Here is a 230,686-nt window from a genome sequence, read left to right as displayed (position 1 = left end):
CGGTCGGTGACCGTGTCGACCGTCGGCCTCGCGCCGGCGATCCGCAAGCTGGCCGACGAGGACATGTCGGTGCGCCTCGCGGTATCGCTGCACACCCCCGACGACGAACTGCGCGACACCTTGGTGCCGGTGAACAACCGCTGGTCCATCGCCGAGGTGCTCGACGCCGCACGCTACTACGCCGACAAGTCCGGTCGGCGGGTGTCGATCGAGTACGCGTTGATCCGCGATATCAACGATCAGCCGTGGCGGGCGGACCTGCTCGGTAAGAAGCTGCACAAGGCGCTGGGTCCGCTGGTGCACGTGAACCTGATTCCGCTCAACCCGACGCCGGGCAGCGAGTGGGATGCCAGCCCCAAGCCGGTCGAGAAGGAGTTCGTGCGCCGCGTGATCGCCCAGGGCGTGTCGTGCACGGTGCGCGATACCCGCGGCCAGGAGATCGCTGCCGCCTGCGGTCAGCTCGCGGCCGAGGGCTAGGCACCTACGCGTCTGCGCCGATCAGACGATGCTGCTCGGCGTGACGAAGTCGTCGTAGGGGAGCGGGCCCGCGACGAAGGCGTTGACCGACATGAAGTTCAGGGTGATGTCGCCGCCGTGGTTGTCCAGGAAGGCGATGTCGGAGGCGTCGCGACCGGTGGCGATGCGCACCAGGCTCGAGCGCGGCGCGAGGCCCGTGGGGTCGTAGGTGTGCCACTTGCCGTCTATGTAGGCCTCGCAGACGGCGTGGAAGTCCATCGGTACGCAGCCCGGCGCGTAGACCGCGGCGACCCTGGCGGGGACGCCGACGGCGCGCAGCAGCGCGACCATCAGGTGTGAGAAGTCGCGGCAGACGCCGGTGCCGGACAACAGCGTCTCCACCGCGCCGTCGATGGGCGTGCTGCTGCCCGAGACATAGGTGATCCGCCGGCCGATCCACGACGAGACGCGGTTGGCCACCTCGGGATCGGCGATGCCGTAACCGAATTCGGCCGCGGCGAAGCCGAGTAGCTTGTCCGACTCGGCGTAGCGGCTGGGTCGTCGGTACAGCGAGAGGTCGTAGTCGGAGGGCGGCTCGAGAACGGCGGTGCCGAGGACGGTCGCCTGATAGTCGATGCGGAGGGTGCCCGCCCGCACGTCGAGCACGTGGATCCGGGAACCGTGCGCGCCCACCACTTCGCGCGGCGTGAGGAACTCGCCGTTGAGCGAGCACGTCATGGACTCGATCAGGTCGAGCCCGGGCTGGCGGGCGACAGCGATCTGACACTGCAGCACCGAATCGGCATGGACCGCGACCTCGAGGCGTGCGGAAACATCACGTTTCACGCCCAACAGACTGACAGGCGAATCGGAATCAGGCGAACCGAACCGCGCGAGCGGGTTGCGGCCCAGGCGTTATCGTCGCGGGACCGGATCGACGCGTGCGTCCGAGATCGTTGACTATGGTGCGCGAAACAGCCTCTGTCACAGTCACTCTCGAGCTCGAAGCCGGGAACGCCTCATTGATGATCCTCGGCAAGATGCTCGGTCCGACCGGCGTCCCACCCTTCGAGGTCAAACGACGATACGACGCCGCGACCGCGGACCGGCGCGGCGAGATCATTCCCGCCGTCATCACGATCGACGCCCGCAAACGCTGGACGATGCGGCTCAAGACCCCGCCGACGGCATCCTTGATCCGTAACGCACTCGGCCGACCGGGGTCCCCGCAGCCCGGCCACAAACCGGTCGGCGCGCTCAGCCGGGACCAATTGCGCCGCATAGCGATCCGTAAACTGCCCGACCTGAATACCACCGATGTGGAGGCGGCGATGCGCATCGTCGCAGGCACCGCGCGGTCGATGGGTGTGCGGGTCGAGGAGTGAGCCGAGGCCGTGATGGCGGTCCTCGGTACTCGCGCCGTTAGGGTTGGTGGCGGTCGTCGGTGCGGATATCCCGTCGGCGGCCGGGGAACCGATTCAGCGGACAACGGGGGACCATGCTTGCGACGGGGGACGTCTTCGCCGGGTACGCGATCGAGCGGCAGCTGGGGCGCGGCGGGATGGGGTCGGTGTATCTGGCCAGGCATCCGCGCCTCCCACGGCAGACCGCGCTCAAGCTACTGAACCCGGAGCTGTTCGCCGACAACGAGATTCGTGCCAGGTTCGAGCGCGAGGCCGACCTCGCCGCGCAACTGGAGCACCCCAACATCGTCACGGTGTACGACCGCGGCATCGATGACGGGCGCCTCTGGATCAGCATGCAGTTCGTCGACGGCGTCGACGCGGCGACCATCGAACACCCCGTTACGGCCGAGCGTGCCCTGCATATCGTCGAGGCCACGGCGGCTGCGCTCGACCACGCGCATCGCAGCGGCGTCCTGCACCGCGACGTGAAACCGGCCAACATCCTCCTCGCTGATGTCGACGGCAAAGAACGCGTCGTGCTCACCGACTTCGGCATCGCCCGCCCGCGCGACGACGTCCACCACCTCACCCGGACGGGCTCGTTCACCGCCACCCTCGCCTACGCGGCCCCCGAGCAACTCACCGGCGCCCATCTCGACCACCGCGCCGACCAGTACGCCCTCGCCTGCACCCTGTACTCGTTGCTGACCGGCGTTTCTCCATTCGATGCCACCAACCCCGTCATGGTCATCCAGGGACACCTCCAGACCCCGCCGCCGTCCCTGCGCGCCCGCCGTCCAGACCTACCCGCCGGACTGGACGCCGTCCTAGCCCGCGCCCTGGCCAAACGCGCTACCGACCGCTTCGACTCGTGTGCGGAGTTCGCGGCCGCGGCGCGGCGTGCGCTCAGCGAAACCGGTGCGCAACCCACTGTGTTCGCCGGGCACTCGATGCCCCGAGGCCCACAGCGGAGTCACCTCGCTCGACATCCTCAGGCGTCACACGCAGCTGTGCCCCAACCGTATTCGGGGTATGCGCAGTCCCCGTTCGCTATGCCCGCGCAGCCGAATCCGGGCCATCCGATGCCGGTGCGGCGACGTAGTCGGATGCCGATCGTCCTCTTGCTGGTGGTGGCATCGGTACTCGGGGCCGGGTATTGGGTGTGGCAGGACAAGCAGTCCGCCCTTGCCGACTTCCTGCAGCGATCACAGGGACATCAGGACCTGGATGCCCTACACGAGGCCTTCCCTCAGATGACGCCTGCCGGCTACAGCTACGGCCGCGGTTTCGGGGGTCGAAACTGCTCGGCCACGGTGAAGCCGCTGGGGTACGGCGATCCGTGGACCAAGACGTTCGGCGGCTACGAGGCGAGTCGGACGTGCTCGGACCAGAAGATGGTCGATACCCACTACGCGTTCTATACCTACCCGACGGCCGACGCCGCCGCCGCGGTTGTCGCACGGTTCCGTCGGGAAACGAAGGACCACGGCCAGTCGTCGACTGGTACCCGCACCGATGACCGCAGGGAACAATCCGCCGACGGCCGGTACAACGGCTCCGCGATCATCTCGACGTTCTCCGAACCAGCACGCGCCCGCTGGGTGCTGCTGTTCTACCGCGGTTCCGGCGTCACGCCGTTCCCGGGCCACACGGTGGAGGCGAACATGCCGATCCTTGTCGCCGACGTCGCGAGCTTTCCGCTGGGCTGAATTCACGCCCCCTCCGCTGCTCCGATGCCCGCGACGTCGCGAACGGCGCTTTGGTAGGGTCCAGCCGTCGGACGAAGAGCGAGATTCGGGGGTCAGAGTGGTTTCTGACGGGACGGTGTTCGCCGGCTACACGATCGACCGGCAGCTGGGTCAGGGCGGGATGGGGTCGGTGTATCTGGCCAGGCATCCGCGTCTGCCTCGGTGGACCGCGCTGAAGCTGCTGAATCGGGAGTTGTTCTCCGACAAAGAGATCCGGGCCAGGTTCGAGCGGGAAGCCGACCTGGTCGCCCAGCTCGATCATCCGAATATCGTGACCGTGTTCGATCGCGGGGTCGAGGGTGACCAGCTGTGGATCAGCATGCAGTACATCGACGGGATCGACGCCTCCTCGCTGGATCCGCACACGCTGCCGCCGGACCGGGCGCTGCAGATCATCGGTGAGACCGCCGCCGCGCTCGACTACGCGCACCGCGCGGGTGTGCTGCACCGCGACGTGAAGCCCGCCAATATCCTGCTGGCGCGTTCGAGCAGCCAGGAGCGGGTGTATCTCACCGACTTCGGCATCGCGCGGCTACGCGACGATTCGGGTCACCTGACCGAGACCGGCTCGTTCACCGCCACGCTGGCCTACGCCGCGCCCGAGCAGCTCACCGGCGCCGCCCTCGATCACCGCGCCGACCAGTACTCCCTCGCCTGCACGCTGTACACGCTGCTGACCGGCAGCGCGCCCTACGAATCGACCAGTCCGGCCGCGGTGATCACCGGTCATCTGCAAGCGCCGCCACCCCCGGTGAGTCCGCGTCGCGCGGGTCTGCCGCAGGTGCTCGACGCCGTGATGGCGCGCGCGCTGGCCAAGCGGCCCGCCGACCGGTTCGCCTCGTGCGAGGAGTTCGTCGACGCCGCTCAGCGGGCTGTGCGCACCGGAACCACCGGGGCTCGCCCGCTCGCCCGCCCGACCTCGGGCGCGCACGCTCAGCCGTTCGTCGGCATGCAGCCCATGCGTCCGGTGAGTTCGACGGGCACGCCCATCCCGCAGTTCAACCCCGCGCCGATGCCCCCGCGGGTTCCGCAGCCGCAATACGCACCCCCGCCGCAGTACGCACCCGCGCCGCAGCATTGGCAGCAACCGGCCCGGATACCGAATCCGCCGCCGCAACGAGGTGGCTGGGGATCGGCCCTGGGCGCCTATGCGCTCCTGCTCGTCGTGATCATCGTGGTCGCCGGAGTGATCGCGCTGCTGGCAAACCTCTGATCGGCCCGCCGAGCGGATCGGCGGGTGCCATATTCTGGTCAGAATGAGCGACTTCGACGTCACCGCCGCCGACTCCATCGACCTCGACCGGTTGCGTCGTTTCGTCGCCGTGGCCGAGGAGTTGCACTTCGCGCGCGCGGCCAAAGCCCTGCGGATCCCGCGGCAGGCACTGAGCGCCACCGTGATCGAGCTGGAGGAAGAACTCGGCACCCGCGTGTTCGTGCCCGGCGCCTCGCCCACTCAGCTCACCGACGACGGCAACGCTCTGCTCACCCGCGCCAGGGACCTGATCCGCGCGCAGGAGCAGGCCGATCGGGAGCAGAAGCCCGACGCGCCCGCGAGCCTGCGGGTGGGGTTCGTGCCGGGGGTGACGGTGTCGAAGTGGGCGCGGATCTGGGGTGAACGCCTGCCGGACCATCCGCTCGAGGTCGTCGGCGTGGCGCAGGGCGAGCAGGAATCGGCGCTGCGCGAGGGCCGCATCGATCTGTGCTTCGTCCGGTTGCCCATCGACCGGACCGTGACGAACGCGATCCCGCTGTGGCAGGAGACGCCCGTCGCGGTGGTGCGGAAGGAGGACGCGCTGTCGTTGCTCGAGTCGATCAGCCCGGCAGACCTGGTCGACGAGACGATCCAGGACAGCGCCGATCTCGATCAGGCCGTCGACACTCTCGCCTTGGTCGCCGCCGTCGGCGGCGCGGCGATCATGCCGCAGTCGATCGCTCGCCTGCACAATCGCCGCGACCTCGTCTACCGCCCGATCAGCGACACCGAGTTCACCGAGATCGCTTTGGCCTGGCCCACCGGGACCGACAGTGATCTGCTCGAGGAGTTCGTCGGCATCGTGCGGGGCCGGTCGGCGAACAGCTCGCGCGGCGGCGTGGCGGAACCGGAAGAGCGCGCCGCGGCTCCCGCTCGCAAACCGGCGGCCAAGAAGCCCGCCGCCAAGAAGCCGACGCCGAAGAAGCCCGCCGCGCGTGGTCGCAAGCCTGCCCGCCGCGGCCGCTGACACACGAAACGCCTGCGGCGCGAAATGATTGCCGCAGGCGTGGACGTTGTCGGTCGAGGAGCTACCTCGGCATCCGCCGGGTGAGCGAGTCGACGACCAGGATGAGCGCCATCAGAGCGGCCAGGCCGACGAGGAAGATGTCCTCGACGTGGCCCTGGTGGTTGCCGATGGTCATGCCGAGCAGGGCCACGATCACTACCCACGCCGCGATGCGGAAGGTCTTGCGCGACTCACCGCTCCAGCCCCATGCTGCCGAGGGCACCTCGGCGGGGTCGACGCTGGTGGCGACGGCACGCTCGGTGCTGGCTTTATCGAGGTCCGTGGCTGCCACGATCGCTCCTAAGGGCTCGAGTTCTGGTTGGGCGAGTGAGCATATCGTGGCATACGACCGTCCGTCGTAGCCAGCAGCCCTGCCACAATGGGCCCGTGTCCCACCCCACAACGCGTGCCGCGCACGACAGGTCCCCGTCCACCGATCGGGTGAAGGTGCTGCTTCTCGGCAGTACCGGGTCGATCGGTACTCAGGCGCTCGAGGTGATCGCCGCCAATCCCGACCGCTTCGAAGTGGTCGGCCTGGCGGCGCGCGGCGGCAACCCGGCCCTGCTCGCCGAGCAGATGGCGGCCACCGGCACCCGCAATGTCGCCGTCGCCGATCCCGCCGCCGCCCAGGCGCTCGATCTCGAGCTCGGCGGCCCGGACGCGGTGACCGAACTGGTCCGCCGCACCGACGCCGACGTCGTGCTCAACGCCCTGGTCGGTTCGCTGGGGCTGGAACCCACCCTGGCCACGTTGCAGGCGGGGACCCGTCTCGCGCTGGCGAACAAGGAATCCCTGGTGGCGGGCGGCTCCCTGGTGACGCGCGCGGCCGCTCCCGGCCAGATCGTGCCCGTCGACTCCGAGCACTCGGCGCTGGCCCAGTGCTTGCGCGGCGGTCGCGCCGAGGAGGTCGACCGCCTCGTTCTCACCGCCTCGGGCGGACCGTTTCGCGGCTGGACCACCGAGATGCTCGAATCGGTGAACCCCGCCGAGGCGAAAACCCACCCGACCTGGTCGATGGGCCCGATGAACACCCTGAACTCGGCCTCGCTGGTCAACAAGGGTCTGGAGCTGATCGAGACGCACCTGCTCTTCGGCGTGCCCTACGACCGCATCGACGTCACAGTCCACCCCCAGTCGATCGTCCACTCGATGGTCACCTTCGTCGACGGCTCGACCCTCGCCCAGGCCAGCCCCCCTGATATGAAACTGCCCATCGCCCTGGCGCTCGGCTGGCCCGACCGCATCTCCGGCGCGGCCGCGGCCTGCGATTTCGGCACCGCCTCCACCTGGACCTTCGAGCCGGTCGACGACGAGGTCTTTCCCGCGGTCCGCCTGGCCCGGCAGGCGGGTGAAGCGGGCGGCAGCGTGACCGCGGTCTACAACGCCGCCAACGAGGTCGCCGTCCAAGCATTCCTCGACGGCAAGATCACCTTCCCCGCCATCGTGCGCACCGTCACCCGCGCGGTAGAGGCCGCCGACCGTTGGCACGCCGAACCCGATACCCTGGACGACGTCCTCGCGGCCGACCGCTGGGCAAGGGAGTACGCGGCAGAAATCATCGCCGCGAAAACGACGCCCTGACCCCGACGGACTAGCGAGACCACCACGTTTTCGGCCGCCCCGGATCCGAGGGGCGAGACGGAACGCCGAAGGCGCAGTATCGCCCCTCGGATTCGGGGTGACGAGGCCGAAAACACGCGGCGCCAGCCGCCAAGAACACAGGAGTCACATGGTTTTCGCGCTCGGGTTCGCACTGTTCGCGCTCGGCATCACGATTTCGATCGCGCTGCACGAGTGCGGGCACATGTGGGCCGCGCAGGCCACCGGCATGAAGGTGCGCCGGTACTTCATCGGCTTCGGGCCGAAGGTGTTCTCGTTCCGTCGCGGGGAGACCGAGTACGGGCTCAAGGCGCTGCCGTTGGGTGGCTTCTGCGATATCGCGGGCATGACCGCACTCGACGAGCTGGAGCCGGAGGAAGTCGACCGGGCGATGTATCGCCAGTCGACCTGGAAGCGCCTCGTCGTGATGTTCGGCGGTATCGGCATGAACTTCCTGCTCGGCTTCATCCTGCTGGTTGCCCTGGCGATCGGCTGGGGCCTACCGCAGCTCGAGCAGCCACCGGCCACGGCGCTGGGCACCATGAGCTGCGTCGCGCAGGAGACCCCCGAGAAGACCCTCGCTCCCTGCACCGGCGAAGGACCCGCCCAGCGCGCCGGACTGCAGCGCGGTGATGTGGTGAAGGCCGTGAACGGCGTCGAGGTGACCACCTGGGCACAGTTCCAGGCCGAAACCCAGAAGCAGACCGGCCCGTTCACCTACAAGATCGAACGCGGCGGCGACACACTGACGGTCTCGGTCACCCCGGAGCGGGTCGTGCGCTCGCCCAAGGAAGGCCCGAGTCGAGAGGTGAGCGCGGTCGGTGTCGGCCCCGACTACGCCGAGCCGAAGCAGTACGGCCCGATCGCCGCGATTCCGGCCACTGTCTCGTTCACCGGTGATTTCTTCGTCGAGACGGTGAAGTCGCTGGCGAAGATGCCGCAGAAGGTGTCCGCGCTGTGGGAGGCGGTCACCGGCGGCGAGCGCGACCCGGAGACCCCGGTCAGCGTCTACGGCGCCAGCCGTATCGGTGGCGAGACCGCGGAGCGTGGCCTGTGGGGCATGTTCATCCTGGTCCTGGCCAGCCTGAACTTCTTCCTCGGCGCGTTCAATCTGCTGCCGTTGCTACCGCTGGACGGTGGGCATATCGCGGTGGTGCTCTACGAGAAGATCCGCAACACGATCCGCGGCTGGCTCGGCAAGGCCCCCGGCGGTCCCGTCGATTATCTCAAGCTGCTCCCGGTGACCTATGTGGCGGTAGTGATCGGTGGTGCGTTCATGCTGCTGACCCTGGCCGCCGACATCGTCAACCCGATCCGGCTGCCCTGATAGCGAGATGACCGGTGTCGTGCCCCTCACAGGGCGCCCGGTCACTCCGCGCGACTAAGCTCGGCAACAACAAACCAGGTCGATCCGCGAAACGTACGAAAGAAGGCAGCCGAACGTGACCAGCACAATCGGATTGGGGATGCCCGCCGCCCCCGCTGCTGTTCTCGCACCCCGGCGCAAGACCCGCCAGCTGATGGTCGGCAATGTCGGCGTCGGTAGCGATTCGCCGATCTCGGTGCAGTCGATGACCACCACCAAGACCCACGACATCAACGCCACGCTGCAGCAGATCGCCGAGCTCACCGCCTCGGGCTGCGACATCGTGCGGGTGGCCTGTCCGCGCCAGGAAGACGCCGACGCGCTCGCCACGATCGCGAGGAAGTCGCAGATCCCGGTGATCGCCGACATCCACTTCCAGCCGCGCTACATCTTCGCCGCGATCGACGCGGGCTGCGCCGCCGTCCGCGTCAACCCGGGCAACATCAAGGAATTCGACGGTCGCGTCGGCGAGGTCGCCAAGGCCGCGGGCGCCGCGGGCATCCCGATCCGCATCGGCGTCAACGCGGGTTCACTGGACAAGCGGATGCTGGAGAAGTACGGCAAGGCGACGCCCGAGGCGCTGGTGGAGTCGGCGCTGTGGGAGGCGAGCCTGTTCGAGGAGCACGGCTTCGGCGACATCAAGATCTCGGTCAAGCACAACGACCCGGTGATCATGGTGGAGGCCTACCGCCAGCTCGCCGCGCAGAGCGACTATCCGCTGCACCTCGGCGTCACCGAGGCGGGCCCGGCGTTCCAGGGCACGATCAAGTCGGCGGTGGCCTTCGGCGCGCTGCTCAGCGAGGGCATCGGCGACACGATCCGTGTCTCGCTCTCGGCGCCGCCCGCCGAGGAGATCAAGGTCGGCAGCCAGATCCTGCAGTCGCTGAACCTGCGCCCGCGCAAGCTCGAGATCGTGTCCTGCCCGTCGTGTGGACGCGCCCAGGTGGACGTGTACACCCTGGCCGATGCGGTCGCCGCCGGCCTGGACGGTCTGGAAGTGCCGCTGCGCGTCGCGGTGATGGGCTGCGTCGTGAACGGACCGGGCGAGGCACGCGAGGCCGATCTCGGTGTCGCCTCCGGCAACGGCAAGGGGCAGATCTTCGTCAAGGGCGAGGTCATCAAGACCGTGCCCGAGCATCTGATCGTGGAGACCCTGATCGAAGAGGCGATGCGCATCGCCGAGGAGATGGGCGAGCAGCCGGGCGCCGAGCCCGTTGTCTCCGTCAGCTGAAGCCCGCTCCACTCACAGTCCTACGACGGATTCGGCGGACCCGTACCGCTCGGCGTGCTTTCGTGGCAGGCTGGTGCCGTGCGGAGTCTGCTGGAGCCGACGCGACGGTCCAAAACCGCTCCCGCGCGTCCGGTGGCCGTGCGAGATCTGGCTGAAGTGCTGCGCGTCCTCGATACCGACCCGGTGGCCTCGTGCATGATCGCCGCCCGCGTGCAGGAATTCGGGCTCGACTCCCGAACCGGCGCCGGTGAGCTGTGGAGCCGCGGCGGACCGGCCGACTCCCTGTGTTTCTCCGGCGCCAATCTGGTTCCGCTGCGCGGTGACCAGCAGGCCTTACGCGCGTTCGCCGATCGAGCGGGCCGCTGGCCACGAGTGTGTTCCTCCGTGGTCGGCAGGCAGGAACTCGCCCTGCCGCTGTGGGAGATGCTGCTCCCGTCCTGGGGGCCTGCGAGGGAGCTGCGTGCCGATCAACCCCTGTTGGCGATGGCCAGGCCCGCCGCCGCGCGCGCCGACGGGGGAGTGCGCCGCGTGCGACCCGACGAGATCGACCGCTACCTGACCGCCGCGATCGCGATGTTCATCGAAGAGGTCGGCATCGACCCGCGCGCCGGTGACGGCGGTCGCGGCTACCGGCGGCGGATCAAGAGTCTCATCGAATCCGGCAGGGCCTGGGCACGTTTCGAAGACGGCGAGGTCGTCTACAAGGCCGAGATCGGCGCGCTGTCGCGACGGACCGGCCAGATCCAGGGCGTGTGGGTACATCCCGACTACCGGGGCGCGGGGGTGGGCACCGCGGGCACCGCGTCTGTCGCCAATGCCGTTGTGGCAACAGGCCGTACAGCCAGTCTCTACGTCAACGACTACAACCGGATCGCCCGGCGCGCCTACAGTCGAGTGGGTTTCCGCCAGATCGCTACCTTCGCAACCGTATTGGTGGACTGAAACTTCGGCGCGTGGCGTCGAGGTCAGCGGGCTCTTCGCCGCTACCATCGGTGCCGATGAGGACACGGATGCTCACCACGTGCGCGGTGGTCGCCCTCGCCGTCGCGGCGACCGCCTGTTCTTCCGGCGCCCAGGGGCCGGTGCCCGCCGCCGACGCCTTCGCCGCGGCGTTCGCCGAACACGATCTCGCCGCGGCGGCGGCACTCACCACTGCGCCCGAGAAGGCCACGGCGGCACTGACTTCGACGTGGCAGGCGTTGCAGGCGGAGAAGTTGTCGATCCGCACCGGCGACGCGCGCGTCAACGGCGACACCGCCACGGTCGACTACACCTACGAGTGGACCCTGCCCAAAGGCCGCCAGTGGACCTATTCCGGCGAATTGCAGATGGGCCGCAGCGACGGACGCTGGCTGGTCCGCTGGAGTTCCGCCGACATCCACCCCAAACTCGGTGACACCCAGAGCATGGAACTGCGCACCCGCCCCGCGCCGCGTGCCAGGGTCAACGAGTCGGCGGGCAGCGACGTGCTGGTTCCCGGCAAGGTCTCGCGCGTGAAGTTCACCGTGGCCGACGCCCCCGACCCCAGTCGGGTCGCCGGAGCGCTCGCCGCGGCGCTGAGCCGCATCGACCCGGTCGCCTACACCCCGCAGACCATCCTCACCTCGGCGCGCAAGACCGACGGCGCGCACACCGTGGTGCTGCTCAACGAGTACGAGGCCGAGACCATCGGCGGCGAACTGATCGGCCTGCCCGGTGTCACGCTGACCCAGGAGTGGGACATGGTGCCCACCGACCGCAAGTTCGCGCCCGACCTGCTCACCCAGGTCCGCAAGACGGTGATCGCCGAGGTCGACGGGAAGGCGGGCTGGAGTGTGGTCACCCGCAATGCCGACGGCGCCGATCTCGATGTGCTGCACGAGGAAGCGGCCCAACCCGCACCCTCGTTCGCGCTGAGCATCGACCGGTTCGTGCAGAACTCCGCCCAGCACGCCGTGGACCTGCGCACCGAGCAGACCATGATGGTGGTGCTCCGCCCGTCGACCGGCGCGATCCTCGCGGTGGCCCAGAACAAGGCCGCCGACCGTGACGGTCCGGTGGCCACCAGCGGACAGTATCCACCGGGGTCGATCTTCAAGACGGTCACTGCCTCGGCGGCGATGGCTTCCGGGCTGGCCACACCCGAGACGGTGCTGCCCTGTCCCAGCAGCACCATCATCGGCGAACGCACCATCCCCAACTACAACATGTTCTCCGTCGGTGACGTGCCGATGGCGACCGCCTACGAGCGGTCGTGCAACACCACCTTCGCCAGGCTCGCCAGCAAACTCGAACCCGACGCGCTCACGCAGGCGGCGGCACGCCTCGGCGTCGGCCAGGACTACCGGGTCGAAGGACTGCCCACCATGTCCGGTTCGGTGCCGAAAGCGGAGGGGCTCGTGCAGCGCGCCGAGGACGGCATCGGGCAGGGGCGTGTGGTGGTGAGCCCCTTCGGGATGGCGGTGATGGCCGCGACCGTCGCCCACGGGGCCGCGCCGGTGCCGTATCTGATCACGGGCAGGCCGACCGAGATCACCGGCGATCGGCCCGCGATCGCGCCGGAGGTGGTCGAGGGGCTGCGTTCGATGATGCGCATGGTGGTCACCGGCGGCACGGCCGAACGCATCAGGGATCAGGGCGAGGTCTACGGCAAAACCGGCGAAGCCGAAGTCGACGGTGGATCGCACTCGTGGTTCGTCGGCTATCGCGGGGATATCGCCTTCGCGACACTGTTGGTCAAGGGCGGCAGTTCCGACAACGCGGTCGCGGTCACCCGGGACATGTTCGCCGCACTGCCCGCCGGCTACTGAGTCGTCAGGCCCCGGACCACCGCGAGCGACGTGCTTTCGGCGTGCGACGACGCCGTGTCGTGCAGCACGTTGTAGCTGACAACGGGCTCGGGCGCGGCCCCCATGGCCGCGCTGTCGAGGACATCGATGGCGGCCGCGCCGCCGAGGATCATCCCCGCAGTGGTCAAGATCAGAGTGGAACGCCTCATAATTCGTCTCCCACATTCAGGGTTTCGACGTGTTCGCGGTGCAGCCGTTCGATTGTCTGAGGATTAGCTGAAGCACCACCGTAGAACGGCCGTTACTGCGGCAACAGGCGACGGCAGCAAGCGACACACAATTGTTGCCCTATGTGCGGGCGTGTTCGAACACAACCGCTATCGACCCGTGATGAAAAGGTGAATTATCGGTTTCGATCGCGCAAAGGCACTGATCAGAGGTTGTGCCCGGGTAACTTTCCGAATTTCACGCGTATCAGCCGCGTTGCAGAGTCGCCGCGAGGTGATGCTGCAAAGATTCGCCGACCGCCGCCATCCGCAACGTGTACTCGATGGTGTCGCCGGTGACATGGAATGAGCGTCCCACCGCGGTAACCGGCTTCGCCGATTCGCTCAGACCGATATTCGTGGAGTTCAATTCCAGACGAATTCCGTCAACCGTTTCGGTGATCGTGCCTTCGCAGATCTCGGTGATTCCGGTCGGATGGGCGAGCACGAGTTCGACCCGGCCGGGCGCCGGGCTGCGCAGGTAGCCGGTCTCGGCGTGCAGCGGCCTGCCGTCGGAGCCGGCCTTGGTCCGCTGCTTGTAGGTGAGGAACGGTCTGCCCAGGTGCCCGAAGGTGATCTCCTCGACGTAGTCGAAGGATTCGATGGTCGGGTATTCACCCCTGCCCCGACCGCGCCAGGTACCGAGTAGTGGTGCCAGGGCGGCGATGTCGGGATGCGGGGCGATGTTGGGGGAAGGTTCGACCACGGCCGACAGCGTAGCCCTGCGCTTCCTGCCACGGTCACGGCACACCACCGCATCACCCACGATAAGGTCAGCCTCGCCTGAACGCCGTCCGGCGGAGGGTCGAAAGGAAAAAGATCGTGAACGGACATGTGAGGGGCGCCCGCGGGGTGCGGTCCGGGCTGGTGCGCGGCGCGGTACTCGGTGCGGCAGTGTTGCTCGCCGCGGCGTGCTCGAACGCCGAGCCCTCGACCGACGACGTGGCCGCATTGGACGGCAACCGCTACAGCCAGACCAACCTGGCCGCCGACAAGGACTCCTATCACGCCCAGTTCACGCTGCCCGGCATGGTCAATGCCTGGGGCCTGGCCGATCGGCCCAAGGGCGCGGGCGGGCATTTCTGGGTCGGCGCGGGCGGCAAGTCGTTCCAGTTCCTCGGCGACGTGCAGTCCTCTTCGGATCCCAAGTTGCAGAAGCTGTCCCAGGACCAACTCAAGCTCGTCGGCATCCCCGGCGCCGACGCCGACACCTCCGACAAGAGCATCGGCAAGGCCACCGGCGTCGTGTTCAATCCGGCGCCGATCACCTCGGATCTGTTCGTGGTGCGCGACCAGTGGGTCGATGTGGACGGTATGCCGATCCCGCTCGGCGGTTCCGCGCGCTTCATCTTCGCCACCGACTCGGGCAAGATCTCGGCGTGGACCGAGCAGGCCCCCGACGGCGCGATCGTGCGGCGTGACGGCGGCGCGAACCAGGTGTTCGACGGTTCCGCGCAGGGCATGGCCTTCTTCGGTATCGCGCTGGCGCCCTCGGGTGACAAGCTGCTGACCGCCGATTTCGGCGCCGACCCGCAGGTCCGCACCTTCGACAAGAACTGGCAGCCGGTCGCGACCACCGGATTCGCCAACCCGTTCGCCACCGGCGAGGTGATCGACGCCTCCTCGCCCGAGAAGGGCAAGAAGGCCGTACCCGGCGACCCGGCGCCGTTCAACATCACCACCCTCGGTAGCCGAGTGTTCGTCTCCTACGCCATGACTCAGCCCGACGGAGACGATCCGAAGCTCTTCGACAAGGCCGAGGAAGCCTCGCTCGACGCCGACAAGGACAAGGACTCCCACGGCAAGCCCGACAAGGGCAAGCTCGCCGAGTTCGACAGCGCGGGCAAGCTGGTGCGCATCATCGACGACGGTGGCAGGCTCAACGCGCCCTGGGGTGTGGCGATCGCGCCGTCGAATTTCGGGGCGCTCTCGGGCAAGCTGCTGATCGGCAACTTCGGCGGCCTCGGCCGCGTACTCGCCTACGACGACACCACCGGCACCTTCGTCGACTACCTGCGCGACGGTGAGGCGGAGCCGGTGGAGATCGCGGGCCTGTGGGCGCTGAAGTTCGGCAACGGTGAAAGCCTGGGCGACGCGAATGCCCTCTACTTCACCGCGGGCCCCGAAGACGAGAAGGACGGCCTCTTCGGCAGCCTCCGCGTGCAGTAGTGGGATACCCGGCGAGTCTTCCCCTGTGCCTGCGAGATCAGGGCGGACGGACAAGGGAGGCGTACCGGACAATGTGAGTGTCCGGAGGAAAACGTCTCGCGCCGACGGCGATGTCAGGGACAGTTGTGGCGGAATAGTTGCCGGGTGTGCGCGATTCGCGCGGGCTCGCCGTGTTCCACCCGCACGCTATGGCATCCTCGCCGGGGTGTCGTACCCGAGTCGGAGGTGTGCCAGATGAATGTTTCGCGCGTTGACGTCGTCGGCTCGGCGGGGGAGCGGTGAAATGCGCCATTCGGGACGAGGGGCGATGCTGCCGAGCCGGGACGTCCTGCTGGCGGCCTTCCGTGGTTTGCCACATGATGACCACCCCATCCTCGACGCCGCGGGCGAGCTCGCGCTGCTGCACCAGTTGCGCGAGCGAACTCCGCTGAGCGAGTCCGAGCGCATCGACCGCCGCCGCGCCCAGTTGATGCGAGCGATCGACCGCTGGGTCATCTTGGCCGCTCCCGTGCCGCCCGCCGCGGCCGACGAGCATTGCGAAACCCTCGGCTATCTGGTCGACCGCCTCGCCAAACACTGCTTCCTGACTTTCGTCGCTTTGGCAGGTGCCCCCGAATCGGTCTTCTACGACGAGTGGGTCCGTCTCGACGACCTAGCCGACAGCTACGAACGTCTGATCGAGGATCTGTGGTCCGGTGTCCGCAGCCTGCCGGTGAATACCTACTGATCCCGACGGCTTCCGCAGCTCGACACCCTTGGGTGGTTTCACCGCCACCTGGGTGAGCGTGACCGGGCCCCTGGGTTGGTTGGGGTCGGGGCCTTCCTGCGCGACAGTGGAACTCACACCGCTCTGTCGTCGGGTCGGTGAAGGAGGTTCGGATGCGCGTTCGGTCGGGTATGGATGCCCCTGAAAGTGTTGGGCGGCTGGGATTTTCGCACGACATATCCTGTGTTGTGAGCACTCGCGATGATCCGGCTGCTACGCCCTGCCGGTGGACGGCCGACCGGCCCGATCCGTGTTCGGCCGAACCCGCCGTCGACGGGCGCGCCGAATCGGCGGCGACGGCCCTCGTGCTGCCGATCCGCCCGCGCACCGCCTCCGTCGACGGCGCACCACTGTTCTGCCTGGCCGGTGAAGCGGTCCTGGCCTGGAACTATGTGGACCTCGTCGCCCACCTCGACGCCCGCGTCCCGATCTACGGTCTGCAGGCGAGCACCGAACCGCGCACGATCCGCGAATACGCCACCCGCTACCTCGCCGAGATCCGCCGCATCGCCCCGCACGGCCCGTACCAGCTTCTCGGTTGGTCCGCGGGCGGTTTCGTCGCCCACGAAGTCGCCGTCCGACTCCGCGCGGCGGGCGAACACGTCCGCGTCGTCCTGCTGGCCACCGACCCCGCCGCCCCGGCTCCCGCGCCGCTGTCCGCCGATCGATTCGCTGCGCAGTTCGGTGTCGACATCCCAGCCTTCGACCCACCCGCCGGCTCGGGCGCGAGAACCTCCACCTCGACCCCTGGCGCAGCCGCCGCGGCGATCGATGCCGCCCTGGCGGGAACGCTCGACCTCACCGGCGGCGACCTCGACCGCATCGCCGACGTGAGCCTCGCGGCCGCGGGCATGGTGACCGGCCATCGACCCTCGTGGCTGCCCGGTGACCTCACCGTGTGTGTCGCGGGCCGCGAGCCCGACGGCACCGATCGCCTCGATCCCGGTGCCACGGTTCGTGATTGGCGCCCCTACGTGGAGGGCGCGATCACCGGCTACGTCCTCGACGCGACCCCTGACGAACTCACCGCACCCGACCTTCTTCCCGAGATCGCCCGGATTCTGGCCGCTACCCCCATCTCGGCGCGCACGACATGCTGACCGAGTTCCCCGGCACCACAGGACAGATCGACCACGATGGGGACGTGCGGACCACCGACGAGCCTGTTGCCGACCGATCGCCGTCGGCGGCGCTCACCCAGTGGTGGGTGCTCGCGCGACGCTTGATCCGCCCGGCCTGGCGCACCGGTGAGATCTTCACCGCCCTGCTCGCACCTGCGGTGTTCACCATCGGCTTCTACGTCCCGCTCAACCTCGTGATGACCGTCTACGGGCACGGCCTGAGCAGCTACGCCCAGTTCCTGATGCCGATGATCATCATGCAGGCGGTCGCGTTCTGCGCCATTACGGCCGCGTTCCGGTCCGCCACCGATGCCCGCGATGGCCTCGACATCCGTTTCGCCACCCTGCCGATGCCGCGCTGGGTCCCCTTCGCCGCCCGGATCACCGCGGCCGCCCATCGTGCGGTGATCGCGGTCGGCGCCGCACTCGTCTGCGGCGCTGTCATAGGTTTCCGCTTCTACGGAAGCTGGTGGCACACAGCGGGTTTCCTTGCGTTTTCCCTGCTGATCGCGGTGGCCCTGTGCTGCGGCGCCGACCTGCTCGGCAGCATGTCCGCCAGCCCGGAGGCCACCACCCAGATCCTGGTGCTGCCCCAGTTGATCTTCGGCATGGTGTCCACCGGATTCGCGCCTGCCAGTCAGTTCCCCAGCTGGCTCCAGGGTTTCGCTCGCAACCAGCCCGTCTCCCAGTTCGTCGACGGCCTGCGGGCGCTGGCGGGTGATTCGACCGGCGACGCGGGCACGGTCGACATCGCGACGCTCGGCCCCGGCCTGGCCTGGGCGATCGGCATCCTGGTGGTCTGCGGCGGCCTGGCCTGGCGACACGCCGCGCGGCGGGTGGCATGACGACCCTCGCGCTGCCCACAGTCACCCGTCGTACCGAGTCCCTGCGAATGCTGCTGCCACAGAGCATGATCCAGACCAAGCGGCTGCTGACGCGCTGGGCAAGGGACCCGTTGACCGTGATGCAGGCCCTGTTGTTCCCCGCGCTGCTGCTGGTGATGCTCAATGCCGTGCTGGGCAAACAGGTCTCGTCCTTCGCCGGTGCCGACGCACTCTACGGCTCGGTGCCGATGGTCTCGTTGGTCGGCGTGATGTCGGGCTCCCTCGCCGGAGCCGTCACCCTCGGCCGTGAGCGCGATGTCGGACTGCTGTCGCGATTCTGGGTCCTGCCGGTCCACCGCGCCTCGGGCCTGGTGTCTCGAATCGTCGCCGAGGGCGTGCGAATCCTGCTGTGCACCCTGGTGATCTTCGCCGTCGGCGTCGCACTCGGATTCCGCTTCACCCAGGGTCCGCTCGCGGCGATCGCGCTGTTCACCATTCCGGTGCTGTACGGCCTCGGTTTCGCGACCATGGTCACCGCTCTCGCCGTGTACACCGCGAAAGCCGCGCTGGTGGAGGTCGTCTCGCTGGGTTCGTCGATGCTGATGTTCTTCAGCACCGGGTTCGTTCCGCTCGCCGCCTACCCTGGCTGGGCGCGCCCGATCGTGGAGAACAACCCACTCACCCATGCCATCGACACCATGCGTGGACTCTCGCTCGGCGGTCCGGTACGCGGCCCACTGCTGGCCACCCTGGCCTGGTCGCTCGGTGCCATCGTGGTTTTCGCCCTACCGGCCGCGATCGGGTTCCGTCGCGCCAGTCGTCACTGAGCGGTCGGGGACTGGGTGATCGCGTCTCGTGCTTCGGTGATCAGCTTCGCGGAGTCGCGAGGGCTCAACGCCATCGCCCGCAGCTGATCGAAGATCACGCCGAACCGGCGGATCTCGGAGTGTCCCTCGACCAGGTCGTGCACCGACATACTTTCCACGTACACCAGTTCGGGATCGACCGGATTGCGGAAGTCGAGCAGGGTGAACGAGCCTGCCATACCGGGATGCGCGCCCGCGTCGAACGGAAGTACCTGCAGGATCACGTTCTTGCGCTTGGTCTCGTCGAGTAGTCGGTCGAGCTGGCCTGCCATGGTCGCGGGTCCGCCGACCACCCTGCGGATCGCCGCCTCGTCCATCACGACCCACAATTCCAGCGGGTCCTCCTTGGTCAGGTTGGTGGCGCGATCCATGCGCGCCTGCGCCCTGCTCTCCATCACCGCGGCGTCGAGGCGAGGCATGGAGGTGTCGATGACGGCGGCGGCGTACTCGAAGGTCTGCAGCAGGCCGGGCACCGTCGAAGTCTGGTACTGCCTGGCAGACAATGCTTCCGCCTCGAAGTTGATGTAATTCGCATACACCTCCGACACCGCGCCTTCGTAAGGTCGCGACATGCCGGGTTTCAACGCGTCGGTCAGCAAGCTGAGTGCTTCCTCGCGCATTTTGTCGTCGACCTGATACAGGTCGAGCATGGCGCCGAGAGTGCGGCGTTGCGGGCGCGCCTGAGCCATTTCGATCCGGTACAGAGTGGTGACGTTGATACCGGTCCGCGCGCTGACGTCTTCCTTGCTCAGCTGAGCGCTTTCCCTTAACTCGCGCAACATGGCCGCGAGTCGGCGAAGCCGGACGGTGAGTGTCGTTCGCTTGCCTGCCATGAATCGCATTATTGCGCTGTGCGGTCGCGATGTCACGCGTTCGGCGAAGACAGCGACATAGGTACTGTCATGGTGTTCGGCGAGTCCGCGAGGCACGCCGGAAGCCTGTGCCGCCCTGCCGATGTGACCCTCGGTTCTGTCAGGGTGGCTTTACTGCAGGAGTGATAACGCAATCTTGCGTTTCGTCTTCTGAACGAGCATGATCCAGTTAGCCTGGTTGCGAACAATCCGAACAGATGACCGGGACAACCGAATCGAGAGCCAATCATGTTGGTAGACAAATCTTGGGTGTCGGGTGAATTCGGGGCCTTGCGATGAGCGCGCCGGTGATGGGGATACTTCCGACCGCTCCGCAATTGTTGTGTGCATTTCAGGGGCGGCGATTTCAAGATCGCGAATTGTTGAGATCGGCGCACGCGCTCGCCGAACTGCACGAACGGCGCGGGCAGGTGCGTGACACGGCATTGATCGCCGAGATCGATTGCCGTCGAAGTGAACTCGTCGACGACATCAATGACTGGTGTGTTCAGGAGATTCCGCTGCATCGCAACGGCGCCTCGCTGCACACCGAAAGTCTCGGTGCGGTCGTCGACCGGATGGCGCGTAGCTGGGTGGATGCCAACCAGGCCATCGACATCGATGGCGCGCGCAGCGACAACACCCACAAGCACTGGTACCACCTGGCCGAGCTTGTGGACGGCTACACGGATCTGGTCACCGATGTGGCAGGCGGACGGCGACGGCTGCCCGAGCAGTGAGGGGCTACGCCGGCTCCGGTGACAGCCTCGCCTCGAAGGCGACGCGGTCACCACGGTAGAGCGAGCGCACCCGTTCGATGGGTGCGCCGTCGGCGTCGACACTGCGCCGGTGCAGCAGCAACATAGGTAGTGCGGTGGTGCATTCGAGCAGACCCGCCTCACGCGGGGCGGCGAGCACGGTTTCGATGCGTTCGCGCGCACCGGCGAGTTCGACGCCGGTGGCGCGAATCGCGGCGTACAGCGAAGTGGTGGGGTCATAGGTGCCGCGCAGGGCGGCGAAGCGGTGCAGCGGTAGGTAGGTGCTCTCCAGTCCGACGCGTTCACCGTCGGCGAGCAGTACCCGCTCCAGGTGCATCACTTCGGTGCCCAACTCCACCTCGAGATCGGTGGCCGTCGCCGCGTCGGCGGCGACGTCTTCCCACGCGACCAGGATGCGGCCAGGGGTGCGGCCGAGGCTGATCGCGCCCTCGGTATAGGAGCGCAGCGACAGCGGCTGCGTGAGCTTGGGCCGGGAGATCACCGTGCCACGGCCCTGGCGCCGAATCCTGCCCTCCACCAACAGCTCTCGCAGGGCCTGTCGCACGGTCTCGCGGGCGACGCCGAAGCGGGTGGCGAGGTCGCGTTCGGAGGGCACCGGGTCGCCTTCGGTGAGATCGGCCAGGAGCAGATCGATTTCGGTGCGAACCAGGAACACCTTCGGAACGCGGGTCGGCTGCGGCGAATCCATGCCGCCAAGCCTACCCGGATTGGTCTATACCAAAAATTAACTTGCCGTTCTCGCGGCCCACACCTATCGGTCTAGACCATTTGCCACTATCGGTGCCATGCGATTGGTCATCATCGGTGGAGGGATCCTCGGCACCGCACACGCCTGGGCGGCGACTGCCCGCGGACACGAGGTCGTGCACCTCGAACGCGAACGCGAAGCCCGTGGCGCGACGGTCCGCAACTTCGGCCTGGTCTGGGTATCGGGCCGGTCGGCGAACGAGCTCGAGCTGACGTTGCGTTCGCGCGAGCTGTGGGAGGAAATCGGCGGCCGGGTCGCCGGCGTCGGCTTCCGGCCCGCGGGCTCGATCACGCTCGTGCGCACCCCCGCCGAACTCGCCGTCGCCGAGGCCGCGGCCGCCGGCGACACCGCCGAGGCTCGCGGGTTCGCCCTGCTCGACCCCGACCAGGTGCGCGCGATCAACCCCGCCGTGCGCGGCAAATACCTCGCGGGCCTGCACTGCTCGACCGATGCCGCGGTGGAGTCGCGCCAAGCGCTGCCCGCGCTGCGTGCCCACATGGCCGCGACCGGCCGCTACACCTTCCACGAGGGCACCGAGGCCCGCTCGGTGCTCGACACCGGTTCCGGCGCGGTGGTGGTCGACGACCACGGCCGCCGCCACGAGGCCGACCTCGTCGTCCACTGCCCCGGCGCCGCCCACTCGGGGCTCACCCGCGAGTTGGCGGGCGAACTGCCGGTCCGCCGCGTGCGGCTGCAGATGATGCAGACCGCCCCGCTGGGCGAAACCCTCACCACCGCGATCGCCGACGGTGACAGCTTCCGCTACTACCCGGGTTTCGCGGGCCCCCAAGTGGATTCGCTGGCCGCCGAGCAGTCCCAGACCGCCACCGCCGCCGAGCACAAGATGCAGCTGCTGTGTGTGCAGCGCCTGCACGGCGGCCTGACCATCGGCGACACCCACGAGTACGCCGAACCGTTCGCCTTCGACGTCGACGAAGCGCCCTACGACCACCTCACCGAGGTGACCGAGGAATTGCTCGGCCGGACGCTGCCGCCGATCGTGCGGCGCTGGGCGGGCGTCTACAGCCAGAGCGTCGACCCCGGCGCCGTCGTCACCCGGGTGCGGGCCGATACCAACGTCTGGGTCGTCACCGGCCCCGGTGGTCGCGGTATGACGCTCGGCCCCGCCATCGGCGAGCAAACCGCCGACCAGATCGGACTGTGAGGAAAACCTATGTCGAACAACAAGATTCAGCTCGCCGCTCTCGACATGGCAGGCACCACCGTCGCCGACGGCGGACTGGTGCTGCGCGCCTTCGAGAGCGCCGCCGCCACCGCCGGGATCGAGACCGAGGGCCCGCGTCGGGAACAGGCTCGCCGCTATGTGCTCGACACCATGGGCCAGTCCAAGATCGAGGTGTTCCGCGCGCTGCTCGACGGCGACGAGGCCGCCGCCCACCATGCCAACCGAGCCTTCGAGGCCGCCTACGACGCCCTCGTCGACGAGGGCGATATCGCGCCGATTCCCGGTGCGGTGGAGGCGATCACCGCTCTGCGTGACGCCGGTGTCCGGGTCGCGTTGACCACCGGATTCAGCCGAGGCACCCAGGACAAGCTCCTCGCCGCGCTGGGCTGGGCCGACCTGGTCGACCTCACTCTCGCGCCGTCCGATGCCGGACGTGGGCGCCCGTACCCCGACATGGTGCTGACCGCCGCGCTGCGCCTCGGTGTCGACGCCGTCGACCGGATCGCCGTTCTCGGCGACACCACCAGCGATATCGCCACCGGTCTCGCCGCAGGCGCGGGCATCGTCGCGGGCACCTTGACCGGCGCGCACACCGCCGATCAATTGCGCTCCGCGGGCGCTACCCACGTAGTGGCCTCGGTCGCCGAGTTCCCGGCGCTGGTGCTCGCCCACTGAAACTTGCCGTCGCGGTAATCGCCGCGGCGTCGCCCTCCGATCCACCCGTCCCTGCGATTCCCCCGACATCTGAACGAAAGTTGCTGTAATCGTGCGTACTCCACTCACCGCGCGCCGCCTGTCCAAGGCCGCGCTGCTGCTGGTCGGCGTCACCGCCGTCGCGTTCACCGGCGCCTGCGGTGGCACCGGTACCGAATCCGCCGACGGCAAGACCGTCACCGTGTACTCCGCCGACGGTGTCGGTGGCTGGTACAAATCCCAGTTCGACGCGTTCACCGAGGAGACCGGCATCGCGGTCAACCTGGTGGAGGCGGGCTCCGGCGAGGTGGTGAACCGGGTCGACAAGGAGCAGTCCAACCCGCAGGCCGACGTCGTCGTCACCCTGCCGCCGTTCATCCAGAAGGCGAAGCAGTCGGGTCTGTTGCAGCCCAGCGGCATCGACACCGCCGCTGTCCCAGCCGCGGCCAAGGATGCCGAGGGCAGCTACGTGACGCTGGCGAACAACTTTCTGTGCTTCATCGCCAACCCCTCGGTCGACGCTTCGGCACTGACCTGGGAAGACCTGCTGAAGCCGGAGTTCAAGGGCAAGCTGCAGTACTCCACACCAGGCCAGGCCGGTGACGGCACCGCAGTGCTGGTGCTGTTGCAGCAGCTGCGCGGCAAGCAGGGCGCCCTCGACTATCTGGCCGCGCTGCAGGCCAACAATGTCGGCCCGTCGTCCTCGACCGGCAAGCTGCAGGCCAAGGTCGACAAGGGCGAGCTGCTCATCGCCAACGGTGACGTGCAGATGAACCTGACCACCGTGAAGGAGAAGGGCTCCGAGTTCAACGTCTTCTTTCCGGCCGCCAACGGTAAGCGGTCGACCGTGGCCGTCCCGTACATGATGGGTCTGGCCAAGGGCGCGCCGCACAAGGACGACGCCACCAAGCTGATGAGCTTCCTGATGGCCCCGGCCGCGCAGGCGAAGCTCGGCCCCGAGGCTTTCGCGGTGTCGCCCCGCACCGATGTGCCCGCCCCGGCCGATGGTGGTCCGGCCGCCGCGCTGACGGGCGTCGAGGTGGTTCCGGTCGACTGGAACAAGGTGCTCACCGAGCTGGACGCCGATGTCGCGGCGTACCAGAAGGCAACCGGCAGCTGAATGCGGCTGTGATCCAAGGGAGTTGACGATGTCCGACGGTGACCTCCAGATGAGATCCGCCACCTCGGTGGCGGCCACCGACGAACCCGCGATCGTGTTCGACCGGGTCGGGGTCAGCTACGGCAGGGGCCGCAAGGCCGCCGTCGCGCTGGCCGATTTCACCCTGCGCGTCGCCGTCGGCGAGACCGTCGCGCTCCTGGGCCCGAGCGGGTCGGGCAAGTCGACCGCGCTCAAGGCGCTGGCCGGTTTCGTCCGGCCCACCTCGGGCGCGGTCCGCCTGGCGGGCCGCGACGTCACCGATCTCTCGCCCGCCAAGCGTGGGATCGGTGTCGTCGTGCAGTCTTACGCGCTGTTCCCGCACATGAACGTGCACAGCAACGTCGCGTTCGGCTTGACATCGCATCGGGTGCCGCGCGCGGATATCGCCACACGCGTCGCCGAGGCGCTCGACATGGTCGGCATGGCCGGTTACGCGCGGCGACTCCCGCGCGAGCTGTCCGGCGGTCAGCAGCAGCGGGTGGCGATCGCCCGCGCGCTGGCCATCAAGCCCCGCGTGCTGCTGCTCGACGAGCCACTCGCCGCACTCGACGCCCAACTGCGCCATTCGATGCTCGGTGAGTTGCAGGCCCTGCGCAAAGCATTGCCCGACACCGCGATGCTCTATGTGACCCACGATCAAGCCGAGGCGCTGGCGCTGGCGGACCGGATCGCGGTGATGCGCGATTCCCGGCTCGTCGATATCGACACCGCCGAAAACCTGTGGCAGCGCCCACCCACCGATTTCACCGCCGCTTTCCTCGGCGGCGCGAACCTGGTGCCCTGCACCGTCGACCACGTCAGTGGCACCGCCGCCCTGGTCACCGCGGGCACCAGGACGCTGCGGGCGCAGGCACCGCAACCTGCTGTGGGACTGACGGATTGGGCCCCTGGCGACGACGCCCTGCTCTGTGTCCGCCCGCACACGATCAGCCTCGGCAAGCCCGGCGAGCGGGACGCCCTGCGCGCCACCGTGCTCACCGCGGTCTGGCGTGGTGCGTCGACCCGGGTGGAACTGGCCGTCGACGGACTGCCCGGCGACCTCGCCGCCGACGTGTCGGGCCACTTCACCACCGAAGTCGGATCCGTTGTCGGCGTGCGGTTGCCGGACCCGGCGGGCGTGCTGATTCCGCGCGCGATCGGTGAGAGTTCCACTGAGGTAAGTGGTCCCGGCAAGGAGAGCGCGCTGTGAACGCGTGGGATCGTGTCTTCGGGGGCCTTCTCGACACCAGGGGAGTGCTGCGGTGAGCGCCGTCCTGCTCGACCGTCCGGAGGCGTCTCCGCCGGTGAAGGAGTCCGCGCCGCGCAGGTCGTGGTTGCCGATTCTGTGGACGCTGCCGCCCGTGCTGGTCGTGCTCGTAATCGCGGGATATCCGATTCTGCGGGTGCTCACCGAATCGACGCAGACCCCGACCGGGCGTGGCACCGAAGTGTGGACCTCGGTGCTCGGATCGGAGGCGTTCCGGGAAGCGTTGTGGCGCACCGTCTCCATCGCGGTCTGTGCCACCGCGGGCTGCTTGGTGTTGGGTACGTTCCTGGCGGTGGTGCTCGCCTTCGTGCCGTTTCCCGGCTCCGGGCTGGTCGGCCGACTGATCGACACGATCCTGACACTGCCGTCGTTCCTGATCACCCTCGCCTTCACGTTCCTCTACGGAACAGCGGGCGCGGTGAATGCCCTGATCGCCGAATTGACCGGCGCCACCACACCGGTCATCGACTTTCTCACCACCCCGCTCGGCGTGATCCTGGCCGAGATCACCTACTTCACCCCCTTCGTGGTGCGTCCCGTCCTGGCCGCGTTCGCGCAGTTGCCACGCGAACAACTCGATGTGGCAGCGAGTCTCGGTGCTTCACCATGGCGGGTACTGCGTCAGGTGGTGTTGCCCGAAGCGTGGCCCGCGCTCGCGGCGGGCGGCAGCCTGGTGCTGCTGCTCACGCTCAACGAGTTCGGCATCGTGTTGTTCACCGGCGCGAAGGGCGTCATCACCCTGCCCGCGCTGATCTACACCCGCGGCATCGTCACCTTCGACCTGCCCGGTGCGGCGGTACTGGCCTCGGTGCAGGTGTTGCTCTCGCTGAGCCTCTACCTCGTGTACCGGTTCGTGTTCGCCCGTTTCATCGCCCGCCCGAAGGGGGACTGATCGTGCTCGTCTGGACTTCGCGCGGAAAAGCACTGATACTCGGTGTTTTCGGGCTGGTCGTGGCAGTGGTGTTCGTCGCCCCGATCGCCACGGTGATCGCCGCGGCGTCGGCGGGCAGCTGGACCGGCCCGCTGCCCTCCGACCTCGGCTTCGCCAATATCGGCGACGCGCTCAGCGGCGAGCAGGCGGCCAGCCTCTCGGTGAGCCTGCAAACCGCCCTGCTCGCCGGCGCGATCTCCCTCGTCCTCGGCACCTGGGCGGCGCTCGCTTCGCGCGAAGCGCCCTCCTGGTTGCGCCGCCTGACCGACGCTGTCTTCCACCTCCCCGTCGCCGTCCCCTCGGTAGCGGTCGGTCTCGGCGTCCTCATCGCCTTCAACGAACGCCCGTTATTGCTCGGGGGCACCAAGTGGATCGTCATCGTCGCCCACACGGTGCTGGTCCTGGCCTATGCCTTCAGTGCGGTCTCCGCCGCCCTCGACCGCCTCGATCCGGCTTACCGTCAGGCCGCCGAATCTCTGGGCGCAGGCCCGATCCGAGTCCTGTGCCAGATCACCCTGCCCCTGCTGTTGCCCGCTCTCGGTGCCGCCGCGGGCTTGGCCGTGGCTCTGTCGATGGGCGAACTCGGCGCGACGATCATGGTCTACCCCGCCACCTGGAAGACGTTGCCGGTCAGCATCTTCGCCCAAACCGACCGAGGTGAAGTGTTCGACGCCGCGGCAGGCACCACCGTCCTCGTGGTGGTCACCTTGGTAGTGCTGGTCGTCCTCGGTCGAGTACGCGGTCGCGCGGCCCTGCGCTGATCGATCCGGGCGGGCCGCTGCGATCCGGACCAGCCTCGGATTCGTTCACAGCAGTGCCGCGGCATCGACCGCGGTGAGTCCGCCGTCGACTCGGAGGTCGTGCCCGTTGACGAATGCGGCGTCGGGTGAGGCCAGGAAGGCGACGGCGGCCGCCACATCCTCGGAGGTGCCCACTCGGCCCGCAGGGGACAGCGCGGCCACCCCGGCCTTGGCGGCGTCGGAGAGTTCGGCACGGAATGCCGGGGTGTCGATGTAGCCGGGGCTGACCGAGTTCACCCGGATCCGGCGGGGTGCCAATTCGGCTGCGAGAGTGCGGGTCAGGTTGTGGACGGCGGCCTTGCTCGCGGAGTAGAGAGCAGCCCCGGGGACGCCACGATGGAGCCCGAAGGACGCGTTGATGACGATCGCGGCATGGTCGGGAAGCAGCGGCAAAATCTTCTGGATGGTGAAGAAGGCGCCCTTGAGGTTGCTGCCGATCACCTGATCGAAGAGCGCGCCGGTGACCTGGTCGATCGGCTGGAACGAGCCGATGCCCGCGTTGGCGAACAGCAGATCCACGTGTCCGAAACGGTCGGACACCGCCGCCGCGAGAGTGTCGAGATCGCCGAGATCGGTCGCGTCACCCGCGATTCCGTGCGCCTGGCCACCGAGCTCGGCGACGGCCGCATCCAGGCGTTTCTTGTCCCGCCCGGCAACCACGACGCGGGCCCCCTCCGCGATCAACCGATGCGCGGTGGCCAACCCCATCCCACTACTTCCGCCGGTGATCAGTGCGGTCTTGCCATCGAATCGAGAACCGTTGTACGTCATGGATTCAGCGTGGCGGGTGGTCGAACGGATAGACAGTGCGCAGTTATCAGGGGTGTGTCACCACCAGGATCTGCCCCGACAACGAAACCGTCGGCTGACGGTCAGGCAGATTCGGAGAGACGCAGTCGGGGGAGTCCGGCCAAACGGTCTGCCGTATCAGTATTCGGTTTCGGGTTGTAGAGCACCAGTGACCAGTTCGGGTGGTCGGCGACGGTGAGCGTGGTGGCATCGAAGTAGAGATCGCCGACTTCGGGGTGACGCAGCGCGTTCACCGCTTGGAGCGGTGCACCGACCTCGTGTCGTTCCCAGAGCTCGGCGAACTCGGGCTCGGCGGCAGCGAGTTCGTTCGCCACACGCTGGAATTCGCTGTCGTGCGGAACCAGCGCCGCATCCGCGCGATAGGCGGCGACTACGCCGGGGGCGGCTTCGGCCCACAGTTCGGGCAGTCCTCGGTACCGGGGACTGGTGAAGAACGTGACCAGGCAGTTGTGCGGCTCGCCGTCCGCACAGCCGAGCACGCGCCCCGCGAGCACGTTGAACGCCAAGATGTTCCAGTACCGATCCCGCACGATGGCAGGCCCCCGATCCCACCCGTCGATCACCGCCCGCACTTCCACACTCACCTCGGTCGCCGACCCTCCCGCGGGCGGGGGATTGAGTCCGGCGAGCAGATACAGATGCCGCCGCTCCGGCTCACTCAACCGCAACACCCCGGCCACCGCGTCGAGCACCGCACCCGACACAGTGATCTCCCGCCCCTGCTCGAGCCACGTGTACCAAGAAACCCCGACCCCCGCCAGCTGCGCCACTTCTTCGCGGCGCAGACCGGGCGTGCGCCGACGTGAGCCCGGCAGTAGGCCCACATCACCCGGGGTGATCTCGGCGCGACGCGATTTCAGGAACGCACTGAGTTGGGCTCGGCGCTCGCTACGCACCGAACGCGTGTCGACCACTTCGCTCATCCCCCCATCGTCGCCGATAGTGATCCCGGTATCCAGGTACTGATCGCTCGCGGCACGATCCCGGCAGCCGCCGAGCATCTGCCGGGCAATAGGCTGGCATGGTGAGTGGGGAAACGTCCGGGCCGCCCGAGGCGGTCGACGGTGCAGGCAAACGGCGGCGCGGCCGTCCGGCCCGGATCAGCCGGGAACTGATCGCTTGTGCCGCACGGGAACTCGCCCCGGAAGCGTTGACGATGCACGCCGTCGCGGATGTGCTCGGCGTCGATCCCAAAGCCCTGAACTATCACGTGGGAGATCGAGAGGGTTTGCGCGAGCTGGTGGCGTTGGACGTTTTCGAGACCGAACTGGCCCGGGTCACGCTGCCGGTCGGCCGCGACTGGCAAGCGGTGGTCCGCTCCTATGCGATGGCGCTGCGTGACGCGGTCGTCCGGCTCGGCCCCCTGGCAGCCTCCATCCGGCTGCCGGGCGCCAACGGAGTCGGCACGCTGCGGCCCGTGGAGTGTGTGCTCCGTGCGCTCGTCGGTGCGGGCTTCTCGACCGACGACGCGGGTCGCGGACTCACCCTGATCACCGAGACGGCCTTCTCCGCGGGTCTGAGCGCCGTGTGGTCGGCGAAGGACCCGGTGCATCCCGACGTGCCCGGGGTGATCAGTGTCCTGCAGGCCGCGGGCGAGGAGGAATTCCCTCTGCTGCGCGAAGTGGTCGCAGGCGGACCGGCCGGTGATCAGCTCGAGTTCTCCTTGACCGTGCTCCTGGTCGGCCTGGAACAGCTGCGAAGTCGGTGAGTCCCCGGCCTCCTGGTGGGTGCGTCATGATCGAGGGCTTCAGACCGGCCGGGTGACGCCGCGCGGCAGGATCAGCGGCAGATCGGTGTAGGTGAGAATTCCCGGTGCGGCGGCAACCACCGCCGGTATCGCGTGCACGGAGGGCATGGCGGTCATGATGTGTCCGAGCACCATGAAGTCCGCGATGGTTTCGGCCTGGAAGTCCGGCGGCGGGAGGAAGCCGACGGTCATGTTCACCGTGGGTCGTCCGTCGATCGTGATCTTCCAGCCGTCCCCGTCCAGCTGCCAGTCCGGGTCCAGGGTCTGCCCCTTACGCCAGCGGACATTGATGTCGATGACCGTCCGGTCCCCGATCCGGCCCTGCCAGCTCACGTGCACACCGGCGACGCAGCCCTTCCGGATCGTCCAGGACCCGAGATCCAGATCCGCTGTGGTCTGGGCGTATTCGGCCACGCACCGGACGTCGTCGAGTTCGATCCCGAGGGCATCGGCGACCAGACGGACGGCCTCGGCGAAGATGGCCGTGCCCTGCGCGGCCATACCCGCCAGCTTCGGGTCATCGATCGGCGTGCCGAAGCCCACCGGTCGCTCGGTGGCGGGGGAGTCATAGAAGGTGGTGTCGGCGGACTCGGCGATGGTGACCTTGTCGACGCGGTCGCAGGCATTGCCCGCCACGATCGCGAGCAGCTGGGAGAAGCCCGGGCTCACCCCGGAACCGAAGATGCTCGATCCGCCCCGGCGGCAAGCCTGTTCGATCTCCGCGCGATCGACACCGAGATTGTGGCCGGTGATGAACGATGCCGTGGTCACGATGTTCACGCCCGCGGACAGGATGCGGACCACCTCGTCGACGTCGAACCACATCGGGGTGTAGACCACACAATCAGGTTTCAGCGCCAGTAGCGCGTCGGCGTCGTCGGTGGCCAGGATGCCGATCGGGTCACCGCCGAGCAACTCGCCGACATCGCTGCCGATCTTGCTTCCCGCCCAGGCGAAACAGCCCACCAGTTCGAAGTCGGGATGCGCGGCAAGCGCCCGAGCGGAACTCTTCCCGACATTGCCGGTCGTCCACTGGACAACCCGATACTTGGTCGCTGACATCGAAACCTCACTCAGTGTTCAGCGCGCATGCTGTCCGGGCCCGGCCGATTACCGCGCACCGGACCGTGAGGTAGCACGAATGTCGTTCTACCCCTTGATGTGTCGCTGCTTGTAGGGCCCATATTCGCACTCCGCGCACCCGTCACGCACGCTTTCGACAAACTTTTTTCCTGATCGGAGAATAATGCGGGTGGGTCGCCACACCTGGCACCACTGCACGGCCGGTCGTGTTAGCGCGCCATAAAGCTGTCGAGCTGACGTGCGCGCCATGCATCCCGCCCGTTCCGCGGTCGGCCGGAGCAGCCCAAGGCATTTACTGCCTGCCGATCTCAGCGCACCGGGCGCTGACATCCGGTGATTCTGCACCGGCAGCAGGGCGGCTGTTAGCCTCAGATCATGACGGGGTGGAGTTTCGATCTATGCGGCGCCAACCTAGTTTTCAGCAGTTCAGGGCATGTGCGATGAATAGCAACGATGCGCGCTGGCGTGACGTTCGCGAGATCTTGGACCGCGGGCGCAAATCAACCGGGCACTTCGGGATCGCCTCAGTGGACAGCGCTGGCATTCCGAATATCACGCCGGTGGGTACGGTCTTCTTCCGCAATGATTGCACCGGTTTCTACTTCGACCAGTACACATCGGCTCTGGCCCGAAATCTCGATACCAACCCGCACCTGTGTCTGATGTCAGTCGATCGCGGATCGTTGTTCTGGTTTCGTTCGCTACTACGCGGCCGCTTCGTCGCCGCGCCTGGGGTTCGGCTGTACGGAACAGCAGGGGCTCGCCGTCTCGCGTCCGAGGCAGAGCTGGAACAAGTCCAACGCCGGGTTCGGCCGATGCGGTTACTCAAGGGGGGCAGGCTGCTGTGGTCGGACTTCACCCACGTCCGTGACATCGATTTCAGCAGCGCGCGCCTCGTGCGCTACCCGGTGATGATGTCGCACCTGTGCCAGGAGGAGTCGGTGTCATTCATTGATCGCGACGCACCAGGGTCTGCGACACAACCACCTCCGACAGGCAACAAACGAATCGCAACGCCGTGAGACGCCGTCTCAGGACCTGGCTCGCGCCACAACTTCCAGCCCGTTGACGAACGTGTCGAAATCGGGCCGGTACGTGTCCCGATCGGCGGCCGGGGCTCGGGCGGACATCATGATCCGTAGACCCCAATCTCGTTGGCACCCTTGTCGGTGTCGCCGTGAACGTCCGCATCTGTGCGACTACCGTGCTTCGCCCGGATTCGGGTCGGCCGGGAAGTGCCTGAGGATCACCACCGCCCGCGCGCCCGGAGTGGCGGCGTGCGATCAGCAAGTCCGCAGGGCAGACTTGCGCGGTCCCGAGCTTCATCGCCCCCGACGCCGAGGCAACGATGACACCGATTCCGGCTGGTATCTCGCTCGACGCGCTGTCTGAACTCCCGCAGTACCCCGCCGGGACGTCATTCGGTCCCGACATCGACGCCGCCCATGAGGTTCTGCTGTCCGATGCCGGTGTGGACACGAAACGCGAGGCGTTCCTGGCTTGGGTCGCACGACACCAGCCGTGAATTTTCGGCCGGATGGCTACGAAGTCCGGCACACCCGCTCATGGGTTGGCGATGACTCTGTGCTGGATCGATGAGGAAGTGCTCGTGGCCGGACCACACGCGGTCGCCGCCGCGATCGCCGTGGACCGGCGGAACTGGAAGGAGCGCGCCGCGCGCGGGGAAAGTAGTGCTTTCCTCGTCATTTTCAACAGCCGTCGCCTCGCCCATGCCCGACCCGGCCCCGAATTCGCCCGGCTGTGTACCGATCTGGCCTCCCTGTATCTCACCGAACTGGCGCCCATCCGCCCGGATGTGATCTACACCGAGGCTCTCCCGCTGCGCGGGCGTGACGGTGTCCTGCGGCTGTTCAAAGGCAGTGTGCAGTTATTCCATACCGGTGCTCATCTGCGCCGACATCACGACCGCCGAATACCGGGCGGGGTGGTGATCTCGGTGAACGGACCCGGGCACTACGCCAATTCGCTTGTCACTCAGCGTTTGTGCGCGGACTTGGCCGAATCCGCTCCGGTGGTCCGGCGCCTGGCCGCTCGCTCGATCGGCGCCGGCGGACTAGGCGACGACCGTGCACTGAGTACCACCTGGCATCGCGACTCCCGACCCGCCGAGCGTGACAGCGCACGATGGTTCTCCGCGGCCGGCCACCTCGACGTCCTCGTCGAATCCGACGTAGTAACCGACCCCCGCGTGCGCACCGGCCCCTGCCCAGCCCACCAGCAATGGTCCTGGCTACATCTGGACTACATCGACGACCACGAGACCACTCCCGCCGACCGCACCCACGGATGGTTCCATGGGACTCCCATTCACGAACGCGACCTACACCACAACCCTTGGCCCCCGGTCGTTCCCATCGATGCGCCGGACTTCAACTACTGACTTCGCTATTGCCGCAAACCCGATGTCAGCCTGAAATCAAGGGCCGACTCGGACTCGGGCCGTTGGTGCCGCGTCGCGCGCGACTAGGCGAACCGGGTAGTGAGTTCGGTCGCGATCTCGTAGTGGCGCACGAGGAACGAGCGTTCGTCGAGCCTCTTACGCCGCAGCCAGCTCGTCACCTCGGCGTTGCACTTGCTGGCGTTGCACGACCCACACGCGGGCACGACGTTGCCGAGTGTGTAGCGACCGCCACGCGAGATGGCCTGCACGCAGTCCTTCTGCAGCGAGGTGGCGGGGGAGCGGCAGTACGCACACCCGCCCCAGGACGCCTTGAGTGCGTCCCACTGCGCATCGGTGAGGTCGTGGATGACCTGCGCCATCCGCTTCTTGCGCTTGCGCGCGGCGCGAACCTGTTTGCTACCGCCAGTCGGCACGAAAGGTGACAATACGCGTCGGGATGGTCGAAGTGATCACCCTGGGCAAACGAAACGTCTGGATTCTCGAGCCGAGGTCAGCGATGAATTCGCCGATATCAGGTAGTCCATTGAGGTATGGATATCAACTCCTTGTTCTTCGGCCTGGCCGTCACGGATTTCGCGGCGGCGGACAGCTGGTACACCCGCTTATTCGGGCGTGCGGCCGACTTCGTGGTGGTGCCGGGAGTCGAGGCGATGTGGCAGCTGAACGACACCGCCTTCGTCTACATCGTGGTCGATCCCGAGCACGCGGGTCAGGCTCTGGTGAACATCGCCGTGTCCGACCTGAACGACACCATTGCCGAAATCGGTTCCCGAGATCTCGATCCCGGACCGTTCATCCTCGTCGGGCCCGGCGGCGCGGCGGGCAGAAAAGCACCGTTCACCGATCCGGACGGCAACTCGATCTTCATCATCGAAATTGCCGCCCCCTGAGTCGAGCTGGGTCGCAGAAGACAAATCCGAAACGGCTTCGGTGGCCTCGATCCAGAAGATGCTTGACGTCCGGCTCGATCGTTAGTTGGGTAGGTCGATTGTCCACTTGTGGTCACCGATCCGGAGGGTCGGTATCGTGGGTTGGCGCTCGGCAGTAGGGGGATCGGATCCCGACGACCGAGCACAAGTCCGGGGTCCGAACAGGCTTCGCCCGCAATCTTTCAGGAGCACCGACCCGCATGCGTAGCGATATCTTCCACGCGAACAATATGGCCCAGCAGGCCACTCAGCTCGGCCTCACGCTGCAGCACTCGAAGTGTGTGAAGGCGTGTGTCAACGGCGAGGTGTACGCCCGCCAAGGCGCCATGATCGGCTATCGCGGGCAGTTCGCGTTCGAGGTCAAGAGCCAGGGTCTGGGCAATCTGGTCAAGCGGTTCGCAACGGGTGAGGGGGTGCCGTTGATGAGCTGCCGCGGGCAAGGTGAGGTCTGGTTCGCCCACCATGCCTCGGATTGCTTCCTGATCGACCTCGATCCCGGGGACTCCCTCTCGATCAACGGCAAACACATCCTCGTCTACGAGCCCACCCTCGGCTACGACATCCAGATGGTTTCCGGCGCCGGTGCTTTCGTCGGCGGCGGCTTGTTCAACTGTGTGTTCCAGGGGCAGGGTCGGCTGGCGATCACGAGCCACGGTCAGCCGATCGTCGTGCCCGTCAGCCACCAGCAACCGGTGTTCGCCGATTCCGATGCCCTGATCGGCTGGTCCTCGGGCTTGCAGACCTCCATCGTGCGCACCCAGAGTTTCGGATCGATGCTGCGCGGCGGGTCGGGCGAGGTAGCGCAGGTGCGATTCCTCGGCGAGGGGTTCGTCATTCTCCAACCCTCGGAATTCGACTTCGGGTCGACAAGTTCGAAGTAGCCACCGCGCTGCCTCGTCGCTGAGCCGAAGGCGTTACCAGGTGAGATCGCGGTCGGGGATCTGGTGCTCCCCGAACCAGGTCGCGACCATCTCAGCGGTGGCCGCGATGAGTTCACGGCGCTCGCGGCCGTCGACATCGAGAGCCGAGGCGCGCAGCACCGCGGCGAATCCGGTATTGACCACCACCGAGGCCATCACGTCGTATTTGTGGTCGTCGCCGGCACCGAGGATCTGGATGACCAGCATCTTGATCATCAGCCGCAACCGCGGCTCGAACTCGGGCAGGCCGCTGCTGTAGAACTGCACGCCCGCGATCAGCGCCCGCAGCAGCCCGGCGTTGGCGACCAGCACGTCGGTGATGACACCGAAGATCGCGGTGAACATCTCCTGGACCGACATGTCCATGAGGCTGAACATCGAGGCGGTGAAAGCGGTTTCGATGTCGGTGAGGAGCCGGTCCAACAGTTCGTCGACCATCCGCGAGCGGTCGCTGAAGTAGCGGTACACCGTGCCGATACTGACGCCGGCCGCCGCCGCGATCCGATTGGTCGAGGTCTCGGTGATCCCACGCTCTCCGAACAGCTCCGCCGCGGCGTCGAGGATCTGGTTCCGCGTCGCCTTGGCTCGATCCTGCGTGGGCAGACGGCGACTACGAGGGGGCGGAGGCACGCTCTTGATCCTTACGTTCACAACACTGAGCCGCAGCACAGCGTAGGCGTAATCCCGCCCGACTACTGCGCGGACCATATCCGACTATGGAGAACAGCCTGGAGACTGCTTCACATCTGATCGACGTCGAGGCGATGGAAGTATCCGGTGTCTATAAGGGACCGTGGGATCGCGACTACCTTCTCGATCGGCTGGACCGGTATGCCGAGTTGTATCGACTCGTCGCCGAGCTGGACGAATGCGTACTGGTGACATTCGACTGAACCAGCGGTCCGGTCAAGCGATTGGTGTGCCGTGAACGACCGGATGCCTTCTGGTGCCTCGACTCGCGCGGAGCGAGGTTGTGACGAAAAAGCAACGGCGCAAAATGATCTCGAAAGCCTGCATCGGTGGAACAGTCCGCAATTGCCGGTGACAGGGTGATCCGCACCGGCTTGCTCATCTCGGTTCAGGAGCGCGGGTATCGAACTGGCCCACCCGGTGCGAGCGGGCCAGTCGATGGCAGATCAGTAAGCCGGGCCGTACCCGGTGCAGTCCGCCCGGAACCCGGGGGTGTTGGGGCCCAATAGGTTCAGGATGTTCTGCATGGTCGGGCTGTCGAGGTACATGCCGACGTGGCCGACCGGGTCGGCGGGGCACTGGTCCTGCAGCAGGATGTTGGTGACGTTGTCGCCGGTTAGGAATCCGTTGGTATAGGGAGTGATAACCGTGTCGTTCTTGGTTCCGATGACCACGTATCGCACTCCTGGTGCGGTGTCGCCGTCGGCGTACAACGCGGTGGCGACCGGCGATCCGGCGGCCTGCTGCGCGAAGGCGGGGATCTGCAAGAACTCGAAGACGCTGCCGAGCGGCCCGACGAGTCCCAGTGCGCTGATGAGATTCACCAATCCGGAGGTGGTGGTGCCGTGGTTGCTGGGAGCCATCGCGACCAGTGTGTGGACCTTGGCCGCGCCGCCGAGGCGTTTGAGGTAGTACTGCGACAGCATCCCCCCGCCTTGGGAATGTCCGACCACGTCGACCTTTTCCGCTCCCGTACTGGCGAGCACGCGGTCCACGAACGCGGCCATCGTGTGGGCTGAGGTGGGAATATCGCCGAGCCCTTTGAAGGTGCCCAGAGACATGACGGTCTCGCCGTAATCGAAAGCGAACACGCAGTAGCCGGCCTCGGCCAGCAGGGGCGAGAGCGTGACCCAGTTGCCGGCGGCGGTGCTGCCGGTCCCATGGGCCAGGACAACCGGACGGGGGTGTTCGTCGGAGGGCTTGCAGGACCAGTCGTTGGCGGACGGGGGCGCGATCTCCGCGTGCGCGGGGACGGTTGCGAGGCCGGTAAAGAAGGTGGCGAGGACAGCTGCGGTAAGCCAGCCGGGAACTCTCAAGCGATTCATGTCTTCTCACGAGGATGTAATGGGTCGCCCCCCGAACAAGCTGGGGGACTGGCCGATTGACGACCGCGCCGCGGGCCCTACGGTATGGTCGGGGTCACATCAATGAAACACATAGTTGATGTGTTTCACAAGAGGAATGGGGCAAATCCGATCACGCCGGTCCGGCTTCTCGCAACTAGCGAGGGGTCTGCACGACCCCCTCGACGAGCTGCTGCAGCAGCAGCGTCATCTTCGGGAATTGCTCGGTGTGACCGGCCATGATGTCGGAGTAGAAGATCGCATCCGCCAAACGCACCACCGCGAAGGCCAGGGTTTCCAGATCGACCAGCGGCGTGAGCCCGGCCTCGGAGACATCTCGGGAGAGCAGAGCGAGATGCGCGGCGATCAGACGTGGTCGTACGGACCCTTTCGGATCGGTCAGCACGCGCATGGCGGTGAGGTGATCATTCTCCAGTAGCCACGCGAATCCCGGATCCCGCATGATCGCGATGCCGTAGCGCTCCAGGATCCAGAGGTACCGCAACCGGCCTTCCTCATTGCGAGCGATGGTGCCGTAGTGCTGGTCCCATCGGGTCTGCGCGTGGGCCAGCGCGCCTTGCGCCAGCCACCACAGGGCCTCACCCATCAGCTTCTCTCGATTGCCGACCCGCCGAAACAGGGTGGTACGAGAGATTCCGAACGAGGCCGCGATTTCGCTGGTGTCGAGTCGCACGCGCGCCTGAATCAGGCCGGCGGCATACTGAACGATCTCGTCGGCGGAGGCATGCACAACCCGCACCCTACGACGTGCACACTGCGCCGCCGCAGCCGCAACTCCGAATGCTGGACCCGCACGACGAGCTACGGCTGTCCGGCACCGAGCCCACTCCCTTTCCGGTCCATCACGCCTACTGGACGAACGCGGAAGTCTGGCCGTCCAGCAGGCGGCGGACCTCCTCGTCCGGATATGGAGTGCTCCGGCTCGTCTCCTGGAACACACGCGTGAACGCGGACATCGCCGCGGCGACCGGCGCCTGCCTGACGAGGACCGCGGCGGCTCCCTCGGGGATGTCATGGGGAGGCTCGCCCTCGGCGATGGCGCGCACCATCGCGGCGCGTGTCTCCCGGTCTTCGCGTCGGAGCCCGTACAGGGCGGTGAGCAGCCAGTTCGTCAGGTAGGTGGCAGTGAAACCGCGGTCATAGCTCTGGTTCTGGTCGAAGAACGCGGCTTCCTGCGGGGAGAGGTCGAACCCGGAGGAGAGCGCGAGGCCGTAGTCGGCGAAGTAGAGACGTCGACCGTCGGTCAGGATGTTCTGGAAGTGCGCGTCCAGATGCAGGAGCCCACGGCTGTTCATGAACGCGGCGCCCGCGGCCAGTTCCCGCTCCACCATGGCGCAGGCCTGGTCGGTGGCCTCCTTGCCCTCCTCGATCTGGGTGTTCAGCCAGTCGTGCAGGGTATTCGGGATGTACTCCAGGAACAGCGCGATGCTCGCCGACGAGTCACGCAGGGCCTCGATCCGGTGGCGTACCTCGGGTCGGCCGTCCCAGTAGGCGACGGCGCGATCGATGTCGGCGAGTTCGGCAGGCAGCGGTGTCGTGTCCGGGAGCACCCGCCAGTGGTACATCAGCGGGAAGCCCTCGCCTTCGGCGGCCAGCACCCAATTCGTTGTCATGGTGTGCACGGCGAGCTCGCGCCAGGCCCCGAAGCCCGCGCCGCCGATGAGGCCGACGCCGTAGTGGTAGAACAGCGGCACATCGAACAGGTTCGCTGTGGACCGGACGTGTTCCGGCTGGCGTTCCAGGTCGGAGAGGGGCACTCGCTTCAGGAAAACCGGAGTCCCGGCGATCTCCAGCAGCGCTGATTTTCCGCCGATATCGGAACCGATCGGCTCGGCCGCATCCACGAGCTCGCGCAACGCATGATCGCTGAGCAGTGCCAGGGCCGTGGAGACGGCGCTGTGGACGCGCAGGCGCTTCGGGAGCGACATGTCACGGGTCGCCGCCGGGTCGCGCGACATCGCCTCTCTGGCGCGCATTACCACGATCAACCCTCCCCGTCGCACCCGCGATCAACAATCAGCCTATCGCGATCATCGACCTGTCGAACGCCCGAAAAGCCGCTGGTCGGGCGGTTCATAGGACCATGGTGGCTACCGGTGCCAACGCGGGAATCGGGTACTTCACCGCCGAGCAGCTCGCGGCCACCGGTGCCACTGTGGTGCTGGGCTGCCGTGACACCGCCAAGGGTGAGCTCGCAGCGAGCCGTGTACGGTTCCCGATGCCCGATTGCGTTGCATACGTACGGATCCGGCACTGCATGCGACAGTGGCCGCGCTCGACGTCGGCAGCCTGGACGCCGTCGTACTCGATGCCGGGGCCTATCTGTCTGGTCCCGAACGCCGCATCAGCGCTCAGGGACACGAATTGATCTTCGCGACAAACCATCTCGAGCACTTCGCGCTGGTCGCACATCCGCCCCGCGTCCTGCCCGCCGCGAGGGGGCGGCGGTTGACGGGTTGTGTCGGTGGACGGGCTTAGGCTGGTTTTGTGTCGGTACTCCCTCTGATCTTCACCGCGGGCTGGGCCAGCGGGATCAACGCGTATGCGGTGGTGTTTCTGCTGGGGTTGTTCGGGCGGATCGGGTGGGCCGGTGACGTGCCGCCGGGGCTGCAACGCACCGATGTACTCGTTGCGGCCGGTGTGCTGTTCGTGATCGAGGCGGTGGCGGACAAGGTTCCGTACCTCGACTCGTTCTGGGATGCGGTGCATACCGTGGTTCGGCCTGCTTCGGGCGCGATCGTCTCGGCCCTGATTGCGGGGCAAGACGATTCGCTGCCCACCATGTTCGCGGCGGCGGTAGGTGGTACCACCGCCTTGCTCAGTCACATAGTCAAAGCGGGCACCCGGATGGCGATCAATACCTCGCCGGAACCGGTGACCAATGTCGTGATGAGCGCCGCCGAAGACGTCACGGTCGGCGGTGTCCTGACCCTGGCGGTGTTCTTCCCGGTACTGGCAGCGGTGATCGCGGCTGTCCTGCTGGTGATCGGTCTATCGGTGGTCTACCTGTGCGCCAGCCGAATCCGGCGCTACCTCCGACGCAGACGAGAACGCCGAGCCGCGCGGAACAGCGGCGTCGACTCGGCCCTCGAATAGCGCAGCGACACTTACCGCACCTGCGGCGCCACCTTCGTGCCGAGCAGGTCGATGCTGTGCAGCACCTGCTCGGGCGGTAGCGTGCCCACGCTGGTGTGCAGCATGAAGCGATCGAGGCCGAGGGTGTCGCGGACCTCGGCGATCTTGCTCGCCACGTAGTCGGGGGTGCCGACGAACAGCGAACCGTTCTGCGAGCGCAGGACGTCGAACTGCGCACGCGTCATCGGACCCCAGCCGCGCTCGCGGCCGATGGTCGACATGGCCAGTGCGTAGGGCTCGTAGAACTGCGCAACGGCCTGCGCATCGGTATCGGCGACATAGCCGTGCGCGTGCACCGCCACCGGTTGTTTCTCGTGGCCGCCCTCGGCGAGCGCGCGGTGATACAGCTCGACCAGCGGCTTGAACCGTGCGGGCTCACCGCCGATGATCGCGATGGCGAGGGGCAGGCCGAGCAGCCCGGCGCGAATCACCGACTCAGGGCTGCCCCCGACCGCGATCCAGACCGGCAGGGGGCGATCGTCGGTGCGCGGATACACCGTCGCGTCGGTCAGCGGCGCCCGGAACCGGCCCGTCCAGGTGACGGGGCCTTCCTCGCGCACGCGCAGCAGCAGGGCCAGCTTCTCCTCGAACAGTGCGTCGTAGTCGGCCAGGTCGTATCCGAACAACGGGAACGACTCCGTGAAAGACCCGCGCCCCGCCATCAGTTCCGCGCGCCCGTTCGACAGCCCGTCCAGCGTCGCGAAGTCCTGGTACACGCGCACCGGATCATCGGAGCTCAGCACGGTGACGGCGCTGGTCAACTGGATGCGCTCGGTCCGGGCGGCAACGGCGGCCAAGACGACAGCGGGGGAGGAGGCGGCGAAGTCCCGGCGATGATGCTCGCCCACGCCGTACACATCGAGTCCGGCGGCCTCGGTCGCGACAGCCTCGTCGACCACCTGACGCAGTCGCTCGGCGGCGGTCGGCGCGGGCCGGTCGGCGGTGGGGTACAGCTCGGCGAAGGTGGTGAGCCCCAGTTCCATGTGAACCCTCTCTTCGGGATGCGGTCCTCTTGTAAACGGACCGTAGTCCGATAACATTCCTCGCCGAATTATGGATGAATGCGGATTATCTATGACGAAACTATAGTGAGTGCTATGACTGCCCTGGCGACCACGCGCACCGAGCCCGACCTGTCCTTCCTGCTCGACCGCACCAGTCACGTCCTGCGCACGCAGATGGCGGCGGCGCTGGCCGACATCGGACTGACGGCCCGTATGCACTGCGTGCTGGTCCACGCGCTGGAAGCCGAACGCACGCAGGCTCAACTGGCCGAGCTCGGCGACATGGACAAGACGACCATGGTGGTCACTGTCGACGCACTGGAAAAGGCCGGTCTGGCCGAGCGTAAACCGTCGAGCGCCGACCGCCGCGCGCGCATCATCTCCGTCACGCCCGCGGGCGCGGAGCTCGCCGCACGGAGCGCCGAAATCGTCGATGGCGTCCATCGGGGCGCGCTCGGCTCGCTGCCGAAGGCTGAGCGCGACTCTCTGGTGCGAGCGCTGAATCACCTGGTGGAGGGGCATTTGTCGGCGGTGGTCGAGGCGGCACCCGCGCGCCGGGCCAGGCAATAGTCCGTTATAGATTGTCTGCTACGGAACTATCTAGTACGGTCTCTCTTGTTCGCTTCGAGCAGGAGATGACCCATGACACAGTCCCAGCGCACCGCCCTCGCGGTGCTGTCGGCCGCGATGCTGATGACCATCCTCGACGGCAGCATCGTCACCGTCGCCATGCCCGCGATCCAGGAGGACCTCGGCTTCTCGCCCGCGGGTCTGAGCTGGACCGTGAACGCCTACCTGATCGCCTTCGGCGGTCTGCTCCTGCTGGCCGGGCGCCTTGGTGACCTGATCGGCCGCAAGACGATGTTCGTCACCGGCACTGTCGTCTTCACCGCCGCGTCGGTGCTGGCGGGCGTGGCGACCACTCCCGCCGTGCTGATCGCGGCCCGATTCCTGCAGGGCGTAGGCAGCGCCATCGCCGCCTCGGTGGTGCTCGGCATCCTGGTGACGATGTTCACCGAGCCACGCCAACGGGCAACGGCCATCGGAGTTTTCAGCTTCACCGGCGCGGCGGGCGCCTCGATCGGTCAGGTGCTCGGCGGCGTGCTCACCGATGCGCTGAACTGGCACTGGATCTTCCTGATCAATGTGCCCATCGGCGCGCTGACGGTGCTGGTGGCTGTGAAGGCACTGCCCACCGACCGTGGTCTCGGCTGGTCCGCCGGTGCCGATGTGCTCGGCGCCGCCCTGGTCACCGCCGGTCTGATGCTCGGCATCTACACCGTCGTCGAGGTGGAACGCTACGGCTGGGTCTCGGCCCACGCCCTCGGCCTCGGCGCGTTGGCCGCCGCACTGCTCGCGGCCTTCGTCGTCCGTCAGGCCACCGCGGTCAATCCGTTGCTGCCGCTGCGAATCTTCCGCTCCCGCACGGTCTCCGGCGCCAATGTGGTCCAGATGCTGACCCTGGCGGCCATGTTCGCCTTCCAGATCATCGTCGCGCTCTACCTGCAGAAGGTGTTGGGCTACAACGCATTGCAGACCGGCCTCGCCATGCTGCCCGCCGCCGTCGCCATCGGCGGGGTGTCACTGTTCGCCTCTGCGCGCCTGATCACCCGCTTCGGCGAGCGGACCGTGCTCATTGCCGGCCTGGTATTGCTGCTGGCCGGGATGTCGTGGCTGACACGCCTGCCCGTCGAGGCCGGTTACCTCACCGACGTGCTGCCGGTGATGGTGGCTGTCGCCGGTGGCGGGCTGGTGCTGCCCGCACTCACCGCGCTGGGCATGTCGGGCGCCGAGGCCGACGACGCGGGCCTGGCCTCGGGGCTGTTCAACACCACCCAGCAGGTCGGCATGGCGATCGGTGTCGCGGTGCTGTCCACCCTGGCCGCCGCGCGGACCGGCACCGAACTGGTGGCAGGGGCCTCCGACGCCGCAGCCCTGACCAGCGGTTACCGGCTGGCGTTCACCGTCGCGGCCGGTCTGCTCGCCGCCGCGCTCGTCATCAGCGCCACCGTCCTGCACACGCGGGACAGCGCCGAGGCGAAGCCGGTCGCCGAGGCCGTGCCTGTCTTCTGAGGTGACGAATCGCCGGGAACCACCCCCGCGGTTCACCCCCCGGGTGGATGTCCACCCGGGGGGTTCGGTGGTGTCCTCGAACGATGCTGACCGATCGCACGACGTTGACCCAATTCCTCATCGAAGAGCGCCGCCGCCATCCCGGTTCCAGCGGTGAGCTCAATTCCCTGATCCTCGACGTCGCACTGGCCTGCAAGGCGATCTCCAGGCGCATCGCCTCGGGTGCGCTCACCGGTGTCCTCGGCGGCGCCGGGGTGGTGAACGTGCAGGGTGAGCAGCAGCAGAAGCTCGACGTGGTCGCCAACGATCTCTTCCTGCACGCCTGCGAGTGGGGCGGCCACCTGGCCGGCATGGTGTCGGAGGAACTCGACGACCCCTACCCGATCCCTCCCGACTATCCGCGTGGCAAATACCTCCTCGCGTTCGATCCACTCGACGGTTCGTCCAATATCGACGTGAATGTCGCTGTAGGCAGCATCTTTTCGATCCTGCGCGCACCGACTCCCGGCGTGGACGCGACGAGACAGGACTTCCTGCAGCCCGGCACCGAGCAGGTCGCGGCGGGCTACGCGATCTACGGTCCCGCGACGCAACTCGTGCTCACCGTCGGCACCGGTGTGCACGCCTTCACCCTCGATCCCGAGCTGGGCGAGTTCTTCCTGACCGGACAGAACCTGCGCCTGTCGGAGTCCACGTCGGAGTACGCGGTCAACAGTTCCAACCGCCGGTTCTGGGAACCCGCCGTGCGCCGCTACATCGATGAATGCCTGGCGGGCGCGACGGGCCCGCGCGAGAAGGACTTCAACATGCGCTGGGTGGCGTCGCTGGTGGTCGAAACGCATCGCATCCTGACCCGTGGCGGGGTGTTCCTGTACCCGCGCGACTCGAAGGACCCGGCCAAGGAGGGCAGGTTGCGCCTGCTCTACGAGGCCGCTCCCATCGCCTTCCTGATCGAGCAGGCAGGCGGTCTCGCCTCGACCGGCCGTGACCGGATCCTCGAGGTCGCCCCCACCGAGTTGCACCAGCGGATCGCGTTCATTTTCGGTTCCCGCGACGAGGTAGCCCGCATCGTGAGTTACCACGCCGAAACGGCCGAGGAGCCCGACGGCCCGTGGAGCCCGCTGTTCGGTCTACGCGGTCTCTACCGTTCCACCACCTGAGGAGGAGATTCATGTCCGCCAAACACCCCGTCGTCGCCATCACCGGATCATCCGGAGCGGGAACAACGTCGGTGATGCGCACATTCGATCAGATCTTCCGCAGGGAAGGCATCGATGCCGCGTACGTCGAGGGCGACAGCTTCCACAAGTTCGACCGGGCAGGCATGAAGGAGGAACTGGCGCGGGCATTGGCCGACGGCGACCACACCTTCAGTCACTTCGGCCCCGAGGCGAACCTGTTCGAAGAACTGGAGAAGCTGTTCCGTGGATACAGTGAGTCCGGCACCGGACGGGTGCGAAAGTACCTACACGACAAGGAAGAGGCCGCGCCCTACAACCAGGAGCCGGGCACGTTCACGCCGTGGGAGGAGATCCGCCCCGGCACCGACTTGCTGTTCTACGAGGGCCTGCACGGCGCGGTGGCCGACGAGCAGGTCGATGTCGCGCAGTACGCCGACCTGCTCATCGGGGTGGTGCCCGTGATCAACCTCGAGTGGACTCAGAAATTGCACCGCGACAAGGACAAACGCGGCTACTCCACCGAGGCGGTGACCGAGACGATCCTGCGCCGCATGCACGACTATGTGAACTTCATGTGCCCGCAGTTCTCCCGCACCCACGTGAACTTCCAGCGGGTTCCCGTGGTGGACACCTCGAATCCGTTCGTCGCCCGCACGATTCCGACTCCCGATGAATCGATGCTGGTGATCCGGTTCGCCGATCCGCACGGCATCGACTTCCCGTATCTGCTCTCGATGCTGCACGACTCGTTCATGTCCCGCTCGAACACGATCGTGTGTCCGGGCGGGAAGATGGACCTGGCGATGCAGCTGATCTTCACCCCGATGCTGTTGCGGCTGATGGAACGTCGCGGCCGCACCCGCTGAGCCGGAGTCGACGACCACCTCACTCGAGGTGGTCGTCGAACCAGGTCACCAACTCCGGGTCGTCGAGCCCATCGGCGACGAGCACCGCTGCCGAGAGGTCGTCGGTGCGCGTGTACGCGTTCTGCGCGGCCACGCAGCGCAGCCCCGCCGCCACCGCGGACCGCACCCCGTTCGCCGAATCCTCCACCGCCACCACCTGCTCGGCGGACAGGCCGGTCTGGATCAGCACGTCCAGATACACCGCAGGGCTCGGTTTCAGCACGGGCACTTCGGTTCCGGTGGTCACGGTGTCGAACGGCTCACCGAAAGCGTGTTTCAGCAGCGGCTCGACCCACGCGCGGGTGCCGGTGGTCGCGACATGCAACCGGACGCCACGCGACCGGAGCCGCTCGATCAGCTCCCGCGCTCCCGGCCGGGCCCGAATCTGCCCGTCCGAGGCCATCTGCCGCATGATGCGGGTCTTGGTGCGGTGCACCCTGTGCGCGAGCTCGCGTGCTTGCTCGGCGGGCACGGCGTGCTGTTCGAACCAGAATGCCAGCCGCTGCGCGCCACCGGCGACCTTCAGCAGCTGCCCGTACTCCTCGACATCCCAGCGGTCGGGGAGCCCCGCCTCGGCGAATGCCGAGTTGAAGGCCACCCGATGGCCGTCGCGTTCGCTGTCGACCAGGGTGCCGTCGACATCGAAGATCACCGCACGTAGCTGAGTCATGGTGCGCCGTCGAGGTATTCGTGGATGCGGTCGAGGACGGACTCCACGGTGAACCCGTGACGGGCCAGCACCTCGGCGCCGGGTCCGCTGTGTCCGAACTCGTCGATGCCGATCGTCAGGTCCACCAGCCCCGCCCAGCCCGCGGTGCTGCCCGCCTCGATGCTGATCGTGTGCGCCGAGGCATCAGGGGTGAAGCGGGAACGATCCAGCGCCGACACCACCCGCACGTCGTGTCCGTCGGTGCGTAACTGATCGGCGACCGCAGCCGCGAGCGCGACTTCCGAACCGGTGGCGACGATTTCGATCCCGGGCGCGGTGGCGGCCTTCGGTTCGGCTGCCTCGCCGATGGCCTCGGCCCCGTCGACAACTCGTAGCCCGATGCCCTCCTCGGCGGTGTCGAGCTGGGGGAGTGACTGGCGGGAGAGAATCAGCGCGGTAGGCCCGTCGACACGCGAGAGCGCGAGTTCCCAGGCGAGAGCGGTCTCCGCGTCATCGGCCGGCCGCAACACCTGCACCCCGGGAATCACCCGCAGCGACTCGATGTGCTCGACGGGCTGGTGTGTCGGCCCGTCCTCACCGACCGCGATCGAATCATGGGTCAGCACATAGATCACCGGCTGGCCCATCAACGCCGACAACCGCAGCGCGGGCCGCAGATAGTCGGCGAACACCAGAAAGGTGCTGCCGAAGACCCGGAACCCACCGTGCAGGCTCATCCCGTTCAGCACGGCCGCCATCCCGAACTCACGAATGCCGAAAGCGATGGCGCCGGCAGTGAAGTCGTCGCGACGGACCACCTCGCCACACTCCGTGCCGGTCGACCCGGCCAGGTCGGCCGACCCGCCCACCAGTTCCGGCATCGTCGACATCGCCGCGCGCAGACATGCCTGCGAGGACTGCCTGGTGGCCCGTGGTGCGTCCGCCGCCACAGCTTCCAGCGCAGCCGGCAAACCCACGGGGAGCAGGCGCGCGCGGGCACGGCGGAACTCGGCCGCACGCTCCGGCGCGGCCGCGTCGAACGCCGCGAATTCCTCGAGCCAGGTCGCATGTTCCTCCCTGCCGATCGCGGCGAGTGCGGCACACAGCGCGCCCACTTGCTCCGGCACCGCGAACGGCGGAAGAGTCCATCCCGCAAGCTCTTTGGCCTGCGCCAATCGCCGCGCTCCCAGCGGGGAACCATGGGCCTTCGAGGTGCCAGCGACACCGGGCGCACCATGGCCGATCACGGTGCGCACCGCGAGGAAGCTCGGCCGCGGATCGCTCTTCGCACGGTGCAGGGCGGCGTCTATCGCCTCGATATCGGTCCCGTCGGCCACCACCTCGGTATGCCACCCATAGGCCGCGAAGCGTGCCACCTGGTCGTCGCTACACGACCGCCCGACGACACCGTCGATGGTGATCTCGTTGTCGTCCCAGAGCACGACCAATCCGCCGAGCCCCAGATGCCCGGCGAACGAGGCGACTTCGTGGCTGACGCCCTCCATCAAGCACCCGTCGCCGACGATCGCGTACGTGCGATGCCCGGTGATCTCCGGATACCGGGCCGCGGTCATCCGCTCGGCCAGGGCCATCCCCACCGCCATCGCCAGTCCCTGACCCAACGGCCCGGTCGTGCACTCCACGCCAGGCGTGTCACCGAACTCGGGATGACCCGGCGTCCGCGACCCCAACTGGCGGAACCGCCGCAATTCCTCGACGGGCAGGTCGTACCCGAACAGGTGCAACAGCCCGTACAACAGCGCGGAGCCGTGCCCGGCCGAGAGTACGAACCGGTCCCGATCAGCCCACTCGGGGTCGGCCGGGTCATGGCGTAGGTGTCGGCTCCACAGCGTCCACGCCATCGGCGCCGCCCCCATCGGCATGCCGGGGTGGCCCGACTGGGCGGCCTCCACCATGTCGGCCGCGAGGAATCGCAGGGTATCGACGGCGAGCAGATCGGTGCGCACCGAAGGCGCGAAGGTCGGTGGTGCGGTGTCGGTCATCGAACGGCCTCTCGCGCGCAGGTCGCCGCTTCGCGTAGCCGCTTGACCGCGGCCGCTTTGCCTTCGGGACAGCCGTACATCCACGAGCCGGAGATGAACACATCGGCGCCCGCCGCGGCAGCGCCCCCGATCGTGTCGGCCGTGATCCCACCGTCCACTTCGAGCTCGATGGACCGACCGGAGTCCTCGATCATCCGGCGCAACCGCGCGATCTTCGGTTCGACGGCCGGGATATACGCCTGGCCCCCGAAGCCTGGATTGACAGTCATCGCGAGGATCAGATCGGTTTCGGCCAGCACGTGCGCGACGACCTCGGCGGGGGTGTGCGGATTGAGTGCGACACCGCTGCGCACCCCGAGGTCGCGGATTCTGGCGAGGGTCCGGTGCAGGTGGGTACAGGCTTCGGCGTGCACGATGATCAGCTCGCACCCCGCGTCGATGTACTCGGGGAGCAGCTCATCGGGATTCACCACCATCAGGTGCGCTTCGAAGGCGACGGTGCTGTGCGAACGCGCCGACGCGATGACATCGGGCCCGAAGGTGAGATTGGGGACGAACACGCCGTCCATCACGTCCCACTGGATCCGGTCGACGCCCGCCGCGCACAGATCACCCACTTCCTCGCCGAGACAGGCGAAATCGGCGGGTAGGACCGACGGCACTATGAGTGGCCGACGAACTGAGGACTCCGGCATGGCGCGGCCTTTCTGATCGGGTCGGTTCATCGCACCGCATCGGCGCGGCCGGGCACTCCCCCTCGCGGGTGGGCACCCGGGTGAGATCTCGTCAATGCCCGTAGCCGCGATGTGGGTCGTCGTAGGGTGGAGGAATGCCGGAGTTACCTCCGACCCCGTTGAAGCTTGTGCTCGTCGACGATCACGAGATGGTGCTGCACGGGCTCGACGCCATGCTCGGCCACTTTCCCGACGAGGTCGTGATCGTCGGCCAAACCACTACCGACACCGCCGCTTTGGGGATGGTGGCCGAACATCGGCCCGATATCGTCCTGTGCGATGTGCGCATCGGCAAGGCCAGCGGCCTCGACCTGTGCCGCCAGATCACCCTGCAATACCCCGACACCAAGGTCGTGCTGCTCACGGTCTACGACGACGAGCACTACCTGTATCAGGCCCTGCGGGTGGGGGCTTCCGGTTACATTCTCAAGCGCGTCGACGGGCGCGAACTCGTCGCCCAGCTGTGCCGGGTCCGCGAAGGCGAGACGGTGGTCGACGCCGCACTGGCCGGGCGGGTGGCGCTGGCCGCGGCCAGGCTCAGCGCGGGCCAGTTCTGGTCCGGCGCGCACCTCGGGCTGACCCAGCGTGAATCAGAAGTGCTGGGGCTGTTGGTATCCGGTCATTCCAATCGGGCGGTCGCGAGCAAGCTGGTGGTCAGCGAGGACACCGTGAAAACTCATATCCGGGGTCTGTACCGCAAGCTGGGCGTGTCCGATCGCAGCGGCGCGATCGCGGTCGCGTTGCGGGAGGGGCTGTTCCGGTGAGCAACGCGGGCGGCGCGGTCCCCACGGCGGCGGAGCTGGCCCCACGGCTCGGCGCCGAAGGTGTGCTGCTCTACGCCGTCGACGGCCAGGACCTGAGCATCGTCGATATGTGGCCCGCGCATCCCTCGGCGAGTTCTTTGCGACTACAGGTGGGATTCGGGGTGACCGGGTTGGTGGCCCGCACCCGCAAACCGGTGCTGCTCGACAGCGACTCGCCACGTAACGCTCTGCACCGCAGACTCTTACGTCTGGAGCCCCAGCAGACGGTGGCGCGGATGTGCCTGCCGCTGCCGGGGCTGGAAGGTGATGTGGTCGGCGTGCTGGCCGTGCACCGTGGGCCGCGTAACCCGTTCGGGCAGCACGACCTCGACGCCGCGCAGCAGTACGCCGCCGTGCTCGGTCTGTGGTTGCACGCGCAGCGGCTGTTCCGCACCGTCAATCGGCAACGTACCGAGCGGGATCGCCTGGTCGAGCAGGCGATCACCGCCCAGGAAGCCGAGCGTCGGCGCATCGCCTTCGACCTGCACGACGGCGTCACCACCGCCCTGGCCTCGATGTCGTTCCACCTGTCGGCCGCCGACCTCACCGTCTCCGAACTCCTCGCCCACGTCGATGTCGCCGACGAGGCCAGCCTGCGCGACCTCGACAGAGCCCGCGCCGAACTCGTCAGTGCTCGCGAGCTGGCCGATTTCGCCTACAACGAGACCAGGGCGGCGATCTCGGGCTTGCACAGCCTCGTCCTCGACGACCTCGGCTTGGTCGCCGCGATCGAATCGCTGGTGCGCGCGGCGAGCAGCGACGGGCCCCCGACGATCGAGTTCCTCGTCGACCACGCCGCCGCGATCGACGACATCCCCGACTACGCCGCCGCCACGCTGTACCGGATCGCGCAGGAATCGCTCGCCAACGCCGTGAAACATGCCGGGGCGCAGCGGATCGTGCTCTCGCTTCGCCGGGTGGGCGACTCGGTGATCCTCGGATGTTCCGATGACGGTGAGGGTTTCGACCCGGCGCAGCGCCGCGCCAACCGAGCCGCCGACACCGACGGCGAACAGCACTTCGGCCTGACCTCGATCGCCGAGCGCTGCGCCATCATCGAAGCGTCGCTGCGCGTGGAGTCGATGCGGGGGCGCGGAACCACCTTGCTGGTGGAGCTACCGCTGAAGTAGCCGACGACCGGTCAACGGACGCAGCAGCGGTGCCCGAGGGGCGGCGCCGCCGCTGCGCGTTGCGGCCGCGCGCACCGAGCGCTCGGCAAGCCCACCTACCCGGCGTGCCCGGCGGCCTCGGCGGCGTCGCGGCAGTTTTCGAGCAGAACCTGTTGTGCTGCGCCAACTTCGGTCACTGATCCACCCCAAGTGTGCAGGGCCGCGCTCACGAGCGCTCGTCCGAAGGAGAATGTCACAGGCCAGGGCCGCTCGTCGACGGTCGCGAGTTCGCTCAGGAACGCGCATACCCGCGCAGTCGGATGCCCACCGGAGAGGAAGGCGATCCCTGCCACGTCGGCGGGCACCAGCTCGCGCAACACCGTGTAGGTGGCAGCCGCGACCTCGGCGGACGGGACTGGTGCGGCGTCCAGGCCGGGGGTGACGAAGTTCGGCTTGAGCACGATGCCGGTGAGATCCACCCCGGCGTCGACGAGTTCGGTGAACACCGCGCTCAGGGCGAGACGAGTCGCCTTCTCCGAGGCCGCCAGGTCGTGGTCACCGGTGCACAGCACCTCGGGCTCGACGATCGGGACGATGCCGTGCTGCTGACACAGCGCCGCGTAGCGGGCCAGCGCGTGCCCGTTGGCGCCGGCGGCGTAGGGGGTGATCGTGTGCACGTCGAATACCGCCCGCCACTTGGCGAACGCGGCCCCGCGATCGGCGTAGGAGGCCAGTCGCGCGCCGAGTCCGTCGAGCCCTTCGGTGATCAGCGCGCCACCGTGCCCGGGCAGTGCGGTAGGGCCGGTGTCGACTTTGATGCCGGGCAGGATGCCGAGTTCGCGCGCCGCGATCGGAAACGGGCGTCCGTCGGCGAGATCCTGACCGAATGTCTCGTCGCACAGGATGATTCCGCTGATCGATGCCGACAGGCCGCCGGTGGTGAGCAGCAGTTCGCGATAGTCGCGACGGGCGGTCGCGCTCGCGGGAACACCCTCCTGTTCCAGGCGCGAGGACATGGTCTTGATCGACTCGTCGGCGGCGAGAATGCCGCGGCCGCCGCTGGTGAGCTGCTGGGCGACGTCGGCGAGGGCGGTGGCGGGGAGTGTCGTCATGACGAACAGCATGTGGGCGCCCCGCGCACGCCGTCCTCACCCCTTCGGGCGAGAGCGGGTGTGAAATGCGGCGGCGCCGACCTGCTCCGGATCGCACAGATGGGCCACGAACAACCGGGTCGCCGAGGTCGGTTCCGGGGTCGTGCACACGTGCCACGGCCGATCGAGGGGTGTTCCCGCCACGCCGTAGGAGACGAGTTCCCCGGAAGCCAGCTGCTCGCGCGCCGCTTCCTCGTGCACCAGCGTGACCCCGAGCCCTTCCCGCGCGGCGGCTACCGCGGCGCCCGAGGTGCCGAGGGTGAGCAGCGGCGGCGCGGCCTGCAACCGGCTCAGCAACGACAGTGCGGTATCGCGGGTGCCCGAGCCGATCCCGGTGAGCAACCAGGGCGTGGTGAGCGGGTCGCCGACCAGGCCGGGCCGTCCGACCACGAGCAGCCGGTTCGCCCGCTGGGCGGCGGTGACCAGCCCCGACCCGCGCGGCGGCCGACCGGCCAGGGCGATATCGAAGACGTGGTCGGCGGCACGGGCGAACAGCTCGCCGCGCGTGAGCACCGACAGCGACAACTCGACATGCGGATGGGCTCGGGCGAACGTGGCCATCAGCACCGGGAGCACGTACTCACTGGCCGTCGCGACCGCGCCGATCCGCACCCGCCCACGGTCGGCATCGTGCACCGCCCCCGCCGCTTCGGCGAGCAGGCCGAGCAGTCTGCGCACATATCCGGCGAAGATCTCGCCCGAATCCGTCGCGACGATGCCGCGGCCGGACTTCCCGAACAGCCTGGTGCCCAAGGCGTCTTCCAGCGCGGCGATCGCGGCCGACACCGCCGGTGGCGTCACGTGCAAGGTCTCGGCCGCGGCGCGCACGCTGCCGGTCTCGTACACGGCCAGAAAGGTGCGCAGCCGACCCCAGGTGGCGGCAGAGGGCAGGTCGGGGCTGGCGAACATCGTTCAATTATGCCTTAACAATGGTCAGCAAAGATTCCATTGTCGTTGAACAGTCCTCGCCACACACTGAGAGAGCTTCGTAGGCGTGACCCGAGAGGAACGGCGATGACGATGATCGAGAACGAGGGCCCGGCGACGAAAGAGCGTTGGGATCCGGGTGTACAGAGTTACGCCGGAATGGGTTACTGGAATCCCGATTACGTTCCCAAGGACACCGACGTTCTCGCCGTCTTCCGCGTCACCCCGCAGGACGGCGTCGACCCCATCGAGGCCGCGGCCGCGGTCGCGGGCGAATCGTCCACCGCCACCTGGACGGTGGTGTGGACCGACCGTCTCACCGCCAACAGCCACTACCAGGCCAAGGCGTACCAGGTCGACGAAGTTCCCGGCAGGCCCGGTGAGTACTTCGCCTATATCGCCTACGACATCGACCTTTTCGAGGAAGGCTCCATCGCGAACCTGACCTCCTCGATCATCGGCAACGTCTTCGGATTCAAGCCGCTCAAAGCCCTGCGCCTGGAAGACATGCGCATCCCCGTCGCCTACACCAAGACCTTCCAGGGCCCCGCCCACGGCATCGTCATGGAACGGGAGATGCTCAACAAGTACGGTCGTCCGCTGCTCGGCGCCACGATCAAGCCCAAGCTCGGCCTGTCGGCCCGCAACTACGGGCGCGTGGTCTACGAGGCCTGTCGCGGCGGCCTCGACTTCACCAAGGACGACGAGAACATCAACTCCCAGCCCTTCATGCGCTGGCGTGACCGCTTCCTCTACGCGATGGAGGGGGTGAACCGGGCGATGGCCGAAACCGGCGAGATCAAGGGCCATTACCTCAATGTCACCGCCGGAACCATGGAGGAGATGTACCGGCGGGCCGACTTCGCCAAGGAGATCGGCAGCGTGGTGGTGATGATCGACCTCACCATCGGCTACACCGCCATCCAGTCGATGGCGCACTGGGCGCGCGAGAACGGGCTGCTGCTGCACCTGCACCGGGCCGGGCACTCCACATACACGCGGCAGAAGACCCACGGCGTGAGCTTCCGGGTGATCGGGAAGTGGTCGCGGTTGATGGGCGTGGACCACGTGCACGCGGGCACCGTCGTCGGCAAGCTCGAGGGCGACCCGGCCACCACCCGTGGCTTCTACGACACGTTGCGCGACAACGATGTTCCCCGCAATCTCGGCAACGGCATCTTCTTCGATCAGGACTGGATCTCGATGCCGGGCGTCATGCCGGTGGCCTCCGGCGGCATCCACGCCGGCCAGATGCACCAGTTGCTCGACCTGTTCGGCGACGACGTGATCCTGCAGTTCGGCGGCGGCACCATCGGCCACCCCTACGGCATCGCCGCGGGCGCCGAGGCCAACCGGGTCGCGCTCGAGGCCATGGTCAAGGCGCGCAACGAAGGTCGCGATCTGCTGCTCGAGGGGCCCGGCGTGCTGCGCAACGCCGCCAAGCACTGCGCGCCGCTGCAGGCCGCGCTCGACACCTGGGGCGACATCACCTTCGACTACACCAGCACCGACGCGCCCGATGTGGTGGCGACTCCGGTGCCCTCGATCTGACAGGGAGCATCTGATGAAACTTCGCTACGGAACCTTCTCCTACCTGCCCGATCTCACCGACGACGAGATCGCGGCCCAGGTGAAATACGCCCTCGATCACGGCTGGCCGGTCTCGCTGGAGTACACCGACGACCCGCACCCGCGCAATGTGTACTGGGAGATGTGGGGGCTGCCGATGTTCGACCTGGCCGAACCCGACGGCGTGCTCGCCCAGCTCAACGACTGCCGGGCCACCTTCCCACAGCACTACATCCGGCTGCTGGCCTACGACGCGGCCCTGGGCAGGCAGTCCACCGCGATGTCGTTCCTCGTCCAGCGACCGGCGCACGAGCCCGGCTTCCTGCTCGAACGCGTCGAGGGCCCCGACCGCACCCAGCGGTATTCGGTGAAGTCCTACGCCACCGCCCGTCCGTCCGGCGATCGGTACGCGGGCGAGTGAACTGATGGACACACCAAAGAGATTCGGGTTCCACCGGCCGTCGGCAGGCGGTTCGGCGCAGACCACGGCAGTCGAGGACCAGACGCACGAGCCTGCGATTCTGGGCGACGACGAGGTGCTCGATCTCTCGGCCGACGAGGCCGCGGCCAGGGTGAGCGACACCCTGGCCGCACTCGACGCCGAGCTGGTCGGCTTGGCCGCGGTCAAGCGCCGGGTCCGCGAGATCGCCTCGCTGCTCCAGGTCGACCGGGCGCGCCGCCGGTTCGGGCTCACCACCACGCGACCCACGTTGCACATGAGCTTCACCGGCGGTCCCGGCACCGGCAAGACCACGGTCGCCCTGCGGATGGCGGCCATCCTGCATGCGCTCGACTACATCAGGGCGCCGCGCGTGCACACCGTCACCCGCGACGACCTGGTCGGCCAGTTCATCGGCCACACCGCGCCCAAGACCAAGGAGGCGATCGCCCGCGCGGCCGGGGGAGTGCTGTTCATCGACGAGGCCTACTACCTGTTCCGGCCGGAGAACGAGCGCGACTACGGGCAGGAGGTCATCGAGATCCTGCTCACCGAGATGGAGAACGAGCGCGGCGATCTGGTGGTGATCTTCGCCGGCTACCCCGACCGGATGGCGACCTTCTTCGCCGCCAACCCCGGCCTCAGTTCGCGGGTACCGCACCACCTCACGTTCGCCGACTACGACCACGCGGAGCTGACCCAGATCGCGGGACTGATGGTGGAGTCGGAAGGCTTCGCCTTCGACGACGACGCGCACAAGGCGTTCGCCGAGTACCTCACGCTCCGCATGGAGCAGCCCCGGTTCTCGAACGCGCGCAGCGTGCGCAATGCCATCGAACGCTGCCGTCTGCGGCAGGCCCGCAGATTGGTCGCGCTCGACCGGCCGCTGGGCAAGTCCGACCTCATCACCCTCACCGAGGAGGACGTCTACGGCAGCAGCGTGTTCGACCCGGCACCGGACTGAGTCGGCTCAGGACCGAACGGAAGCCCGATGACCGAGATCTCTCAGGTGATCGGGCTTTCCGCGTTGACAAGGGTGGACAATGTGAGAAGCCTTTGCCGGATATGCCGAACGCGCGGTGCCGCGGAACTGAGAAGAAGCTGACACATGACCTCGATCGAGGACCCGGAAGATGATCTGAGCGTGACCCCGCCCAAGACCTGGGCGGTCGGCGTTCCGGCGGTGGCGCACGCGATCGAGTACTCGCTCTCGCAGAACTCCCCGGTCCGCACCGCGCTCACCCTGCTGAACATCAATCAGACCGACGGCTTCGACTGTCCCGGTTGCGCGTGGCCCGAGCCGAAGCATCGGCACCGCAACGAGTACTGCGAAAACGGCGCCAAGCACGTCAACGACGAGGCCACCACGCGTCGGGTCACCAGGCAGTTCTTCGCCGATCATCCCGTCGCCGAGCTCGACACCATGTCCGATTACTGGCTCAACCAGCAGGGCAGGCTCACCGAGCCGATGGTGAAACGTCCCGGCGCCACCCACTACGAGCCCATCGACTGGGACGACGCCTTCGACCTGATGGCCCGCGAGCTGCGCGGCCTCGCCACCCCCGACGAGGCCCTGTTCTACACCTCGGGACGACTCAACAACGAGGCCGCGTTCCTGCTGCAACTGTTCGCCCGCTCCTACGGCACCAACAACCTGCCCGACTGCTCGAACCTGTGCCACGAGTCGAGCGGTTCCGCGCTGAACCAGACCATCGGCGTCGGCAAGGGCACCGTGTCGCTGGAGGACATCTACGAGGCCGACCTGATCTTCGTCGTCGGCCAGAACCCCGGCACGAACCATCCGCGCATGCTGACGGCGTTGGAACAGACCAAACGCAACGGCGGCACGATCGTGGCGGTGAACCCGCTGCCCGAGGCCGGGCTGATCCGGTTCAAGAACCCGCAGAAGGCGCGCGGGGTGATCGGCCGCGGCACCGAGATCGCCGATATCTTCCTCAAGATCCGTCCCGGCGGCGACCTCGCCCTGTTCCAGATGCTGAACAAGCTGCTCCTCGACGCCGAGGACGCGGCGCCGGGCACGGTGCTCGACCACGAGTTCATCGCCGCGCACACCACCGGCTTCGACGCCTTCGCCGAGCATGCGAGGACGCTGAGCTGGGACCACGCGCTCACTGCGACCGGACTGACACGCGCGGAGATCGAAGCCGTCCACCGGCAGGTGCTCGCCAGCGAGAAGATCATCGTGTGCTGGGCGATGGGTCTGACCCAGCACAAGCACGGCGTGCCGACCATCCGCGAGATCGTCGACTTCCAGCTGCTGCGGGGCAACCTCGGGCGTCCGGGGGCGGGGGTGTGCCCGGTCCGTGGGCACAGCAATGTTCAGGGCGACCGCACCATGGGCATCTGGGAGCGGGTGCCGCAGTCGTTCCTGGACGCGCTCGGCACGGAGTTCGACTTCACCCCGCCCGCGGCCCACGGGCTGGACGCGGTCGGTTCCATCCGTGCCATGCGCGACGGCAAGGCGAAGGTATTCGTCGGTGTCGCAGGCAATTTCGTGCGGGCCACGCCCGACAGCGAGGTCACCGAGGCGGCCCTGCGGCAGTGCTCGCTGACCGTGCAGATCTCCACCAAACTCAACCGCTCCCACACGGTCTGCGGCGAGACGGCACTGATTCTGCCCACGCTGGGCCGCAGCGATCGCGATGTCCAGGCCACCGGCGAGCAGTTCTATACGGTCGAGGATTCGATGAGCCAGGTGCGCACGTCGCGAGGGCGGCTCGACCCGGCTGCACCGGGCCTGCTCAGCGAGGTCGCGATCATCTCCCGGCTGGCGCGCAGCACACTGGGGGCGGAGTCCACGATTCCGTGGGAGGAATTCGTCGCCGACTACAGCACCGTGCGCGACCGGATCTCCCGGGTCGTGCCCGGCTTCGAGAACTTCAACGAACGGGTCACCGCGCCGGGCGGGATGCTGCTGGTCAATCCGGTCAACAAGGGCATCTACCGCACCGCGAGCGGTAGGGCCGAGTTCACCCGCAACGACTTCGACATGATCGACGCGCCGCCGGGATACCTTGTGCTGCAATCGCTTCGATCCCACGATCAGTGGAACACGATTCCGTACGCGGGCAACGATCGCTATCGGGGCATCCACAACGCCCGACGGGTGGTGATGGTCAACCCCGACGACCTCGCCGAGCGGGGGATCGCCGACGGTGCGCTGGTCGACATCGTGAGCATCTGGCACGACGGCACCGAGCGGCGGGCGGAGAAATTCGTCGCCGTGGGATATCCGGCCAGTCGTGGTTCGGCGGCCGCTTACTACCCGGAGACCAATGTGCTGGTCCCGCTCGACAGCGTGGCCGACGTCAGCAACACGCCGACGTCGAAGGGCATCATCGTCAGGCTGGAGCCTGTGGCCTGACACACAACACATCCCCGGCCGTCGCGGCATGGCCGCCGAGTGCACGGGCTGTGACGCACGGAGATCTGCGGGCATAGATACACTGCCCTTATGTCCGTGCGCACCCGCCAGCCACTAGTTCCCGGCACCCAGTCGCCGATCCGGGAAGTTCCCCGCTCCATCGAGCGGCCCGAATACGCCTGGAAGAAGACCGCGAACGAGGGCAACGAGCCCTGGGTGCAGACCGCCGAGACCATCGAGAAGATGCGGATCGCGGGCAAGATCGCGGCGCAGGCGCTCGAAGAAGCGGGCAAGGCCGTGGTGCCCGGGGTCACCACCGACGAGCTCGACCGGATCGCCCACGAGTACATGTGCGACCACGGCGCCTACCCCTCCACGCTGGGCTACAAGGGTTTTCCCAAGTCCTGCTGCACCTCGCTCAACGAGGTCATCTGCCACGGCATCCCCGACTCGACGGTGGTCGAAGACGGCGACATCGTCAATATCGACGTCACCGCCTTCATCCACGGCGTGCACGGCGACACCAACAAGACCTTCCTGGCCGGCGATGTCGACGAGGAGGTGCGCCTGCTCGTCGAGCGCACCGAGGAGGCCACCAACCGCGCGATCAAGGCGGTCAAGCCGGGTCGTGCCCTGAACGTGGTCGGTCGCGTCATCGAGGCCTACGCCAACCGCTTCGGCTACGGCGTGGTGCGCGACTTCACCGGCCACGGCGTCGGCCCCACCTTCCACAGCGGCCTGGTGGTGCTGCACTACGACCAGCCCAACATCGAGTCGGTGATCGAGCCCGGCATGACCTTCACCATCGAGCCGATGATCAACCTCGGCGGCATCGACTACGACATCTGGGACGACGGCTGGACCGTGGTCACCCAGGACCGCAAGTGGACGGCTCAGTTCGAGCACACACTGGTCGTCACCGAGACAGGCGCGGAAATCCTGACCCTGCCGTGAATCCGGCGGGCGCTCGCGCTGACCAGGCCGACGTAGCGCTGCGCGGGGCGCTGCTCATCGCGGGTACCACCTCCGACGCCGGGAAAAGCGTTGTGGTGGCGGGTATCTGCCGCATGCTGGCGCGGCGTGGGGTGCGGGTGGCGCCGTTCAAGGCGCAGAACATGTCGAACAACTCGGTCGTCACGCTCGACGGCGGGGAGATCGGGCGCGCGCAGGCGTTGCAGGCGCGGGCGTGTGGGTTGGAGCCGAGCGTGCGGTTCAATCCGGTGCTGTTGAAGCCCGGAAGTGATCGCCGTTCGCAATTGGTGGTTCGCGGCAAGGCTGTCGGAACTGTCGGCGCGCGTGACTATTTCACCCGGCGGCAGGAGTTGCGCGAAGTCGTCGCGGCCGAGTTGGCCTCGTTACGTGACGAATTCGACGTGGTGATCTGTGAGGGCGCGGGCTCACCGGCCGAAATCAATCTCCGGGCCACCGATCTCGCGAACATGGGATTGGCGCGCGCCGCCGATATTCCGGTCCTGGTGGTCGGCGATATCGATCGAGGCGGCGTCCTCGCGCACCTGTTCGGCACCGTCGCCGTCCTGGAACCCGAGGACCAGCAACTGATCTCGGGCTTCATCATCAACAAGTTCCGCGGTGACGTGTCCCTGCTGCAACCCGGCCTCGACCAGCTCGCCACCCTGACCGGCCGCCCCACCCTCGGCGTCCTCCCGTTCGCCGAGGACCTCTGGCTCGACGCCGAAGACTCCCTCGGCACCATCTCCGGTGCCCCCGTCGGTCGCCCCGGCCCGCCGCACGGCACCGACTGGCTCACCGTGGCCGCCATCCGCCTGCCACGAATCTCCAACTCCACCGACATCGAAGCCCTCGCGTGCGAACCCGGCGTAGCGGTTCGCTGGGCCGACAGTCCCCACCAACTGGCCTCCGCCGACCTCGTCGTCGTGCCGGGTTCGAAAGCGACCATTTCGGATCTGGAGTGGTTGCGCGCCAACGGGATAGGCGAAGCCCTCCGCTCCCGCGCCGCGGCGGGTCGCCCCATCCTCGGCATCTGCGGCGGCTACCAGATGCTCGGCCGACGCATCGTCGACGGCGTCGAGCACCGGGCCGCGCAATCACCGGCGCCCACAGCGGCACCCGATCACATCGGTATCGAGTCCCTGGCGACCACGCGGCCAACGGTGGCGGACGGCCTCGGACTCCTCGACCTCGACATCGAATTCGCGGACCCCAAGATCGCCCGTCAGGTGACCGGCGTGGCGGGCTCGATTCCCTTGCACGGCTACGAGATCCATCACGGCCGGGTCACCCGCACCGCCGACCCCGCCTGGCTGACCATCGAGGGCGGCGATGAAGGCAGCGCGCGAGCGGCGATCTGGGGCACCCACGTCCACGGGCTCCTCGAATCCGACGAGTTCCGCCGCACCTGGCTCACCGAAGTCGCCGCCCGAGCCGGACGTACCGGCTTCACCGTCGCCCCCGACACCTCGGTGGCGGCCGTCAGGTCCGCGCAACTCGATCTACTCGCCGACCTCGTCGAGCGACACGTCGACCTCGCGGCGCTGGATCGGCTGATCCGTGACGGCGCCCCGGCCGACGTCCCGGTCATCCGAACCTCTCGGTGACCCTGGCCCCGGCAGCCGTGGACGCGGTGGTGTGCGGCCCGTCTCGCCGCACCGTCCACACGGCGCCGCTGTGGCGCGTACGCCGATACGGCACCACTGTTTTGTAACCTGTTCTACCATTGGCGACACCGATTGCTGGAGTCCAGGTCGAGATCATCAAGACCTGATCATGTCAGCGTCGGCCGAGAAGTAGAACGTGTTCACGGCGGTGTGTAGTCGACGCCGATGGTCTACGGGAGTGAATGTGCAGTTCAATCTGGCGGACGTCTTCGAAACGGTGGCCGCGGCCGTTCCCGACCGTGTCGCGCTGACCTATGAGGGTGAGAACGTCACCTACGCCCAGCTCGACAGCGAGGCGAACACGGTGGCGGCGATGCTGTCGCAGGCGGGCGTCGGGGCAGGTGATCACGTCGCGTTGTTCCTCAAGAACAGCGTCGAGCACGTCCATGCCATCCTCGGCCTGATCAAGATCCGCGCGGTGCCGATCAACGTCAACTACCGCTACACGCCCGCCGAACTCGAGTACATCTTCACGAATTCCGACTCGGCCGCCGTGATCGTCGAACTGCCGGAACACCAGCGAACGCTGGCGGAGCTCCTCGCGGCATGCCCGCTGATCCGCACGGTGATCGTGATCGGTGAGCTCGACGACGAGCTGCGCGCCGCGGCGGCCGCTCGATCCGTCACTGTTGCTTCTTTCACCGAACACGAAAAGCCTGCTGCCGCACTACAGTTCGCGCCTCGTACGGGAGACGAGCTGTACGTGCTCTACACCGGTGGCACCACCGGATACCCGAAGGGCGTGATGTGGCGCCACGACGACTTCTTCCGCAAGCCGCTCTCCGGCGGAAATCCCTACGGCACCGACCCGCGCGCCGACCTCGCCGAGATCGCCGCCGCCGCGAAGGAGTTTCCGGAGCTGTCCTTCTTGGTCGCCGCGCCGCTCATGCACGGTGCGGCCCTGTATTCGCTGTTCACGTTCTTCACGCTCGGCGCCCGTGTGGTGCTCATGCGCGACTTCGACTCGCGACGCGTGGTCGAGGAGATCGAGCGGGAGCGAATCCAGGTGATCCTCATCGTCGGTGACGGCATGGGGCTACCGCTGGTCGACGAGATGGAACGCCGTCAGGGCCAGATCGACCTGAGCTCACTGTTCTCGATCACCTCCGGTGGCGCGATCTGGTCGGTCGGGGTGCGCGAACGGATGTTGGCGGTCAAGCCGGATCTGCTGCTGCGGGACAACTTCGGGGCCTCCGAATCCGGCAACGACGGCGCCTTCACCGTCGACGAGCAGGGCAATCTGCGCATGCCGTCGTCATCGACGATGCTGCTCGTCGACGAGGACCTCGTCGACATTGCGCCGGGCAGCGACCAGATCGGGTACATCGCCCGCGTCGGCAACGTTCCGCTCGGCTACTACAAGGACGAGGACAAGTCCGCCCGCACCTTCCGTACCCGCGTCGACGGCACGCGGATGTCGATCCTCGGTGACATGGGACGTATCGAAGCCGACGGCACCATCGTGTTCCTCGGGCGGGGTTCGCAATGCATCAATACCGGCGGCGAGAAGGTGTTCGCCGAAGAGGTCGAGGCGGTGCTGCACGCCCATCCGTCGATCGCTGACGCGCTCGTCGTCCCGGTACCCGACGAGCGCATGGGGCAGAAGGTGGCCGCGGTGATCGCCACCTATCCGGACGCGCCGGCACTGACGCTCGACGAGGTCCAGCGGCACTGCCGAACGTCGTTGGCGGGATACAAGGTGCCGCGTGCGATGAGCACCGTCGTCGAGATCAAGCGCACCCCTGCCGGCAAGGCCGACTATCGGTGGGCGACCGAGGTCGCGCGCGGTTAGCACACATCGGAACGAGGCGTCCGAGCGCGACCGGTCGCCGACCGATCGGTTCGGCCGCCGTCGTCCGGGGTGACCCGTGCTCGCGCGGATCACCCGCTGTGCGGCCGGTCTCCTCACAGCGGCGGGGACGGCGTTGTGACAGGTTTGGCAATTTCGGCATCGCGGACAGTGAAAGCCCAGTACACGGGGGTGTGGAGATCGGCAGGGCGCGCCGGAACCGTCCGCGTTGTTCAGTCCGGCCGTGTACCGTAACCCGGCATGAAATCTCGGCAGATCACGGTCGGTGACCAGGCCAGGACGGTGCGGGTCGACGGACCTTCCTCGCGACACAATGTGCTGCTGCTTCCCGATGCGGACGACCCTGCCGATGTGTTCGACACGGTGTGCACGCGGCTACACGAGTCCGATTTACAGACCATCGTCGTGGAGTCGACCGAGGGGCTCGACCCGGCGGGCGTGCTCACGATTCTCGACGAACTCGACATGCCCTACGTGAACGTCGCGGGGCGCGGGTCGGGCGCGGAGTTGGCCTGGCGGGTGTGCGCAGGCCGGTTCGGGCGTTTCATGAGCCTGGTCGTCGCCGATCACGGGCACCCGGCTGTTCCCGATGCCGACGGCCGCGTCCCCGACGCGTCCTGTCCGCCGCTGGAGCTGCCCGTAACGATGCTGGTCACCAAGAGCCTGCCCCGTGCCACCGCCGACGCCTCCGGCCGCTATGTCTACGGCGAATTCCGGGTCGTTCCCCTGGAGGTCCACAACATCGCCACCGAAGCCGGTCACGAATTCGCCACCGAGATCGTGTTGCGCACCAGCCTCTGGTAGCCGCCGACCGAGATCACCGGGCTCCGACGTGGTGCGTCGGAGCCCGGTGTCGTCCGGATCAAGACTTGCGGTAGGCCGCCAACCAGTCGAGCCAGTTGTCGGTTTCCTGGAATGCGTTGGCGCGCACGGCTTCCGACGACAGGAATACGTCGTGGCGAGCGCCGTCGATCGGGACGATCGAGGTGCGTTCGCCCAGGCAGCCCGCCCAGCGCTGGATCTGCTTCACATCGAGCACGGCATCGGCCACGTCGACGGCGGGGGAGTGCGCGCGGGCGAACTTGGTGATCCGTGAGCGCAGGATGAGCGCGGGCACGCCGATGGTCAAGCCCTGGTGCAGGCGCGCGTGTCCTCGGCGGACGGCCCGCAGCCAGCCCAGCCGCACCGGTTCACCGCTGAGCGGTTTCCAGTCCAGGTTGTAATCCCACTCACCCGAGCGGCTGGTGTGCAGGCTGTCGCCGTACGCGGTGTTGATGCCCGCGGGCAGCTGGGCGAAGGCGCGGAACCTGCCGACCGTGTTGATCACCGGAGTGCCGATCGTGCGGTAGAACGACGGCCCCTGCAGGTCGAACCAGGGGCTGTTGAGCACCACGCCGACAACACCCGCCGCTGCGGCGCCACCGGCCGTCTCGAGCCGGTCCAGCCACAACGGCACGATCAAGCCGCCGGTCGAATGCGCGACGATCAGCACATCGTTGCCGGTCTCCTCGCGCGCGATCCGCAGCGCCTCGTTCAGCTCGTCGTCGTAGAACGCCAGGTCGCTGACGTAGTGCGCGCTCTGCCCCTCCCGCCGTGACCGACCGCATTTGCGCAGGTCGAGCGCATAGAAGCGGTGTCCGCGGGCCGCGAAGTGCTCGGCCAGGTGCTCCTGGAAGAAGTAGTCGGTGAACCCGTGCACGTAGAGCACGGTCGGCTCGACCGACGGTGCCGCGGCATCGGGCTGATAGCGCACGAGTGTGGCCACCACTTCGCCCTCGCCGTCGGGGTCGATACCGAGCGGGAGGGTCCGCTGTTGATAGGCGGTGCCGAGAACATCGGGTTGCCACTGCTCGTCGGTGCGATCGGCGAGGGTTTCGTTGGTCACACTGCTCAATCTATCGCGCGGTCATGGTGACGTGCAGGCTTGGTTTTCATCACATTCGGGAGGTCCGTTGCAGAACTGTGCTCAGGTGAGGTGCACAATTGGCAGAAGGTGAACGACGGGTAACCTACCTCCCGGCGATTCACCGCGAGTCGCATGAACACCGCCAAAGCGCCCGCGCCAAGCGAACTCACCCGCCGGTGGGTAGCTGAGAAGGACAAGGAAGTCGATCTACCCGTGCCGAACGCTGCGAAGAGTGAAAAGACCGATGTAGTTCTCATCGGCGCAGGCATCATGAGTGCCACGCTGGGCGCGCTGCTGCGGCAGCTGCAGCCGGATTGGACGATCTCGGTGTTCGAGCGGCTCGACGCCGCCGCCGCGGAGAGCAGCGACCCGTGGAACAACGCGGGTACCGGCCACTCGGCGCTGTGCGAGCTCAACTACAGCCCGCAGAACGCCGACGGCTCGGTCGACGTGAGCAAGGCCGTCGACATCAACGAGCGCTTCCAGGTCTCGCGCCAGTTCTGGGCCTCCGCCGTCGACACCGCCGTGCTGGACGACCCCGCGGGCTTCATCAACCCCATCCCGCACGTCAGCTTCGTGCACGGCGCCGACAACGTCGAGTACCTGCGCAAGCGTCACGAGGCGCTGTCGCCGCACCCGCTGTTCCGCGGTATGGAGTTCATCGACGCCCCCGACGAGTTCGCCGCGCGGCTGCCGCTGATGGCCAAGGGCCGTGATTTCAGCGACCCGATCGCGTTGAACTGGTCCGACGGCGGCACCGATATCGACTTCGGCGCGCTCACCAAGCAGCTGCTCGCCTACATCGGCTACTCCGGCGGCGAGATCGCCTTCGGCACCGAGGTCCGCAACCTCGACAAGCAGTCCGACGGTTCCTGGAACGTCACCGTCCGCAACCTGCGCACCTACCAGTCGCGCACCATCAACGCGAAGTTCGTCTTCGTCGGCGCCGGTGGCGGCGCGCTGCCGCTGCTGCAGAAGGCCGGCATCAAAGAGGCCAAGGGCTTCGGCGGCTTCCCGATCAGCGGCCAGTTCCTGCGCTCCACCAACCCCGAGCTGATCGCCGCGCACGAGGCCAAGGTCTACGGCAAGGCCGCCGTCGGTGCGCCGCCCATGTCGGTGCCGCACCTCGACACCCGCGTCATCAACGGCCAGAAGGGCCTGCTGTTCGGCCCCTACGCGGGCTGGACCCCCAAGTTCCTGAAGGACGGCTCGAACGCCGACCTGTTCAAGTCGATCAAGCCCAACAACATCGGCTCACTCGTCGGCGTCGGTCTCACCGAGCTCGGCCTGACCAAGTACCTGGTCGAGGAACTGCTCAAGTCGCAGAACGGCAAGGTCGGCGTGCTCGGCGAATTCCTGCCGCGCGCGCAGGGCCGCGACTGGGAGCTGATCACCGCCGGTCAGCGCGTGCAGGTCATCCGTCGTAAGGGCATCGGTGGCGTGCTCGAGTTCGGCACCGCCGTCATCTCCGCCGAGGACGGCACCATCGCCGGTCTGCTCGGTGCCTCGCCGGGCGCGTCGACCTGTGTCACCGCCATGCTCGACGTGATGCAGCGTTGCTTCCCGGAGCAGTACACGGGCTGGACGCCGCAGCTGCAGCAGATGATCCCCTCGCTCGGACAGAAGCTGTCGGAGAACCAGGCCCTGTTCCAGGAAGTCTGGGACTGGACCAGCAAGTCGCTGAAGCTGGACGGCACCAACGCGCCCGCGCGCGAGCACGCCGCGAGCTTCGCGCAGGTGTGAACGTCGAGCTGAGACGGTCGTGGGCGGCGGATCTCGACGCCGCCACCCTGTACCGGCTGTTGCGGCTTCGCGTGGACGTTTTCGTCGTCGAGCAGGAATGCGCCTATCCGGAGCTGGACGGTCGCGACCTGCTGCCGACCACCCGGCATCTGTGGCTCGACGACGGCTCGGTGCTCGGCACCCTGCGCCTGCTCGAAGAGTTCGTCGACGGGGTGCGCAGCTATCGCATCGGCCGGGTGTGCGTCGCGCCGTCCGCTCGAAAACACGGCTACACCACCCGGCTGATGCAGGCCGCGCTGGCTGAAACCGGTTCGGCCACTGTGCGATTGGATGCCCAGTCGCACCTGGTCGGCATGTACGCGAAGTTCGGTTTCGCCGCCGACGGGCCGGAATACGACGACGACGGGATCATGCACGTGCCGATGCTGCGCGGCTGACGCGGTTCTCCGTGTCGTCCTCGGCTTCTCGCCGGTTTCGAGCAGGTCGGCGATGGCGTCGGGCTTCGGCTCCCGCCCCGTCGATGCCCCGTGGGCTGCCGGGATCTGCGCGCGCATAGAGTTGGGGCGTGCCTGGTTTTGCTGATGTTGCCGCTGGTCCGCATACCGCCGCGCGCGCGGCGGGTGAGGCGGGGTTCCCGTTCTCCGCTGTGGTGGGGCAGGAGCGGCTGCAGCTGGCGTTGATCTTGTCGGCCGTGCACCCCGGAATCGGTGGCGTGCTCGTGCGTGGCGAGAAGGGCACCGCGAAGTCGACCGTGGTGCGCGCGCTGGCGCAGTTGCTGCCGCCTGTGGTCGACGAGACCGGAGCGCGACCCGCGCGGCTGGTGGAGTTGCCGGTGGGCGCCACCGAAGACCGGGTCGTCGGCTCACTGGACCTCGAGCGGGTGCTGCGGGACGGGGAACAGGCGTTCCGGCCCGGATTGCTGGCCGCGGCCCACCACGGCGTGCTCTACGTCGACGAAGTGAACCTGCTGCACGACCATCTGGTGGACGTGCTGCTCGACGCGGCGGCGATGGGCCGGGTGCACGTCGAGCGTGACGGTGTCTCGCACTCGCACGAGGCGCGATTCGTCCTGGTCGGGACGATGAACCCCGAAGAGGGGGAGTTGCGGCCGCAGCTGCTCGACCGATTCGGGCTCACCGTCGATGTGGCGGCCTCGCGCGAGGTCGACGTGCGAATGGCGGTGGTGCGCCGTCGCTTGGACTACGAGGCCGACCCCGCCGGGTTCGCCGCCCGCTACGTCGACGCCGATCAGGTGGTGGCCGAACGCATTCTGACCGCGCGGGACCGGTTGCCCGAGGTCGCGCTGGACAACTCCGAGCTGCGGCGGATCGCGGCGCTGTGCGCGTCGTTCGATGTCGACGGGATGCGCGCCGACCTGGTGGTCGCCAGGACCGCGACCGCGCACGCGGCGTGGCGTGGCCGAGATCGGGTCACCGAGGACGATGTGCGGATCGCCGCGGAACTCGCGCTGCCGCATCGTCGTCGGCGGGATCCCTTCGACGAGCCGGGGATCAGTGAGCAGCAGCTTGACGACGCGATGGAGGCCGCGGCGGCGGAAGTCGAAAAAGCTTCGGGGGATGAGGAATTCGACGGTCCGCGTGGATCGGGCGACGGCGACGAGGACGAACTCCAGGCTGACGGTGGTGACTCGGCTCGCCCGGAGGGTTTCGACCCTCAGGCCGATGAGCGGTCGCGGGGCACCGGTCGCGAAGGCGGTCCCGACGACGGTCCCGATGACGGTGGCCCGGACGACGGGGGTCCCGGCGGTGGTGGTCCCCACGATCAGGGGCCCGACGGCGGACCGAGCGGTGGTGGTTCCGGCGGCGACCGGTCGGACAGCTCCAGCCAGGACGACCCAGGCAACGGCTCGCGACCCGGACCCGAAAAGCTCTCGGGTACACCGACTTCGGCGGCCAAGCCCGCGCCGCGCTGGGAGGTCCCCGGTATCGGCGAAGGCGCCCCGGGCCGACGTTCCCGTGCCAGGACCCGAACCGGCCGGACCGTCCGTCCCGACGTCGACCCTTCGACCGGCCTGCACCTGCTCGGCACGGTCTTCGCGGCCGCGCCGAAACAGTTCGAACGCGGCAGGATCGATGGCCCGCTGGCTCTGGAAGCCGAAGACCTGCGCGGCGCGTATCGCGAAGGCCGAGAAGGCAATCTGGTCGTTTTCGTCGTCGACGCGTCCGGCTCGATGGCCGCGCGCGACCGCCTCACCGCCGTGACCGGCGCCATCGTCACCCTGCTGCGCGACGCCTACCAGCGTCGCGACAAGGTGGCCGTGATCAGCGTCCGCGGTAGCGAAGCCGAACTCGTTCTGCCGCCGACCTCCTCGGTCGACATCGCGGTCCGCCGCTTGGCGGGGATGCGCACCGGCGGCAAGACACCACTCGCCGCGGGTCTGCTGAAGGCCCGCGAGGTGATCGCTCGCGAACACGTCCGTGACCCGCGCCGCCGCCCCATGCTGGTGCTGCTCACCGACGGCCGCGCCACCGGCGGGACCGACCCCCTTCCGCGCGCCCGCACCGCCGCCAGGGTGCTGGCCGCCGAAGGCCACACCGCCATGGTCATCGACTGTGAACGCGGCATGATCCGCCTCGGCCTCGCCGCCGAATTGGCGCGCGACCTGCGTGCCCGCTACCTGCGCTTGACCGAACTCACCGGTGAGACCGTCGCCGACGTGGTCCGCGCCACCGGCTCGCCCGCTCGCGCGGCGTAAAGCCGCCACGCCCCCGGAGGCTCCGGGCGCGCCCTGATAGAAATGGTGACGAGCTGGCCTCGCGGGCCACCGTGCGCCGCGAACACGCGCGTCAGTGCGACAGATGACGAGGAGTGACCAGTGCCCAAAGGTGTTCCCGAGAGTGTGCCCGAGGACGGCCTGACGACCCGTCAGCGGCGCAACCAAGCGGTCCTGGCGGTGCACACGGGACCGGGCAAGGGCAAGTCCACCGCGGCGTTCGGGATGGCGTTGCGGGCCTGGAACCAGGGCTTCGATGTGGCGGTCTTCCAGTTCGTGAAGAGCGCGAAGTGGAAGGTCGGCGAGGAAGCCGCGTTCCGAACCCTCGGGACCCTGCACGAGCAGACCGGCGCCGGTGGCGCGGTGGAGTGGCACAAGATGGGCGAAGGCTGGTCCTGGACCCGCAAGCACGGCACCGAAGAAGACCACGCGGCCGCCGCCCTGTCCGGCTGGCAGGAGATCTCCCGCCGCCTGGCCGCCGAACAACACCGCTTCTACGTCCTCGACGAGTTCACCTACCCCCTGAAATGGGGCTGGGTGGACATCGACGAGGTCGTCGACACTCTCGCCAACCGCCCCGGCAACCAGCACGTGGTCGTTACCGGCCGCGACGCACCCGCGGCCCTGATCGAGGTCGCCGACCTCGTCACCGAGATGACCAAGGTCAAGCACCCGATGGACGCGGGCCGAAAGGGACAGCGCGGTATCGAATGGTGACGGCGCCGACCGCCCGGACCGAGGGCGGTCTGTGATGAGCGCACCCGCGGTGGTGATCGCGGCCCCGGCGTCGGGCAGCGGAAAGACCACGTTGGCCACCGGGCTGATCGGTGCGCTACGGCGTGCCGGTCATCGAGTGGCGCCGTTCAAAGTCGGACCCGACTACATCGATCCCGGCTATCACGGGCTCGCGGCCGGGCGGCCGGGGCGCAATCTGGATCCCGTTCTGGTGGGCGAGGATCGGGTGGTTCCGCTGTATCGGCACGGCGCGCAGGGCTGCGATATCGCGATCGTCGAAGGCGTTATGGGCCTGTTCGACGGCAGGATCGACGAGAACCGGAGCGATGCGATCGCCGAGGGTTCCACCGCGCAGGTGGCCGGGCTGCTCGGGGCACCGGTGGTCCTGGTGGTCGACGCTCGCGGCCATTCCCAGAGTCTCGCCGCGCTCCTGCACGGTTTCGCCACCTACGACTCCTCGGTTCGCCTCGGCGGCGTGATCCTCAACCGGGTCGGCAGCGAACGCCACGAACAAGTTCTGCGCGCGGCCTGCGACCGCGTCGGCCTGCCCGTTCTCGGCGCGCTGCCCCGCATGGCCGAACTGGAGGTCCCCTCCCGCCATCTCGGCCTCATCCCCGCCGTCGAACACGGCTCCGCCGCCACCGCCGCTGTCGACGCCATGACCGAACTCGTCACAGCACACGTGGACCTGCGTGCCGTCGTCGCGTTGGCCGGTGGCTCGGTGCTGGGCGCCACGTGGGATCCGCAGGTCGAACTGGCCGCGGCCGCTGAACATGCCACGGGTGGAACAAGTTCCGCGGGCGACGGCAGCGCTGACGACACGCGCGCAACGGACGCGCGGTCCGGCGTTGTCTCGGGCAGAGATCCCTTGATCGCGATGGCGGGCGGTCCGGCGTTCACGTTCGGCTATGCCGAGCATCGGGAACTGCTGGTCGCCGCCGGTGCCCGGGTGGTGGTGTTCGATCCACTGTCCGATGAACTCCCCGTCGGCACTGCGGGATTGGTACTTCCCGGGGGTTTCCCGGAGGAGCATGCCGGGCAGCTGTCAGCCAACGAGCGCCTGCGCACCGCAGTGGCCGAGGGTGCGGCGAGAGGCCTGCCGATCCACGCCGAGTGCGCTGGACTCCTCTACCTCACGCGCTCCCTCGACGGCCATCAGATGGCGGGGGTCATCGACGCCGACGCCGAATTCGGCCCACGCCTGACGCTCGGCTACCGCGACGCCGTCGCCCTGCACGACTCGGCGCTGTGGCGAGCGGGGGCCCGGGTACGTGGCCACGAATTCCACCGCACCCGGCTGGCACGCGCCGGCGCGGAGAACGCCGCCTGGGGTTGGCGGACAACGGATTCCGTGGCCGAAGGCGCCGTGATCCGCCAGGTACACGCCTCCTACCTGCACACCCATCCGGCGGGAAATCCCGACGCCATCGCCCGATTCGTCAGCGCCGCGAGACGATTCGACCACTGATGCCCGGCGCACGGCGACGATGACGACCTCCGACGGCGAGGTACCACCGACAACCGGTGATGCACCGGCGGGTTCGCCGCTGGCCGTCGGCATCGGTGTCCGGCCGGGAACCGAGGCGGAGCGGATCGTTCGCGCGGTACGCGCGGTCGTCGGCGACACCACCATCGTCTGCTTGGCGACCCTCGACCGGCGTGCGATCGAACCCGGTGTCCTGGCCGCCGCGGCGACCCTCCGCGTGGCCGTGGTGGCGTTCACCGCCGAGCAACTGGCCGAGGTGGACGTGCGGCACCGTTCGGATCACACGTCGGCGGCCGTCGGCACGCCCAGCGTCGCGGAAGCCGCGGCTCTGCTCGCGGGCCACGGCGAACTCGTGTGCGGCAGAACAATTGTCGACGGGATAGTGATCGCCGCAGCGACGGTATCGCCGCGTTCATGATGCCGAATCAATTCAGTGGGAAAGTTCGATCATGGGCAGTAACGTTGTTTCCAGCAGTTGCGAGGCGGACCGGATCTGATCGGTTACCATTCGGATTGGGGATGTCGCAGGTTCGAATCCTGCCCGCCATCACAAGGTGGCGGTAGTTCAGCCTGGTAGAGCGCCTATACCGGTCGGGACACACACGTCCGCCGAGCAACTGCCCATGTAATGAGCAGGACGGACCGGATTCGGTCGGTTATCTGGCACGACCTCAGGGTCCAGCGGGTTCGAACCCCGTGGCGGAAAGCGATTTCCGTTGTTCGGCCGTAACCACACGTCCGTCCGCTCATCACGGCACCACATGTCCCGTCGGGTCCGGGACCGAATCATCGACGCCGGTATACGTATCGGAGGGGGAACAATGAATATCTTGTCGCGCATTTCTCGTCGCAGCACGCCGCAGACCCTGCCCGCCGATACCCGGCAGGTGGTCAACAATGCGGGCGGCTACGTCTTCGAGATCACTCCACAGGCGCGGGCGCGCCGCTTTCTCACGCTCGGAACGGAATCCGGAACCTTTTACGTCAACGCGCAGGCGTTGACGGCCGACAATGTCGAATTCATCGCCGAGTACGCCGCCCAGCACACCGCCGACCTCGTTCGCGAGATCGTCGAGATCTCCACCTCCGGGCGCGCTCCGCGCCCGAACCCGGCCCTGTTCGCGCTGGCCGCCGCCGCGTCACTCGGGGATGTCGACGGTCGCCGCGCCGCTCTCGCCGCACTGCCGCTCGTGGCGCGGACCGGCACGCACCTGTTCCTGTTCGCCGGCTACGCCGAGCAGTTCCGCGGCTGGGGTCGTGGTCTCCAGCGGGCCGTCGCGAACTGGTACCTGGACAAGCCGGTCGACGCACTGGCCTACCAGGTGGTGAAGTACCGGCAGCGTGAGGGCTGGTCGCACCGCGACCTGCTGCGCCTGTCGCACCCGGCGACCACCGACGACGAGCGCCGCAGGCTGTTCGACTGGATCTGCGGCCGCGCTCCGGAACTCGACGGGTTGGCCCTGCTCGACGGTTTCGGGCGAGCGCAGAACGCACCGGTGGCGCAGGTACCGGAGTTGGTGCGCGAGTACCGGCTCAGCTGGGAGATGCTGCCCGATGCCGCGCTGAACACCGCACCGGTGTGGGAAGCGTTGCTGGACAACGGTATTCCGCAGACAGCATTGCTACGCCAGCTGCCGCGCCTGACCCGTCTCGGCCTGCTCGATCCGCTCGGACCGCGCAGCGCGGCGATCTGCGCGCAGCTCGCCGACCCGGCACGGCTGCGCAAGGCTCGGGTACACCCGGTGTCGGTGCTGATCGCGTTGCGCACCTACGCGTCCGGACGTTCGGCGCGCGGTGCGGGCACCTGGGCGCCGTCGGCTCCGGTCGTCGACGCCCTCGATACCGCGTTCTACGCGGCCTTCGAGTCCGTGCTGCCGACCGGCCTGCGTCACCTGTTGGCGCTGGATGTCTCGGGTTCGATGATGAGTGGGATCGGGGGACTGCCGATCTCGGCGCGTGAGGCCTCGGCCGCGCTCGCCCTGGTCACCGCACGCACCGAGCCGCAGCACCAGATCGTCGGGTTCACTTCGGGCGGCAAGGGGTGGCAGGGAGCGCGCGACCTGTCCCAGCTGTCGATCTCGCCGCGTCAGCGTCTCGACGACGCGGTGTCGGCGGTGTCGGGATTGCCGTTCGGCGGCACCGACTGCTCGCTGCCCATTCTGCACGCGTTGGACAAGGGCATCGAGGTCGATGTGTTCTCGATCTACACCGACAACGAGACATGGGCGGGTTCGGTGCACCCGCACCAGGCACTGGCCCGGTACCGCCGCGAGGTGAACCCGCGGGCCAAGCTCGTGGTGGTCGGCATGACCGCGACGAACTTCAGCATCGCCGATCCGGCGGACGCGGGGATGCTCGACGTCGCCGGATTCGATGCCGCGGTGCCGTCGCTGTTGGCCGACTTCGCCACGGCCGCATAAGAAATCGGAGCCGCCGCGACCTCGTTGTCGCGGCGGCGCCTTTTCTTCTCGCGCGAGTGGTCCCGTCAAGGGGCGACGGAGGACCAATCGGCGAAACCTGTGGGGTCGTGGCGGCCCATGGAGGCGTGTTCGAACAGGCCCCAGCCTTCGGCGTCGCCGCAGCGGGCGTAGCCGATGTGGTCGATCACGCCGTAGGGGATACGGGCCTTGATCGCGGGGTCGGTGAGGTCGTAGGCGCTCGACAGCGACCAGTTCTCGCCCATCCAGCGGCCGTGGGTCCAGTCGGGGTCGGCGCCGTAGCCGCAGCCCACGTGCAGGGCGATGCCGGGGCGCGATTGGACCTCCACCTCGAGCGGTTTGCCGTCGGGCGTGGTCATGTCCAGACGCACCGACTTCGGGTGCCTGCTGCCGGACTCGTAGGACCAGTGCATGCGGGGCCAGCCCAGCTGTTCCTTGCGGCCGTCGTTCCAGATCCGGACCGCGTTGTTGAGCGTCCGGGTGCCGTCCGGTTCCTCCTGGATGATCACCACGATGGAGAAGTCCTGGAACCGCAGCGGTGCGTACAGCCACCAGAAACCGTCCATGCCGGTGGGTCGACCGGCGGGTTCCGGCTCGCCGGACGGTCGGATGCCCCAGGATCGGTCACGGCTGCCGGTCCAGACCGCCGGGTCCACCGTGTAGTCGATGCCGTCGACGGCGAGAGTGCCCGCCCACGAACCCAATTGGGCGAATCGGGAGGCCTCGATCATCGGACGGGTGCCGGACAGGATCAGGTGCGGCTGCTCCTGCACGGCGGGCTGCGCGCCGGTCCAGGTGAGGTCGAAAGCGAGATCGTCGTGTTCGCACACCACGCGCAACTTCTGCAACGGCTCGATCACCTCGAGCCGGTAGCCACCGACGGTGGTGTTCAGATCCCGTGCGGGGAGCGCGTCGGAGAACCGCACACTGCGCTGGGCGTCACCGTGGCGCACCACCGCGAAAGCGTCGACCACACCGAGATTCGGATATACGCCGAATCCGGTGATCAGCATCGCGTCGCCTGCGGGGTCGAAGGCGTTGAAGTAGTAGCGGTCGTAGAAATTCCGGTCGCTGGTGGCCACCCTCGCCAGCGACAGCGGGGTCTGATGGACCGGGTACTCGTCCAGGGGTACGGGCATGATCGCGCTCATGGTCAGTCCCACTCGTAGGTGCCGTCGAGCAGCGCCTCGAGGCTGAGGCGATGCATCACGTAGTCGTCGAGCTCGGCGGGCACGGTGTCCTCGCCGAAATGGATCATCCGGCACTTGATCCTGGCCATCACGATCGCGTGCCGCAGCGCGGCGTAGACGATGTAGAAGTCCAGATCACGCACCGAATGTCCGGTCAGTTCCTCGTATTTCGCCACCACCGCGTCGCGGCGAAGGAAGTCCGCGAGGCCGGGTTGGTCGAAGCGGGTCGCGATGTCCTGGAAGAACCTGTGGATGAAGATGGTCCAGCCCAGATCGAGTTCACGGGGCGCGAAGGTCGCCATCTCCCAGTCGAGCACCGCCGTCGGGGTGAAGCCTTCGAACAGGATGTTGCCGGGGCGGGCATCGCCCCAGTTCAGCACTTCGGGACCGGGATCGGCCGGCCAGTTGGCCTCGAGCCAGTCGAAGGATCGCTCGATCAGCGGGACCTCGACGTCATGGTCGGTCAGTGCCCACTTGTACCAGGCGCGCTGGGCCTCGAAGTGCCTGCGCAGCGCGGTTCCCTCGCCATCGAGCAGCGGAAAGCGCTGGGCTACATCGTCGATGGCGTGTACCTGCGCGATCACCTCGACGGTCGCGTCCGCAACCAGCTCGCGCTCGGCGGCGGTGGCGTCGAACAGCCAGCCGAAGAACACGTAGGGCGGATTGTCCGACGGCGCCCTGCCCTCGACCCGTTCCATCACCAGGAACGGTGAGCCGAACACGGAGTCGTCGAGTTCGAGCCAGCGCAGCGGTGGGACGGCGACCTCGGAGGCCGCGGCGACACCGGCCATCACCTGGTACTGCATGGCCAGGTCGTAGGACTCGAACACCGGGAACGAGCTGTCCTCCGGCGCCATCCGGATGACGAAGGACCCTTGTTCGGTGTTGCCGTCCGTCGACCATTCGGCGTCGAACAGGATGGTGGTGCTGGACATGCCGCCGCTGGACGGCTTGCTCAAATTGCTGACCGCGACGTCGCCGCCCACCTTGTCGGTCAGCCAGCTGGTCAGCCGTCCGGCGAGCTCGTCCAGATCGCGCTCGCTGACGGTGAGCGACATCTGCGCGGCCGGATCTTGATCTTCGGACATCTGTGCTGGCTCCCCTGTCGACAAAACTGTAACGCGTGTCACTTCTGGGTACCCGAAGACTATCCCGAATGTAAGCCCGGCGTCGGTGAGTGAGATTCAGGGTTGACAGGGTGTGGCCGAGGCGATCCCGTGTTTCGGTCCATCCTGCTGTCGCGGCGGGCGGGCTCAGATTCCGCGCCGCTCCGCGAAGCTCACGGAGTTTGCGGGAGAAACGCCTGCTCGGCCGGTTCGTGGCCGAGGCTAGCTTTGTCGATGACCACGACGGTTTTCGTCGGCACCGCCGCGTTCGCCGCGCCGTTCGGCAGTCGGGCAAGGTGCTCGATCGCGGACGGGCGTCCGGTGAATCAGGGAGGCTTGTGCCAGATTCATTGCTCTACGGCGGAACCATGAGCCACGTCGCGGCGTCTTACTAGTCGACAGGATCGACGACCTAGCTTCGCTCGGTCCGGGGGCTAATGGCAGGCATCGGGGGATACGGATGACGTTTGGACCGACAGTTGAGTCGTGGCGGGGAAGGCTTGAACGGTTCGAACCATCGAACGAGGAGTTTCTTCTGGCGCCGAACCGAACAGCGCAAGAGACGTGCTGACCCGGGTCGCCCTGATCGACCGATTCGGCGCGCTGTCGATCGGAGCCGACTATCGCCGCCTCTGGCTGGCACAGGCGTTCTCATCGTTCGGTGAGTATCTTTTTGCCAGCACGAGCACGGTCTGGGTGGCAGTTCGACTGTTTCCGGACAGTCCACGCCTACCCGCCTTGATCGGAGCGGTGATTCTCGCGGCGTCCGTGCCGCGGATCGTCGTCGGCCCGATCGCGGGCGTGTACGCCGATCGGTGGAATTCTCGCAAGACGATGATCGTCAACGATTGGATCAGAGTCGGAATATTCACGGCGCTGCTTACCTTCGTCCAGTTCGGTGATTTGAGTCCTGGCCGAACGTTCGTTGCGGTTGTCGTCTGTATTTTTCTCTCCGAAATCAGCGCGCAGTGCTTCAACCCGGCCAGGGCGGCGATCATGCAAATGATAATCCCGTCGGACCGACGGATCGAAGCCGCAAGTATGTCGATGTTCTCACTCACCGGCGTCGCCATCATGGCCACCGTCGCCGGACCGGCCGTATTCGGTCTGTTCGGCGCTCGGATAGCCATTTGTGTATGTATCACCACGTATGCGATGTCCTATGTGATGATGGTTCGTGTCCGCGGAAGTTATCGGCCGCAACGGAAGGTCTCCGGACATTTCTGGCTCGACTTTGCCGACGGTGCCCGGTCGGCATGGCATACCCCGATGTTGCGCGTGGTCCTTATCGGAGCTTGCTTCTACGGTGTATCGCTCGGTATAAACAGTTCGGTACTGGCGCTGTTCGGTCTTAAATCACTTGGGTTGAGTCCAGGGCAATACGGCGTCCTGGCGATGATGTTTCCATTTGGTAACTTAGTCAGTGCCGTATTCGGCGTCAAGCTGATCAGGCAGATCGGAGTGAACCGGTCCTATCTGCTCGCATTGTCGGCCCTCGGTCTCGGCTACGTTGCCTACGCATGCGTTGGACAGCTGGTGACGGCCTGTGCGGTTATGCTGATGTGCGGGGCGATATTCTCGATATACATCATGTGTCAGGGCCCGATTCTGCAAGAGGCGGTGCCGGAAGGGTACATGGGGAGAATCAGCGCGGTATTCGGTCCGATGGTGTCGATCACCTCGGCCGCGTCCACACTTCTTGCATCTCAAGCCTTGTCGTTCTCAGCAGGGCGAGGATTGACCGCCGGTGACGGCAGCCGGAGTGACCCGTATCGGCTGCTGATCATTTTCGGTGCTGCCTTTTTGTTCGTCGGAGGAGGCGGAATGTATCTCGTGCGCGCACGTGCGCACCGCTGTAGCTGATCGGATTCACCAGCGCACGAGGAAGGGCGGACAGGGCAGGGGCCTGATCGACACCTGGAGACGCTGGGCGGTGGGAGTCGGCTCCGGGATCGTCGAGTCGAGTCGAGTTCAGGGTTGGCAGGGTAAAGATCAGGGTTTTCCCGGACGCGCTCGGCGAGGGAGGCCGATTAGCTTCGGTAACAAAGGATCTCGACGGGGAGGTATGGGTGTCCACAGTGATCACGGAGCGCACGCACGACGATATTGCGAGCGCACCACCACCTACGCCGACCTGGCATCCGGTTACCCGGCTCGCGTTCCGGTTCAGTGTCGCCTATCTCGGTCTGTTCTGTCTGTGGATGGCTCAGGTGAGCTTCGTCTTCCTCGGCGTCTTCGCACTGTGGTTGCCCGAGGAGGCCGTGCTCTGGCAGATGCTCGCGCTCGAGCCGGTGAGCGCCTGGATCGGCGAGCACGTGTTCGGGGTCGAGGCCGCGCTGACCATGAGTGGCAGCGGCGACCAGGCGGCGATCTGGATCCAATGCGGCCTCGTGTCGATCGCCGCGGTGCTGATCACCGTCGTGTGGTCGGTGCTCGACCGGCGTAGGCGCGCGTATCCCCGGCTGCTCAGCTGGTTCCTCACCGCGTTGAGGTTGTTCGTGGGTGGGCAGATGCTGTTCTACGGTTTCGCGAAGCTGATCCCGACGCAGATGCCGGAACCCTCGCTGATCGCCCTGCTCACTCGTGTCGGTGATCTGACGCCGATGGCGATGCTGTGGACGCAAGTGGGATCCTCGCCCGCCTACGAGATCGCGTTGGGTACGGCCGAAGTGCTCGCCGGACTGCTGCTGTTCTGGCCGCGCACGGCGACGCTGGGCGCGATGCTGGGCGTGATCAGCATGGCGCAGGTGTTCCTGCTCAACCTCACCTACGACGTCCCGGTGAAGATGCTGTCCGGGCACCTGCTGCTGATGGGGCTGGTGCTGCTGGCCCCGCAGGCCCGGCGGATGACGAATTTCCTGGTACTGGAACGAGACTCGGAACCGGCCGTGCAACCGCCGCTGTTCAGGTCCGAGCGTGCGAACCGGTGGGCCACCGTGGCGCAGGTCGCGGTGGGGCTGTGGATCACCGTGGGGATGATCTTCGCAGGGATGGAGAGCTGGCGTGAATACGGTGGCGGCGCACCGAAACCCGAGCTCTACGGCATCTGGGAAGTCAGCGAGTTCAGCATCGAGGCCGCCCCGATCCCGCCGCTCACCACCGATCCGGCGCGCTGGCAACGCCTCGTCATCGACGTCGGCACCGCGGGCTACCAGCGGATGGACGACACGATCGTGCCGGTGCTCGCCACGACCGACCTGGCGGCGAACACGATGACACTCGCCGCCGCACCCACCGGCCCGGACCGGACCCCCGCCCCGTACGCGACATTCACCGTCGACCATCCCTCGGCCGACAAGCTGACCCTGCGCGGCGAACTCGACGGCCGACCCGCGACGGTCACCCTCGATCGCCTCGACCTCGAGCGATTCCCGTTGCGCAGCACGGACTTCCGTTGGGTACAGAACCAACCGAATTTCGGCTGAGATCGACCGGCTAGACCGCGCCGATGTCCTCGAACCAGAGTTCGGGACGGTCGGCGACGAACTCGCGCATCAGTGACACGCAGCGTGGATCGTCGAGCACGAGCACCCGGACTCCGTGTTCGGCGAGCCAGTCGTGGCCGCCGTGGAAGGTTTGCGCCTCGCCGATGATCACGGTGCCGATGCCGAACTGGCGCACCAAGCCGCTGCAATACCAGCACGGGGACAGGGTGGTGACCATGATCGTCGGGCGGTAGTCGCGGCGACGGCCCGCGGCGCGGAACGCGTCGGTTTCGGCGTGGACGCTCGGATCGTCGTTCTGTACGCGGCGGTTGCGGCCGCGGCCGAGCAGGGTGCCGTCGGCGTCGAACAGGGCCGCGCCGATCGGGATGCCGCCCTCGGCCAGACCCTGGAGGGCTTCGTCGTAGGCGATGTCGAGGAGTACCTGCGGCTGGGTCATGGTCTCCACTGTCCTGCCTGCTCGCCGGGTGGGCAACGCGGAACACCGGCTTCGAGGCGTCGATCGTGGATCGGCGGTGCGTCTGTCGGCGGGTGCGTTCGGGCCGCACCGAGCCAGGAACTAGGCTCCGACACTGTGCCGAACACCGCTGACACCGCATCGACCCCGCCCACAGGCGACCCGAACTACCTGGTCGGGCTCGATCTGCGTGGCCGCAGAGTAGTCGTCGTCGGCGGCGGAAGCGTTGCCCAGCGCAGAATGGGACTGCTCGTGGCCTCGGGTGCGGAGGTGCACGTGATCAGCCGAGTGGTCACTCCGGCTGTCGAGGGGATGGCTACGGCGGGGCAACTGCGCGTCGAACTGCGCGCCTACGCCGACGGCGATCTCGACGGCGCCTGGTACGCGATGGCCTGCACCGACGAGCCCGAGACCAATGCCGCCGTGGTCGCCGAAGCCACCGCCAAGCGCATCTTCTGCGTCCGTGCCGACATCGCCCGTGACGGCACCGCGGTCACCCCCGCGACCGCACGCTACGACGGACTGTCGCTGGGCGTGCTCGCCGGGGGCGAACACCGTCGCTCGGCCGCGGTGCGCAACGGCCTGCTCGAAGCGCTGCAATCCGGTGTGGTGACCGACGATTCGGAACCGGTGACCCCCGGCGTCGCGCTCGTCGGCGGCGGCCCCGGCGACCCCGACCTGATCACCGTGCGTGGTCGCAGGCTGCTCGCCCGCGCCGATCTGGTCGTCGCCGACCGGCTCGCCCCGCCGGAACTGCTCGCCGAACTGGGCCCGCACGTCGAGGTGATCGACGCCGCGAAGATCCCGTACGGCCGGTCGATGGCGCAGGAAGCGATCAACCTCGCGCTGGTCGAGGGTTTCAAGGCGGGCAAGTTCGTGGTCCGGCTCAAGGGCGGCGACCCGTATGTGTTCGGCCGCGGGTACGAGGAACTCGAAGCGTGCACCGAGGCCGGTATCCCGGTGACGGTGGTGCCCGGCGTGACCAGCCCGATCTCGGTGCCCGGCGCGGCCGGTATCCCGGTGACCCATCGCGGGGTGACTCACGAGTTCGTCGTCGTGAGCGGACACGTCGCCCCCGAGCATCCCGATTCGCTGGTCGACTGGTCGGCGCTGGCCAAACTGCGCGGCACCATCGTGCTGATGATGGCGGTCGAGCGGATCGACAAGTTCGCCACCGCGCTGCTGGAAGGCGGGCGCCCGGCCGATACCCCGGCCGCGGTCATCCAGGAGGGCACGCTGCGCACCCAGCGGGTGGTGCGCGCCGACCTCGCCACGGTCGCCGAGCGGGTCAAGGAAGAGGGCATCCGTCCGCCCGCGATCATCGTCATCGGCCCCACGGCGGGCTTCGGCCTGGACTAGCTTCGCGGGCCGCGCGCCCTCGGGTTACCGTCGCGCCAATTACACTGCCTCGTTGTGCTCGATAAACCCGCTGCGACGATGCAGTATCCGGTGACGGGGCGGGCCTTCGGTCTCGCCATCCTCGTACTGAGCGGCCTGCAGTTCATGGTCGTGCTCGACGGTACCGTCGTGATCTTCGCGCTGCCGCGGCTGCAGGAGGAGATGGGGCTGTCCAGTTCGGGCAGTGCCTGGACGGTGACCGCATACGGCCTGACCTTCGCCGGACTGATGCTGCTCGGCGGCAGGCTCGGCGACGCGTTCGGGCGTAAACGGATGCTGATCGTCGGCGTCGGGGTGTTCACCGCGGCCTCGCTGGCCTGCGGTCTGGCCACTGGCGAGGCCATGCTGCTGATCTCGCGCGCCTTCCAAGGTGCCGGCGCGGCGATCGCGGCGCCGACGGCCTTCGCGCTGGTCGCCACCACTTTCGCACCGGGGCCCGCCCGTAATCAGGCCATCGCGATCGTCGGTTCGATGGCCGGTATCGGGTCGGTCGGCGGTCTCGTCGTCGGTGGTGCGCTCACCGAGTTCTCGTGGCGGTGGATCTTCCTGATCAATGTGCCGATCGGCGCGCTCATCGTGGCGGGCGCGGTCTACAAGCTGTCCGACACCGAGCACCATCGCACGCCGCTGGATATCAAGGGCGCGATCCTGGGGACGCTGGCCTGCGCGACGATCGTGTTCGGCGCGACCGAGGGTCCGGCGATGGGCTGGACGAGCCCGGTCATCCTCGCCTCGCTGATCGGCGGGTTCGCGCTGCTGGTGATCTTCGTGGTGACCGAACGCCGTGAAGCCGATCCGCTGTTGCCCTGGTCGCTGTTCGACAGCCGCGACCGGGTCGCCACCTTCGCGCTGATCTTCCTCGCCGGTGCGATCCTCGGCGCGATGACGTTCTTCGTCGCCCAGTTGCTCCAGAATGTGCTCGGGTACAGCCCGCTGCAGGCCGGTGTCGCCTCGATTCCGTTCACCATCGGCATCGGTGTGGGTGGTGCGGTCGGGTCGAAGTTGGCGCTTGTGGTCGCGCCGCGCTGGTTGCTCGCCTCGGCCTCGGTCGTGCTGGCCGTCGGTCTGCTGTTCGGCTCCACGCTGGATCGGCACGTGCATTACCTGCCGACGCTGCTGGTGCTGCTCGTGGTAATCGGCTTCGGCGTCGGTGTCGCCATGGTGCTGGCCCCGCTGTGTGTGCTGGTCGGGGTACCGCAGTCGAATATCGGTCCGCTGTCGGCGGTCGGCCAGATGTTCATGAACCTGGCGACTCCGATCGCGATCGGCCTGTTGAGCCCGATCGCGGCGTCGCGCACCCTGTCGCTCGGTGGCACCGACGGCCGCGCGGCGGACATGTCGCCGACTCAGATCGATGCGCTCAACAGCGGATACACCCTGGTGCTCTTCGTCTGCGCGATCCTGGCGGTGCTGGCCGCCCTCGTCGCACTGACCCTGCGGTTCACCCCGCAACAGTTGGTGCAGGCACAGCACGCGCAGGAAGAGGCCCAGCGGAGCTGACTCCGCCGGGCCCGCTGCTCACAAGCGTCCGGTGACCTTGGTCGGGCTGACGCGGATGACGACGCGTTCGGCATCGTCCACCGATGCCGGGTTGAACTCGCGATACGGCTTGCCGGTGTACTTGAGCGACATCTCGTCGGGCAGCGCCCGTTCGGGATCCGGGGTGGTGGTGGCGGTTCCGCGGACCTCGGCGTAGAGGAACGGCCGCTCGGGCGGGTTCACCATCACGGTGATCCTCGGGTCGCGCACCAGGTTCTTGGCCTGCTGCCGGGAGACGGTGGTGGAGAACAGCAGCTCGTCACCTTCGCGTTTGATCCAGACGACGGTCAGATGCGGATGCCCGTTGGGTCCGACCGTGGCGACGGTCGCGTAGACCTTCTCCTCGTCGAGATACGTTTTCAGCTCATCGGAAAGCACGGCGGTATCAGTCACGCTCCGAGAGAACACCGAACGAGGCGGGCGCATTCCGCCCGCCGTGTGTCGGATCAGACGGTGTGCGCGTCGGCGACGGTGAGTGCCTGATCGAGGATGGCCAACCCTTCCTTGACCTCGGCCTCGGTGATCACGCACGGCGGAACCACGTGCAGGCGATTGAAATTGACGAACGGCAGCACCCCGCCGGCGCGGCAGGCGGCGACCAGTTCGTTCATCGCGGGGCTGGTGCCGCCGTAGGGGGCGAGGGGTTCACGGGTGACCCGGTCGCGGACCAGCTCGAGTGCCCAGAAGACGCCGAGCCCGCGGACTTCCCCGATGCTCGGATGCCGTTGCGCCAGTTCGCGAAGGCCCGGACCGATGACCTTCGCGCCGATGTCGGCGGCGTTCTCGACGATGCGCTCGTCGGCCATCGCGTTGATCGTCGCGACGGCCGCGGCGGTCGCGAGAGGATGACCGGAGTAGGTGAGCCCGCCGGGATAGGGCCGGTCGGCGAAGGTCGCCGCGATGGCCGCGCTGATCGCCACGCCGCCGAGCGGGACATAACCGGAGTTGACTCCCTTGGCGAAGGTGATCAGATCGGGCACGACCTCGAAATTGTCGATGGCGAACCACTTTCCGGTCCGCCCGAAGCCCGCCATCACCTCATCGGCGATGAACACGATGCCGTGCTTGTCGCACAGTTCGCGGACCCCGCGCATGTACTGCGTGGTCGGCACCATGATGCCCGCGGTGCCCGGCACCGACTCCAGGGCGATCGCGGCGATGGTGGCCGGGCCCTCCATCTCGATGGTGCGCTCGAGATGGGCCAGCGCGCGCTCGGTCTCCTGCGCCTCGTCGGTGGCGTGGAATTCCGAGCGGTACAGGAACGGGCCGAAGAAGTGCACGGTTCCGGTGTTGCCGTGGTCATTGGGCCAGCGGCGCGGGTCGCCGGTGAGGTTCACCGCCGTCTCGGTGCCGCCGTGGTAGGAGCGATAGCGCGAGAGCACCTTGTAGCGGCCGGTGTGCAGGCGCGCCATCCGGACGGCGTGTTCGACCGCGTCGGCGCCACCGTTGGTGAAGAAGATCGTGTCGAGATCGCCGGGCGTGCGTTCGCTGATCAGGCGTGCCGCTTCCGAACGGGCATCATTGGCGAATGACGGTGCGACAGTGCAGAGTTTGGCCGCCTGCTCCTGGATCGCGGCGACGACCTTCGGATGCTGGTGGCCGATATTGGTGTTCACCATCATCGAGGAGAAGTCGAGCAGGCGATTGCCCTCGCCGTCCCACACATAGCAGCCCTCGGCGGCGGTGAGCACCGTTGGCGTGAGAGCTGCTTGCGCGGACCAGGAATGGAAGACGTGGCGGCGGTCGAGTTCGTAGGCGCGAGCGGCCTCTGCGGAAAGCGTCATGTCGAGTCTCCCTCGGGTCACTTGTTCTGCGGGAAGCCGAGTTCCAGCCCACCGTGGCTCGGATCGAGCCAGCGGGCGGTGACCGCCTTGGTGCGGGTGAAGAAGTGCACGCCGTCGGTGCCGTGCGCGTGCGAGTCGCCGAACAGCGAGTTCTTCCAGCCGCCGAAACTGAAGTAGGCCATCGGCACCGGGATCGGGACGTTCACGCCGACCATACCCACTTCCACCTCGTGCTGGAACCGGCGTCCCGCGCCGCCGTCGTTGGTGAAGATGGCGGTGCCGTTGCCGTAGCGGTTCGCGTTGATCAGCGCCACCGCTTCCTCGTAGGTGTCGACCCGCACGACCGACAGCACGGGGCCGAAGATCTCGTCGGTGTAGACGCTCATGGTGGGCGTCACCTCGTCGAGAATCGTCGGGCCGAGCCAGAATCCGTCGGGCGCGCCGTCGACGGTGAGATCGCGACCGTCGAGAACCACACGCGCACCGGCATTTTCGCCCGCGTCGATGTATTCGGCCACGCGGTCGCGATGCGCGCGGGTGATCAACGGGCCCATCTCCGCCCCGCCTGCGCCGTCGCCGGTGACGATGCTCGCGGCCCGTTCGCTGATCTTGGCGACCAGGTCGTCGGCCACCCCGCCGACTGCGACGACCACGCTGATCGCCATGCATCGCTCACCCGCCGACCCGAAACCGGCGTTCACAGCGGCATCGGCCGCCAGGTCCAGATCGGCGTCGGGCAGCACCACCATGTGGTTCTTCGCCCCGCCGAGCGCCTGGACCCGCTTGCCCGCCACGGTGCCGCGCTGGTAGACGTACTTGGCGATCGGGGTGGAGCCGACGAACGACACCGCCTTGATCGCCGGGTTGTCCAGGAGTTCGTCGACGGCGACCTTGTCACCCTGCACGACGTTGAACACGCCGTCGGGCAGCCCCGCCTCCTGCCACAGCCGCGCCAACCACAGCGCCGCCGACGGATCCTTCTCGCTCGGCTTGAGCACCACCGTGTTGCCCGCGCCGATGGCGAGGGGGAAGAACCACATCGGCACCATGGCGGGGAAATTGAACGGTGCGATGATCGCGACCGGGCCGAGCGGCTGACGGATCGAGTAGATGTCGACCTCGGTCGAGGCGTTCTCGGTGAATCCGCCCTTGAGCAGATGCGGGATGCCACAGGCGAATTCGACGACCTCGAGACCGCGGGTCACCTCGCCGAGCGCATCGGCGGCCACCTTGCCGTGTTCGGCCGTGATGACCGCGGCCAGTTCCGTTCTGCGTTCGGCCAGCAGCTCGCGGAAGCGGAACAGCACCTGGGTGCGGCGGGTGAGCGAGGCATCACGCCAGGACGCGAAGGCGACCGTCGCGGCGTCGATCGCGGCGCGGGTATCGGCCACGTTCGCCAGCGCCAGCTCCCCGGTGACGACGCCGGTGGCGGGATTGGTCACCGGTGCGGTCGCCTCGCTGGTGCCGCTCACCGATTTGCCGTCGATCCAATGGCCGATGGACTGCATGAATGCCTCGATTCGCCGAGTGGTGTCGTGCCTCCACCCTGGTCCATCCGGAGCTTGGGAAGGGCCGACGATCTGTACACATTTGCGGCATTCGTATTACGATTTGTCAGTGCTGTTGACGGTGGCCGATGTGCTCGCGACGTCGGTGATGCAGGCCGGGCAACCCGAGGTCGTCTGCGCCGCGAACCTGGACCGGCCGGTGCGCTGGGTGCATGTCAGCGACCAGGCCGACGTCGCCGATGTTCTGGTCGGCTCGGAGTTGATCCTGACCACCGGGCAGGCGCTCGCCGCTCCCGAGCAGGCACGGATCGCCTACCTGCGATCGCTGTCCGGCGCCGGTGTCGCGGGACTGGTCGTGGAACTCGGCAGCTATGTGAGCGAACTCGGTCCCGCTGTCGCCGCCACGGCCGCCGAACTCGCGCTGCCGGTGATCGTGCTGCATCGGGTGACCCGCTTCGTGGAGATCACCGAAGCCGTCCACCGCGCGATCGTCGCCGACCAGTACGCCGAACTCGAGTTCGCGCGCACCGTGCACGAGACGTTCACCGACCTCAGTGTGCGCCGTGCCGCGCTGGCCGAGATCGTGCAGACCGCCGCGAGCATGCTCGACGCGTCGGTGGTCCTGGAAGACCTCTCGCATCGAGTGCTGGCGGCCACCGCCCGGCACGCCACTTCGGCCGCGCTACTGGAGGATTGGGAGGCCGTCTCGCGGATGCTGCCCGACGGATCCGGCGTGGTCGGGGTCGGACCGCACACGCAGCGCTGGGGCAGGCTGATCCTGCGCACCGACCGAACCCATACCGCGCGGGTCGCCATGGTGCTCGAACGCGCCGCGCAAACCATCACCCTGCACCGGATGATCGACAAGGACCGCTTCGGGCTGCACCGGCAGGCTCAAACCGGCCTGATCGCCGACCTGGTGGACGGGCGGGTGACCGACGAGCGCGACGCCCAGGCGCGCGCCGCGGCGCTCGGTCTGCGGCGGCGCGCCCGCTACGTGCCGCTGGCGATCGAGATCGACACCGAGTCGACGACGGATCCGGTCGCGGCCCAACGACGCAGTGAGTCGATCGTCGAAGCGGTGACCCATGCCCTCGGCCTGGTCGACGCCTCGGCGCTCAGCGCGGCGGCGCACCGGCGAACGCGCGGTGGGACCGACGGCGAACAGGTCACCGTGATCCTGGCGGTGACTCGTGGCGGCCATGTCGATGACCACTTGGCGCCCGTGTGCACCACGGTCCTGGCCGAGACCCGTCGGATCGAGGGCGTGCGTCGTGCGGTCATCGGCGTCGGCGCCGACTCCGATTCGCTGCTCGACGCCGCGGGCGGACTCGCGCATGCGACGGGCGTGGCGGAGGTGGCCCGGTCGATGACGACGACCCCGAGCCGAATGTTCTTCCGCAGCGCGGACATTCGCCTACGTGGTCTGCTCTCGCTGATCCGCGACGAACCCGGCGTGCAGAGCTTCGCCGAGGCCGAACTCGGCGCGCTCCTGCGCTACGACATCCGCCACGCCGCCGACCTCACCGGCACCCTGCGCCGCTTCCTCGACCTGGCAGGCAACAAGACCGAACTCGCCAAGGCGCTCGCGATCAGCCGACCCACGCTCTACGACCGCCTCGCCCGCATCGAACGCATTCTCGCCGTCGACCTCGACGACGGCGAATCGCGCACCTCCCTGCACGCCGCGCTGCTCGTGCGCGACCTGACCACGGGCGGCGACGAGCTCTGAGTCCTGTTGTGGTTCAGTCTTTGCGGCCGGTGAGCGCCAGCGACGTGCCGAGCCCGATCATCACCAGGCCGCTGGTGCCGCCGACGGCGGCGAGACGACGCGGCGACCGCGCGAACCAGGACCGGGCCGACCCCGCCACGAGCGCCCAGAGCGAGTCGAAGATCAGGCCGAACACCGGGATGCAGAGCCCGAGGACCAGCATCTGCTGTGGCACGGCGTGCGTGGTATCGACGAACTGCGGCAGCAGCGCCGCCAGGAAGACGATGTTCTTCGGATTGGTGATCCCGACGATCAGCCCGTCCCGCAACGCCGTCGCGGGACGGTGCGAGTCGACGCTCTGCTCGGCGTGGAAGGCTGTTCGCAGCGCGTCCCGATGTCGAATCGCCTGCACGCCGAGATAGACCAGATAGGCGGCACCGACGAGTTTGATCGCCGTGAACACCACCGCCGACGCCGCCACCACCGCGCCCACTCCGAACGCGACAGCGACAACCTGCCCGTACACCCCGATCGCATTGCCGAGCACCGTCATCAGCGCCGATCGCCGTCCCACGGTGAGCGCGCGGCCGATCGTGAACAAGACGCTGGGACCGGGCACGATCACCAGCAGGAACGCCAGGCCCGCGAACGAGACGAGATGAGCCGAAGACACCATCGCCCCACGGTATCCGGCGCCTCGAACGCAGACAATGGTCGCGGCGCCGGGCTGGTCGCCCGCCTCGGAGCGCGGTAGCGCCGAAGGATCGGGGGGGTTGTGGGTGTCGGTGCCGACGACGAAACTTGTTGTATGAGTGCGCTGTCGCAAAACCTGCTGGACCGATGGATCGCCTTGGCCGGGGTCGAGGCCGAGCAAATCGGCGCCGGGGTGGTGGGACGCTACAGCGAACCGCATCGCCGCTACCACACCGGCACCCACTTGGCGGTGATGCTCGCGGCGATCGACGAATTCGCCGGCGCCGCAACCGATATCGATGCCGTGCGCTATGCGGCGTTCTTCCACGACGCGATCTACGCCGTCGCGCGGGCCGACAACGAGGAGCGCAGCGCCGACCTGGGTCGCGACATCCTCGAATCACTGGGCGCCGCACCGGAACTGGTCGAGGAGGTGGTGCGGCTCGTGGTGCTGACCCGCGGACACAAGCCGGCGCCCGGTGATGCCAACGGCGCGGTCCTCTGCGATGCCGACCTGGTCGTGCTCGGTGGCACCCCCGAGGAATACGCCGCCTACACCGCCGCGATCCGCGCCGAATACGCCCACGTCCCCGACGACCTGTTCCGTGCGGGCCGGGCCTCGGTCCTTCGCAATCTGGCCGATCAGCCCCGCCTGTTCCGCACAGACCTCGCCCACGACCGCTACGAGGCGACCGCGCGGGCCAATCTCACGGCCGAACTCGCCGAGCTCACCGCCGACATCGGCTGAGGTGATCCGTCAGAGGGCGGTGAGTATCTCGGCGGCCAGCGGGCCCGCGGAGGCGGGGTTCTGTCCGGTGTAGAGGTTGCGGTCCACCTCGATGTGCGGCGCCCACGGGTCGCCTTCGCGGTAGTCGGCACCGAGCGCGACCAAGCGATCCTGGAGCAGCCACTTCGCCTTGTCGGCGAAGCCCGCCTGGGTTTCCTCGGCATTGCTGAACCCGGTGAGGCGGTAGCCGGCGAAAGGGGAACTGCCCGACTCGGCGGTGGCCAGGAGCGCGGCGGGGGCGTGGCAGACGATGCCGAGCGGCTTGCCGGAGGCGAGCGCGTCGGTGAGGAGAGTGCCCGAGACGGGGTCGACGGCGAGGTCCTGCATCGGGCCGTGACCGCCGGGGTAGAAGACGGCGTCGTAGTCGGCGAGATCGACCTTGTCGAGGGCGATCGGACTCCGCAACGCGGTCGCGTCGTCGAGAATCTTCGCGACCGCGGCCGCGCCGTCGGCGCCGCCGTTGACGTCGGGGGCCATGCTGGCCTGGTCGACGGTCGCGATCACGCCGCCCGGGGTCGCCACGGTGACGGTGTGGCCTGCCTCGGTGAAGGCCGCATAGGGCGCGGTGAATTCCTCGGCCCAGTAGCCGGTGGGATGTTCGGTGCCGTCGGCCAGTGTCCAATGATCGGTGCCGGTGAGAACGAACAGGATATGTGCCATGGGATCAACGCTAGGGTCGATGGCATCTCCTGACCAATAGGATTGTCTATATGAGACATAGGACAGCCGATGGGTCGATGGATCTGGTGCAGCTGCGGACCTTCCTGGCCGTCTTCCGCACCGGTTCGCTCACCGCGGGCGCGGCCCAGGTCGGACTGTCCCAGCCGACCGTGACCACCCAGATCCAGGCGCTAGAGCGACACCTCGGCAGGCCGCTGTTCGAACGACTGCCCCGTGGGGTGACGTCGACCGCCGCCGGTCACGAGCTCGCGGCGCGGGTGAGTGGCCCGCTGGAGGCGCTGGAGGCGGTCGTGAGCGGTGCGGTGACCGATCGTGCGGCGCCGCCCGAACCGCCGGTGCTCCTCGGCGGACCGGCGGAGATGCTCGCCGCCAAGGTGGTGCCCGCGCTCGCGCCGCTGGTCGCCGACGGTGTACGGCTCACCGTCAGCACCGGGATCACCGACGATCTGCTCGCCCGATTACATTCGGGCGCACTGGATCTGGTCTTCGCCACCACCCGACCGCGTGGGCGTACCGTGCTGGCCGAACCTCTCGTCGACGAGGAATTCCTCCTCGTCGCAGCCCCTGAGATAGCCGACCGCATCGACACAGCCCGACTGCGCGCCGAAGGCCCGATCGCCCTGGCGGGCATCCCGCTCGTCAGCTACGCCGCCGATCTGCCGATCCTGCGCCGATACTGGCGTCACGTGTTCGAGACCCGGTTGGAAGCCGAACCGGCGCTGATCGTCGCTGACCTGCGCGCGGTACTCGCCGCGGTCACCGCCGGGGCGGGGATCAGCGTGCTTCCGCACTACCTGTGCGGCCGGGAGCGGGCCGACGGAACGCTGGTCACGCTGCTCGACCCCGCCGATCCGCCGATCAACACCGGTTTCCTGGCACGCCGGGTCGGCGCGCCCTCGCGACCGCACGTCGACCTGGTTCGCGCCCGGCTGGTGGAGGCGGCGCGAGGATGGCGGGCGGGATGCAGCGCCGAATAGGCAAGTCAGTACTTGCCCTTGACATGCAAGCGCACACTTGCCTATGGTTCGAGGGGAGCGAACGGAGCGTACGGAGTGACCGATATCTTCACCGCGCTGGCGGATTCGACACGACGCGCCCTCCTCGACGAACTGGCCGATCGCGACGGGCAAACCCTGTTCGAACTGTGCGCACGCCTCGTGAGCAAGCACGACATCAGCTCGTCGCGCCAGGCGATCACCCAGCACCTCGGCGTGCTCGAGGACGTCGGTCTCGTCCATACCCGTCGGCAAGGCCGATACAAGTTCCATCACGCCGATTTCACGCCGCTGCGAGCGGTTTCGGTGCGATGGCCCATCCCTCAGGAGGACACATGATTCGCATCGGAGTGACGAGCGTCTTCGTCGACGACCAGGCCAAGGCCGAGGCCTTCTACACCGACGTGCTCGGCTTCCAGGTCAAAGACAAGGTGTCCCTCGGCGAATTCGACTGGCTCACCCTCGTCTCGCCCGCCGACGTCGACGGCATCCAGCTGCTGCTCGAGCCCGACCAGCACCCGGCGGCCAAGGCCTACAAAACGGCGCTGAGCGCCGAGGGCATCCCCGTGATCGTCTTCACCGTCGACGATCTCGACGCCGAATACCGCCGCCTGCTCGACCGCGGCGTCTTCTTCACCCAGGCCCCCGCCCCCATGGGCCCGGTGAGCACCGCGGTCTTCGACGACACCTGCGGCAATCTCATCCAGCTCATGGCCACCACTACTGAGTAATGATGAGAAGTTCGGTGGGAGAGGCGATTTCGGCGCGCAGTCCGGCGGTGGTGGCCACCCGGGCGACGGCGCGGATGTCGCTGGGATCGGCACGGGTGAGCACAAGGGCGCGGGCGAGCAAGCCCTTGTGATGTTTGTTGAAGTGGCTGACGACGGTGCGCGAGCCGTCGGGGTGCTCGGTGAGGACATTGGCGGTGATCGCGTCGGGGACTCGGCCGAGCTGCTGGTAGGTGCCCGAGCGTAGGTCGATGACGAGTTCGCCCGCGGCCTCGGCGTAGAGGGCGTCGGGCAGAACATCGCGCCACACCGCCGAAAGCGTCGGCAGCCCTGGAAGTTTGGTGCCGCCCGAGAGGCGGTAGGCGGGGATGGGGTCGGCTGCGCGGACAGCGCCGAACAGGGCCGAGCCGATGCCGAGGCGGGTGTAGGCCTTGGCACGCTGCACCTTGGTGAACGACTTCGCGTCCAGTGCGTCGTAGAGGACCCCGGTATAGCGCTCCAGGGCGGGGCGGGTCGCCGACGTGCGCAGGCTCGCGTTGCGGGCGATCTCCGCATCCGCGCCTTTGCCGAGGCCGAGCACCCCGGCGGAGGCGGCAGGGTCGGCCGCCAGCTGCACCACCTCGGTGATCAGTTTGTCGCGCACCGCGCTGAGCTGAGGCATCGCCAGGACGTCGAGGTCCAGCGGCGCGCCCGATCCGCCGTCGGACTTGGTTTCGGAGGGAGGCAGCAGTACCAGCACGATCGCCAACGTTAATCGCCGTGGAAACCGCCACCGCGCCCCGCCCCGCCGGTGAATTCAGCGCACGGCTTCGAGGAACTTGCGGGTCCGCTCATTGGTCGGTGCCTCGAAGATCTGCTCGGGTGGACCCTGTTCGACGATGCGACCGGAGTCGAACATCAGCACCCGGTCCGATACCTCGCGGGCGAAGCGCATCTCGTGGGTGACGATCAGCATGGTGATATCGGTGGTTTCGGCGATCGTGCGCAGCACGTCGAGGACGTCGCCGACCAGCTCCGGGTCCAGGGCCGAGGTCACCTCGTCGAGCAGCATCACCTTCGGATCCATCGCGCAACAACGCGCGATCGCGACCCGCTGCTGCTGCCCGCCCGACAGCTGCGAGGGATGCGCGTCGGCCTTGTCCGACAGACCGACGACGTCGAGCAGATGCCGCGCTCGTTCGCGCGCCTCGTCTTTCGACTTGCCGAGCACATGGATCGGCGCCTCGGTGATGTTCTCCAGCACTGTCATGTTCGGGAACAGATTGAACTGCTGGAATACCATGCCGATCTTGGTTCGCACCGCGCGCAGGTGTTTTTCCTTGGCGGGCACCAACTTTCCACCGCGGTTGGTATGGGTGAGTGGTTCACCGTCGACCCAGATCACGCCGTCGCTGATCGTCTCCAGGGTCATCAGCAGCCGCAGGATGGTGGTCTTGCCCGACCCCGACGGCCCGATCAGGGTGACCTTCTCCCCGCGGCGGACACTGAAATCGAGCTGGTCGAGCACGGTGAGCTCGCCGAAGCGTTTGACCACCTGATCGAATCGGATCATCTCGTCAGTAGTAGGCAAGGCGCTTCTCCAGTCTTCTGATCAGCACGGATGTCGGGTAACTGGCGACGAGGAAGAACACCCCGGCCATCGTGATCGACTCCAGGTACGCGAAGTTGCGTGCTCCGAATTGCTGTGCGGCGGTCACCAATTCGACGACCGAGATGGCGAACAGGAACGGTGTGTCCTTGAACATCGACACGGCATTGGTGCCCAGCGCGGGCAGGCTCGCCCGGATCGCCTGCGGCAGCACCACCGCACCCCAGGTGCGGGTAGGCGGCAGCGACAGCGCGCGCGCCGCCTCCCACTGTCCCTTCGGTACCGCCTCGATCCCGGCCCGATACACCTCGGCCAGGTAGCTCGAATAGTGGATGCCGAGCACGACGATGCCGATCTGCAACGCCGAGAACTGTGTGAACAGCGTGTAGGCGAACAGCAACTGCACCACCAGCGGGGTGAGCCGGACGAACTCGCTCACCGCGTGCACCGGCGCGGCGATCGGGCGCGGCATCGTGCGCCGGATCATCGCGATCGCCAGTCCGAGCACCGCGGCCAGTGCGAAGCCGAGCACCGTCGCCAGCAGCGTGATCTGGAAGCCGTCCCACAGCACCGGCAGCGCCTCGCGGGCGCGCTCCCAACTCCATTCCGCTCTCATGGCGCCACCTTCGTGTCATCGGGCGCCAGACTCAGCACTTCCTTGAGCGTGGCCCCGCGACCCAGCTTGGTCTTGGCGCGGGTCTCGAGCAGGTTCATGCCCAGGGTGAGTACGTAGCCGAGGACGAAGTAGATGAGAAGGCCGACACCGAAGGAGAACAGGGTGTCGCTGGTGGTCTTACGCAGGTCGCCGATCTCGTAGGTCAGGTCGTGCAGCGTGATGTAGGACGCCACGGCGGTGCCTTTGAGCAGGTGGACCAGCAGATTGGTCAACGAGGGCAGCATCAGCGCCCACGCCTGCGGGAACAGCACTCTGCGCATCCGCTGCCACGGACTGAAATTCAGCGCCACGGCCGCCTCGAACTGCGCGCGCGGCACCGCGTTGAGCGCGCCACGCACCACCTCGGCACCGTAGGCGCCGTAGTTCAGGCCGAGCGCCAGGATGCCGCAGAAGAGCGGGTCGAGTTTGTAGCCGAGCAGCGGCAGCACATAGAACAGCCAGAAGATCTGCACCAGCAGTGAAGTGCCGCGAAAGAATTCGATCATGACCCGGGCGCTGCCGCGCGCCGCGAGATTGCGCACGCGGGCGGTGGTGCCGAGGGCGAGGGCGAGGACGAACGCGAGGAGCGCGCCGCCGATGGTCAGCTCCAGCGTGACGACGATGCCCTGCCACAGCGCGGGAAGGGCATCGCGTACCGCGTCGAAATTGCTCATGAGTGGATCAGATTTCGCCCTTGCACAGCTTGGCCGTCGTGTACTTCGGATCGGGGAGCTCGCGCTCGGTGAACCCGAATTTTCCGACGATCGACAGGTACTTGTCCTTGTCGCCGGTGATCTTGGCCAGCTCGGCGTTATAGGCGGCGAGCAGGTCGGGATCGGTGGTGCGGAACACGGTCCCGCCGGCGCCGACCTGCGGCTTGCCGTCGATGACGGCCACGAACGACGGCGTCACGTCGACCGCGGCGTTCGGTGTGTGGCTCTCGAGCCAGTTCAGCGAGATGGCGGTGAGCGCGAACACGTCGGCGCGCCCGGAGGTGACCGCGTCCATACCGTCCTGCGGGGTGGCGACCTGGGTGGCGTCGATGCCGAGCGAGCCGGCGTAATCGGATTCGATGGCGCCGGTCATCGCGGTCATCTTCGCGCCGCTGGCCTTGACCGACTGCATATCGGTCAAATTCATCGGATTGCCGGGTTTCACCATCAGTGCCGTGGTGTACATGAATTCCGGTTCGCTGAAAGAAGCCTGTTCACAGCGTTTCGGCAAGATCGACATTCCGGCGCTGACCGCATCGAAACGATTGGCTTGCAGGCCGGGGATCAGGGCGCCGAACTCCGTCTGCACTCCGTCGACGGTCTTGATGCCGAGGTTGGCGAAGATCTCTTTGTGCAGTGCCACGGTGGCGCCGGTGAGCTGGCCGCCGTCTTCGAACGAATAGGGCGCCTCACCGGCGAAACCCACGGTGATCGTGCCCTTGTCCTTCAGTGACTGCAGGAGCTGGCCGCTCTCGGTGGTCTCGGTCTTGGTGCACCCGGCGAGGGCCGCGGCCACCAACGCGGCACCGGTGAACACCGCTGTACAGCGCTTCGACATGGATTTCGTCTCAGCCATTGTGACCTCCCAAGGGCGGCGTCGCCGCCGCCAATTTTCTGTTGTAAGTACGTAATTGACTTATCGAGAAAATGTAGTCACCAAATAATTGCCAGATGCGGTTACGTTATCAGGTTGTTATCTGATGATTGAAATAGTTTTGTAATGGGTAACCTGGTATCCGCTTTTATCTGCGAGTCGGTTTTCGGGGTGCCGGGAGCGCTCAGGTGGTAATCGGCTGTCGCCCCGCCCGGACCAGGGACTACCCTGTGCATCCGTGATCACCCGCCTCTCCCGCCTGTTCCTGCGCACCCTGCGAGACGATCCCGCCGACGCCGAGGTGCCCAGCCACAAACTGCTCGTTCGCGCCGGCTACGTCCGCCGGGTCGCCCCCGGCATGTACTCGTGGCTGCCGCTCGGTCTGCGCACGCTGCGCAAGATCGAGGACGTCGTGCGCCAGGAGATGGACGCCACCGGCGCCCAGGAGATCTCGCTACCGACGCTGCTGCCGCGCGAGCCCTACGAGACCACCAACCGGTGGACCGAGTACGGCCCCGGTCTGTTCCGGCTCAAGGACCGCAAGGGCGGCGACTACCTGCTCGGACCCACCCACGAGGAGCTGTTCGCGCTCACCGTGAAGGGTGAGTACAACTCCTACAAGGATCTGCCGGTCACCCTGTACCAGATCCAGACCAAGTACCGCGACGAGGAACGTCCCCGCGCGGGCATCCTGCGCGGCCGCGAGTTCGTGATGAAGGATTCCTACTCCTTCGACCTCGACGACGACGGTCTGACCAACAGCTACGCCACCCATCGCAAGGCCTACCAGGCGATCTTCGAACGGCTCGGCGTCGAGTACGTGATCGTGGCCGCCACCTCCGGCGCCATGGGCGGCAGCGCGTCCGAGGAATTCCTAGCCGCCAGCCCCGTCGGCGAGGACACCTACGTGCGCTGCGTCGAGTCCGGCTACGCGGCGAACGTGGAAGCCGTGGTCACGCCCGCGCCCGCGCCGCTGCCCATCGAGGGTCGAGCCGCCGCGGTCGAATACGACACCCCGAACACCCCCACCATCGCGACGCTCGTCGACTGGGCCAACGAGGCGAAGGTCCTCGACCGCACGGTGACCGCCGCCGACACGTTGAAGAACGTGATGGTGAAGCTGCGCCACCCCGACGGTAAGACCGAGATCCTCGGCATCGGCGTCCCCGGTGACCGCGAGGTCGACGACAAGCGTCTCGGCGCCGCCGTCGAGCCCGCCGAGGTGGAACTGCTCACCGAGGCCGACTTCGCCGCCAACCCGTTCCTCGTGAAGGGCTACATCGGCCCGAAGAGCTTGGCCGCCAACGGTGTTCGCTACCTCGTCGACCCCCGTGTCGCCGAGGGCACCGCGTGGATCACCGGCGCCGACGTCAAGGGCAAGCACGTTGTCGGCCTGGTCGCGGGCCGCGACTTCACCCCCGACGGCACCATCGAGGCCGCCGAGGTCCGCGACGGCGATCCCTCGCCTGACGGCGCGGGCACGCTGGTGTCGGCGCGCGGCATCGAGATCGGCCACATCTTCCAGCTCGGCCGCAAGTACACCGATGCCTTCGATGTCGACGTGCTCGGCGAGAACGGCAAGCCGGTGCGCCTCACCATGGGCTCCTACGGCATCGGCATCTCCCGCATGGTCGCGGTGATCGCCGAACAGCAGCACGACGAGAAGGGCCTGCGCTGGCCCGCCGAGGTCGCCCCGTTCGACGTGCACGTGGTGATCGCCAACAAGGACGCCGCCGCCCGCGACGGCGCCGAACACGTCGTCGCCGGCCTGGACGCCGAGGGCCTCGAGGTCCTCTTCGACGACCGCACCGCCTCGCCCGGCGTGAAGTTCAAGGACGCCGAACTACTCGGCATGCCCTGGATCCTGGTCATCGGCCGCGGCTGGGCCGAGGGCAAGGTGGAACTGCGCAACCGCTTCACCGGCGAAGCCGAGGAGATCCCGGCCGAAGACGCCGTGAGCGCGGTAACCGCCAAGGTCCGCGGCTGAGTTTCCGCACCCGAATCGCGCTGCCCCACTGGAAGTGGGGCAGCGCGATTTCTTTTTCCCGGCGTCGGGATCGGCGGAAACTCGCTGGAACCGAACGGGTCGACGGCGCGTCTAATCCAGTGGAAGCCGCCGAGCAGGCCCAGCGATTTGCGTCGTGTGTGTTTCGTTGACAGAGTCTGGTCCGATTGTTGTCGTTAGGGGAGGTAACCGATGGTCGGCTTCGATCCAAGCCGTGCCGCAGAGGAATTGGCGCAGTTCGCAGCCGATTTGGAGCAGAAAGCGCAGCGATATGGAGAGCTGCAGGGGCAGATGGCGATGACGTCCGCGTCGGCGTCGAGCGTGGGCGGGCGCGTGAGCGTCACGGTGGACAGCACCGGGGTGCCGACGGCGATCGGCTTGGGACCCGGTACGCGGAGCATGGACCCTGATGCACTGTCGGCGGAGATCCTGGCGTGTATGCGCAAGGCTCAGGTGAACTTACGGTCCGAGGTTGCCGATCTCGTGAGTCGGGTTGTGGGCGAGGACCCCGCGGGCGCGTCGATCCTCGACATTCTCGCCGAGCGATTCCCGAACGTGGAGGCCGAGAGTGTGGTCGAGCATGTTCCGCCCCAGCCCACGTATGCGCCTCCATCAGCCGGTTCCGCGCCTGCGTCGCAGTCGACACGGGAACCGACTGTCCCGGGGACGTTCAGCCGGAAGCCGGATCGGGATCAGGTCGTCATGCCTGACGAACCGGATGAGGATGACGAGTACTTCCGCAAGAAGTCATGGCTGGAATGAGGACGTAGATGTGGAACAGCGATGACGTCGTCGTCAAACCGGAGAGCGTTCGTGCGCACGCCGGCGCGGTCGAATCGACGCTCGGGAACCTCAGTGCGGCCAAGCAGGCCGCCGACTATCTGGCGAAGTTGGACGACGGCTATGGCCTTCTCGTCGGGTGGTATGCGGACCTGACGGTGAGCTCGCTGCACGATCGGATCACCGACAGCCTGCAGAAGATCGTCGAAACAACCGAGACGCTGCCGAAAACGCTGCGGTACTGCGCGGACACCTTCGAAAATCTCGATGCCGATCGCCAGGCCGCGATCGAGCGTCAACAAAGCCAGATCAAGTAGGGGGACCCATGCCGTTCGATGACGCCGCTCCGCCGGCGGGCAATGAACTCGTCGACAAGAAAGTCGACGACGACGAAGCCTATGGGTTCGATCAGAAGGCTCTGCTCCCCAGGATCACCAGCGATGGTGCCGAATCAGGCCTGATCAAAGGCACACCGGTGGGTGATGCCTGGGAAGCCGGCGGGCTCGTCAAGGAAGCATTGAACGGGGAAGATCCGGTCAAGAACCTGTACAGTGCAGCACTCAAAGCCTCCGCGGTTGCTGTCGCCGCCGCGGACGTATTGGAGTACCAGAAACGCATGGCCACAGGGGTTCCCCTGGCGAAGTTCGATCCGTTCAATATCGTGGGCGCTCTGTTGATGGGCTGGATGCTGGAGAACGTCGAACCGCTGCGCAAGGGGCTCGACTGGGTCACCGGTAACCCGGATATGGTCAAGGCGTACTCCAAGTCGTGGGAGAACATCTCCACTGCACTGACAGAAGCCGCCGCGACATGGAATACCGAGCTCCAGAAAGACGTCAGCGAATGGGGTGGCGCCGCCAGCTCTGCCTACAAAACCAAGGCCGACGCGTTCATGGCAGACATCGAGGCGCAGTCCTCTCTGGCCTCCTCGCTCAGCAAGGTAAACGCCGCGCTCGGTGACCTGGTCGAGGGGGTTCGCGGTGTGGTGATCGAACTCCTGAACTGGTTGGCCGGCGTCCTCGTCGAGGCCGCGGCGATCATCATATGCACCGGAGGGACAGCATCTTTGGGGGCAGTCGCACGCGCCAGCCTCAGCATTTCGGGCGCGGGCTCGAAGTTGTCGCAGATCCTGCTGGCGCTCGCGAAGGAAGCGTCGACGATCATCGGGATGGTGCCGAAACTCATCCAAGCGGTGGAGGGCGCAACAGAGGCTGGAATCAGATCCGCGACCGCGTAAGTGCGTTCGATCGCGGGAGGGGGGCGTTGTGGGTAGGTACCGGAGTACATCGGAGTTGCCGCTGCCGGCGGAGTGGGAGCGAAAGGCGTTCGGCGCGTACCGCTATACGGTGTTGCCGTTCGCGTGTGCGTTGGTTTTGTGGCCGGTGGTGCTAGGACTGATGTCGACGATGGTGACCGAGCCGGGATCGGTGGGACCCGGACTCTTCGGGCTCGTGCTGCTCGGTCCCCTGACTGCTGCTTTCAGCGGCTGGGGATGGTCGGAGATGCCGCGAGCCGCTCCGGTGGCCGCTGACATTCGTGCCACCGGCGACGGGCCCGCGCTCGTGCTGCCGGTGCCGCGGCCGTCCTCGACCGGAAGCGTGGTGGCTATAGCTTTCGGAGTCGCTGTGCTCGGGGCCGGACTGTGGCAGTTCATCGCATCGTTGAACGAGGACTGGTCCACGGGGGCCGCGCTGTTCTTCCTCATGTCCCTGCCTGGATCGGTCGCCCTGCTCCTCGGCTTCGGCACATACCATCCTCGCAAAACCCTCGGCAACGTCGGCATCGAACTCACCCCGCAGCACATCTCGATCGATTACGGCAAAGGCCCGACCAGAGTTGCCTGGCAGGATGTTTCGGCGGTCGGAGCCCGCAGCCGCAGGGAAGCCTTCAGATTCGGCAGCGGAACCAACCTGACCAGCCTTGTCACCGGCGACTCCGACGCAGGCTACCGAACCATCGATATCGTCCACACCGACCTCGAGACCGACCCGACTCGGGTCTATCACCTGTTCGTCTTCTACGTGCGCAACCCTGGGATGCGAGCAGAGCTCGGGACCGAACTCGGGCTGGATCGCTTCCGCCGCGCCGGATATGTCGGGCAACACCCGACCCGGATCACGTTGTGATCACCGAAACGCCGCAAGTCGCGTGCTGCGGAGGCGAGCGGCTGGTCGCCACAGCTCCCGGCCCGCCGCGGACCGGTTCTTACGCGCTGGCGCATCGTCTGGGAGAGAGTCGCTCGACCTCTGGGTGAGTTCGGAAACCTGGTCCTTGTTCGATTGGGGGAAACAACAATGAGCCGAGCGAACTTACGGCTACGTAGGCGAAAGTGCAGGTGAGGGAGTCGCGGGGGCGGCGTGGCGCGTGGGTGGCGCTGCTAAGTTAACGGGCATGACGAGTTCGCCCAGCCTGCTGTTCAACCCGGCCACCTACGACCCGCAGCACTTCGACGCCGAGACGCGGCGGCTGCTGAAGGCCACTATCGAGTGGTTCGAGTCCAAGGGCAAGGCGCAGCTGCTGGTCGAGGATCGCGACGCGGTGTGGACCTCGGAGTTCCTCGAGTTCGTCGGCAAGGAGAAGCTGTTCGCGACCTTCCTGACCCCGGCCGCCTACGCCGACGGTGACCCGAACAAGCGCTGGGACGCGGCCCGCAACGCGGCGCTGGCGGAGATCTTCGGGTTCTACGGACTGGCGTACTGGTACGCCGAGCAGGTCACCATCCTCGGCCTCGGCCCGATCTGGCAGAGCGATAACGAGGTCGCCAAGCGCAAGGCCGCCGCCGATCTCGACGACGGTCAGGTGATGGCGTTCGCGCTGTCCGAGCGCGACCACGGCGCCGACATCTACAACACCGACCTGATCCTCACCCCGAGCGAGGCGGGCAGCGCCGACGCCGAGGCGGGCATCCTGTTCCGGGCGAGCGGCGAGAAGTACTACATCGGCAACGGCAACGTCGCCTCGATGGTGTCGGTGTTCTCGCGCCGCGCCGACATCGAGGGGCCGGCGGGCTACATCTGGTTCGCCGCCGACAGCCGCCACGACGACTACCACCTGATCGAGAGCGTCATCCACGGTCAGATGTATGTCAGCCACTTCCGGCTGGAGAACTACCCGGTGACCGCCGCCGACCTGCTGCACGAGGGCCCGGAGGCCTTCTCGGCCGCGCTCAACACCGTCAACGTCGGCAAGTTCAACCTCTGCCACGGCGGCATCGGCATGGTCGAGCACTCGTTCTTCGAGGCCATCACCCACGCCAACAACCGCATCCTCTACGGCAACCCCGTCACCGACTTCGCCCATGTGCGCGGCAATTTCGTCGACGCCTACGCGCGGTTGATCGCGATGAAGCTGTTCAGCGACCGTGCCGTGGACTACTTCCGCAGCGCCTCGCTCGAGGACCGCCGCTACCTGCTGTTCAACCCGATGACCAAGTCCAAGGTCACCTCCGAGGCCGAGGTCGCGATGACCCTGCTGCTGGATGTGCTGGCGGCCAAGGGATTCGAGAAGGCCACCTACTTCGCGCAGGCCTCGCGCTACATCAACCACCTGCCGCGCCTCGAGGGCACCGTGCACGTGAACGTGGGTCAGATCCTGAAGTTCATGCCGAACTACCTGCTCAACCCGAAGGAATACCCGGCGATCGGCACCGACCTCGCCCCGGGCGACCAGCCGTTCTTCTGGCAGCAGGGTCCGGCGCGCGGCGCGGGCAAGGTGCAGTTCGCCGACTGGACCCCCGCCTACGAGCAGGCATCCGCGGTCCCGAATGTCGGCCGGTTCTACGAGCAGGCCCAAGCACTGCGCAGCCTGCTGCTCACCGCGGCTCCCGACGCGGACCAGCAGAAGGACCTGGACTTCATGCTGACCATCGGCCACCTGTTCTCCACCGTGGTCTACGGGCAGCTGATTCTCGAGCAGGCCGAGCTCACCGGGCTCGACCGCGATGTGCTCGATCAGACCTTCGACTTCCAGATCCGCGACTTCAACACCCAGGCGGCGGCGCTGCTCGGCAAGCCGTCGGTCACCGAGGCCCAGCGTGCCTGGGCGATCGGGGCCCTGCGCAGCCCGGTCGCCGATGCCGAGCGTTTCGGTCGGGTGTGGCAGCAGGTCGAGGCCTACGACGGCGCGTACGCGATGCGCCCGTAGTCGGGTTCTCGGTTCCGGGTGGGTCGGCGATCCACCCGGAACCGACCTCGGCTACGCCCGGCCGGGGAAGGTGACGGTGACCGGGGTCGACCCCAGAATCACCTGCCAGCGAGCGCGGCGAACGGCGGCTTCGGTGAGCGCCTCCGTGGCGGTGGCGCGCACCGATGCGTCGGTCGCGTTTTCGACGACCGCGTACCACGCTGCCGCGCAATCGGATTCGACGCTCACCGCCAGATGTGCGGCCGGAATCGGATTGTCGACCGGGGCGGGCGGGGTATAGGCGGCGCCGGGGGCGTTCGGTGCCGTGCCGTCGGCTTCGAGTAGCTCGATCGTGGCGTCGCGGCGGGCCCGATGCGCGGCGCTGAACTCGGCGACCATGCGGGACCGATCGGCGTTGGCGTACGCGGCGATCAGGCCGTAGGAGTACACCGCGGCGTGCTCGGCGTCGAGCGCGTTCTGCAAGGTCTTTCGCTGTTCGGTCATGTCAGCAGGACTCCTGCCTGGGTGGCGCAGGCCGCACTGATCGACGCGAGAAGTCCGGCGCGATAACCGGATTCGGTGCGGGCCAGGGTGGCGGCGGACTGTTGGGAGCGGAGCAGCTGATCACGCAACTGTGCGACGGTGGTCGGCTGCGCGGCCGCGGTCTGGACCTCCGAAGCGGGTACGGGGGAGCCGTCGGGGCCGGGCACGGTCAGTACGCCCGTGCGGCGCACCGGGGTGGTGCCGTCGCCGTAAACGCCGAGCACTCGATCGATTTCGGTGCGTAGCGCGTCGGCGTGCGCGGTGCGCTCGGTGGCGATCGTGCTCAGGGCGGCGTTCGACTGCGGCGCCAGCGCGATCGCGGCCGTCGCGGCCGCGGCGTCGGCTCTGGCCATGACCTCTTGCGCGGCAAGAGGATCCGGCGCGTACACGGTATCGTCCTCGGCACAGGCGGCCAGCACGGCCACCGCGGGAATGCCGATCGCGCTCGCGCCGGCCAGGCGGAACAGTGTGCGGCGGCGCCAGGTGGAGCGGGTGTCGCCGCGCGCGGGTGTGGAAGGTGAAAGCTGCTGCGCCGGTGTGGGATGCGGCACTGCGACGGGTGGGTGCGACGAGGTCGCGCCGGTGGGAGCCGGGGTGGGCCCGGCGGGGCGCGTGGTGGCGGGCTCGACCCGCGACCGCGGGGACTCGTGCCGGTCGGAGCGCATGCCGGAAGGTCGCCCGGCTCTCGGCGGGACGGTATGGCGGTGGGGCACGAACACCATCGTGCCAGATGACACACCTCGGGCACGCCGAGCCGGACCGGTGCGTGGCGCCCAGCGCCTGGTCCTTTACACTCTCTGAGCGCGTTACGCTAGACCTTCGGCGTAGATATTTCCGATCGCGTCACAACTGAACCAGGAGCCGCCCATATGCCGATGCCCACCGAGGAAAGGGTGAGCCAGCTAGTCGCTGAGCTCGTCGCACGCCGGGGTTTCGACCTCGAGGGCGTCGCGATCGTGGCTGCGGGCAACGGCGAGTTGGCTCCGGTTCGGGTGAAGGTCACCGTCGACAGCGACGGCCCCGCGAACCTGGACGCCATCGCCGCGATCAGCCGCGAGATGTCCGAACTTCTCGATGCCGCAGGCGATTTCGGCGACTCGGCCTACCTGCTCGAAGTGACCACGCCCGGCGTGGAGCGCCCGCTCACCACCGAACGGCACTGGCGGCGCGCACAGGGCCGCAAGGTCCGCGTGAAGCTGGCCGACGGTGTCGAGCGGATCGAGGGCAAGGCCCGTTTCGACGCGCGCGTCGGCCGACTCGCCGACGAAACCGCGACCGGCGGCGCCACCATCGCACTCGTCATCGGCGGCAAGACGAAGCCGCATCGCGTTCATGTCCCCGTCGCCGATATCGCCGAGGCTGTCGTCCAGGTCGAATTCAACGCACCGGGCGCCGCCGAACTCGAACTCGCCGGCGGCATCGCGCCGGGCCGCCCGGTCCCGGGCGAAGAGCCCGCCGACCTAGCCGCGCCAGGACAACACCTTGACACTCCCACCGAAGGGGTTGCGGAATGAATATTGAAATCGAAGCCTTGCGGGCGATCGTCGCCGACAAAGGCATCTCGATCGAGACCGTGATCTCGGCGATCGAGTCGGCGCTGCTCACCGCTTACCGGCATACCGACGGCCACGAGGCCAACGCGCGCATCGACATCAACCAGAAGACCGGTGTGGTGCGGGTGATGGCGCGTGAACTCGACGCCGACGGCAACCTCGTCTCCGAATGGGACGACACCCCGGAGGGGTTCGGCCGCATCGCCGCGACCACCGCCCGCCAGGTGGTGCTGCAGCGGCTGCGTGACGCCGAGAACGAGAAGTCCTTCGGAGATTTCGCCACCCACGAGGGCGAGATCGTCGGCGGTGTGGTCCAGCGCGACGCCAGGGCCAACGCCCGCGGCATCGTGGTGGTCCGCATCGGCAGCGAGGCCAACGGCGCCGAGGGGCTGATCCCGCCCGCCGAACAGGTGCCGGGGGAGACCTACGAGCACGGCGACCGCATCAAGTGCTACGTCTACGGCGTCTCGCGTGGTCCGCGTGGACCGCAGATCCAGCTCTCGCGCACCCACCCGAATCTGGTGCGGCGGCTGTTCTCGCTCGAGGTGCCCGAGATCGCCGACGGTTCCGTCGAGATCGTCGCGGTGGCCCGCGAGTCGGGACACCGTTCCAAGATCGCCGTGCAGTCCACCGTGCCCGGCGTGAACGCCAAGGGCGCGTGCATCGGTCCGATGGGCCAGCGCGTGCGCAACGTGATGAGCGAACTGGCGGGCGAGAAGATCGATATCATCGACTACGCAGAGGATCCGGCGACCTTCGTCGGCAATGCGTTGTCCCCGTCGAAGGTGGTATCGGTCACGGTCGTCGATCCCGACGCCAGGGCGGCACGCGTGATCGTGCCCGACTTCCAGCTCTCGCTGGCGATCGGCAAGGAGGGCCAGAACGCCCGCCTGGCTGCCCGTCTGACGGGTTGGCGCATCGATATCCGCAGCGATGCGGCTCCGGAACCGGACGACTCCGTCCGGCCGGAAGCGCACCGTAGTTGAACGAGGCACGTCGAATCCCTGCCTGCGGATGACATGTTGGTAACTTCCGAAGGGGAGGGGTTCGTCGTTATGACCGGGTCACCGGTAGAGTGGGTACAGGACCGGCCCGCGCAATCCGTTCGCACCTGTATCGGATGCCGTCAGCGCGAGCCGTCTGCCGACCTGTTGCGGATCGTGGCGCAGCATCGGAACACCGATGTCGCGATTGTTCCCGATCCGCGGCGCAGACTTCCCGGACGGGGTGCCTGGCTGCACCCCGTTTCAGTTTGTTTGCGTTCCGCAGAGCGGCGCCGAGCATTCGGCAGAGCCCTACGAGTGTCCGGAAATCTGGATATCTCAGCCCTGGAGCAGTACCTCGAGAACAGGCACGAGCACTCATGAGCACACCGTGAAGCACCAACGATGAACGTCCGTCGGAGATAACCCGAGGTCGTGCGGGCCCGCCTTACCTAGGCGGCGTCACTGCTCGGCCTCTCAGTGAGGAGAGCAGTGGCAGGCAAGGCCCGCGTGCACGAGTTGGCTAAAGAGCTCGGTGTCACAAGCAAGGAACTACTCGCGAAGCTCAAGGAGCAAGGCGAGTTCGTGAAGTCGGCGTCCTCGACGGTGGAAGCACCCGTCGCACGTCGTCTGCGTGAATCTCTCGCATCGAAGTCCGCTCCGGCGGCCGATGCCAAGTCGGCGGCCCGTCCGGGCCCGTCGTCGGCAGCAGCAGCCCGTCCGGCTGCCAAGCCCACCCCCGGTGGCCCTCGCCCCGGTCCGCGTCCGGCCCCGGCCGCTCCCGCCCCGGCAGCTGCTGCTGCCGCGCCGGTCGCGCCGAAGCCGGAACCGGTCGCTCCGGTCGAGGCCAAGCCCGCTACTCCGGCACCCGCGAGCCCCGCTCCGGCCGCCGCGCAGCAGGCTCCGGCCGCCAAGCCCGCGGGCGCCCCCGCGCCCGGCCCGCGTCCGGCTCCCGCCGCGCCGCGTCCGGCACAGGCTCCCGCCGCGGGTCAGACCCGTCCGGGTCAGGCCACTCCCGGTGCGGCCGCACCGGGTCCGCGTCCGGCAGGTCCGGGCCCGAAGCCGGGGCCGAAGGCTCCGCGCGTCGGCAACAATCCGTTCAGCTCGGCGCCCGATCGTGAGCGTCCGGCACCGCGTCCCGCCCCGCAGGGTGGCCCGCGTCCGACTCCGGGTCAGGGCGGCCCCCGTCCGGCTCCGGGTCAGGGTGGCCCGCGTCCGGCTCCCGGTCAGGGCGGTCCCCGCCCCGGTCAGGGTGGCGGCCAGGGTCAGCGTCCGGCCGCCGCGCAGGGCGGCGCCCCGCGTCCCGGTGGTCCCCGTCCCAACCCGGGTTCGATGCCTCCGCGTCCGAACCCCGGTGCCATGCCCGCACGCTCCGCACGTCCCGGCCCCGCGGCCGGTGGCCGTCCGGGTCGTCCCGGTGGCGCTCCCGGCGGTGGCGGCGCAGGCCGTCCCGGTGGTGGCGGCGGCGGTGGCGGCGGTTACCGCGGCGGCGGTGGCGGTGCCCCGGGTGCTCCGGGTGCGGGCGCTCCCGCGGCCGGTGGTTTCCGTGGTCGTCCCGGTGGCGGCGGCGGTCGTCCCGGTGGTCCCGGTGGCCGTGGTGGCGCCGCGGGTGCCTTCGGTCGTCCCGGTGGCGCGGTTCGCCGTGGCCGTAAGTCGAAGCGGGCGAAGCGCGCCGAGTACGAGAACATGCAGGCTCCCGCCGTCGGCGGCGTGCGTCTGCCCCGTGGCAACGGCGAGATCATCCGTCTCGCCCGTGGCGCCTCGCTGTCGGACTTCGCCGAGAAGATCGACGCGAACCCCGCTGCTCTCGTGCAGGCACTGTTCAACCTCGGCGAGATGGTCACCGCGACCCAGTCGGTGAACGACGAGACCCTCGAGCTGCTCGGCGGCGAGATGAACTACGTCGTCCACGTGGTCAGCCCCGAGGACGAAGATCGCGAACTGCTGCAGTCGTTCGACCTCACCTACGGCGAAGACGCCGGCGGCGAGGACGACCTCGAGCACCGTCCGCCGGTCGTGACCGTCATGGGTCACGTCGACCACGGCAAGACCCGACTGCTCGACACGATCCGTAAGGCCAATGTCGCCGAGGGCGAGGCCGGTGGCATCACCCAGCACATCGGTGCCTACCAGGTGCTCACCAACCTCAACGAGGAAGAGCGCCTGATCACCTTCATCGACACCCCGGGTCACGAGGCGTTCACCGCCATGCGTGCTCGTGGTGCGAAGGCTACCGATATCGCGATCCTCGTGGTCGCGGCCGACGACGGCGTCATGCCGCAGACGGTGGAGGCGATCAACCACGCTCAGGCCGCGGATGTGCCGATCGTCGTCGCGATCAACAAGATCGACAAAGAGGGTGCGAACCCGGACAAGATCAAGCAGCAGCTCACCGAGTACGGCCTGGTCACCGAGGAGTACGGCGGCGACACCATGTTCGTCAACATCTCGGCCAAGCAGGGCACCAACATCGATCAGCTGCTCGAAGCCGTGCTGCTGACCGCGGATGCCTCGCTCGACCTGCGGGCCAACCCGGACATGGACGCCCAGGGTGTCGCCATCGAGGCGCACCTCGACCGCGGCCGTGGCCCCGTGGCCACCGTGCTCATCCAGCGCGGCACGCTGCACGTCGGTGACTCGATCGTGGCGGGCGACGCCTACGGTCGCGTCCGTCGCATGGTCGACGAGCACGGCGAGGACGTCCACGCGGCGACCCCGTCGCGCCCGGTGCAGGTCATCGGTTTCACCTCGGTGCCCGGTGCAGGCGACAACCTGATCGTGGTCGAGGAAGACCGCATCGCTCGTCAGATCGCCGATCGCCGCAATGCGCGCAAGCGCAACGCGCTGGCCGCTCGCAGCCGCAAGCGGATCAGCCTGGAAGATCTGGATGCCGCGCTGAAGGAGACTTCGGAGCTCAACCTGATCCTCAAGGGCGACAACTCCGGTACCGTCGAGGCCCTCGAAGAGGCCCTGCTCGGTATCGAGATCGACGACGAGGTGCGTCTGCGCGTCATCGACCGCGGTGTCGGTGGCGTCACCGAGACCAACGTCAACCTGGCGTCGGCCTCCAACGCGATCATCATCGGCTTCAACGTCCGCGCGGAGGGCAAGGCCACTGAGCTGGCCAACCGCGAAGGCGTCGACATCCGGTACTACTCGGTCATCTACCAGGCGATCGACGAGATCGAGAAGGCCCTCAAGGGCATGCTCAAGCCGATCTACGAAGAGGTCGAGCTGGGCCGCGCCGAGATCCGCGCGATCTTCCGATCGTCGAAGATCGGCAACATCGCCGGTTGCATGGTCACCTCCGGCTCGGTCAAGCGCAACGCCAAGGCGCGCCTGATCCGTGACGGTCGAGTGGTCGCGGAGACGATGACCATCTCCTCGCTCAAGCGGGAGAAGGACGACGCTCCTGAGGTTCGCGAAGGTTTCGAGTGCGGTATGACCGTCACCTACAGCGACATCAAGGACGGCGACATCATCGAGGCTTACGAGCTTCGTGAAAAGCCGCGCGACTGATCAACGCAATACCGTTCGACCCACGCCGCATCCGATTCTTCGGGTGCGGCGTGGGGTCTTGCGGGAACCCCATCTACCAGGAGGTGAGCACCGCTGTTCATCGGTGCGCTCGAATTCGATCTACTGCTCGGTGACGTGCATTCGCTCAAGGAGAAGCGGTCGGTGATCCGGCCGATCCTCGCCGAGCTACAGAAGCGCTTCGGCGTGAATGCCGCCGAAGCCGGAGATCAAGACCTGCACCGCCGGGCTCTGCTCGGGGTGGCCATGGTCAGTGCGGAAACGGGACACCTGACCGAGGTGCTCGACAAGTGTGAGCGGCACGTTGCCGCGCGTCCGGAGATAGAGTTGCTGGCAGTACGCCGCCGCATCTTCGGACCCGAAGACTAGGCTGCGGCACGGGTGTCACTGGTCCGCCAGGCGCAAGCCTGCGTAGGGCCCCACCCGCGCCGCCGAAGAGAGGAGCTCAGCCATGGTTGATCAAGCCAGGGCACGCCGGCTCGCCAAGCGGATTTCCGCGATTGTGGCCACCGCGATCGAATACGAGATCAAAGATCCGCGGCTGCGGTTCGTCACCGTCACCGACGCCAAGGTGACCGGCGATCTGCGCGAGGCGAATATCTATTACACGGTGATGGGTGAGACCATCGACGCCGAACCCGACTACGCCGAAGCCGCCGCCGGGCTCGACGCGGCCAGGGGCGTTCTGCGGTCCAAGGTGGGCGCCGGAACCGGAGTGAAGTTCACTCCGATCCTGTCCTTCACGCTGGACAAGGTGCCCGAGGTGGCCCGTGAGATGGAAGAGCTGCTCGCCCGGGCTCGCGCCATCGACGACGAGGTGGCCAAGGTCGCCGCCAACGCCAAGCACGCGGGTGACGCCGACCCGTACAAGGTCGATCGCGACGACGAAGACGAGTAGGCAGGCATGTCCGGTCGTCGCCCGTGGGCGGTAGCTCGAGTGACCACGCAGGGCGTCGCGTCCTGCCCGGTGGGTACCGCCCTGTCCGGCCGGGGACCGGTGGCCTGCGTGGACGCCGGATGACCAGCGTCCGCGACGGGACCGAACTGGGCGCGGCCGTCGCCGCATTGGCGGCGGCGCGCTCGGTGACCATCCTGTGCCATGTGCAGCCCGATGCCGACACCGTCGGGAGCGGGCTCGCGCTGGCGATGGCGCTGCACCGGCGCGATATACCGGTGTGCGTGTCCTTCGCCGAGCCCGCTGAGCTGCCCGCCTCGCTGCGTACCCTGCCCGGGGTGCAGTTGGTCGTGCCACCGGCGCAGGTGCCGTGTGAGGTCGACCTGTTGATCGTCGTCGACTGTGGCGCGCGCAGTCGTCTCGGTGCGCTGGCCGACCGATTACCCGGCGCGACAATGACATTGGTGATCGATCACCATCGCGCCAACGACGGCTTCGGCACCGTCGACCTGATCGACGAATCCGCGGCCTCGACCACCGAACTGGTGACCCGGCTGCTCGACGCCTGGGGCGTGGAGATCGACGCCGATATCGCGCACTGTCTGTTCGCGGGCCTGGTCACCGACACCGGCTCGTTCCGCTGGGCTCGTTCCGGTAGCCATGCCATGGCCGAGCGGCTGCTCGCCACCGGCATCGACGGCACCGAGATCACCCGCGTCCTGCTCGACACCCACCCCTACGCCTGGCTCCCGATGCTGTCGAAGGTGCTGTCGACGGCTGTGGTCGTGCCGTCCGCCGCCGGTGTCGGCCTGGTCTACACGCTGGTCCGCGCCGCCGATACCCACGACGTCGGCCCCGAAGAGGTCGAGAGCGTCATCGATGTCATCCGTACCACCGCCGAAGCGGGCATCGCCGCGGTGTTCAAGGAGGCCCGCGGTCACAACGACCGCTGGACCGTGTCGCTGCGCTCCCGCGACTCCGCCCCCGGCCGCACCGACGGCGTCGACGTCGCCGCGGTCGCCGGAGTTTTCGGCGGTGGCGGGCACCGCTTCGCCGCCGGCTACACCACCTACGGCAACGCCGAAGACGTTGTGCGCGCGCTGATCGCCGCGTTGGGCCGACCCTAGGTCGCGGCGACCGTCTCGTCGCGGCGGAGGCGCAGGGTCAGGGGGACGCCGAGGATCGTCGCGGTGGCGCAGAGGGTGAAAGCCAGGGTCGGTTGGTCTACTAGGAGGCCGGTCAGGCCTGCTACGACGAGGCCGCCGAGGTTGCCGGTCATCCAGATGAGGCCTGCGGCAGTGCCTTCCGCGGCGCCGGTGTGGCGTTCGGCCATGGCCAACACGATCGGGAGCGCGGGCAGCAATGTCAGCCCGATGAGGACGAACGCCAGGAAACCTGTCGCCAGGCCGGGGGCTATGGCCACGAGCAGGCAGGCGGCGGCGCTGGCGGTGAGGCCGACCATCACGGCGGGTAGTTCGACGCCGCGGCGCAGGACCGCGACCGGGATCACCGCGCAGCCGACGACACCGGCGAGCACATTCACCAGCAGGACGATGCTGGCCGCGTCGGCGCTCACGCCGGACGGCTCCAGCAGTGCCTGGCCATAGGTCGCCAGCGCCACGAAGGTGCCGAAGGGGAAGAACACGGCGACGCAGAGTCGGCGCACATAGCGGTCGCCGAGGGTGGCTCGCAGGGTGCTGAGCGAGGTCGAGGTGCTCGCCGCGGGTCCGGTGCCCGCGCGCAGCAACTCGACGGTCAGCGCGATCGCGGCCAGGGCGGCGAAGATCGTGCCGATGGCGGTGAGGGTGATGAGCTGGCTTTCCGCGGGCAGCGCCGCGCCGAGGACGAACGCCGCCGCCATACCGGCGAAGGTGCTCGCGGTGCCGACCGCGATGCCGGTCGGTCGGTCCTTCTCCTCGAGATAGTGCCCGGCGATTCCGGTGATGGCATTGAGCACCAGCGGTTGGGCGATCGCGACGACGGTCTGACCGATGAGCACGATCGCGAAGCCGCCGTCGAGCAGGCGCAGCGCGGCACCGATCGCGGTGAGTGCCGCTCCGGCGATCAAACTGGGCCGGAACCAGCGATCCAGCGCGATTCCGGCGGGAACGGCCAGGACGACGTAGAGCAGCGGGAACATATTGGCCAGCCACCCGACCGCGGACTCGGACACCCCGAAGTACTCGGCGGCCACGGTCGTCACCGGCGCGTAGGTGAGCCACACCAGCTGTGTTGCCGCACCGACCAGAGCGAATGCGGTGATCACCCGCCATCGCTGCACAAACACCATCGTCGATCCTGAGTTGTTCGGGCGAACCGGACGTCCGCGGTGTGCCATCGTCCGCCGAGCTGGGCGGACGACCAGTATTGCCGCTCATTCTGCCCGGCGTCCACACTTCAGACCTGCGATTTCTTGTCGATCGAGTGGGTACATTCGCAGTTCCGGTCGTGGGATGGCCGACATGATCTGTGGTTCGAGTGGTGGCACCCGTTCTGGGGCGGGTGTGAACACGCTTGTCGCGGAGCGCTCACGCGCGGTGGTCGAGCGATCGTCGCTGTGCGATGCGTGCGACGGTCGGTGTTGTCGGTCGCGTGTGCCACCATCGGCAGGTTGCCGGCGCCTTCGCGCCGAATAGTCGGTGGTTGACGTGGGAGGTCGGTGTGGGGTCCGCTGAGCCGATGGAGGAAGCCGTGTCCGGCGGCGAGGTCGACCGGGCGGGGCCACGGCGCATTCTCGGCATCGCCGTGCCCACGTTGGGAGTGTTGGTCGCCGAGCCGCTGTATCTGCTCTTCGATCTTGCGGTGGTCGGCAGGCTGGGGGCGCTGGCACTGGCCGGGCTGGCCGTCGGCGCGGTGATCCTCGGATCGGTGAGTACCCAGCTCACGTTCCTGTCCTACGGAACGACAGCGCGCGCGGCCCGTCGACACGGCGCGGGCGACCGGCTCGGCGCGGTCGAGGAAGGGGTGCAGGCCAGTTGGGTGGGGCTGGCGGTGGGGGTGGTGATCGTCGCGGTGATCCAATTGTTCGCGGTACCACTGTGTTCGGTGCTCGCCGGCGGCGGGGAGATCGCCGACGAGGCGCTGATCTGGGTGCGGATCGCGTTGTTCGGCGTGCCGCTGATCCTGCTGTCGATGGCGGGCAACGGGTGGATGCGTGGCGTACAGGACGTGCGACGGCCGCTGACCTATGTGGTGCTGGGACTGGCGCTCTCGGCTGTGCTGTGTCCGGTCCTGGTATACGGACTGCTCGGTGCGCCGCGGATGGAACTGGCCGGTTCCGCGGTGGCGAACCTCGTCGGTCAAACGGTCTCCGGCGTCCTGTTCGCCTATGCCCTGCTGCGCGAACGTGTGTCGCTGCGCCCACAACTCGCGGTGATGCGCGCCCAACTCGTGCTCGGCCGCGACCTCATCGTGCGCAGCCTGTCGTTCCAGATCTGCTTCGTCTCCGCCGCCGCGGTGGCCGCCCGTTTCGGCGCCGCGTCCGTCGCCGCCCACCAGTTGGTCCTGCAACTCTGGAATTTCCTGGCCCTGACCCTGGATTCACTGGCCATCGCGGCCCAGACCCTGGTCGGCGCGGCCCTCGGTGCGGGAAACGCGCACGGCGCCAAGGGCATCGCCCGCCGGGTCACGGTCTGGTCCGAGATCTTCGCCCTGCTCCTGGCCGCCGTTTTCGCCGCGGGCGCGACCGCGATCCCCCTGCTGTTCACCGACGACCCCCAGGTTCTCGACCGCGCCCACGTGATCTGGTGGTTCTTCGTCGCCATGATTCCGGTCGCCGGTGCGGTGTTCGCCCTCGACGGCGTCCTGCTCGGCGCGGGCGACGCCGCGTTCCTGCGCACCGCGACTCTCGTCGCCGCGCTGACCGGCTTCTTGCCCTTGATCTGGCTGTCGCTGATCTTCGACTGGGGTGTCGCGGGAATCTGGTCGGGCCTGGTCGCCTTCATGCTGCTGCGGTTGGTCGCGGTCCTCGCCCGAGCGAAGTCGGGCCGCTGGGCCAGGGTGGGCGCCGACATACCGCGCGGGGCGGCCTGACTCAGCGCGGGTAGGGGCTGAGCATGTCGATCCAGCGGATGTCCAGATCGCGGGTCAGGTAGTCCAGGCGGGAGTTCCAGAAGTCCTGCATGTGGGGCAGGGCCAGATGCCGGTCGAGGTCGGCCTTGCTGCGCCAGACCTCGTAGAAGACGAAGACCGACGGGTCGTCGCTGTCGACGTGGAAGTGGTATTCGAGGCAGCCCGGTTCGGCACGGGTCGGTTCGACGAACGAGAGCAAGAGTTCGCGCAGGTCGTCGCGGCGTTCGGGTTTCGGGTGGGCGAACCCCACCAGGGCGTACGTGCCCGCCATGATGCTCCTTAGGTACGATGTTCTCCGTACCTGAGAACGGTAGGCGGCGGTTAGGTATGACGCAAGTCGTACCTAGGTGGAGGTGGATGGGTGGACGAGAAGCTCGAGCTCGGAGCGGTACTCGGCGCGCTGGCCGATCCGCTGCGGCGTCGCGTGATCACCCTGCTCGCGCTGGATCCCGCCGATGGGGACCGCAGCTGCTCGTCGTTCGACTTGCCGGTGACGAAGGCGACCCGCACCCACCACTTCCGGGTGCTGCGCGAGGCGGGGCTGGTCCGGCAGGTGAATTACGGCAATCGCAGCACCGTCGTCCTGCGGCGAGCCGATCTCGACGCGCGGTTTCCCGGGCTGCTCGAGCTGCTCGTCGCCGAGGCCGCCGACGCGCAGGAGTGAACCCGCCGGTGCCGTCGGCCCGGAGTGTGCCACTGTGGACAGGTGATTCCGAAGTTGATGGCGGTCAGCGATGTGCACGTGGGGCATCAGGGCAATAAGCCTGTGGTGGAGCAGATCGTTCCCGATTCGCCCGAGGACTGGCTGATCGTCGCCGGTGACGTGGGGGAGAAGGCCGAGGAGGTGCGGTGGGCGCTGGAGTTGTTGCGCGGCCGCTTCGCCAAGGTGATCTGGGTGCCGGGCAACCACGAGCTGTGGACCACGCCGAAGGACCCGGTGCAGATGCACGGCGCCGCCCGCTACGACTACCTCGTCGCGATGTGTCGTGACCTCGATGTGGTCACCCCGGAGGACCCGTTCCCGGTGTGGACGGGCTCGGGTGCCGAGAAGTACGGCGGCCGGGTCACCCTGGCGCCGATGTTCCTGCTCTACGACTACTCGTGGCGCCCGGCGGGCACCAACACCAAGGCGGAGGGATTGGCGCTGGCGCGCGAACGCAACGTCGTCGCCACCGACGAGTTCCTGCTGACCCCCGACCCGTACCTCACCCGCGATGCCTGGTGCCACGCTCGGGTCCAGTACACCCAGCGCCGCCTCGATGCGCTGCCCGCGGAAACCCCGCTGGTGATGATCAACCACTTCCCCCTGGTCCGCCAGCCCACCGACATCCTTTTCTACCCGGAGTTCTCGCTGTGGTGCGGCACCGACCTGACCGCCGACTGGCACACCAGCTACAACGTGGTTTGCTCGGTCTACGGCCATCTCCACATCCCCCGCACCACCTACTACGACGGCGTCCGCTTCGAAGAGGTCTCCCTCGGGTACCCGCGCGAATGGAAACGGCGAGGCATGCCGGAACCGCTGCTGCGCCAGATCCTGCCCGAACCGGTCTACGCCGACGGTGACCTGAACTCCTGGGGCGGCCACTTCAAGGTCACCCCGGAGATGGAAGCCGCAGCCGCCGAGATGCGCGAAAAGGCCGAGCGCAGGCGAGGCATCTGATCAGCGAATTTGCAAGAAGACGAGCCGCCTGATTTCGTAAGGACATCGGTAACTCACCGGGCACGAGCAAACCCGCCCACTCCCGGTACCGCCAGACGCAACGCTGCCCGACCAGCGCCTAGATCTGGCTCGAATACGCGGAGAGGCGGAACAGCAGTGCTGGAGAGGATTTTGCCGAGGAGTGTGGCTTCGGCGGAGCTGCTGGTGTTTCCGGAGGACTTGAAGGCGCATCCCGCCGAAGAGCACCTCATCGCCAAATCCGTGGAGAAGCGCCGCCGGGATTTCATCGGCGCCCGGCACTGTGCTCGCCTGGCCCTCGAACAGCTCGGTGAGCAGCCTGTCGCGATCGGCAAGGGTGAACGTGGCATGCCGCTGTTCCCGCGCGGCATCGTCGGCAGTCTCACCCATTGCGACGGTTATCGGGCCGCGGCGACGGCGCATTCGCTGCGTTTCCGTTCGGTCGGCATCGATGCCGAACCGCACGACACCCTGCCCGACGGCGTGCTCGATTCGGTCAGTATCCCCGCCGAACGCGAGTGGCTGTCGGACACGCCGGGCGAGGGCCTGCACCTGGATCGGCTGCTGTTCTGCGCCAAAGAGGCCACCTACAAGGCGTGGTTCCCGCTGACGCTGCGCTGGCTCGGTTTCGAGGACGCGCATATCACCTTCGAGATCGACTCCCGCACAGACGATGCGGGCTCGGGTACCTTCCACACGAAGCTGCTCGTGCCCGGGTTGACGAACGACGGCGGCGCCGCGCTGACCGAGTTCGACGGCAACTGGCTGATCGCCGACGGGCTGATCCTGACCGCGATCGCGCACGGCTGATGGCAGCACGGGTGTCGCGGGTGGGCGAGCTCGGCGGTCTCGTGATCGTCGACAAGGACAGCGGGCTCACCAGCCACGATGTCGTGGCGCGCAGCCGGAAACTGTTGCAGACCAAGAAGGTCGGCCACGCGGGCACCCTCGACCCGATGGCCACCGGCGTGCTGGTGCTCGGGGTGGAGCGGGCGACGAAACTGCTGGGCCAACTGCTGCTCACCACCAAGGCCTACACCGCGACGATCCGGCTCGGCCAGGCCACGAACACCGACGACGCCGAGGGCGAGATCACCGAGACCACTCCGGCGCTGCACGTCACCGACGAGGCGATCGCGGCCGGTGTCGCGGCGCTGACCGGTGACATCGAGCAGGTTCCCGCCACGGTGAGCGCCATCAAGGTCGACGGTGAACGTGCCTACGCGCGCGTGCGCGCGGGCGAAGAGGTGCAACTGGCCGCCCGCCCGGTCACGGTGTCGCGCTTCGACATCCTGGCCCGGCGCGACGTCGCCGACGGTGAATTCGTGGATCTCGATGTCGCGGTCGAATGCACCTCCGGCACCTATATCCGCGCCCTGGCCCGTGACCTCGGCGCGGCCCTCGGTGTGGGCGGTCACCTGACGGCCTTGCGGCGCACCAGAGTCGGTCCCTTCACTCTCGAACACGCCCGCACCCTCGAACAACTCGCGATCGCCGCCGAAGCCGAGCAGCCGCTGCTCAGCCTCGACATCGATGCCGCCGTCCGGACCGCCTTCCCGCTCCGTGACATCGACGAATCGCAGGCCACCGACCTGCGCACCGGCCGCTGGCTCGAACCTGTCGGCATCAAGGGCGTCTACGCCGCTGTCGACCCACGGGGCCGGGCCATCGCGCTCCTGGAGGAGAGCGGTAAACGCGCGGGCTCGGTGATGGTTGTGCGCCCCAGGGGAATCGGCGACTGACGAACGGTTGTCGGTCGATGCTTCGACGGGCGATGCGCACTGACAGGGCACCGGCGAGATCGGCGTTCTGCCGAAACCAGCCCGTCGGCAGAATCAGCTGCCCACGGTAGTAGGCAGTGTCTTTCGTCGGAATGTGGGTAGACCGGATTCCTTCGTGAGGTGTTCGGCCAGCAGTGCCGCTTCGGCGGCGAGGCCGGGCGGGTTGGTGGCGATGAACATCGAATCCGCCGCCAGGTTGCCGAGGACATGCCAGGTGCCGGCGTGCAGCGCACGGGTCCGTGGATCTGCCCGGAGACCGCCCGTTGGCGCGAGTTCAGCGGTGCCGCTGCCGAGCAGGCGCGCTATCAGTGACTCGGCGTCCTGTGGGGTGACATAGGCGGGTGGGTTCACGGCGTTGATCACGATGTCGGCCGTCCAGTGGAACTCGTCGGTCACCGTGAACCCGGTGCTGTCCGCCGCGATCGCCGTGAGTCCGGTTCGCAGTCGGACCTGACCCGAATCCAGCAGGCGCAGCAGGATTTCCGCGTTGTGCGGCACCATCGGCGAGCTGAGGCTGCTGATGGTGCGGTGATGATCGGTACGCAGCATCCTCCGGTCGGCGTCGGTCAGGGCAGGCCACAGGATCGGGCCCATCGTGCGAATCGCCATCGTGAGCAGGCGCCGACCCAGCAGGGCGGAGTCGACATCGGCGAGCTGACGGCGCAGGCGGAGCACCGGGTCCTCGGAACCGGTCGCGCGGATCTCGGCGGCGAACTCGTCGAAATCCTGACCCAGGTCGGACAATTCGGCACGCAGCAGCGCGACTACCTCGGTGAACTCGACCGGTCCGCTCGCGGCCAGGTCCAGTGCGGCGGCCGGGGTGAGGTGGCGCGGCGCCAACGGTCGTGGACGTTGCTGGACGAACGGCAGGATCCCGCTGCGCGAGAGCAGCGTGATCGGACCTCGATGGCCGTTCTCGGTCAACGCCGCCGTGATGTCGACGGCGGTCAGGCCGCTGCCGATCACGGCGACGTGCGCCTCGGGATCGACCTCGGTGAGCGTGCGCGCCAGCGGATACGGCTCATCGAGGTAGCCGGGAGAGCCGGTCAGTCCGTACTGGTCGCGGGGACGGCCGCTGCCGACGCAGAGCACCATGCGGTCCACCGGATACAACACGCCGCCCTCGGTGCGCAGCGCCATCGGCTCTTCCCGCGCGATGTCGGTGACCCGGTCGTTCACCACGCTGACCTGCCATCCGTCACACCGCAACCGGTCGATCGACATCCGCGCCGAGTGTTCCAGGTACTCGCCGTACATCGCGCGTGGCACGATCGGCTGCCCCAACCCGGGGTCGAGGAAGCGCACCGCCTCCGGTCGCTGTGCGAGCCAGTCCTGGAAATGCCCACGATCGCTCGCCCGCGCGGACATCAACGCGGGCGGGGCGTTCACGCGCACCGCGGGCACATCGCGCTGATAGGCCCGCCCACGCCACAGCGCCGCGGACCCTTCGAACACGGTGATCGTGCCCGGTGTCGCATCCGCCCTGGCGAGCGCGTCGAGCAACCCGACCGTGGCCACTCCCGCACCGATGATCCCGATTCGCATATCGACTCCTGTCGTCGGAGGGCGTTGCCGCGCACTCTCATTCGATGGCGGGTACGACGTCGTGCCCGCTCCGTGCTCAGCGTGGTCGTGCCGGAGCCGCTGCGAAATCCCGCGTTTGCGGGATGGTCGGCGAGCGCTGAGAGCGACGACAATGGGCACATGACCGCCCCGGCCTCGCCGTCCCTGTCCGCCCTGCTCGACGGGATCGCCGCGGCACCGGATGCGCACGAGCTGTTCGAGCGGACGTCCACCCGATTGCGCCGAACTGTGGGGTTCGATGCCGCGGTGTGGGTGGCCACCGATCCGGTGAACGGGCTGACCACCGCGCCGGTGCGAGTGGAGAACCTGCAGGAAGGCGGCTGCGGAACCTACTGGGAGTCGGAGATCTTCGCGGAGCATGTCAACCTGTTCCGTGATCTGGCGGTGGCGCAGGTACCGGTGGCCGGTTTGCGCGCCGTCACGGGCGATCGGCCGACGTTGAGCCCGCTGTATCGCAGTTTCATGCGACCCCGTGGATTCGGCGACGAATTGCGGGCTGTGCTGCGCGTGGACGGCCGGAGCTGGGGGCAGGTGAGCTTGTTCCGGGATCGTGGCAGGCAGGCCTTCGCCGCCGCCGATATCTCGGTGCTGCAGGCGTTGTCGGCCCCGATGGCACGGCGTCTGCGCGGCTTCGCGCGACCGGCGACCGCGGGCTCGGACGGCGTCCACGCGCCCGGCCTGCTGCTGTTCGGCGCCGACGGCGCCCTGCTCTCGGCGAACGACGAAGCCCGTGCGCTGCTCGCGCAGATGCCGCCAGGCCCGGCCACGACCACCGACTCCGGCCTCGAATTACCGTTGCCCGTCTGGATTCTCAGCACGGCGGGTCGTGCGCGTCTCACCGGCGACAGCGCCCGCATCCGTATTCGCACGCTGGCCGGCCGGTGGCTCGTCTGCCACGCCTCGCGTCTGCGTGATGCGCACGGTGACCCGACTACGACAGCGCTGGTGATCGAACACGCGACCCCGTCGGAGGTGGCCGCACTCGTGGCCGCGGCCTACGAACTGACCCGCCGTGAGCTCGAAGTCACCGAACTCGTCGCGGCGGGACTGTCCACCGCCGCCATCGCCCGGCACCTGCTGGTGTCGGCCCACACGGTGCGTGACCACGTGAAGTCCGTCTTCGACAAGACCGGCGTCACCAGCCGCGGTGAACTCGTCGCGGTCCTGTTCACCGAATACCGGCAACCGGCGGCCGGATCGGTCACCCTGCGCGTGCTCGACGGCCGGGCGAGCTGAGGGTCGCCCACTCGTCGTGCGCCGCAACCGCTCCCAGGAATCCGTAGAGTGGCGTGACCGGCCGGTGGTGGCCGCGGAAGAGGGATTCGTGAGAATGAGTGCAGAGTCGGTCGACACGTTCACGCTGTGGGATCGCGACGGTGACGGGCTGGTGTCGGTGGATGACATCGTCAACGGAATCCGCTCCGCGGGAATCGAAGTCGATCGGGAGGCCATCGAGCGGATGGTCGCCGCCGCGGACACCAACGGCGATTTCCTCGTCTCCCGTGCCGAATTCGACGCCGCCGTCGTCGCGGGGCGCATCGAGGTCACCGACGCCGACGCGGCGTTCCGGGTCTTCGACATCAACGGCGACGGCCGGATCTCGGTCACCGAGCTGGAATCGCTGATCCGCCACGTCGGCGCGGGCCACATCGACGAGCCGGCCGCCGACCTGCTCGCGGCCGCCGACCAGGACGGCGACGGATACCTCTCGCTCGCCGAATTCCGCGTGCTCCTGGATTTCCTGTCGCGGTGACAGTGCCGGACCGTTCCGGTGGCTTCGGCTGTCAGTGGCACTGGACGTGTCGCTAACGTCGCGTCCGATTCCGGCGATAGCGAAGATGAATAGCTTTCGCGTCGGAGGGGCAGACCATGACTGCGATCGGGAAGACCTGGATCGGTGTCCTCGCCGGTGTGACGGTGTTGCTCTCGGCGTGTGGGGGCGGTGATCCGCAGGCGCCGGGATCGAGCTCTGCGCGCTCGACGACCACGGTCACCTCGTCGATACCGATCGCCACTCCCAGTGCCGCTCCCGCCGTGATTCCCGGTGGGCCCGCGCCCGCGCCCACGACGAGAGCGGGCGCCCCATCGAAATCTGTGGGTGCGCCCACCGCTCCGGCGATGACCGCCACGCCGCCCGCGGCCGCGACGGGCACCGTCGTCCTGCGCACCGTGACCCTGTCCGGGGCCCCTGTTCCCGGTGTGCCGGTGCACCTTTCGCTACAACAGCCGTGTGATCCGTCGAACAACGACATCCCCCTCGGCGAGACGGCGGAAACAGTGCGCCGCGACGGTGTCACCGACGAACAAGGTCGGGCGGCGTTCGTCACCGAAATCGGTTGCTACTACTTCGGGATGACCGCGCCGTCGGGAACGAACCCGGTCCCCGAGGGCATGCACACGTTGTTCCTGGTCGCTCCGGGCGGCACGGCCACCGGCGAACTGCGCTTCCAGGACGCCGCGCCCGAACCCGCCTCCGCCTGCGCCGAATCCACCATCGAAGCCGAACTCGGCGTCGATCCGGGACCTGTCGCCACCATCCCCGACTGCGACGGTCGGTGGGGTGTCATCCGGTGGGACACCCCCGGTGACAACCAGCGTCTCATCACCCGCACGTCGGGAACCTGGACCACCTATGTCAGGTTCCCGCACGACACCTGCTGGACCACCGCCGCGGCCGACGGCGTCCCGGCTCGCCTGCGCACCTACTTCAACTGCTGATCCGGTGCGCCTCGATCGCCGGACGGATCAGGCGGTGAGCCAGATCGCTTCGGCGGCAAGGGTTCCCAGCTCGGTGGGATTCTCGGACGAAGCGATGTGCACGGCGATGGTGCCGGCGAAATCGCGGCGCTCGGCGACTGCGATGGTGGTGTCGAGGGCGATGCCGACCGAGTCGAAATAGCGCAGCATGGCGGGGTCGGAATCGGAGATGCGAGCCACCCGGCCGGATTCGCCCGCGGCGAAGTCGCTGAGTTGACGGGCGGGGGGAGTGGGGACGGCGCCGTCGGTGGAGGGGATGGGGTCGCCGTGGGGGTCGCGGTCGGGGTGGCCGAGTTTCGCGTCGATGCGGGACATGAGCAGGTCCGAGACGGCGTGTTCGAGAACTTCGGCCTCGTCGTGCACCTCGTCCCAGCCGTAGCCGAGTTCGTTCACCAGGAAGGTCTCGATCAGCCGGTGCCGGCGCACCATCGCGACCGCGGCGCGACGGCCGTGCTCGGTCAGGGTGATCGCGCCGTAGCGGGCGTGTTCGACCAGGCCCTGATCGGTGAGCTTGCGCACCGCCTCCGACACCGTCGAGGCCGACACGCCGATTCGTTCGGCCAGCAGCTTGGTCGACACCTTCTCCTGCGACCACTCCTGGGCGGTCCAGATGACCTTCAAATAGTCCTGTGCCACCGCCGAGAGGTCGGGCGCGATCGTGGCGGCGAGTTCGGCCTGCTCGGCGGGCTGCGTCAGCGCGCTGCGGGTCGCGACATCTCGTTTAGCTGGCACATCACCAATGTTAGGCATCCCTGCCCCGAATAACACATCGGCGAACCGGCACGCCGCGGATCGGTGATCCGGTCACACCGGAATTCTGTTCGGCCACCGCTTTGCGTAGGCTTCGCTCTGTGCAGAGATGGCGAAGTCTCGACGACGTGCCCGCGGACTGGGGGCGTTGCGTTCTCACGATCGGCGTGTTCGACGGGGTACATCGGGGGCACGCGCAGCTGATCAGTCGCGCGGTCGCCGCGGCGGGCAAGCGTGGTGTTCCCTCGGTTCTGATGACCTTCGATCCGCACCCGATGGAAGTGGTGCGACCCGGTTCGCATCCCGCACAGCTGACCACGCTGACCCGCCGCGCGGAGTTGGCCTCCGAGCTCGGGATCGATGTGTTCTGCGTGATGCCGTTCACCCAGGACTTCATGAAACTCACCCCGTCCGAGTACGTGCACGATCTGCTGGTCGAACGGTTGCACGTCACCGAGGTCGTGGTCGGCGACAACTTCACCTTCGGCAAGAAGGCCGCGGGCACCGTCGACACGATGCGCGAACTCGGTGAGCGGTTCGGTTTCGAGGTCGACGGGGTGACCCTGCTCGGCGAACACGCCGTCACGTTCTCCTCCACCTATATCCGTGCCTGTGTCGACGCGGGCGATATGGGCGCGGCGGCCGAGGCGCTCGGACGCCCGCATCGCGTCGAGGGCGTCGTCGTGCACGGCGACGGTCGTGGCCGTGGTCTCGGGTTCCCGACCGCCAATGTCGCCCCGCCGATGCACGCCGCGATCCCCGCCGACGGGGTGTACGCGGGCTGGTTCACCGTGCTCGGGTCGGGCCCGTCCATCGGTGGCGCCTCACCCGGCGAACGCGCGATGGCCGCCATCTCGGTCGGCACCAACCCCACCTTCTCCGGCCGCGCGCGCACCGTCGAAGCGTTCGTCCTCGACGGTGAGGCCGACCTCTACGGCCAGCACGTCGGTGTCGATTTCGTCGAACAACTGCGCGGGATGCGCAAATTCGACTCCATCGACGATCTGGTCGAGGCCATGGGCCGCGATGTCGAGGAAGCCCGCAAAGTCCTCACCGCCGCCGAAGCCTGAGCCCGATTTACCCTCGCCACCACGTGTCGAGTAAAGTGGCTCCTCGGGTTTGCTGCGGTCCGCGGTGGCGCCCATCCCGGGTAACCGGACCTTCGAGCGCGGAACTGAAAAATAGGAGTCGAGCCACATGGCGCTGACCACTGAGCAGAAGTCGGCAATTCTCGCCGAATACGGCCTGCACCCCACCGACACCGGCTCGCCGGAGGCGCAGATCGCGCTGCTGTCGAAGCGGATCTCGGACCTGACCGAGCACCTGAAGCAGCACAAGCACGATCACCACACCCGTCACGGCCTGCTGGCCCTGATCGGTCGTCGTCGTCGCCTGTCGAAGTACCTGCAGGCCAACGACATCAACCGCTACCGCTCGCTCATCGAGCGCTTGGGTCTGCGTCGCTGATCTGAATCGGACACGCCTCCTCATCGAGGCGGTCGACACCTGGCCAACGGGAAGAAGTACACTTCTTCTCGTTGGCTATTCGTGTGTTCGGGGACCATCGGGTTCCCGACTGCATTACAACATGTGACAGCCGTGTGCATCCGTCCGCGTGGCGTCGGTCTTCGGTAGTGGCCTTTCGGCAGGCGTCTTTCTCGCCGCCGTCGGGCTTCGATCGATGATCGCCTCCGCGTCGCCCCTTCTTGAATGTTTCAGCCGAGGGGATAAGGCCGGGTGCTGCGCGTGGCAGCCAGGAGGGTTTCCACGTGTCCGTGTCCGGTACGGCTGACGACAGCTGGGTTCGCGCCCACCATGGGAAAACTACGCATGGAAACGGCAGCGCGACCAGCGAGACGAGAGGTCGAGAGAAGAAAATATGACGCAGACAACTGAACGTACTTCGACTGCGGTCGAGGTCGAGCCCGGTGTTTTCGAGTCGGTCGCGCTGATCGACAACGGCAGCTTCGGCACCCGCACCATCCGCTTCGAAACCGGCCGTCTGGCCAAGCAGGCCGCCGGCTCCGTCGCCGCCTACCTGGACGACGAGACCATGCTGCTGTCGGCGACCACCGCGGGCAAGTACCCCAAGGACCAGTTCGACTTCTTCCCGCTGACGGTCGACGTCGAAGAGCGCATGTACGCCGCGGGTCGCATCCCCGGCTCGTTCTTCCGTCGCGAGGGCCGCCCCTCCACCGACGCGATCCTGACCTGCCGCCTGATCGACCGGCCGCTGCGCCCGACCTTCATCGACGGTCTGCGCAACGAGATCCAGGTCGTCGTCACCGTGCTCAGCCTGGACCCGGCCGACCTCTACGACGTGGTGGCCATCAACGCCGCCTCGGCGTCGACTCAGCTCTCGGGCATCCCGTTCTCCGGCCCGATCGGTGGCGTTCGCGTCGCCCTCATCGGTGACCAGTGGGTCGCGTTCCCGACCGTCGAGCAGCTCGAAGGCGCCGTGTTCGACATGGTCGTCGCGGGCCGCGTCACCGACACCGGCGACGTCGCCATCATGATGGTCGAGGCCGAGGCCACCGACAAGGTCATCGCGCTGATCGAAGACGGTGCGCAGGCGCCGACCGAGGCCGTGGTGGCCCAGGGTCTGGAAGCCGCCAAGCCGTTCATCGCGCGCCTGGTCCGCGCCCAGGCCGACCTGGCCGCGCTGGCCGCCAAGCCGACCCAGGAGTTCCCGCTCTTCCCGCCGTACGGCCCCGATGTGTTCGAGGCTGTCGAGGGCACCTCGAAGGTCGAGCTGAACCAGGCGCTGAGCATCGCCGACAAGCAGGCCCGCGAGGCCCGCATCGACGAGATCAAGGCCGAGGTTCTCTCGCGTCTGGGTGAGGACTTCACCGGTCGCGAGAAGGAGCTGGGTGCCGCGTTCCGCTCGGTCACCAAGAAGCTGGTGCGTCAGCGCATCCTCACCGATGGTTTCCGCATCGACGGCCGCGGCCTGGCCGACATCCGTCAGCTCTCCGCCGAGGTCGACGTGATCCCGCGCGCCCACGGTTCGGCGCTGTTCGAGCGCGGCGAGACCCAGATCATGGGTGTCACCACGCTGGACATGGTGAAGATGGCCCAGCAGGTCGACTCGCTCGGCCCGGAGACCTCCAAGCGCTACATGCACCACTACAACTTCCCGCCGTTCTCCACCGGCGAGACCGGTCGCGTCGGTTCGCCGAAGCGTCGCGAGATCGGCCACGGCGCGCTCGCCGAGCGTGCGCTGATGCCGGTGCTGCCCTCGCAGGAGGAGTTCCCCTACGCCATCCGTCAGGTCTCGGAGGCGCTGAGCTCCAACGGCTCCACCTCGATGGGCTCGGTCTGTGCCTCGACCCTGTCGCTGCTCAACGCCGGTGTGCCGCTGAAGGCGCCGGTCGCGGGTATCGCCATGGGCCTGGTCTCCGACACCATCACCAACGACAAGGGTGAGGACGAGGTCCGCTACGTCGCGCTCACCGACATCCTCGGCGCCGAGGATGCCTTCGGCGACATGGACTTCAAGGTTGCCGGTACCCGTGACTTCGTCACCGCCCTGCAGCTCGACACCAAGCTCGACGGCATCCCCTCGCAGGTGCTGGCCGGGGCGCTGAACCAGGCGCACGACGCCCGCACCACCATCCTGGACGTGATGGCCGAGGCGATCACCGACCCCGACGAGATGAGCCCCTACGCCCCGCGCGTGACCGCCATCAAGATCCCGGTCGACAAGATCGGCGAGGTCATCGGGCCCAAGGGCAAGATGATCAACCAGATCACCGAGGAAACCGGCGCCAACATCTCCATCGAAGATGACGGCACCGTGTTCGTCGGTGCGACCGATGGGCCGTCGGCCCAGGCCGCGATCGACATGATCAACGCCATCGCCAACCCGCAGCTGCCCAAGGTCGGCGAGCGCTTCCTGGGCACGGTCGTCAAGACCACCGCCTTCGGTGCGTTCGTGTCGCTCCTGCCGGGCCGCGACGGTCTGGTGCACATCTCCAAGCTGGGCAACGGCAAGCGCGTGGCCAAGGTCGAAGACGTGGTCAACGTCGGCGACAAGCTGCGCGTGGAGATCGCCGATATCGACAACCGCGGCAAGATCTCGCTCGTCCCGGTCGAGGACGAGGCCGCCGCGGCCGCCGAGCCGGCCGCTGTCGAGGAGACCGTCGACGCCGAGTAAGCGTCGCGACGTCTGACCGAAACCCCCGCCGTGGTACGGCGGGGGTTTTGTCGTTTCCGGGCGCCGCATCGCGCTCGTGATCTGGATCACGAAGATGCAACGGTGATGCAACGTTGTCTCGCCTAGTGTGTCCGGACACAGTAAGAACCTGTGTCGACAGCCGTGATGGCGCTCATCGAGCAGCGCGTCCGACCGCTGTCGGCTCGGCGTACGCGGTCGGATCGCTGGACCGTTCTCAGCGTCGAAAAGTGAGTCTCCCAGGCGTGATTTTGACTGAATCCGGTCCGGTTTATTATTGAAACGAATACGCTTCTGCTCGTGTTCGGACGCGTGGTTCAGGTGTCGGGGTTGACGATGGAGGTCGGGAGATAGCCGAGTCATTGCTGGTTGCGTGGTGGCGAGCCGGATTGACGCGATCGTGTCATAGCCGATCGCACTGAATCCGGTGTGAGTGGGTGGATTTCGGGCAGGTGCCCGAGGTTGGCCGCCCCCGCGCCGATCCACCTCACCCCGGTGCGAGCCGGGGAGTTCCGAGAGTTTGTGCGACCGCGTGGCGTTTCCCGCGGTCGGTAATGGAAGGCAGTGTGCGATGACCAACCCCACTCCGGCGCGCGCGGAAACAGAACAGCTGGCAGCGCTGGTGGCGACGGTCGCGGCGATGGAGCCGGCGCGGATCGCGGTCGAGTTCGATGGTGCCGCGGTGTCCTATGCCGATCTCGATGCCCAGCTCACGCTGATGGCCGAGCTCACCGGTGGGGCCCTGGACGCGGAATCGCTCGTGCAGGTGGTGCTCGCCGAGTTGTTCCCCGGCGTGGTCGATGCCGCCGACGGGGCCTTCGGCGCACTGCTCGATTCCCTCGCGGGCGACGCGATGGCAGCGCTGGGGATGGAACCGTCGGTCGCCGCGACGCTGGTGGATCGGTTCACCGCGCAGGTCGCTCGCACGCCGGATCGGGTCGCGGTGCAGTTCGGTGACGAGGTGCTGACCTACGCGGAATTCGGTGCCAGGGTGCGGGTGCTGGCGGCGCGGCTGGTCGAGTTGGGTGTCGGGCCCGAGACGCTGGTCGGGGTGGCGCTGCGCCGCAGCGTCGAGTTACTCGTCGCCGTGCACGCGATCGTGCAAGCGGGCGGCGCGTACGTGCCGCTAGACCCCGATCATCCGGTGGACCGGTTGCACTATGTGCTCGACGTGGCGCAGCCGGTGGTGGTCGTGACGCGAGTCGGTGATGAGCCGGATCTGAACGGCGCGCCGTCGCTGCGCACCGATGACATCGACTGGGACGCGGTGCCCGGTGAGGTCGTGTCCGGGGTGCAACCCGGCAACACCGCTTACGTCATCTTCACCTCCGGTTCCACCGGCCGCCCGAAGGGTGTAGCGGTGACCCACGGCGCGATCGTGGCGAACCTGGTGTGGCGGCAACGCCGATACGGCATGTCCGATGCCGATGTGGTCTTGCAGAAGACGCCCTACACCTTTGACGTGTCGCTGTGGGAGCTGTTCTGGCCGCTGCAGGTCGGTGCTCGCCTCATTATCGCCGAGCCGGGTCGCCACGGTGATCCCGCGTATCTGGCGGCGCTGATCGCTCAGCACCGGGTCACGGTGACGCACTTCGTGCCGTCGATGCTGGCCGCGTTCGTCGGTGAACTGGGCCCCGACGTGGATCTGTCGTCGTTGCGGATGGTGTTCGCCTCGGGCGAGGCGCTGCCCGCCGCTACCGCAGCGCGGCTGCGCACGCTGTCGTCGACCGCGCTGCACAACCTGTACGGGCCCACCGAGGCGGCTGTCGACGTCACCGCGCACGAGGTGACCGCGGCGGACGAGGTGTCGGTGCCGATCGGCGGTCCGGCCGATCACACCGGGCTGCTGGTGCTCGACGAGAATCTCGATCGGGTGCCCGTCGGGGTCGTCGGCGAGCTGTACCTCTCCGGTGTTCAGCTGGCTCGCGGCTATGTCGCGCGGCCCGGACTGACCGCTGATCGTTTCGTGGCGAACCCGTACAGCGTGGCCGGTGAGCGCATGTATCGCACCGGTGACCTGGTGCGGGAGTCGCACGGTGAGCTGGAATATTTGGGGCGCACCGACTTCCAGGTGAAACTACGTGGCCTGCGGATCGAGCTGGGCGAGATCGAGGCCGTGCTGGCCACGCATCCTCGGGTCGGCAATGCCGCGGTGGTGCTGCATCGGCATGCCACCGGTGAGGCGCTGGTCGGCTATGTGGTGAGCGTCGACGGGGCGGTACTCGACGAGGCCGAGTTGGTCGCGCACGCCAAGTCGTCGATGCCCGAGTACATGGTGCCCTCGCTGCTCGTGCAGCTGGACACGATGCCGACCAATGCCAGCGGCAAGCTGGATCGCAAAGCCCTGCCGGAGCCCGATTTCCGGGTTTCCGCCGCTGTGTTCCGGGAGCCCCGTACCGCGGCCGAACGTGCTGTCGCCGCGTTGTTCGCCGAGCTGCTCGAGGTGGAGACCGTCGGGTTGGACGACGACTTCTTCCGCCTCGGCGGCAACTCACTGATCGCCACCCGCGCGATCGGCCGGTTGCAGGCGAATTTCGGTGTGCGGGTGGATGTTCGCGACTTCTTCGACAGCCCGACCGTCGCGGTGCTGGCGAAATTGGTCGAGGACGGGGCGGCCGACGACCGGCCTGCGCTGGTCGCGGGTCCGCGTCCGGCGGTGGTTCCGCTCTCGCCTGCGCAGCAGCGGATGTGGTTGCTGAACCGGTTCGATCCGGAGACCGGGGCGTACAACATTCCGATCGCGGTGCGGTTGTCGGGTGCGCTGGATCGAGACGCGTTGCGGGCGGCGGTCGGTGACCTGATCGCGAGGCACGAGGTGCTGCGCACGGTGTACCCCGAAGTCGACGGGGTGGGGTCGCAGTTCGTCCTCCCTGTCTCCGAGGCGCTCGCATCGCTCGGTGCCGAACTGCTCAACCCCGTCAGTGTCAGCGCTGGGGAACTCCCCGGTGCCTTGGCCGAGGTGATCCTGGGTGGATTCGATGTCGTCGCCGCGCCTCCCGTGCGCGTGCGGCTGTTCGAGGTCGACGGCGATCACGTGTTGGTGCTGGTGGTGCATCACATCGCCTCCGACGGTTGGTCGGCCGGTCCGCTGGTGCGCGACACGATGGCCGCCTACTACGCGCGTACCGAAGGCGCGGCGCCGCAGTGGGCGCCGTTGCCGGTGCAGTACGCCGACTACACCCTGTGGCAGCGTGCGGTCCTCGGCGAGGAAGCCGATGCCGACTCCCGCGCCGGGCGTGAGATCGCCTTCTGGCGGGACGCGCTGGCCGGGCTGCCGGACGAGTCGAGCCTGCCGACCGATCGGCCGCGCCCCGCCACGGCGTCGATGCACGGGCGCCGGGTCTCGTTCGAGCTCGATGCCGAGCTGGTCGCGGCGCTGAATGCTGTTGCGGCAGAGCAGGGCGCGACGCTGTTCATGGTGCTGCACGCGGCGTTGTCGGTGCTGATCGCGCGTCTGTCGGGCACTGCGGATGTGGCGATCGGCACGCCGGTGGCCGGACGCGGCGCCGCCGAACTCGACGACGTCATCGGCATGTTCGTCAACACCGCCGTGCTGCGCACCCAGGTGCGTGGCGCCGAACCGTTCGCCGAGCTGCTCGGCCGTGTCCGCACCGGGGACCTCGCCGCCTTCGACCACACCACCCTGCCGTTCGAGCGGCTCGTGGAGGTGCTCGCGCCGTCGCGTTCGGCCGGTCGTCATCCGCTGTTCCAGGTGGCGCTGTCGCTGCAGAACCTGCCGCCGACGACGTTCGAACTGCCCGGTCTGCGTGCTTCCGCCGTCGAAATGCCCTATGACATCGAGAAGTTCGATCTCTCGCTGACCCTGCGTGATTCCCCGGCCGAGGGTATGTCCGGCGAATTCTCCTACGCCACAGATCTGTTCGACGAGCCGACCGTCACGCGCATGATGTCCCGCTTCACCGGCCTGCTCGCCGCGATCGCCGCCGCTCCGCAGACCCCCGTCGCCGATCTGCCCCTGCTGATCGGCACCGAACTCGCCGAGCTCACCGCTCGCACCGGCGGCCCGTCCACCCCCGCCCCGCTGCTGCCACAGGTACTCGCCCGTGCCGCCGCCGACCCCGCCGCGATCGCCATCCGCGACGGCGCCCGCACCCTGACCTACGGCGAGCTCGATGCCGCGTCCACCCGTCTGGCCGCCCGTCTCGCCGACCTCGGCATCGGCGCGGGTGACCTCGTCGCCGTGAGCATTCCGCGTTCCGCCGACTCGGTCACCGCGATCTGGGCCGTCGTGAAGTCCGGCGCGGGCTTCCTCCCGGTCGACCCGAACTACCCTGCCGATCGCATCGCGCACATGCTCGCCGATTCCGGTGCGGCGGCGGGCATCACGATCGAGGCCGTGTCGGCGGACCTGCCCGGCACGGTGCACTGGCTCGCGCTCGACGCCCCCGGTTCCACCGCGGCGACGACCGGTAGCGCCGCAGCCGGTCGCGCGGTGGATCCGCTGGATCCCGCCTACGTCATCTACACCTCCGGCACCACCGGTCTGCCCAAGGGCGTGGTGATTCCACACGGCGCGGTCGCGGCGTATCTGCCCGTCCAATCCGGGCGCTACCTGGCCGCTGCCGATGCACGCGTGTTGCATGTGGCGTCGCCGTCGTTCGACATCTCCGTGGCCGAGTTGCTGCTGACGGTGACCGAGGGGTCGACGATGGTTGTCGCGCCCGCCGGGGTGTTCGGTGGGGCCGAGCTGAAAGAACTGTTGCGGGTCGAGCGGGTGACCCATGTGATCATCACCCCCTCGGCGTTGGCGACGGTGAACCCGGACGGGCTCGACGAGCTGCGCGTGGTGGTGGTCGGTGGTGAGGCGTGCCCCGGGGAACTGGTGGCACGCTGGACTGCCGCGATCCCGGGTCTGATCTTCCGCAACGGTTACGGTCCGACCGAGACGACCATCGTCACCAACATCAGCGAACCCCTCGGTGCGACAACGTCGGTCACCCTCGGCGCGCCGGTGGAGGGCACGACCGAACTGGTGCTCGACGAGCGCCTGCGACCGGTGCCTGCCGGGGTGGTCGGCGAGCTGTACATCGCCGGTGCGCAGCTGGCGCGCGGGTACCACCGCAGGCCCGCGCTGACCGCCGGACGGTTCGTCACCAATCCCTTCGGCGCGCCCGGTGCGCGGATGTACCGCACCGGTGACACCGTGCGCTGGGTGCGGCGCGAGGACTCCTTCGATCTGGAGTACCTGGGCCGCAACGACTTCCAGGTCAAGGTGCGCGGTTTCCGGATCGAGCTCGGCGAGATCGACGCGGTTCTCGCCCGCCATCCCTCGGTGGACTTCGCCGCCACCATCGGCCACCGGACCGACGCGGGCACGACCCAGCTCGTGTCCTACGTGGTGCCCGTCGCCGGTGCCACGATCGATACCGCGACCCTCGTCGCGCACACCGCCGCACACCTGCCCGCGCATATGGTGCCCGCCGCGCTCGTCGTCCTCGACGCCGTGCCGCTGACCCCGGTCGGCAAGCTCGACCGGGCCGCGCTGCCCGCGCCGGTCTTCGAGACCGCTGCCTACCGTGCGCCGGAAACCGTGGCCGAGCAGGTGGTGGCCGCCGCGTTCGCCGAGGTGCTCGGACTCGATCAGGTCGGCCGCGACGACGATTTCTTCGACCTGGGCGGCAACTCGCTACTCGCCACCCGATTGATGGCCCGCATCGGCACCGACCTCGACATCCGTATCCCGATCCGTCAGATCTTCGACACCACGACGGTGCTGGCATTGGCCGCGGCGGCCGACCGTCTGCGCGGCACCGGCACCGGCCCCGCGCTGGTGGCGGGACCACGCCCCGACCCCGTTCCGCTCTCGCCCGCCCAGCAGCGCATGTGGTTCCTCAACCGCTTCGACCCCGGCTCGGCCACCGACAACATCCCGATGGCCGTCCGGCTCACCGGTGCGCTCGACATCGCCGCACTCCAGGCGGCGATCGTCGACGTGCTGGATCGGCACGAGGTCCTGCGCACCCGTTACCCGGAACTCGACGGTAACGCCGTCGCCGAGATCCTTCCTGCGGTCGGGCTCGTTCCGGAGGTGCACCCCCGAATCGTGGGCGCGGCCGAGGTGCCCGACGCCGTGCGCACTGCCGCGTCCATCGGCTTCGACCTCACCGTCGACGCCCCGATCCGCGCGACCTTGCTTCGCGTGGCCGCGAACACCGCGGCAGCGCAGGTGGATTCCGCGGAACCCGATGTCGACCGGGCGGCGGACCCGGCGAGCGCCGGTGCGGAGTACGTGCTGGTCATCGTGTTGCATCACATCGCGGCCGATGGTTTTTCGTTCGGACCTTTGATCAGGGACGTGCTCACGGCCTACAGTGCGCGAGCGATCGGTGAGGACCCGAGCTGGGCGCCGTTGGAGGTGCAATACGCCGACTACGCCGTGTGGCAGCACGCGGTGCTCGGTGACGCGGCCGATTCGGAATCTCTTGTCGCGAAGCAGCTCTCGTTCTGGCGTGACGCGCTGGCCGGGGTGCCGGAGCAGTTGGAACTGCCCACCGACCGGACCCGGCCCGCGATCGCTTCCCGGCGTGGCGCGATGCACAGCGTCGAGATCGATGGCGGAACTCATCGCGCACTGGCCGAATTCGCTCGGGCGCAGGGTATTACGGTCTTCATGGCGGCCCACGCGGTGTTCGCGGTGCTGCTGGCGCGGTTGTCGGCGACGACCGACATCGCGATCGGAACGCCGGTGTCGGGGCGTGGTGAACGCGCGCTCGACGATCTGGTCGGCATGTTCGTCAACACTCTCGTCCTGCGCACCGACGTGGCGCCCGCGGCCTCGTTCACCGAGCTGATCGCCCAGGTCCGCGAAACCGACCTCGCCGCCTTCGGCCACGCCGACGTGCCGTTCGAGCGTCTCGTCGAGATCCTCGATCCGGTCCGCTCCACCGCCCGCAACCCGCTGTTCCAGGTGATGCTGTCACTCAACGAGGACACCTCGAGCGCACTTGCCCTGCCCGGCCTCACTGTCGCCGGCTTCGACCTGCCCACCGGCGTCGCCAAGTTCGATCTCGAGCTCACCCTCACCGAGCACCGCGACGAGAACGGCACTCCCACCGGCATTTCCGGCGCCTTCCTGTACGCCACCGACCTGTTCGACGCCGCCACCGTCGCCGGTTTCGCCACCCGTCTGCACCGTGTGCTCACCGCGGTCCTCGCCGACCCGGCTCGCCCCGTCGGCGACCTCGCCTTCCTCGACCCGGCCGAGCAGACGGAACTCCTGACCGCGTGGAACGACACCGCCACCGCGACCGACCACGACGCGACGCTCGCCTCGCTTCTCGCTGAACAAGCTGCCGCGACGCCCCATGCGATCGCCGTGGTCGTCGACACGGACCCCACAGCGGCCGATGACGCGCCGACAGCGGCGCACGCGCTCGATGCGCGGGGGACCGCTGATGGCGCGTCCCTCGGAAGCGAGGTGTCCTCGAGCGCGATTTCCCGGCTCGAACACGCGGCAGTCGATGCCATCGCCGCACACCGAGCCGGGGGACAGGTGCCCGAGGCGTCGCTGCGGTCCGCTGTCGATTCCTCGACCGCAGTGGAGCTTTCGTACGCGGAGTTCGGTGTACGCGTCGCACGACTGGCCCGTCATCTGATCGGGCTCGGCGCGGGCCCCGGCTCGCTGGTCGCGGTCGCGATGCGTCGTGGCGTGGAGCAGTTGGTCGCCGTGCACGCGGTTCTCGCCGCCGGAGCCGGATATGTGCCGGTGGATCCGGATCATCCGGCCGAGCGGACCGCGTCTGTGCTGGCGCAGACGGCACCGGTCTGTGTGCTGACCGTCGCCGGAAGCGGTGTGGCTGTGGGGGAGTCGGTGCTGGAGGCCGACACGCTCGACCTGTCGGGATTGTCCGGCGATCCGATCACCGATGACGAGCGAGTGGTACCGCTACGTCCCGAGCACCTCGCCTATGTGCTGTTCACGTCGGGTTCCACCGGCAGGCCCAAGGGTGTGGCGGTGCCGCACAAGGCCGTCGTGAACCAGTTGCGGTGGTTGCAGCGTGCCTACCCGCTCGGCGCCGCCGACGTGGTGCTGCAGAAGACGCCCTTCACCTTCGACGCGTCGGTGTGGGAACTGCTGTGGCCCTTGCACGTCGGGGCACGGCTGGTGCTCGCCACCGCCGATGGGCACCGTGATCCGGCGTACCTGGCGGCGGCCACCGTCCGCCATCGGGTGAGTGTCGTGCAGTACGTGCCGTCCGTGCTCGCCGCCGTGGCGGCGGAACCGGCTTGCGCGCAGGCGGATTCGCTGCGACTGGTCTTCGCGGGCGGTGAGGCGCTGCCGACCGACCTGGCGCGACGGGTGCGCACGAGCACCGGCGCGACCGTGGTCAACCTGTACGGACCCACCGAAACCGCCATCCAGGTCACCACCCACGAGGCCGGTGACGAGCGGAGCGCCGTGGTGCCGATCGGCGCACCGGTCGCCGATACCCGCGTGTACGTGCTGGATTCGCGCCTGCACCCCGTCCCGGCGGGTGTCCCGGGCGAGCTGTATGTGGCGGGCTCGCAGCTCGCCGACGGCTACCACGGCCGCACCGACCTCACCGCGGAACGCTTCGTCGCCGACCCCTACGGCACCGGCGATCGCCTGTACCGCACCGGCGACCTGGTCACCTGGCGCACCGGACCCGACGGCCCGGCACTGCACTACCTGGGCCGCACCGACTTCCAGGTGAAACTGCGCGGCCTGCGCATCGAGCCCGCCGAGATCGAGGCGGCGATCGCCTCGGTTCCGGGCGTCGGTCGGGTCACCGTCCTGGTCCGCTCGAACGAGGGCAGGCCCGATCAGCTCGTCGCCTACGTCGTCGGCGTCGACTCCTCGGCACCGCCCACCGCCGCCGACCTCGACGCCGCGATCGCCGCGACCCTGCCCTCCTACATGGTCCCGGGTGCCTACGTCTTCCTCGACGAGTTGCCCGTCACCGCGTCCGGCAAGCTCGATCGTCGGGCACTGCCCGCGCCGGAAACGCGGCAGCTCGACTGGCGTGAGCCCGCCACCGCCACCGAGCGGATCGTCGCCGCGACGTTCGCCGGGGTACTCGACCTCGACCGCGTCGGCGCGGGCGACGACTTCTTCGCCCTCGGCGGCAACTCCCTGCTGGCCACCCAGGTGGCGGCGCGGCTCGGTGCCGCGCTCGATGCCCGCGTGCCGGTGCGGGAGCTGTTCGAGGCGAGCACCGTCGACGGACTCGCCGTGCGGCTGGACGCGCTGCGCGGGACAGGAAGCAGGCGGGGACCCGTGGCGGGCCGACGGCCGCAGCGGATTCCGCTCTCGCCCGCCCAGCAGCGGATGTGGTTCCTGCACCGCTTCGATCCGGACTCGGCCGCGTACCACATTCCGGTCGCGATCCGCCTCAGCGGCGAACTCGACACCGCCGCGCTGCGTGGCGCGCTGGGCGACCTGATCGCCCGGCACGAGACATTGCGCACCACCTATCCCGAATTCGACGGTCAGGCAACACAACTCGTCGGACCGGCCTTCGTGCCCGACCTCGCTGTCGCCGAGGTCGAGGCCGAAGATGTCCCCGCGGCGGTGGCCGAAGTCCTCGCCGGTGGTTTCGAGATCACCACCGAGGTGCCGGTGCGCGCCGCCCTGCTCCGGGTGGCGGCGACGGAGCACGTGTTGGTGCTCGTGGTGCACCACATCGCCGCCGACGGCTGGTCGATGGGCCCGCTCACCCGCGATCTGGTAGCCGCCTACGCCGCCCGCGCGGCGGGTGCGCCACCGCAGCTGCCCGCGCTGGCCGTGCACTACGCCGACTACGCGCTGTGGCAGACCGAGGGCCTCGGCAGCGCCGACGACCCGGACGCACCGCTGGCCCGCCAGCTCGACTACTGGACGCACCGGCTCACGGGTCTGCCCGATGTCCTGACGCTGCCCGCCGACCGGCGCAGGCCGCTGATCGCCTCCAACCGGGGAGCCACCTTCACGACGACCCTCGACGCCGACCTGCATCGCGGCATCGAGGAACTGGCTCGCGCACACCGCGCCAGCCCGTTCATGGTGCTGCACGCGGGACTGTCGGTCCTGCTGGCACGGCTCTCGGCCGGTCGCGACATCGTCGTGGGCACGCCCGTTGCCGGTCGCGGTCACCGTGAGCTCGACGACATCGTCGGAATGTTCGTCAACACGCTCGTGCTGCGCGCGCGGGTCGACGCCGATACCCGCTTCGGCGATCTGCTCGACGAGATCCGCGCGGGCGACCTCGATGCCTTCGACAATGCCGATGTGCCGTTCGAGAGTCTGGTCGACGCGCTGAATCCGGCTCGCTCGCAGGGCTATTCACCGCTGTATCAGATCTCGCTCGCCCTGCAGAACCAGCGCAGGACCGCCTTCGAACTGCCCGGCCTCACCCTGTCGGGGCTGACCCTGCCGGACGCGCCGATCGAAGTGGACCTGGACTTCACCTTCGTCGACCGTTTCGCCCCGGACGGCGCGCCCGACGGCCTCGACCTCGAACTGCGCTACGCCACCGACCTTTTCGACGCCGACACCATCGTGACGATGGTGGGCATGCTCGAGCGCGTGCTGCGAGACGCGGTCACGGCCCCTGCCACCGCTGTCGGCGACCTCGCCCTGCTCGCGGACACCGACGAGATCACGCTCCCGACGGGTCCGCACGGCGACGTGGTGGCGCTCGACGGCGCACTGGCCGAGCTGGGCGTGCGCGCCCCGCTGGCCGCGCACCTGCTCGATGCGGCGGCCGCGCGTGATCCGCAGGCCGTCGCGGCGATCTTCGAAGGCTCCGAGATCACCTACGGCGCGCTCGCCGCCAGGGCCAACCGTTTCGCCCGCAGGTTGATCGATTGCGGCGTCGGCCCGGAAACGCCGGTGGCCGTGGCTGTTCCGCGCGGCATCGAACTGCTGGTGGTGCTGCACGGCGTGCTCGCCGCCGGCGGTGTGTACGTGCCGATCGATGCGACCCTGCCCGCCGAACGCATCGGACATGTGCTGGCGACAGCGACCCCGCGACTCGTCGTCGTCGCCTCCGCCGGTGACCTCGACCATGTGGACAGCGGTATCCGATCCGCGACGGCCTCGGTGCATTTCGCCGCCGCCTCGCGGTCCGGGTTCCCGGTGCTGACCGTCGCGCAGCTCGAGGAATCGGTGTCGGGCGCCGTCGCGGGAACACCGCTCACCGATGCCGAACGCCTCGCGCCGCTGCACCCCGAGCACCCGGCCTATGTGCTGTTCACCTCCGGTTCCACCGGCGCACCGAAGGGTGTGCTGATCTCGCACCGCGCCGTGGTGAACGAAATCTGCTGGCTACGTGGCGAATACGGCATGACCGCGGCGGACCGCTTCCTGCAGCGCGCGCCACTCACCTTCGACGTCTCGCTCTGGGAACTGCTGGCCCCCGCCCTGCTCGGCGCCCCGCTGGTGCTGTTGCGGCCCGGCGGACACCTCGACTTGGCGTATCAGGCGCGAGTGATCCGTGAACAGGCCGTCACCATCATGGAGATCGTGCCGTCGGTGCTGGCCGCGATGCTGGCCGAAGGGCTCGGCGATGCGCTGCGCGGACTGCGGATGCTGCACGTCGGTGGTGAGGAACTGCCCGCCCCGCTCGCGGCGACCGTGCTCGCCACGATCCCCGGCGAGCTGCACAACACCTACGGCCCCACCGAAGTGGCGATCACCAGCACGTTCCAGCAGATCACCGCCCCGGTCGAGCAGACCGAGATGCCCATCGGCAAGCCGACCTGGAACGTGCGCGCCTACGTGCTCGACGAGCGGTTGCACCTGGTGCCCGGCGGCGTCGCGGGCGAGCTGTACCTCGCGGGCGATCAGCTGGCGCGCGGCTACCTCGGCCGCCCCGACCTGACCGCCGACCGCTTCGTCGCCGATCCGTTCGGGGCCGACGGTGCCCGCATGTATCGCACCGGCGACCTCGTGCGCCGCGATCGCGACGGCGCGCTGGTCTATCTGGGCCGCAACGACTTCCAGGTGAAGCTCCGCGGACTGCGGATCGAGCTCGGCGAGATCGAGGCCGCACTCGGCGACGCGCCCGGCGTCACCCACGCGACCGTGCTGCCCGCCACCGACGACGCGGGTCGCCAGTGCCTGGTGGGGTACGTCGCGGGCGATGTCGACCCCGTGACGGTGCGCGCGCACGTCGCGGGCCGGGTGCCCGCCTACATGGTGCCCTCGCACCTGGTGGTGCTCGACACCGTGCCGCTCAACTCCGCGGGCAAGCTCGACCGCGCCGCGCTGCCCGCCGCCGACCTGTCCGCCACCACCGAATACGTGGCGCCGCGACCGGGCGCGCAGACCGCGCTCGCCGGTGTGATCGGCGAACTGCTCGGGGTGGCGCGCGTCGGCGCCAACGACGACTTCTTCGCCGTCGGCGGCAACTCGCTGCTCGCGATGCGACTGGTGGCCCGAGCCAATGCGGCCCTCGGCAGTGCGCTGGACGTGCGCGATGTGTTCGACGCCCCGACCGTCGCCGGACTCGCCGAGCGTGCGGGCACCGGCCGCGAACAGTCGCCTCCGCTGACCGTCGTGCGACCGCGACCGGATCGCATCCCGTTGTCGCTGGCGCAGACTCGCCTGTGGTTGCTGAACCGGATCGACCCCGACTCGGCCGTCTACACCCTGCCGATCGCCCTGCGCCTGACCGGTGACCTCGACACCGATGCCCTGTGGGCGGCGCTCGCCGATGTCCTCGACCGGCACGAATCACTGCGTACCGTCTTCCCGGAAGACGCCGAAGGTCCGACCCAGGTGGTTCTGCCCGCCGACGCGGTACTGCCCGCCACGGTCGTGCGCGAGATCGCCGAGGCCGATCTGGCCGACACGGTGCGCAGCATCATCGGCCAGGGTTACGACCTGACCACCCAGCCCCCGTTGCGCGCCGCGCTGCTGCGTCGCGCCGACGCGGGGTCGAACGAGGTCGAGCATGTGCTGGTGCTCGCGGTGCATCACATCGCCGCCGACGGTGTGTCGACCACGCCGCTGGCCCGCGACCTGATCACCGCCTACGCCGCGCGCGCCGCGGGGACAGCTCCCGCATGGGAGCCGTTGCCGGTGCAATATCCCGACTTCACCCTCTGGCAGCACACCGTGCTCGGCGATGCCGCCGATCCGGAGTCGCGGCTGGCGCGGCAGCTGGCGCATTGGCGCGACGAATTGGCCGGGGTAGCACCGGCTCTCGAATTGGCGACCGATCGGCCACGGCCCGCCGTGCGCGGCGGTGCGGGTGGCGCGGTCGGGTTCGATGTGCCCGCGCAGGTGGTCGCCGGGATCGAGGCAACGGCCCGTCGCCACGGGGTGTCGACCTTCATGGTGGTGCACGCGGCGTTCGCGGTACTGCTGTCTCGTCAGGGCGCCGGCGCGGATGTTCTCGTCGGCACGCCCGTCGCCGGGCGGGCCGATGCCGCGCTCGACGATCTCGTCGGCATGTTCGTCAATACTCTCGTGCTGCGGACGTCAGTCGATGCGGGTGCCGGGTTCGCCGAGTTGCTCGCCGAGGTGCGGGCGGCGGATCTGCGGGCCTTCGCGAACGCGGACCTACCGTTCGAGCGGCTCGTCGACGAGCTGAATCCGGTGCGCTCCACGTCGTATTCGCCGATCGTGCAGGTGATGCTGGCGTTCGAGCATCGCGAGGACACCGTCATCGCGCTGCCCGGGCTGCGGATCGACGAGTTCGCGCTGCCCGCTGCGACGACCCAGTTCGATCTGTCGTTGGCGATCAACGAGATCGTCGGCGCCGCGGGCGAACCCGGGATGCGCGGATCGCTGCGCTATGCCACCGACCTGTTCGATCACGACACGGTCACCGAATTCGGCGCGCGCTTCGTGCGGGTGCTGAGCGCGGTCGTCGCCGATGACAGCACGGCGGTCGGCGAGATCGATCTCATGGATGCGGCACAGACCGCTCGAATCGCGGCGTGGAACGACACCGCCGCCCCGCTGGACGCCGACGCGACACTCGTCTCGCTGTTCGCCGCGCAAGCCGTACAGACACCCGACGCCGTGGCCCTCGAATTCGAAGGGGCACGGATCACCTACGGCGAGTTCGCTGTTCGCGTCGCCCGGCTGGCGCGGTGGCTGATCGCCGAGCAGGTCGGACCCGGTGCTGTCGTCGGTGTCGGGCTGCGGCGCGGCATCGATCTGCTTGTCGCGATCTACGCCGTGCAGGCCGCGGGCGCCGCGTACCTGCCGCTGGACCCCGATCATCCGGCTGACCGAATCGCCGATGTCCTCGCGACCGCGGCACCGGTCTGTGTGCTGGCAGCGCCGGACTTCCCCGACACCGGCACGCGCGTGGTCGAGCCCGCCGCGCTCGACCTGTCCGGGTTCGCTGCCGACCCGGTGACCGATGCCGATCGGATCCGGCCCCTGCGTGGCGCGGACCTGGCCTACGTGCTGTTCACCTCCGGCTCGACCGGTAAGCCCAAGGGGGTCGCGGTGACCCACACCGCGATCGTCAATCGCCTGGTCTGGATGCAGGACGCCTACCGGCTCGATGCCGCGGGCACCGTGTTGCAGAAGACGCCGATCACCTTCGACGTCTCGGTGTGGGAACTGTTCTGGCCCTTGCAGATCGGCGCCACCTTGGTGATCGCCCGCCCGGACGGGCACCGCGATCCGGCGTACTTGGCCGAGCTCGTCACCCGCACCGGAGTCGGCGTGGCGCACTTCGTGCCGTCGATGCTGGCGGCCTTCCTCGCCGAACCGCTTGCCGCCGACTGTGTTTCGCTGCGACAGGTCTTCGCCTCCGGCGAGGCGCTGCCTGCCGCCGATGCCCAGCGCCTGCGCGCGCTGATCCCCGGTGTCGCCGTGCACAACCTGTACGGGCCCACCGAGGCCGCCGTCGACGTGAGCTTCCACGAGGTCACCGACGCCGACACCGTGACGGTGCCGATCGGGGCCCCGGTCGCCAACACCGCCCTGCACGTGCTCGACGCGCGTCTGCGACCCGTTCCGGTCGGCATGCCCGGCGAGCTGTACCTGGCAGGCGTCCAACTGGCGCGCGGCTATCTCGGCCGCCCCGACCTGTCCGCCGACCGTTTCGTCGCCAACCCCCTCGGCGCTCCCGGCGAGCGCATGTATCGCACCGGCGACCTCGTGGTCCGTACCCGCTCGGGTGAACTGGATTATCTGGGCCGCACCGACTTCCAGGTGAAGCTCCGTGGTCTGCGCATCGAACTCGGTGAGATCGAGGCTGTCCTCGCCGGGCTCGACACCGTCGACCGTGCCGTGGTCACCGTCCGCGACGACGGCACGGGCGAGTACCTCACGGCCTACCTCGTTCCCGCGCAACAGATCAGAGACGACGGGTCAGCCGACGCGATCGCACCCGGCATCGCGGCGATCGACCTCGACGGAGTGAAAGCGTCTCTGCAGAAAGCGCTTCCGGCCTACATGCTGCCGAGTGCGTTCGTCGTCCTCGACACGTTCCCGATCAATGCCTCCGGCAAACTCGATCGGCGGGCGCTGCCCGCGCCGGAGCTGGTCGCTCGCGCATTCCGTGCTCCTGCGACGCCGTCGGAGCAGCTGGTGGCCGGAGTCGTCGCCGAGGTGCTCGGTGTCGAACTGGTGGGCGCCGACGACGACTTCTTCGATCTCGGCGGCAACTCGCTGATCGCGACCCGGGTCGCGGCGCGGCTGGGGGCGGCGTTGAACCGGCAGGTGCCGGTGGCGCGGATCTTCGAGGCGCCGAGAGTGGCCGCGTTGGCCGCCGCGCTCGATGCCGACGGCGGCGCGGCCCGACTGGCGCTGGTGGCGGGGGAGCGGCCCGCGTCGATTCCGCTCTCGCCCGCCCAGCAGCGCATGTGGTTCCTCAATCGGTTCGATCCGGATTCGGCCGGGTACAACGTGCCGATCGCGGTACGACTCAGTGGCGTGCTCGACCTGGACGCCCTCGCCGCCGCGGTGGACGACCTCGTCGGTCGGCACGAAGTTCTGCGGACCTTCTACCCCGAGACCCCCGACGGACCGGAACAGCGGATCCTGCCTGCCGCCGAAGCCGGTGTCGCACTGCGGATTCGCGATATCGACGCGGCCGAGATCGTGGGCGCGGTGACGGCACTGGCCGCCACCACCTTCGATGTCACCACGGGTGTGCCGTGGCAGGTGGTGCTGTATCGGATCAGCGCCGACGAGGCAGTGCTGGCCCTGGTGGTGCACCACATCAGTGCCGACGGTTCGTCGATGCCGCCGCTGGTGCGTGACCTCATGACGGCCTACCTCGCCCGCCGCGACGGTGCGGCGCCGCATTGGACGCCACTGCCGGTGCAATACGCCGACTACGCGCTGTGGCAACGGGCCGTGCTCGGCGACGAAGCCGATCCCGCCTCGGTGGCCGCCCGCCAGCTCGACTTCTGGCGCGGTGAACTCGCCGACCTCCCCGACGAGCTGGCGCTGCCGCTGGATCGGCCGCGCCCGGCCGTGCGGAGCCTCGCCGGCGGGACCGTGCCGGTGACCCTGGACGCCGACACCCACGCTCGGCTCAGCGCACTGGCCAGGGACGCCGGGGCCACGCTGTTCATGGTCGTGCACACCGCGTTCGCCGCGCTGCTCGGGCGGCTCTCGGGCAGCGCCGACATCACGGTCGGTACGCCGGTCGCCGGCCGTGGTGAGGCCGCGCTCGAAGATCTGATCGGCATGTTCGTCAATACGCTGGTCTTCCGCACTCGCCTGCGCGCGGGAGAGTCCTTCCAGGAGTTGCTGATTCGTCAGCGCGCCACCGATGTGGCGGTGTACGCGAATGCCGAGGTGCCGTTCGAACGCCTCGTCGAGGTGCTCGATCCGACCCGCTCCACCGCGCGGCATCCGCTGTTCCAGGTCGGCTTCTCGTTCCAGAACTTCGAACGTGCCGAACTGGCGCTGCCCGGGATCACCGTGTCGGGGCTCGACACCGAGAACACGCTGTCGCAGTTCGATCTGCATCTCATCGTCAGCGACGAGTACGCGGCCGACGGGACCGCCGCCGGCGTCACGGGCGTGCTCACCTACGCGCACGACGTCTTCGACACCGAGACCGCCACCACGATCGGTGCCCGTCTGGAACGGCTGCTCGCCGCCGTCGCCGCCACCCCGCACACTCCGCTGGATTCCCTGGATGTGCTCGAGCCCGCCGAGCGACACCGCGTTCTCGACGTCTGGAATGCCACCGCCTACGACATCGACCGCACCGCAACGCTGCTCACGCCCTTCCGTGCGCACGTGCTGGCACATCCCGCCGCGACGGCACTGGTCTTCGACGGCACGGAACTGACCTACGCGGAGTTCGACGACCGGGTGAACCGGCTGGCCCGGCACCTGATCGCCGAAGGCGTCGGCCCCGAGGTGCTCGTCGCCCTGGCGATGCGGCGCTCGATCGACCTCGTCGTCGCCATGTACGCGGTGCTCACCGCAGGCGGCGCGTACGTGCCCGTCGATCCCGACCACCCGGCCGAGCGCATCGCCCAGATCCTCGACACCGCGCGCCCCCGGCTCGTGCTGACCGCCGGCAGGGACGAGTTCGACGGTCCTTCGGACCCGCGGGTTGTCCGGGTGGACGAGATCGACACCGACAGGTATCCGGGCCACCCGGTGGCGGACGGCGAACGCCGTGCACCGCTGCGGGCTTCGAACGCGGCCTACGTCCTGTTCACCTCCGGCTCGACCGGACGGCCGAAGGGCGTGGCGATGAGCCACGCCGCGATCCACAACCAGATCGCCTGGCTGATCGAGCAGTACCAGCTCGACGGTGCGGACGTGTACCTGCAGAAGTCGGCGGCCGGGTTCGACCTGTCGGTCTGGGGGTTCTTCGCCCCACTCGCCGCGGGCGCGACCCTGGTGCTCGCCACCCCCGAGGGGCACCGCGACCCGATCTATCTCGCCGAACTCGTTGCCGCGCAGCAGATCACCGTCGTCGACTTCGTGCCGTCGATGCTGGCGATGTTCGCCGCGCACGCCGACGCCGACCAGCTGGCGAGTCTGCGGCTGGTCTTCGCGATCGGTGAGGCGCTCACCCCGGAGGCGGTCGGCGCGCTGCGTGCGAAATCGCCGGCCGCCGTGCACAACCTGTACGGGCCCACCGAAGCGGCCGTCTCGGTCACCGCCTGGCCCGCCGACGGCGCGACCGGACAGACCGTGCCGATCGGTGTGCCCGCGTGGAACACCAGGGTCTACGTGCTCGACGAGCGGTTGCGCCCGGTGGCTCCGGGTGTCGCCGGTGAGCTGTACCTGGCCGGTGCGCAATTGGCTCGCGGCTACCTCGGTCGGCCCGACCTGTCGGCGGATCGCTTCGTCGCCGACCCCTTCGTCGGCGCGGCGGGTGCCCGCATGTATCGCACCGGCGACCTGGTGCGCTGGACCCGCGACGGCGTGCTGGTCTACCTGGCGCGCATCGACTTCCAGGTGAAGTTCCGCGGTCAGCGCATCGAGCTCGGGGAGATCGAAACCGCGTTGCGAGGATCGGACGGGGTCAGTCAGGCGGCTGCGGTGGTCTCGGCGAGTGCCACCGGTGATCGGCTCGTCGGCTATGTGGTGCCGGCGCCGGGCGTCGAGCTGGATCCGGCCGCGCTGCGGTCGGCCGTGGGCGCGGTGTTGCCGTCGTACATGGTGCCGTCGGTGATCGTCGTGCTCGACGCGTTCCCGCTCAACACGTCCGGCAAGCTCGATCGGAAAGCCTTGCCCACACCGGAATTGGTGGCGAGGCCGTTCCGTGCCCCGGTCACGACGGCCCAGCGCGCGGTGGCCGAGGTGTTCGGCGAGGTGCTCGGCCGCGAGCAGGTCGGTCTCGACGACGACTTCTTCGAACTCGGCGGCAACTCGCTCATCGCGACCAGGGTCGCCGCCCGACTCGGCGCGGCCCTGTCGACCCGGGTGCCGGTGCGGACCCTGTTCGAAGCCACCACGGTCATCGACCTGGCGGCCACGCTCGCCGTGCGGGCAGGCAGCGGCGTGGGGATCGCGCTGACAGCGGGTGCGCGGCCCGCGCGAATCCCGCTGTCGGCCGCCCAGCAGCGCATGTGGCTGCTCAATCGCCTCGATCCCGACACCGCCGCCTACAACATCCCGATCGCGGTGCGGCTCACCGGCGATGTCGATGCCGTCGCGCTGGCCGCCGCGGTCACCGACGTGCTCGACCGGCACGAGGTGCTGCGCACGGCCTATCCGGCGATCGATGGGATCGGACATCAGGCGGTGTGGGAGTTCGTGCCGACGCCGGTGGTGGAGACGGTCGATCCGATCGCGGTACCGGCGATCGTCGCGGCCGAGATCGGGCGCGGATTCGATGTCACCGCCGCCCCGCCCGTGCGGGTGCGCGTGCTGCGCTGTGCCGCTGACGAAGTGGTGCTGGTGGTGGTGATCCATCACATCAGCGCCGACGGCTTCTCCGCCGGGCCGCTGCTGCGCGACACCACCGCCGCCTACCTCGCCCGCCGCGCGGGCGCCGAACCCGGGTGGGCGCCACTGGAAGTCCAGTACGCCGACTACACGCTGTGGCAGCGGGCAGTCCTGGGCAGCGAGGACGACGCCGAGTCGGTCGCCGCACGACAGCTGCGATTCTGGCGCGGCGAACTGGCCGGGCTGCCCGAGCTGCTCGACATCCCCGCCGACCGGCCGCGTCCGGCGGTCGCCTCGCATCGCGGCGCGAGCGTCGACACCGTGGTGCCGCCGACGGTATGGCAGCGGGTGGGGCAGCTGGCTCGGCGCGCCGACGGGAGCCAGTTCATGGTCGCCCACGCCGCGCTGGCCGCATTGCTCGCACGACTGAGCGGCACCGGCGACATCGCGATCGGCACCCCGGTGGCGGGTCGCGGTGAGCAGGCACTCGACGATCTCGTCGGCATGTTCGTGAACACGCTGGTGCTGCGGACCGGTGTCGATCCCGGCGCCTCGTTCAGCGCGCTGCTGCGCGAGGCCAGGCGGGTGGACCTCGACGCCTTCGAGAACGCGGAGGTGCCGTTCGAACGGCTCGTCGATGTGCTCGACCCGACCCGCTCGACCGCGCACAGCCCGCTGTTCCAGGTGATGCTCGCCTTCCAGAACCTGGCCGCGAGCCCGGTCGAGGTGGTTCTGCCCGACCTCACCGTGACCGGACTACAAGCCGACGTCGCCGTCGCCAAGTTCGACCTGGACCTGGTGCTCGCCGACACCGCCGACGGCGGCTGCGCGGTGAGCCTGACCTACGCCACCGACCTGTTCGACGCCGCGACGGCGGCTCGCATCGCCGAGGGCTACGTGCGGATGCTCGATGTGGTGACGGCGAATCCGGAGGTCGTCGTCGGTGACGTCGACCTGCTCACCGCCGACGACCACCGGATGCTCGAGACCTGGTGCGACACCGCGCATGCCGACGCGGTGGGCATTCTGCCGACGGCCTTCGACCGTCAGGTCGCCGCGACGCCGGAGGCTGTCGCGCTCGTCGACGGCGACACCGTTCTCACCTACGCCGAGTTCGCGGTGCGGGTGAACCGGCTCGCCCGCCATCTGATCGAACACGGTGTCGGACCGGATCACGCGGTGGCGGTGGGAGTTCGGCGCTCGGCCGACCTGCTCGTCGGCGTGTACGCGGTCCTGGCGGCGGGTGGAACCTACGTGCCGATCGATCCTGATCATCCGGCCGAGCGGATCACCCGCATCCTGCGGATCGCGCAACCGGTGTGTGTGCTCACCACCAGCCGCGATGCCGCCGACCTGCCGGTGCGCGGGCACGATGTGGTCGCGCTCGACACCGTCGATCTCACGGGCTTCGCGGTCGGGCCGATCGCCGCCGCCGAACGGGTGTCGCCTCTGCTCCCGGAACACACGGCGTACGTGATCTTCACCTCCGGGTCCACCGGTCTGCCCAAGGGCGTCGGTGTTCCGCATCGCGCGATCGTCAACCAACTCGACTGGCTGGCACGGCGATTCGGGTTCGCCGCCGGTGACACCGTGCTGCACAAGACGCCGACGACCTTCGACGCCTCGATCTGGGAACTGCTGCTGCCGCAGCGGGTGGGCGCGCGAACGGTCATCGCCCGGCCCGGCGGCCACGGTGATCCGGCCTACCTGGCCGAACTCGTCACCGAACACCGCGTCGACACCGTGCAGTTCGCGCCGACGCTGCTCGCGGCCTACCTCGCGCACCTGCGGGCACACCCCGACCGGGCCACGGGCCCGCTGCGGCGGGTGTTCGCGGGCGGCGAGGCGCTGCCCGCGGCGCTGGCGCAACAGGTGCGGGCGCTGACCGGCGCGGAGGTGGTGAACCTGTACGGGCCCACCGAGACCGCGGTACAGGTGAGTTCGCATGTGGTGACCGCGGCCGACGTGGCGACCGTGCCGATCGGTGCGCCGGTGTGGAATACCGGGCTCTACGTGCTCGACGCGCGGCTGCGGTCGGTGCCGCCCGGGGTGACCGGGGAACTGTATGTCGGCGGTGCGCAGCTCGCGCACGGCTATGTCGGGGCGGCCGAGCTCACCGCGGAGCGGTTCGTGCCGGATCCGTTCGGTGCGCCCGGGGCCCGGATGTATCGCACCGGCGACCTCGTGCGGCTGCGTGGAACAGATGCTCCCGCACTGGAATACGTGGGCCGTGGCGATCTCCAGGTCAAACTCAACGGTCAGCGCATCGAACTCGGCGAAGTGGAAGCCGCGATGCAGCGCCTGCCGGGGGTCGTGCAGGCCGCGGCCGCTGTGGTGGCCGGGGTCGGTGCGGACCGGTTGGTCGCCTACGTCGTCATGGCGGGTCAGGAGGATCTCGACGGCGCCGGAGTCGTTGCGGCGCAGGATGATTCGGGCTTCGACGCGGTGGCGCTGCGTTCGGCGCTGGCCGCGGAATTGCCCGGCTACCTGGTCCCGACGGTGGTGCTCGAGCTGGACGCGTTGCCGGTCAACACCTCCGGCAAGCTCGACCGCGGCGCGCTGCCCCGACCGGAACTGCGCCAAGCCACCTACCGGGCGCCGATCACCGAGACCGAGCAACTCGTGGCGGGCGCGTTCGCCCGGGTGCTCGACCTGGACCGCATCGGCATGGACGACAACTTCTTCGACCTCGGTGGCAACTCCCTCACCGCGGTCCAGCTGTCCTCGCGACTGAGTGAAGCGCTGGGCAGCGCGGTGCCGGTGGCGTGGTTCTTCACCGATCCCACACCCGCTGTCGTCGTGGAACGGCTACGCGCCGAAGTCGATGCGACCGACGACGCGTTCGCGGTTCTGCTGCCGCTGCGCGCGGGCGGCTCCGGCGCACCACTGTTCTGCATCCATCCGGTGGGTGGCGTGTCCTGGTCGTTCGCCGGGCTCACCCGTCATCTCGATCCGCAGCGCCCGATCTACGGGTTGCAGTCGCCTGCCCTCACCGCCGACGAACCGCTGCCCGTCAGCATCGACGACTGGGCCCAGCGCTACATCGCGGCCATCCGCGAAGTACAGCCCGAAGGGCCGTACCACCTGCTCGGCTGGTCGCTGGGTGGGCTGCTGGCCCACGCCGTCGCCACCGGCCTGCGAGCCGAGGGCGAGCAGGTGGCCCAGCTGGCGATGATGGACAGCTGGCTCGGCGACGCACCCGAACAGACCCCGATGCCCACCGTGGGCGACCTGCTCGGCGGCCTCGCCGGTGACGATCTCGCCTTCGATGCCGATGGTCTGGCCGACGCGGCCGCGAACATCGGCGGACCACTGGCCGCCCTCGACCGCGCCCGCATCGCCCGCATCATCGACGCCGCCACCGCCTCGATGCGGATGGTCGACGACTACCGCCCGCGCCGCTTCGACGGCGACCTCGTCTACTTCGCCGCCACTGTCGACGACCCCAGCGGGTCGCGCGGCGCGGCGAGTTGGGCAGGCGCCGTCGAGGGCGTCGTCCACCGGCACGGCATCGACGCCACGCACTGGGCGATGGCGGGTGAGGCCGCGCTCGCCCGGATCGCCGACGTCCTCGACGGGAGCGGATCCGGTGCGAGCGGGGCCCCGACGGCGAGGGCCGATGCACGGGCGGGGGCGATGGGCGCATAGAATCCAGGAGCCGGCCGTCGTGCCTGCTGCCTGCAGGATGAGGCAATACGCGCACGTCGCCAGCTCCCGTTCGAGAGGTTGAGGACCCATGCCAGAACAGCCGTCCGGTGAGATCGGGTGACGAGGTCGAAGCACATCGAGTCGGATGCCGAACCAGATGAGGACACCGCTATCGAAGATCGGATGACAGAGCCGAAGTTGACCGAGTCGAGTTCCGAATCCGCTGACGCCGTGTCCACCGATGGCGGGGTGCGCCGCACCGTGCTGCCCGGTGGCCTGCGTGTGGTCACCGAGCACGTGCCGGGCGTGCGTTCGGCCTCCATCGGGGTGTGGGTAGGCGTCGGTTCGCGCGACGAGGGCCCCACCGTGGCAGGCGCCGCGCACTTCCTCGAACATCTGCTGTTCAAGGCGACCCCCACGCGCACCGCCCTCGACATCGCGCAGTCCATGGACGCGGTCGGCGGCGAACTCAACGCGTTCACCGCCAAGGAACAGACCTGCTACTACGCCCACGTCATCGACGAGGACCTGCCACTGGCGGTCGACCTGGTCTCCGACGTGGTGCTCAACGGTTTGTGCCGCGCGATCGACGTCGACGTGGAGCGCCAGGTGGTCCTGGAAGAGATCGCGATGCGCGACGACGATCCCGAAGACCTGGTGGCCGATTCCTTCCTCACCGCCATGTTCGGCGACCACCCCATCGGTCGCCCGGTGATCGGCAGCGTCGAATCCATCGAGAACATGCAGGCCGCCCAGCTGCGCGGCTTCCACCAGCGTCGCTACCGACCCGAGCGCATGGTGGTCGCGGTGGCGGGCAACGTCTCTCACGAACGCGTCGTGGAACTGGTACATCGCGCGTTCGGGCCCCATCTCGACGCCGCCGCCGAACCCGCGCCGCGTCGCGAGGGGAAGTTCCGCGCCCAGGGCGCCCCCGGACTGATCAGGATCAATCGCGACAGTGAACAGACCCACCTCGCCTTCGGCGTGCGTGCCTTCGGCAGGCACGAAGGCCAGCAGCGGTGGCCGCTGTCGATCCTCAACACGATCGTCGGCGGGGGTCTGAGTTCCCGTCTGTTCCAACGCATCCGGGAAGAACGCGGCCTGGCGTACTCGGTGTACTCGAGCGTGGACACCTTCGCCGACACCGGCTCGTTCTCGGTCTCGCTGGGCTGCCAGCCCGAAAACCTCGGCCAGGTCACGACATTGGCGCGCGACGTGCTCGACGACATCGCGGCCAACGGTGTTACCGACGCCGAATGCGCCAGGGCCAAGGGCTCTTTGCGTGGCGGACTGGTGCTCGGTCTCGAGGACTCGGCATCGCGGATGAACCGCATCGGTCGCAGTGAACTCAGCTACGGCAATCACCGCAGCGTGTCGGCCACGCTGGCCCGCATCGACGCGGTGACCACCGAGGAAGTCAGCGACATCGCCGCCACCCTGCTCGCCCGCCCCTACGGTGCGGCGGTGTCGGGGCCGTATAAGCGCACCCGCGACTTGCCCGCCTCGGTGCGAAAGCTCGTCGAGCGCTGAGCGATTCGGCTCGGGGAACCGAACGCTACTGTGCACTCGGATATCTCACAGGGGAGGGGATCGGTCATGCCGGTGCAGGCGGCGTTGGAGCGGGCTCGCGCAGCCCAGGCGATCGGGCGGCTCGAGCAGGCGCGGCGAATTCTCGGGACGGCGCTGGCGAATGCACCCGACGACCCGCGTGTGCTGGTCGCCCTGGCGGACATCGCCTACGACCTCGACCAGTTCGACGACACCGTGCGCTTCGCCGGACAGGCGCTGCAGGCTGATCCCGATTCCGCCCGCGCGCACCAGTTGGTGGCGATGGCCTACCCGATGCGCGAGGAGTGGGACCTGGCGCTGGAGCACGGCCACACCGCCGCCCGGTTGCGGCCACACGATGCGGGAACTCTGCTGTTGCTGGCGTGGTTGTACAGCAACGGCCCACGCAAGGACCCGGACCGGGCCCGCGCGGCGGTGGTCGACGCGGTCGCGCTGGCGCCCGGCGACGCCTTCGTCCACTGTTCGGCGGCCGAGACCTACCAGCGGCTCGTCGATATCGACGGGGTTCGCCGCCACATCACGGCCGGGCTGACGATCGACCCGCTGCACGTCGACCTGCTGCGGATGCAGGCGCGAGCCGAATTCGAGATCGGTGGTTTCGACGGCGGTCGCAAGGCCGCCATCGCGACCCTGCGCGGCCTGCTGGCCAACGCGCCGACCGATACCGCGGCGCGCCGGCTACTCGCGGAGATGCACTGGCGGGCACTGCTCCGACTGGCGGCATGGGTCTGGGCTTTCGCGGGTTGCTTCGCGGCCGTGGCGATGTGGGCGCCACCGATCGTGTTGCGGGTGATCTCCCCGATGATGTTCGCCGCCCTGCCGCTCGCCTGGTACGGGGTGTTTCGCAAGGTGCGCAAGCAACTACCACCGGGCTATCTGCGGGCCAGGGTGCGACGACCACGGGTGCTACTGGCGCTCGCCGCGGTGGCATTGTCCGGATTGATCGTGGATATGGGTGCGATCGCGACGCGGTCGGAATTCGCCGGGCTGGTACGGCTGGGGTGCGTTCTGCTGGTGCTCGGCGCCTTCGGTGCCGCCTTCGGGCATCTGCTGCTGTTCACGGCGTGGATGCGGCGTGGTCTCGATGATCCCGATCCCGACGACGGCTTGGACTTCGCCCTGACCCAGATCGTCGTACTCGGCATGGGCGTGGTCCCGTTGGTTGTGGTCGTGGCGTTCGTGCGGGGGTGGGCGCGTCAGCCTGCGGTGTTCGGTGCGCTGGTGGCGGTGCTCGGCGTCGTGCTCGTCACCCTGCTGATCGAGGCCGGGATCACGGTCTGGGTCGACCGGCGCGCGTTCCGCCACACCTGGGGACTCGCGGTGGTGGCGTTGGGCGTGCTGGTGCTGCTGGCCGGGGCGGGTCTGGCGGTGCGGTGGGGTGGCGGCGAGCGTCGACGGCGAAGTGCGCGGGCGGGAATTGGTGGTGGCGCCGACGCCGACGACAACGCGTCGCCCGCTACCCACGATCCCGAGCCGATTGCTGCAGACGCCGATCAGGCCGCTACCGAGTAGCGTCGAGCCCACCGCACCGCGTTAGCTCACGCCGAGTGCGCGTCGGCGCGGTTCGCGGCGTCGACGATCGAGGGGAGCAGGCCGGGGACGGCGTGCTCGACGGCCTCGGTGCGCAGGCTCTGGTAGGTCTGGCCGTCGATGGTCAGGCGCTCGATCAGGCCCGCCTCGCGCAGGATCTTGAAGTGGTGGGTCGCGGTGGATTTGTTGATCGCGTCGTAGAGGGCCGCGCAGCGAATCGGGGCGGCCGCATTGCTCAGACGACGGACCATTTCCAGGCGGACGGGGTCGTGCAGAGCGCCGAGGACGGTGGGGAGCGCGGCGACGGGTATGGTCGGCGCCGGGGCAAGATCTTTAGCCTGTGTCATGATTTACCTCACTCGGGGGTTTGATACTCATCATACTCGGCGTAGCGTGAGGCTCGTTCGATGGTGATCAAACTCTGCTGATGGGGGCTGCTGTGGCAGCGACAACGATGGCGCCGGTCGAGGCCGGGCAGCGCTGGGCGTACGGGCTCGTCCTGGCCGCGAGCGCGGTGGCGCTCGGGGTTTCCGGGGCGCCCGCTCCGCTCTACGGGATCTATGAGACCGAGTGGCATCTGTCGCCGCTGACCACGACGCTGGTCTTCGCCGTGTACGCCTTCGCGGCGCTGGGCGCGGTGCTGGTCTCCGGCCGGATCTCCGACGTGGTCGGTCGCAAGCCGGTGATGATCGGCGCCTTCGCCACCATGATTCTCGGGCTGGTCGCGTTCCTGCTCGCCGATTCGGTGCCGATGTTGTTGTTGGCCAGGGCATTGCACGGGGCGGCGGTCGGGGCCACCGTCGTCGCGGGCGCCGCGGCCCTGCTGGATCTGCGGCCCGAGCGTGGTGCGCGCTCCGGGCAACTCAGTGGCGTCGCGTTCAATGTCGGCATCGCGGTCGCGGTCCTGGGCACCGCGGTCCTCGCGCAGTACGCGCCGTCGCCGCTGCGCACCCCGTATGTGGTGATCGCGGTGGTGTGTCTGGCCGCGGGAGCGGGCATCCTCGCCCTGCGTGAACCGCACACCACCCGGGTGAAGGCGCGCATCACCATCGCGAAACCCTCGGTGCCACACGAGATCAAGGCTGACTTCTGGTTCTCCGCGATCGGCGTGATGGCCGCCTGGTCGGTGCTCGGCGTGCTGCTGTCGCTGTATCCGTCGCTGGCCGCGGCCGAGACCGGCATGCACAACCTGGTCTTCGGCGGCATCGTCGTCGCGGGCACCGCGCTGGTCGCCGCCGTGGTCCAGTTGTTCGCCACCCGTGTTCCGGCCCGCCGCGCCGCGGTGATCGGCGACCTCGGCATGGCGGCGGCGCTGCTCGCCACCATCCCGGCGCTGGCCACGAAACAGCCAGCGGTGGTGGTACTCGCGGGACTGGTGCTCGGCGCCACCTTCGGACTCGGGTTCGGTGGGTCGCTGCGGCATCTGTCCGAAGTCGTTCCGCCGCATCGCCGTGGCGAGACGATGTCGGCCTTCTATCTGCTGGCCTACTCGGCGATGGCGTTGCCGACGCTGGCGGCGGGCTGGGCGGCAACGACCTGGGGCATCGCGACGGTGTTCCCGTGGTTCATCGTGATCGTTTCGGTGGCCTGTGTCGGCGCCGCGCTGTTGGGTCTGCGCGGGATGCGGGCAGGCGCGAAACCGGCGTAGAGCACAGGCCGGTCCCGAAGGAATCGGGACCGGCCTGCGTGTTCACTCGGGCCAACCGCCGTACGGAACGGTGATCAGTTCCAGGAAGTGGCCGTTGGGGTCGAGGAAGTAGACGCCACGACCGCCGTCGTTGTGATTGATCTCGTTGACCCCGTGTTGCTGGGGGTCGGCCCAATGGTCCAGTTTGTAGCGCTGGATCTTGGCGTAGGCCGCATCGAACTCGGCCTCCGAGACCAGGAACGCGTAGTGCTGTGGCTGGATTTCGGAAACGAACGGCGGAACCTTCGCGAAATCGAACGCCGCTCCGTGATCGAGGGCGATCGGAATGAACGGCCCCCACTCTTTTCCTATGTCCAACCCGAGGATGTCCGCCCAGAACTCGGCGGTCTCCCGATTATCGCGACATCCGACAATGGTGTGATTGAACTGCACTGACAGGGGATTTCTCCTTGTTCGTGATGGCGCCGACCCTGGGCTCGGTACGAGGCGGCCGACAGGAGCACCATCACCGAGATCGAGGTTAGCGACAGATCCCGGAACCTGTAAAGAGCTCGCGCGGTAGCGTCGCGAGCATGAAGATTCGTGGAGCCGTTCTGGAACGGATCGCCGACCCGGCGCCGTTCGCCGATTCACAACCGATCACCGTGTGCGAGCTGGAATTGGCCGAACCGGGACCGGGCGAATTGCTGGTGCGGATCGAAGCGGCCGGCCTGTGCCACTCGGATCTGTCGGTGGTGGACGGCAATCGGGTGCGCCCGGTGCCCATGCTGCTCGGCCACGAAGCCGCGGGCATCGTCGAATCGGTGGGCGCCGGCGTCGTCGATGTGACACCCGGACAACGGGTCGTGATGACGTTCCTGCCGCGCTGCGGTGACTGCGCGGGCTGTGCGAGCAACGGGCGCACGCCGTGTGGGCCGGGCAGTGTGGCCAACAACGCGGGCGAACTGCTCGGCGGCGGGCGACGGCTCACCCGCGACGGCGAGCCGGTGCAGCACCACCTCGGCGTCTCCGGGTTCGCCACGCACGCGGTGGTGGACCGGCGTTCGGTGGTGCCCGTCGACGACGATGTGCCGCCCGAGGTGGCGGCGGTGCTGGGTTGCGCGGTGCTCACCGGCGGCGGCGCGCTGTTCAACGCGGCGAAACCCGGTGCCGGAGATCGGATCATGGTGGTCGGGCTCGGTGGCGTCGGCATGGCGGCGGTGCTCGTCGCGGTCTCGCTCGGTCTCGGTGAGGTGATCGCCGTCGATACCGTTCCCGAAAAGCTCGCGCTGGCACGCGAATTCGGTGCGACGGTGACGTGCACGCCGGGCGAAGTGGCCGAGCAAGGGGTGCTGGCCGAGGTCGTGGTCGAAGCGGCGGGCAACGTTCGTGCGTTCGAAACCGCCGTCGCCGCAACGGCACCCGGTGGCGTCACCGTGACGGTCGGCCTGCCCGCGCCTACCGCCACCGCCACGATCTCACCGCTGGCGCTGGTCGCGCAGGGTCGCACCATCATCGGCAGCTACCTGGGCTCCGCGGTCCCCGACCGCGACATTCCGGAATATGTGCGGATGTGGCGCGCGGGCAAGCTGCCGCTGGAGCGGCTCGTCTCGGCCCGCATCGGACTCGACCAGGTGAACAAGGCGATGGACGATCTCGCGGCGGGCGCGGCGCTGCGGCAGGTCATCGTCTTCGACTGACGCCTCGCCCGGCCCGACGGCGTGAGGTCGGCGCCGCGGCCCCGTCGGCTGCTCGATAGGCTTGCCCGAGCAAGCTGAGTCGAGGACGAGGAGATGCGGTGACCATTCGGGTCGGAGTGCTCGGAGCACGCGGCAAGGTCGGGCAGGCGATCTGCGCGGCGGTGGAGGCGGCGCCCGATCTGGAGCTGGTGGCGCAGGTCGACAAGGGCGACGCGCTCGAGACGTTCACCGAGAGCGGCACCCAGGTGGTCGTCGATTTCACCCACCCCGACGTGGTGATGGGCAACCTGCGGTTCCTGATCGCGAACGGCATCCACTCGGTCGTCGGTACCACCGGCTTCGACGAGGCCCGCCTCGCCGAGGTGCGCGGGCAGCTGGCGCAGCGGCCCGAGGTGGGGGTGCTGATCGCACCGAACTTCGCCATCGGCGCGGTGCTGTCGATGCGCTTCGCCGAGCAGGCGGCGCGGTTCTTCGACTCGGTCGAGGTCATCGAGCTGCACCACCCGAACAAGGCCGACGCCCCCTCCGGCACCGCCTACCGCACCGCCGCGGTGATCGCCGCGGCCCGCGCCGAGGCCGGGGTCGGCATCAGCCCCGATGCCACCACCACCGAACTCGAGGGTGCGCGCGGCGCCGACGTGGACGGTGTGCGGGTCCATTCGGTGCGGCTGGCCGGGCTCGTCGCCCATCAGGAGGTGCTGTTCGGCACCCAGGGTGAGACCCTGACCATCCGCCACGACTCCATCGACCGGTCCTCGTTCGCGCCGGGCGTGCTGCTCGGGGTGCGCGAGATCGCCGGGCGACCGGGTCTGACCGTCGGGCTCGACCCGTTCCTGGATCTGTGAGCGACTCCGCCGACCAGCGACCTGATCGACAGGTCCTGAAAACCGTTGCGGTCGTGGCATTTCTGGTTGTCGCGCTGCTGTTCTACTTCGTCCGGCTCGGTGGTCTCGCCATCGCCTACATCGCCGACGGCGGGTTCGCGGGTATCGCGATCGGCATCGGCATGCTGCTGCTGCCTGTTGTCGGGATCTGGATCCTGTGGGCGACCTTGAGCGCGGCCTTCGCCCATCAACGGCTGGCCCGGCGCATCCACGAGGAGGGCCTCGAGGTCGACACCTCGCAGCTGCCGCGCCGACCCTCGGGCCGGATCGAACGCGACGCGGCCGACGCCCTGTTCGCGCAGATCAAGACCGAATGGGAGGCCGACCCGGACAACTGGCGCTCCTCCTACCGGCTGGCCCGCGCCTACGACTACGCCGGCGATCGCGGCCGCGCCCGCGACACCATGCGCCGCGCGGTGGCACTGGAAAAACTGGAACGCGACCCAGGAGAGTAGCGAGCCCATGGCCCGGTTGCTGATCATCCACCACACCCCCTCCCCGCACACCCAGGCGATGTTCGAAGCGGTGCTCGCCGGAGCGAGCGACCCGGAGATCGAGGGGGTCGAGGTGGTGCGACGGGCCGCGCTGGCGGTGACCGCCGTCGACGTGCTCGAAGCCGACGGCTACCTGCTCGGCACCCCCGCCAACCTCGGGTACATGAGCGGTGCGCTCAAACACGCCTTCGACACGATCTACTACCCCTGCCTGGACTCCACCCGCGGGCGGCCCTACGGGCTCTACCTGCACGGCAACGAGGGCACCGAGGGGGCCGAGAGCAGCGTGGAGCGGATCACCACGGGTCTGGGCTGGCAGCGCGCAGCCGACACGGTGGTTGTCTCGGGCCCGCCGAGCAAGGCCGATCTGGAGAAATGCTGGGAACTCGGCGCGACCATCGCCGCCGGTCTGATGCCGTAACCGGTCCGCCGGAGCGGGCCCGCCCCGAATATTGGTGGGCTGACACGCGGGCTCGGGATGCGGTAGAACTCGAGACCGACGTGTTGCGGGTTGGCCGCGGTGTGGGTGTTCTTCAGATGGGGAGTGGTCGGTGAGCGAGTTGGAGCAGACGCGCACGGTGCGACGGGTCGGGCTGGTGGAGGACCACGAGTCCGTGGCGATCGGATTGGCGGCCATGCTCGGCCCCGAACCCGATCTGGAACTGGTGGCGGTGGCCGAATCCGTCGCCGGGCTGCTCGCCGAGACCGCCGAGCTCGATCTCGTCGTCCTCGACCTGCGCCTACCCGACGGGTCGACGCCCGAGGACAACGTGACCGCGTTGCGTGAACGCGGCATCGAGGTGCTGGTGTTCACCGGCGCCGACAACGCCTTCCTGGTCCGCTCTGCCGCCAAGGCCGGTGTGCTCGGTGTGCTGCGCAAGTCGGAGAGTGTGGCGACGGTGGTCGAGGCGGTGCGCCGGGCCGCCTCGGGCGAGCAGGTGGTCACCACCGACTGGGCCGCCGCCATCGACGGCGATCCCCAGCTCTCCGACGTCGGGCTCAGCCCGCGTCAGGAGGAAGTGCTGATGCTGTACGCCTCGGGGGAGAAGGCCTCGCGGGTGGCGCGGCTGACCGGTCTGTCGGAACAGACCGTCAACGACTACCTGGGCCGCATCCGGCAGAAATACGCCGACGCGGGCCGGCCCGCCCCGACCAAGACCGATCTGTACAAACGGGCCGTCGAGGACGGGTGGCTGCCCGTGCCGGAAAGGCAGCAGCGCACGTGAGTGACCTCGCGGTCGCGACGGCGCCCGCACCGGTCGGCGACGTCGAATTCTCGCGGGCGGCGACCGAACAGATCCTGCGCCGACTCGGGCTGGTGGTCGGAACCGGCGCCACGATCGTGATGGTGCTGGAACTGCCCGCGGTGCTGGTTCAGCCGATCAACCAGTCGATCTGGCCGGAACTGCATCTGGTGGCCGCGTATGTGATGTTCGGGGTGCTGGCCCTGGTGTCGACGCGCGGGCCCGCCGACGCGATCCGGCGCACCGCCGCCGTGGCCGCGGTGTGTTATCTCGCGGCGACCTTGGCGACGCCGCTGGTGTATTCGGTGGTGCACATCGGTTCGTTCGCATCGTGGCCCTACCGCGGGTTGGCGGTGGGCGTGATGGCGGCGGGGCTGGCGTGGCCCCGGCGCGGTGCGGCCGCGTTCGGCGCCGTGCTCGCGGTGGCGACCAGTGTGTCCAATGCCCTTGTCGTGCCGGGCAGTTCGATGTGGGCGCTGTTCGGCGACATCACCAGGGGGCTCGGCGTGGCCGCGCTGTTCCTGTGGTGCGTGGTGTACGCGCGCGCCGCCGCCGAACGGGTCGACCGGGAAGCGGTCCGTCAGCGCAGTCGAGCCGCGGCGGTCGCGGCGACGTCGGCCAGGGAACGCGAGGGCGCGCGCTTCGCGGCGCTCATCCACGACGCGGTGCTCTCGACGCTGCTGGAAGCCTCACGGGCGCAGGAGTCCTCGTCGGTGCTGCGCAATCAGGCCGCGCGCACCCTCGAACAGCTGGAGCTGTCGCGGACCGTGCCCGAGATCGACCACCTCGACGCCGCCGCGACGATCGAATTCCTGCGCGAGGCGGTGCGCGAGGCGCAGTCCGAGATTCCGGTGCAGGTGTCCTCGCGGCGCGCGGCGGATCTGTGCCTGCCGATCGAGGCCGCGCAGGTGCTCGGGGCCGCGCTCTCGGAGGCGGTGCGCAACAGCGTGCGCCATGCCGACGTCGCGGGTCGGACGGTGCGGCGTGGGGTGTCGGTGACCATCGCGACCGGGGGTATCCGGGTGGTGTTCTCCGATGACGGCGCCGGGTTCGACCCGGCGCGGGTGTCGGCCGACCGGATGGGGATCGCGGGCAGCATCCTGGGCCGGATGCGCGCGCTCGCCGGCGGCGCGGCCTTCGTGGAATCGGCGCCCGGCAAGGGAACCGTGGTGACTCTGGTGTGGGGTAGTTGATGGTCGAGCGTGATCTGCCGTTCGCGATGCGCGACCTGTTCGGCCTCAGCGACGGCACGGCGTGGCTGTTCGTGGTGATCTTCGAAGCCACCATCGTGATGTATCTGCGGGTGAATTTCGATATCGCGCCGCCCGCGGCCGCGTTCGCCGCGTTAGCGCTGATGACCGTGGCGGCACTGGTGGTGCTGGTGTTCCCGGTGGATCCGCTGCCGTGGCCCGTCACGATCTTCGTGGCGTCCGCGGGGCCCGCGGCGATGGCGCTGACCGTGCCCTGGCTCGAGAGCGGCTCGGGGTTCGCCCACCAGATGTGGACCGCCTATCCGACGTCGTATCTGCTGGCGATGCTGGTGCTGCGTGGCCGGATCCTGTCGGCCTGGGTGGGGGTGGCGGCCGCCGCGACCGTGCTGGTGACGATGGGCGTGTTCACCAGTTGGCATCCAGAAACCGTGGTGCGCGCGCTCACGCCGGTGGCCACGGTCGGCGCGGTGACGGTGTTCATGTCGATCGTGCGGCCCACCCAGCGCTCGCTGCGGGAACTGCGCAGCGAGGCCAATCGCCGGGCGGCGACCGAGGCGGCGTTGGCCGCGGCCAACGCCGAGCGTGATCGTCAGCTGGGGGCGCTCGACCGGGTGGCCGGGCCACTGCTCGCCCGCATCGCGGCGGGAATCGAGCTGACCGAGACCGAACGCGAACAGTGCAGGCTGCTCGAAGCCGAACTGCGCGATGGTCTTCGGGCGCCGCAACTGGTCACCGACCGGCTCAGCGCCGCGGCGCGCGCGGCCCGATCGCGCGGGGTCGAGGTCACCCTGCTCGACGACGGCGGCTTCGTCGGCGTGCCGGAATGGGTGCGCCACAACGTGATCGAGGCCGCGGTCGGCGAACTCGACATGGCGGGAGCGGGCTCGGTGACCGTGCGAGTCCTCCCGGTCGGCCGACGCTGGGTGGCGACCGTGCTGGCTGCCGCGCCGGGTGGGGACAGACGAACCGAGATCGACACCGCGGGCGAGGTTCGGGTCTCCACCTGAGCGCCGAAACCTGTCGGACCCCTGTGCCAGGCTGAGGGGATGCAGCGGATGAATGCGGCGCAGGCCCGTCGAACGGCGCTGGCCGCGCAGGGCTTCGGCAAGCGAAAGCCGGCCAACCCGAAGCGGCGGGCGATACTCGATGTGGTCGCCAGAACCCGTCTGCTGCAAATAGATTCGGTATCGGCGGTGGTGCGCGCGCATTACGCGCCGGTGTTCAGCCGGATCGGCCCCTACGATCGCAGCCTGCTCGACGGCGCCGCCTGGAGCGACAGCGCGAAGGCGCGGCGGGGGCTGGTGGAGTACTGGGCGCACGAGGCCGCGCTGATCCCGGTCGCCGACTGGCCGTTGATGCGCTGGCGGATGGCGGAGTACCGGCACGGGCGCTGGTCGGGGATGCGCAAGGTCGTCGAACGCAATCCGACACTGGGCAAAGACATTCTCGATGTCGTGACCGAGGTGGGCGCGGCGAGCGCGGGGGAGATCGAACGCCATCTGGAACTGGACAAGCCGCGCCCGAAAGGGACGTGGTGGAACCTGAGCGACACCAAGATGATCTGCGAGCAGCTCTTCGCCGCGGGTGAGCTGTCCACCGCGCGTCGAGTCGGCTTCACCCGCCACTACGACCTCACCGAACGCGTCGTCCCGGCCGACGTGCTAGGCCGCGAGATCGGCGAGGAAGACGCCGTGCGCGAGCTGATCCGCCGCTCCAGTCGTGCTCTCGGTATCGGCACCGAGGCCGACCTGCGCGACTATTACCGCCTGGCCCGTCGCCAGAGCGCCCCGGCGATCGCCGACCTGGTCGACGCGGGCGAACTGGTGCCGGTCGACGTCGATGGCTGGGACGCGCCCGCCTACCTGCACCCGGAGGCCGCCACCCCGCGCCGGATCACCGGCACCGCGCTGCTGTGCCCGTTCGATCCGCTGATCTTCTTCCGCCCGCGCACCCAGCGGGTCTTCGACTTCCACTACCGGATCGAGATCTACACCCCCGAACCCAAACGGGTGCACGGCTATTACGTCTTCCCGCTGCTCGTCGACGGCAAGCTCGTCGGCCGGGTGGATCTGCGCGCCGAACGCGCCACCGGCCGACTGCTCGCCCCCGCCGCGTTCGCCGAGCCCGGCTACGCCACCGCCGAAACGGCCCAGGCGTTGCGCGGGGCACTACGGGAAATGGCCGACTGGCTCGAACTCGACGAAGTCGTTATCGGCGAACGCGGCGATCTCGCCCCGCTGCTGTGATCGCGACCGCGCCTACCAACCCTTGCCGCCGTATCCGCGCATCTGATCCTTCAACGCGCCGCTGACGGCGCCGGAGAGCCAGGAGTTCAGCGACTGGCCGTTCTGCTGGGCCGCCTCCTCCGCGCGGGACTTGAGCTGTTCGACCAGCCGCAGGGTCACCCGGCTGATGTCGCCGGTCATCTCCTCGAATGTCTGGGGTTCCTCCGCCCCTGGCGGGGTGTTCTTGCGCACGTCGGCCTTCGCCTCGGTGCCCTCCAGCCGGACGTGCACGGTGCGGTCACCGAGTTCGGTGCTGATCTCGGCGGCCAGTTCCGACAGCGCCGAGAGCAGTACCAGTCGACTCGAACTCTCCACCGCTGCGGCGAGGGCGGCGGCGGTGGCCTGCGTTTTCTCGTCGCCGAGCGCGGCGGCGGCGATCAGTTCCTCGCGCAACCGCGCGGTATGAGCATTCAGATCCATGACATCATTGTGACGTCATCTATGACATCACGCAAGGTGGAAAGCGCCCACCGGCCGCCGGTTCGGCCGCTAGGGTGTCGAGGCACATCCGGCGACCGGGTAGCCTTTCTGACCATGACGAACGGTGAATCGACGCCAACGGAGCTGCGCGCGTCCGGCACGGTAGGTGTCGCGATGGTGACCCCCTTCAGCGCTGCGGGCAAGCTCGACGTCGATGCCGGTGTCGCACTGGCGGCACACCTGGTCGACCGTGGGGTCGACCTGCTGATCATCTCGGGTACCACCGGCGAATCGCCGACCACCACCGAAACCGAGAAGGCGGACCTGCTGCGGGCCGTCGTCGACGGCGTCGGCGACCGGGCCACCGTGGTCGCCGGGGCGGGTACCTACGACACCGCGCATTCGATCGAACTGGCACGTGCCGCCGAGAACGCGGGCGCGCACGGTCTGCTCGTCGTGACGCCGTATTACTCGCGGCCCACGCAGGAGGGTCTGATCGCGCACTTCACCGCGGTCGCCGACTCCACCGCGCTGCCGATCACCCTCTACGACATTCCACCGAGGTCGGTGGTGCCTATCGCCATCGACACGATCCGGCGCCTTGCCGAGCATCCCAACATCGTCGCGGTGAAGGATGCCAAGGGCGATCTCGTCTCCGGAGCCGATCTCATCGCGACCACCGATCTGGATTTCTACTCCGGTGACGACGGCCTGAATCTGCCCTGGCTCTCGGTCGGTGCGATCGGATTCATCAGCGTCATCGGCCATCTCGTGCCGGAACGACTGCGCGAGATCCACCAGGCCTACACCACCGGTGACGTGGCCAGGGCGCGAGAGATCAACGCGACACTACTGCCGCTGTACGCGGCCATGACCCGCCTGGGAGGTGTGGCGATGTGTAAGGGAGGACTCCGATTGCTCGGCATCGATGTAGGTGAGCCCCGTTTGCCCCAGCTGATGCCGACGCAGGCACAACTGGAGGAACTGATGCTCGACCTGCAGGCAGCGGGGGTGTCGGCATGACCGAACCCGTAGCCCGTAAGCCCCGTCGCCGATCGGCCTCGCGTGCCGCCGGTGCGCCCGAGCCGACACCCGTGGAGAGTGTGCAGGCCCCCGCGGTGAAGGAAGCGGCGATCGCCGAACCGATCGCCGAGGTCGCCGCCGAGGCGAACCTGGCGGGTTCCGCCGAAGCGGGCACCGACCTGCGCGGCGTCGCCGAGGACGGCGTCATCGCGAAGAAGACCGCGCCGCGCCGTGCCAGGACGAAGCCGGCCACCGAAGCCAAGGGCAAGCAGGCCGAGGCCAAGAGCAAGCCCGCCGAGCAGTCCCGCGGCGGCGGTCGTGGCAGGCAGGGCGGCGGTCGCGGTCGCGGTGCTGCACCGGTAGCCGAGCCGCGCGAGAAGGCCGCCCACGACAAGCTGGGCCCGCCGCCGAAGCTGGCGAAGAACGGTCTTCGCCTGTTCGCGCTGGGCGGCATCGGCGAAATCGGCCGCAACATGACCGTGTTCGAATACGGCGGCAAGCTGCTGATCGTCGACTGCGGTGTGCTGTTCCCCGAGGACCAGCAGCCCGGCGTGGACCTGATCCTGCCGGACTTCGGGCCCATCGAGCACCGGATGGCCGACGTCGAGGCCATCGTGCTCACCCACGGCCACGAGGACCACATCGGCGCCGTGCCGTTCCTGCTGCGGCTGCGCCAGGACATCCCGGTGATCGGCGCCAAGTTCACCCTCGCCCTGGTGGCGGCCAAGGCTCGCGAGCACCGGTTGCAGCCCAAGCTGCGCGAGGTCGCCGAGGGCGAGACCACCGTGCACGGCCCGTTCGAGCTCGAGTACTTCGCGGTCAACCACTCGATTCCCGATGCGCTGGCGGTCGCCATCCGCACCGGCGCGGGCGTGGTGCTGCACACCGGTGACATCAAGCTCGACCAGCTGCCGCTCGACGGCCGCCTCACCGACCTGGCCGGCTTCTCGCGCCTGGGCGACGAGGGCGTCGACCTGTTCCTGGTCGACTCCACCAACGCCGAGGTCCCCGGCTTCGTGACTCCCGAGCGCGAGATCGGCGGCGTGCTCGACAATGTCATCGGCAAGGCCACCAATCGCGTCATCGTGGCCTCGTTCGCCAGCCACGTGCACCGCATCCAGCAGGTCGTCGACGTGGCGCAGAAGTACAACCGCAAGGTCTGCTTCGTCGGCCGTTCGATGGTGCGCAACATGGAGATCGCGCAGGATCTGGGCTACCTGACGGTGCCCGACAATGTCGTGGTCACCCTCGACCAGGCCGCGAACCTGCCCGGCAACCGCCTGGTGCTGATCTCCACCGGTTCGCAGGGCGAGCCGCTGTCGGCGCTGTCGCGGATGGCGCGTGGCGAGCACCGGCAGATCAACATCCGCGCCGACGACCTGGTGGTGCTGGCGTCCTCGCTGATCCCCGGTAACGAGAACTCGGTGTTCGCCGTGGTCAACGGCCTGGCCCGGCTCGGCGCGACCGTGATCACCCAGCAGAACGCGAAGGTGCACGTTTCCGGGCACGCCTCCGCCGGTGAGCTGCTGTACCTGTACAACGCGGTGCGCCCCACCAACGCCATGCCCGTGCACGGCGAATGGCGTCACCTGCGCGCCAACGCCGCACTGGCCGTGGCGACCGGTGTGCCCGAGGAGCGGGTGATGCTGGCCGAGGACGGCGTGGTGGTCGACCTGGTCGACGGCATCGCCTCCATCGTCGGCCGCGTGCCGGTCGGGCACGTCTACGTCGACGGCCTCTCGGTCGGTGACGTGGGCGAGTCCACCCTGTCGGACCGCCTGGTCCTCGGCGAGGGTGGTTTCATCTCGATCACCATCGTCATCGACTCGACCACCGGCAAGGCGGTGAGCACGCCCGAGCTCAACGGTCGCGGCTTCTCCGACGACCGGACCGCGCTCGACGGCGCGAACGAACTGGTCGAGGCGGAGCTGTTGCGCCTGGCCGGTGAGGGCATCACCGACACCCATCGCATCGCCCAGGGCGTGCGCCGGGTGGTGGGCCGCTGGGTCGCCGACGTCTACCGTCGTCGTCCGATGATCGTGCCGACGGTCGTCGCCGTCTGATCGACTGACAGATCAACTGACAGATCAACTGAAAACCGCTGGGCGACTATGTCGCCCAGCGGTTTTCTTTGTCTTTCGGACGGATTCTCAGGCCTGGCAGGCCGCGGAGTCGAGCTGGGCCGACTTCACGATGTTGCACGCGAACACGTGCGAGACCTTCCAGGAATCGTCCTCGGCGACGAAGTCGACGAAGGCGTCCTTCACCGGGGTGCCGTCGATGGTGACGTCGGCGTTGGCCTTGAGCTTGCCGTCGACGGGGTCGCCGACGGTGGTGATGGCGACCTTGACGTTGTTCTGCTTCGCCGCCTCGACGAACTTGTCGACCAGCATCGGATCCTGGTCGGCGTCCTCGATGTAGGTCTTCTTCTCCTCGCCGGTGAGCTGACCCGCGAGCGCCTTGGTCAACCGGCCGTTCAGCTCGGCGGCGGTCGGTTTGGGCAGGTTGGGCACCGTGGTGGCCGCGGGCTCGCCGCCCTCTTCCTTGCCTGCTTTGGCGTCGCCCGTTTCGAAGGCGCCGCCCTTGTTCGTCGTGGTCGCCGTGCTCGTACCGGTCGAGCCTGTGTCGGAACCGCACGCGCCGAGGCCGAGCGCCGCGACGATCGCGACGAAAACAGCGGCGGTTTTCACTGGACGGATGTTCACTACAACTCCCATGATCATGGTCGGAACGGGTCGGGCTAGAGCTGGTAGCCGCTGGTGCAGTTCCAGTGCTTGATAGAGGCGTTGCCCGGATTGTTGTTCAGCGCTTCGCGTTTGGCGCCGCCGATCGTCGACGCGGAGCCGTAGCTCCACCACCCGCGCGAGATCGCGATGGCGCCGCAGCCGTTGCGGTAGGACACCTTCACATCGCACCCGCCACCGCCGCCACCGCGTCGGCAGGCCGCCATGGCACCGGCCTCGGCATCGGCGTAGCTGCCGTAATCGGTGGCGTACCCGTAGACCCCCGGTTTGACCGACACCGCGATGGCGCCGTAATTGCCCGACTGCGCCTGGGCCGGGGCGATGTGTCCCGCGAACAACGCTGCCGCGGTGGCACCGAGCACGGCCGCGCTGGTGAGCATTCTCTTCACTTGTAGCGTCCCCTTCATCTGCACGGGTCGACGACCCGATAGAGCGTCGTCAACGTACCGAGGGTTATGGCGCCCGCGCCAGACCGGCGAGCCCGCGCTCGCCCGAATCCATGGCGATCGACAAGGATTTCGTAAGTTCGGCCCGCGAAACGCGGTTCCCGGCGAGATTTCCCCGCGCTGACCGGGGCGCCGCGACCTGCGCATCCACCCTGGATTACCCCGGCGAGCGGGGTGGGACCAGTGTTGCGGATGGTCTCGGAGGTGCTCGAGCGGCTAGCCTGAGGTCATGGCAGGTAAGTCCCGCAGCACCACGACCTCTCGTGCGCGGGCGGGATCGACCAGGGGGCAGACGCCGGCGGCGCGGTCTCGTTCGGCGACCCCGCGAGCGACGGCGGCTCCCCGTGGGCGCACCACACCCGTGCGCAGGCCGGTCAAACGTGCCTCCGATACCGCCCCGCTGGCCGTGATCAGCCGGGGCATCGGCAGTAGCTGGACCATGCTGGCACGCGGGGTCGGCGCCACCACGCGCACGCTGAGCCGGGCAGGCGAACTCGAGCACGGGCACCGTCGCGACGGCATCGGCTTGGCGCTCATCGCGTTGAGCGCGATCATCGCCGCCGCGATGTGGCTCTCGGCGGGCGGACCGGTCGGCCGGTTCCTCGAAGACGTCGTGCGGGCGATCGCCGGTTCGGCGGCCGTGCTCGCGCCGATTCTGCTGGTCGCGCTCGCGGTGGTACTGATGCGCACCGAACCGCATCCGGAGATCCGGCCGCGGCTGGTCCTCGGTGGGTTGCTCGTGGTGCTGCCCGCGCTGGGTGTGTGGCACCTGGCGGCCGGGTCCCCGACCGACGCGGACGGTCGCTCCACCGCGGCGGGTGCGTTGGGATACGCGATCGGTGGACCGCTCGGCCAGGGCCTCACGCCCTGGCTCGCGCTGCCCATCCTGTTGCTGGCCATGATGTTCGGCGTGCTGCTGCTCACCGGAACCACGGTGCGCGAGGTGCCGACCAAGCTGCGCGAATACTTCGGTCTCGGCGAGTACGCCGACGACAGCGACCCCTACGATCCGGCCAACTACGACGCCGACGGATTCCCGGTGCATCGCAACCGAACCCGTCGCCGCGGCGGCCCCGACGACAACTACCCGCCCGAGGAGTTCGGCGGCTCCGACGCGGTCACCGAATCGCTGGGCGAACCACCGCTGCGCGATGCCAAGCCGATCGAGGAACCGCCCGCGCCCGCGCCGAAACCGGCGCGCAAGCGTCCGGTCGCCAAGCCGGTCGACCAGACCCCGCCGCCGCCACCGGAGCCGGAGTTCGTCACCGACCGCGTCGTCGACGGCGACTACACGCTGCCCCCGCTGACCCTGCTGCTCGACGGCGATCCGCCCAAGAAGCGTTCGGCGGCCAACGAATCGATGATCGAGGCCATCACCGAGGTGCTGGTGCAGTTCAAGATCGACGCCGCCGTCACCGGCTTCGTGCGCGGCCCGACGGTCACCCGCTACGAGGTGGAACTCGGTCCCGGCGTCAAGGTCGAGAAGATCACCGCGCTGGCCCGCAACCTGGCCTACGCCGTCGCCACCGAGAACGTGCGCCTGCTCGCGCCCATCCCCGGCAAATCGGCCGTCGGCATCGAGGTGCCCAACGCCGACCGCGAACTGGTGCGCCTGGCCGACGTGCTGAAGTCGCCGCACACCCGCAACGACCACCATCCGCTGGTGATCGGCCTCGGCAAGAACATCGAGGGCGAGTTCGTCTCGGCGAACCTGGCCAAGATGCCGCACCTGTTGGTCGCCGGTTCCACCGGCTCGGGTAAGTCGAGCTTCGTGAACTCGATGCTGGTCTCGCTGCTGCACCGGGCCACCCCCGAAGAGGTCAGGATGATCCTGATCGACCCGAAGATGGTGGAACTCACGCCCTACGAGGGCATTCCGCACCTGATCACGCCCATCATCACCCAGCCGAAGAAGGCCGCCGCCGCGCTGGCCTGGCTGGTCGAGGAGATGGAACAGCGCTACCAGGACATGCAGGCCAACAAGGTCCGCCACATCGACGACTTCAACAAGAACGTGCGATCGGGCAAGATCACGGCCCCGCTGGGCAGTGAACGCGTCTACCGGCCCTACCCGTACATCCTGGCCATCGTCGACGAGCTCGCCGACCTCATGATGACCGCCCCGCGCGATGTCGAGGACGCGATCGTGCGGATCACCCAGAAGGCGCGCGCCGCCGGTATCCACCTGGTGCTGGCCACCCAGCGCCCCTCGGTGGACGTGGTGACCGGTCTGATCAAGACCAATGTGCCCTCGCGGCTGGCGTTCGCGACCTCCTCGCTCACCGACTCGCGCGTGATCCTGGATCAGCCGGGTGCCGAGAAACTCATCGGCATGGGTGACGGTCTGTTCCTGCCGATGGGTCAGGGCAAGCCGACCCGTCTGCAGGGCGCGTTCATCTCCGACGAGGAGATCCAGGCCGTTGTCGAGTTCAGCAAGACCCAGGCCGAACCCGAATACCAGGAGGGCGTCACCGCGGCCAAGGCCGGCGAGGTCAAGGACGTGGATCCCGATATCGGCGACGACATGGACGTGTTGCTGCAGGCCGTGGAGCTGGTGGTCACCTCGCAGTTCGGGTCCACCTCGATGCTGCAACGCAAGCTGCGGGTCGGCTTCGCCAAGGCGGGCCGGTTGATGGACCTGATGGAAACCCGCGGCGTGGTCGGTCCCAGCGAGGGGTCCAAGGCGCGCGACGTGTTGATCAAGCCCGATGAGCTGGACGGTTTGCTGTGGTCGATTCGTGGCGGCGATCCGGGCGCGTCCGACGACGAGTAACGCCGTTCCCGGTTTGCTCTGACCGTGCCGGAAGCAGGCGGCGACGAACGAGGAGGGACCTGGCACGGCTCGTGGTCATCGAAATGCCCGGACATGGGTCGGGCGGCGATCGCCTGTTCAGGCGGTGAAGCGGGCGCGCGCGAGGCGGGTACCCGACATCAGAACACCGGGGTCGAGCCGGTGCATCGCGGTTGGGCGCTTGATCTGCGCGGTGGATTCGTTCACGGCTCGCTCCTCTCGGGTCTGTGTCGTCGGAGTATGCGGTGACGGTAGCAGCGGACGTGGACAGCGCGATAGGGCTTTTCGTGTGCGCGGCGGTGTGCGTCGACGCCGATGTGTGTGAAATCATGGCGGGCAATCGTTCTGCAAGCCAACTGAAACGGACAATTCGGGCATGATGGACGGCATGAACTTCATCGATCGGACCACCACATGCAGGTGACCACGCTCGAGTGGGTGATCACCGGACTGGTGATCCTCGGCCTGTTCGTCTTCGACTTCTACGCCCACGTGCGCACCCCGCACGAGCCCACCTTCAAGGAATCGGGCATCTGGTCAGCCGTCTACATCACGTTGGCGCTGCTGTTCGGCCTGTTCGTCGCCTGGAAGTGGGGCGGCACGTTCTCCGGGGAGTACTACGCGGGCTTCGTCACCGAGAAAGCGCTCTCGGTCGACAACCTGTTCATCTTCCTCATCATCATGAGCACCTTCGCCGTGCCTCGGATCTACCAGCAGAAGGTGCTGCTGATCGGCATCGTGCTGGCGCTGGCGATGCGCGGTGTGTTCATCGCGGTCGGCGCGGCCGCGATCAGCGCCTACAGCTGGGTGTTCTACCTGTTCGGCGCGTTCCTGATCTACACCGCGATCAACCTGCTGCGCGAGAGCGGGCACGAGGCCGAGCACGAGCAGAAACGCGACAGCTACATCGTCTCGCTGGCCAAACGGGTCCTGCCCACCACCGACGAGTACGACGGCGACAAGCTCATCACCCGGATCGACGGCAAACGCGTGGTGACCCCGCTGCTGCTCGCGCTGCTGGCCATCGGATTCGCCGATCTGCTGTTCGCGCTGGACTCGATTCCGGCGATCTACGGTCTCACCGAGGAGCCGTACCTGGTGTTCACCGCCAACGCCTTCGCGTTGATGGGTCTGCGCCAGCTGTACTTCCTCATCGGTGGACTGCTCGACCGCCTGGTGTACCTGTCCTACGGCCTGGCCGCGATCCTGGCGTTCATCGGCGTGAAGCTGGTGCTGCACGCGCTGCACGAGAACACACTGTCGTTCATCAACGGCGGCGAGCACGTGAGCGTCCCGGAGATCTCCACGGCGGTCTCGCTGAGCGTGATCATCGGCATCCTGGTCGTCGCGACGGTGGCGAGCTTGCTGCGCACCCGCCGCACCAACGCCTGACCCGACCCACGACGACGCTGCCCGGAACCGCTGGGGTTCCGGGCAGCGTCGTCTGTGTGGCTCGACTATTCGGCGAAGGCGCCCATCACCGGCAGCCACTCGACCACGCGGACGGCATCGATCAGGCCGAGCTTCGCGAACGGGTCGTTGCTGAGCAACTCGGTCAGCGAGGGCTCGTCCTCGGCGCGGAACAGCAGCAGCGCGCCCGTACCGTCGGGGTAGGGGCCGCTACTGAGCACCGTGCCCGCGTCGACCAGCGCGTTCAACCAGCCCCGGTGCTCGGGTCGGTTGGTCGCGCGGTCGGCCGCGGTCGATTCGGAGTAGGTGTAGTGGACAGCGAAGATCGGCACAGTCGATCACTTTCTCGCGATGGATTCTCTAGAGGGTGAGCAGCATGCGGGTGTTGCCCAGGGTGTTGGGCTTGACGAAGCTGAGGTCGAGGAATTCGGCGACACCGGTGTCGTAGGAGCGACACATCTCCGCGTACACCTCGGCGGTGACGGGTGTGCCGTCGATCTCGACGAACCCGTGCCTGCCGAAGAAGTCCACCTCGAAAGTGAGCACGAACACACGCTGCAACTGCAGTTCGCGGGCGACGGTCACCAGGTGCTCGACCACCGCGCCGCCGACGCCGCGGCCCTTGACGACGGGATCCACTGCGACAGTGCGAACTTCGCCCAGATCGGCCCACAGCACGTGCAACGCGCCACAGCCCACGACCTGTCCGTCGAGCTCGGCGACCCAGAATTCCTGCACCGATTCGTACAGCGTGACCAGGTTCTTCTCCAGCAGGATGCGGCCGGCGTACTCGTCGACCAGGCGCTTGATCTCGGGGACATCGGAGGTTCGCGCTCGTCGCACGACCACGCCGGAAACAGGCGCCACAGTGGGCGCGACAGCATGCGCTTCGCTGGTCGGACTGCTCGAGGGTCCCCGTGAGGTCATGGGTGCAGAGTAGTCGGACCGGTTACCGATAGTCTGAACATGTGCCGCACATCCTGTCGTTCCGCTCCTCGCATCGCGCCGGGCTCGACGACCGGATCGCGGGGCACCGATCGTGCGAGCAAACAGCTCGCGAAACCGTTGGATTTCGGCGCAGTGCCGGGCAATGCCGAGAGGGCGGGGCATGAGCGTGCGACCCGAAGAGATCGATCGTGGGTCGAGTGCGGCGACACCGATGCACTCGGTGCCGGAGACTCAGGTTCCGCTGCTCAATATCGCCAATGTGTTGACCATCGCGCGCATCGTGTTGGTGCCGCTGTTCGTGCTGGCGCTGTTCGCCGAGGGCGGGCACGACACCCGCTGGCGAGTCATCGCGGCGGCGGTCTTCGGCCTGGCCGCGATCACCGACCGCTTCGACGGGCAACTGGCGCGCAAATACGGACTGGTCACCGATTTCGGCAAGCTAGCCGACCCCATCGCGGACAAGGCGCTGATCGGATCGGCGCTGATCGGGCTCTCGATACTCGGCGATCTACCGTGGTGGATCACCGTGGTCGTCGTCGGCCGCGAAATCGGCATCACGCTGCTGCGACTGGTGGTCGTGCGGCGCGGGGTGATCCCGGCGGGGCGGGGCGGCAAGCTGAAGACGCTGGTGCAGTCGGTGGCGATCGCGCTGCTGGTGCTGCCCCTGTCGGGTGTATTCGCCACCGCGGGCATGTGGCTGATGTATCTGGCCGTGGCGCTCACGGTGATCACCGGCCTGGACTACGTGGGGCAGGCGACCAGAGTGTGGCTGGCGGGTGGACGGGCGCGCTCGTGAATGATCCGCTCGTCGACGGTGCGCCGGTCGCCGAACTGGTCAGGGCTCTGAACGCGGCGGGGCAGACCGTCGCCACGGCAGAATCGCTCACCGCGGGGCTGCTGGCTGCCACGGTGGCCGGAGTTCCCGGTGCGAGCGCGGTGCTGCGGGGCGGGTTGATCGTCTACGCCACCGACCTCAAGAGTCGCCTGGCCCGCGTCGACGACGACCTCCTTCGGGCCGACGGTCCGGTCGCCGCCTCGACCGCCGAACAGCTCGCCGTGGGGGCGCGCGAGCAGTGCGGCGCGGACTGGGGCGTCGGATTGACCGGGGTCGCCGGACCCGATTCCCAGGACGGGCATCCCGTCGGCACGGTATACCTCGGGTTGGCCGGTCCGCGTCACAGCGAAGTGGTCCGGTTGAAACTGCACGGTGACCGGTGGACGATCAGACTCGGCGCGGTGCACAGTGCGGTGCGTGAATTGCTGCGCTGTGTCAGTGTGAAGTAGCCCGGTTCGGGAACCACCGGTCCATGCTCGACGTTGTGCCAGAAAGAGGTGAGCACCGCTACGGCGGTGACACGAGGTTGAGGAGAACGAGATGACGCTGCTGCGGGAGGCAATCGGGGACAGTCTGCGGCGTGCGCGTCTCGCCCAGCATCGAACGCTGCGCGAGGTGTCCACCTCGGCGCGCGTGAGCCTCGGCTATCTGTCGGAAGTGGAGCGCGGCCGCAAGGAAGCCTCCAGTGAACTGCTCGCGAGCATCTGCGAGGCACTCGATGTGCCGCTCTCGCGCGTGCTGTGGGACGTGAGCACCCTGATGGCCGGCGCCGACGGCTCCGCGCCGCGCGAACCCGCGCTGACCGGCCCCGCCGCCGAGCGCGAGCCGACCGAGGCCGAGCCCGCCACCCTGCCCGAACCCGCCGCGGGCGAGGCATCCGCCTCCGCGAGCGCGGCGGCCGAGCAGGGCGCGCGCATCGGCATCGCCGAAGACACCCGCATCGTCATCCCGGCCCCCAGGGCCGAGATGCTGGTACTGGTGAAGGGAATGTGACGCGGTGAACCCTGCGCCCGGCGCGCGAGACGCTGCACACCGCTGATGAGAACGGATAGATTCTCATCAGGCGTCGATCGGTCCGGTCATTCCGGTTCGGGTGCCGCATGGTGAAGGATAAGCACGTATCTGGTGCGTGACGGTCGCGTACCACCAGTCGCACGAGCGACGCACAGATGGAGGCGGGATCAATCGATGGCTAATCCGTTCGTGAAGGCCTGGAAGTACATGATGGCCCTCTTCGACTCCAAGATCGAAGAGCATGCGGATCCGAAGGTCCAGATTCAGCAGGCTATCGAGGAGGCGCAGCGTCAGCATCAGGCGCTGTCGCAGCAGGCGGCATCGGTGATCGGTAACCAGCGTCAGCTGGAGATGAAGCTGAACCGTCAGCTCGACGAGGTCGAGAAGCTCAACGCCAACGCCCGTCAGGCCGTCACCCTGGCCGATCAGGCACAGGCGGCGGGCGACACCGAGAAGGCGATCCAGTACACCAACGCCGCCGAGGCGTTCGCCGCCCAGCTGGTCACCGCCGAGCAGTCGGTGGAGGACCTCAAGGTGTTGCACGATCAGTCCCTGCAGGCCGCCGCACAGGCCAAGAAGGCGGTCGAGCAGAACGCGATGATGTTGCAGCAGAAGGTCGCCGAGCGCACCAAGCTGCTCAGCCAGCTCGAGCAGGCCAAGATGCAGGAGCAGGTCTCGGCCTCGCTGCAGCAGATGGATTCCACCCTGTCCGCGCCGGGCTCCACGCCCAGCCTGGACGCCGTGCGCGACAAGATCGAGCGTCGCTACGCCAACGCGCTCGGTTCGGCCGAGCTGGCGCAGAACACGGTGCAGGGTCGCATGATGGAGGTGCAGCAGGCCAGCGTCCAGATGGCCGGGCACAGCAAGCTCGAGCAGATCCGCGCCTCCATGCGTGGTGACGCGTTGCCCACCGGCAACAACAACGCGGCGATCGACCCGGCGCAGCCCCAGGCCGCACCGGCGCCGAACATCAACAAGGGCCAAGCGGCCCAGCAGTGATATCGGAGCGCTGGCGCGCTCGAGGTCGCGGCCCAGAGGGGCCGCCGGTCAGCCACCGTTGCTTGCTCCTTCGTCGCGTACGCAACGGCGGCTGACCGGCGACCCGGCCGCGACCGCCGCTTCGCGGCGGACCCTCCTCGAGGTCGGGTCGGACGGGGCTGGGACGGCCGGCCCCGACACCCGTGGTTTGTCAGCGGGTGCTGGCGCGGCGGAAGGATCAGGGATGAACGGCAGCAGTCGGCGCCAACGCGGCGAGATCGTGGATCCGGCGGCGATCACGCAGGCCGCCATGACGGGCTCGGTGCCCGCGACCTTGCGTGGGGTCGGTGAGCAGGCCCTGGTCGCGGTGCGGCGCTGGGCCGACCCGCGTGAACGCGAGTTGCGCCGGCGGCGCCGGGTGCGCAGGCGCAGTTTCCAGCTGGGCACCGTTTCGGGCATCACCACGGTCGGGGCGGTCGGACTGGCCGTGATCTCGGCGCCCGCTTGGGCTGTCGTGGTGATCGGCGGTGGCGCCGTCGCCTTCGTCACCGGAACCGCGCTCACCGCGCGCCGGTATCTGGAGTTGCGCGGCAAACCCCTGCCGCAGGCGGCGTTCGTCGCCCGCAAGTCGCCCGGCCTACGCTCGGCCGCGCGCGCACCCATCCAGCGCCTGATCCGCGCCGAACGGGCGCTCTACGACCTCGGCGCCCAGATCGGGCGCACCCGCCGACTCCCCGAGGACGAACTGCGCGACCTACTCGAGACGGCCCGCTCCGGCGCGGGCGCTCTGCACGCGCTCGCCGCCGACGTGGTCGCGATGGAACAGGCCGCCGACACCGTCGGCCGCGCCAACCCCGACACCGTCGCGGCACTGAAATCCACCGTCGCCGGCGTGCTCACCCGCCTGGAAACCGGCGTGGTCGAATACGAACAACTGGTCGCCGCCGCGGCCCGCATTCTCGCGGTGCCGGAAGATTCGGTGCTCGCGTACCAGTTCAACGGCATCGTCGCCGACCTGCGCGAAGCCGCCGACCGCCTCGACGGTTGGGCCCAGGCGCTCACCGAAATGGCCGACCAGGGCACCGACCTGTTCACCGGCGGACAGGATTCCTCCCGCTAAGTACCCCTCGGACACCCTTATCGATCGGCACGCCGGTCGAGGACGCGGCGTGCCGATCGCAGGTCAGGCCGGGGCGAGCGCCTGACGCAGGGCCGCGAGCTCTGCGGCGCGGGGGTCGGTGACGGTGGCGGACTCGGGAATGTCGAAGATGCGGACGTTCTTCTCGTCGGCGGTGAACGGCGCCCAGCCGACGGTGCCGTCGGTGGCGAAAGCGACCCACGCGGTGTGCATTTCGTCGGCCAGGGACTGCGGTGGGGTGGGCCCGGTGAGGGAGTGGCCGTTGTCGATGGTGTCGAAGACGAACGGGATTTCCAGCACGTGACAGGCGCCTAGCCCGGGAAGTGTTGTGGGCCAGGCGAATTCGTAGACGTGAGTGGGGGCAGCGGCGGCGCCGGCTTCGGCGAAGTCGTAGGTGCCCGCGCGGAAGCTCAGGTCGGTGAGGATGGCGTTGAAGATCTCGGCGGGGGTGGCATCGGGCCGCTCGGTCGAATACGTCTGGGCGACCGCGGGATCGATGCCGTAGCGGGTGAGGACGAAAGGCAGGGTGTCGGCGGTGATCGCGGCGGCGAGCCCGGCGGGGACGGTGAAGAAGCGGAACTCGTCGGCGGTGGTGCCCGCGATGAGGGGGACCGCGCGCTCCGGGTGTGCGAGAAGAACCTCGGTCGGCGGGCCTTCCACGATGTCGTTGTCGATCACCGGGAACAGGCTCATGATGCCGCCACCCAGTTGGATCACCGATCGGCCCCAACGCTGCGGATCGGGATCGGTCATCAGGGCCAGCGCGACGGCGTTCTGCGCTCTGCGCAGTTCGTCGGGGCCGAGTGCGCCGAAGTCTTGTGCGGTCGGCGAGATTCCCAGTTCGGCGGCCAGCGCGGCGGACACCTTGCGCGCGTCCTCGGCGTCGGCGGCGACCGCACCGTTGCCGCTCTGCATGATCGCGCGGCGGAACAGTCCGGTGGTTTGCGGTGCGGCGATCAAGGCCGCCACACTCATCGCGCCCGCGGACTCACCGAAGATCGTCACATTGTCGGGGTCACCACCGAACGCGGCGATGTTCTCGCGCACCCAGCGCAAGGCGAAGATCTGATCGTGCAGTCCACGATTCGACGGCGCGCCCTCGATCTCGGCGAATCCCGAGATCCCGAGGCGGTAGTTGATCCCCACCATGACCACACCGTCGCGGGCGAACGCCGTCCCGTCGTAGATCGCGCGTGCGTTGGACCCACGGACGAACGCGCCGCCATGAATCCACACCAGTACCGGGAGGCCCGAGACAGCGGAGTCGGGCGTCCAGACATTCGCGTTGAGGTAGTCGTCGCCGGGGATGTAGTCGCTGCCGAGCAGGGCGTGGATCGGTGCCGGGTAGGGCGTCTGCGCGCAGGTGGCGCCCATCTCGGTCGCCTCTCGCACGCCTTCCCAGGCCGGTGCGGCCTCGGGCAGCTGGAATCGTTTCGGCCCGACCGGCGCCGCCGCGAACGGCACGCCGAGAAAGCGGGTGACGCCTGCCTCGGTGTGGCCGCGTACCGCGCCGCTCGTGGTCGTGACGATGGGTTCCATGGAAGTCCTCCTACGCGCAGTGATCCCCGATTATGGACGCTTGTCCTGGTCGTCGTCAGTCGTTTGCTTACGGAACGAGTGGCCCGGCCAGCACTCGCTCGCCCGCCGCGCGGTCGCCGTCCCAGGTGAACTCGGGGTCGGAGCCGGACTTGCGGGCCCACAGGGCCAGCAGCAGGTCCGATGCGGTGCCCGCGAGTTCGGCGACCGGCTCGCCGGGGCCGTAGGTCCAGGTCTTGGCGGTGTCGGTGGCGCGGACCCGCAGCGCCACCGCCGGTTCGGTCGCGAGGCCGCGGTGGATCATCCGGGGCGCGAACAGCTCGAAGACCTCGTCGACGCCGTCGACAGCGAGATCGGGGTCGAACGGGTCGGCCTCGCCGAGGGCATTCTGACCGTCCCACAGGTGCATGAGGGTCTCGTGGGCGCGGCGCCGACGCCAGAAGCCGACGGTGCGCGGCATGGACCGGGTGAAGGTCCAGGCCTCCTTGTCCTCGTCCGCGGACAGCGAGGTGACCAGGGCGTCGGCGGTCGACTCGTACCACTCCCGCAGGGCCGCGGGATCCCTCGGTGCGGGCTCACCCTCGAAATCGCCGCGCAGCTCGGCCACCGCGGTGACCACCCACAGATTGCCGCGCCCGACGTGATCGACGAGGTCGTAGACCGTCCAGTCACCGCAGGACGGCACCGGCGCGGCGAGATCGGTCTCGACAGTGATGAGTTCACCGAAGGCGGTGAGCTCGGTACAGAGCAACGCCAAGTAGTCCATGCCGAACACGGTAGCCGGGGAACCGCTGCGGCGCCGGTCTCGGGGTGAACCCTGATCTACACCCGGATATCGGTGCTGACCTGGTGATCTATCGGCCACCCGGTGGCAGCATCGAAGATATCGGATCGCGCGAGTGCGGTCTCGGAGCTGGCGAGGAGTCACATCATGGTTCTGAAAGTCATCGGCATCGTCGTGGTCGCGGTGATCGCGTTCTGGATTCTGGGTGCGCTGATCGAGGCGCTGATGCCCATCCTGGTGATCGGGGCGATCGGCACCGGTGTGTACCTGCTGTACAAGGCGGTGTCGGGAAGCGACAAGACCCCGATCGGCTAGCCGCCTGTGGTTAGCATGGCGGGGTGGAACAGGTACCCGAGGACTGGCAGCGCGGACTGGTGATCGTCGCCCATCCCGACGACATCGAATACGGCGCCGCCGCGGCGGTCGCGCGATGGACCGGGCAGGGCAAGGACATTCGCTATCTGCTCGTCACGCGGGGCGAGGCGGGGATCGCCGGGATGCCGCCCGCGCAGGCCGCGCCGCTGCGGGAGATCGAGGAGATCTCCGGCGCGCGTGAAGTCGGCGTGCACACCGTGGAATTCCTCGACCATCCGGACGGCCGCATCGAGGAAGGTCTCACCCTGCGCCGCGAACTGGCCGCCGCGCTGCGCAGGCATCGCCCGGAGATGGTGGTGCTGTTCAACTTCGGCGACACCTGGGCGCCGGGCGTGGTCAACAGTGCTGATCACCGGGCTGTCGGTCGATCGGCGATGGACGCGATCTCCGACGCGGGCAACGAATGGATCTTCCCCGAACTCGCCGATCTGCCACCGTGGTCGGCGCGCTGGGCGGCCGTGGTCGGCCCGGTCGCCACGCACGCAGTGGATGTGAGCGCTCATCTCGAGCAGGCGCGCGCGTCGTTGTCGGCGCATCGGCGGTATCTGCAGGTGCTGAGCCCGGTGCCGGTGGAGGAGCAGGTGCGCGAAATCGTCACCTTCGCAACGGGTCCCAAGCAAGGATTCCCCGCCGAACACGCCGTCGGCTTCGAACTGTTCACCTTCGGCGGCTGATCAGCGGGCGGCGACGCGATCGACGACCGGGCGCCAATCCCGCAGGGGCGCAACGCGTAACCCGATTACTTTGCCCGCGTCGTCGGCCCTGCGCAGCGCCAGCGCGGCGGTGAAATCGGGGTCGGCGCGGAAGGCTTCGACCTCGGTGGGCGTCATCGGGCCACCCTGCGCGATGAGTGTGCGCCGACTCGACGCCGACAACGCGCTGGCGTGGTTCGAATCCGTCGCCGCCAGAAAGCGTTTCGCAACCACGTGCAGTTCCACCAGTCGTGCCACGCGGGTACCGAGCAGACCGCGGACCGCTTCGGCTGCGTGCCTGCCGTGGCCTGCGTCGTCGCCGGGGACCAGAACGTGACCGATGTCGTGGAGCAGGCCCGCGACCTGGAGTTCTTCGTCGTCGGGGTGATCGCGGCGCAACAGTTGCGCGCACTGTCGATCGTGATCGAGGATGTCGACGGGATCGCCGGTGCGGTCCGCGGTGTCCCAGGCACCGGCGCACCGCTCGAGGAGCGCGAACAGGTCGTCGACGGTGTCGATCGGGGCGACGGGAGAGAAGTCGGGACTGTCGGGTAGCACGTGATCGCTCCTGCCGGTTTCGACGCTGTGGTGCGGCGGTCAAGGTAGCGCAGAAACCGGAGTTCGGTTGTCCGAGGTGGGCGCGGCCTGGGGATATGGCAGGGTGGGCGGATGCGAATAGCTGTGGTGGCCGGGCCCGATCCAGGGCATGCGTTTCCCGCGATCGCGTTGTGTCTGCGATTGCTGGCCGCGGGGGACGAGCCCGTGTTGTTCACCGGGCCGAGATGGCTCGATCTGGCGCGCTCCGCCGGGATCAGCGTGCGCAAGCTCAAGGGTCTCGCGCCGCGCCCGACGGACGACGACACCGACGCGGGTGCCCGGATCCACGATCGTGCCGCCCATATCGCCACCGAGAACCTGCCCGAACTCAGCGCGATGCTGCCCGACCTGGTCGTCTCCGACGTTCTCACCGCCGGCGGCGGGATGGCGGCCGAGCGACTGGGACTGCCGTGGGTCGAATTGTCACCGCACCCGCTCTACCTACCGTCGAAAGCCTTGCCGCCGATCGGCAGTGGCCTTGCGCCGGGAGAAGGCGTGCGTGGTCGCATGCGCGACGGTGTCCTGCGCACGATGACCGCGCGGGCGGTCCGCACCGGCCATCGTCAGCGCTCCGCGGCTCGCGAGACCATCGGCCTGCCCGCCGAGGATCCCGGTCCTACCGCGCGTCTGGTCGCCACCCTGCCCGCCCTGGAGATGGACCGCCCCGACTGGCCCGCCGACACCCACGTCGTCGGACCGCTGCTGTGGGAACCCACCGATGCCGTACTTCCCCTGCCCCCGGGTGACGCCCCGCTGGTGATGGTGGCGCCCTCGACCGCGCACACCGGCGTCGCCGACATGGCCGACATCGTCCTGGCCGGTCTGGCCGGACTCGGCGTGCGCGCGGCCATCTCGACCCTCGACACCCCACCCGCCGAACTCCCCGACTGGGCTACCGCGGGCCTCGGCCGACAAGACGAATTGCTCACCCACGCCACGGTCGTCGTCGGCGGTGGCGGCCACGGCCTGCTCGCCAAATCCCTGGCCGCAGGGGTGCCGGTGGTGACCGTCCCCGGCGGCGGTGACCAGTGGGAACTCGCCAATCGTGCGGTACGGCAGGGTAGTTCGGTGCTCGTGCGACCGCTCACGCCCGAGGCGGTCGGCGCCGCGGTGCGGCAGGTACTCGACGACCCCGCCTACGCCGCGGCGGCTCGGCACGCCGCTGCCGGTCTGGCCGAGGTCGAGGATCCGATTCAGGTCTGTCACGACGCCGCGAAGCGGTAGTCGGTCGCCGACAGTCACCGGTCGTCGCAAACATCGCTGGGCTGAACGGGGACCTGTCGGCGGTCGCCTGGCGCGAGTATCTTGGGCAACGTGCGATTGACCGAATTCCAGGAGCTGATGCACACCGAGTTCGGCGTGGCGCGCGCCGACGCCATGCTGACCGATCACGTGATACCCCAACTGGGGCGCACGGGGGCGGTAGCGATCGACAACGGCGTCGACCCGCGTGACGTATGGCGAGCGTTGTGCGCCGACTTCGACGTCCCCCCGAACCGGTGGTGATCAGGCAATGGCCGTGACAACGCAGAACTCGGACACGCGACCGTATCGGTTCGACGAGCGGTTGCGGATGATCCCGGTCGACGCCGAGAACCTCGCGGCCCGGGTCGCCCTCGCCGACCCCCATGATTTCCCCGGCCTGCGCAGGCTCGGCATCGCGTTGATGCTGCTCGGTCGCTACGACGAGGCCCTCGACCGGCTCGATCAGGCCCTGGAACTGGCCGATACCGAGCAGCGCCGGATCACCGTCTGGATCAATCTGGCCGACGTCTACCGGTACCAGGGTGAACCCTCGCACGCCGAGATCCTCTACCGCCGTGCGCTGCACGCCAGTCGCGCGCTCGATCCCGATCTCGTCTCCTTCGCCGCCCATCACCTGGGCAAATCGCTGGCCGAACAGCACCGGCCGCGGGAGGCGCGTGAACTGCTCAAGGAGGCCATGCGGCTGCGGGTGGTCGACGGTGATTCCGAGCTCATCGAGTCCACCCGCGCGGCCCTCGACCACCTCGACGAGCTGGCCCTGCCGCTCCCGCCGGTCATCGAGACCCTGCTCGGGCCGGTGCCCGTGTGGTCGCAGGAACACGAGGGTCGTGGCGGCAATCTGGTCCGGTCGGGCGGGTACTGGATCAAGCGTGGCCCGCGGGCGGTGGCCGAGTACGAGCGGCTTACCTGGTTGCGCGAAAACGGGATCGCGGTGCCTGTGGTGTCCGCGTTCGCCGAGGATGTCCTCGTGCTCGCCGACGCCGCTGCCGGATCACTTGCCGGACAAGCTGATTCGGTCGAAGCCGCCGCGATCGGCACGCAGATGGGTAAGGTCCTGCGTGCGTTGCACGACCTTCCGGTCTCGCAGTGCCCCTTCGACGCTGGTCTCGACGTCGCCCTGGCGCGGGCCCACCGCAATGTGGTCGAAGGCTTCGTCGACGCAGCGGATTTCGACGACGATCACCGTCATCTCTCGCCCGCGTTCATCCTCGCGCGACTGCGGGAACAGCGCCCGGCCACCGATGATCTCGTCGTCACACACGGCGACTTCACGCCGGGCAATGTGCTCACCGGCGGCCTGCTGATCGATGTCGGGGCACTCGGTCGCGGCGATCGTTATCGCGACCTCGCACTCGCCGAGCGCGACCTGGCCGAGGACTTCGGCGCGGAGGCGGTCACGGCGTTCTACACCGCCTATGGCCTGACCGAACCCGATCGCACCAAGCTGGACTACTACCGGCTGCTCGACGAACTGTTCTGAGAACCGCGGCTCAACTGCTCTTGGCGTAGTGGCGCGCGGCCTTGGTGCGATTGCCGCAGGTCGCCATGGAATGCCAGCGGCGGGTGCCGTTCTTGGACGTGTCGTAGAAGAACAGCACGCAATCGGGGTGCGCGCACTGACGGATCCGATGCGGTGCCTCGGTGATCAGGTGCAGCAGATTGTCGGCGGCGAGCCAGCCGGGTAACCACACCGGGTCGTCGACCTCGGGGATGTCGCGGGGGCCCTCGTCGGTGAGCTCGCGGCGGATGCGCCCGTGGTCGAGAACCCGGTTCAGTGCGGTGTGATCGGCGCGGGTCACGGCATCGTGGATGGCACCGCGCGCGGTGTGCAGCGCGGTGAGGGCATGCTCGTCGACGGGTACGCGATCGGCGAGCCCGATGAGCTCCAGCCAGGTGCGCAGCCCGTCGAGATCGGTGAGCAGATCGCCCGGCTCGGCGCCCGCCCACCGAGTGTTGAGCAGGTCGAGGGCAGGGGGTTCGCCGGTGTGCGGACGGGGATCGCGCATGCCCGAGGTTATCAACACGACCGTCCTAACTGTCTAAAAGTATTTCAAGGGTTGACGGAGAGGGTGGACCCGTCCTATGTTCTAACTGTTCAACAACCGATAGGCAGTTAAACATTCCGGGAGGAAACTATGACCACCGTTGCCGCGCCTGTGCTCACCACCGGCCATATCGGACTCAACGTCGCCGACCTCGATCGGTCCGTCGACTTCTACCGCCGCGGCCTCGGCTTCGAGGAACTCGGCAGCGGCGCCGACGGCGAGCGACGCTGGGCCTTCCTCGGCCGCGACGGTGCGCTGGTACTCACGCTGTGGCAGCAGAGCAGCGGCGAATTCTCCACCAGCACACCGGGGCTGCATCACCTGTCGTTCCAGGTCGACGATGTCGATACGGTGCGCGTCGTCGAGTCGGCGCTGCGTGCGCTCGATGCCGAGTTCTTCCACGACGGGGTGGTCGCCCACGGCGAGGGGGCGTCCTCCGGCGGCATCTTCTTCGCTGATCCCGACGGCATTCGGCTCGAGGTCTTCGCCCCACTGGGCGCCGACACCGCGCCCGCGCCGGCCGGTCCTGCCCCGACCTGCGGATTCTTCTGACGAGGATGTTTCACCCCGGAGAGTTGGCCGTGCAGCGCCGGATGGGACAGGCCGAGGCGGCTGCCAGGGTCGGCCGCTCGATCCGTACCGGGATCCCGGCGGTCGCCGCGTCCTTCCTGGCCGAACAGTCGATGGTGGTGCTGGGCGCCGCGGATCCGGCGGGGCGACTGTGGGCGAGTCCGCTCACCGGGCCCGCCGGGTTCGTGCACGCGGTCGGCGACGCGACCATCGACATCGACACGGTGCCCGAGGGCGCTGATCCGCTGGCGGCGGCGCTGTCGAGTGAGGTCGAGGTCGGGTTGATCGCGCTGCAACCGCAGCGTCGGCGGCGAATGCGCGTCAACGGCACCTCGGCGGTGCGCGCGGGTGGGATACGGATCACCACCGAACAGGTCTACGCGAACTGCCCGAAGTACATCTCGCGCAGACGGATTCGGGAGGTCTCCGGAGTCGGAACGTCCGGCCGGGTGCGGCGCGGTACGACGCTGACCACCGCCGCGGTCGAGATGATCGGTGGCGCCGATACATTCTTCGTCGCCACCGCCGACGATGCCGGGCATGCCGACGCTTCGCACCGCGGCGGCAATCCCGGTTTCCTGCAGGTTCTTTCGCCGACTCGGCTGCGCTGGCCGGACTACCGCGGCAACTCGATGTTCATGACCCTGGGCAATATCGCGGTGCAACCGCGTTGCGGGCTGCTCGTCGCCGACTGGTCGACCGGCGCGCTGCTGCAGCTCACCGGCCGGGCCGAATTGGTCTGGGACGCAGCGGCATTCACCGTCGGTGCGCAGTGCGCCGTCGATTTCACCGTCGACGAGGTGATCGAACGCCCCGGTGCGCTCGCTGTGCGCTGGGGACCGCCCGAACTCTCCCCGAACAACCCTTGATCACACCGAAAAGGATTCTCCCCATGCGACCACCCCTGCCGCCCTTCGACCTCGATTCCGCCCGCGCGAAGGTGCTCGCCGCCGAGAACGCCTGGAATACCCGAGACCCCGAACGGGTCGCCGCCGCGTACACCGAGGATTCGGTATGGCGCAACCGCGACGAATTCTTCACCGGCCATGCCGCGATCGTGGAGTTCCTGACCCGCAAATGGTCGGCCGAGAACGGCTACGCGCTGCGCAAGGATCTGTGGGCCTTCCACGACAACCGCATCGCCGTGCGCTTCCAGTACGAGTGGCACGACGAGTCGGGGCAGTGGTGGCGCAGCTACGGCAACGAGCAGTGGGAGTTCGCGGCGGACGGGCGGATGGCTCGGCGCGAGGCCAGTATCAATGACGTCCGCATCGACCAGTCGCAGCGGCGGATCTTCGGGCCACGCGCCGAGGGTGACGACTCGGTGCTCCCGCAGCACTGACGGCCGGTTTCGCTCCCGGATTGCTGGTCGGAGCGGCTGCTTCGCGTGTTGGTGGGCGCGTCGCTTGACTCGAATGGGTGTTCGACTAACCTGGGCGCCAGAACTTGTCGGTGCCGGCCTCTACTGTGGGCGCCAACCAGAGAGACACTCACCTCGAGAAGGGGCACACATCATGGCACCGCAGGCCTACGATCGCGACAAAGCGCTGGAACTGGCACTGGCGCAGGTGGAGAAGAGCTTCGGCAAGGGCGCTGTCATGCGTCTCGGTGAGGAGACGCGTCAGCCGATCGCTGTCATCCCCACCGGCTCCATCGCGCTCGACGTCGCGCTTGGAATCGGCGGGTTGCCGCGTGGACGCGTCGTGGAGATCTACGGCCCGGAATCCTCGGGTAAGACCACCGTCGCGCTGCACGCCGTCGCCAACGCCCAGGCCGCGGGCGGTGTCGCCGCCTTCATCGACGCCGAGCACGCTCTCGACCCCGATTACGCCCGCAAGCTGGGCGTCGACACCGACGCGCTGCTGGTCTCCCAGCCCGATACCGGTGAGCAGGCCCTGGAGATCGCCGACATGTTGGTGCGCTCCGGCGCCATCGACATCCTCGTCATCGACTCCGTCGCCGCCCTGGTGCCGCGCGCGGAAATCGAAGGCGAGATGGGTGACAGCCACGTCGGCCTGCAGGCCCGCCTCATGAGCCAGGCGCTGCGCAAGATGACCGGCGCGCTCAGCAACTCCGGCACCACCGCCATCTTCATCAACCAGCTGCGCGAGAAGATCGGTGTCATGTTCGGCTCGCCCGAGACCACCACCGGTGGTAAGGCGCTGAAGTTCTACGCCTCCGTGCGCCTGGACGTGCGCCGCATCGAGACCCTCAAGGACGGCACCGACGCGGTCGGTAACCGCACCCGCGTGAAGGTCGTCAAGAACAAGGTCGCGCCGCCGTTCAAGCAGGCCGAGTTCGACATCCTCTACGGCCACGGCATCTCCAAGGAGGGCTCGCTCATCGACATGGGCGTCGAGCACGGCTTCGTCCGCAAGTCCGGCTCCTGGTACACCTACGAGGGCGATCAGCTGGGCCAGGGCAAGGAGAACGCCCGCAAGTTCCTGCTGGAGAACAAGGACGTGTGCAACGAGATCGAGAAGAAGATCAAGGAGAAGCTGGGCATCGGCGCCGTACTGACCGCCGAGGCCGACGCGCCCGCCGACTTCTGAGCCGATGACCACGCCGAGCCCCGGCGGCCACCACGATTCGGCCGACCCGGTCGAACAGATGCGCAGGCAGCTGGCTCGCCTCGGAATCGAGGTCGAGCCGGAGCCGGTGATGCCCGTGGTGGGCCGCGGCAGGGGTGCGGCCGATGAACTCGTCCGGTCGGCTCGCGACAAGCGAGCCGATTCGGATGCGAAGAGGATTCGGTCGGGTGCGGGCGATCCGCAGCGCGCGCACCCGACCGGATTCATCGATGATGACAAACCACCGCATTTCGCTGCGCGGGTTGGTGATGATCATGAAGAGTGGGGGAGTGAGGGTCGGCGACGGCCCCGCGGCGCCCGACGCGAACGTAGGTCCGCGCGGCGCGACGAAGTCTCCCTGTCGACTGTCGTCGGTGGTGACGACGGACGGCAGGCGGATCCGGTGGCGGCCGGATCCCAGCCGGGAGAGCCCGACAGGCGGGCCGGCACACGCCGGCTCGCCCCGGGCGACCGTCCCGACGCAACCCTGGAACAGGCCAAGGACGTGTGCCTGCGCTTGCTCTCGGTGCGTGCTCGCAGCCGCGCCGAACTGGAGAAACGCCTCGGTGAGAAGGGGTTCCGCCTCGAGGTGACAGCGGCCACGCTCGAACGGTTCACCGAAGTGGGTCTGATCAACGACGCCTCCTTCGCCGAACAGTGGGTGCACGAGCGCCACACCTACTCCGGCCGGGGTAGAAAGGCCCTCCAGCGTGAGCTGCGCGAGAAGGGCGTCGCCCCCGGCGATGCCGAACAGGCGCTGTCGATGGTCACCGACGACGCCGAACACGCTCGCGCCGCCGACCTGGTCCGTCGCAAACTCCGCACCCTGCCCGCCGGTCTGGACCGCGACAAGGCAGTGCGTCGCCTCGTCGGCATGCTCGCTCGCCGCGGCTACGACCAGTCCACCGCCTTCGCCGTCGTCACCGCCGAACTGGACGAGGCGGGCTTCGAGCGCACGTCCGCCGAGGTGAGGGCGGTCCGCGCGAAGACTTCGGAGCGCACGGCCGGGGACGCGGACCGAGCGGAGATCGCCGGCGAAACCTCCAACGACGCAGTGGAGCCGGACGCGGCTGCCGGCTACACCTCACGCCGACCGACGCCCGGCGACGAACAAGCCGCTGTCGACCTGGTCCGTCGCAAACTCCGCGCCATGCCCGCCGATCTCGACCGCGCCAAGGCCACCCGCCGCCTGGTCGACATGCTCGCCCGCCGCGGCTACAGCGCGGCCACGGCGTTCGCGGTGGTGAAAGCCGAACTGGCGGCGGCGGACAGCTGAGCACTCGGGCCGAGTGATTCCGAGGAGTCGGCACGGCGGCTGCGGCTCGATCAGGGGTGAGTTCGAAATTCCCACCGGGGTCGTTCGTGACGCGTAGGATGATCGCGCTGGTGAAACATGTTTTCGCGCAGGCTGATTCGTCGCATCATGATGCGGTGGCGTGTGGGAACGTCGATGTTTCACCCTGATTCGGGTGGGAAATCCGGGGAGCAGGGCCCTAGGCGGCCGCCGAACGACGGGGAGGTGGACCATGGACGCGTTGTGGTCGTTCGTGGTGAACCGGCGGGAGCAGTTGCTGGTCGATTCCTACCTCCATGTGTCGGCCGTGGTGCAGTCGCTGGTGCTGGCGACCATGATCGCGGTGGCGCTCGGGATCCTCGTGTATCGAAGTCCGCTCGGGTCCGCTGCCGCGGCCGCGATGGCGGGGGCCATTCTCACGGTGCCCTCGTTCGCGTTGCTCGGCTTGCTGATTCCGTTCCTCGGGCTCGGCGTGGGACCGACGATCGTGGCCCTGGTGCTCTACGCGCTGTTGCCGATCCTGCGAAACACGGTGCTCGGGTTGTCGTCGGTGGATCCGGCGGTGACCGATGCCGCGCGCGGTGTCGGGATGAACCGGTTGCGCCTGCTGACCAAGATCGAACTGCCCCTCGCCTGGCCGTCCATTCTCACCGGCATGCGGGTCAGTACCCAGATGATCATGGGCATCCTGGCCCTGGCGGCCTATGCCAAAGGCCCCGGCCTGGGCAATGTGATCTTCTCGGGACTCTCTCGCCTCGGCAGCCCGAACGCGGTGCCGCAGGCACTCACCGGCACCGTCCTCATCGTCGTGCTCGCACTCGCACTCGACGGCGTCCTGGTTCTGCTCGGACGGCTCACTATTCCGAGGGGAATCCGTGACTGACATCGAAACCACCGAGGCGGCCGCGGATTCCGGGGTCTCCGGGGTCGAGATCGTGCTCGACCGGGTCACCAAACGCTATCCCGAACAGCCCGAACCCGCAGTCGACGAGGTCTCCATGACCATCCCGGCCGGGGAGATCGTGGTGCTGGTCGGCCCGTCCGGTTGCGGCAAGACCACCACCATGCGGATGATCAACCGGCTGATCGAACCCACCTCGGGCACCGTCACCATCGGCGGCCGCGACGCGGGCGCGATCGACGCCGACGAATTGCGCCGCGGCATCGGCTATTCCATCCAGCAGGCCGGGCTGTTCCCGCATATGACCGTCGCCAAGAACATCGCCACGGTGCCCGGCCTGCTCGGCTGGGACCGCCGCCGTGTCGCCGAACGCACCGACGAGATGCTCACCCTCGTCGGCCTCGACCCCGACACCTACCGCAACCGCTACCCGCGCCAGCTCTCCGGCGGACAGCAGCAGCGCGTCGGCGTCGCGAGGGCGCTGGCCGCGGACCCGCCGGTGCTGCTGATGGACGAACCCTTCGGTGCGGTCGACCCGATCACCCGCGCGCTGTTGCAGGACGAATTGCTCCGTCTGCAAAGCGAACTCGGCAAGACCATCGTCTTCGTCACCCACGACTTCGGCGAGGCGGTGAAGCTGGGCGACCGCATCGCTGTTCTCGGTGACCGCTCCCGCATCCTGCAGTACGACACCCCCGCCGCGATCCTGGCGGCCCCCGCCGACGAGACGGTCGCCGGTTTCGTCGGCGCCACCGCCACCATCGACCGACTCGGCCTCACCGTCCTCGCCGGGATAGACCTCGACCAGGGCGTCACCGCCACCGAGGACACCAGCGCCGCGGCACTCACCACCGCCCTGCGCGCGGCGGACCGCCCCTGGGGCCTGGTGCTCGACCAGCAACGGCGCCCGCTCCGGCGGGTGACGACAGCCGAACTCGCCCACGCGGATTCGCTGCGCGACGTCGGGACCCCGGTCGGCGCCACCCTGCCCGCGGACGCGACCCTGCAAGACGCGCTCGCCGGGCTGCTCACCGAACGCACCGCCTCCGCCGTCGTCGTCGACAACACCGGCGCCTACGCCGGAACAGTCACCGTCGACACCCTCATCGACCACCTCGCCGCGACCGAATCGGCACCGGCATGAGGACCGAGCCGCCTCGCGGCGCGACCATCCCCGAACCCGCGGTGTCCCGGGGCGAAGACGCTCGCGATCCTGCATCGGGACCGGGCCGTCACCAGGTGCGGAGGGCCCCACAGTGACGAATACCGTGTCAGCTCCCGCCCGTTCGATCGTCGACGTTCCCGCCGCGACCGCTGCTCCCGCCACCCAGCGGCGCGCCGAATACCTCCGCCTGCTCGCTCAGCCCGTGATCGTGCTGATCCTCACGGTCGGCGTGCTGGTCTGGGCGTTCCGGCGCGATCTCACCGTCACCCAGCAGGCCAGTATCAGCGTGAGCAATGTCGCCCAGGTGACCTGGCAGCACGTGCTGATCACGGCGGCGGTGGTGCTCATCGTGGTAGCGGTGGCCGTGCCGCTGGGGACCGTGCTCACCAGGCACCGATTCCGCCGTCTCGCGCCGTTTTTCGTCGGCATCGCCAATATCGGAGCGTCCGCGCCGGCGATCGGGCTGATCGTGCTGTGCTACCTGGTCACCCGCACCACCGGGTTCTGGGTGGGTGTCGCGCCGATCGCGTTCTGCTCGCTGCTGCCGGTCCTGCGCAATACGATCCTGGGCTACCAGCAGGTCGACCCCGCGCTGATCGACGCGGGCAGGGGACAGGGGATGTCGGCGGCACTGGTATTGCGCCGCATCGAGTTCCCGCTCGCGGTGCCCTACATCCTCGCGGGCCTGAGAACCTCCCTGGTGCTGGCCGTCGGAACCGCCACCCTGTCGTTCATGGTGAGCGCCGGCGGGCTCGGCATTCTCATCGACACCGGTTACAAACTGCGCGACACCGTGACCTTGACGCTCGGCGCCGTCCTCGCTGTCGCGCTGGCGCTGTTCGTCGACTGGCTCGGCGCGCTGGCCGAACAGTTCCTCGGGCCGAAGGGGTTGCGGTGAGGATCGCCGGATGGTTGCGCGGGCTGGCCCCGGTTCTGAGCGTGCTGGTTCTCGCGGGTTGCGGACTGCAGTCGGGTGGCTCGGTGCCGTTGTCTGTCGGACCGGCAGGCATCACACCGGTGCCCGAACTCGACGGTGTCGCGGTCACGGTGGGCTCCAAGGACTTCACCGAGGCCAACATCCTGGGTTACATGATCGAATTCGCACTGACGGCCGCGGGCGCGAACGTGCGTGACCTGACCAATATCCAAGGCTCCAACAGCTTGCGCGACGCGCAACTGAACGGCCAGATCGACATCGCCTACGACTACACCGGCACCGGCTGGATCAACTACCTCGGCAAGGAGAAGCCGATCCCCACCGAGACTGCCCAGTTCGAGGCGGTGCGCGACGCCGATCTGGCCGAACACGACATGGTCTGGGCCGCGATGGCGCCGATGAACAACACCTACGCCCTCGTCACCAGCAAGGGCTACGCCGAGGAGACCGGGGTTCGCACGCTGTCGGACTACGCGAACCTCGTCGCGAAAGATCCCGGCGCCGCGACCACCTGCGTCGGCACCGAGTTCAACGTCCGCCCGGACGGCTATCCCGGCCTGGCCGGCGCCTACGGGATCGACCTCGGCAAGGCCCAACGCCAGATCGTCCAGGACGCGCTGGTCTACCAGGCCACCGCCGACGCGAAACAATGCCGCTTCGGCTCGGTCGCCGCGACCGACGGCCGCATTCCCGCCCTCGAACTGGTGCTGCTCGAAGACGACAAGGCCTTCTTCCCGAAATACAACGCCTCGCTGGTCATGCACCGCGACTTCGCCGACGCGCACCCCCAGGCGGTCGCGGTCATGGCCCCGATCTCCGCGCGCCTCACCAACGAGGTGATCACCGAACTCAATCGTCAGGTCGATATCGACGGCCGCGAGCCCGCCGACGTCGCCCGTGACTGGATGGTCGCCGAGGGTCTCGTCACCGCGGGCTGATCGACCGCGTCGGTTAGCTGAACTGTTACCAGCTTCTGCCTGAGATGTCCGGAACGCGTGTTTCGTTCACATCGCTGCCTCAGCTTCCGGGGCCATGATGGACGGCGGTACGAGACAACCGAGACGCGCAGCGGTGGGGGGTGCTCGCGTCCAGACCGGGAGGCTGACGCATGACCATCGAATTCCGCAAGGTGACCGTCCTCGGGACGGGGGTACTCGGATCCCAGATCGCCTTTCAGACCGCCTTCCACGGGTTCGACGTCACCGCCTACGACATCGACGACGCGGCGCTCACCGCCGCGCGCACCCGATTCGACGATCTCGCCGCGGTGTATCAGCAGGACGTGACAGGCGCGGACAAGAGCAACACCACAGCGACCGCCGCGGGGATCACCCTCACCACCGACCTGGCCGCCGCGGCGGCCGAGGCGGACCTGATCATCGAGGCGGTGCCGGAGGTGCTCGAGATCAAGCGCGACCTCTACGGCAAGCTCGGTGCGCTCGCGCCCGAACGCACCGTGTTCGCGACGAACTCCTCGACGCTGCTGCCCAGCGACATCGTCGACTACACCGGGCGCCCCGATCGTTTCCTGGCGTTGCACTTCGCCAACCATGTCTGGAAGTTCAACACCGCCGAGGTGATGGGCACCGAGCAGACCGATCCCGCGGTGTTCGCCGCGGTGGCCCAGTTCGCGAAGGCGATCGGCATGGTGCCGATCGAATTGCACAGGGAGAAGGCGGGTTACGTCCTCAACTCGCTGCTGGTGCCGTTCCTGAACTCCGGAATCGAGCTCGCCGCAGGCGGATACGCCGAACCCGCCGCAGTCGACGAGACCTGGCGCATCGCCACCGGCGCCCCCATGGGCCCGTTCCAGATCCTCGACATCGTCGGCCTGAACACCCCGTACAACATCCTGATCAACGGCAACGCCGACCACAAGAAGCTCGCGGCGTGGCTGAAGGAGAACTACATCGACAAGGGCAAGCTCGGTGCCGCCACCGGAGAGGGTTTCTACCGCTACAGCGCATAGTCCCGCTCGACCGTTCCGGATCGGACAGAGGAGTCGGATGTACTACAGCAACGGCAATTACGAAGCGTTCGCCCGGCCGCGCAAGCCCGACGGCGTCGACGGCAAATCGGCCTGGTTCGTCGGTGCGGGACTGGCCTCGCTCTCCGGCGCGGCGTTCCTCATCAGGGACGGGCAGATGGCGGGCGACAGGATCACCGTCCTGGAGCGGCTGAAGCTGCCCGGCGGCGCACTCGACGGCATCAAGGAGCCGAAGAAGGGTTTCGTCATCCGCGGCGGGCGCGAAATGGAGAACCACTTCGAATGTCTGTGGGATCTCTACCGGTCGGTGCCGTCGATAGAGATCGAGGGCGCCAGCGTGCTCGACGAGTTCTACTGGCTCAACAAGGACGACCCGAACTTCTCCCTGCAGCGGGCCACGGTGAAACGTGGGCAGGACGCGCACACCGACGGACTGTTCACCCTCACCGATCGCGCGCAGAAGGACATCGTGAAGGTGTTCCTCGCCACCCGCGAGCAGATGGAGAACAAACGCATCGACGAGGTGTTCGGCGCGGATTTCCTGGCGAGCAATTTCTGGCTGTACTGGCGCACCATGTTCGCGTTCGAGGAATGGCACAGCGCGCTCGAGATGAAGCTGTACCTGCACCGGTTCATCCATCACATCGGCGGCCTGCCCGACTTCTCCGCGTTGAAGTTCACCAAATACAACCAGTACGAGTCGCTGGTATTGCCGCTGTACCGGTGGCTGCTCGACCAGGGTGTGCGATTCCATTTCGACACCGAGGTCACCGACGTGGATTTCGACATCTCCGGCCCACGCAAACAGGCCACGCGCCTGCACTGGGTCGCCGACGGCGTCGCCGGTGGCGTCGAGCTGAGCACCGACGATCTGTTGTTCGTCACGATCGGCTCGCTCACCGAGAACTCCGACGAGGGCGATCAAAACACCCCGGCCAGGCTCGACGAAGGTCCGGCCCCGGCCTGGGATCTGTGGCGGCGCATCGCCGCCAAGGATCCCGCGTTCGGTCACCCCGATGTCTTCGGCGGCCACATTCCGGAGACCAAATGGGAATCGGCCACGGTCACCACCCTGGACGAGCGGATCCCGCGCTACATCCAGAAGATCTGCAAGCGTGACCCGTTCAGCGGCAAGGTGGTCACCGGCGGCATCGTGACGGCGAAGGACTCGTCCTGGCTGATGAGCTGGACGGTGAACCGGCAGCCGCATTTCAAGCAGCAGCCCGCCGACCAGATCGTGGTGTGGGTGTACGCGCTGTTCGTCGACCGTCCCGGCGATTTCGTCAAGAAGTCGATGCAGGACTGCACCGGCGCGGAGATCACCCAGGAATGGCTGTACCACCTGGGCGTTCCCGAAGCCGAGATCCCGGAGATGGCCGCCGACGCCGCGTTGTGCGTGCCGGTGATGATGCCGTATGTCACCGCGTTCTTCATGCCGCGTCAGGCTGGTGATCGGCCGAACGTGGTGCCCGCGGGCGCGGTCAACTTCGCCTTCATCGGCCAGTTCGCCGAGACCACCCGCGACTGCATCTTCACCACCGAGTATTCGGTGCGTACCGGTATGGAGGCGGCCTACACGCTGCTCGATATCGAGCGTGGCGTGCCGGAGGTATTCGGCTCCACCTACGACATCCGTGCGCTCCTGGCGGCGACCAGCCGGTTGCGCGACGGCGAGGAGATGAGCCTGCCCGGACCGGAGTTCGTCCGCAATCGACTGCTGAAGAAGCTCGACGACACCGAGATCGGGCCGCTGCTGCGTGAATTCGGCCTCATCGGCGACGACTAGGAAACACCGAAGTGGGGCCCGATCCGTCCGGATCGGGCCCCACTTCGGTGTGTGCGACTACTTCTTGGTGATGTCCACGCCGGGCGCGGCATCGGCGAGTATCGAGTCGGCGGCCAGCACCGTACCCCCGCTCTTCTTCCGTGACCGCAACCGCTTCTCCAGGGTGGTCGCCAGGAAGCTCAGCGCCATGTTGAGCGAGATCATGATCAGCGCGACGACGATCAGCGCGGGGATCGTGTTCTGCATCGACGCGCCTTCTTGCTGACCCGACCGCACCAGCTCCACATAGGTGATCTGGTAGCCCAGTGCGGTGTCCTTGAGGACGACGACCATCTGCGACACCAGCGCGGGCAGCATCACGGTGATGGCCTGCGGCAGCAGGATCAACCGCATGAGCTGGTTCTTGCGCAGACCCAGCGCCATGGCGGCTTCGGTTTGCCCCTTGGGCAGCGACTTGATGCCGGCGCGCACGATCTCGGCGATGACCGCGGAGTTGTAGATGGTCAGCGCGATGACCACCGCGGCCAGCGCGAGCTGATCGGAGGGGAACAGGTCGTAGTCGCCGAACACCGCGAACAGGAAGATCATCAGGATCAGCACGGGGATGGCCCGGGCGAGCTCGACGATCGTGCCCGCCACCCAGCGCACCCACGCGTGGTCGGACAGGCGCAGGATCCCGAAGATCATGCCGAAGAACACCGAGCCGACGATCGAGATCGCCGCGGCCGTGAGGGTGCCTTCCAAGCCGGGAAGCAGGTAGGTCTCCCAGATCTCGGACTCGAGGAACGGCTTCCACTTGGCCGCGGTGAACTGGCCCTTGTCGGCGAAGGCGTCGTAGAGCCACCAGCCCGCGGCGACCAGCACGACGACGACCAGGACCGAGTACAGTTTGTGACGCAGCCGCGCGCGGGGCCCGGGAGCGTCGAACAGAACCGAAGCGCCGCTCATCGTGCCACCTCGTATCGCTTGGCCAGCCAGCCGAAGAACAGCCCGGTCGGCAGGGTGAGGACGACGAAGCCGAGTGCGAAGATCACGCCGATGGTGAGAATGGCGGCTTCGTTCTCGATCATTTCGCCCATCAGGTACGCGGCTTCGGCCACGCCGATGACGGAGGCGACCGTCGAGTTCTTGGTCAGCGCGATCAGCACACTGCCCAGGGGTGCGATGACCGCCCGGAAGGCTTGGGGCAGCACGATCAAGCGCAGGTTCTGGGCGAATCCGAAGCCCAGCGATCGACCCGCCTCGGACTGGCCGAGCGCGACGGTATTGATGCCGGAGCGCAGCGATTCGCAGACGAAGGCAGCGGTGTAGACGCTCAGCCCGATGATCGCCCAGCGATAGTTGATGACCTTGATCTCGTCGCTACCGAGTTTCCACCCGAGCGTGCTGTACAGACCGAGCGAGGTGAATACCAGGATCAGGGTGAGCGGGGTGTTGCGGAAGATCGCTACATACGCCGCGCCGATCCCGCGCGCGACCGGAATCGGGGACACGCGCATGCCGGCGACGACGGTACCGATGACGAGCGCACCGATCGCGGAGAAGAAGGTGAGTTTGATGGTTACCCAGAACGCATCGAGGATTTGGTTGTCATACCTCGAGATCAGGTCGAACACGGACGCGCGTCCTCCGATCGGTGTGAAGGCCTGCAGGACAACACCGCATCGGTGACCCGGGAGATCCCGGGTCACCGATGATCAGTGGTTGATCAGTAGCGGTCGATGGTCGGCGGTGCGGGCACCGCGATACCGGTACCGGCGAAGTTCTTCTCCTGCACGGCCTTCCACGTACCGTCATCGATCATCGCCTGGATGGCGTCGTTGACCTTGCCGCGCAGTTCGGCGTCGCCCTTCTTCAGGCCGATGCCGTACTTCTCGGTGGTGAAAGGCTTGTTCACCAGCTTGAAGGTGCCCGGCGACTGTGCGGCGTAACCGGCGAGGATCACGTTGTCGGTGGTGACCGCGTCGATCGCACCGCTACGCATCGCCTCGATGCACAGCGAGTAGGTGTCGTAGGTCTGCAACTGCGCCTGGGGGTAGTTCTTCTCGATGTTCTGGGCCGGGGTGGAGCCCTTCACCGAGCAGACCTTCTTGCCCGCGAGGGAGTCGGGGCCGGTGATGTCGGTGTTGGCGGCGGGCACCAGCAGGTCCTGGCCGGCGATGTAGTAAGGGCCGCCGAAATCGACCTTCTCCTTGCGCTTGTCGTTGATCGAGTAGGTGGCGACGACGAGGTCGACCTGGCCGTTCTCGATCAGGGTCTCGCGCTGGGCCGACGGCGATTCCTTGAAGGTGACGTTCTCCGGCTTCACGCCGAGCTTGTCGGCGACGTACTTGGCCACGTCGACGTCGAAGCCGCTGTAGGTGCCGTCGGTATTGCGCAGGCCCAGACCCGGCTGGTCGAACTTGATGCCGATGGTCAGCTTGCCGTCCTTGGCGTTGTCCAGGGCCGACTTGTCGTCACCGCCGCCACAGGCCGCGGTGACGGTGGCTGCCAATACCAGTGCCGCTGCGCCGATTCCGACGCGCATCGCACGATTGATCCTCATGGGTTTCCTTCTCCTTGTGACAATGGTGCTGCGAGTCAGTGGCTGAGAATTTTGCCGAGGAAGTCCCTGGCGCGTTCGGATTTCGGTGCGGTGAAGAAAGCTTCGGGCGCGGAGTCCTCGACGATCTCGCCGTCGGCCATGAACAGCACGCGGTCGCCCGCCCTGCGCGCGAAACCCATCTCGTGGGTGACCACGAGCATGGTCATGCCCTCCTTGGCCAGGGAGACCATCACGTCGAGCACCTCGTTGACCATCTCCGGGTCCAGCGCCGAGGTCGGTTCGTCGAAGAGCATGACCTTGGGGTCCATCGCGAGCGAGCGGGCGATGGCGACGCGCTGCTGCTGACCGCCGGAGAGCTGGGCCGGGTACTTGTCGGCCTGGTTGGCGATGCCGACCCGCTCGAGCAAGGCCATCGCGTGCTTGCGCGCCTCGTCCTTCTTCTTTCCGCGGACCTTCGTCGGCGCCAGCATGACGTTCTCGACGATGGTCTTGTGCGCGAACAGGTTGAACGACTGGAACACCATGCCCACCTCGGCACGCAGCGCGGCGAGAGCTTTGCCCTCGCCCGGCAGTGCGACGCCGTCGATGGCGATGTCGCCGGAGTCGATCGGTTCGAGGCGATTGATGGTGCGGCACAGGGTCGATTTCCCCGAACCCGACGGGCCCAGGACGATCACGACCTGCCCACGGGGCACTTCGAGGTGGATATCGCGCAGGACATGGAGCTCACCGAAGTGTTTGTCCACGTTGCGCATCGAGATCATCGGCGGAGCAGCGGTGGTGGCTGCGGCGTCGGCGTTCCCGGTCGCGGGTGCGGCGTCGTCGGTCATGGTCAGAAACCTTATGTCCATTCTGGAGAATTGCCCGGCTTTCGAAGACATGCCGTAACGGCACGCCGAGACGACACCTGCTGGTAACCCGCTGGCTGCCCGTTACCTTTGCGTATTATCCTGCGATCGCCGACGTGATGTGCGTCACAGTACGGTCTGCCCGTACCCTGGACAGGTGGATTCGACGGTTCAGGACGAGACTGAGGGCGCGACGCAGCACAGCTCCGTGACGCAGCGCAGCTCCGTGACTCAGCGCAGCTATGAGGTTCGCACATTCGGCTGCCAGATGAACGTGCACGACTCCGAACGATTGTCCGGGCTGCTCGAGGACGCGGGCTATACCAAAGCCGCCAGCGGGGAGACCCCCGATCTGATGGTGTTCAACACCTGCGCTGTCCGCGAGAACGCCGACAACAAGCTCTACGGCACGCTCGGTCAGCTGGTCCCGGTCAAGCAGGGTCGCCCCGGCATGCAGATCGCCGTCGGCGGCTGCCTGGCGCAGAAGGACCGCGAGACCGTGGTGCGCAAGGCGCCGTGGGTCGACGTGGTGTTCGGCACCCACAACATCGGCTCGTTGCCGGTGCTGCTCGAGCGGGCCCGTCACAACGAACAGGCCCAGGTGGAGATCCTCGAATCGCTCGAGGCGTTCCCGTCGACGCTGCCCGCCAAGCGCGAGTCGGCCTATGCGGGCTGGGTGTCGATCTCGGTGGGCTGCAACAACACCTGCACGTTCTGCATCGTGCCCGCCCTGCGCGGCAAGGAAGTGGATCGCCGTCCCGGCGACGTGCTCGCCGAGGTCCAGGCGCTGGTCGACCAGGGCGTCCTCGAAGTGACGTTGCTCGGTCAGAACGTGAACTCCTACGGCGTGAACTTCGTCGACCCCGATCAGCCGCGCGACCGGGGCGCGTTCGCGCAACTGCTGCGCGCGACCGGACAGATCGAGGGCCTGGAACGGGTGCGGTTCACCTCCCCGCACCCCGCGGAGTTCACCGATGACGTCATCGAGGCGATGGCGGCCACCCCCAACGTCTGCCCGCAGTTGCACATGCCGTTGCAATCGGGCTCCGACCGGGTGCTCAAGGCGATGCGCCGCTCCTACCGCAAGGAACGCTTCCTCGGCATCATCGACAAGGTGCGCGCCGCGATGCCGCACGCGTCGATCACCACCGACATCATCGTCGGCTTCCCCGGCGAGACCGAGGAGGACTTCCTCGAGACCCTCGATGTGGTCCGTCGCGCGCGCTTCACCAGCGCCTACACCTTCCAGTACTCCAAGCGTCCCGGCACCCCGGCCGCCGAACTGCCCGATCAGCTGCCCAAGCAGGTCGTGCAGGAGCGTTTCGAACGGCTGATCGCGTTGCAGGACCAGGTCTCCTGGGAGAACAACCAGGCCCTGATCGGCACCGAGGTGGAACTGCTCGTCGCCGACGGCGCGGGCAAGAAGAACGCGGTGACCGCGCGAATGAGCGGACGCGCGCGCGACGGCAGGCTGGTGCACTTCCGTCCGGGCGACGTGACGGGTATCCGACCGGGCGACATCGTCACCGTCGATATCACCGAGGCGGCCCCGCACCACCTCATCGCCGACAGCGCCGTGAAGTCGCATCGGCGGACCGCCGCCGGTGACGCGCACGAACGCGGCATCACCCCGAAGACCGCCCCGATCGGCGTCGGGCTCGGGTTGCCCCGGATCGGCGCACCGGTAGTGGAGCCGGTCGAGAGCGGCTGTTCGACGGGCTGCTCGTCGTGAGCGACGAGGAATCTACTACCGGCCGTAGTGGGTCGGATGCGAACGGTGCGCCCGGTGATGGCACAGTGGAACCCGCCAACGATCAGCCTCTGGACAGGAGCGGACACGCGGTGAACCCGGCGCGCAACGACGAGGATTTCGAACAATTCCGCGATGAACTCGACGCGGTCGAGCGCCGCATCGCCGGTGAGATCGACCCCGGCGCGCGGGCGCTGGTGGTGGCGGGTGCGGTCTTCGCACTGCTGATCTCGCTGCTGTTGCCGACGGCGGGCACCGCGCGCGGCTTCGACGTGCTACTCGGCACCGACGCGGCGGGCGTCGAGCACATCGGCCTGCCGTCACGAATCTTCGTGTGGCTGGTCATCGTCTTCGGGGTCGGCTTCTCGCTGCTGGCGTTGACCACCCGCCGCTGGGTGCTGGCCTGGATAGCGTGCGCCGGCTCGGCGGTGGGCAGCGTGTTCGGCGTGCTCTCGATCTGGCACCGCCAGACCCCCGGCCTCGGCAACTACGAGGGCGCGGGCCCCGGCATCGGCCTGATCCTCGGCACCATCGCGATCATGGTGCTCACCTTCCACTGGATCCGCGTGGTCTGGAGTCGCACCGCCGTGCAACTCGCCGCGGAAGAGCAGCGTCGCAACGCGGCGCGCGAAGCCGAGGATCGCGACCGCAAGCGCCTCACCGGCGAATAGTCCTGCGAGACAAGGAAACCCCCGACCGAATCGGTCGGGGGTTTCCTTCTGTCTCACTCACAGATTGCTGACGGCGCCCTCGGCGGCCTCGGCCCACTCGCGCCACTGCTTGGCCTGCTCGAGTGCCTTCTCCGCGTCGCGCTTCTTGCCCGCCGCGGTGGCCTTGGCGGCCTGCTCCTCGTACTGCGCGACCCGCTCACGGAACTGCGCGGCGCGCGCGACAGCCTCGGGGTCGGAGCGGCGCCACTGCTGATCGGCGGCGTCGCGGACCCGCTTCTCGATGGCGCGCAGCTTGGCTTCCAGCTCCTGCATGCGCTCGCGGGGAACCTTGCCGATGGCGTCCCACTTGTCCTGCAGCTCGCGCAGTGAATTGCGGGCGGCATCCACGCCGTTGGCCGGGTCGATGTGCTCGTAGGCGGCCAGCAGTTCCAGCTTGGCGGTGGCGTTGTGGTCGAATTCGGCGTCGCGCTCGGAGACCGCCGCGTTGCGGGCGGCGAAGAACACGTCCTGGGCGCTCTTGAACCGCCGCCACAGCGACTCGTCGGCTTCGCGCGGTGCCCGGCCCGCGGCCTTCCACTCGGAGAGCAGGTCGCGGAACACCGCGGCGGTGCCGGTCCAGTCGGTGGAGTCGGCCAGCTCCTCGGCGCGCACGCACAGCTCTTCCTTGCGCGTCTTGGCGGTGGCGCGTTCGCGATCGAGATCGGCGAAGTGCGCGCCGCGTCGGCGGTTGAACGCCTCGCGGGCCTTGGAGTAGCGCTTCCACAGTGCGTCGTCGACCTTGCGATCCACCCCGCGGATCGACTTCCACTCGTCGAGGATCTCGCGCAGCCGGTCGCCCGCGGCCTTCCACTGGGTGGACTCGGCGGCGATCTGCTCGGCCTCGGCGGCGAGGGCTTCCTTGCGCTCGGTGTGCTCGTGGCGGGCGCGGTCCTTCTCCTCCTTGGCGTGCGCGGCGGCTTCCTCGGAGTGTTCGGTGATGACCTGCAGCCGGGCCGCGAGGCCGTCGATGTCGCCGATGACGGCCGCGGTCGGCAGCGTCTCGGCCAGGGCCAGCGCGGCGGCTTTGGTCTTGCGGGCGTCGGCGCCCGCGGCCAGCCTGGCTTCGAGCAGCGCGACCTCGGTGGCGAGATCGTCGAAGCGACGGCCGAAGTGGGCAAGGCCCTCGGTGACATCGCCCGCCTGCCAGGAGCCGACGATCCGTTCGCCCTCGGGGGTCTGCACCCAGGCGGTGCCGTCTTCGTCGACGCGACCCCACTTGCTCGGGTCGGTGGCGCTCGGCACGATCACGGCGTGCGGATGCGGTTGATCGGGGCCCGGCGCCGGTTTCACGGCATGCGGTTTCGGCGGACGCGGAGCAGTCCCGCCGGGCTTGGGGGTACCGGACGGTCGCGGGGCCGGACCTGGGGTGGGCTTCGCGGTTCCGTTGCTGTCGGTCATTGCTCTCCGTCCCTGCCGCGCGTCACGGCTGCCTGGTTACGCCCTAGCACATCCCATTGAACCCGGTTCGAGCCGCGGAAACCATCGATCCGGAGGATCGAATAGCGGATTTCCTGGGATTTCGTCCCGGACGACGTGGGTAGTCGCACCTGAAAACACTAGCAATCTCGGCAGGCATCCCTACGCCGGACACTCGCAGACCGTCGCACGTCCGCACCGCGCCGGATGCGGGCCCCCGTGCGCGCTGCGGCTACGGTTACCGCGTGTTCTCGATAGCGGCCCTGGTCCCGTCGCCGCCGATGCTGGTGCCCGAACTGTGTGGGCGAGTCCCGGTGTCCGGCAGCGATCCCGACGATCCGATCGTGGTGCTGCGCGCGGCCGCTCTGGACGCCGCGGCCGCCCTCGCCGCGGCCGCCGAGCGGTGGGTCGTGATCGGGGTCGACAGCCATGACCGGATCTACGGTTCGTCGACCCGGGGAACGTTTCGTGGGTTCGGCGCCGATGTCGTCGTCGGGCTCGGTCCGGCGGGCGAGGAGCCCGGTCCAGCAGACTCCCAGCTTCCCCTTCCGGTACTGGTCGCCGGATGGTTGCGGGAGCAGGCCGCGCCGCGGATTTCGGTGCGGGCTCAGCTCTTCGCCGCCGACGCCTCGCCCGTGCGGTGTGCCGAGGCAGGCGCCGCGCTTCGCGCCGAGCTTGACAGCGAGCCGGACCCGTACGCGGTGCTCGTCGTCGCCGACGCCGCCGCGACGCTGACGGTCAAGTCACCCGGCTACCTCGACGAGCGAGCCCACGCTGTGCAGCACGATCTCGACGCCGCCTTGCGCACAGGATCGCGAGCAGGGTTGGCCGCGCTCGAGCCGGAGCTGTGCGCGGCGCTGCTCGTCGACGGACGCGCCGCCTACCAGGTGCTCGGCGGTCTTTTCACCGCCGATTCGGCCGATCCGCAGGTGCGTACGCTCTATCAGGGCGCACCCTACGGCGTCGGCTACGACGTGAGCGTGTGGCAACCGAGTGCGCGGAAAGGTTTCGACGAGTGACGAGAAGACCGATCGCGGTCGTCGGCCCCACCGCTACCGGCAAATCCGACCTCGCCCTCGATCTCGCCACCGAGCTCGGCGGCGAGATCGTCAACATCGACGCCATGCAGCTCTATCGCGGGATGGATGTCGGCACCGCGAAACTGCCGCTCGACCAGCGACGCGGGATCGCGCACCATCTGCTCGACGTTCTCGACGTCACCGAGACCGCGACCGTCGCCGCCTACCAGAGCGCGGCCCGGGCCGTCGTCGAGGACATCCTGGCGCGTGGACGAACCCCGGTCATCGTGGGCGGGTCGATGATGTACGTGCAGGCCCTGCTCGACGAATGGGATTTCCCGGCCACCGATCCCGAGGTCCGCGCCCGCTGGGAAGCGCTCCTGGACGAGAGCGGAGTGCAGGCGCTGCACGCGGCGCTGCGGCAGGCCGACCCGGTCGCCGCGGCCACCATCCTGCCCACCGACGGCCGACGCATGGTGCGAGCGCTCGAGGTCGTGGAACTGACCGGTCGCCCGTTCGCCGCCTCGGCCCCGACCATCGGCGCCCCGCGCTGGAACACCGCGATTCTCGGCGTCGACCGGGAAACCGCCGCCCTCGACGCCCGCATCGAGACCCGAACCGCCCTGATGTTCGATTCGGGTCTGGTCGACGAGGTCCGCGGGCTGCTCGACGCGGGCCTGCGGGAGGGTCAGACCGCCCGCCGCGCCATCGGCTACGCCCAGGTGCTGGCCTACCTCGACGGCGAATACGATCTCGACCACGCCCGCGAGCGCACGCTGATCGGCACCCGCCGATACGTGCGCAGGCAGCGGTCGTGGTTCCGGCGCGACCCCAGGGTCTCCTGGTTGGACGGCGCGGATCCCGAGCTCGCCGCGACCGCGCTGGCCCTGCTCTGACGAAATTCCGAGACCGACCCGATAGGACGGACAGCGCAGTGACGCGACGAGTGAGTACCCGCAACGCCTCGGTGCAGGTGTGGCAGGCCTACCTCAACAACCGGACCAAACGTCATCGTGACGGCCGGTTCCTCGTACAAGGCGTGCGCCCGATCACCCAGGCGCTCGACAACGACTGGCCGCTGGAAACGCTGCTCTACCGGCTCGGCGGCCCCGAGCTGTCGAGTTGGGCGCGCGAGATCCTCGACACCGCCGACGTGCCGCAGGTGGGCCTGGTCCCCGAACTCATGGCCGAGCTGGGGGAGAAGGCGGCGAGCGCGCCCGAGATCGTCGCGGTCGCGGTGTCACGGCATCCGGACCTGGCCGACTACGCCCCCGGGGAACCGGGGGAGGACGCCCCGGTCGTGGTCGTGTTCGATCGTCCGAACTCGCCCGGCAACCTCGGCACGCTGATCCGCTCGGCGGACGCTTTCGGCGCGTCCGGGGTGATCGTCACCGGCCACGGCGCCGACCAGTTCGACCCGCAGGCCGTGCGCGCCTCGACCGGTTCGCTGTTCGCGATGCCGGTGCTGCGTGCGGCGGGCCCCGGGCAGGTGCTCGAATTCCGTGACCGCCAACAGGCTCGCGGCATCCCCACCCGCATCGTCGGCACCGACGAGGGCGCGCCGAGCACGATCTACGACTACGACTTCACCGGGGCGACGATCCTGGTCGTCGGCAACGAGACCACCGGCATGAGCTCGGCGTGGGCCGAGGCCTGCGACGACCTGGTCACCATTCCGATGGGCGGCACCGCCAGCTCGCTCGGCGCACCGTCGGCGGGGGCGATCAGCCTCTACGAGATCGCCCGGCAGCGACGCACGTTCGCCCGGTAGAACACCCCAGCGCGGCGCAGAGGAGAATGAGGGACGTGTCCGACATCGAATTCAGCAAGGGCCACGGCACCCAGAACGACTTCGTGGTGCTGCCCGATCTCGAGGTGCGCCTCGACCTGACCGCCGACCGCGTCGCCGCACTGTGCGACCGGCAGCGCGGCCTGGGCGCCGACGGTGTGCTGCGCGTGGCGAAGGCCGGTGCGCTGCTCGGCGCCGGTGTCCTGGAAGCCCTGCCGGAGGGCGTCGGCGCGGACGACTGGTTCATGGACTACCGCAACGGCGACGGTTCGATCGCCGAGATGTGCGGCAACGGGGTGCGGGTCTTCGCGCACTACCTCAACGCCACCGGGCTCGAGCAGCGCACCGAGTACGTCGTCGGCAGTCGTGCGGGCGCGCGTCCGGTCGTCGTGCACGAGGCAGGCCCGACCGACGGTGAGGTCACCGTGGACATGGGCGTCGTCCGTGAGCTCGGCCCGTCCACCGCCACGCTGGCCGGCTGGGCGCTGCCCGGCATCGGCATCGATGTCGGCAATCCGCACCTGGCCTGCGTCGACGACAGCATGACCGTCGACGCGCTGGCCAAACTCGACCTGAGCGTGTCGCCGGGCTTCGACCCCGACCTGTTCCCGCACGGAGTGAACGTCGAGATCCTCACCGCGCTCGACGCCGACAACGCCGTGGACATGCGCGTCTACGAACGCGGAGTCGGCGAGACCCGGTCCTGTGGCACCGGGACAGTGGCCGCGGCCGCCGCCGCGTTGACCGCCGCAGGGGTATCGATCGGCACCGAATCCGGCGAGGTCACCGTGCGGGTTCCCGGCGGACAGGTACGCGTCGGCATCGCCGAAGCACGCGCCTGGCTGCGCGGTCCTTCGGTCCTGCTGGCCTCGGGAACGCTGTCGCAGTCCTGGTGGGACGCGCAGGCGGACCGATAACCGCGTGCACGCTGTCACCCGGACGTGGCAGCATGGAGAACGTATGACGAAACCAGTAGAACCCACAGAATCCACATCGGCCGAGCACACCACCGCGTCCGATCCCGACGAAGCCGCCGATCGCGGAGACGTCGATGATGCGTTGGCCCGCCACGCGGCCCGCATGAAGCAGCCCGGTTGGGCGAGCGATCCGACGGTCGGCGAGATGCAGCTCGACGAGCGCTCCTCGTTGCGTCGCGTCGCGGGGCTGTCCACCGAGCTCACCGACATCACCGAGGTCGAATACCGTCAGCTGCGCCTCGAGCGCGTCGTGCTGGTCGGGGTCTGGACCACCGGCAGTGTCGCCCAGGCCGACGCGAGCATGGTCGAGTTGGCCGCGCTCGCCGAGACGGCGGGCTCGGAGGTCCTCGAGGCGCTGATCCAGCGTCGCGACAAGCCCGACCCGGCCACCTACATCGGCTCCGGCAAGGCCGAGGAGTTGCGCACCGTCGTCCTCGACACCGGCGCCGACACGGTGATCTGCGACGGTGAACTCACGCCCGCCCAGCTCACCGCGCTGGAGAAGGTCGTCAAGGTGAAGGTCATCGACCGCACCGCGCTGATCCTCGACATCTTCGCCCAGCACGCCACCTCCCGAGAGGGCAAGGCCCAGGTCGCGCTGGCGCAGATGGAGTACATGCTGCCCCGCCTGCGTGGCTGGGGTGAGTCGATGTCGCGTCAGGCCGGTGGCCGGGCGGGCGGTGCGAGCGGTGGCGTCGGCACCCGTGGCCCCGGTGAGACGAAGATCGAAACCGATCGTCGTCGGATCCGGGAGCGGATGGCCAAACTCCGCCGCGAGATCCGGGAGATGAAGACCGCGCGCGACACCATGCGCGCGCGCCGCAGCGAGAGCGGCGTGCCTTCGATCGCCATCGTCGGCTACACCAACGCGGGCAAGTCCAGCCTGATGAACTCGCTCACCGGGGCGGGCCTGCTCGTGCAGGACGCGCTGTTCGCCACCCTCGACCCGACCACGCGCCGGGCCGCGCTCGACGACGGTCGCGAGATGGTGTTCACCGACACCGTCGGCTTCGTTCGCCACCTGCCGACCCAGCTGGTCGAGGCTTTCCGCTCGACGCTGGAAGAGGTCACCGGCGCCGATCTGCTGCTGCACGTCGTCGACGGCGCCGACCCGCTGCCGCTCGAGCAGATCAGGGCGGTGCGCGAGGTGATCACCGATGTGATCAGGGAGCAGGGCACACCGGCGCCGCCGGAACTGCTGGTGGTCAACAAGATCGACGCCGCCGACCCGAACGAGCTCACCCGGTTGCGCGGCATGTTGCCGCAGGCGGCCTTCGTCTCGGCGCAGACCGGCGCGGGGGTGGAGGAGTTGCGGGAGCGGCTCTCCGAGGTGCTCGGCGGACTCGATGTCGACATCAGTGTGCTGCTGCCCTACAGCCGAGGGGACCTGCTCGCCCGCATCCACGCCGACGGTAGAATCGTCACCGCCGACCACGAAGAGGGCGGTACTCGGGTACGCGCGCGTGTGCCGCACGCCTTGGCCGCGGCCCTGTCCGAGTACGCCCACGCGGGTCCTGCCGAGCCGGCTCTCAGCTGATCTTTTTCGCTGATTTGCCTGCTGGTTGCGGACAAATGCCGATGAGACACAGGCATTTTCGGACGCTATGGTCGAATATCGACAGCAGGAGGGTGTTATGTCGAACGACCATCGAAGTATGGGAAATGTGACGCAGGACAGGGTTGCGGTGGGCGACCCTGTCCTCTCGGACGGGGCGCCGCTCGCCCCGGCACCGAGTGAATGGGATCTACGCGCCTTCGAAGCGGTGCTCGCGCCGCTGCGGGCGTGGACCAGCCCCAAGTTCTACGGTCTGGAGAACATTCCGGCCGAAGGGCCGGTGCTGATCGTGGCCAACCACAACCTGCTCGGCTTGATCGATGCGCCGCTGATCCTGCCCGCGATCCTGCGGGAGCGCGGCAGGCTGGTGCGTGGCCTGGCCGAACATGTGTTGATGGTGCCCGGGGTGCGGGACTTCCTGCACCATTTCGGCACCGTCCGAGGGACCCGCTCGAACTGCCTGGCGCTGCTCGAGCGCGGGGAAGCGGTGGTGGTGTTCCCCGGTGGCGGTCGCGAGGCGATCCGTCGCAAGGGCGAGAAGTACGCGCTCAAGTGGGAGGGGCGCACCGGGTTCGCGCGGATGGCGATTCAGGCGGGGGTGCCGATCGTGCCGCTGGCGATGATCGGCGCCGACGACGCCTACGACATCGTCTTCGACGGTCAGCACGCGGTGATGGCTCCGTTGCGCTGGACCTGCCGGCTCCTCGGCATCAATACCGCACTGAATCCGCCCCTGGTCAAGGGTGTCGGCCCGACGCCGCTGCCCCGCCCGGAGCGGTTCTACTTCTCCGCGGGCGCCCCCATCGACCCGGCGCCGTGGCTGGAAGCCGACGATCTCGACGGTGCGGCCGCCGATCTGCGCGATGTGGTGCGCAAGGGGCTCGAAGAAGAGTTGCAGTTCCTGTTCAACGAGCGAGAGCGCGATACCGGCCGGACCCTGGTCGGTCGCCTGCGCAACGCGTTGCCCTGGTGACCGCGACCGCCTGATTCACCGGATCGGCGCCGCGAGGCAGACGCACGCAGACGGCGTGGAATGTCCGCGGCGCCGATCTCGTTACCCAGTTATGCGGACCAGGGTCCGGATGCGAAAGGGGTGACGATGATCGTGACGGAGCAGGTCGAGGTGGTGCCCGGCGCCGACCGCAGGCGCTGGCGCAACGAATGGCTCGACTCGCGGCAGTCGTTCCCGGTCACCGGCAATTTCGTGCTCGAGGACTACGCCCACGGTCTGCTGCTCGTGCACAACGAGGACATCGTCGACCCGGGCGAGGGGTTCGATACCCATCAGCACCGCGATACCGAGATCCTCACCTGGGTGCTGGAAGGCACCGTGGTGCACCAGGATTCCGCCGGGCATTCGGGCGTGATCCGTCCCGGGCTCGCGCAGCGGATGAGCGCGGGTGCGGGCATCCTGCATTCGGAGCGCAACGGGGCGGGTTACCGGGAGAAGCAGCGCCTGCACGTCGTGCAGATGTGGATCCCGCCTGATGAGACCGGCGTCGCCCCGAGCTATCAGGAACTCGATATCGAGGGTGAGCTCGCCCGCAACACGCTGGTGCCGGTGGCGTCGGGGATGCCGCGCCACCGCGGCGAGGCGGCGATCGGCATCGGCAACCGTCACGCTGCCTTCCATGTCGCGCGCCTCGACCCCGGTCAGGCGATCACCGTCCCCGACGCGCCCTACGGGCACGTCTTCCTCGCCCGTGGCACCGTCGACTACGAGAGCTACGGCACCCTGCACCAGGGCGACGCCGTCCGCCTGACAGCGACAGGCGGCCACCGCGTGACCGCGGTGACCGCCGCCGAGCTGCTGATCTGGGAGATGGCCGCGACCGCGCGCCGCTAGACCTTGCGGATGACGGTGACGACCTTGCCCAGAATTTGCGCGTCGTTGCCGGGGATCGGCTCGAAGTGCGGGTTGTGCGGCATCAGCCACACGTCCTTGCCGCTGCGCTTGAAGGTCTTCACGGTGGCCTCGCCGTCGATCATCGCGGCGACGATGTCGCCACCCTCGGCGACATTCTGCTGACGTACCACCACGAAGTCGCCGTCGCAGATCGCCGCGTCGATCATCGACTGGCCGACCACCTTGAGCAGGAACAGCGAACCCTCGCCGACGAGTTCGCGCGGCAAGGGGAACACGTCTTCCACGGCCTGCTCGGCCAGGATCGGGCCACCGGCGGCGATCCGGCCGAGGACGGGAACGAATGTCGGCGTCGGACGACTCGGATCGACCTCGTCGGTCTGCTGGGGCAGCGTGGTGACCGAGCGGACCGCCTCGTCGAGCCCACGGACATTCACCGCGCGCGGCCGATTCGGGTCGCGGCGTAGGTAGCCCTTGCGTTCGAGGGCGCGCAGCTGATGGGCCACCGAAGAAGTGGAGGTGAGACCGACCGCGTCGCCGATCTCGCGGATGCTGGGCGGATAGCCCCGTTCGGTCACCGAGGAACGGATGACATCGAGGACCGTGCGTTGACGCACGGTGAGATCCGTTCCGGATCCCGATGTGACGGTGCCGGTGCCGCTTTCGTCACCCGTGTCGTCTGTGTGGGTCACCGTGTCCCGCCCTCCTGAGTTGTCGAATTGGCCATCTCGAGGCTAGTCGGGCCACGCCGAACAATCAAACATCTGTTCGAGCATGTCGGGCGTTTCGTGCTGACAGGGGCGCGGGGATCTGGTAGAAATCGAACATCAGTTCGTCGCACAGGTGTTCGAACAACGGGAGGCATCGCCGCCTCACCAGTACTTTCTCGCAGCAGCGGAGCACACCACCCCGGAGGTTCTTCCGATGAGCACAGCAACCAGCGCCCTGCGTTCCTCAGACCCCACCGCCGCTCCGGAGCCGATGCTCCGCCGCCGCCGGACCGCCCGCACCCCACGACCTTTCGCCTTGGTCCGACCGGCGATGCCCCAGCGGGCGAGCGCCGAACCGCACGCGGGCGAAGCGTCGTCGACCACGGTGCTCGCCGACTCCGTCCCGACCCGTCGAGCCGCGACGCCGCCCACGAATGTCGCGCGCAGTATCGTCCGATCCGGCGTGTTGAGCATGCCCGCGAACCGCCTGCCCGCTGCTGAACCGGCCGATATCGTGCGTCCCGCTCGGCGTATCGCACTCACCGACGCCGAACTCGATCTCGCCTTCGCCACCGTGCCTCGCAGTGCGCCGCAACGCCGTGCGATTGTTCGCCCGTCGGTCGATCGCGGCCCACAGCCGCGCGCTCCGCGCAGCGAACTGTCGCTCTACGCCCGCGGTTCCGTGCGGACCGGTCGCGCCAAGGGCATGCATCCGCTGCATCGGGTCGAGCGGGCCAAGGCGGGCTTCGCCGCGCTGGCTGTCACGGCATTGGTGACCGCGCTGATCGTCGTGGCTTTCCTTGGGCTGGCGCATGTGCGGGCCGGCAGTTTCGTCGACCACGTCGACTCGACGATTCCGGGAACCTCGGAGCAGGCGGGCGTCGGGTCCGGCGCGCAGTTCGAGCCGGGCCGATGAGTGGAAGTAGCTGCGCGGAAACATTTTCGGGGCGGCTTCGGCCGCCTGTGAGAACGTCGGTATCGACGAATCGCACCCTGAAACTAGAACACGTTGCTACGGTGACGGGCATCCTGCATCGAGGCCGGGGCCTCGATCGAACCCTGATGCGAGGTCTCGGTGCGCCGCTGTTCGGTCGCTCTTCTGCTCACTGTGGTGCTCGGCGCGCTGCTGGCACCCGCCGCGCACGCGGTTCCCGCCTACGCCGCCTACCTCGATCTGCCTGCTCTCAACGGTGACGGCGAATACGGTGGCGGCCTGCACCCCGAGCTCCCGTCGTCGCAGCCGCCGCTGCGGGAGGCGCTGACCCAGGCGCGGGCCGACGGCATCGACCCGACGCGGTATGCGACGTTGCTGCACCAGTATTGGCTCGTCGTAGCCACCGACAACGCCGCGATCGACCTCGCAGCCTGGGCGCCCGAGCGCGGTGTCGCGGCCAATTCCGCCACCTTCAGCCAGGTGTATGTGAACTACTTCCGCATCGCCGCCGCCCGCTCCGATCTCTACTGGGCGGGCATGGCAGGCATCGCGGGCGCGTCCTTCGCCGCGGGCTTCTTCGACGTCGGCGATGTCGGCGGCGTCGTCTCCGTCGACGGGATCCACGACCTCGGCAACACGGTGGCCGGCCTGCTCGGCGCCACACCGCCGCAACTGCTCACCGGGGTACCGGCCGACATCACCGCCCTCGCCGTCCTCGGTCCGCGGCTGACCGTCGCCGACCTCGCCTGGTATCAGACCCGGCTGACGATCATGCAGAAGCACATCTTCATCGACCTGGTCCCGATGCACGAGGCCTACCTGGCCGACGGGATGGCGGGTATCGACGAGATGTTCGCGGCCGGTCTGCTCGACGACAGCATGCGGGTGGCCTGGGCCGGGATCGACGGCGGCACCGAAGCGGGTCGCGCCGACGCGCTGGTCGCCATGGCCGACCGGGAACAGAACCAGATCGTCGCCGACCAGTGGGATGTGACCGCGCGCGGCCGCGACGGCATGGGGCGGGTACTCACCTATGTCACCACCGTCGCAGGCAAGCCCGCGGTCCCCGGTACCCGTGCTCCCGGCGTGTACGCCCCGGTCACGGTGTGGTCGCCGATCGCCGCGGGGCGGCCGCTGGGTCTGCGGACACCGCTGCCCGCGTTCAACTGGGCCGACCGCGAGACCCGCTGGGACTACATCGCCGCCGACCTGCTGCCACGCCACCTCGCTCTCGCGACCGACGCGGCAGCCGCGGCGGCGGTGTATCGCGAGCCGTTCGCGGTCAAGCTCGACCGGGGCCGGATGCTGGCCCGGTTGCCCGACATCATCGCGGACCTGACCACGCAGTGGCAGGTTGTGCCATCCTGACCGGTATCCTGTCAAGAGCCATGGAATAGAAATGCGCATCGACGAAGGAACCCTCGGATGCATTGCCCGTATTGCCGACACCCCGACTCGCGCGTCGTCGATTCGCGGGAAGCCGAGGAAGGTACTGCGATCCGTCGCCGTCGATCCTGCCCGAGCTGTGGGCGCCGATTCACCACGGTCGAGACGGCGATCCTGTCGGTGGTCAAGCGCAGTGGCGTGACCGAGCCGTTCAGCCGCGAGAAGGTGATCGTCGGTGTGCGTCGCGCCTGCCAGGGTCGCGAAGTCGATGACGACGCCCTGAACCTGCTGGCCCAGCAGGTCGAAGACGCGGTGCGCGCCAAAGGCTCTCCCGAGGTGCCCAGCCACGAGGTCGGTCTCGCCATCCTCGGCCCGCTGCGCGACCTCGACGAAGTAGCGTATCTGCGCTTCGCTTCCGTGTACCGGTCCTTCACCAGCGCAGCCGATTTCGAACGCGAGATCACCGAGATGCGCGCTGCCCGCGAGGCGGCCGCCGTCGCCGCGACCGACTGATCTACGCCGCGACCTCGGTGACGCCGTGGCGAAACCACAACGCCCGCACCGATTTCAGCGACGGATCGTGCTGATCGCCTTCTCGATGCGCTTGGCCGATACCGGGTACGGCGTGCCCAACTTCTGAGCGAACAGACTTACCCGCAGTTCCTCGATCATCCACCAGATCTCGGTGACCTCACGCGCGTTCTTGCGCCCGGGCGCCAGCGCGCCGACGAGCTTGTCGTAGGCGACGAGCATCCGATCCACCTCGACCATCCCCTGCCGGTCGCGCACCGCCGAGCCCGGCAGCGATTCCAGGCGCTGGGCCGCGGCCAGCAGGTAGCGCGGAAGTTCACGCAGCCGCACCCGTCCCCATTCGGCGACGAAACCGGGGAAGAGCAGGTCGTCGAGTTGCTGGCGCACATCATCGGCGATATCGGTTTCGAGGGTGTCGGCCAGCGCCGCTCGCGCCTGCTGGGCGGCCGCCAAGACCGGCACGACGGTGCGGATCAGGGCGACGACCGCCGTGGACAGTTGCGGGCGGACGGCCGCCACCAGCTTGTCGAACTCCGCGGGCGTGCGAACCGGGCCGCCCGCCTTGGCGATGAGTTCGTCGGCGGCGGCGATCCGGCAGTCCTCGACCAGTTTGTCCAGCGACCCGTCGGGGTTCTGACTCAGCGCCAGCCGATCGCGGGCGGGCAGTCCGGCGGTGACCGCGCGCGTCGAGGTCGGGATCGCGGCGAGCAGCAGGGTGCGCACACCCGCTCGCATCGCGGCCGCCTGCTCGCCGGGCGAGCTCAGTACCCGCACCGCCACGCCCTCGCCCTCGGGAACCAGGGCCGGGTACCCGGTCACAGTCTGGCCCGCGACTTCGCGGGTCACGGTCGGCGCGACCGAACCGAGCGATTCCGAGGTCCACACCGTGGCCGGCGCACGCTCGGCGCCGGCGGTCGCACGGGCCACCGACGCCGAAACCTGTTCGGCCAGTTGCGCTTTGAGCTGTGGAAGACTCTTGTTCTTGGCCAGCACCTTGCCGCTCTGATCGACCGCGGCGAAGGTCATCCGCAGGTGATCGGGCAGCGCGGTGGGGGAGAGGTCCTCGGTGGTGATGGTGACCGAACCCAGCCGCGACAATTCTCGGGCGAGCCCGGTGCGCAGCGGTTCGGCGCGCGGGGTCAGCGCGCGCAAGGCCGCCGATGCGAAGTCGGGCGCGGGAACGACCGCGCGCCGCAACGTCTTCGGGAGGGTTTTGATGAACGCCGTGGCGAGTTCTTCGCGCATGCCGGGGACCAGCCAGTCGAAGCCGACGGCCCGCACGTGCGCGAGCTGTTCCACCGGGATCCGCGCGGTGACGCCGTCGTCGTCTCGCCCCGGCTCGAACTGGTAGGTCAGCGGGAAGCTGAGCTCACCCTGGCGCCAGGCGTCGGGGAAGTCGGTCGGGTCGAGCGTGGCGATACCGGCATTGACCACGGTGTCGGTCGAGAAGTCCAGCAGCGCGGGATCATCGCGCTCGGTCTTGCGCCACCAGCTGTCGAAATGGCGCACCGACACGATATCGGCGGGGACGCGCTTGTCGTAGAACTCGAACAGCACCTCGTCGTCGACGAGGATGTCGCGCCGCCGGGCCCGATGTTCGAGGTCGGCGACATCGTCGATCAGCGCCCGATTGCGCGCGAAGAACCCGTGCCGCGTCTGCCACTCGCCCTGCACCAGGGCATGGCGCAGGAACAGCTCCCGTGAGAGTTCCGGGTCGATGCGCCCGAAGTCCACCGGCCGCCCGGTCACCAACGGCACGCCGTACAGCGTCGCCCGCTCGTAGGCGCGCGCGGAACCACGCTTGGACGACCAATGTGGTTCGGAGTAAGTACGTTTCACCAGATCGCCGGCGAGCCGTTCGGCCCACTCCGGTTCCACCTTCGCCGCGATCCGCCCCCACAGCCGCGAGGTCTCCACCAGTTCGGCCGCCATCACCCAGCGCGGCGCCTTCTTGGCCAGCGACGACCCGGGGAAGATCATGAACTTCGCATTGCGCGCCCCGAGGAACTCCCGTGACTCCGCCTCGCGCACACCGATGTGCGAGAGCATCCCCGCCAGCAGCGACTGATGGATCTGCGTACTCGGCCATGGCATCGCGTCGTCATCGGACGAATCCGCCGACCCGACGACGGCTTTCACGGGGGCCGCTTGCGGTCCACGGGGGGCTGCGCCGCCGCGGCGTCGTGACCGCCCGCCCGCTTGGCGCGAGCCGTCGGCCTTGGTGCCCGCGCGGTCGGTGGTAGCGGCGGAACCGGCGTTCGTCTGTTCTCGGCCGGTACCCGCGTCGTTCCAGCCCATCCCGCGCGCGATCGTGCGCAACTGGCCGTGCAGGTCCTGCCACTCCCTGATGCGCAGGTAGTGCAGGAACTCGTCGCGACACATCCGGCGGAACTGGTTGGACGACAGTGATTTCCGCTGCTCGGTGAGGTAATCCCACAGTCGCAGGTAGGCCAGGAAATCCGAGCCCTCGACAACGAAGCGCGCGTGCTGAGTGTCGGCCGCCTGCTGATGCTCGACGGGACGTTCGCGCACATCCTGAATCGACAGCGCCGCGACGATGATCAGTACCTCGTCGAGGCACCCGTTGCGCCGCGCTTCGACGAGCATGCGCGCCATCCGCGGATCCACCGGCAGCTGGGCCATCTCCCGCCCGATCGGCGTGAGGGTGAGATGTCCGCCCGAATCAGCTTCGCCGTCAACAGATTTGGTGCTTCCGTGCGCCAACGCGCCCAGTTCTTCGAGCAATGCGATGCCGTCGCGGATGGCGCGCCGGTCGGGGGCCTCCACGAACGGGAAACTCTCGATGTCGCCGAGCCCGAGCGCCGTCATCTGCAGGATGACCGCCGCGAGGTTGGTGCGCAGGATCTCCGGCTCGGTGAACGCGGGCCTGGCCTCGAAATCGTCCTCGGAATACAGCCGGATGCAGATACCGTCCGCCACGCGACCACAGCGACCCGATCGCTGCCGCGCCGAGGCCTGCGAGACCTCCTCGATCGGCAGCCGCTGCACCTTGGTGCGCATCGAATAGCGTGAGATACGGGCCGTACCGGGGTCGATGACGTAGCGGATGCCCGGCACCGTCAGCGAGGTCTCGGCGACATTGGTGGCCAGCACCACCCGGCGGCCGGTATGGGGAGCGAAGACCTTGTGCTGTTCGGCGGCCGAGAGCCGCGCGTACAGCGGCACGATCTCGGTGCGGGGCAGTTTCAGGTCGCGCAGGGCGTCGGCGGTGTCGCGGATCTCGCGTTCGCCCGACAGGAACACCAGCACGTCGCCGTCGCCCTCGGCGAACAGTTCGACGACCCCGTCGGCGATGGCGTCGGTGGGGTCGCGGTCGACGACGCGGGTGTCCTCGTCCTCGTCGGTGCCGGGGAGTTCCAGCGACAGTGGCCGGTACCGCAGCTCCACCGGATACGACCGACCCGACACTTCGACGATCGGCGCGGGAGTGCCCTGCGCATCGGCGAAATGGCGGGCGAACAGTTCGGGATCGATCGTAGCCGAGGTGATGATCACCTTGAGATCGGGCCGCTGCGGCAGCAACTGCTTCAGATATCCGAGCAGGAAGTCGATATTGAGGCTGCGTTCGTGGGCCTCGTCGATGATGATCGTGTCGTAGCGGCGCAGCATCCGGTCGCGCTGGATCTCGGCGAGCAGGATGCCGTCGGTCATGAGTTTGACCAGCGTGCGATCCGAGGCCTGATCGGTGAACCGGACCGTGTAGCCGACCACGTCACCCAGTTCGGTGCGCAGTTCCTCGGCGATGCGTTCGGCCACGGTGCGCGCGGCGAGCCTGCGCGGCTGGGTGTGCCCGATGGTGCCGCGGATCCCGCGACCGAGTTCGAGGCAGATCTTCGGGATCTGGGTGGTTTTGCCGGAGCCGGTCTCACCGGCCACGATCACGACCTGATGGGCGGCAATCGCCGCGGCGATGTCGTCGCGGCGCGCGGAGACGGGCAGTTGTTCGGGGTAGGTGATCTGCGGAAGCGCCGCGCGGCGATTGGCCACGCGGGTTTCGGCGGTGGCGACCTCGGCCTCGAGGGCGGGTAGGTCGTCGGGGCGCGCACGGTCGAGCTTGCGCCGGAGCCGATGTTCGTCGCGCAGCGAGACCTCCGCCAGGCGGGTGCGCAGCGCGCGGGTTCCGGTGCTAGCTGTCCTGGTCATTGCGCCTACCAGCCTAGCGAAGCCCGCCACCGGTTTTCCCCCGCGTTGCCCGCTCGCGCCCCAGCGGAGACCAACGACACACCGCGAGGTCTGCCCGTCGCGGTCCGCGCGTCCTGTGATCACGCGCGACGCGACGGACGTACGACCTCGAGCTCCCGGTCAGCGAGGCTGCGTCATGCGAAGATCCCGGCACGAGCGGTCGACGGGCGCGGGCGGCGATTTCGTGACCTCGCCTGTCGCCACAGCATTCGGAGAGGGCGTGGCATGAGTGCATCGGTGCGGACGGCGTGGTGGATCAGGGCCTACCGGATCGCCTTCGGGTTGCTCGGGCTCCTCGCCCTGGTGTGGATTCCGGTGCGCAACATCGACTCGGCGAGCTTCTCGCTCACGAACTACCTGAGCTACTTCACCATCGAGTCCAACATCTTGTCCGTGATCGTGCTGCTCGTCGGCGGCACTCTCGCCCCGCAGAGCCCACGCTGGCAGACGTTTCGCGGAGCGGTCACCCTGTACATGCTCATCACGATGGTCGTCTACGCGGTTTTGCTGGCCGATGTCGACGTGATGCTCACCGACAAGTGGATCAACGATGTCCTGCACCGCATCGTGCCGCTGGTCCTGCTGCTGGACTGGTTGTTCGTCGCGATGGCCGCGCGCCTGCGCCCCAGCCCCGCGCTGATCGGCCTGTGGCTGATCTTCCCGGTGGCCTACGGTGTCTACAGCCTGATCCGCGGCCCGATCGTGGATTGGTACCCCTACCCGTTCATCGACCCGCGCACCCAGGGATATGTGTCGCTGACGATCGGCCTCGCGGTGTTGCTGGTGGTGTTCGTCGTGCTCGCGGTTGCCATGGCGTCGCTGGGAGACCTGCCCGCCCGGTGGCGTGAACGCAAGTCCGAAGTCTGACCCACGGCGGGCCCGGTGCGCAGGTTCGCGCCGGGTGGGGTAAATGTGGACTCATGAATGCGCTCTGGCATGGATTCGCCGATATGGGTGCCGTCAATCGTGACGGTGCGTTCGTTGTCGCTCGCGGCGAGGGCGCTTACGTCTTCGACACCGCGGGCAAGCGGTACCTCGACGCCACCGCCGGGCTGTGGTTCGCCAATGTGGGGCACGGTCGCGGGGAGATCGCCGACGCCGTCGCCGATCAGTTGCGCACCATCGCGCACTACTCCAACTTCGGCGATCTCACCGAAGCCCCCACCCAGGAACTCGCCGAGAAACTCTCGTCGATCGCGCCCGTTCCCGGCAGCAAGATCTTCTTCACCTCCGGCGGCTCCGATTCGGTGGAGACCGCGGCCAAGCTGGCCCGCCGCTACTGGCACGAACAGGGCCGCGCCGACAAGAAGATCCTGGTCGGTCGCCGGTTGGCCTACCACGGCATGCATTACGCGAGCACCGCGCTCGGCGGTCTGACGCCGAACAAGGAGGGCTACGGCGTGCTGGTCGCCGACACCCGCACGGTCGAATGGGACGACGCGAAGTCGCTGCTCGCCCTGATCGAAGAGGTCGGCGCCGAGCAGATCGCCGCGTTCTTCTGCGAACCGATCATCGGTGCGGGCGGGGTGTATCTGCCGCCCGAGGGGTACCTGGCCGAGGTCCGCCAGATCTGCCGCGACCACGACATCCTGTTCGTCGCCGACGAGGTCGTCACCGGGTTCGGCCGCATCGGCGGCTCCTGGTTCGCCTCCACCCGCTTCGACCTGCGGCCCGATCTGATGACCACCGCCAAGGGCCTCACCTCCGGCTACCTCCCGATGGGCGCGGTCTTCATCGCTCCCCACGTGGCCGAGCCCTTCTACGCCGGTGGCACCTGGTTCCGCCACGGCTACACCTATGGCGGCCACGCCGGTGCCGCCGCCGCGGCGCTGGCCAACCTCGCCATCGTCGAACGCGAAGGTCTGCTCGAAGAGGCTGCCCGCCTCGAATCCACCTTGCACACCGCGTTGGCGCCCCTGGCCGATCACCCCCGTGTCGCCGAAGTCCGCAGCGGTCTCGGCGCGGTGGCCGCGGTCCAACTCGCCGACCCTTCCGAAGGACCGGGCCTGGTGAAAACGCTGCGCGAACACGGCATCTCGGGCCGCGCCGCCGGAGCGGGCGCGATGCAGATCTCGCCCTCGTTCGTCATGACCGACGCACAGGTGGCCGAGCTCGCTGACGGATTCGCCCGCGCACTCGGCTGATTCGTCCGCTGGTTGCGTCGGCTGAACGCTGCTCGGCGTCGCAACGAGCCTGATCGGCCCGGACGCGGTCGATCAGGCGCCGCGACGTCGATGAGCCGGTCGCCGGTCGGAATCAGGAAGGTTCGAGCGCCACGGTGAAGAATCTGCTCAGCGGGTCGGCGGAGTAGCTGCCGAACGGACCGCACTCGGTGAAACCGTGGCGCAGATAGAGGCGGCGGGCCGGGGCGAAGAAGTCTTCCGCGCCGGTTTCCAGGCTCAGCCTGCGGTACCCGCGTTCTCGGGCTACCGCGACCAGATGGGCGAGGACGGCGGCGGCCACACCTCGGCCGGTGTGGCCGTCAGCGGTGCGCATGGACTTGATCTCGGCGTGCCCGGCATCGAGTTCCTTCAGGGCGCCGCACCCGACGAGGTCGTCGCCGGACCAGGCGCTCCACACGGTGACCGCGGGATCGCGCAGGGCGGTGAGGTCGAGGGCGTGCATGCTGCACGCGGGGGTGGTGTCGGCCATTTCCCTGTGGTGAGCGGCCAGCAGGGCGCGGACTTCGGCGCCGGAGAGATCGTCGGCCACCACCCGGAGTCGGTCGACCGCGGCAGTCGGGTTGTCGGTCATCAGTCCAGTTTGCGGGTCGACGGAGCCGTCCGGCCATCCGGGTCGGCCACCCGGTGTGCGGTGGCGTCCTGCGCCGTGCGTCCCGACCGTGGAAACAACCCCGGGACCGTGACCGGGGTGCGAGCATGGTGCAGCGGGTGTCGACTCGAAAGTGGTGGGGTGTGGCCGATTTCGTGGAGCAGTATGCGTTCGTGCGGTGGCCGGTGGTCGCCGCGTTCGTGCTGGCGTCGCTGATCGTGGTGACCCGGTTGACCAGGCGAACACCGTCGGCTCACCGTGTCGATACCGCATCCGACAGCGCGCACCTGCTCATGTGCCTGGTGATGCTGACCATGCTGGTGTTCCCCGCTGCCAGCGATCCGCACGCGATGCGCGGGCTGCTCACCGCCCTCACCGTCGCGTTCGCGATCCTGCTCGCCGAACGCGTGCTGGGGTGGCGAGCCGGATCGCCACCCGACGGCGTGCCCGCACTCGGGTATCACACGGTCGCCGCGGCGGCGATGCTCTACGCGATGGCTGGGCACGGGGCGGTGCACGGCACCGGTGGGGCGAGTTGGCCCGCCGTGGTACTGGCGGTGCTGTTCGGCCTCGACGCCTTGGTCGCGCTCGGTACCGTCGGTCACCGGTCCCGCTGGCACCGCTTCGTTCATCCCGCCGGTTCCCACCCGTTGACCTCGGCGCTGGTGCCCCATGTGGTGATGGATATCGGGACCGCGTTCATGCTGATCGCCGCGATCGGCCGGTGAATACCGATCCACAACCGCTCGGGCTGCGAATTGCCTTAGTGTGGGCAGGAATTCGACGATGAGCGGGCAGCGCGGTCCCCAACCGCCGTCAGGGGTCCGCGGTGACGGTGTGCGCGTCCCCGCGATCGTCCCCGGCGCCGACGATCGCGAGGAGATGCGCGCGCTCTACCGCGCCACCGGTCCCGCCGCGTTCGGATTGGCACTTCGGGTGCTGCACCGGCGCGGTGCGGCCGAAGATGTCGTCCGTGAGGGATATCGGCGTGCGCGAGCGGCGCAATGGATCGTCGACGAGGACGACATCGACCGGGAATCCGATACCCGGTCCGACGACGCGATGGTCGGCCCGCCGTCGCGGCCCGGTCCGGACCTGGGTACGCCATGGGGCCGTTCGGCCTTCGTCGCCACCGAACAGCGATCCGATCTGGGCGCCGACCTCTCGGGATCGATGGACGTCGCCTTCGGTCGCGGCGTCGTCTACACCCAGGACGGTTCCCGCCTGCCCGATGCAGACATCGACCACGCCGACTCCGACTCTCGTTTCGGGGGGCCGGATTACGGCGTCGACTATCCGGACGTCCGCCACGACGACGAGGGAGGCGGGCCCCGGCATCCCGACGCGGACCACACCGGAACTGTCCCTCCCGGTCCTGGTCGGTCCGGCCTCGGCGACAGCGATGGGGACCGATTCGACGCGGCCCACTGGGATCTCGGTCACCTCGGCGCGTATTGGCCCGATGCCCGCCAGTTCGGCATCGACACAGAAGGTCCGGGCTCCGACGCGGGCACTGCCCAGATCGCTCACGACAGTCCGGCGTTCACCCCTGACCAGTCCTGGCTACTGGCCCAGATCCATCGCCTCGCGGTGCAGCGCCTGCGCTTGGATCGTCGCGGCGGCGACGACATGCCGTGGCTCGCGGCCGCGGCCAGACTCGGCTTCGACGACCCACTCGACAGCCACTGCGAAATCTTCGTTCTCGCCTACTACGGCGGCCGCACCTACCGTGCCATCGGCCGCGAACTCGGTCTGCGCGTGCCGATGGTCACGAGACTGCTGGCGGAGAGCATCGAACGGCTCGCCGAGCGGCGGATCGACCGGTGGACGGCCAGGCAGTCGTGGTGCCCGCCCGGCTCGGTCCTGTCACTGGCCGACGCCTACGCGCTCGACGCGGTCGCCGAACTCGAGCACCATCACATCGAGAACAAGCTCACCGCCACCACCGCGAACAGTCTGTCGCAGTTCGCCACCCGCGTCCGTGGCGTACACGAAGTGCTCGCGCTGCTCGCCGCCGACGACCAGCAGGCCCCGCCCCGCAATCTCGAAACCCGCATCCTCGCCGACCTGGGGACCCCACCACAACGGCGGCCCCACTGGACGGCCAGACCGCCCTGGCTGCGTCGCTTCGGTGGTCAACCGGAGGGTTAGGCGTACGCGCGCCTTCGCTGCGGCCGGATCAGAGCACCACCACATGATCTTCGGTGACGCGTCCGCCCAGGCGCACCCAGCCGTCGGAGTCCCATTCGGTGTAGAGCTGTGAGCCCTGCCCCTGCGTGATGATCAGCCCGCGACGCAACTGTCCGGTGAGCGCGACCGCCGCCGCTCCGGTCGCCTCGTCCTCGGCGATGCCCATCGCGGGGGCGAACATCCTGGCCCGCAGCGCGCCACGCGACTCGTCGGTCCATGCCCAGAAGAAGTGTTGGCCGGTGGTGAAGTCGCCGGGCGACAATGCCGCCAGCTCCTCGGTCGAATCCAGTTGCCGGAAAACGAACTTCGGTGTCCACTCGGCGCGCGCGGTGATCCAGGTCAGGCCGTCTGCCCGGGCGACGGCCACCGGGCCCGCGGGCACCCGCAGGGTGTGCACCGGCGTGTGCTGGACATCGAGCCACCACGCGGTGCCGACGGTGGGGTGCCCGGCGAAGGGCAACTCGACGGCGGGTGTGTAGATGCGGACATCGGCGACGCCGTCGACAGGATCGGAGACCACCGTGGTCTCGCTGAACCCCAGCCGCGCCGCCAGCTCCTGCTTGTCGAGGGCGACGACATCGCCCGCGCGGGCGATGCCGAGCGCGTTGCCGAGATTTCCGGCCGGATCGGTGAACACTCGGACGACCTCGACCTGGATGTCCGGGGCATCGGGCACCTCATGTGCGTTCATGATCGCGAGCCTACCGGCCTGCTCAGCGGTGCCGACCGACCCGCGAGCGCCCGGCCGTGTCCGCTCCACACGGCAGCGGCCCCGACCCGGAAAACCGGATCGGGGCCGCTCAACGCCCGCGAGAACAGGCGCGAAACCGAATCAGACGGCGGCCGAGGCCAGCGCCTCGGTGGACGCCACCGCCTGGCCGACGCCGGCGACGATCGCCGCCGCACGCAGCGACTCGAAGATGACCTCGCGCGACACACCCGCTTCGCGCAACGTCTTCTCGTGCGCCTCGAGGCAGTGCGCGCAGCCGTTGATCGAGGACACCGCGAACGACCAGAGCTCGAAATCGGCCTTGTCGACGCCGGGGTTGCCGATGATGTTCATCCGCAGACCCGCGCGCAGGTCGTCGTAACGACCGTCGAGGAATGCCTTGCCCCGGTAGAACACGTTGTTCATGCCCATGATCGACGCGGCGCCGAGCGCGGCCTCGTACGCCTCGGCCGAGAGCACGTCGGCGGCCTCTTCGGCGACCTCACGCAGGGTGGTGGCCGAGCGCGTGGCGGCGGCCGAAGCCAGCAGGGTGCCCCACAGCTGCTGCTCGTTGAGCACCGTGGTGCGGGCCAGCGAGGACAGATTGAGCTTGAGGTCCTTGGCGTACTCGGGAAGAGAGTTCTTCAGGTTCTCGATGCTCATGACAGTGGGGCTCCTTCAGGGTGGTTCGGTGGGGAAGTGGTTCAGACGCTGGCGGTGAGCAACTCGCCCGCGTTGATGGTCGGGTCGCCCTTCTTCCAGTTGCAGGCGCACAGCTCGTCGGACTGCAGGGCGTCGAGCACGCGCAGCACCTCGTCGACATTGCGACCGACCGAACCCGCGGTCACCGAGACGAACTGCACCTCGTTGTTCGGGTCGACGATGAAGGTGGCGCGGTCGGCGACACCGTCGGCGTTGAGAACACCGGCGGCGGTGGCCAGTTCACGCTTGAGGTCGGACAGGATCGGGAAGGGCAGGGTCTTGAGATCCTCGTGCTGGGCGCGCCACTGGAAGTGCACGAACTCGTTGTCGACCGAGGCGCCGAGGACCTGCGCGTCACGATCGGCGAACTCCTCGTTCAGCTTGCCGAACGCGGCGATCTCGGTCGGGCACACGAAGGTGAAGTCCTTGGGCCAGAAGAACACGATGCGCCACTTGCCCGCGTGGTCGTCGCTGGTGATCTGGGTGAAGTAATCGTCGGGCTGCTGTGCGTCGACCTTGGAGAGATCGCCTCCGATGACGGCCTTGAGGTTGTATGCCGGGAATTGGTCGCCGATGGTCAGCAGAGCCATGCTTCATCTCCTCATTGGTGGTGTGGTTGATCGTCAGCCTACTGAAAGGTAAAGCCGATTGCTGGTCGTACACTGATAGGTGTGAGTGATCAGACTTATCAGCCAACCCTGTCGCAGCTGCGTGCGTTCGTGGCCGTCGCCGAATACCGGCATTTCGGCACCGCCGCAGCGCGTTTGACTGTGAGTCAACCCACGTTATCGCAGGCACTGGCATCACTGGAAAACGGACTCGGACTCCAGTTGATCGAGCGCAGCACCCGCCGCGTGCTGGTCACCGCCGCGGGGATGCGGCTGCTGCCGCAGGCCATCGCCACCCTGGAAGCCGCCGACCGATTCGTGGCCTCCGCGACCGGCGACACCCTCGGCGGCACGCTGCGTGTTGGCATCATTCCGACCGTGGCCCCCTATGTACTGCCCGAACTGTTGCCCGAGTTACGCCGCAAACTGCCCGGGGTGCTGCCCCAGGTGGTCGAGGACCAGACCGCGCGACTCCTGGAGGGCCTGCGCACCGGCGTGCTCGACGTGGCGGTGCTCGCGTTGCCGAGCGAAGCGAACGGCTTGGTCGAGATCCCGCTCTACAGCGAGGAATTCGTGCTGGTCACGCCGCGCGGCCACGAGCTCGCCGGCCGCACCGACCTGGCCGCGCCCGCCCTCGCCGACCTACCGCTGCTGCTGCTCGACGAGGGCCATTGCCTGCGTGATCAGACCCTTGACCTGTGCCGTTCGGCCGACGTGCAACCCGGGGCGGTCGGCGACACCCGCGCCGCCTCGCTGACCACGGTCGTGCAATGCGTGGCAGGCGGGCTCGGCGTGACGCTCATTCCGGAGATGGCCGTGGCCGCCGAGACCGCGCGCGCGAGTCTGGACACCGCGCGCTTCGCGGCTCCGGCTCCCGGCCGCACGATCGGGCTCGCCTATCGGGGGTCATCCGCGCGGGCTTCGGATTACGAATACCTCGCCGCGATCATCCGAGCCAAGCGCCCTTTCTGATCTCCGCTGTTCCGCGCTGTCGGGACAGGCTCGAATTCGGGGTCGCGGTGCTCGGCGTCACCGCGCCGCTGAGGAGTCGGTCGCGGGGCCGGGGCGTGAAAGTCGTTGTGCCGCATCCCGGCATGGTTGCGCGCATGATCCCCGCGGCGGGGTGTAGGCGCACAGGCGGGAACTGTATGACGAATTCGAGCTCGGGGACGCGTCTACGTAGCCGGAGCTTCGAGAAAATGTTAGCTGACCTTTATTCGGAGATAACAGTGGTATGACATCGGGCCGCCGAATTAACAACATTGCCAATGAATTCTCGCGAAAGGGATTGTTCCCTCGCGTCAGCGCGAGCAAGAAATTCGCAGCGTATTTTTAAGGATCATGGTAATTCGGCAATGCAGCGATATGAAAGCTGCGGAGGCTGACCTATAAAATTGCTTCAGCTAACTATTGGCATTCCTCGCTTCGGGGAATGTTCAAACACGTGGAGAGTCCCGGGACTCTCGCCGTATCAGATGTTCATCTGGTGCTGGAGTATTCGAAACGGGCCACGCGGTAGTTTGCGATCTCGAGGCCGACGGTGGGCCGGTGGACCTGCCGGCCAACCGATCACGCCTGGTCATGGCAACTATTTGCCACCTCATTGCTGTTGTGCCGATCCGAATCACTCCTCCGTACTCTCGCAACCCCCACGACACCTTATAGCGATCTCAGCTGCGCGGCAAGAGGATGCGACATATTTGCGGATAGATCCCGAATCGTGCCGAATTCGGTACCCGGCCCCTCCCGTGAGGGTGATCCGGCGATGATCGAATGGCTGGGACGACCCACCGACGCGAGTGTTGAACATGCGTCGGCGAGGTCGAGTGCCGATCAGTATGGCTGCGCCTTCCTGATCATCCGATGCTGTTTTCGTGACCATCTTGCAAGCTTTCTCCCGGCGAATCAGGCAACTTTACGGCTATATAATCGACCTCTTGAAGTGAGCGGTATCAACGGAGGTCGGAATGGGCCGAAAGAGTCGCGTAGATGGCAGTCCGGACCGGTCGAATCGGCCGGAAATCAGCTCATTCCGTTCTTCCCGAAACGGGGATTCGGGTAACGGTTCCGGCACCGGCTCCAGCGGTAATGGGGACCACTCCTTCGATATCTTTCCCCTGACGGCGGCGCAGCGGGGTATCTGGTTCGCCCAGCACCTCGCGGAGTCGTCGCCGATCTCGGTGGCCCAATATGTCGAGATCGTGGGCGAGTTGGACACCGAACTGCTCGCCGAGGCCTGCCGAACCGCCAGTCGCGAGTTCGAATCCGGGCATATGCGACTGATCGAGGTCGACGGAGAGCCGTGTCAATTCGTCGACGCGGAGCATGGAGCTCCGGTGTCGATCCTGGACCTGCGCCATCACGCCGATCCGGTCGCGACCGCGCACAGCATGATGGTGCAAGACTATTCCGCTCCGCTGGATGTGCTGAACGACCACCTCGTGACGAGCATCGTCTTCGAGGTCGGCGAGGACCATTTCCTGTGGTACCAGCGAGCGCACCATATCGCGCTCGACGGATTCGCCGCGGTAACGATGTTGCACCGGATGACCGAGCTGTACAACGCTTGGGTGAAGTCCGAGGAACCGGCATCGTGTGCGGCGCAGGACCTGGGGGTCATCGTCGAGCAGGATCTGGCCTACCGGGGTTCGACGCGTTTCGACAACGACCGCAAATATTGGCAGGAGCACCTGGCGGGCGCGCCGCCCGCCGTCAGCCTGGCCGGTCGCGTCGGCAAGCCCACCATTCATCCCGCGCTGGTCAGCACAGAGTTGCCCGACGCCACCGCGAGTCTGATGGCAAGCGTCGCGCTCGAACACGGTCAGAGCGTGGCTCCGACCATCGTCGCGGCGTTCGCCGCGTACCTCGCGCGGATGACCGGAAGCGACGAAGTAATGCTGAGCCTGCCGGTCTCGGGTCGGCACTCCGCTGTCTTGCGCCGATCCGGTGGAATGGTGGCGAACGTGGTCCCGCTGCGGATACGGGTCGCCGGCCGCAGCGTCGGTGAACTGATCGCCGCTGTGCAAAGTGAGTTGACGAGCGCACTGCGCCGCCAGCGCTATCGCCAGGAAGACATATTCCACGATATGGGGATCGCGCGCGACGAGGCGGCCTCTTTCGGGCCGGCCGTGAACCTCATGATGATCGAGAACGAGGTCGTGCTCGGCAATACGACCGGCCGCCTGAACGTCCTCACCTCGGGCCCTACCGCCGACCTCTTCGTCAATATCTACCCCGGTGCGGGCAAAGACAGTACACATATCGACTTCCAGGGAAATCCGAGTGTCTACAGCCAGGACGAGCTCGCCGGCCACCACCGGCGCTTCCGTATGTTCCTGCACGAATTCCTCGCCGGGGGAGCGGGATGTCCGGTCAGCAGATTGTCGCTGCTCGACGCGGAGGAGCGGTCTGCGCTGCCGCGGGTGCGGGGCCCGAGCGGGGTCGAAACACGGCTGCTTCCAGAGATTCTGACCGAGAGCGCGCGCCGCAATAGTAGTGCGTGCGCGATCATCTCGGCCGGGCAGACGATGACGTACGGCGAGCTGGACACCAGATCCTCCCAGCTGGCCCGACATCTGCGAGCACTGGGTTGTGGGCCGGACACGGCGGTGGCGATCATGCTGCGACGCTCGGTCGAATCGGTCGTGGCGACGTGGGCGGTCGCGAAATGTGGGGCCGCGTTCGTCATGGTGGACCCCGAGTATCCGCGCAAGCGTGTGGAACACATGGTCGCCGACAGCGGCGCGGCCGTGGCGATCACGGTCGACGCCTTGCGCGGGCGGCTCCCGTCGGCGATGCGCTCGGTGGTTCTCGACGACCCCGCCACCATGGGGGAAGCCGACGCCGCGAGCGGGCCGATGTCCGACCGCGACCGTATCCGTCCACTACGGCCGTCCAATATCGTCTACATCACCTATACCTCGGGCTCCACCGGAGCGCCGAAAGGCGTCCAGGTCACCCACACCGGCCTCGCGAATCTGGTCGCCGATCGCGCCGCCGCGTACGGAATCGACCCGACCTCTCGGGTGTCCTATGCCCTCTCGCCCAGCTTCGACGCCGCCATGGAACAGTTTCTGACCTGTTTCGCGAGCGGATCCACGCTGGTGATCGTGCCGCCCGAGGTGACCGGCGGCGAGCCGCTCACGCGGCTGCTGGCAGACGAGCACGTGACCCACCTGACGCTGACGCCCACGATGCTGGCCACCGTGGACCCGCGGGAGGCGACCGACTTGCGAGTGGTCGTGGTCGGCGGCGATGTCTGTCCACCGCACGTCGTCGAGCGGTGGGCGCCGTCGGTGTCGATGTACAACGAATACGGTCCCACCGAGGCCACCGTGACCGCCGTCGGAGCCATGCTGACACCCGGCCACGCCCACCTGGCCGGTGGCCCGATTCGTGGCGTCTCGGCGATGGTGCTCGACCGAACGCTCCAACCGGTACCGAAAGGCACCGCGGGCGAACTGTATCTCGCCGGGCCGGGACTGGCCCGCGGCTACAGCCATCGTTTCGTCGCCACCGCCGCCCGGTTCGTCGCGGATCCGTACGGCGGCCCCGGCGAGCGGATGTACCGCACCGGCGACATCGCGCGCTGGACCGGCGACAACGCCGAGATGACGCTGGAATTGGCGGGGCGCAGCGACTTCCAGGTCAAGATCCGTGGCTACCGGATCGAACCGGGTGAAATCGACGCCGTGCTCACCACACACGAGGACGTGGATCTTTCGGTGACGGTGCCGGTGCCCAACAACGCGGGCACGACCGTGCTGGCGTCGTATGTGGTCCCGGTCAGCGGACGCCGGATCGAATCGGTCGAACTCCAGCGCTTCGCCCGCGATTCGCTGGCGCCGCATATGGTCCCGGCGGTGATCCTCACGTTGGACAGCCTCCCGGTGAACGTTTTCGGCAAGCTCGATCGCAGTGCTCTGCCGAAGCCGGAATTCGGGACCGCGCCGGTCGGCCGGACGCCGGCCACCGCCAGGGAGAAGACGGTCGCGAGGTTGTTCACCGAGGTGCTCGGCGTGCCGCTCGTGGGGGCCGACGACAGCTTCTTCGCCCTGGGCGGCGACAGCATTCTGTCGATCCGGCTGGTGGCGCGGGCCAAGGCCGACGGCCTGAGTTTCTCCACCCAGGATGTGTTCGTGCACAAGACCGTCGCGGGCTTGGCTGCCGCGGCCACGTCGACGGAAGCCAGCGATACTCCCGAGTTGGCGGAGTTGCCCGGTGTCGGCGTAGGACAGATGCCGTTGTCGCCGATCATGTGCGCGATGCTCGATCGGGGTCATTACGACCGATTCGCGCAGGCCGCGCTCGTGCAGCTGCCGGAAGGGGTCGATCGCGCGGGCCTGGTGCGCGCACTGGGATCCCTGCTGGACCGCCACGACATGCTGCGCGCGGCCTTGCGCGGCGATTCAATGGATCGCTACGTCGAGGTACTCGAGCGACAAGCGGTCGACCCCGACGCCGCGCTCGTCGATGTTCGGCTCGAACGACGTGACGCCGCCGAGGTCGACCGGCACCTGCAGCACGCCGCGGATCGATTGGACCCGGGCAAGGGCGTGCTCGTTCAAGCCGTCTGGATGCAGGATCGCAACGGCTCGGGACCCGATCTGATGTGGCTGGTGATTCACCATCTCGCCGTCGACGTGGTGTCGTGGCGCATCGTGCTCGCCGACCTCGCGCGGGCCTGGTCGCAGGTCTCCGACGGCGGCGACCCGGATTTCGGTCCGTTCACCACCTCGTTCCGGCGGTGGGCGCACGGCCTGGTCGAGCGGGCGCCGAGTATCCGGTCGGCGGAGCTCGACGTGTGGAAAGACATCCTCGCGCAAGGCGATCAGCTACTCGGATCGCGCCGACTCGCCCCGGATCGTGACACCGGGGCGACGGCGGGCCGAGTGCGCCGACGCATCCCGGCAGCGGTCACCGAGGCGGTTCTCACCACCATTCCGGACCGCTTCCATTGCAGCGCCAACGATCCGCTGCTCGCGGCCCTGGTACTGGCACTGGGAGAGTGGCGGCGCAGGCGCGGTGCGTCGGCGACCGCCGCGGAGTTGATCTCGCTGGAGGGACACGGCCGTGAGGAGCAGGCCGTCCCCGGCGCCGATCTCAGCGGCACCGTGGGCTGGTTCACCACACGGTTCCCGGTTCGGATCGAGTGGGACGATGTCGACCTCGACGATGCGCTGGCCGGCGGCATCGGCGCCGGACGGGCGATAAAACAAGTGAAGGAGCAGTTGCGCGCGGTGCCGGGCAACGGCATCGGCTATCAGGTGCTGCGTCATCTCGGCAGTGCCGAACTGGCGGACCTGCCCGAACCGCAGATCAGTTTCAACTACCTCGGGCGGGTGGGTGTCGGCGAACGCTCGGTGCCCTGGGCGCCCACCACCGAGTTCACCGCACTGACCGCGACGAGTGATCCGGCGATGGCGCTGTCGGCCCTGCTCGATGTCAACGCGATCGCCGAGGAAGGTCGCGACGGGCTCGAACTCGATGTGACCTGGGAGTTCGCCTCGCAGGTACTGAGCAGCGAGGACGTCGACGAGCTCGCCGGGCTGTGGGCTCGCGCCCTGGGGGCGCTTGCCGAGCACGTCCGATCCGACACCGGATACGGCTTCACCCCCTCCGACTTCCCGCTCACCGCGGTGGCGCAGGACGATGTCGACCGCTGGTCGGGGCAATACCCGTCGATGATCGATGTGTGGCCGCTCACCGCCCTGCAGTCCGGGCTGCTGTTCCACACGGTCTACGACCGGGACGGCGACGACGGCTACATCGTGCAGGTGGCGCTGACGTTCGCCGGGCAGGTGGACGGGGCCAGGATGCGGCGGGCCGCGCAGGTGCTCATCGACCGGCACGACAGCCTGCGGACCGCCTTCGTCGAGAGTGCCGACGGTCCACGCCAGAT

General features: G+C 68.2%; 199 protein-coding genes, 1 tRNA gene and 2 pseudogenes (2 of these 202 cut by a window edge). 140 read left to right on the top strand and 62 right to left on the bottom strand.

Annotated features, from left to right (window positions below; all coding sequences use genetic code 11):
• Positions 1-477, top strand: the 3' portion of a protein-coding gene (gene rlmN, locus QX204_RS22675; protein ID WP_301902122.1) for a dual-specificity RNA methyltransferase RlmN. The gene continues 633 nt to the left of window position 1, outside the view; 477 of the gene's 1,110 nt are visible here — the last part of the coding sequence; its start codon lies beyond the left edge, outside the window; it ends in the stop codon at positions 475-477.
• Positions 478-498: 21 nt separating this feature from the next.
• Here the strand turns inward: rlmN and QX204_RS22670 are convergent, their stop codons facing one another.
• Complete coding sequence (locus tag QX204_RS22670) at positions 499-1,302, bottom strand: transglutaminase-like domain-containing protein (RefSeq protein ID WP_301902121.1); 804 nt, start codon at positions 1,300-1,302, stop codon at positions 499-501.
• Between the two features lie 116 nt (positions 1,303-1,418).
• Between QX204_RS22670 and QX204_RS22665 the strand changes: the two genes are divergently transcribed.
• The 4 genes and pseudogenes from QX204_RS22665 (at position 1,419) to QX204_RS22650 (ending at position 5,829) form a co-directional block, all read left to right on the top strand.
• Complete coding sequence (locus tag QX204_RS22665) at positions 1,419-1,841, top strand: uL11 family ribosomal protein (protein WP_301902120.1); 423 nt, start codon at positions 1,419-1,421, stop codon at positions 1,839-1,841.
• Positions 1,842-1,954: 113 nt separating this feature from the next.
• A complete protein-coding gene (locus tag QX204_RS22660; protein WP_301902119.1) occupies positions 1,955-3,571 on the top strand; it encodes a serine/threonine-protein kinase in 1,617 nt (538 codons plus the stop codon).
• 97 nt (positions 3,572-3,668) lie between these two features.
• Positions 3,669-4,487, top strand: a pseudogene (locus tag QX204_RS22655) (serine/threonine-protein kinase); the annotation flags it as partial.
• A 379-nt stretch (positions 4,488-4,866) separates the two neighbouring features.
• Positions 4,867-5,829, top strand: coding sequence for a LysR family transcriptional regulator (locus tag QX204_RS22650; RefSeq protein WP_301902118.1), 963 nt, complete (start codon positions 4,867-4,869; stop codon positions 5,827-5,829).
• 61 nt (positions 5,830-5,890) lie between these two features.
• On the opposite strand, the gene QX204_RS22645 is transcribed toward QX204_RS22650, so the two are convergent.
• Positions 5,891-6,160, bottom strand: coding sequence for a DUF2631 domain-containing protein (locus QX204_RS22645; protein ID WP_301902117.1), 270 nt, complete (start codon positions 6,158-6,160; stop codon positions 5,891-5,893).
• A gap of 95 nt (positions 6,161-6,255) precedes the next feature.
• On the opposite strand from QX204_RS22645, the gene dxr reads away from it, so the two are divergent.
• The 5 genes from dxr (at position 6,256) to QX204_RS22620 (ending at position 12,853) form a co-directional block, all read left to right on the top strand.
• Positions 6,256-7,449: a 1-deoxy-D-xylulose-5-phosphate reductoisomerase gene (dxr, locus tag QX204_RS22640; protein WP_301902115.1), complete on the top strand. Its 1,194-nt coding sequence runs from the start codon at positions 6,256-6,258 to the stop codon at positions 7,447-7,449.
• 148 nt (positions 7,450-7,597) lie between these two features.
• Positions 7,598-8,794, top strand: coding sequence for a M50 family metallopeptidase (locus tag QX204_RS22635; protein WP_301902113.1), 1,197 nt, complete (start codon positions 7,598-7,600; stop codon positions 8,792-8,794).
• Between the two features lie 115 nt (positions 8,795-8,909).
• On the top strand, positions 8,910-10,064 hold the full coding sequence (gene ispG, locus QX204_RS22630; RefSeq protein ID WP_056811752.1) for a flavodoxin-dependent (E)-4-hydroxy-3-methylbut-2-enyl-diphosphate synthase: 1,155 nt from the start codon (positions 8,910-8,912) through the stop codon (positions 10,062-10,064).
• Between the two features lie 78 nt (positions 10,065-10,142).
• Entirely contained in the window at positions 10,143-11,006 is an 864-nt protein-coding gene (locus tag QX204_RS22625; RefSeq protein ID WP_082843988.1) for a GNAT family N-acetyltransferase, read from the top strand.
• 56 nt (positions 11,007-11,062) lie between these two features.
• Positions 11,063-12,853, top strand: a complete 1,791-nt coding sequence (locus tag QX204_RS22620; protein WP_301902108.1) for a penicillin-binding transpeptidase domain-containing protein — start codon at positions 11,063-11,065, stop codon at positions 12,851-12,853.
• Here the strand turns inward: QX204_RS22620 and QX204_RS22615 are convergent.
• Complete coding sequence (locus tag QX204_RS22615; RefSeq protein WP_301902107.1) at positions 12,847-13,041, bottom strand: hypothetical protein; 195 nt, start codon at positions 13,039-13,041, stop codon at positions 12,847-12,849. The two genes, QX204_RS22620 and QX204_RS22615, sit on opposite strands and share 7 nt — an antisense overlap.
• 265 nt (positions 13,042-13,306) lie before the next feature.
• Positions 13,307-13,804 carry a peroxynitrite isomerase gene (locus tag QX204_RS22610; protein WP_301902106.1) on the bottom strand — a complete coding sequence of 166 codons (498 nt, stop codon included), beginning with the start codon at positions 13,802-13,804 and terminating at the stop codon, positions 13,307-13,309.
• 158 nt (positions 13,805-13,962) lie between these two features.
• Between QX204_RS22610 and QX204_RS22605 the strand changes: the two genes are divergently transcribed.
• From QX204_RS22605 to QX204_RS22585, 5 genes are all read left to right on the top strand, one after another.
• Positions 13,963-15,267 carry a TIGR03118 family protein gene (locus tag QX204_RS22605; RefSeq protein WP_301908078.1) on the top strand — a complete coding sequence of 435 codons (1,305 nt, stop codon included), beginning with the start codon at positions 13,963-13,965 and terminating at the stop codon, positions 15,265-15,267.
• Between the two features lie 307 nt (positions 15,268-15,574).
• Entirely contained in the window at positions 15,575-15,994 is a 420-nt protein-coding gene (locus tag QX204_RS22600; RefSeq protein WP_301902103.1) for a hypothetical protein, read from the top strand.
• Between the two features lie 227 nt (positions 15,995-16,221).
• Positions 16,222-17,133 carry a thioesterase domain-containing protein gene (locus QX204_RS22595; RefSeq protein ID WP_301902101.1) on the top strand — a complete coding sequence of 304 codons (912 nt, stop codon included), beginning with the start codon at positions 16,222-16,224 and terminating at the stop codon, positions 17,131-17,133.
• On the top strand, positions 17,127-17,999 hold the full coding sequence (locus QX204_RS22590) for an ABC transporter permease (RefSeq protein WP_301902100.1): 873 nt from the start codon (positions 17,127-17,129) through the stop codon (positions 17,997-17,999). Before QX204_RS22595 ends, QX204_RS22590 begins: the two co-directional genes overlap by 7 nt.
• Positions 17,996-18,805, top strand: coding sequence for an ABC transporter permease (locus tag QX204_RS22585; protein WP_301902099.1), 810 nt, complete (start codon positions 17,996-17,998; stop codon positions 18,803-18,805). The genes QX204_RS22590 and QX204_RS22585 overlap by 4 nt, the downstream gene beginning before the upstream one ends.
• On the opposite strand, the gene QX204_RS22580 is transcribed toward QX204_RS22585, so the two are convergent.
• Positions 18,799-19,677: a helix-turn-helix domain-containing protein gene (locus QX204_RS22580; RefSeq protein WP_301902098.1), complete on the bottom strand. Its 879-nt coding sequence runs from the start codon at positions 19,675-19,677 to the stop codon at positions 18,799-18,801. The genes QX204_RS22585 and QX204_RS22580 overlap by 7 nt on opposite strands.
• 398 nt (positions 19,678-20,075) lie before the next feature.
• Here QX204_RS22580 and QX204_RS22575 point away from each other — a divergent pair, with 398 nt between their 5' ends.
• On the top strand, positions 20,076-20,435 hold the full coding sequence (locus tag QX204_RS22575; RefSeq protein ID WP_101468584.1) for a DUF4254 domain-containing protein: 360 nt from the start codon (positions 20,076-20,078) through the stop codon (positions 20,433-20,435).
• 4 nt (positions 20,436-20,439) lie between these two features.
• Here the strand turns inward: QX204_RS22575 and QX204_RS22570 are convergent, their stop codons facing one another.
• Complete coding sequence (locus QX204_RS22570) at positions 20,440-21,162, bottom strand: GntR family transcriptional regulator (protein WP_301902097.1); 723 nt, start codon at positions 21,160-21,162, stop codon at positions 20,440-20,442.
• Positions 21,163-21,259: 97 nt separating this feature from the next.
• Between QX204_RS22570 and QX204_RS22565 the strand changes: the two genes are divergently transcribed.
• From QX204_RS22565 to QX204_RS22540, 6 genes are all read left to right on the top strand, one after another.
• The gene (locus QX204_RS22565) at positions 21,260-22,387 is read left to right on the top strand and encodes a TIGR03364 family FAD-dependent oxidoreductase (protein WP_301902096.1); all 1,128 of its coding nucleotides are present in this window, start codon (positions 21,260-21,262) and stop codon (positions 22,385-22,387) included.
• Between the two features lie 9 nt (positions 22,388-22,396).
• Positions 22,397-23,083: a phosphonatase-like hydrolase gene (locus QX204_RS22560; protein WP_301902094.1), complete on the top strand. Its 687-nt coding sequence runs from the start codon at positions 22,397-22,399 to the stop codon at positions 23,081-23,083.
• Between the two features lie 118 nt (positions 23,084-23,201).
• Positions 23,202-24,221 (top strand): 2-aminoethylphosphonate ABC transporter substrate-binding protein, encoded by a 1,020-nt coding sequence (locus QX204_RS22555; protein WP_301908077.1) that lies wholly within the window; start codon positions 23,202-23,204, stop codon positions 24,219-24,221.
• A 28-nt stretch (positions 24,222-24,249) separates the two neighbouring features.
• The gene (locus QX204_RS22550) at positions 24,250-25,449 is read left to right on the top strand and encodes an ABC transporter ATP-binding protein (protein ID WP_301902093.1); all 1,200 of its coding nucleotides are present in this window, start codon (positions 24,250-24,252) and stop codon (positions 25,447-25,449) included.
• A 52-nt stretch (positions 25,450-25,501) separates the two neighbouring features.
• Complete coding sequence (locus QX204_RS22545) at positions 25,502-26,398, top strand: 2-aminoethylphosphonate ABC transporter permease subunit (RefSeq protein ID WP_301902090.1); 897 nt, start codon at positions 25,502-25,504, stop codon at positions 26,396-26,398.
• Positions 26,399-26,400: 2 nt separating this feature from the next.
• Positions 26,401-27,198, top strand: a complete 798-nt coding sequence (locus QX204_RS22540; RefSeq protein WP_301902088.1) for an ABC transporter permease — start codon at positions 26,401-26,403, stop codon at positions 27,196-27,198.
• A 45-nt stretch (positions 27,199-27,243) separates the two neighbouring features.
• Here QX204_RS22540 and QX204_RS22535 read toward each other — a convergent pair whose 3' ends face one another.
• Together QX204_RS22535 and QX204_RS22530 are read right to left on the bottom strand one after the other, a co-directional pair.
• Positions 27,244-28,008, bottom strand: coding sequence for a glucose 1-dehydrogenase (locus QX204_RS22535; RefSeq protein ID WP_301902086.1), 765 nt, complete (start codon positions 28,006-28,008; stop codon positions 27,244-27,246).
• Positions 28,009-28,109: 101 nt separating this feature from the next.
• On the bottom strand, positions 28,110-28,970 hold the full coding sequence (locus QX204_RS22530; RefSeq protein WP_301902083.1) for a helix-turn-helix transcriptional regulator: 861 nt from the start codon (positions 28,968-28,970) through the stop codon (positions 28,110-28,112).
• 101 nt (positions 28,971-29,071) lie between these two features.
• On the opposite strand from QX204_RS22530, the gene QX204_RS22525 reads away from it, so the two are divergent.
• Entirely contained in the window at positions 29,072-29,755 is a 684-nt protein-coding gene (locus QX204_RS22525; protein ID WP_301902082.1) for a TetR/AcrR family transcriptional regulator C-terminal domain-containing protein, read from the top strand.
• A gap of 39 nt (positions 29,756-29,794) precedes the next feature.
• On the opposite strand, the gene QX204_RS22520 is transcribed toward QX204_RS22525, so the two are convergent.
• The gene (locus QX204_RS22520) at positions 29,795-30,856 is read right to left on the bottom strand and encodes an NAD(P)H-dependent amine dehydrogenase family protein (RefSeq protein ID WP_301902080.1); all 1,062 of its coding nucleotides are present in this window, start codon (positions 30,854-30,856) and stop codon (positions 29,795-29,797) included.
• A 461-nt stretch (positions 30,857-31,317) separates the two neighbouring features.
• Between QX204_RS22520 and QX204_RS22515 the strand changes: the two genes are divergently transcribed.
• The 3 genes from QX204_RS22515 (at position 31,318) to QX204_RS22505 (ending at position 33,278) form a co-directional block, all read left to right on the top strand.
• Positions 31,318-31,899 (top strand): pyridoxamine 5'-phosphate oxidase family protein, encoded by a 582-nt coding sequence (locus QX204_RS22515; RefSeq protein ID WP_301902079.1) that lies wholly within the window; start codon positions 31,318-31,320, stop codon positions 31,897-31,899.
• 326 nt (positions 31,900-32,225) lie between these two features.
• Entirely contained in the window at positions 32,226-32,402 is a 177-nt protein-coding gene (locus QX204_RS22510; RefSeq protein WP_301902077.1) for a hypothetical protein, read from the top strand.
• Between the two features lie 12 nt (positions 32,403-32,414).
• Positions 32,415-33,278 (top strand): hypothetical protein, encoded by an 864-nt coding sequence (locus QX204_RS22505; protein WP_301902075.1) that lies wholly within the window; start codon positions 32,415-32,417, stop codon positions 33,276-33,278.
• Between the two features lie 83 nt (positions 33,279-33,361).
• Here the strand turns inward: QX204_RS22505 and QX204_RS22500 are convergent, their stop codons facing one another.
• Positions 33,362-33,712, bottom strand: a complete 351-nt coding sequence (locus QX204_RS22500; RefSeq protein WP_301902073.1) for an HNH endonuclease — start codon at positions 33,710-33,712, stop codon at positions 33,362-33,364.
• 117 nt (positions 33,713-33,829) lie between these two features.
• Here QX204_RS22500 and QX204_RS22495 point away from each other — a divergent pair, with 117 nt between their 5' ends.
• Both QX204_RS22495 and QX204_RS22490 read left to right on the top strand, forming a co-directional pair.
• Entirely contained in the window at positions 33,830-34,189 is a 360-nt protein-coding gene (locus tag QX204_RS22495; protein WP_301902072.1) for a VOC family protein, read from the top strand.
• A 239-nt stretch (positions 34,190-34,428) separates the two neighbouring features.
• A complete protein-coding gene (locus QX204_RS22490; RefSeq protein ID WP_301902071.1) occupies positions 34,429-35,109 on the top strand; it encodes an AIM24 family protein in 681 nt (226 codons plus the stop codon).
• 33 nt (positions 35,110-35,142) lie between these two features.
• On the opposite strand, the gene QX204_RS22485 is transcribed toward QX204_RS22490, so the two are convergent.
• Positions 35,143-35,778, bottom strand: coding sequence for a TetR/AcrR family transcriptional regulator (locus QX204_RS22485; RefSeq protein ID WP_301902070.1), 636 nt, complete (start codon positions 35,776-35,778; stop codon positions 35,143-35,145).
• A gap of 86 nt (positions 35,779-35,864) precedes the next feature.
• On the opposite strand from QX204_RS22485, the gene QX204_RS22480 reads away from it, so the two are divergent.
• Positions 35,865-36,041, top strand: a complete 177-nt coding sequence (locus QX204_RS22480) for a hypothetical protein (RefSeq protein WP_301902068.1) — start codon at positions 35,865-35,867, stop codon at positions 36,039-36,041.
• Positions 36,042-36,284: 243 nt separating this feature from the next.
• Here QX204_RS22480 and QX204_RS22475 read toward each other — a convergent pair whose 3' ends face one another.
• The 3 genes from QX204_RS22475 to QX204_RS22465 form a co-directional block, all read right to left on the bottom strand.
• Positions 36,285-37,163, bottom strand: a complete 879-nt coding sequence (locus QX204_RS22475) for an esterase/lipase family protein (RefSeq protein WP_301902066.1) — start codon at positions 37,161-37,163, stop codon at positions 36,285-36,287.
• Positions 37,164-37,338: 175 nt separating this feature from the next.
• The gene (locus QX204_RS22470) at positions 37,339-37,932 is read right to left on the bottom strand and encodes a QsdR family transcriptional regulator (RefSeq protein WP_301902064.1); all 594 of its coding nucleotides are present in this window, start codon (positions 37,930-37,932) and stop codon (positions 37,339-37,341) included.
• Between the two features lie 118 nt (positions 37,933-38,050).
• On the bottom strand, positions 38,051-39,178 hold the full coding sequence (locus tag QX204_RS22465; RefSeq protein ID WP_301902062.1) for a protein kinase family protein: 1,128 nt from the start codon (positions 39,176-39,178) through the stop codon (positions 38,051-38,053).
• A 511-nt stretch (positions 39,179-39,689) separates the two neighbouring features.
• On the opposite strand from QX204_RS22465, the gene QX204_RS22460 reads away from it, so the two are divergent.
• The gene (locus tag QX204_RS22460) at positions 39,690-40,298 is read left to right on the top strand and encodes a DUF4126 domain-containing protein (protein ID WP_301902061.1); all 609 of its coding nucleotides are present in this window, start codon (positions 39,690-39,692) and stop codon (positions 40,296-40,298) included.
• Between the two features lie 11 nt (positions 40,299-40,309).
• Here QX204_RS22460 and QX204_RS22455 read toward each other — a convergent pair whose 3' ends face one another.
• Positions 40,310-41,320 (bottom strand): LLM class flavin-dependent oxidoreductase, encoded by a 1,011-nt coding sequence (locus tag QX204_RS22455; RefSeq protein WP_301902059.1) that lies wholly within the window; start codon positions 41,318-41,320, stop codon positions 40,310-40,312.
• Between the two features lie 114 nt (positions 41,321-41,434).
• On the opposite strand from QX204_RS22455, the gene QX204_RS22450 reads away from it, so the two are divergent.
• From QX204_RS22450 to QX204_RS22435, 4 genes are all read left to right on the top strand, one after another.
• Positions 41,435-41,911 (top strand): MarR family winged helix-turn-helix transcriptional regulator, encoded by a 477-nt coding sequence (locus tag QX204_RS22450; protein ID WP_301902057.1) that lies wholly within the window; start codon positions 41,435-41,437, stop codon positions 41,909-41,911.
• Between the two features lie 72 nt (positions 41,912-41,983).
• Positions 41,984-43,414 carry a DHA2 family efflux MFS transporter permease subunit gene (locus tag QX204_RS22445; protein ID WP_301902055.1) on the top strand — a complete coding sequence of 477 codons (1,431 nt, stop codon included), beginning with the start codon at positions 41,984-41,986 and terminating at the stop codon, positions 43,412-43,414.
• 83 nt (positions 43,415-43,497) lie between these two features.
• A complete protein-coding gene (locus QX204_RS22440) occupies positions 43,498-44,574 on the top strand; it encodes a class 1 fructose-bisphosphatase (protein ID WP_301902054.1) in 1,077 nt (358 codons plus the stop codon).
• A gap of 11 nt (positions 44,575-44,585) precedes the next feature.
• On the top strand, positions 44,586-45,461 hold the full coding sequence (locus QX204_RS22435) for a phosphoribulokinase (RefSeq protein ID WP_301902052.1): 876 nt from the start codon (positions 44,586-44,588) through the stop codon (positions 45,459-45,461).
• A gap of 19 nt (positions 45,462-45,480) precedes the next feature.
• Here QX204_RS22435 and QX204_RS22430 read toward each other — a convergent pair whose 3' ends face one another.
• Genes QX204_RS22430 through rpe form a run of 3 tightly spaced genes read right to left on the bottom strand, consistent with a single transcriptional unit; the run spans position 45,481 to position 48,877 of the window.
• The gene (locus QX204_RS22430) at positions 45,481-46,170 is read right to left on the bottom strand and encodes an HAD family hydrolase (protein WP_301902050.1); all 690 of its coding nucleotides are present in this window, start codon (positions 46,168-46,170) and stop codon (positions 45,481-45,483) included.
• Complete coding sequence (gene tkt / locus QX204_RS22425; protein ID WP_301902049.1) at positions 46,167-48,152, bottom strand: transketolase; 1,986 nt, start codon at positions 48,150-48,152, stop codon at positions 46,167-46,169. Before tkt ends, QX204_RS22430 begins: the two co-directional genes overlap by 4 nt.
• On the bottom strand, positions 48,149-48,877 hold the full coding sequence (gene rpe, locus QX204_RS22420; RefSeq protein WP_301902047.1) for a ribulose-phosphate 3-epimerase: 729 nt from the start codon (positions 48,875-48,877) through the stop codon (positions 48,149-48,151). The genes tkt and rpe overlap by 4 nt, the downstream gene beginning before the upstream one ends.
• Before the next feature lie 104 nt (positions 48,878-48,981).
• Between rpe and QX204_RS22415 the strand changes: the two genes are divergently transcribed.
• Complete coding sequence (locus tag QX204_RS22415) at positions 48,982-49,650, top strand: response regulator (protein WP_056811641.1); 669 nt, start codon at positions 48,982-48,984, stop codon at positions 49,648-49,650.
• Positions 49,647-50,819 (top strand): GAF domain-containing sensor histidine kinase, encoded by a 1,173-nt coding sequence (locus QX204_RS22410; protein ID WP_301902045.1) that lies wholly within the window; start codon positions 49,647-49,649, stop codon positions 50,817-50,819. Before QX204_RS22415 ends, QX204_RS22410 begins: the two co-directional genes overlap by 4 nt.
• Positions 50,820-50,914: 95 nt before the next feature.
• Here the strand turns inward: QX204_RS22410 and QX204_RS22405 are convergent, their stop codons facing one another.
• On the bottom strand, positions 50,915-51,910 hold the full coding sequence (locus QX204_RS22405) for a class I fructose-bisphosphate aldolase (protein WP_301902043.1): 996 nt from the start codon (positions 51,908-51,910) through the stop codon (positions 50,915-50,917).
• Between the two features lie 36 nt (positions 51,911-51,946).
• Positions 51,947-52,858 (bottom strand): LysR family transcriptional regulator, encoded by a 912-nt coding sequence (locus QX204_RS22400; protein WP_301902042.1) that lies wholly within the window; start codon positions 52,856-52,858, stop codon positions 51,947-51,949.
• Between the two features lie 111 nt (positions 52,859-52,969).
• Between QX204_RS22400 and QX204_RS22395 the strand changes: the two genes are divergently transcribed.
• From QX204_RS22395 to QX204_RS22360, 8 genes are all read left to right on the top strand, one after another.
• Positions 52,970-54,427 (top strand): form I ribulose bisphosphate carboxylase large subunit, encoded by a 1,458-nt coding sequence (locus tag QX204_RS22395; RefSeq protein ID WP_357212832.1) that lies wholly within the window; start codon positions 52,970-52,972, stop codon positions 54,425-54,427.
• Between the two features lie 13 nt (positions 54,428-54,440).
• A complete protein-coding gene (locus QX204_RS22390; protein ID WP_301902038.1) occupies positions 54,441-54,866 on the top strand; it encodes a ribulose bisphosphate carboxylase small subunit in 426 nt (141 codons plus the stop codon).
• 4 nt (positions 54,867-54,870) lie between these two features.
• Entirely contained in the window at positions 54,871-55,848 is a 978-nt protein-coding gene (locus QX204_RS22385; protein ID WP_301902036.1) for an AAA family ATPase, read from the top strand.
• A gap of 144 nt (positions 55,849-55,992) precedes the next feature.
• The gene (locus tag QX204_RS22380) at positions 55,993-58,269 is read left to right on the top strand and encodes an FdhF/YdeP family oxidoreductase (protein WP_301902034.1); all 2,277 of its coding nucleotides are present in this window, start codon (positions 55,993-55,995) and stop codon (positions 58,267-58,269) included.
• 90 nt (positions 58,270-58,359) lie between these two features.
• A complete protein-coding gene (map, locus tag QX204_RS22375; RefSeq protein ID WP_301902033.1) occupies positions 58,360-59,223 on the top strand; it encodes a type I methionyl aminopeptidase in 864 nt (287 codons plus the stop codon).
• A 38-nt stretch (positions 59,224-59,261) separates the two neighbouring features.
• A complete protein-coding gene (locus QX204_RS22370) occupies positions 59,262-60,845 on the top strand; it encodes a cobyric acid synthase (RefSeq protein WP_301908076.1) in 1,584 nt (527 codons plus the stop codon).
• 244 nt (positions 60,846-61,089) lie between these two features.
• A complete protein-coding gene (locus tag QX204_RS22365) occupies positions 61,090-62,697 on the top strand; it encodes an AMP-binding protein (protein WP_301902031.1) in 1,608 nt (535 codons plus the stop codon).
• 258 nt (positions 62,698-62,955) lie between these two features.
• Positions 62,956-63,519, top strand: coding sequence for an alpha/beta hydrolase (locus tag QX204_RS22360; protein ID WP_301902030.1), 564 nt, complete (start codon positions 62,956-62,958; stop codon positions 63,517-63,519).
• Positions 63,520-63,577: 58 nt separating this feature from the next.
• Here QX204_RS22360 and QX204_RS22355 read toward each other — a convergent pair whose 3' ends face one another.
• On the bottom strand, positions 63,578-64,600 hold the full coding sequence (locus QX204_RS22355; protein WP_301902029.1) for an alpha/beta hydrolase: 1,023 nt from the start codon (positions 64,598-64,600) through the stop codon (positions 63,578-63,580).
• Between the two features lie 291 nt (positions 64,601-64,891).
• On the opposite strand from QX204_RS22355, the gene mqo reads away from it, so the two are divergent.
• From mqo to QX204_RS22315, 8 genes are all read left to right on the top strand, one after another.
• A complete protein-coding gene (gene mqo / locus QX204_RS22350) occupies positions 64,892-66,364 on the top strand; it encodes a malate dehydrogenase (quinone) (RefSeq protein ID WP_301908075.1) in 1,473 nt (490 codons plus the stop codon).
• Positions 66,361-66,801: a GNAT family N-acetyltransferase gene (locus QX204_RS22345; protein WP_301902027.1), complete on the top strand. Its 441-nt coding sequence runs from the start codon at positions 66,361-66,363 to the stop codon at positions 66,799-66,801. Before mqo ends, QX204_RS22345 begins: the two co-directional genes overlap by 4 nt.
• 209 nt (positions 66,802-67,010) lie before the next feature.
• Positions 67,011-69,080 (top strand): magnesium chelatase subunit D family protein, encoded by a 2,070-nt coding sequence (locus tag QX204_RS22340; RefSeq protein WP_301908074.1) that lies wholly within the window; start codon positions 67,011-67,013, stop codon positions 69,078-69,080.
• 120 nt (positions 69,081-69,200) lie between these two features.
• Complete coding sequence (cobO, locus tag QX204_RS22335; RefSeq protein WP_301902026.1) at positions 69,201-69,815, top strand: cob(I)yrinic acid a,c-diamide adenosyltransferase; 615 nt, start codon at positions 69,201-69,203, stop codon at positions 69,813-69,815.
• A gap of 34 nt (positions 69,816-69,849) precedes the next feature.
• Positions 69,850-71,301: a cobyrinic acid a,c-diamide synthase CobB gene (locus tag QX204_RS22330; protein ID WP_301902025.1), complete on the top strand. Its 1,452-nt coding sequence runs from the start codon at positions 69,850-69,852 to the stop codon at positions 71,299-71,301.
• A 19-nt stretch (positions 71,302-71,320) separates the two neighbouring features.
• The gene (locus QX204_RS22325) at positions 71,321-71,737 is read left to right on the top strand and encodes a cobalamin biosynthesis protein (protein ID WP_301902023.1); all 417 of its coding nucleotides are present in this window, start codon (positions 71,321-71,323) and stop codon (positions 71,735-71,737) included.
• 63 nt (positions 71,738-71,800) lie between these two features.
• Positions 71,801-71,866: transfer RNA gene (locus QX204_RS22320), tRNA-Pro, on the top strand.
• A gap of 274 nt (positions 71,867-72,140) precedes the next feature.
• Positions 72,141-73,739, top strand: coding sequence for a TROVE domain-containing protein (locus tag QX204_RS22315; protein ID WP_301902021.1), 1,599 nt, complete (start codon positions 72,141-72,143; stop codon positions 73,737-73,739).
• A 65-nt stretch (positions 73,740-73,804) separates the two neighbouring features.
• Here the strand turns inward: QX204_RS22315 and QX204_RS22310 are convergent, their stop codons facing one another.
• Both QX204_RS22310 and QX204_RS22305 read right to left on the bottom strand, forming a co-directional pair.
• The gene (locus QX204_RS22310) at positions 73,805-74,896 is read right to left on the bottom strand and encodes an Rv3169 family protein (protein WP_301902020.1); all 1,092 of its coding nucleotides are present in this window, start codon (positions 74,894-74,896) and stop codon (positions 73,805-73,807) included.
• Between the two features lie 14 nt (positions 74,897-74,910).
• Entirely contained in the window at positions 74,911-76,035 is a 1,125-nt protein-coding gene (locus QX204_RS22305; protein ID WP_301902018.1) for a phosphotransferase family protein, read from the bottom strand.
• 582 nt (positions 76,036-76,617) lie between these two features.
• On the opposite strand from QX204_RS22305, the gene QX204_RS22300 reads away from it, so the two are divergent.
• Both QX204_RS22300 and QX204_RS22295 read left to right on the top strand, forming a co-directional pair.
• Positions 76,618-77,916: an MFS transporter gene (locus QX204_RS22300; RefSeq protein ID WP_301902016.1), complete on the top strand. Its 1,299-nt coding sequence runs from the start codon at positions 76,618-76,620 to the stop codon at positions 77,914-77,916.
• Between the two features lie 206 nt (positions 77,917-78,122).
• Positions 78,123-79,478 (top strand): DoxX family protein, encoded by a 1,356-nt coding sequence (locus QX204_RS22295; RefSeq protein ID WP_301902015.1) that lies wholly within the window; start codon positions 78,123-78,125, stop codon positions 79,476-79,478.
• A gap of 10 nt (positions 79,479-79,488) precedes the next feature.
• On the opposite strand, the gene QX204_RS22290 is transcribed toward QX204_RS22295, so the two are convergent.
• Complete coding sequence (locus tag QX204_RS22290; RefSeq protein WP_301902013.1) at positions 79,489-79,935, bottom strand: nucleoside deaminase; 447 nt, start codon at positions 79,933-79,935, stop codon at positions 79,489-79,491.
• A gap of 135 nt (positions 79,936-80,070) precedes the next feature.
• Here QX204_RS22290 and cobA point away from each other — a divergent pair, with 135 nt between their 5' ends.
• Together cobA and QX204_RS22280 are read left to right on the top strand one after the other, a co-directional pair.
• Complete coding sequence (gene cobA / locus QX204_RS22285) at positions 80,071-81,312, top strand: uroporphyrinogen-III C-methyltransferase (RefSeq protein WP_301902012.1); 1,242 nt, start codon at positions 80,071-80,073, stop codon at positions 81,310-81,312.
• Between the two features lie 78 nt (positions 81,313-81,390).
• Positions 81,391-82,851, top strand: coding sequence for an MFS transporter (locus tag QX204_RS22280; protein WP_301908073.1), 1,461 nt, complete (start codon positions 81,391-81,393; stop codon positions 82,849-82,851).
• Positions 82,852-82,869: 18 nt separating this feature from the next.
• On the opposite strand, the gene QX204_RS22275 is transcribed toward QX204_RS22280, so the two are convergent.
• From QX204_RS22275 to QX204_RS22265, 3 genes are read right to left on the bottom strand one after another with little or no spacing between them, the layout of a single operon-like run.
• Positions 82,870-83,283 (bottom strand): PPOX class F420-dependent oxidoreductase, encoded by a 414-nt coding sequence (locus QX204_RS22275; protein WP_235569331.1) that lies wholly within the window; start codon positions 83,281-83,283, stop codon positions 82,870-82,872.
• Positions 83,284-83,336: 53 nt separating this feature from the next.
• Positions 83,337-84,674 (bottom strand): aspartate aminotransferase family protein, encoded by a 1,338-nt coding sequence (locus tag QX204_RS22270; RefSeq protein WP_301902011.1) that lies wholly within the window; start codon positions 84,672-84,674, stop codon positions 83,337-83,339.
• A 17-nt stretch (positions 84,675-84,691) separates the two neighbouring features.
• On the bottom strand, positions 84,692-86,182 hold the full coding sequence (locus QX204_RS22265; RefSeq protein WP_301902008.1) for a CoA-acylating methylmalonate-semialdehyde dehydrogenase: 1,491 nt from the start codon (positions 86,180-86,182) through the stop codon (positions 84,692-84,694).
• A 109-nt stretch (positions 86,183-86,291) separates the two neighbouring features.
• Here QX204_RS22265 and QX204_RS22260 point away from each other — a divergent pair, with 109 nt between their 5' ends.
• Positions 86,292-87,914: a PucR family transcriptional regulator gene (locus QX204_RS22260; protein WP_301902007.1), complete on the top strand. Its 1,623-nt coding sequence runs from the start codon at positions 86,292-86,294 to the stop codon at positions 87,912-87,914.
• A gap of 13 nt (positions 87,915-87,927) precedes the next feature.
• On the opposite strand, the gene QX204_RS22255 is transcribed toward QX204_RS22260, so the two are convergent.
• Positions 87,928-88,569: a LysE family translocator gene (locus tag QX204_RS22255; protein WP_301902006.1), complete on the bottom strand. Its 642-nt coding sequence runs from the start codon at positions 88,567-88,569 to the stop codon at positions 87,928-87,930.
• Between the two features lie 132 nt (positions 88,570-88,701).
• Between QX204_RS22255 and QX204_RS22250 the strand changes: the two genes are divergently transcribed.
• A complete protein-coding gene (locus QX204_RS22250) occupies positions 88,702-89,334 on the top strand; it encodes an HD domain-containing protein (RefSeq protein WP_301902005.1) in 633 nt (210 codons plus the stop codon).
• Positions 89,335-89,343: 9 nt separating this feature from the next.
• Here the strand turns inward: QX204_RS22250 and QX204_RS22245 are convergent, their stop codons facing one another.
• Positions 89,344-90,033: a type 1 glutamine amidotransferase domain-containing protein gene (locus QX204_RS22245; RefSeq protein WP_301902004.1), complete on the bottom strand. Its 690-nt coding sequence runs from the start codon at positions 90,031-90,033 to the stop codon at positions 89,344-89,346.
• A gap of 50 nt (positions 90,034-90,083) precedes the next feature.
• Between QX204_RS22245 and QX204_RS22240 the strand changes: the two genes are divergently transcribed.
• The 3 genes from QX204_RS22240 to QX204_RS22230 all read left to right on the top strand — a co-directional run bounded on the left by QX204_RS22240 (position 90,084) and on the right by QX204_RS22230 (position 91,780).
• Positions 90,084-91,031, top strand: coding sequence for a LysR family transcriptional regulator (locus QX204_RS22240; RefSeq protein WP_301902002.1), 948 nt, complete (start codon positions 90,084-90,086; stop codon positions 91,029-91,031).
• A 75-nt stretch (positions 91,032-91,106) separates the two neighbouring features.
• Complete coding sequence (locus QX204_RS22235) at positions 91,107-91,388, top strand: ArsR/SmtB family transcription factor (protein WP_056811563.1); 282 nt, start codon at positions 91,107-91,109, stop codon at positions 91,386-91,388.
• On the top strand, positions 91,388-91,780 hold the full coding sequence (locus QX204_RS22230; protein WP_301908072.1) for a VOC family protein: 393 nt from the start codon (positions 91,388-91,390) through the stop codon (positions 91,778-91,780). Before QX204_RS22235 ends, QX204_RS22230 begins: the two co-directional genes overlap by 1 nt.
• Here the strand turns inward: QX204_RS22230 and yaaA are convergent.
• The 5 genes from yaaA to ehuB are packed head-to-tail and all read right to left on the bottom strand — an operon-like array spanning position 91,770 to position 95,589.
• Positions 91,770-92,516 carry a peroxide stress protein YaaA gene (gene yaaA, locus QX204_RS22225; RefSeq protein WP_301901999.1) on the bottom strand — a complete coding sequence of 249 codons (747 nt, stop codon included), beginning with the start codon at positions 92,514-92,516 and terminating at the stop codon, positions 91,770-91,772. The two genes, QX204_RS22230 and yaaA, sit on opposite strands and share 11 nt — an antisense overlap.
• A 57-nt stretch (positions 92,517-92,573) precedes the next feature.
• Positions 92,574-93,329 carry an ectoine/hydroxyectoine ABC transporter ATP-binding protein EhuA gene (ehuA, locus tag QX204_RS22220; protein WP_301901998.1) on the bottom strand — a complete coding sequence of 252 codons (756 nt, stop codon included), beginning with the start codon at positions 93,327-93,329 and terminating at the stop codon, positions 92,574-92,576.
• Between the two features lie 4 nt (positions 93,330-93,333).
• Complete coding sequence (gene ehuD / locus QX204_RS22215; protein ID WP_301901997.1) at positions 93,334-93,981, bottom strand: ectoine/hydroxyectoine ABC transporter permease subunit EhuD; 648 nt, start codon at positions 93,979-93,981, stop codon at positions 93,334-93,336.
• Entirely contained in the window at positions 93,978-94,694 is a 717-nt protein-coding gene (gene ehuC / locus QX204_RS22210) for an ectoine/hydroxyectoine ABC transporter permease subunit EhuC (protein ID WP_301901995.1), read from the bottom strand. Before ehuC ends, ehuD begins: the two co-directional genes overlap by 4 nt.
• A gap of 7 nt (positions 94,695-94,701) precedes the next feature.
• Positions 94,702-95,589 carry an ectoine/hydroxyectoine ABC transporter substrate-binding protein EhuB gene (gene ehuB / locus QX204_RS22205; protein ID WP_301901993.1) on the bottom strand — a complete coding sequence of 296 codons (888 nt, stop codon included), beginning with the start codon at positions 95,587-95,589 and terminating at the stop codon, positions 94,702-94,704.
• 256 nt (positions 95,590-95,845) lie between these two features.
• On the opposite strand from ehuB, the gene QX204_RS22200 reads away from it, so the two are divergent.
• The 6 genes from QX204_RS22200 (at position 95,846) to QX204_RS22175 (ending at position 102,535) form a co-directional block, all read left to right on the top strand.
• The gene (locus QX204_RS22200; protein ID WP_301901991.1) at positions 95,846-97,594 is read left to right on the top strand and encodes a proline--tRNA ligase; all 1,749 of its coding nucleotides are present in this window, start codon (positions 95,846-95,848) and stop codon (positions 97,592-97,594) included.
• 210 nt (positions 97,595-97,804) lie between these two features.
• Entirely contained in the window at positions 97,805-98,374 is a 570-nt protein-coding gene (locus tag QX204_RS22195) for a YbaB/EbfC family nucleoid-associated protein (protein WP_301901990.1), read from the top strand.
• Between the two features lie 8 nt (positions 98,375-98,382).
• On the top strand, positions 98,383-98,709 hold the full coding sequence (locus QX204_RS22190; protein WP_301901989.1) for a type VII secretion target: 327 nt from the start codon (positions 98,383-98,385) through the stop codon (positions 98,707-98,709).
• Positions 98,710-98,717: 8 nt separating this feature from the next.
• Entirely contained in the window at positions 98,718-99,629 is a 912-nt protein-coding gene (locus tag QX204_RS22185; protein ID WP_301901988.1) for a WXG100-like domain-containing protein, read from the top strand.
• 160 nt (positions 99,630-99,789) lie between these two features.
• Positions 99,790-100,518: a hypothetical protein gene (locus QX204_RS22180; protein ID WP_301901987.1), complete on the top strand. Its 729-nt coding sequence runs from the start codon at positions 99,790-99,792 to the stop codon at positions 100,516-100,518.
• A 265-nt stretch (positions 100,519-100,783) separates the two neighbouring features.
• Complete coding sequence (locus QX204_RS22175) at positions 100,784-102,535, top strand: acyl-CoA dehydrogenase family protein (protein WP_301901986.1); 1,752 nt, start codon at positions 100,784-100,786, stop codon at positions 102,533-102,535.
• 51 nt (positions 102,536-102,586) lie between these two features.
• Here the strand turns inward: QX204_RS22175 and QX204_RS22170 are convergent, their stop codons facing one another.
• Together QX204_RS22170 and QX204_RS22165 are read right to left on the bottom strand one after the other, a co-directional pair.
• Entirely contained in the window at positions 102,587-103,018 is a 432-nt protein-coding gene (locus QX204_RS22170) for a ferritin-like domain-containing protein (RefSeq protein WP_301901984.1), read from the bottom strand.
• Complete coding sequence (locus tag QX204_RS22165) at positions 103,015-103,770, bottom strand: hypothetical protein (RefSeq protein WP_301901983.1); 756 nt, start codon at positions 103,768-103,770, stop codon at positions 103,015-103,017. Before QX204_RS22165 ends, QX204_RS22170 begins: the two co-directional genes overlap by 4 nt.
• Before the next feature lie 180 nt (positions 103,771-103,950).
• Between QX204_RS22165 and rimP the strand changes: the two genes are divergently transcribed.
• From rimP to QX204_RS22130, 7 genes are all read left to right on the top strand, one after another.
• Complete coding sequence (gene rimP / locus QX204_RS22160; RefSeq protein ID WP_301901982.1) at positions 103,951-104,571, top strand: ribosome maturation factor RimP; 621 nt, start codon at positions 103,951-103,953, stop codon at positions 104,569-104,571.
• Complete coding sequence (nusA, locus tag QX204_RS22155) at positions 104,568-105,596, top strand: transcription termination factor NusA (protein ID WP_056811539.1); 1,029 nt, start codon at positions 104,568-104,570, stop codon at positions 105,594-105,596. The genes rimP and nusA overlap by 4 nt, the downstream gene beginning before the upstream one ends.
• 69 nt (positions 105,597-105,665) lie before the next feature.
• The gene (locus QX204_RS22150) at positions 105,666-105,977 is read left to right on the top strand and encodes a YlxR family protein (RefSeq protein ID WP_082843990.1); all 312 of its coding nucleotides are present in this window, start codon (positions 105,666-105,668) and stop codon (positions 105,975-105,977) included.
• 108 nt (positions 105,978-106,085) lie between these two features.
• Positions 106,086-109,112: a translation initiation factor IF-2 gene (gene infB / locus QX204_RS22145; protein WP_301901979.1), complete on the top strand. Its 3,027-nt coding sequence runs from the start codon at positions 106,086-106,088 to the stop codon at positions 109,110-109,112.
• Positions 109,113-109,205: 93 nt separating this feature from the next.
• The gene (locus QX204_RS22140) at positions 109,206-109,499 is read left to right on the top strand and encodes a DUF503 domain-containing protein (RefSeq protein ID WP_301908071.1); all 294 of its coding nucleotides are present in this window, start codon (positions 109,206-109,208) and stop codon (positions 109,497-109,499) included.
• An 82-nt stretch (positions 109,500-109,581) separates the two neighbouring features.
• Complete coding sequence (rbfA, locus tag QX204_RS22135) at positions 109,582-110,028, top strand: 30S ribosome-binding factor RbfA (protein ID WP_301901978.1); 447 nt, start codon at positions 109,582-109,584, stop codon at positions 110,026-110,028.
• Between the two features lie 119 nt (positions 110,029-110,147).
• A complete protein-coding gene (locus QX204_RS22130; protein WP_301901976.1) occupies positions 110,148-111,152 on the top strand; it encodes a DHH family phosphoesterase in 1,005 nt (334 codons plus the stop codon).
• Here QX204_RS22130 and QX204_RS22125 read toward each other — a convergent pair.
• A complete protein-coding gene (locus tag QX204_RS22125; RefSeq protein WP_301901974.1) occupies positions 111,149-112,315 on the bottom strand; it encodes an MFS transporter in 1,167 nt (388 codons plus the stop codon). The genes QX204_RS22130 and QX204_RS22125 overlap by 4 nt on opposite strands.
• A gap of 389 nt (positions 112,316-112,704) precedes the next feature.
• Between QX204_RS22125 and QX204_RS22120 the strand changes: the two genes are divergently transcribed.
• Complete coding sequence (locus QX204_RS22120) at positions 112,705-114,057, top strand: MATE family efflux transporter (protein WP_301901972.1); 1,353 nt, start codon at positions 112,705-112,707, stop codon at positions 114,055-114,057.
• A 1-nt stretch (position 114,058) separates the two neighbouring features.
• Here QX204_RS22120 and QX204_RS22115 read toward each other — a convergent pair whose 3' ends face one another.
• A complete protein-coding gene (locus QX204_RS22115; protein ID WP_194824268.1) occupies positions 114,059-114,367 on the bottom strand; it encodes a putative quinol monooxygenase in 309 nt (102 codons plus the stop codon).
• Between the two features lie 90 nt (positions 114,368-114,457).
• Here QX204_RS22115 and QX204_RS22110 point away from each other — a divergent pair, with 90 nt between their 5' ends.
• The 4 genes from QX204_RS22110 (at position 114,458) to truB (ending at position 117,519) form a co-directional block, all read left to right on the top strand.
• The gene (locus tag QX204_RS22110) at positions 114,458-114,760 is read left to right on the top strand and encodes an ArsR/SmtB family transcription factor (protein WP_301901969.1); all 303 of its coding nucleotides are present in this window, start codon (positions 114,458-114,460) and stop codon (positions 114,758-114,760) included.
• A 42-nt stretch (positions 114,761-114,802) separates the two neighbouring features.
• Entirely contained in the window at positions 114,803-115,759 is a 957-nt protein-coding gene (locus QX204_RS22105; protein WP_157125532.1) for a metallophosphoesterase family protein, read from the top strand.
• A gap of 156 nt (positions 115,760-115,915) precedes the next feature.
• Positions 115,916-116,587, top strand: coding sequence for a 4'-phosphopantetheinyl transferase Npt (npt, locus tag QX204_RS22100; RefSeq protein WP_301901967.1), 672 nt, complete (start codon positions 115,916-115,918; stop codon positions 116,585-116,587).
• On the top strand, positions 116,587-117,519 hold the full coding sequence (gene truB / locus QX204_RS22095) for a tRNA pseudouridine(55) synthase TruB (RefSeq protein WP_301901965.1): 933 nt from the start codon (positions 116,587-116,589) through the stop codon (positions 117,517-117,519). The genes npt and truB overlap by 1 nt, the downstream gene beginning before the upstream one ends.
• A 93-nt stretch (positions 117,520-117,612) precedes the next feature.
• Here the strand turns inward: truB and QX204_RS22090 are convergent, their stop codons facing one another.
• Positions 117,613-119,103: an FAD/NAD(P)-binding protein gene (locus QX204_RS22090; protein WP_301901963.1), complete on the bottom strand. Its 1,491-nt coding sequence runs from the start codon at positions 119,101-119,103 to the stop codon at positions 117,613-117,615.
• Positions 119,104-119,262: 159 nt separating this feature from the next.
• Here QX204_RS22090 and QX204_RS22085 point away from each other — a divergent pair, with 159 nt between their 5' ends.
• The 3 genes from QX204_RS22085 (at position 119,263) to QX204_RS22075 (ending at position 121,860) form a co-directional block, all read left to right on the top strand.
• Positions 119,263-120,378: a helix-turn-helix domain-containing protein gene (locus QX204_RS22085; RefSeq protein ID WP_301901962.1), complete on the top strand. Its 1,116-nt coding sequence runs from the start codon at positions 119,263-119,265 to the stop codon at positions 120,376-120,378.
• A gap of 94 nt (positions 120,379-120,472) precedes the next feature.
• On the top strand, positions 120,473-120,895 hold the full coding sequence (locus QX204_RS22080; protein ID WP_301901961.1) for an EF-hand domain-containing protein: 423 nt from the start codon (positions 120,473-120,475) through the stop codon (positions 120,893-120,895).
• A 116-nt stretch (positions 120,896-121,011) separates the two neighbouring features.
• Positions 121,012-121,860 carry a hypothetical protein gene (locus QX204_RS22075; RefSeq protein WP_301901959.1) on the top strand — a complete coding sequence of 283 codons (849 nt, stop codon included), beginning with the start codon at positions 121,012-121,014 and terminating at the stop codon, positions 121,858-121,860.
• Positions 121,861-121,887: 27 nt separating this feature from the next.
• Here QX204_RS22075 and QX204_RS22070 read toward each other — a convergent pair whose 3' ends face one another.
• Complete coding sequence (locus QX204_RS22070) at positions 121,888-122,649, bottom strand: metal-dependent transcriptional regulator (RefSeq protein WP_228536395.1); 762 nt, start codon at positions 122,647-122,649, stop codon at positions 121,888-121,890.
• Positions 122,650-122,750: 101 nt separating this feature from the next.
• Between QX204_RS22070 and QX204_RS22065 the strand changes: the two genes are divergently transcribed.
• The 6 genes from QX204_RS22065 (at position 122,751) to QX204_RS22040 (ending at position 152,852) form a co-directional block, all read left to right on the top strand.
• Positions 122,751-123,719: a bifunctional riboflavin kinase/FAD synthetase gene (locus QX204_RS22065; protein ID WP_301901955.1), complete on the top strand. Its 969-nt coding sequence runs from the start codon at positions 122,751-122,753 to the stop codon at positions 123,717-123,719.
• Positions 123,720-123,846: 127 nt separating this feature from the next.
• Positions 123,847-124,116, top strand: coding sequence for a 30S ribosomal protein S15 (gene rpsO / locus QX204_RS22060; RefSeq protein WP_056811493.1), 270 nt, complete (start codon positions 123,847-123,849; stop codon positions 124,114-124,116).
• Between the two features lie 412 nt (positions 124,117-124,528).
• Positions 124,529-126,805, top strand: a complete 2,277-nt coding sequence (locus QX204_RS22055) for a polyribonucleotide nucleotidyltransferase (RefSeq protein WP_301901954.1) — start codon at positions 124,529-124,531, stop codon at positions 126,803-126,805.
• Between the two features lie 589 nt (positions 126,806-127,394).
• Positions 127,395-149,771, top strand: a complete 22,377-nt coding sequence (locus QX204_RS22050) for a non-ribosomal peptide synthetase (RefSeq protein WP_301901953.1) — start codon at positions 127,395-127,397, stop codon at positions 149,769-149,771.
• Positions 149,772-149,954: 183 nt separating this feature from the next.
• Complete coding sequence (locus QX204_RS22045; RefSeq protein ID WP_301901951.1) at positions 149,955-151,301, top strand: M16 family metallopeptidase; 1,347 nt, start codon at positions 149,955-149,957, stop codon at positions 151,299-151,301.
• A gap of 66 nt (positions 151,302-151,367) precedes the next feature.
• Positions 151,368-152,852, top strand: a complete 1,485-nt coding sequence (locus QX204_RS22040; protein WP_301901950.1) for a tetratricopeptide repeat protein — start codon at positions 151,368-151,370, stop codon at positions 152,850-152,852.
• A 26-nt stretch (positions 152,853-152,878) separates the two neighbouring features.
• On the opposite strand, the gene QX204_RS22035 is transcribed toward QX204_RS22040, so the two are convergent.
• Positions 152,879-153,217: an ArsR/SmtB family transcription factor gene (locus QX204_RS22035; protein WP_301901948.1), complete on the bottom strand. Its 339-nt coding sequence runs from the start codon at positions 153,215-153,217 to the stop codon at positions 152,879-152,881.
• Between the two features lie 107 nt (positions 153,218-153,324).
• Between QX204_RS22035 and QX204_RS22030 the strand changes: the two genes are divergently transcribed.
• Positions 153,325-154,518 carry an MFS transporter gene (locus QX204_RS22030; RefSeq protein ID WP_301908070.1) on the top strand — a complete coding sequence of 398 codons (1,194 nt, stop codon included), beginning with the start codon at positions 153,325-153,327 and terminating at the stop codon, positions 154,516-154,518.
• A 42-nt stretch (positions 154,519-154,560) separates the two neighbouring features.
• Here QX204_RS22030 and QX204_RS22025 read toward each other — a convergent pair whose 3' ends face one another.
• Positions 154,561-154,956, bottom strand: coding sequence for a VOC family protein (locus QX204_RS22025; protein WP_063004538.1), 396 nt, complete (start codon positions 154,954-154,956; stop codon positions 154,561-154,563).
• Between the two features lie 134 nt (positions 154,957-155,090).
• Between QX204_RS22025 and QX204_RS22020 the strand changes: the two genes are divergently transcribed.
• The 8 genes from QX204_RS22020 to QX204_RS21985 all read left to right on the top strand — a co-directional run bounded on the left by QX204_RS22020 (position 155,091) and on the right by QX204_RS21985 (position 162,276).
• Entirely contained in the window at positions 155,091-156,197 is a 1,107-nt protein-coding gene (locus QX204_RS22020) for an alcohol dehydrogenase catalytic domain-containing protein (protein WP_301901946.1), read from the top strand.
• Between the two features lie 98 nt (positions 156,198-156,295).
• Positions 156,296-157,042, top strand: coding sequence for a 4-hydroxy-tetrahydrodipicolinate reductase (dapB, locus tag QX204_RS22015; protein WP_301901945.1), 747 nt, complete (start codon positions 156,296-156,298; stop codon positions 157,040-157,042).
• Positions 157,039-157,536, top strand: coding sequence for a hypothetical protein (locus QX204_RS22010; protein ID WP_301901943.1), 498 nt, complete (start codon positions 157,039-157,041; stop codon positions 157,534-157,536). Before dapB ends, QX204_RS22010 begins: the two co-directional genes overlap by 4 nt.
• A gap of 7 nt (positions 157,537-157,543) precedes the next feature.
• Positions 157,544-157,996: a flavodoxin family protein gene (locus QX204_RS22005; protein ID WP_301901941.1), complete on the top strand. Its 453-nt coding sequence runs from the start codon at positions 157,544-157,546 to the stop codon at positions 157,994-157,996.
• Positions 157,997-158,126: 130 nt separating this feature from the next.
• The gene (locus tag QX204_RS22000; RefSeq protein ID WP_301901940.1) at positions 158,127-158,801 is read left to right on the top strand and encodes a response regulator transcription factor; all 675 of its coding nucleotides are present in this window, start codon (positions 158,127-158,129) and stop codon (positions 158,799-158,801) included.
• Positions 158,798-160,012 carry a sensor histidine kinase gene (locus QX204_RS21995; RefSeq protein WP_301901938.1) on the top strand — a complete coding sequence of 405 codons (1,215 nt, stop codon included), beginning with the start codon at positions 158,798-158,800 and terminating at the stop codon, positions 160,010-160,012. Before QX204_RS22000 ends, QX204_RS21995 begins: the two co-directional genes overlap by 4 nt.
• A complete protein-coding gene (locus tag QX204_RS21990) occupies positions 160,012-161,037 on the top strand; it encodes a DUF8320 family protein (RefSeq protein WP_301901937.1) in 1,026 nt (341 codons plus the stop codon). Before QX204_RS21995 ends, QX204_RS21990 begins: the two co-directional genes overlap by 1 nt.
• 39 nt (positions 161,038-161,076) lie before the next feature.
• Positions 161,077-162,276 (top strand): winged helix-turn-helix domain-containing protein, encoded by a 1,200-nt coding sequence (locus tag QX204_RS21985; RefSeq protein ID WP_301901935.1) that lies wholly within the window; start codon positions 161,077-161,079, stop codon positions 162,274-162,276.
• 12 nt (positions 162,277-162,288) lie between these two features.
• Here the strand turns inward: QX204_RS21985 and QX204_RS21980 are convergent, their stop codons facing one another.
• Complete coding sequence (locus QX204_RS21980) at positions 162,289-162,735, bottom strand: hypothetical protein (RefSeq protein WP_056811459.1); 447 nt, start codon at positions 162,733-162,735, stop codon at positions 162,289-162,291.
• A gap of 114 nt (positions 162,736-162,849) precedes the next feature.
• Here QX204_RS21980 and dapA point away from each other — a divergent pair, with 114 nt between their 5' ends.
• Complete coding sequence (gene dapA / locus QX204_RS21975) at positions 162,850-163,758, top strand: 4-hydroxy-tetrahydrodipicolinate synthase (protein ID WP_056811455.1); 909 nt, start codon at positions 162,850-162,852, stop codon at positions 163,756-163,758.
• Entirely contained in the window at positions 163,755-165,821 is a 2,067-nt protein-coding gene (locus QX204_RS21970; RefSeq protein ID WP_301901934.1) for an RNase J family beta-CASP ribonuclease, read from the top strand. The genes dapA and QX204_RS21970 overlap by 4 nt, the downstream gene beginning before the upstream one ends.
• A gap of 87 nt (positions 165,822-165,908) precedes the next feature.
• Here QX204_RS21970 and QX204_RS21965 read toward each other — a convergent pair whose 3' ends face one another.
• Positions 165,909-166,463: a WKL family lipoprotein gene (locus QX204_RS21965; RefSeq protein ID WP_301901933.1), complete on the bottom strand. Its 555-nt coding sequence runs from the start codon at positions 166,461-166,463 to the stop codon at positions 165,909-165,911.
• A gap of 35 nt (positions 166,464-166,498) precedes the next feature.
• Positions 166,499-166,882, bottom strand: a complete 384-nt coding sequence (locus QX204_RS21960) for a DUF4189 domain-containing protein (RefSeq protein WP_301908069.1) — start codon at positions 166,880-166,882, stop codon at positions 166,499-166,501.
• Between the two features lie 295 nt (positions 166,883-167,177).
• On the opposite strand from QX204_RS21960, the gene QX204_RS21955 reads away from it, so the two are divergent.
• Together QX204_RS21955 and QX204_RS21950 are read left to right on the top strand one after the other, a co-directional pair.
• The gene (locus QX204_RS21955) at positions 167,178-169,721 is read left to right on the top strand and encodes an FtsK/SpoIIIE family DNA translocase (RefSeq protein WP_301901932.1); all 2,544 of its coding nucleotides are present in this window, start codon (positions 167,178-167,180) and stop codon (positions 169,719-169,721) included.
• Positions 169,722-170,153: 432 nt separating this feature from the next.
• Positions 170,154-171,131: a TerC family protein gene (locus QX204_RS21950; RefSeq protein ID WP_301901931.1), complete on the top strand. Its 978-nt coding sequence runs from the start codon at positions 170,154-170,156 to the stop codon at positions 171,129-171,131.
• Positions 171,132-171,196: 65 nt separating this feature from the next.
• Here QX204_RS21950 and QX204_RS21945 read toward each other — a convergent pair whose 3' ends face one another.
• Both QX204_RS21945 and QX204_RS21940 read right to left on the bottom strand, forming a co-directional pair.
• Complete coding sequence (locus QX204_RS21945; protein WP_301901930.1) at positions 171,197-171,481, bottom strand: YciI family protein; 285 nt, start codon at positions 171,479-171,481, stop codon at positions 171,197-171,199.
• A 28-nt stretch (positions 171,482-171,509) separates the two neighbouring features.
• A complete protein-coding gene (locus QX204_RS21940; protein ID WP_131816631.1) occupies positions 171,510-172,076 on the bottom strand; it encodes an amino-acid N-acetyltransferase in 567 nt (188 codons plus the stop codon).
• Positions 172,077-172,308: 232 nt separating this feature from the next.
• Between QX204_RS21940 and pgsA the strand changes: the two genes are divergently transcribed.
• From pgsA to QX204_RS21915, 5 genes are all read left to right on the top strand, one after another.
• Positions 172,309-172,893: a CDP-diacylglycerol--glycerol-3-phosphate 3-phosphatidyltransferase gene (gene pgsA / locus QX204_RS21935; RefSeq protein ID WP_301908068.1), complete on the top strand. Its 585-nt coding sequence runs from the start codon at positions 172,309-172,311 to the stop codon at positions 172,891-172,893.
• Entirely contained in the window at positions 172,890-173,381 is a 492-nt protein-coding gene (locus QX204_RS21930) for a CinA family protein (protein ID WP_301901927.1), read from the top strand. The genes pgsA and QX204_RS21930 overlap by 4 nt, the downstream gene beginning before the upstream one ends.
• Before the next feature lie 91 nt (positions 173,382-173,472).
• Positions 173,473-173,925: a helix-turn-helix domain-containing protein gene (locus tag QX204_RS21925; RefSeq protein ID WP_063004535.1), complete on the top strand. Its 453-nt coding sequence runs from the start codon at positions 173,473-173,475 to the stop codon at positions 173,923-173,925.
• A 195-nt stretch (positions 173,926-174,120) separates the two neighbouring features.
• A complete protein-coding gene (gene pspA, locus QX204_RS21920) occupies positions 174,121-174,945 on the top strand; it encodes a phage shock protein PspA (protein WP_056811431.1) in 825 nt (274 codons plus the stop codon).
• Between the two features lie 223 nt (positions 174,946-175,168).
• On the top strand, positions 175,169-176,044 hold the full coding sequence (locus QX204_RS21915; RefSeq protein WP_301901922.1) for a phage shock envelope stress response protein PspM: 876 nt from the start codon (positions 175,169-175,171) through the stop codon (positions 176,042-176,044).
• A 63-nt stretch (positions 176,045-176,107) separates the two neighbouring features.
• Here QX204_RS21915 and QX204_RS21910 read toward each other — a convergent pair whose 3' ends face one another.
• Both QX204_RS21910 and QX204_RS21905 read right to left on the bottom strand, forming a co-directional pair.
• Positions 176,108-177,601, bottom strand: a complete 1,494-nt coding sequence (locus QX204_RS21910; RefSeq protein WP_301901921.1) for a carboxylesterase/lipase family protein — start codon at positions 177,599-177,601, stop codon at positions 176,108-176,110.
• Between the two features lie 67 nt (positions 177,602-177,668).
• Positions 177,669-178,364, bottom strand: coding sequence for a maleylpyruvate isomerase family mycothiol-dependent enzyme (locus tag QX204_RS21905; RefSeq protein WP_301901920.1), 696 nt, complete (start codon positions 178,362-178,364; stop codon positions 177,669-177,671).
• Between the two features lie 165 nt (positions 178,365-178,529).
• Here QX204_RS21905 and QX204_RS21900 point away from each other — a divergent pair, with 165 nt between their 5' ends.
• Together QX204_RS21900 and QX204_RS21895 are read left to right on the top strand one after the other, a co-directional pair.
• Positions 178,530-178,697 carry a hypothetical protein gene (locus QX204_RS21900; RefSeq protein WP_301901919.1) on the top strand — a complete coding sequence of 56 codons (168 nt, stop codon included), beginning with the start codon at positions 178,530-178,532 and terminating at the stop codon, positions 178,695-178,697.
• Between the two features lie 23 nt (positions 178,698-178,720).
• The gene (locus QX204_RS21895; protein WP_062987999.1) at positions 178,721-179,431 is read left to right on the top strand and encodes a PIG-L deacetylase family protein; all 711 of its coding nucleotides are present in this window, start codon (positions 178,721-178,723) and stop codon (positions 179,429-179,431) included.
• Here QX204_RS21895 and QX204_RS21890 read toward each other — a convergent pair whose 3' ends face one another.
• Positions 179,432-180,007, bottom strand: a complete 576-nt coding sequence (locus QX204_RS21890; RefSeq protein ID WP_301901915.1) for an HD domain-containing protein — start codon at positions 180,005-180,007, stop codon at positions 179,432-179,434.
• Between the two features lie 111 nt (positions 180,008-180,118).
• On the opposite strand from QX204_RS21890, the gene QX204_RS21885 reads away from it, so the two are divergent.
• The 3 genes from QX204_RS21885 to QX204_RS21875 all read left to right on the top strand — a co-directional run bounded on the left by QX204_RS21885 (position 180,119) and on the right by QX204_RS21875 (position 182,792).
• The gene (locus tag QX204_RS21885; protein WP_301901913.1) at positions 180,119-181,270 is read left to right on the top strand and encodes a glycosyltransferase; all 1,152 of its coding nucleotides are present in this window, start codon (positions 180,119-180,121) and stop codon (positions 181,268-181,270) included.
• A gap of 90 nt (positions 181,271-181,360) precedes the next feature.
• On the top strand, positions 181,361-181,552 hold the full coding sequence (locus QX204_RS21880) for a DUF3046 domain-containing protein (protein WP_062988054.1): 192 nt from the start codon (positions 181,361-181,363) through the stop codon (positions 181,550-181,552).
• A 7-nt stretch (positions 181,553-181,559) separates the two neighbouring features.
• The gene (locus tag QX204_RS21875) at positions 181,560-182,792 is read left to right on the top strand and encodes a phosphotransferase (RefSeq protein WP_301901910.1); all 1,233 of its coding nucleotides are present in this window, start codon (positions 181,560-181,562) and stop codon (positions 182,790-182,792) included.
• A 10-nt stretch (positions 182,793-182,802) separates the two neighbouring features.
• Here QX204_RS21875 and QX204_RS21870 read toward each other — a convergent pair whose 3' ends face one another.
• Positions 182,803-183,318: a CGNR zinc finger domain-containing protein gene (locus tag QX204_RS21870; protein WP_301908067.1), complete on the bottom strand. Its 516-nt coding sequence runs from the start codon at positions 183,316-183,318 to the stop codon at positions 182,803-182,805.
• A gap of 129 nt (positions 183,319-183,447) precedes the next feature.
• On the opposite strand from QX204_RS21870, the gene QX204_RS21865 reads away from it, so the two are divergent.
• The 11 genes and pseudogenes from QX204_RS21865 to QX204_RS21810 all read left to right on the top strand — a co-directional run bounded on the left by QX204_RS21865 (position 183,448) and on the right by QX204_RS21810 (position 194,567).
• Positions 183,448-183,909: a VOC family protein gene (locus QX204_RS21865; RefSeq protein ID WP_301901909.1), complete on the top strand. Its 462-nt coding sequence runs from the start codon at positions 183,448-183,450 to the stop codon at positions 183,907-183,909.
• A 5-nt stretch (positions 183,910-183,914) separates the two neighbouring features.
• A complete protein-coding gene (locus QX204_RS21860) occupies positions 183,915-184,796 on the top strand; it encodes a pyridoxamine 5'-phosphate oxidase family protein (RefSeq protein ID WP_301901908.1) in 882 nt (293 codons plus the stop codon).
• Positions 184,797-184,819: 23 nt separating this feature from the next.
• The gene (locus tag QX204_RS21855) at positions 184,820-185,269 is read left to right on the top strand and encodes a nuclear transport factor 2 family protein (protein WP_301901907.1); all 450 of its coding nucleotides are present in this window, start codon (positions 184,820-184,822) and stop codon (positions 185,267-185,269) included.
• Between the two features lie 172 nt (positions 185,270-185,441).
• On the top strand, positions 185,442-186,479 hold the full coding sequence (gene recA, locus QX204_RS21850; protein WP_056811397.1) for a recombinase RecA: 1,038 nt from the start codon (positions 185,442-185,444) through the stop codon (positions 186,477-186,479).
• A gap of 505 nt (positions 186,480-186,984) precedes the next feature.
• A pseudogene (locus tag QX204_RS21845) lies at positions 186,985-187,443 on the top strand (regulatory protein RecX); the annotation flags it as partial.
• 580 nt (positions 187,444-188,023) lie between these two features.
• On the top strand, positions 188,024-188,674 hold the full coding sequence (locus QX204_RS21835) for an ABC transporter permease (RefSeq protein ID WP_301901905.1): 651 nt from the start codon (positions 188,024-188,026) through the stop codon (positions 188,672-188,674).
• Positions 188,667-189,836, top strand: coding sequence for an ABC transporter ATP-binding protein (locus tag QX204_RS21830; RefSeq protein WP_301901904.1), 1,170 nt, complete (start codon positions 188,667-188,669; stop codon positions 189,834-189,836). The genes QX204_RS21835 and QX204_RS21830 overlap by 8 nt, the downstream gene beginning before the upstream one ends.
• Positions 189,837-189,981: 145 nt before the next feature.
• Positions 189,982-190,755, top strand: a complete 774-nt coding sequence (locus tag QX204_RS21825; RefSeq protein WP_301908065.1) for an ABC transporter permease — start codon at positions 189,982-189,984, stop codon at positions 190,753-190,755.
• Positions 190,752-191,732 carry a glycine betaine ABC transporter substrate-binding protein gene (locus QX204_RS21820; RefSeq protein WP_301901903.1) on the top strand — a complete coding sequence of 327 codons (981 nt, stop codon included), beginning with the start codon at positions 190,752-190,754 and terminating at the stop codon, positions 191,730-191,732. Before QX204_RS21825 ends, QX204_RS21820 begins: the two co-directional genes overlap by 4 nt.
• 170 nt (positions 191,733-191,902) lie before the next feature.
• Positions 191,903-192,763: a 3-hydroxyacyl-CoA dehydrogenase gene (locus QX204_RS21815; RefSeq protein WP_301901902.1), complete on the top strand. Its 861-nt coding sequence runs from the start codon at positions 191,903-191,905 to the stop codon at positions 192,761-192,763.
• A gap of 37 nt (positions 192,764-192,800) precedes the next feature.
• Positions 192,801-194,567, top strand: a complete 1,767-nt coding sequence (locus QX204_RS21810) for an oleate hydratase (protein ID WP_301901900.1) — start codon at positions 192,801-192,803, stop codon at positions 194,565-194,567.
• A gap of 57 nt (positions 194,568-194,624) precedes the next feature.
• Here the strand turns inward: QX204_RS21810 and QX204_RS21805 are convergent, their stop codons facing one another.
• The 4 genes from QX204_RS21805 to QX204_RS21790 all read right to left on the bottom strand — a co-directional run bounded on the left by QX204_RS21805 (position 194,625) and on the right by QX204_RS21790 (position 197,876).
• A complete protein-coding gene (locus QX204_RS21805; RefSeq protein WP_301901899.1) occupies positions 194,625-195,515 on the bottom strand; it encodes an amino acid ABC transporter permease in 891 nt (296 codons plus the stop codon).
• Entirely contained in the window at positions 195,512-196,183 is a 672-nt protein-coding gene (locus tag QX204_RS21800) for an amino acid ABC transporter permease (RefSeq protein WP_301901897.1), read from the bottom strand. The genes QX204_RS21805 and QX204_RS21800 overlap by 4 nt, the downstream gene beginning before the upstream one ends.
• Positions 196,184-196,275: 92 nt before the next feature.
• Positions 196,276-197,112, bottom strand: a complete 837-nt coding sequence (locus QX204_RS21795; RefSeq protein WP_301901896.1) for a glutamate ABC transporter substrate-binding protein — start codon at positions 197,110-197,112, stop codon at positions 196,276-196,278.
• Between the two features lie 35 nt (positions 197,113-197,147).
• Complete coding sequence (locus QX204_RS21790) at positions 197,148-197,876, bottom strand: amino acid ABC transporter ATP-binding protein (RefSeq protein ID WP_301908064.1); 729 nt, start codon at positions 197,874-197,876, stop codon at positions 197,148-197,150.
• A gap of 352 nt (positions 197,877-198,228) precedes the next feature.
• Between QX204_RS21790 and miaB the strand changes: the two genes are divergently transcribed.
• Positions 198,229-199,692, top strand: coding sequence for a tRNA (N6-isopentenyl adenosine(37)-C2)-methylthiotransferase MiaB (miaB, locus tag QX204_RS21785; protein ID WP_301908063.1), 1,464 nt, complete (start codon positions 198,229-198,231; stop codon positions 199,690-199,692).
• Positions 199,693-199,802: 110 nt separating this feature from the next.
• Complete coding sequence (locus QX204_RS21780) at positions 199,803-200,381, top strand: Rv2732c family membrane protein (RefSeq protein WP_301901895.1); 579 nt, start codon at positions 199,803-199,805, stop codon at positions 200,379-200,381.
• A 57-nt stretch (positions 200,382-200,438) separates the two neighbouring features.
• Here QX204_RS21780 and QX204_RS21775 read toward each other — a convergent pair whose 3' ends face one another.
• Positions 200,439-201,818 carry a DUF349 domain-containing protein gene (locus tag QX204_RS21775; RefSeq protein ID WP_301901894.1) on the bottom strand — a complete coding sequence of 460 codons (1,380 nt, stop codon included), beginning with the start codon at positions 201,816-201,818 and terminating at the stop codon, positions 200,439-200,441.
• Between the two features lie 263 nt (positions 201,819-202,081).
• Between QX204_RS21775 and QX204_RS21770 the strand changes: the two genes are divergently transcribed.
• From QX204_RS21770 to QX204_RS21740, 7 genes are all read left to right on the top strand, one after another.
• On the top strand, positions 202,082-202,855 hold the full coding sequence (locus QX204_RS21770; protein WP_301901892.1) for a class III extradiol ring-cleavage dioxygenase family protein: 774 nt from the start codon (positions 202,082-202,084) through the stop codon (positions 202,853-202,855).
• On the top strand, positions 202,852-203,751 hold the full coding sequence (gene miaA / locus QX204_RS21765) for a tRNA (adenosine(37)-N6)-dimethylallyltransferase MiaA (protein ID WP_301901891.1): 900 nt from the start codon (positions 202,852-202,854) through the stop codon (positions 203,749-203,751). Before QX204_RS21770 ends, miaA begins: the two co-directional genes overlap by 4 nt.
• A gap of 38 nt (positions 203,752-203,789) precedes the next feature.
• Positions 203,790-204,626 carry a TrmH family RNA methyltransferase gene (locus tag QX204_RS21760; RefSeq protein WP_084503956.1) on the top strand — a complete coding sequence of 279 codons (837 nt, stop codon included), beginning with the start codon at positions 203,790-203,792 and terminating at the stop codon, positions 204,624-204,626.
• A 44-nt stretch (positions 204,627-204,670) separates the two neighbouring features.
• Positions 204,671-205,561: a diaminopimelate epimerase gene (dapF, locus tag QX204_RS21755; protein ID WP_301908062.1), complete on the top strand. Its 891-nt coding sequence runs from the start codon at positions 204,671-204,673 to the stop codon at positions 205,559-205,561.
• Between the two features lie 163 nt (positions 205,562-205,724).
• The gene (hflX, locus tag QX204_RS21750) at positions 205,725-207,158 is read left to right on the top strand and encodes a GTPase HflX (RefSeq protein ID WP_056815573.1); all 1,434 of its coding nucleotides are present in this window, start codon (positions 205,725-205,727) and stop codon (positions 207,156-207,158) included.
• Between the two features lie 118 nt (positions 207,159-207,276).
• Positions 207,277-208,149: a lysophospholipid acyltransferase family protein gene (locus QX204_RS21745; RefSeq protein WP_301901888.1), complete on the top strand. Its 873-nt coding sequence runs from the start codon at positions 207,277-207,279 to the stop codon at positions 208,147-208,149.
• A 126-nt stretch (positions 208,150-208,275) separates the two neighbouring features.
• Complete coding sequence (locus tag QX204_RS21740) at positions 208,276-209,022, top strand: pirin family protein (protein WP_301901886.1); 747 nt, start codon at positions 208,276-208,278, stop codon at positions 209,020-209,022.
• Here the strand turns inward: QX204_RS21740 and lexA are convergent.
• Complete coding sequence (gene lexA / locus QX204_RS21735; RefSeq protein ID WP_235569435.1) at positions 209,019-209,657, bottom strand: transcriptional repressor LexA; 639 nt, start codon at positions 209,655-209,657, stop codon at positions 209,019-209,021. The genes QX204_RS21740 and lexA overlap by 4 nt on opposite strands.
• Positions 209,658-209,964: 307 nt before the next feature.
• On the opposite strand from lexA, the gene QX204_RS21730 reads away from it, so the two are divergent.
• The 3 genes from QX204_RS21730 (at position 209,965) to nrdR (ending at position 212,583) form a co-directional block, all read left to right on the top strand.
• The gene (locus QX204_RS21730; RefSeq protein ID WP_301901884.1) at positions 209,965-210,666 is read left to right on the top strand and encodes a hypothetical protein; all 702 of its coding nucleotides are present in this window, start codon (positions 209,965-209,967) and stop codon (positions 210,664-210,666) included.
• A gap of 159 nt (positions 210,667-210,825) precedes the next feature.
• Positions 210,826-212,052, top strand: a complete 1,227-nt coding sequence (locus tag QX204_RS21725) for a hypothetical protein (RefSeq protein ID WP_301901883.1) — start codon at positions 210,826-210,828, stop codon at positions 212,050-212,052.
• Positions 212,053-212,109: 57 nt separating this feature from the next.
• The gene (gene nrdR / locus QX204_RS21720) at positions 212,110-212,583 is read left to right on the top strand and encodes a transcriptional regulator NrdR (protein ID WP_056811361.1); all 474 of its coding nucleotides are present in this window, start codon (positions 212,110-212,112) and stop codon (positions 212,581-212,583) included.
• A 54-nt stretch (positions 212,584-212,637) separates the two neighbouring features.
• Here the strand turns inward: nrdR and hrpA are convergent, their stop codons facing one another.
• A complete protein-coding gene (gene hrpA / locus QX204_RS21715) occupies positions 212,638-216,765 on the bottom strand; it encodes an ATP-dependent RNA helicase HrpA (RefSeq protein WP_301901880.1) in 4,128 nt (1,375 codons plus the stop codon).
• A 264-nt stretch (positions 216,766-217,029) separates the two neighbouring features.
• On the opposite strand from hrpA, the gene QX204_RS21710 reads away from it, so the two are divergent.
• Together QX204_RS21710 and QX204_RS21705 are read left to right on the top strand one after the other, a co-directional pair.
• Positions 217,030-217,671: a Pr6Pr family membrane protein gene (locus tag QX204_RS21710; protein WP_301901879.1), complete on the top strand. Its 642-nt coding sequence runs from the start codon at positions 217,030-217,032 to the stop codon at positions 217,669-217,671.
• A gap of 53 nt (positions 217,672-217,724) precedes the next feature.
• On the top strand, positions 217,725-218,948 hold the full coding sequence (locus QX204_RS21705; protein WP_301901877.1) for an aminotransferase family protein: 1,224 nt from the start codon (positions 217,725-217,727) through the stop codon (positions 218,946-218,948).
• A gap of 112 nt (positions 218,949-219,060) precedes the next feature.
• On the opposite strand, the gene QX204_RS21700 is transcribed toward QX204_RS21705, so the two are convergent.
• On the bottom strand, positions 219,061-219,558 hold the full coding sequence (locus QX204_RS21700; RefSeq protein WP_301901876.1) for a GNAT family N-acetyltransferase: 498 nt from the start codon (positions 219,556-219,558) through the stop codon (positions 219,061-219,063).
• A 137-nt stretch (positions 219,559-219,695) separates the two neighbouring features.
• On the opposite strand from QX204_RS21700, the gene QX204_RS21695 reads away from it, so the two are divergent.
• Positions 219,696-220,304 carry a DUF5134 domain-containing protein gene (locus QX204_RS21695; protein WP_301901874.1) on the top strand — a complete coding sequence of 203 codons (609 nt, stop codon included), beginning with the start codon at positions 219,696-219,698 and terminating at the stop codon, positions 220,302-220,304.
• A 58-nt stretch (positions 220,305-220,362) separates the two neighbouring features.
• Positions 220,363-221,727, top strand: a complete 1,365-nt coding sequence (locus QX204_RS21690) for an RskA family anti-sigma factor (protein ID WP_301901873.1) — start codon at positions 220,363-220,365, stop codon at positions 221,725-221,727.
• A 28-nt stretch (positions 221,728-221,755) separates the two neighbouring features.
• Here the strand turns inward: QX204_RS21690 and QX204_RS21685 are convergent, their stop codons facing one another.
• The 3 genes from QX204_RS21685 to QX204_RS21675 all read right to left on the bottom strand — a co-directional run bounded on the left by QX204_RS21685 (position 221,756) and on the right by QX204_RS21675 (position 223,767).
• Positions 221,756-222,457 carry a PhzF family protein gene (locus QX204_RS21685; protein WP_301901871.1) on the bottom strand — a complete coding sequence of 234 codons (702 nt, stop codon included), beginning with the start codon at positions 222,455-222,457 and terminating at the stop codon, positions 221,756-221,758.
• 141 nt (positions 222,458-222,598) lie between these two features.
• Positions 222,599-223,138: an alkylhydroperoxidase, AhpD family gene (locus QX204_RS21680; protein WP_056811333.1), complete on the bottom strand. Its 540-nt coding sequence runs from the start codon at positions 223,136-223,138 to the stop codon at positions 222,599-222,601.
• Positions 223,139-223,179: 41 nt separating this feature from the next.
• Positions 223,180-223,767 carry a peroxiredoxin gene (locus QX204_RS21675; protein ID WP_056811330.1) on the bottom strand — a complete coding sequence of 196 codons (588 nt, stop codon included), beginning with the start codon at positions 223,765-223,767 and terminating at the stop codon, positions 223,180-223,182.
• A gap of 81 nt (positions 223,768-223,848) precedes the next feature.
• On the opposite strand from QX204_RS21675, the gene QX204_RS21670 reads away from it, so the two are divergent.
• Positions 223,849-224,757: a hydrogen peroxide-inducible genes activator gene (locus QX204_RS21670; protein ID WP_301901867.1), complete on the top strand. Its 909-nt coding sequence runs from the start codon at positions 223,849-223,851 to the stop codon at positions 224,755-224,757.
• 995 nt (positions 224,758-225,752) lie between these two features.
• Positions 225,753-230,686, top strand: the 5' end (the start) of a protein-coding gene (locus QX204_RS21665) for a non-ribosomal peptide synthetase (protein ID WP_301901865.1). Its footprint extends 13,234 nt past the window's final position; the window shows 4,934 of its 18,168 coding nt (coding positions 1-4,934); it begins with the start codon at positions 225,753-225,755; the stop codon falls past the right edge of the window.

The organism is Nocardia sp. PE-7 (genome assembly GCF_030486425.1).
Lineage (GTDB): Bacteria > Actinomycetota > Actinomycetes > Mycobacteriales > Mycobacteriaceae > Nocardia > Nocardia salmonicida_A.
This window is presented reverse-complemented; position numbering and strand designations above follow the sequence as displayed.

Coding starts and splice junctions, on each gene's coding strand:
- QX204_RS21940 (WP_131816631.1), bottom strand. CDS start 172,076: ATGACCTCACGGGGACCCTCGAGCAGTCCGACCAGCGAAGCGCATGCT.
- QX204_RS22180 (WP_301901987.1), top strand. CDS start 99,790: ATGTCGACGATGGTGACCGAGCCGGGATCGGTGGGACCCGGACTCTTC.
- QX204_RS22385 (WP_301902036.1), top strand. CDS start 54,871: ATGGACACACCAAAGAGATTCGGGTTCCACCGGCCGTCGGCAGGCGGT.
- QX204_RS22315 (WP_301902021.1), top strand. CDS start 72,141: ATGAATATCTTGTCGCGCATTTCTCGTCGCAGCACGCCGCAGACCCTG.
- QX204_RS21990 (WP_301901937.1), top strand. CDS start 160,012: ATGGTCGAGCGTGATCTGCCGTTCGCGATGCGCGACCTGTTCGGCCTC.
- truB (WP_301901965.1), top strand. CDS start 116,587: ATGGCAGCACGGGTGTCGCGGGTGGGCGAGCTCGGCGGTCTCGTGATC.
- QX204_RS22585 (WP_301902099.1), top strand. CDS start 17,996: ATGACGACCCTCGCGCTGCCCACAGTCACCCGTCGTACCGAGTCCCTG.
- QX204_RS21790 (WP_301908064.1), bottom strand. CDS start 197,876: ATGATCTCGATGCGCAACGTGGACAAACACTTCGGTGAGCTCCATGTC.
- QX204_RS22310 (WP_301902020.1), bottom strand. CDS start 74,896: ATGCCCGTACCCCTGGACGAGTACCCGGTCCATCAGACCCCGCTGTCG.
- ehuC (WP_301901995.1), bottom strand. CDS start 94,694: ATGAGCAATTTCGACGCGGTACGCGATGCCCTTCCCGCGCTGTGGCAG.
- QX204_RS21925 (WP_063004535.1), top strand. CDS start 173,473: ATGACGCTGCTGCGGGAGGCAATCGGGGACAGTCTGCGGCGTGCGCGT.
- QX204_RS21900 (WP_301901919.1), top strand. CDS start 178,530: ATGGTTCTGAAAGTCATCGGCATCGTCGTGGTCGCGGTGATCGCGTTC.
- QX204_RS22415 (WP_056811641.1), top strand. CDS start 48,982: ATGCCGGAGTTACCTCCGACCCCGTTGAAGCTTGTGCTCGTCGACGAT.
- QX204_RS22665 (WP_301902120.1), top strand. CDS start 1,419: ATGGTGCGCGAAACAGCCTCTGTCACAGTCACTCTCGAGCTCGAAGCC.
- QX204_RS22405 (WP_301902043.1), bottom strand. CDS start 51,910: ATGACGACACTCCCCGCCACCGCCCTCGCCGACGTCGCCCAGCAGCTC.
- QX204_RS21910 (WP_301901921.1), bottom strand. CDS start 177,601: ATGGAACCCATCGTCACGACCACGAGCGGCGCGGTACGCGGCCACACC.
- QX204_RS21860 (WP_301901908.1), top strand. CDS start 183,915: ATGTTTCACCCCGGAGAGTTGGCCGTGCAGCGCCGGATGGGACAGGCC.
- QX204_RS22265 (WP_301902008.1), bottom strand. CDS start 86,182: ATGCAGTCCATCGGCCATTGGATCGACGGCAAATCGGTGAGCGGCACC.
- QX204_RS21855 (WP_301901907.1), top strand. CDS start 184,820: ATGCGACCACCCCTGCCGCCCTTCGACCTCGATTCCGCCCGCGCGAAG.
- map (WP_301902033.1), top strand. CDS start 58,360: ATGTCCGTGCGCACCCGCCAGCCACTAGTTCCCGGCACCCAGTCGCCG.
- ehuD (WP_301901997.1), bottom strand. CDS start 93,981: ATGAGAGCGGAATGGAGTTGGGAGCGCGCCCGCGAGGCGCTGCCGGTG.
- QX204_RS22560 (WP_301902094.1), top strand. CDS start 22,397: ATGTCGAACAACAAGATTCAGCTCGCCGCTCTCGACATGGCAGGCACC.
- QX204_RS22035 (WP_301901948.1), bottom strand. CDS start 153,217: ATGACACAGGCTAAAGATCTTGCCCCGGCGCCGACCATACCCGTCGCC.
- QX204_RS22530 (WP_301902083.1), bottom strand. CDS start 28,970: ATGAGCGAAGTGGTCGACACGCGTTCGGTGCGTAGCGAGCGCCGAGCC.
- ehuB (WP_301901993.1), bottom strand. CDS start 95,589: ATGGCTGAGACGAAATCCATGTCGAAGCGCTGTACAGCGGTGTTCACC.
- QX204_RS22440 (WP_301902054.1), top strand. CDS start 43,498: ATGCTGACCGATCGCACGACGTTGACCCAATTCCTCATCGAAGAGCGC.
- tkt (WP_301902049.1), bottom strand. CDS start 48,152: ATGACCGACACCGCACCACCGACCTTCGCGCCTTCGGTGCGCACCGAT.
- QX204_RS22490 (WP_301902071.1), top strand. CDS start 34,429: ATGCGTAGCGATATCTTCCACGCGAACAATATGGCCCAGCAGGCCACT.
- QX204_RS22495 (WP_301902072.1), top strand. CDS start 33,830: ATGGATATCAACTCCTTGTTCTTCGGCCTGGCCGTCACGGATTTCGCG.
- QX204_RS22600 (WP_301902103.1), top strand. CDS start 15,575: ATGCTGCCGAGCCGGGACGTCCTGCTGGCGGCCTTCCGTGGTTTGCCA.
- QX204_RS21835 (WP_301901905.1), top strand. CDS start 188,024: ATGGACGCGTTGTGGTCGTTCGTGGTGAACCGGCGGGAGCAGTTGCTG.
- QX204_RS21865 (WP_301901909.1), top strand. CDS start 183,448: ATGACCACCGTTGCCGCGCCTGTGCTCACCACCGGCCATATCGGACTC.
- QX204_RS22475 (WP_301902066.1), bottom strand. CDS start 37,163: ATGAATCGCTTGAGAGTTCCCGGCTGGCTTACCGCAGCTGTCCTCGCC.
- QX204_RS22240 (WP_301902002.1), top strand. CDS start 90,084: ATGAGACATAGGACAGCCGATGGGTCGATGGATCTGGTGCAGCTGCGG.
- recA (WP_056811397.1), top strand. CDS start 185,442: ATGGCACCGCAGGCCTACGATCGCGACAAAGCGCTGGAACTGGCACTG.
- QX204_RS21805 (WP_301901899.1), bottom strand. CDS start 195,515: ATGAGCGGCGCTTCGGTTCTGTTCGACGCTCCCGGGCCCCGCGCGCGG.
- QX204_RS22080 (WP_301901961.1), top strand. CDS start 120,473: ATGAGTGCAGAGTCGGTCGACACGTTCACGCTGTGGGATCGCGACGGT.
- QX204_RS22050 (WP_301901953.1), top strand. CDS start 127,395: ATGACCAACCCCACTCCGGCGCGCGCGGAAACAGAACAGCTGGCAGCG.
- QX204_RS22505 (WP_301902075.1), top strand. CDS start 32,415: ATGGCTACGAAGTCCGGCACACCCGCTCATGGGTTGGCGATGACTCTG.
- QX204_RS22305 (WP_301902018.1), bottom strand. CDS start 76,035: ATGTCCGAAGATCAAGATCCGGCCGCGCAGATGTCGCTCACCGTCAGC.
- QX204_RS22430 (WP_301902050.1), bottom strand. CDS start 46,170: ATGACTCAGCTACGTGCGGTGATCTTCGATGTCGACGGCACCCTGGTC.
- QX204_RS22520 (WP_301902080.1), bottom strand. CDS start 30,856: ATGTCAGCGACCAAGTATCGGGTTGTCCAGTGGACGACCGGCAATGTC.
- QX204_RS21810 (WP_301901900.1), top strand. CDS start 192,801: ATGTACTACAGCAACGGCAATTACGAAGCGTTCGCCCGGCCGCGCAAG.
- QX204_RS22330 (WP_301902025.1), top strand. CDS start 69,850: ATGAGCGCACCCGCGGTGGTGATCGCGGCCCCGGCGTCGGGCAGCGGA.
- QX204_RS21690 (WP_301901873.1), top strand. CDS start 220,363: ATGAGCGGGCAGCGCGGTCCCCAACCGCCGTCAGGGGTCCGCGGTGAC.
- QX204_RS22620 (WP_301902108.1), top strand. CDS start 11,063: ATGAGGACACGGATGCTCACCACGTGCGCGGTGGTCGCCCTCGCCGTC.
- QX204_RS21985 (WP_301901935.1), top strand. CDS start 161,077: ATGCAGCGGATGAATGCGGCGCAGGCCCGTCGAACGGCGCTGGCCGCG.
- QX204_RS21960 (WP_301908069.1), bottom strand. CDS start 166,882: ATGCTCACCAGCGCGGCCGTGCTCGGTGCCACCGCGGCAGCGTTGTTC.
- rbfA (WP_301901978.1), top strand. CDS start 109,582: ATGGTTGATCAAGCCAGGGCACGCCGGCTCGCCAAGCGGATTTCCGCG.
- QX204_RS21915 (WP_301901922.1), top strand. CDS start 175,169: ATGAACGGCAGCAGTCGGCGCCAACGCGGCGAGATCGTGGATCCGGCG.
- pgsA (WP_301908068.1), top strand. CDS start 172,309: ATGCACTCGGTGCCGGAGACTCAGGTTCCGCTGCTCAATATCGCCAAT.
- QX204_RS22450 (WP_301902057.1), top strand. CDS start 41,435: ATGACTGCCCTGGCGACCACGCGCACCGAGCCCGACCTGTCCTTCCTG.
- QX204_RS22130 (WP_301901976.1), top strand. CDS start 110,148: ATGACCAGCGTCCGCGACGGGACCGAACTGGGCGCGGCCGTCGCCGCA.
- pspA (WP_056811431.1), top strand. CDS start 174,121: ATGGCTAATCCGTTCGTGAAGGCCTGGAAGTACATGATGGCCCTCTTC.
- rpe (WP_301902047.1), bottom strand. CDS start 48,877: ATGAACCGACCCGATCAGAAAGGCCGCGCCATGCCGGAGTCCTCAGTT.
- QX204_RS21955 (WP_301901932.1), top strand. CDS start 167,178: ATGGCAGGTAAGTCCCGCAGCACCACGACCTCTCGTGCGCGGGCGGGA.
- QX204_RS21745 (WP_301901888.1), top strand. CDS start 207,277: ATGGGAAATGTGACGCAGGACAGGGTTGCGGTGGGCGACCCTGTCCTC.
- QX204_RS22615 (WP_301902107.1), bottom strand. CDS start 13,041: ATGAGGCGTTCCACTCTGATCTTGACCACTGCGGGGATGATCCTCGGC.
- rpsO (WP_056811493.1), top strand. CDS start 123,847: ATGGCGCTGACCACTGAGCAGAAGTCGGCAATTCTCGCCGAATACGGC.
- QX204_RS22045 (WP_301901951.1), top strand. CDS start 149,955: ATGACAGAGCCGAAGTTGACCGAGTCGAGTTCCGAATCCGCTGACGCC.
- miaB (WP_301908063.1), top strand. CDS start 198,229: ATGAACGTGCACGACTCCGAACGATTGTCCGGGCTGCTCGAGGACGCG.
- QX204_RS22570 (WP_301902097.1), bottom strand. CDS start 21,162: ATGGATTCGCCGCAGCCGACCCGCGTTCCGAAGGTGTTCCTGGTTCGC.
- QX204_RS22190 (WP_301901989.1), top strand. CDS start 98,383: ATGTGGAACAGCGATGACGTCGTCGTCAAACCGGAGAGCGTTCGTGCG.
- QX204_RS22255 (WP_301902006.1), bottom strand. CDS start 88,569: ATGGTGTCTTCGGCTCATCTCGTCTCGTTCGCGGGCCTGGCGTTCCTG.
- QX204_RS22150 (WP_082843990.1), top strand. CDS start 105,666: ATGACCGGGTCACCGGTAGAGTGGGTACAGGACCGGCCCGCGCAATCC.
- QX204_RS22325 (WP_301902023.1), top strand. CDS start 71,321: ATGACGACCTCCGACGGCGAGGTACCACCGACAACCGGTGATGCACCG.
- QX204_RS22020 (WP_301901946.1), top strand. CDS start 155,091: ATGAAGATTCGTGGAGCCGTTCTGGAACGGATCGCCGACCCGGCGCCG.
- QX204_RS22245 (WP_301902004.1), bottom strand. CDS start 90,033: ATGGCACATATCCTGTTCGTTCTCACCGGCACCGATCATTGGACACTG.
- QX204_RS22635 (WP_301902113.1), top strand. CDS start 7,598: ATGGTTTTCGCGCTCGGGTTCGCACTGTTCGCGCTCGGCATCACGATT.
- QX204_RS21870 (WP_301908067.1), bottom strand. CDS start 183,318: ATGCGCGATCCCCGTCCGCACACCGGCGAACCCCCTGCCCTCGACCTG.
- QX204_RS22120 (WP_301901972.1), top strand. CDS start 112,705: ATGGAGGAAGCCGTGTCCGGCGGCGAGGTCGACCGGGCGGGGCCACGG.
- QX204_RS21675 (WP_056811330.1), bottom strand. CDS start 223,767: ATGGCTCTGCTGACCATCGGCGACCAATTCCCGGCATACAACCTCAAG.
- QX204_RS22390 (WP_301902038.1), top strand. CDS start 54,441: ATGAAACTTCGCTACGGAACCTTCTCCTACCTGCCCGATCTCACCGAC.
- QX204_RS22290 (WP_301902013.1), bottom strand. CDS start 79,935: ATGACCCAGCCGCAGGTACTCCTCGACATCGCCTACGACGAAGCCCTC.
- nusA (WP_056811539.1), top strand. CDS start 104,568: ATGAATATTGAAATCGAAGCCTTGCGGGCGATCGTCGCCGACAAAGGC.
- QX204_RS22030 (WP_301908070.1), top strand. CDS start 153,325: ATGGCGCCGGTCGAGGCCGGGCAGCGCTGGGCGTACGGGCTCGTCCTG.
- QX204_RS22090 (WP_301901963.1), bottom strand. CDS start 119,103: ATGCGAATCGGGATCATCGGTGCGGGAGTGGCCACGGTCGGGTTGCTC.
- QX204_RS22465 (WP_301902062.1), bottom strand. CDS start 39,178: ATGCGCGCCAGAGAGGCGATGTCGCGCGACCCGGCGGCGACCCGTGAC.
- QX204_RS22055 (WP_301901954.1), top strand. CDS start 124,529: ATGACGCAGACAACTGAACGTACTTCGACTGCGGTCGAGGTCGAGCCC.
- QX204_RS22480 (WP_301902068.1), top strand. CDS start 35,865: ATGGAGAACAGCCTGGAGACTGCTTCACATCTGATCGACGTCGAGGCG.
- QX204_RS22455 (WP_301902059.1), bottom strand. CDS start 41,320: ATGGAACTGGGGCTCACCACCTTCGCCGAGCTGTACCCCACCGCCGAC.
- QX204_RS21815 (WP_301901902.1), top strand. CDS start 191,903: ATGACCATCGAATTCCGCAAGGTGACCGTCCTCGGGACGGGGGTACTC.
- QX204_RS21980 (WP_056811459.1), bottom strand. CDS start 162,735: ATGGATCTGAATGCTCATACCGCGCGGTTGCGCGAGGAACTGATCGCC.
- QX204_RS22380 (WP_301902034.1), top strand. CDS start 55,993: ATGACCTCGATCGAGGACCCGGAAGATGATCTGAGCGTGACCCCGCCC.
- QX204_RS22115 (WP_194824268.1), bottom strand. CDS start 114,367: ATGGCGGGCACGTACGCCCTGGTGGGGTTCGCCCACCCGAAACCCGAA.
- QX204_RS21710 (WP_301901879.1), top strand. CDS start 217,030: ATGAGTGCATCGGTGCGGACGGCGTGGTGGATCAGGGCCTACCGGATC.
- QX204_RS22395 (WP_357212832.1), top strand. CDS start 52,970: ATGATCGAGAACGAGGGCCCGGCGACGAAAGAGCGTTGGGATCCGGGT.
- QX204_RS22170 (WP_301901984.1), bottom strand. CDS start 103,018: ATGACCGAACAGCGAAAGACCTTGCAGAACGCGCTCGACGCCGAGCAC.
- QX204_RS22360 (WP_301902030.1), top strand. CDS start 62,956: ATGAAATCTCGGCAGATCACGGTCGGTGACCAGGCCAGGACGGTGCGG.
- QX204_RS21775 (WP_301901894.1), bottom strand. CDS start 201,818: ATGACCGACAGCAACGGAACCGCGAAGCCCACCCCAGGTCCGGCCCCG.
- QX204_RS22070 (WP_228536395.1), bottom strand. CDS start 122,649: ATGCCTAACATTGGTGATGTGCCAGCTAAACGAGATGTCGCGACCCGC.
- QX204_RS22270 (WP_301902011.1), bottom strand. CDS start 84,674: ATGACGCTTTCCGCAGAGGCCGCTCGCGCCTACGAACTCGACCGCCGC.
- QX204_RS22580 (WP_301902098.1), bottom strand. CDS start 19,677: ATGGCAGGCAAGCGAACGACACTCACCGTCCGGCTTCGCCGACTCGCG.
- QX204_RS21685 (WP_301901871.1), bottom strand. CDS start 222,457: ATGAACGCACATGAGGTGCCCGATGCCCCGGACATCCAGGTCGAGGTC.
- QX204_RS22515 (WP_301902079.1), top strand. CDS start 31,318: ATGAATAGCAACGATGCGCGCTGGCGTGACGTTCGCGAGATCTTGGAC.
- hflX (WP_056815573.1), top strand. CDS start 205,725: ATGAAGCAGCCCGGTTGGGCGAGCGATCCGACGGTCGGCGAGATGCAG.
- QX204_RS21875 (WP_301901910.1), top strand. CDS start 181,560: ATGGCCGTGACAACGCAGAACTCGGACACGCGACCGTATCGGTTCGAC.
- QX204_RS21950 (WP_301901931.1), top strand. CDS start 170,154: ATGCAGGTGACCACGCTCGAGTGGGTGATCACCGGACTGGTGATCCTC.
- QX204_RS22535 (WP_301902086.1), bottom strand. CDS start 28,008: ATGACGTACAACGGTTCTCGATTCGATGGCAAGACCGCACTGATCACC.
- QX204_RS22650 (WP_301902118.1), top strand. CDS start 4,867: ATGAGCGACTTCGACGTCACCGCCGCCGACTCCATCGACCTCGACCGG.
- QX204_RS22280 (WP_301908073.1), top strand. CDS start 81,391: ATGCAGTATCCGGTGACGGGGCGGGCCTTCGGTCTCGCCATCCTCGTA.
- QX204_RS22005 (WP_301901941.1), top strand. CDS start 157,544: ATGGCCCGGTTGCTGATCATCCACCACACCCCCTCCCCGCACACCCAG.
- QX204_RS22075 (WP_301901959.1), top strand. CDS start 121,012: ATGACTGCGATCGGGAAGACCTGGATCGGTGTCCTCGCCGGTGTGACG.
- QX204_RS22085 (WP_301901962.1), top strand. CDS start 119,263: ATGACCGCCCCGGCCTCGCCGTCCCTGTCCGCCCTGCTCGACGGGATC.
- QX204_RS22550 (WP_301902093.1), top strand. CDS start 24,250: ATGTCCGACGGTGACCTCCAGATGAGATCCGCCACCTCGGTGGCGGCC.
- nrdR (WP_056811361.1), top strand. CDS start 212,110: ATGCATTGCCCGTATTGCCGACACCCCGACTCGCGCGTCGTCGATTCG.
- QX204_RS21795 (WP_301901896.1), bottom strand. CDS start 197,112: ATGAGGATCAATCGTGCGATGCGCGTCGGAATCGGCGCAGCGGCACTG.
- QX204_RS22195 (WP_301901990.1), top strand. CDS start 97,805: ATGGTCGGCTTCGATCCAAGCCGTGCCGCAGAGGAATTGGCGCAGTTC.
- QX204_RS21885 (WP_301901913.1), top strand. CDS start 180,119: ATGCGAATAGCTGTGGTGGCCGGGCCCGATCCAGGGCATGCGTTTCCC.
- QX204_RS21705 (WP_301901877.1), top strand. CDS start 217,725: ATGAATGCGCTCTGGCATGGATTCGCCGATATGGGTGCCGTCAATCGT.
- QX204_RS22040 (WP_301901950.1), top strand. CDS start 151,368: ATGCCGGTGCAGGCGGCGTTGGAGCGGGCTCGCGCAGCCCAGGCGATC.
- mqo (WP_301908075.1), top strand. CDS start 64,892: ATGAGTGCCACGCTGGGCGCGCTGCTGCGGCAGCTGCAGCCGGATTGG.
- QX204_RS22660 (WP_301902119.1), top strand. CDS start 1,955: ATGCTTGCGACGGGGGACGTCTTCGCCGGGTACGCGATCGAGCGGCAG.
- hrpA (WP_301901880.1), bottom strand. CDS start 216,765: ATGACCAGGACAGCTAGCACCGGAACCCGCGCGCTGCGCACCCGCCTG.
- dapA (WP_056811455.1), top strand. CDS start 162,850: ATGACGAACGGTGAATCGACGCCAACGGAGCTGCGCGCGTCCGGCACG.
- QX204_RS22590 (WP_301902100.1), top strand. CDS start 17,127: ATGCTGACCGAGTTCCCCGGCACCACAGGACAGATCGACCACGATGGG.
- QX204_RS22400 (WP_301902042.1), bottom strand. CDS start 52,858: ATGTTCGCCAGCCCCGACCTGCCCTCTGCCGCCACCTGGGGTCGGCTG.
- QX204_RS22250 (WP_301902005.1), top strand. CDS start 88,702: ATGAGTGCGCTGTCGCAAAACCTGCTGGACCGATGGATCGCCTTGGCC.
- QX204_RS21740 (WP_301901886.1), top strand. CDS start 208,276: ATGATCGTGACGGAGCAGGTCGAGGTGGTGCCCGGCGCCGACCGCAGG.
- QX204_RS22445 (WP_301902055.1), top strand. CDS start 41,984: ATGACACAGTCCCAGCGCACCGCCCTCGCGGTGCTGTCGGCCGCGATG.
- QX204_RS21730 (WP_301901884.1), top strand. CDS start 209,965: ATGAGCACAGCAACCAGCGCCCTGCGTTCCTCAGACCCCACCGCCGCT.
- QX204_RS21700 (WP_301901876.1), bottom strand. CDS start 219,558: ATGACCGACAACCCGACTGCCGCGGTCGACCGACTCCGGGTGGTGGCC.
- QX204_RS22175 (WP_301901986.1), top strand. CDS start 100,784: ATGACGAGTTCGCCCAGCCTGCTGTTCAACCCGGCCACCTACGACCCG.
- QX204_RS21970 (WP_301901934.1), top strand. CDS start 163,755: ATGACCGAACCCGTAGCCCGTAAGCCCCGTCGCCGATCGGCCTCGCGT.
- QX204_RS22185 (WP_301901988.1), top strand. CDS start 98,718: ATGCCGTTCGATGACGCCGCTCCGCCGGCGGGCAATGAACTCGTCGAC.
- QX204_RS22510 (WP_301902077.1), top strand. CDS start 32,226: ATGACACCGATTCCGGCTGGTATCTCGCTCGACGCGCTGTCTGAACTC.
- QX204_RS22125 (WP_301901974.1), bottom strand. CDS start 112,315: ATGGTGTTTGTGCAGCGATGGCGGGTGATCACCGCATTCGCTCTGGTC.
- ehuA (WP_301901998.1), bottom strand. CDS start 93,329: ATGATCCGATTCGATCAGGTGGTCAAACGCTTCGGCGAGCTCACCGTG.
- QX204_RS22435 (WP_301902052.1), top strand. CDS start 44,586: ATGTCCGCCAAACACCCCGTCGTCGCCATCACCGGATCATCCGGAGCG.
- QX204_RS22565 (WP_301902096.1), top strand. CDS start 21,260: ATGCGATTGGTCATCATCGGTGGAGGGATCCTCGGCACCGCACACGCC.
- QX204_RS21905 (WP_301901920.1), bottom strand. CDS start 178,364: ATGGACTACTTGGCGTTGCTCTGTACCGAGCTCACCGCCTTCGGTGAA.
- QX204_RS21680 (WP_056811333.1), bottom strand. CDS start 223,138: ATGAGCATCGAGAACCTGAAGAACTCTCTTCCCGAGTACGCCAAGGAC.